The 230,686-nt window shown below is 55.0% G+C and carries 199 protein-coding genes, 8 tRNA genes, 1 pseudogene and 1 riboswitch (1 of these 209 cut by a window edge); of the genes and pseudogenes, 132 read left to right on the forward strand and 76 right to left on the reverse strand.

Features of this window, described 5'->3' with window-relative positions; genetic code table 11:
- A partial coding sequence (locus M2118_RS00005; RefSeq protein ID WP_280793926.1) for a helix-turn-helix domain-containing protein occupies window positions 1–539 on the reverse strand: 539 nt, incomplete at its 3' end.
- A gap of 416 nt (window positions 540–955) precedes the next feature.
- On the opposite strand from M2118_RS00005, the gene M2118_RS00010 reads away from it, so the two are divergent.
- From M2118_RS00010 to M2118_RS00030, 5 genes are all read left to right on the forward strand, one after another.
- Entirely contained in the window at window positions 956–2,428 is a 1,473-nt protein-coding gene (locus M2118_RS00010) for a hypothetical protein (protein WP_280793927.1), read from the forward strand.
- A 16-nt stretch (window positions 2,429–2,444) separates the two neighbouring features.
- Window positions 2,445–3,092: a response regulator transcription factor gene (locus tag M2118_RS00015; protein ID WP_280793928.1), complete on the forward strand. Its 648-nt coding sequence runs from the start codon at window positions 2,445–2,447 to the stop codon at window positions 3,090–3,092.
- A 236-nt stretch (window positions 3,093–3,328) separates the two neighbouring features.
- Window positions 3,329–4,798, forward strand: a complete 1,470-nt coding sequence (locus tag M2118_RS00020; RefSeq protein WP_280793929.1) for an ATP-binding protein — start codon at window positions 3,329–3,331, stop codon at window positions 4,796–4,798.
- A 133-nt stretch (window positions 4,799–4,931) separates the two neighbouring features.
- On the forward strand, window positions 4,932–7,151 hold the full coding sequence (locus M2118_RS00025) for an NADP-dependent isocitrate dehydrogenase (RefSeq protein ID WP_280793930.1): 2,220 nt from the start codon (window positions 4,932–4,934) through the stop codon (window positions 7,149–7,151).
- 85 nt (window positions 7,152–7,236) lie between these two features.
- Window positions 7,237–7,944 carry a B3/B4 domain-containing protein gene (locus M2118_RS00030; protein WP_280793931.1) on the forward strand — a complete coding sequence of 236 codons (708 nt, stop codon included), beginning with the start codon at window positions 7,237–7,239 and terminating at the stop codon, window positions 7,942–7,944.
- Between the two features lie 6 nt (window positions 7,945–7,950).
- Here the strand turns inward: M2118_RS00030 and M2118_RS00035 are convergent, their stop codons facing one another.
- The gene (locus M2118_RS00035; protein WP_280793932.1) at window positions 7,951–8,664 is read right to left on the reverse strand and encodes a DNA alkylation repair protein; all 714 of its coding nucleotides are present in this window, start codon (window positions 8,662–8,664) and stop codon (window positions 7,951–7,953) included.
- A gap of 55 nt (window positions 8,665–8,719) precedes the next feature.
- Here M2118_RS00035 and M2118_RS00040 point away from each other — a divergent pair, with 55 nt between their 5' ends.
- The 4 genes from M2118_RS00040 (at window position 8,720) to M2118_RS00055 (ending at window position 13,788) form a co-directional block, all read left to right on the forward strand.
- Window positions 8,720–9,700: an N-acetylglucosamine kinase gene (locus tag M2118_RS00040; RefSeq protein ID WP_280793933.1), complete on the forward strand. Its 981-nt coding sequence runs from the start codon at window positions 8,720–8,722 to the stop codon at window positions 9,698–9,700.
- Window positions 9,701–9,738: 38 nt separating this feature from the next.
- Window positions 9,739–11,505: an amidohydrolase gene (locus tag M2118_RS00045; protein ID WP_280793934.1), complete on the forward strand. Its 1,767-nt coding sequence runs from the start codon at window positions 9,739–9,741 to the stop codon at window positions 11,503–11,505.
- A 50-nt stretch (window positions 11,506–11,555) separates the two neighbouring features.
- On the forward strand, window positions 11,556–12,365 hold the full coding sequence (locus M2118_RS00050) for an inositol monophosphatase family protein (protein ID WP_280793935.1): 810 nt from the start codon (window positions 11,556–11,558) through the stop codon (window positions 12,363–12,365).
- Window positions 12,366–12,495: 130 nt separating this feature from the next.
- Window positions 12,496–13,788, forward strand: a complete 1,293-nt coding sequence (locus tag M2118_RS00055; protein WP_280793936.1) for a M23 family metallopeptidase — start codon at window positions 12,496–12,498, stop codon at window positions 13,786–13,788.
- On the opposite strand, the gene M2118_RS00060 is transcribed toward M2118_RS00055, so the two are convergent.
- Window positions 13,785–15,428, reverse strand: a complete 1,644-nt coding sequence (locus M2118_RS00060; protein WP_280793937.1) for a glycoside hydrolase family 13 protein — start codon at window positions 15,426–15,428, stop codon at window positions 13,785–13,787. The genes M2118_RS00055 and M2118_RS00060 overlap by 4 nt on opposite strands.
- Window positions 15,429–15,569: 141 nt before the next feature.
- Here M2118_RS00060 and M2118_RS00065 point away from each other — a divergent pair.
- Window positions 15,570–15,641: transfer RNA gene (locus M2118_RS00065), tRNA-Thr, on the forward strand.
- A 52-nt stretch (window positions 15,642–15,693) separates the two neighbouring features.
- Window positions 15,694–15,767, forward strand: a tRNA-Met gene (locus tag M2118_RS00070).
- 167 nt (window positions 15,768–15,934) lie between these two features.
- Here M2118_RS00070 and M2118_RS00075 read toward each other — a convergent pair.
- Together M2118_RS00075 and M2118_RS00080 are read right to left on the reverse strand one after the other, a co-directional pair.
- Window positions 15,935–16,816, reverse strand: coding sequence for an IS3 family transposase (locus M2118_RS00075; RefSeq protein ID WP_280793938.1), 882 nt, complete (start codon window positions 16,814–16,816; stop codon window positions 15,935–15,937).
- Window positions 16,786–17,286, reverse strand: a complete 501-nt coding sequence (locus M2118_RS00080) for a helix-turn-helix domain-containing protein (protein WP_280793939.1) — start codon at window positions 17,284–17,286, stop codon at window positions 16,786–16,788. The genes M2118_RS00075 and M2118_RS00080 overlap by 31 nt, the downstream gene beginning before the upstream one ends.
- A 268-nt stretch (window positions 17,287–17,554) precedes the next feature.
- Here M2118_RS00080 and M2118_RS00085 point away from each other — a divergent pair, with 268 nt between their 5' ends.
- On the forward strand, window positions 17,555–18,661 hold the full coding sequence (locus tag M2118_RS00085) for a YncE family protein (protein ID WP_280793940.1): 1,107 nt from the start codon (window positions 17,555–17,557) through the stop codon (window positions 18,659–18,661).
- 149 nt (window positions 18,662–18,810) lie between these two features.
- On the opposite strand, the gene heR is transcribed toward M2118_RS00085, so the two are convergent.
- Window positions 18,811–19,614 carry a heliorhodopsin HeR gene (heR, locus tag M2118_RS00090; protein ID WP_280793941.1) on the reverse strand — a complete coding sequence of 268 codons (804 nt, stop codon included), beginning with the start codon at window positions 19,612–19,614 and terminating at the stop codon, window positions 18,811–18,813.
- A gap of 167 nt (window positions 19,615–19,781) precedes the next feature.
- On the opposite strand from heR, the gene M2118_RS00095 reads away from it, so the two are divergent.
- From M2118_RS00095 to M2118_RS00110, 4 genes and pseudogenes are all read left to right on the forward strand, one after another.
- Complete coding sequence (locus tag M2118_RS00095; protein WP_280793942.1) at window positions 19,782–21,725, forward strand: CASTOR/POLLUX-related putative ion channel; 1,944 nt, start codon at window positions 19,782–19,784, stop codon at window positions 21,723–21,725.
- 13 nt (window positions 21,726–21,738) lie between these two features.
- Window positions 21,739–23,436: pseudogene (locus M2118_RS00100) on the forward strand (amidase); the annotation flags it as partial.
- A gap of 534 nt (window positions 23,437–23,970) precedes the next feature.
- Window positions 23,971–49,689 (forward strand): Ig-like domain-containing protein, encoded by a 25,719-nt coding sequence (locus M2118_RS00105; RefSeq protein ID WP_280793943.1) that lies wholly within the window; start codon window positions 23,971–23,973, stop codon window positions 49,687–49,689.
- 57 nt (window positions 49,690–49,746) lie between these two features.
- Window positions 49,747–50,487 (forward strand): hypothetical protein, encoded by a 741-nt coding sequence (locus tag M2118_RS00110; RefSeq protein WP_280793944.1) that lies wholly within the window; start codon window positions 49,747–49,749, stop codon window positions 50,485–50,487.
- On the opposite strand, the gene M2118_RS00115 is transcribed toward M2118_RS00110, so the two are convergent.
- Complete coding sequence (locus tag M2118_RS00115) at window positions 50,484–52,301, reverse strand: ABC transporter ATP-binding protein (protein ID WP_280793945.1); 1,818 nt, start codon at window positions 52,299–52,301, stop codon at window positions 50,484–50,486. The two genes, M2118_RS00110 and M2118_RS00115, sit on opposite strands and share 4 nt — an antisense overlap.
- The gene (locus M2118_RS00120; RefSeq protein WP_280793946.1) at window positions 52,298–54,106 is read right to left on the reverse strand and encodes an ABC transporter ATP-binding protein; all 1,809 of its coding nucleotides are present in this window, start codon (window positions 54,104–54,106) and stop codon (window positions 52,298–52,300) included. The genes M2118_RS00115 and M2118_RS00120 overlap by 4 nt, the downstream gene beginning before the upstream one ends.
- Before the next feature lie 144 nt (window positions 54,107–54,250).
- On the opposite strand from M2118_RS00120, the gene M2118_RS00125 reads away from it, so the two are divergent.
- From M2118_RS00125 to M2118_RS00135, 3 genes are read left to right on the forward strand one after another with little or no spacing between them, the layout of a single operon-like run.
- Entirely contained in the window at window positions 54,251–55,657 is a 1,407-nt protein-coding gene (locus tag M2118_RS00125; RefSeq protein ID WP_280793947.1) for a pyridoxal phosphate-dependent decarboxylase family protein, read from the forward strand.
- A gap of 39 nt (window positions 55,658–55,696) precedes the next feature.
- The gene (locus tag M2118_RS00130) at window positions 55,697–56,662 is read left to right on the forward strand and encodes a quinone oxidoreductase family protein (protein WP_280793948.1); all 966 of its coding nucleotides are present in this window, start codon (window positions 55,697–55,699) and stop codon (window positions 56,660–56,662) included.
- A gap of 15 nt (window positions 56,663–56,677) precedes the next feature.
- Window positions 56,678–58,330, forward strand: coding sequence for a FumA C-terminus/TtdB family hydratase beta subunit (locus M2118_RS00135; RefSeq protein WP_280793949.1), 1,653 nt, complete (start codon window positions 56,678–56,680; stop codon window positions 58,328–58,330).
- Between the two features lie 69 nt (window positions 58,331–58,399).
- Here M2118_RS00135 and M2118_RS00140 read toward each other — a convergent pair whose 3' ends face one another.
- On the reverse strand, window positions 58,400–59,908 hold the full coding sequence (locus tag M2118_RS00140) for an APC family permease (RefSeq protein WP_280793950.1): 1,509 nt from the start codon (window positions 59,906–59,908) through the stop codon (window positions 58,400–58,402).
- Between M2118_RS00140 and M2118_RS08855 the strand changes: the two genes are divergently transcribed.
- Both M2118_RS08855 and M2118_RS00145 read left to right on the forward strand, forming a co-directional pair.
- On the forward strand, window positions 59,880–60,017 hold the full coding sequence (locus tag M2118_RS08855) for a hypothetical protein (RefSeq protein WP_432418366.1): 138 nt from the start codon (window positions 59,880–59,882) through the stop codon (window positions 60,015–60,017). The two genes, M2118_RS00140 and M2118_RS08855, sit on opposite strands and share 29 nt — an antisense overlap.
- 57 nt (window positions 60,018–60,074) lie before the next feature.
- Window positions 60,075–60,890: an acetoacetate decarboxylase family protein gene (locus M2118_RS00145; RefSeq protein ID WP_280793951.1), complete on the forward strand. Its 816-nt coding sequence runs from the start codon at window positions 60,075–60,077 to the stop codon at window positions 60,888–60,890.
- Between the two features lie 80 nt (window positions 60,891–60,970).
- On the opposite strand, the gene M2118_RS00150 is transcribed toward M2118_RS00145, so the two are convergent.
- Window positions 60,971–62,323, reverse strand: coding sequence for a glutamine synthetase family protein (locus M2118_RS00150; protein WP_280793952.1), 1,353 nt, complete (start codon window positions 62,321–62,323; stop codon window positions 60,971–60,973).
- A gap of 138 nt (window positions 62,324–62,461) precedes the next feature.
- Here M2118_RS00150 and M2118_RS00155 point away from each other — a divergent pair, with 138 nt between their 5' ends.
- Entirely contained in the window at window positions 62,462–63,169 is a 708-nt protein-coding gene (locus M2118_RS00155; RefSeq protein ID WP_280793953.1) for a type 1 glutamine amidotransferase, read from the forward strand.
- On the opposite strand, the gene M2118_RS00160 is transcribed toward M2118_RS00155, so the two are convergent.
- Together M2118_RS00160 and M2118_RS00165 are read right to left on the reverse strand one after the other, a co-directional pair.
- The gene (locus M2118_RS00160) at window positions 63,162–63,890 is read right to left on the reverse strand and encodes a type 1 glutamine amidotransferase (protein ID WP_280793954.1); all 729 of its coding nucleotides are present in this window, start codon (window positions 63,888–63,890) and stop codon (window positions 63,162–63,164) included. The two genes, M2118_RS00155 and M2118_RS00160, sit on opposite strands and share 8 nt — an antisense overlap.
- Before the next feature lie 122 nt (window positions 63,891–64,012).
- Window positions 64,013–65,260 carry a cytochrome P450 gene (locus M2118_RS00165; RefSeq protein WP_280793955.1) on the reverse strand — a complete coding sequence of 416 codons (1,248 nt, stop codon included), beginning with the start codon at window positions 65,258–65,260 and terminating at the stop codon, window positions 64,013–64,015.
- Window positions 65,261–65,397: 137 nt separating this feature from the next.
- Here M2118_RS00165 and M2118_RS00170 point away from each other — a divergent pair, with 137 nt between their 5' ends.
- Window positions 65,398–65,901, forward strand: coding sequence for a MarR family winged helix-turn-helix transcriptional regulator (locus M2118_RS00170; RefSeq protein WP_280793956.1), 504 nt, complete (start codon window positions 65,398–65,400; stop codon window positions 65,899–65,901).
- Here M2118_RS00170 and M2118_RS00175 read toward each other — a convergent pair whose 3' ends face one another.
- Window positions 65,902–66,600, reverse strand: coding sequence for a gamma-glutamyl-gamma-aminobutyrate hydrolase family protein (locus M2118_RS00175; RefSeq protein WP_280793957.1), 699 nt, complete (start codon window positions 66,598–66,600; stop codon window positions 65,902–65,904).
- Between the two features lie 112 nt (window positions 66,601–66,712).
- Here M2118_RS00175 and M2118_RS00180 point away from each other — a divergent pair, with 112 nt between their 5' ends.
- From M2118_RS00180 to M2118_RS00215, 8 genes are all read left to right on the forward strand, one after another.
- Complete coding sequence (locus M2118_RS00180) at window positions 66,713–68,176, forward strand: aldehyde dehydrogenase (RefSeq protein ID WP_280793958.1); 1,464 nt, start codon at window positions 66,713–66,715, stop codon at window positions 68,174–68,176.
- A gap of 3 nt (window positions 68,177–68,179) precedes the next feature.
- Window positions 68,180–69,088 carry a catechol 1,2-dioxygenase gene (locus tag M2118_RS00185; RefSeq protein ID WP_280793959.1) on the forward strand — a complete coding sequence of 303 codons (909 nt, stop codon included), beginning with the start codon at window positions 68,180–68,182 and terminating at the stop codon, window positions 69,086–69,088.
- Complete coding sequence (locus M2118_RS00190; protein WP_280793960.1) at window positions 69,081–69,959, forward strand: fumarylacetoacetate hydrolase family protein; 879 nt, start codon at window positions 69,081–69,083, stop codon at window positions 69,957–69,959. Before M2118_RS00185 ends, M2118_RS00190 begins: the two co-directional genes overlap by 8 nt.
- The gene (locus M2118_RS00195) at window positions 69,959–70,150 is read left to right on the forward strand and encodes a ferredoxin (RefSeq protein WP_280793961.1); all 192 of its coding nucleotides are present in this window, start codon (window positions 69,959–69,961) and stop codon (window positions 70,148–70,150) included. The genes M2118_RS00190 and M2118_RS00195 overlap by 1 nt, the downstream gene beginning before the upstream one ends.
- A 9-nt stretch (window positions 70,151–70,159) precedes the next feature.
- On the forward strand, window positions 70,160–71,374 hold the full coding sequence (locus M2118_RS00200; protein WP_280793962.1) for an NAD(P)/FAD-dependent oxidoreductase: 1,215 nt from the start codon (window positions 70,160–70,162) through the stop codon (window positions 71,372–71,374).
- Window positions 71,375–71,412: 38 nt separating this feature from the next.
- A complete protein-coding gene (locus tag M2118_RS00205; RefSeq protein ID WP_280793963.1) occupies window positions 71,413–72,471 on the forward strand; it encodes an NAD(P)-dependent alcohol dehydrogenase in 1,059 nt (352 codons plus the stop codon).
- A gap of 5 nt (window positions 72,472–72,476) precedes the next feature.
- The gene (locus tag M2118_RS00210) at window positions 72,477–72,800 is read left to right on the forward strand and encodes a 2Fe-2S iron-sulfur cluster-binding protein (protein ID WP_280793964.1); all 324 of its coding nucleotides are present in this window, start codon (window positions 72,477–72,479) and stop codon (window positions 72,798–72,800) included.
- Window positions 72,801–72,862: 62 nt separating this feature from the next.
- Complete coding sequence (locus M2118_RS00215; RefSeq protein ID WP_280793965.1) at window positions 72,863–73,510, forward strand: DUF3800 domain-containing protein; 648 nt, start codon at window positions 72,863–72,865, stop codon at window positions 73,508–73,510.
- A gap of 229 nt (window positions 73,511–73,739) precedes the next feature.
- On the opposite strand, the gene M2118_RS00220 is transcribed toward M2118_RS00215, so the two are convergent.
- The 9 genes from M2118_RS00220 to M2118_RS00260 all read right to left on the reverse strand — a co-directional run bounded on the left by M2118_RS00220 (window position 73,740) and on the right by M2118_RS00260 (window position 81,441).
- A complete protein-coding gene (locus M2118_RS00220; RefSeq protein WP_162532704.1) occupies window positions 73,740–74,837 on the reverse strand; it encodes a hypothetical protein in 1,098 nt (365 codons plus the stop codon).
- Entirely contained in the window at window positions 74,834–75,466 is a 633-nt protein-coding gene (locus M2118_RS00225; protein WP_280793966.1) for an ATP-binding cassette domain-containing protein, read from the reverse strand. The genes M2118_RS00220 and M2118_RS00225 overlap by 4 nt, the downstream gene beginning before the upstream one ends.
- Entirely contained in the window at window positions 75,457–76,467 is a 1,011-nt protein-coding gene (locus M2118_RS00230) for a hypothetical protein (protein ID WP_280793967.1), read from the reverse strand. The genes M2118_RS00225 and M2118_RS00230 overlap by 10 nt, the downstream gene beginning before the upstream one ends.
- Before the next feature lie 31 nt (window positions 76,468–76,498).
- Window positions 76,499–77,149 carry a hypothetical protein gene (locus tag M2118_RS00235; RefSeq protein ID WP_280793968.1) on the reverse strand — a complete coding sequence of 217 codons (651 nt, stop codon included), beginning with the start codon at window positions 77,147–77,149 and terminating at the stop codon, window positions 76,499–76,501.
- A 36-nt stretch (window positions 77,150–77,185) separates the two neighbouring features.
- Window positions 77,186–77,503 (reverse strand): lactococcin 972 family bacteriocin, encoded by a 318-nt coding sequence (locus M2118_RS00240; RefSeq protein ID WP_110234511.1) that lies wholly within the window; start codon window positions 77,501–77,503, stop codon window positions 77,186–77,188.
- Window positions 77,504–77,764: 261 nt separating this feature from the next.
- Window positions 77,765–78,379, reverse strand: a complete 615-nt coding sequence (locus M2118_RS00245; RefSeq protein WP_110234509.1) for a TIR domain-containing protein — start codon at window positions 78,377–78,379, stop codon at window positions 77,765–77,767.
- Window positions 78,376–78,801, reverse strand: coding sequence for a hypothetical protein (locus M2118_RS00250; RefSeq protein ID WP_110234507.1), 426 nt, complete (start codon window positions 78,799–78,801; stop codon window positions 78,376–78,378). Before M2118_RS00250 ends, M2118_RS00245 begins: the two co-directional genes overlap by 4 nt.
- Window positions 78,802–79,009: 208 nt before the next feature.
- Entirely contained in the window at window positions 79,010–80,017 is a 1,008-nt protein-coding gene (locus M2118_RS00255) for an agmatine deiminase family protein (protein WP_280794375.1), read from the reverse strand.
- A gap of 41 nt (window positions 80,018–80,058) precedes the next feature.
- Complete coding sequence (locus M2118_RS00260) at window positions 80,059–81,441, reverse strand: pyridoxal phosphate-dependent decarboxylase family protein (RefSeq protein ID WP_280793969.1); 1,383 nt, start codon at window positions 81,439–81,441, stop codon at window positions 80,059–80,061.
- A 511-nt stretch (window positions 81,442–81,952) separates the two neighbouring features.
- On the opposite strand from M2118_RS00260, the gene M2118_RS00265 reads away from it, so the two are divergent.
- Genes M2118_RS00265 through M2118_RS00280 form a run of 4 tightly spaced genes read left to right on the forward strand, consistent with a single transcriptional unit; the run spans window position 81,953 to window position 84,296 of the window.
- Complete coding sequence (locus M2118_RS00265; RefSeq protein WP_280793970.1) at window positions 81,953–82,402, forward strand: FAS1-like dehydratase domain-containing protein; 450 nt, start codon at window positions 81,953–81,955, stop codon at window positions 82,400–82,402.
- A 2-nt stretch (window positions 82,403–82,404) separates the two neighbouring features.
- Window positions 82,405–82,824 carry a MaoC family dehydratase gene (locus M2118_RS00270; RefSeq protein ID WP_280793971.1) on the forward strand — a complete coding sequence of 140 codons (420 nt, stop codon included), beginning with the start codon at window positions 82,405–82,407 and terminating at the stop codon, window positions 82,822–82,824.
- Window positions 82,825–82,827: 3 nt separating this feature from the next.
- Window positions 82,828–83,940, forward strand: coding sequence for a UDP-N-acetylmuramate dehydrogenase (locus tag M2118_RS00275; protein ID WP_280793972.1), 1,113 nt, complete (start codon window positions 82,828–82,830; stop codon window positions 83,938–83,940).
- Window positions 83,941–83,942: 2 nt separating this feature from the next.
- Window positions 83,943–84,296: an iron chaperone gene (locus tag M2118_RS00280; protein ID WP_280793973.1), complete on the forward strand. Its 354-nt coding sequence runs from the start codon at window positions 83,943–83,945 to the stop codon at window positions 84,294–84,296.
- A gap of 3 nt (window positions 84,297–84,299) precedes the next feature.
- Here the strand turns inward: M2118_RS00280 and M2118_RS00285 are convergent, their stop codons facing one another.
- Window positions 84,300–85,505 carry a pyridoxal phosphate-dependent aminotransferase gene (locus M2118_RS00285; RefSeq protein WP_280793974.1) on the reverse strand — a complete coding sequence of 402 codons (1,206 nt, stop codon included), beginning with the start codon at window positions 85,503–85,505 and terminating at the stop codon, window positions 84,300–84,302.
- 151 nt (window positions 85,506–85,656) lie between these two features.
- Between M2118_RS00285 and M2118_RS00290 the strand changes: the two genes are divergently transcribed.
- The 5 genes from M2118_RS00290 (at window position 85,657) to rplA (ending at window position 88,132) form a co-directional block, all read left to right on the forward strand.
- Window positions 85,657–85,729 (forward strand) — tRNA-Trp (locus M2118_RS00290).
- 19 nt (window positions 85,730–85,748) lie between these two features.
- Entirely contained in the window at window positions 85,749–86,039 is a 291-nt protein-coding gene (gene secE, locus M2118_RS00295; protein ID WP_280793975.1) for a preprotein translocase subunit SecE, read from the forward strand.
- A 38-nt stretch (window positions 86,040–86,077) separates the two neighbouring features.
- A complete protein-coding gene (gene nusG, locus M2118_RS00300; protein ID WP_432418367.1) occupies window positions 86,078–86,884 on the forward strand; it encodes a transcription termination/antitermination protein NusG in 807 nt (268 codons plus the stop codon).
- A gap of 114 nt (window positions 86,885–86,998) precedes the next feature.
- Complete coding sequence (rplK, locus tag M2118_RS00305; RefSeq protein ID WP_280793976.1) at window positions 86,999–87,430, forward strand: 50S ribosomal protein L11; 432 nt, start codon at window positions 86,999–87,001, stop codon at window positions 87,428–87,430.
- A 12-nt stretch (window positions 87,431–87,442) separates the two neighbouring features.
- The gene (gene rplA, locus M2118_RS00310) at window positions 87,443–88,132 is read left to right on the forward strand and encodes a 50S ribosomal protein L1 (RefSeq protein ID WP_280793977.1); all 690 of its coding nucleotides are present in this window, start codon (window positions 87,443–87,445) and stop codon (window positions 88,130–88,132) included.
- A 61-nt stretch (window positions 88,133–88,193) separates the two neighbouring features.
- On the opposite strand, the gene M2118_RS00315 is transcribed toward rplA, so the two are convergent.
- The gene (locus tag M2118_RS00315; RefSeq protein WP_280793978.1) at window positions 88,194–88,646 is read right to left on the reverse strand and encodes a GNAT family N-acetyltransferase; all 453 of its coding nucleotides are present in this window, start codon (window positions 88,644–88,646) and stop codon (window positions 88,194–88,196) included.
- 386 nt (window positions 88,647–89,032) lie between these two features.
- Here M2118_RS00315 and M2118_RS00320 point away from each other — a divergent pair, with 386 nt between their 5' ends.
- Complete coding sequence (locus M2118_RS00320; RefSeq protein ID WP_280793979.1) at window positions 89,033–90,946, forward strand: heavy metal translocating P-type ATPase; 1,914 nt, start codon at window positions 89,033–89,035, stop codon at window positions 90,944–90,946.
- Here M2118_RS00320 and M2118_RS00325 read toward each other — a convergent pair.
- From M2118_RS00325 to purU, 5 genes are all read right to left on the reverse strand, one after another.
- Window positions 90,855–91,628: an FAD:protein FMN transferase gene (locus M2118_RS00325; protein ID WP_280793980.1), complete on the reverse strand. Its 774-nt coding sequence runs from the start codon at window positions 91,626–91,628 to the stop codon at window positions 90,855–90,857. The two genes, M2118_RS00320 and M2118_RS00325, sit on opposite strands and share 92 nt — an antisense overlap.
- A gap of 2 nt (window positions 91,629–91,630) precedes the next feature.
- On the reverse strand, window positions 91,631–92,128 hold the full coding sequence (locus M2118_RS00330; protein ID WP_280793981.1) for an FMN-binding protein: 498 nt from the start codon (window positions 92,126–92,128) through the stop codon (window positions 91,631–91,633).
- Window positions 92,128–93,555 carry a ferredoxin reductase family protein gene (locus tag M2118_RS00335; RefSeq protein ID WP_280794377.1) on the reverse strand — a complete coding sequence of 476 codons (1,428 nt, stop codon included), beginning with the start codon at window positions 93,553–93,555 and terminating at the stop codon, window positions 92,128–92,130. The genes M2118_RS00330 and M2118_RS00335 overlap by 1 nt, the downstream gene beginning before the upstream one ends.
- Window positions 93,556–93,650: 95 nt before the next feature.
- Complete coding sequence (locus tag M2118_RS00340) at window positions 93,651–94,430, reverse strand: dioxygenase family protein (protein WP_280793982.1); 780 nt, start codon at window positions 94,428–94,430, stop codon at window positions 93,651–93,653.
- Window positions 94,431–94,504: 74 nt separating this feature from the next.
- Window positions 94,505–95,359, reverse strand: a complete 855-nt coding sequence (gene purU, locus M2118_RS00345) for a formyltetrahydrofolate deformylase (protein WP_280793983.1) — start codon at window positions 95,357–95,359, stop codon at window positions 94,505–94,507.
- 33 nt (window positions 95,360–95,392) lie between these two features.
- A riboswitch (ZMP/ZTP riboswitch) is annotated at window positions 95,393–95,477 on the forward strand.
- 48 nt (window positions 95,478–95,525) lie between these two features.
- Here purU and glyA point away from each other — a divergent pair.
- Complete coding sequence (gene glyA / locus M2118_RS00350) at window positions 95,526–96,806, forward strand: serine hydroxymethyltransferase (RefSeq protein WP_280793984.1); 1,281 nt, start codon at window positions 95,526–95,528, stop codon at window positions 96,804–96,806.
- Window positions 96,800–97,681 (forward strand): bifunctional methylenetetrahydrofolate dehydrogenase/methenyltetrahydrofolate cyclohydrolase, encoded by an 882-nt coding sequence (locus M2118_RS00355; RefSeq protein ID WP_280793985.1) that lies wholly within the window; start codon window positions 96,800–96,802, stop codon window positions 97,679–97,681. The genes glyA and M2118_RS00355 overlap by 7 nt, the downstream gene beginning before the upstream one ends.
- On the opposite strand, the gene M2118_RS00360 is transcribed toward M2118_RS00355, so the two are convergent.
- Complete coding sequence (locus M2118_RS00360) at window positions 97,674–98,213, reverse strand: gamma carbonic anhydrase family protein (protein ID WP_280793986.1); 540 nt, start codon at window positions 98,211–98,213, stop codon at window positions 97,674–97,676. The genes M2118_RS00355 and M2118_RS00360 overlap by 8 nt on opposite strands.
- Window positions 98,214–98,230: 17 nt before the next feature.
- Window positions 98,231–99,775: a glycosyltransferase gene (locus M2118_RS00365; RefSeq protein WP_280793987.1), complete on the reverse strand. Its 1,545-nt coding sequence runs from the start codon at window positions 99,773–99,775 to the stop codon at window positions 98,231–98,233.
- Between the two features lie 146 nt (window positions 99,776–99,921).
- On the opposite strand from M2118_RS00365, the gene M2118_RS00370 reads away from it, so the two are divergent.
- Window positions 99,922–100,539 carry a hypothetical protein gene (locus M2118_RS00370; RefSeq protein ID WP_280793988.1) on the forward strand — a complete coding sequence of 206 codons (618 nt, stop codon included), beginning with the start codon at window positions 99,922–99,924 and terminating at the stop codon, window positions 100,537–100,539.
- A gap of 114 nt (window positions 100,540–100,653) precedes the next feature.
- The gene (locus M2118_RS00375; RefSeq protein ID WP_280793989.1) at window positions 100,654–101,637 is read left to right on the forward strand and encodes a pirin family protein; all 984 of its coding nucleotides are present in this window, start codon (window positions 100,654–100,656) and stop codon (window positions 101,635–101,637) included.
- A 12-nt stretch (window positions 101,638–101,649) separates the two neighbouring features.
- On the opposite strand, the gene M2118_RS00380 is transcribed toward M2118_RS00375, so the two are convergent.
- Together M2118_RS00380 and M2118_RS00385 are read right to left on the reverse strand one after the other, a co-directional pair.
- On the reverse strand, window positions 101,650–103,401 hold the full coding sequence (locus tag M2118_RS00380; RefSeq protein ID WP_280793990.1) for a hypothetical protein: 1,752 nt from the start codon (window positions 103,399–103,401) through the stop codon (window positions 101,650–101,652).
- Window positions 103,385–104,029 carry a response regulator transcription factor gene (locus M2118_RS00385; RefSeq protein ID WP_280793991.1) on the reverse strand — a complete coding sequence of 215 codons (645 nt, stop codon included), beginning with the start codon at window positions 104,027–104,029 and terminating at the stop codon, window positions 103,385–103,387. The genes M2118_RS00380 and M2118_RS00385 overlap by 17 nt, the downstream gene beginning before the upstream one ends.
- 204 nt (window positions 104,030–104,233) lie before the next feature.
- Between M2118_RS00385 and M2118_RS00390 the strand changes: the two genes are divergently transcribed.
- Both M2118_RS00390 and M2118_RS00400 read left to right on the forward strand, forming a co-directional pair.
- A complete protein-coding gene (locus M2118_RS00390) occupies window positions 104,234–107,962 on the forward strand; it encodes a fibronectin type III domain-containing protein (RefSeq protein ID WP_280793992.1) in 3,729 nt (1,242 codons plus the stop codon).
- Between the two features lie 270 nt (window positions 107,963–108,232).
- Entirely contained in the window at window positions 108,233–108,874 is a 642-nt protein-coding gene (locus M2118_RS00400) for a DUF998 domain-containing protein (RefSeq protein WP_280793994.1), read from the forward strand.
- Window positions 108,875–108,916: 42 nt separating this feature from the next.
- On the opposite strand, the gene M2118_RS00405 is transcribed toward M2118_RS00400, so the two are convergent.
- The 3 genes from M2118_RS00405 to M2118_RS00415 all read right to left on the reverse strand — a co-directional run bounded on the left by M2118_RS00405 (window position 108,917) and on the right by M2118_RS00415 (window position 109,895).
- Window positions 108,917–108,990, reverse strand: a tRNA-Lys gene (locus tag M2118_RS00405).
- A gap of 45 nt (window positions 108,991–109,035) precedes the next feature.
- Entirely contained in the window at window positions 109,036–109,737 is a 702-nt protein-coding gene (locus M2118_RS00410) for a disulfide bond formation protein B (RefSeq protein ID WP_280793995.1), read from the reverse strand.
- Window positions 109,737–109,895 carry a DUF5993 family protein gene (locus tag M2118_RS00415; RefSeq protein WP_280793996.1) on the reverse strand — a complete coding sequence of 53 codons (159 nt, stop codon included), beginning with the start codon at window positions 109,893–109,895 and terminating at the stop codon, window positions 109,737–109,739. The genes M2118_RS00410 and M2118_RS00415 overlap by 1 nt, the downstream gene beginning before the upstream one ends.
- 32 nt (window positions 109,896–109,927) lie before the next feature.
- On the opposite strand from M2118_RS00415, the gene M2118_RS00420 reads away from it, so the two are divergent.
- On the forward strand, window positions 109,928–110,557 hold the full coding sequence (locus M2118_RS00420) for a DNA-directed RNA polymerase subunit beta (protein ID WP_280793997.1): 630 nt from the start codon (window positions 109,928–109,930) through the stop codon (window positions 110,555–110,557).
- A gap of 110 nt (window positions 110,558–110,667) precedes the next feature.
- On the opposite strand, the gene M2118_RS00425 is transcribed toward M2118_RS00420, so the two are convergent.
- The 3 genes from M2118_RS00425 to M2118_RS00435 are packed head-to-tail and all read right to left on the reverse strand — an operon-like array spanning window position 110,668 to window position 114,510.
- Entirely contained in the window at window positions 110,668–111,618 is a 951-nt protein-coding gene (locus M2118_RS00425; RefSeq protein ID WP_280793998.1) for an NUDIX hydrolase, read from the reverse strand.
- Complete coding sequence (locus M2118_RS00430) at window positions 111,615–113,783, reverse strand: RNA degradosome polyphosphate kinase (protein ID WP_280793999.1); 2,169 nt, start codon at window positions 113,781–113,783, stop codon at window positions 111,615–111,617. The genes M2118_RS00425 and M2118_RS00430 overlap by 4 nt, the downstream gene beginning before the upstream one ends.
- 37 nt (window positions 113,784–113,820) lie before the next feature.
- The gene (locus tag M2118_RS00435; protein ID WP_277494730.1) at window positions 113,821–114,510 is read right to left on the reverse strand and encodes a winged helix-turn-helix transcriptional regulator; all 690 of its coding nucleotides are present in this window, start codon (window positions 114,508–114,510) and stop codon (window positions 113,821–113,823) included.
- A 244-nt stretch (window positions 114,511–114,754) separates the two neighbouring features.
- On the opposite strand from M2118_RS00435, the gene M2118_RS00440 reads away from it, so the two are divergent.
- Window positions 114,755–115,903, forward strand: coding sequence for a YgfZ/GcvT domain-containing protein (locus tag M2118_RS00440; protein WP_280794000.1), 1,149 nt, complete (start codon window positions 114,755–114,757; stop codon window positions 115,901–115,903).
- Window positions 115,904–115,913: 10 nt separating this feature from the next.
- On the opposite strand, the gene M2118_RS00445 is transcribed toward M2118_RS00440, so the two are convergent.
- Window positions 115,914–116,726 (reverse strand): class I SAM-dependent methyltransferase, encoded by an 813-nt coding sequence (locus M2118_RS00445; protein ID WP_280794378.1) that lies wholly within the window; start codon window positions 116,724–116,726, stop codon window positions 115,914–115,916.
- Window positions 116,727–116,759: 33 nt separating this feature from the next.
- On the opposite strand from M2118_RS00445, the gene M2118_RS00450 reads away from it, so the two are divergent.
- Window positions 116,760–117,509 (forward strand): phosphoglyceromutase, encoded by a 750-nt coding sequence (locus M2118_RS00450; RefSeq protein WP_280794001.1) that lies wholly within the window; start codon window positions 116,760–116,762, stop codon window positions 117,507–117,509.
- Window positions 117,510–117,589: 80 nt separating this feature from the next.
- Window positions 117,590–117,754: a hypothetical protein gene (locus M2118_RS00455; RefSeq protein WP_280794002.1), complete on the forward strand. Its 165-nt coding sequence runs from the start codon at window positions 117,590–117,592 to the stop codon at window positions 117,752–117,754.
- A gap of 52 nt (window positions 117,755–117,806) precedes the next feature.
- Here M2118_RS00455 and M2118_RS00460 read toward each other — a convergent pair whose 3' ends face one another.
- Window positions 117,807–118,301, reverse strand: a complete 495-nt coding sequence (locus M2118_RS00460; RefSeq protein ID WP_280794003.1) for a hypothetical protein — start codon at window positions 118,299–118,301, stop codon at window positions 117,807–117,809.
- A gap of 192 nt (window positions 118,302–118,493) precedes the next feature.
- On the opposite strand from M2118_RS00460, the gene M2118_RS00465 reads away from it, so the two are divergent.
- The 11 genes from M2118_RS00465 (at window position 118,494) to groL (ending at window position 127,766) form a co-directional block, all read left to right on the forward strand.
- On the forward strand, window positions 118,494–118,976 hold the full coding sequence (locus tag M2118_RS00465; RefSeq protein ID WP_280794004.1) for a CarD family transcriptional regulator: 483 nt from the start codon (window positions 118,494–118,496) through the stop codon (window positions 118,974–118,976).
- Between the two features lie 27 nt (window positions 118,977–119,003).
- Complete coding sequence (ispD, locus tag M2118_RS00470) at window positions 119,004–120,179, forward strand: 2-C-methyl-D-erythritol 4-phosphate cytidylyltransferase (RefSeq protein ID WP_280794005.1); 1,176 nt, start codon at window positions 119,004–119,006, stop codon at window positions 120,177–120,179.
- Window positions 120,180–120,204: 25 nt separating this feature from the next.
- A complete protein-coding gene (gene cysS, locus M2118_RS00475) occupies window positions 120,205–121,611 on the forward strand; it encodes a cysteine--tRNA ligase (protein WP_280794006.1) in 1,407 nt (468 codons plus the stop codon).
- A complete protein-coding gene (gene rlmB / locus M2118_RS00480) occupies window positions 121,601–122,596 on the forward strand; it encodes a 23S rRNA (guanosine(2251)-2'-O)-methyltransferase RlmB (protein ID WP_280794007.1) in 996 nt (331 codons plus the stop codon). The genes cysS and rlmB overlap by 11 nt, the downstream gene beginning before the upstream one ends.
- An 87-nt stretch (window positions 122,597–122,683) precedes the next feature.
- Window positions 122,684–123,595, forward strand: a complete 912-nt coding sequence (locus M2118_RS00485) for a DsbA family protein (RefSeq protein ID WP_280794008.1) — start codon at window positions 122,684–122,686, stop codon at window positions 123,593–123,595.
- Between the two features lie 38 nt (window positions 123,596–123,633).
- Window positions 123,634–123,706: transfer RNA gene (locus tag M2118_RS00490), tRNA-Thr, on the forward strand.
- A gap of 1 nt (window position 123,707) precedes the next feature.
- On the forward strand, window positions 123,708–123,965 hold the full coding sequence (locus M2118_RS00495; protein WP_280794009.1) for a DUF3263 domain-containing protein: 258 nt from the start codon (window positions 123,708–123,710) through the stop codon (window positions 123,963–123,965).
- 12 nt (window positions 123,966–123,977) lie between these two features.
- Window positions 123,978–124,526, forward strand: coding sequence for a LytR C-terminal domain-containing protein (locus tag M2118_RS00500; protein WP_280794010.1), 549 nt, complete (start codon window positions 123,978–123,980; stop codon window positions 124,524–124,526).
- A gap of 129 nt (window positions 124,527–124,655) precedes the next feature.
- Complete coding sequence (locus M2118_RS00505) at window positions 124,656–124,859, forward strand: cold-shock protein (RefSeq protein ID WP_110234406.1); 204 nt, start codon at window positions 124,656–124,658, stop codon at window positions 124,857–124,859.
- 69 nt (window positions 124,860–124,928) lie between these two features.
- Window positions 124,929–125,963 carry a DUF3048 domain-containing protein gene (locus M2118_RS00510; protein ID WP_280794011.1) on the forward strand — a complete coding sequence of 345 codons (1,035 nt, stop codon included), beginning with the start codon at window positions 124,929–124,931 and terminating at the stop codon, window positions 125,961–125,963.
- 183 nt (window positions 125,964–126,146) lie between these two features.
- Complete coding sequence (gene groL, locus M2118_RS00515; protein ID WP_280794012.1) at window positions 126,147–127,766, forward strand: chaperonin GroEL; 1,620 nt, start codon at window positions 126,147–126,149, stop codon at window positions 127,764–127,766.
- A gap of 67 nt (window positions 127,767–127,833) precedes the next feature.
- Here the strand turns inward: groL and M2118_RS00520 are convergent, their stop codons facing one another.
- From M2118_RS00520 to M2118_RS00545, 6 genes are all read right to left on the reverse strand, one after another.
- Window positions 127,834–128,124 (reverse strand): WXG100 family type VII secretion target, encoded by a 291-nt coding sequence (locus M2118_RS00520; RefSeq protein WP_280794013.1) that lies wholly within the window; start codon window positions 128,122–128,124, stop codon window positions 127,834–127,836.
- 137 nt (window positions 128,125–128,261) lie between these two features.
- A complete protein-coding gene (locus tag M2118_RS00525) occupies window positions 128,262–129,713 on the reverse strand; it encodes a sensor histidine kinase (protein ID WP_280794014.1) in 1,452 nt (483 codons plus the stop codon).
- 90 nt (window positions 129,714–129,803) lie between these two features.
- Window positions 129,804–130,496 (reverse strand): response regulator transcription factor, encoded by a 693-nt coding sequence (locus M2118_RS00530; RefSeq protein ID WP_280794015.1) that lies wholly within the window; start codon window positions 130,494–130,496, stop codon window positions 129,804–129,806.
- A 120-nt stretch (window positions 130,497–130,616) separates the two neighbouring features.
- The gene (locus M2118_RS00535) at window positions 130,617–132,251 is read right to left on the reverse strand and encodes a DNA repair helicase XPB (protein WP_280794016.1); all 1,635 of its coding nucleotides are present in this window, start codon (window positions 132,249–132,251) and stop codon (window positions 130,617–130,619) included.
- 41 nt (window positions 132,252–132,292) lie between these two features.
- Window positions 132,293–134,035, reverse strand: coding sequence for a helicase-associated domain-containing protein (locus tag M2118_RS00540; RefSeq protein WP_280794017.1), 1,743 nt, complete (start codon window positions 134,033–134,035; stop codon window positions 132,293–132,295).
- 25 nt (window positions 134,036–134,060) lie between these two features.
- Entirely contained in the window at window positions 134,061–134,324 is a 264-nt protein-coding gene (locus M2118_RS00545; RefSeq protein WP_280794018.1) for a hypothetical protein, read from the reverse strand.
- A 70-nt stretch (window positions 134,325–134,394) separates the two neighbouring features.
- Here M2118_RS00545 and M2118_RS00550 point away from each other — a divergent pair, with 70 nt between their 5' ends.
- Window positions 134,395–134,775 (forward strand): cold-shock protein, encoded by a 381-nt coding sequence (locus M2118_RS00550; RefSeq protein ID WP_110234385.1) that lies wholly within the window; start codon window positions 134,395–134,397, stop codon window positions 134,773–134,775.
- Entirely contained in the window at window positions 134,768–135,379 is a 612-nt protein-coding gene (locus tag M2118_RS00555) for a DUF3027 domain-containing protein (protein WP_280794019.1), read from the forward strand. The genes M2118_RS00550 and M2118_RS00555 overlap by 8 nt, the downstream gene beginning before the upstream one ends.
- Window positions 135,380–135,382: 3 nt before the next feature.
- Here M2118_RS00555 and serC read toward each other — a convergent pair whose 3' ends face one another.
- A complete protein-coding gene (gene serC / locus M2118_RS00560; protein WP_280794020.1) occupies window positions 135,383–136,495 on the reverse strand; it encodes a phosphoserine transaminase in 1,113 nt (370 codons plus the stop codon).
- Between the two features lie 66 nt (window positions 136,496–136,561).
- Here serC and M2118_RS00565 point away from each other — a divergent pair, with 66 nt between their 5' ends.
- The 5 genes from M2118_RS00565 to M2118_RS00585 all read left to right on the forward strand — a co-directional run bounded on the left by M2118_RS00565 (window position 136,562) and on the right by M2118_RS00585 (window position 139,619).
- Window positions 136,562–137,260 (forward strand): metal-dependent transcriptional regulator, encoded by a 699-nt coding sequence (locus M2118_RS00565; protein ID WP_280794021.1) that lies wholly within the window; start codon window positions 136,562–136,564, stop codon window positions 137,258–137,260.
- 216 nt (window positions 137,261–137,476) lie between these two features.
- Window positions 137,477–138,265 carry a hypothetical protein gene (locus tag M2118_RS00570; protein WP_280794022.1) on the forward strand — a complete coding sequence of 263 codons (789 nt, stop codon included), beginning with the start codon at window positions 137,477–137,479 and terminating at the stop codon, window positions 138,263–138,265.
- Window positions 138,266–138,534: 269 nt separating this feature from the next.
- On the forward strand, window positions 138,535–139,032 hold the full coding sequence (locus M2118_RS00575; RefSeq protein WP_280794023.1) for an HNH endonuclease: 498 nt from the start codon (window positions 138,535–138,537) through the stop codon (window positions 139,030–139,032).
- Window positions 139,033–139,060: 28 nt separating this feature from the next.
- A tRNA-Arg gene (locus M2118_RS00580) sits at window positions 139,061–139,135 on the forward strand.
- Window positions 139,136–139,358: 223 nt separating this feature from the next.
- Window positions 139,359–139,619 (forward strand): hypothetical protein, encoded by a 261-nt coding sequence (locus M2118_RS00585; protein ID WP_280794024.1) that lies wholly within the window; start codon window positions 139,359–139,361, stop codon window positions 139,617–139,619.
- A 453-nt stretch (window positions 139,620–140,072) separates the two neighbouring features.
- On the opposite strand, the gene M2118_RS00590 is transcribed toward M2118_RS00585, so the two are convergent.
- From M2118_RS00590 to M2118_RS00610, 5 genes are all read right to left on the reverse strand, one after another.
- Window positions 140,073–140,465: a recombinase family protein gene (locus tag M2118_RS00590; RefSeq protein WP_280794025.1), complete on the reverse strand. Its 393-nt coding sequence runs from the start codon at window positions 140,463–140,465 to the stop codon at window positions 140,073–140,075.
- A gap of 226 nt (window positions 140,466–140,691) precedes the next feature.
- A complete protein-coding gene (locus tag M2118_RS00595; protein WP_280794026.1) occupies window positions 140,692–141,333 on the reverse strand; it encodes a cation diffusion facilitator family transporter in 642 nt (213 codons plus the stop codon).
- On the reverse strand, window positions 141,327–142,244 hold the full coding sequence (locus M2118_RS00600) for a cation diffusion facilitator family transporter (RefSeq protein ID WP_280794027.1): 918 nt from the start codon (window positions 142,242–142,244) through the stop codon (window positions 141,327–141,329). Before M2118_RS00600 ends, M2118_RS00595 begins: the two co-directional genes overlap by 7 nt.
- Window positions 142,244–142,576 carry an ArsR/SmtB family transcription factor gene (locus tag M2118_RS00605; protein WP_280794379.1) on the reverse strand — a complete coding sequence of 111 codons (333 nt, stop codon included), beginning with the start codon at window positions 142,574–142,576 and terminating at the stop codon, window positions 142,244–142,246. Before M2118_RS00605 ends, M2118_RS00600 begins: the two co-directional genes overlap by 1 nt.
- Window positions 142,577–142,731: 155 nt before the next feature.
- Entirely contained in the window at window positions 142,732–143,115 is a 384-nt protein-coding gene (locus tag M2118_RS00610; protein ID WP_280794028.1) for a hypothetical protein, read from the reverse strand.
- Window positions 143,116–143,261: 146 nt separating this feature from the next.
- On the opposite strand from M2118_RS00610, the gene M2118_RS00615 reads away from it, so the two are divergent.
- Window positions 143,262–143,717: a prevent-host-death protein gene (locus M2118_RS00615; protein ID WP_280794029.1), complete on the forward strand. Its 456-nt coding sequence runs from the start codon at window positions 143,262–143,264 to the stop codon at window positions 143,715–143,717.
- A 2-nt stretch (window positions 143,718–143,719) separates the two neighbouring features.
- The gene (locus M2118_RS00620) at window positions 143,720–144,055 is read left to right on the forward strand and encodes a hypothetical protein (protein WP_280794030.1); all 336 of its coding nucleotides are present in this window, start codon (window positions 143,720–143,722) and stop codon (window positions 144,053–144,055) included.
- A gap of 3 nt (window positions 144,056–144,058) precedes the next feature.
- On the opposite strand, the gene M2118_RS00625 is transcribed toward M2118_RS00620, so the two are convergent.
- Window positions 144,059–144,220, reverse strand: coding sequence for a hypothetical protein (locus tag M2118_RS00625; RefSeq protein WP_110234363.1), 162 nt, complete (start codon window positions 144,218–144,220; stop codon window positions 144,059–144,061).
- Between the two features lie 64 nt (window positions 144,221–144,284).
- Between M2118_RS00625 and rlmN the strand changes: the two genes are divergently transcribed.
- The 3 genes from rlmN to M2118_RS00640 all read left to right on the forward strand — a co-directional run bounded on the left by rlmN (window position 144,285) and on the right by M2118_RS00640 (window position 149,834).
- Window positions 144,285–145,529 carry a 23S rRNA (adenine(2503)-C(2))-methyltransferase RlmN gene (gene rlmN / locus M2118_RS00630; RefSeq protein ID WP_280794031.1) on the forward strand — a complete coding sequence of 415 codons (1,245 nt, stop codon included), beginning with the start codon at window positions 144,285–144,287 and terminating at the stop codon, window positions 145,527–145,529.
- A gap of 70 nt (window positions 145,530–145,599) precedes the next feature.
- Window positions 145,600–149,640, forward strand: a complete 4,041-nt coding sequence (locus tag M2118_RS00635) for an AAA family ATPase (RefSeq protein WP_280794032.1) — start codon at window positions 145,600–145,602, stop codon at window positions 149,638–149,640.
- A complete protein-coding gene (locus M2118_RS00640) occupies window positions 149,640–149,834 on the forward strand; it encodes a hypothetical protein (RefSeq protein WP_280794033.1) in 195 nt (64 codons plus the stop codon). The genes M2118_RS00635 and M2118_RS00640 overlap by 1 nt, the downstream gene beginning before the upstream one ends.
- A gap of 7 nt (window positions 149,835–149,841) precedes the next feature.
- Here M2118_RS00640 and M2118_RS00645 read toward each other — a convergent pair whose 3' ends face one another.
- Both M2118_RS00645 and M2118_RS00650 read right to left on the reverse strand, forming a co-directional pair.
- A complete protein-coding gene (locus M2118_RS00645; RefSeq protein WP_280794034.1) occupies window positions 149,842–150,081 on the reverse strand; it encodes an FmdB family zinc ribbon protein in 240 nt (79 codons plus the stop codon).
- Window positions 150,082–150,112: 31 nt separating this feature from the next.
- On the reverse strand, window positions 150,113–150,694 hold the full coding sequence (locus tag M2118_RS00650; RefSeq protein ID WP_280794035.1) for a 5-formyltetrahydrofolate cyclo-ligase: 582 nt from the start codon (window positions 150,692–150,694) through the stop codon (window positions 150,113–150,115).
- Between the two features lie 56 nt (window positions 150,695–150,750).
- Between M2118_RS00650 and M2118_RS00655 the strand changes: the two genes are divergently transcribed.
- The 7 genes from M2118_RS00655 to M2118_RS00685 all read left to right on the forward strand — a co-directional run bounded on the left by M2118_RS00655 (window position 150,751) and on the right by M2118_RS00685 (window position 156,664).
- Window positions 150,751–151,389, forward strand: a complete 639-nt coding sequence (locus tag M2118_RS00655) for a GNAT family N-acetyltransferase (RefSeq protein WP_280794036.1) — start codon at window positions 150,751–150,753, stop codon at window positions 151,387–151,389.
- A 72-nt stretch (window positions 151,390–151,461) separates the two neighbouring features.
- Complete coding sequence (locus M2118_RS00660; RefSeq protein ID WP_280794037.1) at window positions 151,462–152,472, forward strand: NADP-dependent oxidoreductase; 1,011 nt, start codon at window positions 151,462–151,464, stop codon at window positions 152,470–152,472.
- Window positions 152,473–152,516: 44 nt separating this feature from the next.
- Complete coding sequence (locus M2118_RS00665; protein WP_280794380.1) at window positions 152,517–153,116, forward strand: TetR/AcrR family transcriptional regulator; 600 nt, start codon at window positions 152,517–152,519, stop codon at window positions 153,114–153,116.
- Window positions 153,117–153,175: 59 nt separating this feature from the next.
- Entirely contained in the window at window positions 153,176–154,063 is an 888-nt protein-coding gene (locus M2118_RS00670) for a hypothetical protein (protein ID WP_280794038.1), read from the forward strand.
- Between the two features lie 34 nt (window positions 154,064–154,097).
- On the forward strand, window positions 154,098–154,871 hold the full coding sequence (locus M2118_RS00675) for an SDR family oxidoreductase (protein ID WP_280794039.1): 774 nt from the start codon (window positions 154,098–154,100) through the stop codon (window positions 154,869–154,871).
- A gap of 2 nt (window positions 154,872–154,873) precedes the next feature.
- A complete protein-coding gene (pdxH, locus tag M2118_RS00680; protein WP_280794040.1) occupies window positions 154,874–155,512 on the forward strand; it encodes a pyridoxamine 5'-phosphate oxidase in 639 nt (212 codons plus the stop codon).
- A gap of 9 nt (window positions 155,513–155,521) precedes the next feature.
- Window positions 155,522–156,664 (forward strand): MalY/PatB family protein, encoded by a 1,143-nt coding sequence (locus tag M2118_RS00685; RefSeq protein WP_280794041.1) that lies wholly within the window; start codon window positions 155,522–155,524, stop codon window positions 156,662–156,664.
- A 9-nt stretch (window positions 156,665–156,673) separates the two neighbouring features.
- Here the strand turns inward: M2118_RS00685 and M2118_RS00690 are convergent, their stop codons facing one another.
- Window positions 156,674–157,879: an MFS transporter gene (locus tag M2118_RS00690; protein ID WP_280794042.1), complete on the reverse strand. Its 1,206-nt coding sequence runs from the start codon at window positions 157,877–157,879 to the stop codon at window positions 156,674–156,676.
- Window positions 157,880–158,115: 236 nt separating this feature from the next.
- On the opposite strand from M2118_RS00690, the gene M2118_RS00695 reads away from it, so the two are divergent.
- From M2118_RS00695 to M2118_RS00710, 4 genes are all read left to right on the forward strand, one after another.
- Complete coding sequence (locus M2118_RS00695; RefSeq protein ID WP_280794381.1) at window positions 158,116–160,617, forward strand: ribonucleoside-diphosphate reductase subunit alpha; 2,502 nt, start codon at window positions 158,116–158,118, stop codon at window positions 160,615–160,617.
- 237 nt (window positions 160,618–160,854) lie between these two features.
- Window positions 160,855–161,835 carry a ribonucleotide-diphosphate reductase subunit beta gene (locus M2118_RS00700; protein ID WP_280794043.1) on the forward strand — a complete coding sequence of 327 codons (981 nt, stop codon included), beginning with the start codon at window positions 160,855–160,857 and terminating at the stop codon, window positions 161,833–161,835.
- A 108-nt stretch (window positions 161,836–161,943) separates the two neighbouring features.
- Window positions 161,944–162,783, forward strand: a complete 840-nt coding sequence (locus M2118_RS00705) for an InlB B-repeat-containing protein (RefSeq protein ID WP_280794044.1) — start codon at window positions 161,944–161,946, stop codon at window positions 162,781–162,783.
- A 97-nt stretch (window positions 162,784–162,880) separates the two neighbouring features.
- Window positions 162,881–163,816: an InlB B-repeat-containing protein gene (locus M2118_RS00710; protein WP_280794045.1), complete on the forward strand. Its 936-nt coding sequence runs from the start codon at window positions 162,881–162,883 to the stop codon at window positions 163,814–163,816.
- A 48-nt stretch (window positions 163,817–163,864) separates the two neighbouring features.
- Here the strand turns inward: M2118_RS00710 and hrpA are convergent, their stop codons facing one another.
- Window positions 163,865–167,722: an ATP-dependent RNA helicase HrpA gene (gene hrpA, locus M2118_RS00715; RefSeq protein ID WP_280794046.1), complete on the reverse strand. Its 3,858-nt coding sequence runs from the start codon at window positions 167,720–167,722 to the stop codon at window positions 163,865–163,867.
- An 86-nt stretch (window positions 167,723–167,808) separates the two neighbouring features.
- Between hrpA and M2118_RS00720 the strand changes: the two genes are divergently transcribed.
- Both M2118_RS00720 and mmuM read left to right on the forward strand, forming a co-directional pair.
- Window positions 167,809–169,380, forward strand: a complete 1,572-nt coding sequence (locus tag M2118_RS00720) for an MFS transporter (protein ID WP_280794047.1) — start codon at window positions 167,809–167,811, stop codon at window positions 169,378–169,380.
- 47 nt (window positions 169,381–169,427) lie between these two features.
- Window positions 169,428–170,324 carry a homocysteine S-methyltransferase gene (gene mmuM / locus M2118_RS00725; protein ID WP_280794048.1) on the forward strand — a complete coding sequence of 299 codons (897 nt, stop codon included), beginning with the start codon at window positions 169,428–169,430 and terminating at the stop codon, window positions 170,322–170,324.
- On the opposite strand, the gene M2118_RS00730 is transcribed toward mmuM, so the two are convergent.
- Both M2118_RS00730 and M2118_RS00735 read right to left on the reverse strand, forming a co-directional pair.
- Window positions 170,325–171,689: an L-serine ammonia-lyase gene (locus tag M2118_RS00730; protein ID WP_280794049.1), complete on the reverse strand. Its 1,365-nt coding sequence runs from the start codon at window positions 171,687–171,689 to the stop codon at window positions 170,325–170,327.
- A gap of 73 nt (window positions 171,690–171,762) precedes the next feature.
- Window positions 171,763–173,268 carry a dolichyl-phosphate-mannose--protein mannosyltransferase gene (locus M2118_RS00735; RefSeq protein WP_280794050.1) on the reverse strand — a complete coding sequence of 502 codons (1,506 nt, stop codon included), beginning with the start codon at window positions 173,266–173,268 and terminating at the stop codon, window positions 171,763–171,765.
- A gap of 64 nt (window positions 173,269–173,332) precedes the next feature.
- Here M2118_RS00735 and rsmI point away from each other — a divergent pair, with 64 nt between their 5' ends.
- The 8 genes from rsmI to M2118_RS00770 are packed head-to-tail and all read left to right on the forward strand — an operon-like array spanning window position 173,333 to window position 180,888.
- Window positions 173,333–174,148 carry a 16S rRNA (cytidine(1402)-2'-O)-methyltransferase gene (gene rsmI / locus M2118_RS00740; protein ID WP_280794051.1) on the forward strand — a complete coding sequence of 272 codons (816 nt, stop codon included), beginning with the start codon at window positions 173,333–173,335 and terminating at the stop codon, window positions 174,146–174,148.
- A 10-nt stretch (window positions 174,149–174,158) separates the two neighbouring features.
- Window positions 174,159–175,739 carry a methionine--tRNA ligase gene (gene metG, locus M2118_RS00745; protein ID WP_280794052.1) on the forward strand — a complete coding sequence of 527 codons (1,581 nt, stop codon included), beginning with the start codon at window positions 174,159–174,161 and terminating at the stop codon, window positions 175,737–175,739.
- A 14-nt stretch (window positions 175,740–175,753) separates the two neighbouring features.
- Window positions 175,754–176,659: a TatD family hydrolase gene (locus M2118_RS00750; RefSeq protein ID WP_280794053.1), complete on the forward strand. Its 906-nt coding sequence runs from the start codon at window positions 175,754–175,756 to the stop codon at window positions 176,657–176,659.
- Window positions 176,656–177,492: a 16S rRNA (adenine(1518)-N(6)/adenine(1519)-N(6))-dimethyltransferase RsmA gene (gene rsmA / locus M2118_RS00755; RefSeq protein WP_280794054.1), complete on the forward strand. Its 837-nt coding sequence runs from the start codon at window positions 176,656–176,658 to the stop codon at window positions 177,490–177,492. The genes M2118_RS00750 and rsmA overlap by 4 nt, the downstream gene beginning before the upstream one ends.
- A 9-nt stretch (window positions 177,493–177,501) precedes the next feature.
- Complete coding sequence (locus M2118_RS00760; RefSeq protein WP_280794055.1) at window positions 177,502–178,440, forward strand: 4-(cytidine 5'-diphospho)-2-C-methyl-D-erythritol kinase; 939 nt, start codon at window positions 177,502–177,504, stop codon at window positions 178,438–178,440.
- Window positions 178,440–180,236: an ABC-F family ATP-binding cassette domain-containing protein gene (locus M2118_RS00765; protein WP_280794056.1), complete on the forward strand. Its 1,797-nt coding sequence runs from the start codon at window positions 178,440–178,442 to the stop codon at window positions 180,234–180,236. Before M2118_RS00760 ends, M2118_RS00765 begins: the two co-directional genes overlap by 1 nt.
- Before the next feature lie 50 nt (window positions 180,237–180,286).
- Complete coding sequence (locus M2118_RS08860; RefSeq protein ID WP_366099765.1) at window positions 180,287–180,496, forward strand: type II toxin-antitoxin system HicA family toxin; 210 nt, start codon at window positions 180,287–180,289, stop codon at window positions 180,494–180,496.
- Window positions 180,493–180,888, forward strand: coding sequence for a hypothetical protein (locus tag M2118_RS00770; protein ID WP_280794057.1), 396 nt, complete (start codon window positions 180,493–180,495; stop codon window positions 180,886–180,888). The genes M2118_RS08860 and M2118_RS00770 overlap by 4 nt, the downstream gene beginning before the upstream one ends.
- Here M2118_RS00770 and M2118_RS00775 read toward each other — a convergent pair.
- Both M2118_RS00775 and M2118_RS00780 read right to left on the reverse strand, forming a co-directional pair.
- Window positions 180,885–181,202, reverse strand: coding sequence for a hypothetical protein (locus M2118_RS00775; protein ID WP_280794058.1), 318 nt, complete (start codon window positions 181,200–181,202; stop codon window positions 180,885–180,887). The genes M2118_RS00770 and M2118_RS00775 overlap by 4 nt on opposite strands.
- Before the next feature lie 3 nt (window positions 181,203–181,205).
- Window positions 181,206–181,718 (reverse strand): MarR family winged helix-turn-helix transcriptional regulator, encoded by a 513-nt coding sequence (locus tag M2118_RS00780; RefSeq protein WP_280794059.1) that lies wholly within the window; start codon window positions 181,716–181,718, stop codon window positions 181,206–181,208.
- Between the two features lie 65 nt (window positions 181,719–181,783).
- Here M2118_RS00780 and M2118_RS00785 point away from each other — a divergent pair.
- The 3 genes from M2118_RS00785 (at window position 181,784) to M2118_RS00795 (ending at window position 184,321) form a co-directional block, all read left to right on the forward strand.
- Window positions 181,784–181,854 (forward strand) — tRNA-Gln (locus M2118_RS00785).
- Between the two features lie 26 nt (window positions 181,855–181,880).
- Window positions 181,881–183,302 carry a bifunctional UDP-N-acetylglucosamine diphosphorylase/glucosamine-1-phosphate N-acetyltransferase GlmU gene (gene glmU, locus M2118_RS00790; protein WP_280794060.1) on the forward strand — a complete coding sequence of 474 codons (1,422 nt, stop codon included), beginning with the start codon at window positions 181,881–181,883 and terminating at the stop codon, window positions 183,300–183,302.
- Window positions 183,303–183,352: 50 nt separating this feature from the next.
- Window positions 183,353–184,321 (forward strand): ribose-phosphate diphosphokinase, encoded by a 969-nt coding sequence (locus M2118_RS00795; protein ID WP_432418370.1) that lies wholly within the window; start codon window positions 183,353–183,355, stop codon window positions 184,319–184,321.
- A gap of 3 nt (window positions 184,322–184,324) precedes the next feature.
- On the opposite strand, the gene M2118_RS00800 is transcribed toward M2118_RS00795, so the two are convergent.
- Window positions 184,325–185,068: a TetR/AcrR family transcriptional regulator gene (locus M2118_RS00800; protein ID WP_280794062.1), complete on the reverse strand. Its 744-nt coding sequence runs from the start codon at window positions 185,066–185,068 to the stop codon at window positions 184,325–184,327.
- Window positions 185,069–185,832: 764 nt separating this feature from the next.
- Between M2118_RS00800 and M2118_RS00805 the strand changes: the two genes are divergently transcribed.
- From M2118_RS00805 to vapC, 3 genes are all read left to right on the forward strand, one after another.
- Window positions 185,833–187,167: an InlB B-repeat-containing protein gene (locus M2118_RS00805; RefSeq protein ID WP_432418371.1), complete on the forward strand. Its 1,335-nt coding sequence runs from the start codon at window positions 185,833–185,835 to the stop codon at window positions 187,165–187,167.
- A 181-nt stretch (window positions 187,168–187,348) separates the two neighbouring features.
- Window positions 187,349–187,645, forward strand: coding sequence for a type II toxin-antitoxin system VapB family antitoxin (vapB, locus tag M2118_RS00810; RefSeq protein ID WP_280794063.1), 297 nt, complete (start codon window positions 187,349–187,351; stop codon window positions 187,643–187,645).
- The gene (gene vapC, locus M2118_RS00815; RefSeq protein WP_280794064.1) at window positions 187,642–188,046 is read left to right on the forward strand and encodes a type II toxin-antitoxin system tRNA(fMet)-specific endonuclease VapC; all 405 of its coding nucleotides are present in this window, start codon (window positions 187,642–187,644) and stop codon (window positions 188,044–188,046) included. Before vapB ends, vapC begins: the two co-directional genes overlap by 4 nt.
- Here the strand turns inward: vapC and M2118_RS00820 are convergent.
- From M2118_RS00820 to gndA, 3 genes are read right to left on the reverse strand one after another with little or no spacing between them, the layout of a single operon-like run.
- The gene (locus M2118_RS00820; protein WP_280794065.1) at window positions 188,043–188,888 is read right to left on the reverse strand and encodes a hypothetical protein; all 846 of its coding nucleotides are present in this window, start codon (window positions 188,886–188,888) and stop codon (window positions 188,043–188,045) included. The genes vapC and M2118_RS00820 overlap by 4 nt on opposite strands.
- A 5-nt stretch (window positions 188,889–188,893) precedes the next feature.
- Complete coding sequence (locus M2118_RS00825) at window positions 188,894–189,838, reverse strand: carbohydrate kinase family protein (RefSeq protein WP_280794066.1); 945 nt, start codon at window positions 189,836–189,838, stop codon at window positions 188,894–188,896.
- A 42-nt stretch (window positions 189,839–189,880) separates the two neighbouring features.
- On the reverse strand, window positions 189,881–191,287 hold the full coding sequence (gene gndA, locus M2118_RS00830; RefSeq protein WP_432418372.1) for an NADP-dependent phosphogluconate dehydrogenase: 1,407 nt from the start codon (window positions 191,285–191,287) through the stop codon (window positions 189,881–189,883).
- 335 nt (window positions 191,288–191,622) lie between these two features.
- On the opposite strand from gndA, the gene M2118_RS00835 reads away from it, so the two are divergent.
- Genes M2118_RS00835 through mfd form a run of 4 tightly spaced genes read left to right on the forward strand, consistent with a single transcriptional unit; the run spans window position 191,623 to window position 197,710 of the window.
- Entirely contained in the window at window positions 191,623–192,336 is a 714-nt protein-coding gene (locus M2118_RS00835; protein WP_280794068.1) for a 50S ribosomal protein L25/general stress protein Ctc, read from the forward strand.
- Window positions 192,337–192,344: 8 nt separating this feature from the next.
- Window positions 192,345–192,926 carry an aminoacyl-tRNA hydrolase gene (gene pth, locus M2118_RS00840; protein ID WP_280794069.1) on the forward strand — a complete coding sequence of 194 codons (582 nt, stop codon included), beginning with the start codon at window positions 192,345–192,347 and terminating at the stop codon, window positions 192,924–192,926.
- 50 nt (window positions 192,927–192,976) lie between these two features.
- A complete protein-coding gene (locus M2118_RS00845; protein WP_280794070.1) occupies window positions 192,977–194,095 on the forward strand; it encodes a hypothetical protein in 1,119 nt (372 codons plus the stop codon).
- Window positions 194,096–194,113: 18 nt separating this feature from the next.
- Window positions 194,114–197,710, forward strand: a complete 3,597-nt coding sequence (gene mfd / locus M2118_RS00850; protein ID WP_280794071.1) for a transcription-repair coupling factor — start codon at window positions 194,114–194,116, stop codon at window positions 197,708–197,710.
- Here the strand turns inward: mfd and M2118_RS00855 are convergent.
- Together M2118_RS00855 and M2118_RS00860 are read right to left on the reverse strand one after the other, a co-directional pair.
- On the reverse strand, window positions 197,673–198,836 hold the full coding sequence (locus tag M2118_RS00855) for a Na+/H+ antiporter NhaA (RefSeq protein ID WP_280794072.1): 1,164 nt from the start codon (window positions 198,834–198,836) through the stop codon (window positions 197,673–197,675). The two genes, mfd and M2118_RS00855, sit on opposite strands and share 38 nt — an antisense overlap.
- A gap of 9 nt (window positions 198,837–198,845) precedes the next feature.
- Entirely contained in the window at window positions 198,846–200,279 is a 1,434-nt protein-coding gene (locus M2118_RS00860; protein ID WP_280794073.1) for an XRE family transcriptional regulator, read from the reverse strand.
- A gap of 133 nt (window positions 200,280–200,412) precedes the next feature.
- Between M2118_RS00860 and M2118_RS00865 the strand changes: the two genes are divergently transcribed.
- The 11 genes from M2118_RS00865 (at window position 200,413) to M2118_RS00915 (ending at window position 210,747) form a co-directional block, all read left to right on the forward strand.
- On the forward strand, window positions 200,413–202,287 hold the full coding sequence (locus tag M2118_RS00865) for a phosphoenolpyruvate carboxykinase (GTP) (RefSeq protein ID WP_280794074.1): 1,875 nt from the start codon (window positions 200,413–200,415) through the stop codon (window positions 202,285–202,287).
- 103 nt (window positions 202,288–202,390) lie between these two features.
- Window positions 202,391–203,068 (forward strand): MazG family protein, encoded by a 678-nt coding sequence (locus M2118_RS00870; protein ID WP_280794075.1) that lies wholly within the window; start codon window positions 202,391–202,393, stop codon window positions 203,066–203,068.
- A gap of 4 nt (window positions 203,069–203,072) precedes the next feature.
- Entirely contained in the window at window positions 203,073–204,380 is a 1,308-nt protein-coding gene (gene hisS / locus M2118_RS00875; protein WP_280794076.1) for a histidine--tRNA ligase, read from the forward strand.
- Between the two features lie 59 nt (window positions 204,381–204,439).
- On the forward strand, window positions 204,440–205,720 hold the full coding sequence (gene eno, locus M2118_RS00880; RefSeq protein ID WP_280794077.1) for a phosphopyruvate hydratase: 1,281 nt from the start codon (window positions 204,440–204,442) through the stop codon (window positions 205,718–205,720).
- Window positions 205,721–205,737: 17 nt separating this feature from the next.
- Window positions 205,738–206,229, forward strand: a complete 492-nt coding sequence (locus tag M2118_RS00885; RefSeq protein WP_280794078.1) for an FtsB family cell division protein — start codon at window positions 205,738–205,740, stop codon at window positions 206,227–206,229.
- 11 nt (window positions 206,230–206,240) lie between these two features.
- A complete protein-coding gene (locus M2118_RS00890) occupies window positions 206,241–206,753 on the forward strand; it encodes a DUF501 domain-containing protein (RefSeq protein ID WP_280794079.1) in 513 nt (170 codons plus the stop codon).
- Complete coding sequence (locus M2118_RS00895; RefSeq protein WP_280794080.1) at window positions 206,729–207,994, forward strand: S8 family serine peptidase; 1,266 nt, start codon at window positions 206,729–206,731, stop codon at window positions 207,992–207,994. Before M2118_RS00890 ends, M2118_RS00895 begins: the two co-directional genes overlap by 25 nt.
- 31 nt (window positions 207,995–208,025) lie before the next feature.
- On the forward strand, window positions 208,026–209,456 hold the full coding sequence (locus tag M2118_RS00900; RefSeq protein ID WP_280794081.1) for an NAD(P)/FAD-dependent oxidoreductase: 1,431 nt from the start codon (window positions 208,026–208,028) through the stop codon (window positions 209,454–209,456).
- A gap of 65 nt (window positions 209,457–209,521) precedes the next feature.
- A tRNA-Leu gene (locus M2118_RS00905) sits at window positions 209,522–209,598 on the forward strand.
- 82 nt (window positions 209,599–209,680) lie between these two features.
- Window positions 209,681–210,124, forward strand: coding sequence for a helix-turn-helix domain-containing protein (locus tag M2118_RS00910; RefSeq protein ID WP_277494813.1), 444 nt, complete (start codon window positions 209,681–209,683; stop codon window positions 210,122–210,124).
- 56 nt (window positions 210,125–210,180) lie between these two features.
- Window positions 210,181–210,747 (forward strand): PIN domain-containing protein, encoded by a 567-nt coding sequence (locus M2118_RS00915; protein WP_280794082.1) that lies wholly within the window; start codon window positions 210,181–210,183, stop codon window positions 210,745–210,747.
- A gap of 76 nt (window positions 210,748–210,823) precedes the next feature.
- On the opposite strand, the gene M2118_RS00920 is transcribed toward M2118_RS00915, so the two are convergent.
- Window positions 210,824–211,054, reverse strand: coding sequence for a helix-turn-helix domain-containing protein (locus M2118_RS00920; protein WP_280794083.1), 231 nt, complete (start codon window positions 211,052–211,054; stop codon window positions 210,824–210,826).
- Window positions 211,055–211,160: 106 nt separating this feature from the next.
- On the opposite strand from M2118_RS00920, the gene M2118_RS00925 reads away from it, so the two are divergent.
- The gene (locus M2118_RS00925; protein ID WP_280794084.1) at window positions 211,161–211,796 is read left to right on the forward strand and encodes an MmpS family transport accessory protein; all 636 of its coding nucleotides are present in this window, start codon (window positions 211,161–211,163) and stop codon (window positions 211,794–211,796) included.
- 72 nt (window positions 211,797–211,868) lie between these two features.
- On the opposite strand, the gene M2118_RS00930 is transcribed toward M2118_RS00925, so the two are convergent.
- The 4 genes from M2118_RS00930 to M2118_RS00945 all read right to left on the reverse strand — a co-directional run bounded on the left by M2118_RS00930 (window position 211,869) and on the right by M2118_RS00945 (window position 215,797).
- Entirely contained in the window at window positions 211,869–212,144 is a 276-nt protein-coding gene (locus M2118_RS00930; protein WP_280794085.1) for a type II toxin-antitoxin system RelE family toxin, read from the reverse strand.
- Entirely contained in the window at window positions 212,141–212,425 is a 285-nt protein-coding gene (locus M2118_RS00935) for a type II toxin-antitoxin system Phd/YefM family antitoxin (RefSeq protein WP_280794086.1), read from the reverse strand. Before M2118_RS00935 ends, M2118_RS00930 begins: the two co-directional genes overlap by 4 nt.
- A gap of 49 nt (window positions 212,426–212,474) precedes the next feature.
- Window positions 212,475–214,403 carry an alpha-amylase family protein gene (locus tag M2118_RS00940; protein ID WP_280794087.1) on the reverse strand — a complete coding sequence of 643 codons (1,929 nt, stop codon included), beginning with the start codon at window positions 214,401–214,403 and terminating at the stop codon, window positions 212,475–212,477.
- A 113-nt stretch (window positions 214,404–214,516) separates the two neighbouring features.
- Window positions 214,517–215,797 carry an MFS transporter gene (locus M2118_RS00945; RefSeq protein WP_280794088.1) on the reverse strand — a complete coding sequence of 427 codons (1,281 nt, stop codon included), beginning with the start codon at window positions 215,795–215,797 and terminating at the stop codon, window positions 214,517–214,519.
- A 96-nt stretch (window positions 215,798–215,893) separates the two neighbouring features.
- On the opposite strand from M2118_RS00945, the gene M2118_RS00950 reads away from it, so the two are divergent.
- The 3 genes from M2118_RS00950 to ilvA are packed head-to-tail and all read left to right on the forward strand — an operon-like array spanning window position 215,894 to window position 218,639.
- Window positions 215,894–216,463 (forward strand): LemA family protein, encoded by a 570-nt coding sequence (locus tag M2118_RS00950; RefSeq protein ID WP_280794089.1) that lies wholly within the window; start codon window positions 215,894–215,896, stop codon window positions 216,461–216,463.
- A 26-nt stretch (window positions 216,464–216,489) separates the two neighbouring features.
- Window positions 216,490–217,377: a M48 family metalloprotease gene (locus M2118_RS00955; protein ID WP_280794090.1), complete on the forward strand. Its 888-nt coding sequence runs from the start codon at window positions 216,490–216,492 to the stop codon at window positions 217,375–217,377.
- Between the two features lie 17 nt (window positions 217,378–217,394).
- Entirely contained in the window at window positions 217,395–218,639 is a 1,245-nt protein-coding gene (gene ilvA / locus M2118_RS00960; protein WP_280794091.1) for a threonine ammonia-lyase, read from the forward strand.
- A 52-nt stretch (window positions 218,640–218,691) separates the two neighbouring features.
- Here ilvA and greA read toward each other — a convergent pair whose 3' ends face one another.
- Both greA and M2118_RS00970 read right to left on the reverse strand, forming a co-directional pair.
- The gene (greA, locus tag M2118_RS00965; RefSeq protein ID WP_280794092.1) at window positions 218,692–219,183 is read right to left on the reverse strand and encodes a transcription elongation factor GreA; all 492 of its coding nucleotides are present in this window, start codon (window positions 219,181–219,183) and stop codon (window positions 218,692–218,694) included.
- A gap of 10 nt (window positions 219,184–219,193) precedes the next feature.
- Complete coding sequence (locus M2118_RS00970) at window positions 219,194–219,601, reverse strand: DUF4307 domain-containing protein (protein ID WP_280794093.1); 408 nt, start codon at window positions 219,599–219,601, stop codon at window positions 219,194–219,196.
- 86 nt (window positions 219,602–219,687) lie between these two features.
- Between M2118_RS00970 and M2118_RS00975 the strand changes: the two genes are divergently transcribed.
- Both M2118_RS00975 and M2118_RS00980 read left to right on the forward strand, forming a co-directional pair.
- On the forward strand, window positions 219,688–219,891 hold the full coding sequence (locus tag M2118_RS00975; RefSeq protein WP_280794094.1) for a hypothetical protein: 204 nt from the start codon (window positions 219,688–219,690) through the stop codon (window positions 219,889–219,891).
- A 4-nt stretch (window positions 219,892–219,895) separates the two neighbouring features.
- Window positions 219,896–220,234 carry a TipAS antibiotic-recognition domain-containing protein gene (locus M2118_RS00980; RefSeq protein ID WP_280794095.1) on the forward strand — a complete coding sequence of 113 codons (339 nt, stop codon included), beginning with the start codon at window positions 219,896–219,898 and terminating at the stop codon, window positions 220,232–220,234.
- On the opposite strand, the gene trhA is transcribed toward M2118_RS00980, so the two are convergent.
- Window positions 220,231–220,917: a PAQR family membrane homeostasis protein TrhA gene (gene trhA / locus M2118_RS00985; protein WP_432418368.1), complete on the reverse strand. Its 687-nt coding sequence runs from the start codon at window positions 220,915–220,917 to the stop codon at window positions 220,231–220,233. The two genes, M2118_RS00980 and trhA, sit on opposite strands and share 4 nt — an antisense overlap.
- 87 nt (window positions 220,918–221,004) lie before the next feature.
- Between trhA and M2118_RS00990 the strand changes: the two genes are divergently transcribed.
- The 10 genes from M2118_RS00990 to M2118_RS01035 form a co-directional block, all read left to right on the forward strand.
- Complete coding sequence (locus M2118_RS00990) at window positions 221,005–221,781, forward strand: isoprenyl transferase (protein ID WP_280794383.1); 777 nt, start codon at window positions 221,005–221,007, stop codon at window positions 221,779–221,781.
- 102 nt (window positions 221,782–221,883) lie between these two features.
- Window positions 221,884–223,245, forward strand: coding sequence for a PhoH family protein (locus tag M2118_RS00995; RefSeq protein WP_280794097.1), 1,362 nt, complete (start codon window positions 221,884–221,886; stop codon window positions 223,243–223,245).
- Between the two features lie 102 nt (window positions 223,246–223,347).
- Window positions 223,348–223,848 (forward strand): prepilin peptidase, encoded by a 501-nt coding sequence (locus M2118_RS01000; protein WP_280794098.1) that lies wholly within the window; start codon window positions 223,348–223,350, stop codon window positions 223,846–223,848.
- A gap of 54 nt (window positions 223,849–223,902) precedes the next feature.
- Entirely contained in the window at window positions 223,903–224,673 is a 771-nt protein-coding gene (locus M2118_RS01005; RefSeq protein WP_280794099.1) for an IclR family transcriptional regulator, read from the forward strand.
- Window positions 224,674–224,795: 122 nt separating this feature from the next.
- Window positions 224,796–226,043: a cytochrome P450 gene (locus M2118_RS01010; protein WP_280794100.1), complete on the forward strand. Its 1,248-nt coding sequence runs from the start codon at window positions 224,796–224,798 to the stop codon at window positions 226,041–226,043.
- Between the two features lie 28 nt (window positions 226,044–226,071).
- Window positions 226,072–227,145, forward strand: coding sequence for a PEP/pyruvate-binding domain-containing protein (locus M2118_RS01015; protein ID WP_280794101.1), 1,074 nt, complete (start codon window positions 226,072–226,074; stop codon window positions 227,143–227,145).
- 45 nt (window positions 227,146–227,190) lie between these two features.
- Window positions 227,191–229,014 (forward strand): PEP-utilizing enzyme, encoded by a 1,824-nt coding sequence (locus M2118_RS01020; protein ID WP_280794102.1) that lies wholly within the window; start codon window positions 227,191–227,193, stop codon window positions 229,012–229,014.
- 13 nt (window positions 229,015–229,027) lie between these two features.
- The gene (locus M2118_RS01025) at window positions 229,028–229,756 is read left to right on the forward strand and encodes an HD domain-containing protein (RefSeq protein WP_280794103.1); all 729 of its coding nucleotides are present in this window, start codon (window positions 229,028–229,030) and stop codon (window positions 229,754–229,756) included.
- Window positions 229,734–230,483, forward strand: a complete 750-nt coding sequence (locus M2118_RS01030; protein ID WP_280794104.1) for an SDR family NAD(P)-dependent oxidoreductase — start codon at window positions 229,734–229,736, stop codon at window positions 230,481–230,483. Before M2118_RS01025 ends, M2118_RS01030 begins: the two co-directional genes overlap by 23 nt.
- 28 nt (window positions 230,484–230,511) lie before the next feature.
- Window positions 230,512–230,686, forward strand: the 5' portion of a protein-coding gene (locus M2118_RS01035; RefSeq protein ID WP_280794105.1) for a 2Fe-2S iron-sulfur cluster-binding protein. Its footprint extends 149 nt past the window's final position; only the first 175 of its 324 coding nucleotides appear in the window; its start codon is at window positions 230,512–230,514; its stop codon lies beyond the right edge, outside the window.

Below are 230,686 nucleotides of genomic sequence, written 5' to 3' on the forward strand. Positions count from 1 at the left end.
ACTGTTTTCCCACTGATGCGTCTATGGGCGCTCAAATGCAGCAGGAATCTGGAGTGGTCATCTATCCAGCCAATGATTTCTGTGTCGGCTCCTGATGCCAGTCTCCAGTGGGTGAAATCTGACTGCCAGGTTTCATTGGGTTGATCTGCTTGGAAGCGCAGATAGGAAGAGCGGGGTCGTTTCTGAGGTTGGTCAGGGACAACATTGGCTTGTTTCAAGATGCGCCAAATGGTTGTTGTGCCGAGGCGGATGTGTTCCCGGGCTAAATGTTCTGCCAGGGTGTGGGGGCCGCAATCATGCCCTGCAGTGGCAAGTTCTTGACGTAGTTCAAGGACGCGTTTGCGAATGTCTTCTGGGGTTCGCCTCGGAGATGTGTGCGGTTTCCTGGACTGGGGCCGGTAAGCATCAGTGCCTTCGGCGAGGAAGCGTTTGTGAATTTTATGAACCCACGATTTAGAAACACCGTATTGTTTCGCTGCTTGCCGGTAGGAGAGTCCTTGTTCAGTGATCGCGAGGATGATGACGTGGTTTTTGCCCATCACCCATCATCATGAACAAAAGTGTCAACAAGGACGCGACTCATCACTATGAACGATGTCGCAAGACATCAGAAATGAACCCCCGAGAATGAACCCCCGAGAACGTGTCCACTATGTCGTGGAACATCAGGGCGGGTTGGTCGGGGGTGTCCACTATGTCTGGGGACAGGTGTCCACTATGTGTTGGAACCAGACACCTCACACGCCACCATGTGAAGTTATTCACACTTCAGACACCTGATTACTGGAAACAGTAATGGGGTGTTTTTTGGTTTTCGTCCTGAAATAGACACTTTTGCCCACTCAAACATTGGGTACTTGTCGACGTTGTCGCTGGAGCGAACATTGATCCCAGTGAGCTAAGTGGCCTGCCTTATTCTGAGAATGTTTTTGACATCCCTTGAGTTAGGTAATTTATGCGTTTGTCACGCCCACACATGGCGCGGGTTATTGCCCTACTGGCTCTCTGCGCCGGGATCGGCATAGGAAACAGCTTCGGAATTGTAGCTCCGGCTTCGGCAACGACGTGTGACAGTTCACCGTCGACCTTTGTTGACCTACAAAGTGCGTTTGCTGCCGCAACGAGTGCTGGAACAACCATCTGTTTGGGTGCGACCATCAGTGGTCCTACAAATGACGTAGTGACCGGAGGTAACCTCACCATCCCTGCTGCCGCAAATGTCACTCTGGATCTTTCAGGATTTGATCTGAGCGTCACCGCAATCAAAACACCCACAACACTCGGTAACTGGGCGTTAGCAGGAATTACTGTTCCCAGCGATTCGACATTTCAGATTGACGCAACAGGCGGAGGCTCACTCACTGTAACCGGAGCTACAAACGGAATAACCGGTGGTGCAGGTATTGGCGGGGATTCAAACTCTTATGCGCAAAGCAACCAGATCCCCACAACAGGAAACATCACAATTAATGGCGGAGTGATCAATGCGCAAGGGGGGAATTGGTCTGCTGCTATTGGTGGAGGTAGCCATCGAAAAGCCGGGAACATCACCATTAATGGGGGGACTGTCACTGCAACTGCTGGTTCTGGTGGGTCAGCTATCGGAGGTGGATGGTCTCGAAGTGGCGGGGTAGTCACGATAAACGGGGGCACGATTGTAGCGACTGCGGGCGGCAGTGGTACCGCAGCGATTGGTGGCGGTTGGTCTGGGCAGAAAGTAAAAAGCTTCATTATGACGGGAGGATCTCTGACAACTCTGCCTAGCCCGGGAAGCTACGGAATGATTGTCGGGGGAAGCGGCGAGGGGACATTTGATATGTCGGGAGGAACGCTCGATGTCGTGGGGTCACCAGCGATATATTTCATCGGCGCGACCAATACCCTTTCAGGTGGAACCGTTACTGCAACTGCAATCTTGAGTAATTCCAATGCTTTGTGGATTGGGTATCCAGTCGCTAGCACCCTGAACGTCACCGGCGGATCCTTAACGGCGACTTCCTTCGGTACTACCTCAGCAGCCATTCGAAGCTGGAATTCGAGTAGCTCTGTTCTGGTTCCCTCTTCTGGGGGCACCGTATTGAACGCAGGCTCTGGATTTGGGAGCGGAGCAGGCGCTGCCTATCCCATCGGGGCGAGCCTCGTCGGAAGCTACGGCTCGTTCTCCATGGCGGGAACTGTAGACGCCACTGCTACATCGCCTGCACAGGTGATTATCCAATTCGGAGTTTCCTCACCTTCTTCTGGTTCGAGCCTCAGTTTGGCTCCCAGTTCAAGTTTGGGTTCCACGGGAGGCACGACAGTTTCCGGGAGTACGCACGCATCCACCCCGGAAGTACTTGCTGCCACGGGGAATAACGTGCCATTTGGTGTGATTGGTCTGCTCTTTGGGCTCGGAACATTATGTATCTTCGTTGCACGGCGAAGCTGACACGTACACTGTGTCCATGGCCACTCCAGTTATAGAACGCCGGGGGGTGCTCATCGTCGATGACGATGCTTTACTTCGCGACATGATCGCGCAGGTTCTCGAAAAGGCAGGATTCAACACCGTCACAGCGGCCAACGCAATTGAAGCAATTGGCCTGACTCGAACGGCAAATCCTGATGCTGTGGTCATTGATATAGATCTGGGAATTGGTCCAGATGGACTGCAATTAGCGGAAGCCATTACTCGGGAATCCCCTGGCACAGCAATGGTGTTTCTAACCAATCTGCCGAGTGCACGGTTTAGCTCTCGACCATCTGCAACAGTGCTGGACAGTGTTGCCTATCTTCGGAAAAGTCGGCTAGCCACGAGTGATGAACTTGTTGTTGCCTTGAACGCGGTTTTGAGTGAGCGGGTCACCCCCGAACAACGTCACGATCAACACGCGGGTGACCCATTGGCGCACCTCACGACTGCTCAACTTGAAGTGCTGCGTCTGGTGAGTGAAGGTTTGAGTAATGACCAGATAGCCGAACTCCGTCACTCCAGCACGCGGTCTGTGGAGCGACTTTTTGCCAGGACACTCGAGGCACTTCATATTGACCCCCAACAAGGTGCCGCACGAGTGCACGCTGCCCGCACCTACATTTTGGCAACGCTACGGTGAATCGATTCCCTACGCTTCTTGTCATTGGGGGAAGGTATGCCGTTGCGTGGCCAACGCTACTTTTCTATGGAATTTCGCTCGGACTATTTAACATCAGCGTTGATATAAGCCGACTCGAAGGAAATATTGCCCCACTGCTGTGGCTCACAATGATTGGCACGCTCGCTGGTCTAACGCCACTTGTCCTTGCTCAGAAAACGTTTCTTCCGGTCACTTCCCGTCCGGAACGACCTGCGATGACGATTCTTATTTGGTTGCTCTCTGGATCGCTGCGTTCGCTTGCAGTTATTTGGGCAGGAGAGCCGTTTGAACTCGTACCGAACGGGAAGATTCTGGACCGCATGGGCGCCGCAATTTTGGTCACCGCACTGACATTGATCATTGGCGAAGCAATAATTTCTCGATTCTATTCAATTGCTGCACGTTCGCGGGAGCTGGGTAATCAGCTTGCGGTTCTTCGAACTCAACTTGAGCAGACATCGTATTTTGCCGAGCGTGATCGCGCAGAGCTCATCGCACGTACACAAGAAATATTTAGACTTGAGCTCAGAGATTTAGAAATACGACTTGCTGCACAAGATGCCGTTACAGTCACTGAGATACAACATTTCACCGACGACTTTGTCCGCCCATTGAGTCATGAAATTGCGTCTTTGACAATTCCGGTTGAATCCCCACTGCCCATCCAAGAGCCACCATCATGGAGTGAACAGTTTCAACAACGTATTTCTGCAAGTAGTTTGATTCAACCTTTGTGGACTGTCGTGATCGTGGCAATTTTTCGTGCAGCTGGATTGCTCGTTGCAGGGAGTTCATTCGTCTTGTTTCTGCCCACACTTGTGGTGACGGCCCTAATCCTCACACTTGTGAAAATGGCAGTTCGTAGAGTCCAAGTCACGATGTGGTTCGCCGTTATCTCCTCAATTGCAGCAGCAGCAATAGCCGGCCTTATTGCTGCGCTAACTGATGGATTTCTTTTGGGCTCACAGGCTCCTTCTCGCCCCTGGAGTTATTCGATTGGGGTGATGATTGCCGCAATGATGCTTACAGCACTTAGCGCGGCAGACCAGATTTTTCATGATTATGTTGCAGAGAGTGAGAAATTAAAAGGCACTTTAGAAATGCAGAGTCACCGCGCTCGTCAAGAAATGTGGCTTGCGCGCAAACACATCGCAGCCAAAATACATGGGCCAATTCAAGGAGCCCTCCAAGCGAGCACGATGAAGCTTATGCACTTGGCCACCGGCGAATATCGTGATGTGAGTCCGGTCTTGGATTACGTCCGACAGTCCCTCTCTGAGTTGCAAGCACCCATTAGCACGTCCATTGAGGAAGTCCGGGAATCGCTCCTTGGACTTCAAGTGCTGTGGTCTGCGCAATGCAGTATCCAGAACACGATCCAACCAGGGTCATTTGCCATTCTCAAGAATGACCCTGCAAGCTGCCAGGCGGTTATTGAGGTGGTAACGGAGGGTGTCCTCAATGCTGTGAAGCATGCAAACGCCACCACAATCTATATCGACATCCTTGAATCGAAAAGTGACATCGTAATTACTATCTGGAATGACGGTCGTTCCATTACAGAATCGGCGCAACCAGGTTACGGGAGCCGAAGCTTTGATGAGTTGTGTGCTTTTTGGAGCTTGGCAACTGTTGATGGAGGCACGTTGCTTAGTGCAACGATTGTAGGGAGTTCTCGCTCTTAGCCAACACCGGCAAGGAAGTTAAGTGATGTTTAGAATCCCTTTCGTGAAATAGAAGTAGCTTGATATCAAGATACTTTTGGTAGACTGAAATCTGAGTTTTTTTGAGTCCCAACCCAACGAAGAATGGCATGCCATGAACGAGTCGACCATTGTCTACACCCACACCGATGAGGCACCTGCGCTAGCAACCGCCTCGTTCCTGCCGATTGTTCAGGCATACGCGAAGGCTGCTGACGTTTCCATCGAAACTCGTGACATTTCGCTATCTGGTCGCATCCTCTCCGCATTCCCCGAGCGCCTCAAGGAAGACCAGAAGGTCTCCGACGCACTCAAGGAACTCGGCCAGCTGGCCACCAAACCCGAAGCCAACATCATCAAGCTTCCTAACATCTCGGCTTCGATCCCTCAGCTCAAGGCAGCAATCGCTGAACTTCAGGCAGCTGGCTACGACGTTCCTGACTACCCCGAAGATGCTTCCACTGACGAAGAGCGTGAAGCACGTGCTCGATACGACCGCATCAAGGGCTCGGCTGTAAACCCTGTTCTCCGCGAAGGAAACAGCGACCGCCGTGCACCACTCTCGGTGAAGGCCTACGCTCGCAAGCACCCACACGTCAACAAGCCTTTTGCTGCAGGTTCCAAGACCCGCGTCGCAACCATGGGCCACGATGACTTCTTCTCCAATGAGAAGTCAGTAGTCATCCCCGCTGCGGACACCCTCAGCATTCGTTTCACTGCTGCAGACGGCACCGAGACGGTTCTCAAGTCAGGTTTGAAGGTCCTCGAGGGTGAAATTGTTGACTCCACCTTCATGTCGGCATCTGCTCTCGATGCTTTCTTGGCAGATACCCTCAAGCAGGCAGCTGCTGATGATGTTCTCTACTCCGTCCACCTCAAGGCAACCATGATGAAGGTCAGCGACCCCATCATGTTCGGCCACGTGGTCAAGGCCTACTTTGCAGAGGTCTTTGCCAAGCACGGTGCTGCTCTTGAAGCAGCAGGCCTGACCCCCAACGACGGACTCGGTTCAATCCTTGCTGGCTTGTCAGAGGTTGCTGGAGGTGACCAGATTGCTGCTGACTTCACCGCAACAATCGCTGCAGGTCCTCGTCTGAGCTACACCAACAGCGACAAGGGCATCACGAACCTCCACGTTCCTTCCGACGTGATCGTCGACGCATCGATGCCCGCACTGGTTCGTAACGGTGGAAAGCTGTGGGGCGTTGACGGCGGCGAAGACGACACTCTCGCTGTCATCCCTGACTCTTCCTACGCCGGTGTCTACCAGGCAACCATCGAAGACGTCATTGCGAACGGTCCTCTTGATCCTGCAACCATTGGCACCGTTCCTAACGTGGGGCTCATGGCTCAGGCAGCTGAGGAATACGGCAGCCACGACAAGACCTTTGAGATCGCCGCCGACGGCCGCGTTGACATTGTCAACGCTGCAGGCGACGTCCTCATCACTCACAACGTTCACAAGGGTGACATCTGGCGTGCAACCCAGGCCAAGGACATTCCTATTCGTGACTGGGTCAAGCTTGCAGTGACCCGTGCTCGTGCCAGCAACACCCCTGCGATCTTCTGGCTGGACGAGAAGCGTGCTCACGACGCTCAGATCATTGCCAAGGTCAAGACCTACCTGGGGGACTACGACACCACTGGCTTGACCATTGAGATCATGGCTCCCGCTGAGGCAACTAAGTACTCCCTGGCACGCATCCGCAAGGGTGAGGACACCATCTCAGTGACCGGTAACGTGCTCCGCGACTACAACACTGACCTGTTCCCCATCCTTGAGGTGGGCACCAGCGCCAAGATGCTCTCGATCGTTCCCTTGCTTAACGGTGGCGGCTTGTTCGAAACCGGTGCCGGTGGTTCTGCTCCTAAGCATGTTCAGCAGTTAGTGGAAGAAAACTTCCTGCGCTGGGATTCACTCGGTGAATTCTTCGCACTCGCAGCATCGCTCGAGCACCTCTCCGACACCACCGGAAACAAGAAGGCCCTTGTGCTTTCCAGCACCCTGGACCGTGCAACCGGAACCTTCCTCGAAGAAGACCGCTCGCCCGGACGCAAGGTTGGCACCATCGACAACCGCGGCAGCCACTACTACCTCGCTCTCTACTGGGCACAGGAACTAGCAACGCAGACCGATGATGCAGAACTTGCAGCAATCTTTGCCCCTATTGCAGAAGCTCTCGCTTCTCAGGAAGAGACCATCATCGCCGAGCTCATCGCAGTTCAGGGCAAGCCTGCCGACATCGGTGGTTACTACAAGCCAGATGCCACCAAGATTGTGAAGGTCATGCGACCTTCTGCAACCTTGAACAAGGTCATCGACTCGATCAACTAAGGCTCAGCCCTGTAACGGTTAAGCCCCTGAATCTTCAGGGGCTTAACCGTTTCTTTCTTTCTACTGAGACAGGCAGAATGGGCATATGAATGCTGCACAGTTCTTAGAAAACTCCTCAGTCTCTGACGAGGTCTGGAAACTCCACCCTGATTATGTTGCGATGCTTCTTGTTGTTGAGGGAATTCAGGGAGGCGAGAGTGATGAGCGTAGTGAGGAACTCCTCCTCGAAGCGGAAACTTCAGCAGCAGAACTCTTAGCGGCAATGCCGATTGAAGAAGTCCCTGAGGTTCAGTTGTGGCGAGAGAAGTTTTTGAGTTTTGGCGTAAAGCCACGCGTAGCAAAGAGCAGCAGTGAAGCCCTCCTCAAGCGATGTGCCTCAGGGATGCCTCGAGTAAATCTGCTGACCGATCTCTATAACGCCGTCTCCGTGATAAACATGGTCCCTATTGGCGGCGAAGATTTTGATGCCTACGTTGGCCCTGCTCGACTCGTCATCGCAGATGGCTCGGAGAACTTTGATACGCGTGAAAACGGGGAAACAGTCAATGAATCTCCAGAGCCAGGAGAAGTCATCTGGCGTGATGACAGTGGCGTCACTTGCCGGCGATGGAATTGGCGCCAGTGTGTTCGCACGAGGTTGACCGAAGAAACAACGAATGCTTTCTTCATTTTCGATGGGGTTGGAGTTGATGCTCAAGCTCGCGTTGAATCAGCTGTCGCTCAGCTGACAGAGAAGCTCAGTGAATGGTGGCCAGGCGTCGTCATCACAAGCAAGGAACTCTCTAAGAGTTAACTGCTGCTATTTCTGCTTCAACCAGAACTGCCGCTCATCCTCAGCGAGCTTCTCTATGGCATAACGCAGTTCTGTGCGGGGCATCACGGCAGAATGCTTGGTGAGGAAAGCCCTCAAAACCTCAACGTCTCGCTTGCCTATCTCTCGGAGCATCCATCCGGAAGCTTTGTGGATGAGGTCATGGCTGTCACCTAAGTGGAACTCGGCCATCGCAAGGGCATCATCGAACTCAAGTGCGCGAATGAAAGCAAAGGTGAACATAATCGAAAGCCTGCGCTCCCAGAGGGAGTCGCTCTGAGCTAGCTCTAGCAATAGCTCTCGTCTGTTTTCATCTGGCAGCAAGAACTCACCGAAGGTGGGCGCACTGGTGTCTATGAGATCCCAGTTATTGACGAAGCCGGCCTGCACGCTGGAGAGATAGAGAGCGAAGAGTTCTGCTTTCTCAACCTCTGACTTAGAGCGCTTGTAACGGTTCACCAAGATGTGCAGAGCACACAGTCTCACCTCGTGGATGGGAGATTGCAGCAGCTCGAGAGCTTCTGCAGGTGGAAGGGACTTGTGCCGGACAGCTATTTCACGTCCTTGAGGAACGGTGAGACCAATAAAAATGTCGCCTTCGCCATATTCACCGGGACCAGTTTTGAAGTATCCAGCAGAGTGAGCCGCTCTTTCGGGGTCTGCTAATTCCTGCAGGTCCCTGATGGCTTCTTGTGCACTCACGTGTTAATTATGTGCCTAGAGGTATTGCTGTTCCTGCGCAGCCAGCAAGTAACCTGTGTGGAGGCTCGATGTTGAGTTCACTGTGCGCGTGGAAGGTAATGCCATGAATGCTCCGTTGGGAGAAAACCTCACCCTTGCGTTGGATGCAGGGCAGACCGGCGTTCGCACCTTGCTCATCCGTGGCGCTGAACGTGAATCCAAACAGTTCCCTGGTCTAAAGACCGATTCAGAACTCTTCCCTCAGCTTGCTCACATCATCACTTCCGCCCTGGAAGGTGTGACCGAAGCTGTTTCCCTCTCAATCGGCATGACAGGGCTGACTACTTCGCAGAGCAAGCCAGATGATCTTCTCGCTATGTTGCCCTCGAATGTCTTCAGGGTTTCTCTTGCCCATGACTCCATCACCGGCTTTCTTGGAAGCATGGGAGTGGAGAACGGCACGGTGACCGCTGTGGGAACTGGTGTGGTCACCCTTGCTGTGGGCGAAACCGAGATGGCCCGTATTGATGGCTGGGGGAACCTCATCGGGGACGCAGGGTCTGCTTATTGGATTGGGCGCGCTGGTTTGGATGCCGGGATGCGTGTTTATGACGGCCGCATCGTGGCCAGCACCCTGATTGAGTTATTGACCGAGAACTTCTCTCATCCCGAAGAGGCATACATAGATCTACAGACGAGCCATGATCGGGTGGCCCGCATTGCCTCCTTCGCTCAGCAGGTCATTGAGCATGCTCAAGAAGATGCCGTCGCTCGCGAGATCGTGGAGGAAGCAGGCAGAGAATTAGCGATTTCCGCAGTGACTGGAGCACGACGAGTGGGCTTGTTGGAAACGGAATCTCCACTCTTTAGCTGGGCTGGAAACATGATGAAGGCGCAGCAGCTCAAAGAATCTTTCCTGGCTCATATTGCCGAGGTCGTTCCCCATGCTGAGTTTGCTGAGCCACTCGCGGAACCAATCGACGGTGTTGCTGTCATGGATTTACTGCCACAAACCTCTCCACTGCGCAGTGTCATTCACACAGCAATAAGACCATGAGTTTTTCATAGACCAATCGTTCAGACTCTGCTGATAGCTTGAGTGACGAACAAACGAAGGAGTTCACCATGTCTGCAGGTTGCTGCTCAGCACACCCCGTTACCCAAGATCACCTCGGCGCAGCTCTCAGCTCCGCCGGAACAACCGTCACCGCTGCGAATCACGCTGCTGGAAAGACCGTCGGGGCTTCTGCTGAGATTCTGGTTGTCGGCACGATTGCCACAGGCAATCCTGCTGCCCCTCTGGCAGAAGCAATGGCTATCTCTGGTGGAGCCATCATCGGCATCGGTGCACTCAAGGATGTTGAAGGTCTTGTTGATTCCTCGACCAAGACGGTCAAGCCTGAGGGTGTTGTTGTTCCAGGCCTCATCGAGCCCCACATGCACATCTGGACTTCACTGCTCAACCTCACCTGGACCGATGTGTCCCACGAAGTGTGTGCGACATTCGACGATGTCGTTGCCGCGCTCAAGACCGCAGCAGCAGCTACACCTGCTGGACAGTATGTCTTGGGCAAGCTCTTTGACCCCAGCTTGTTCCCCGGTGAACCTGATCTGACCCTTGACATCCTCGACCAGATTTCCCCCAACAACCCAGTCATCGTAATGAACGCTTCGATGCACTACCTCTACGCAAACTCTGCCGCGTTTGCAGCCGCCGGCATTACCTACGACACCCCAGATCCAGTCGGTGGCAACTTCGGTCGTGCTGACGGCAAGCTCACAGGGGTTATCGGCGAGGCTCCAGCAATGATGATGGTGTTGGCCACGTTCCCCAAGCCCTCTGCTCAGGAGCTGGCAGCTGGCATCACTGAGATATTGAATGAGTGTGCCAAGCAAGGAGTCACCTCACTTCGTGAAGGTGCCACCGGCACCCTTGCCGGTGTGAGCGAATTGGCCATGTTGCACCAACTCAATGGTGCGAAGCGTCTGCCCGTTCGTGTTTCCACTGCACAGTTCGCGATTATGGCCGGCAAGACTCCAGAACAGGTTGCACAAACCTGGAAGGACGCTGGTGTCACCCCATTTAGTGGCGACGAAATGGTTCGTGCGGATGCCTGGAAGGTCGTCGCAGACGGATCCAACCAAGGTCGTTCGGGCTACTTCATGCAGCCATACCTCGGTGAAAACAACGGTGGTCACGGCAACTGGACGCCTGAGACATTGCGCGGTGCGATTCGCGCCGGCCTGAACGATGGCTGGCAGATCAACGTGCACACCAATGGTGATGCTGCAGTGGAAATGGCGCTCGAAGCTATGGAAGAAATCCTTCCCGGCAGCGCTAACGCTGATTTGCGCCACGCATTTGTGCATTACTCCGTCACAACGGATGACCAGCTCGCGCGCACAGCCAAGCTCGGCATCTCAGCAACTTTCTTGATGAACCACGTCCTCTACTGGGGCGCTGCCTTCCGTGACACCATTCTCGGCGCAGAGCGTGCAGACCGACTTGACCGCGTTGCCTCAGCAATCAAGGCAGGCATCAACGTCAGCTTGCACTCCGACTACAACGTGAGCAAGGTTCACCCCCTGTTGAGTGCTCAAACTGCAGTATTGCGTCGTTTGCAGGCAGATGGTTCTGTCCTCAACGCAGCTGAAAGCGCAACTCCCGCACAAGCACTAGCCGCAATCACCAGAGATGCAGCTTGGCAGATTCACGCAGATGACCGTGGCTCGCTCGAAGTGGGTAAGCGTGCTGACTATGCCGTTCTAGACAGCAACCCCTGGACTTCTGATCCAGAAAGCTGGGACAAGATCGTGGTCAACGAAACCTATATCGATGGGACTCTCGCCTTCCAGGCGTAGCCCTTCCTATCGGGATTCTCTCCATGCTCCAAGGCTTGTAGCCTTGGAGCATGGCTGTTTCCCCCACAGAACTTCTCGACATTGCTCGCACCATCGCTCTCGAAGCCGGTGAGCTCATTGCCCGTCGTCGAAGTGAGGGTGTTGTCGTTGCTGACACTAAGTCCAGCTCCATTGATGTGGTGACGTTCGCAGACCGCGAGTGCGAAGAGTTCGTCAAGGGTCGTCTCGCTGAGCTTCGTCCCGAGGACGGCTTCTATGGCGAAGAGGGCGGAGACTCCACTGGAACGTCAGGCCTGACCTGGATTGTTGACCCCATTGATGGCACGGTCAACTACCTCTACGGCATCCCACAGTTCGCGGTGAGCATTGCTGTGGTCGAAGGAACACCAGACCCAGGTTCTTGGAAGCAACTCGCTGGTGTTGTGTTCAATCCCATGAATGACGAGCTCTACTTCGCCTCCCTGGGAGGTGGTGCTTTCCTCACCAAAGCAGGAAATACCGTGAAGCTCTCGGTCAACCAAGAAACCCTGTTGGCCCACACCTTGTTAGCAACCGGCTTCGCGTACAGTTCAGAATTGCGCGCTGAACAAGCAATTGTCCTCAACCGGGTACTCCCTGCTGTGAGGGACATCCGCCGAGCTGGGGCAGCTTCGTTGGATCTGTGTGCCGTGGCATCTGGTCAGCTCGATGCTTACTACGAACGCGACACGAAGCCCTGGGACTATGCAGCGGGAAGCCTTGTGCTGCGTGAAGCTGGAGGAGTCGTCGGTGGTTTGAATGGTGCTCCAGAGGGCCGGGAGATGCTCTTGGCGTCGAATTCGCACCTCTTTTCTCAGATAGAAAAAGTCCTGTTGGGCTAGGGGATTTCACCCCTATTTCACCTTTTCTGGGTGGTCTTTCTCAGGCTTCATCTGTAGCGTTAACCATTCCGTTATATTTCATCCCGTTGGGCACGCGTCCCGGGTAATGAACACGTAAGGATTTGTTTCAGTGGCACAGGACCCCAATGAGCTTTCTGCTGGTCTCCAGCAGAGTGGTTCTGGGGACCCTGCACAGCCATTAACTCGCCGTGAACTGCGTGCGCGTGAAGCACGAATGGCTGACGAAAACCTGGCTTCGGAGCTCGAGCGTCAGATGCAAGGACTGCGTCCTGCATCACAGGAAATCACTGTTCCGGAGGCAGCTGTTGAAGCTCCTGTAGTTGAGATCGAAGCTCCTGTATTTGCCGTGGAAGCCGAAGCCCCTGTGCTGATGCGACGCGACCGCAGCAATCGACCACCTCTGGCGGAACAATCTTCAGCTCCTGTGGAAGCAGTAGTTCCAGCCCCTGTGGTTGCTGATCCTGTATCGGCCGAAGCGAATACCCCCATCACGGGTATGCAGTCCATTTCTCAGCCCGTCATCACTGAAGCACCGGAGAGCACGGCAACTCTCCCGGCTCCCATCTCGTTGATTGCTCAGATGTCTACTCCTGCCCCTCCCGCACCTTCGGTGAAGGTGCGACTCAAGCACAAACGTCGTTCAACACAGCCACAGATTGTGGCCCCCAAGTCTCGCAAGCGACGTGGGGCACAGATCTTCAGCATGGTGGCCATGGCTTTTGTCGCCGGCCTTGCCATTGCCACGAGTGTTCCAGCCAATGCGTTGCTCTCTCCAGAACAGGTTGCTCTGCAAGCCGAGCTTGCCCGCACAAGCACCCTGGCAATCGGTGACGGCCAAAGCGTGGAGGGCACGGGTGAGAACGTCAATGCTGGCCGCGACGGTGTGAGTGTTTCTGCTGCGCAGGCTGTCCCAACTGCAGGCGCTTACGCTCCCAAGAAGCTCAACGTCAACGTTCCCTTGTCGACAAACGGAATGCGCTGGCCAGTGGACGAGGTCAAGATTTCTTCCCCGTTCGGAGCACGAAGTCTGTGGGGAACCTATAACTTCCACACCGGCCTGGACATTGACCCTGCCTACGGAACTCCCATTTATTCAGTAGCCGACGGAATCGTGTCTTTGGTTGAGAACCCAGGTCCGACATGTGGCGTTGCGGTATTCATTGAGCACAACGTAGATGGCACCAAATTCACCAGCGTGTATTGCCACATGGAGTTGGGCTCACCCACGGTGACCGCAGGTCAAACCGTCAAGAAGGGCGACTTCGTCGGCAACATTGGTTCGACCGGTTTAACAACCGGCCCCCACGTTCACTTGGAAATCCGAGTCGCGGATTCACCCGTGGATCCCTATTCATTCCTGGTGCAGCACGCAGGTAAGGCTCCCAACGAGGTTTGGGACTAAACCATCCACACTGCAGAGGCAGGTGTGAGAACACCTGAGCTGCTGTCAGCACTGTCGAGGATGATCTCTCCAGCTGGCAACGTGAAGTCTTCTTCGCTGTAGTTGATAAACGCGGTCACGTCGCCATTGCGGAATCCCAGAACATTGTCTGGAGTTCCTTCAATCCACTCGAGGGTGCCATCACCCAGCGCCCGATCCTTTCGGATCGCCAGCGCTGAAGTGTAGAGCGCAAGAGTTGAAGCAGAGTTGGCTTCCTGGAGATCACGCGCATACTCGCGATAGACCGCAGGCTGAGGCAACCAAGGTTCACCGGCAGGGCCAAAGCCATAGTTTGTCGCTTCTGCTTCCCAGGGGAGAGGAACGCGACATCCGTCGCGGCCATAGGACTTCCCAGCAGTGCGGAAGAACGTGGGGTCTTGCCGTTTGTCATCGGGAATATCGATGGAATCGGGAAGACCCAGCTCTTCCCCCTGATACATATAGGTAACACCGGGAAGTGCCAGCATCATCGCTGATGCTGCGCGGCTTCGGGCTAAGCCAAGTAAGCGGTCCGGTTTGGGCTCAGTCAACGGTCCGATACCGGTAATGCGGTCAGCAGTCTTGGCGTTGGGATCGAGCACAAGACGCGTTGCGTGGCGGATCTGGTCGTGGTTAGAAAGCACCCAAGTACTCGGCGCACCCACAGCATGGAATGCCGAGATCGAGTCCTTGATCACCTGACGCATCTGCTCGCCATTCCAGCGTGTGACCAGGAACGGGAAGTTGAACGCCTGCTGCATCTCATCTGGACGCACCCACTTGGCCATCTTGGTCAGCGGCTCAACAAATGCTTCAGCACAGAGGATGCGCTCGCCGGGGTATTCCTCTAGTAGAGCGTGCCACTCACGGTAGATCTCGTGAACACCATCGTGACCAAAGTATGGGTTCTCTGGACGAATCTCTGCAGGGGTGTTCCAGTACTCCTCGTCGCGGCGGAAGTCTGGAAGGCCTGGTTCCTTGGAGAGACCGTGGGCCACGTCCACGCGGAAACCATCCACGCCACGGTCGAGCCAGAAGCGCAGAATCTCCAAGAAGCGGTCACGAACCCAACGGTTCGTCCAGTCGAAGTCGGGCTGGCTGGAGTCGAAGAGGTGGAGATACCACTGGCCAGGAGTGCCATCAGCATTTGTGGTGCGCGTCCAGGCAGGGCCGCCAAAGACGGACTCCCAGTTATTTGGTGGGAGTTCACCGTTCACGCCCGTGCCCTCTCGGAACATGAAGCGTGCACGCTCTTCGCTGCCTTCACCGGCAGCAAGAGCTTCCACAAACCAGGGGTGTTCAGACGAGCAGTGGTTAGGGACCAAGTCCACAATGACCTTGAGCCCCAGGCTGTGCGCTGTGGACTTCATTGCATCAAAGTCTGCGAGCGTGCCAAAGAGGGGATCCACGTCGCAGTAGTCAGCAACGTCGTAGCCAGCATCCTTCTGAGGACTGGTCATGAAAGGGGAGAGCCAGATGGCGTCGACGCCGAGTTCTTTAAGCTTGGGCAAACGCGAGGTGATGCCTGCCAGGTCCCCCATGCCGTCACCGTTTGCATCCGCGAAAGATCGAGGATAAATCTGGTAAATAACGGAGGAACGCCACCACTCTTTTGTCGTCATGGAGCAAGTTTAGGCAGTGCGGGATGGACGCAAAATAGGTGACCGGTATGTCTCCAGACGCCCTGTGTTTTTAGCATGCGCTCAGAGGTGATAATCTCTTACGGTGCCAATTTTCGAGGGAAACCTTGAAGGTCTGGATACGCCCCGATAGCTCAGTGGTAGAGCACTTCCATGGTAAGGAAGGGGTCGCGAGTTCAATCCTCGCTCGGGGCCCGATCATTCTTCGACTGCTGCAGGGTAACCTGCCTCACCGGCGGATGTTCGTGGCTGGGTAGCTCAGCTGGTTAGAGCGCACGACTCATAATCGTGAGGTCGGGGGATCGAGCCCCCCTCCAGCTACTAGAAAAACTCCTGTAAACACGGGGGTTTTTTTAGTTATACAAGGTCTTGATTAGCGCGGATGTGCCCTTATGTAGCCATCAGTAAAGCCATTTGGCTAACCCGGTATTCCGGATGCGAAAAATGAATACCCCTGCGAATTGCACTGAACCCCAAAAGTTGGAGTGCTAATAGGGAGTCGTTTCTAAGTCTGTAAGGGATTGAGTCCGGTAGTCAACCGGACTCAATCCCTTCAGCTTTTCTTGCGTGCGTTCATAGTTGAACCAGTAAATCCAGTGATCTAGTTTCATCGTGAACTCGGCCATGCTTGAAAACGTGTTCCGCCTTAAGAATTCTTCTTTGAAGTGACTGAAGAAGTTCTCTGCAACAGCATTGTCATGACAGTTGCCCTTGCGAGACATCGACTGAATAATTCCCCTCGAAGCCAGAGCGTGTTGATAGGAACGGTGGCGGTAATGCCATCCCTGATCCGAATGCATCACCAACCCGCTGCCCGGCTCAAGACGTGTGAAGGCCCTCTCCAGCATTGCCGTGACTAACCCCATCGTTGGCGTGGAGGCAAGGGCGTAAGAGATGACTTCACGGTTGAATAAATCAACCACGGGAGACAAATACTGCTTCTGCCCCAACACATAAAACTCTGTCACGTCCGTGACCCACTTGCGTTGAGGCAGAGAAGCTTCAAAGTTCCTCGCGACAACATTCTCTGCCGTGTGTCCCTGCTCGCCCCGGTGAGAAGAATACGGCTTCTTCTTCCGAATTAGACTCAGACGTCCCTCTTCATGCATCAACTTCAACACTGTCTTGTGACTAATACGTATGCCATATTTATTCACCAAATCATTACGAATACGGCGATAACCATAAACACGAAAGAAGCCGTCCGAATACTTCCCCGTAATCAGTGAACGTGCCTGACTGTAGTGATCAACCCGGCCAGGTTTGCTGCGGTGATAGTAGAAAGAAGACGCAGATAACCCCACTGCTTCTAGCAACAATATGCGCGGAAACTCATGCTCTAATGATTCGACGATGGCGGCTTTTCCCAAAACCGTGGATCGCCCTCGATCATTAGAGCCTCCTGTTTTTTTAGAACAGCAACCTCCAGACGCAGTCTAAGAACTTCTTCCTCCAGCGTCTCCGGGCCAATAGTAACGACCTTCGCTCGACGGCCCTTTGGCTTTGGTTGTAATCCGGCCGGGCCATCAACACGATAAATCGCCACCCATTTATTGAAAATACTTCGATTCGAAATATTGAAACGGGCAACAACTTCCGTCGTTGACAACCCAGCAAGAAACGCCTCAACCGCATCGACCTTCAACTCGACTGGATACGTGTTGTTTCCCATAACACCCAAGCCTAGGAGCGTTCCTGCGGCATGTTTATCTCGCCAAACCCGAGATGTTGTGACAGAAATACGAAGCTTAGAGGCAACAGATTTATAGCCAAAGCCAGAACTGAAAAGATCAGCAGCCTGACGTCGAATATCTGACGTATGTGGTGATTGTTGGCCCATATGACTGAACCCCTCCTGTTAAGGACTCTCTATTACGAGTCCAACATTTGGGGTTCAGTGCAAATGCTGGGGGTAATTTTCTTGAACTTAATTCGTCGTTTTTGAGTTATGAACGGTTACGTAAGTTAAAGGCGGCGTATAAAACTGTACTTTTGGCATAAAATTCTTGAAGTACCTATTTCCTGAAAGTGCTGTTCGCCAGCACTTCCTAGCAAACGAGTCTTCTTTGAAAAAGTTTTCTGCATCGTTACTTACTTTTATCGTGACAATGTTTTCGATTCTCATCCCCGGGGCAGCATTTGCTGTGGATCCCTCTGTTGAGCCTGGAACCATCGCTGTTGGGTCAGGGCCATTAGATGTCGCAATTACGGCTGATGGATCAACTGCCTATGTTGTTAACTACGACTCGGACAACATCTCTGTAGTTAACTTGGCCACAGGAACTGCTGGCACACCTATCTCGGTAGGAAACCAACCAACTGCGTTCACCATTGCACCAAATGGCACCTTTGCCTACGTCGCAAATTTCAATAACGATAGCCCTTCGGATCTCACAAGAATCGCTTTACCGTCTGGAACTCCAACCACCATTCTCAGTGGTGCAGGCTTGGACGGACCACGATCAATCGTGTTCTCTCCAGATGGAACTAAGGCTTACGTTTCCAACCAGGGAATGGCAGCTAACGCAAAAATCTTTGTAATTGATACTGCCACCAACACCAAACTTTCTGAGATTGCAGTTTCCCCGAGGCCTCAAAACATGGCGATTAACTCTGATGGGACCAAGCTTTTTGTTTCCCACTTTGATAACGGTGTCGTTAGCTTTATTGATCTCTCGACCAACGCAGTCACTACGCCGATTACTGGGCTCAGTGGACCTCAAGGACTTACTCTTGCTGGTACCAATTACGGCTTACTTTACGTGGCTAACCAAACTGGTAACTCAGTAAATGTTTACAATGCAGTTAACGGAACGCTTGTAACTTCGATTACCGGTTTTTCTTCCCCGGAGTCCGTCACCGTTAATCCTGGAAATACACAAATTTATGTCGCTAACCAGGGTGCTGATCAAATCAAAATAATTGACATTGCCACCAATGCGATCATTGCACCCACACTCACAGTTGGCGATCTCCCCTTTTACGTAGCTTTTGCCCCCAACGGCCTCAAGGCTTACGTGCCAAATTATGGAAGCAACACATTAAGTGTCATCAGTTTCCCCCAGCCACCAGCTCCGCCAGCTCCCCAGCCAGCAGGTGAAACACTGGCTAATACTGGACAAGATCTGACGCTTGGCATGATCTCGGCAACGTTATTGCTGGGTTTTGGAATTGTGAGCGTTCTGACAGGACGACGGATTCGCAGAATTCGTTAGGTCGGTGTTAGTAAGGGATCAGATTTATTGTTGATCACCGATACTTGGAAATCTCATCATCGTGATTTCAGGGGATCGAGCCCCCCTCCAGCTACGCCGTCAAAACCCCCTCTTATGGAGGGGGTTTTGTTTTACGTTGGCGTGGTGACTTAGCTCACAAACAGGGGCACAAGTGCACCTGAGAATACCTGCCATGCCAGGACGCTCTTCGCGACCAAGCTCAAGGTGATGTACGCACGCTCACCGCGCAGGTAGCTCTTCCAGCCGCCAATCTGGCGATACTGCAGTACCTGGTTGATGGCGAAGGTGTTGAAGAACACGAAGAGCGAAATCACAATGCCATAGACAAAGCCAGGAACCTCTGCAGCATTGGTCGAGCCAGGCTGCAGTGTGTAGATAGCAATGATGATCCAGGGAACGATTCCGGTCATGGAGCCAAAGATGAAGGGCAGGAACTTCTTGTTACCTGGCTTCTCATATTTCTCTTGCAAAGCACCGAACATAATCATCGACGCGTTCACCGCGAAGATGGCAAACAGAGCAGCGAAGTCAGTAGCTCCATTGAGCTGGGCAATCAGCCAGATCATGACCGAGGAGCTCAATGCATACTCAGTCCAACGGAAGTAGTTGTGGTTGAGCTTCAAGCCATTGGCATAGCGGGTGAAGACACCCGGCATGGAAATAAGGAAGTGGAAGAAGGCCGACATCAAGAGGAAAGCCACGACGCCAATGCCGAGGTTGATCTCGAAGAGGGTGACCTGCTCGGTGGGGAGGTCAACTCCGGGAGGACCCGTCATGTAGTCGACGGTGACGGGGAACATGACCTGTGAGCTCAACTTGGTCAAGATGAACAGGAATGCCAAGCCTTGAAGCAGGTGGATGGAACCCGCCACAATGTTGTAAACCCGGAGGCGTTTGATCTGTTCGTCTTCTGAGCGAATCTTGCGGGCCATGATGCACCAGTCCTTATGTGGCCCGCCACAGGCCAGCGTCTGGTTTCAGTCTGGCCTAATTAAGGCACTTTTCACACCAATGGCGCATAATTCTCAAACAGGGATAAACCCCTGCATCCCGCCTATTTGCTGATGTGTAGGGCTTCGAAGCCACCTAGGCTTTTTATGTGACTGATACAGAACGCGACTTTGGCCAGGGTTCCTTCGGCGGCGAAACTGCTGCAGCAAAGAAAAAGGTGTCCCTCGGCACACGCCTGAGTTCCACCTTCGACAATGCGCTCAGCAGCAAGAAGCGCTTTGTTGGACTCATCTTTATTGCGATGATCATCCTCGCGTTTGTCATGACGGGCATCCAGGCCCTCATTGCCGCTGCCACCTTCTTGAACGAAGCCCCCGGTGAGAACCTCACCTACTTCGATATCTTCTGGGCATCGTTTTCCAAGATTCTGAGCTTGGGTGGCGAAGCCACCTGGGGTCAGCGCATCATCGGCGTTCTCTACTGGGCAATCGCGATTGCCGTCACCGGTACTGTGATCGGTTTTATTACCAGCCTGATTCAGCAGACCATGGCTCGCTTGGGTAAGGGACTCAGCCCCGTCGTCGAATCTGGTCACACCCTCATCCTCGGTTGGTCTCCTCGCGTTTTCCCCATCCTCAAGGAACTCTCCATTGCCAAGAGCAGTGAAGCTAACCCCGTGGTTGTGGTTTTTGCCGACCAGGCACGCGACCTCATGGAAGAGCAGATTGCGAGCCGCGCGGGAGATCTCGGCAAGCTCAAGGTCATTACCCGCCGCGGCTCACTCTCCAACCCTGCCGATGTCGCACGCGCCAACGCAGGAGAGGCCAGCTCCATCATCGTCCTCGACTCTGATGACGCTGGTGATGCTGGCGTGGTCACGACCGTTCTCGCTATTCGCGCGAACGCCGGAGATAACCACCCACCGGTGATTGCTGAACTTGATGACGTTCACACTGCTGCAACCTTGAAATCCGCAACCGGCGGACGTGTCCGCTCGGTGCGTTCGCAAGATGTCATTGCACGCGTTACCGCACAAGCAGCACGCCAGCCCGGTCTTGCTTCTGTGATCCTCGACCTGCTCGACTTTGAAGGTAACGAGCTCTACTACGCAGCTGCTGGTGAACTCGAAGGCAAGACGTATGGCGATGCTCTGCTCGCCTTCGATGATTCGGCTGTGATTGGATTCCAAACCAAGACCGGTGAACTTTCACTCAACCCAGATGCCAAGACCAAGATTCCTGCCGGCGCCAAGATCATCGTCATCTCTGAGGATGACTCCACCATCCGCTTCACTGGTGTGAAGAAGCTGGACTGGAAGACCCGCGTGGGCAAGGCCAAGGCCGTTCCTGCACAGAACCTGCTTGTCGTGGGCTGGTCTGCCATGGGCCGTGCAGTTCTCGGCAACCTGGCGGAATACCTCCCCAAGGGCTCCAGCATCACCATCCTTGCTCGCAACCAGTTCGTTGCCGCAGAAGAGCTGAAAGACATCACCTTCGGTGATGTGAAGGTTTCCTACTCCAACATCTCTGGAGATGTTGCCGAAGTCATCGCTGTGGCAGAACGTCACCACTATGACGAGATCATTGTGCTGGGATATCGCAACGCGATGACCCGCGTTGAAGCAGACGCACAGACCTTGCTCACCATGATGCAGATGAATCAGTTGTTCGAAGACGACAGTAACAAGGTCAAGCCCACACGTATTGTGGCCGAAATCTTGGACAGCTCGCTTCTTCCGCTTGCACGTGTTGCCGCAGCAGACGACTTGGTCGTGAGCGATGTGCTCGCAGCACTTCTTATTTCCCAGCTGTCGCAGAATCCCACCATTGCACCTGTCTTCGAGGATCTCTTCGATGCAGACGGCGCAGCAATTCACCTTCGCCCTGTCGAGAACTATGTTCCCGTGGGCGAGAAGGTGAGCTTCGCTGAGTTCGTGGCAGCTGGTCGCGCAGCCGGGCAATCAGTGATTGGTTACCGCAGTGCATCGGCCGGTAAGGACGATTCATCTAAGGGTGTTTCCTTGAACCCCAGCAAGAACTCAGAGTTCACTGCCGCGGCCGGGGATAGCCTCATCGTTATTGCTTCGGAATAGGTAATCTGGAGGCATGACCTCCTACACTGTCGTTGAGAAGTCCATCGCTCAGCTGCGAGCAGATCTGGACGCGGGCGTTATTACAAGCGTTGAGCTTGTTGCTGCCTACCTAGATCGCATTGCCTTCTATGACCGCCATGGCATCACGCTGAACGCCGTCCCCATTTTGAACCCAGAACTCTTTGCTGACGCACGCGCATCAGATGAACGTCGCGCACAGGGAAAGAGCCTCGGCTACCTGGATGGAATTCCTTACACAGCTAAGAACAGCTACAAGGTCAAGGGAATGACTGTTGCTTCTGGCTCACCTGCTTTCGCAGACCTCATCGCAACCGATGACGCCTTCACCATTGCGCAACTGCGCAAGGGTGGCGCCGTGCTCGTTGGCTTGACCAACATGCCCCCGATGGCAAACGGCGGCATGCAACGCGGACTCTATGGCCGCGCTGAGAGTCCCTACAACGCAGACTTCCTCACGGCAGCTTTTGGTTCTGGATCTTCCAATGGTTCGGGCACGGCAACCGGAGCCAGCTTTGCTGCCTTCGGTTTAGGTGAAGAGACCTGGTCTTCTGGACGTGCACCAGCAAACAACAATGGCCTCTGCGCTTACACACCTTCCCGTGGTGTGATCTCTACTCGAGGCAACTGGCCACTAGTTCCCACCATGGACGTTGTCGTTCCCCACACTCGCACGATGGACGACATGCTGGCCGTGCTCGACCAGATTGTCGGCGACGACTGGGAAGTGCGCGGAGACTTCTGGCGCATGCAGCCCTGGGTCAAGACCCCCAAGAGCTCTGAGCTTCGCCCCGCTTCTTATCCCGCAATTGCCAACCCTCGAGCACTCGAAGGCAAGCGCATTGCGATTCCTCGGATGTATATCAACAAGACGCCGGTAGACGTTGTCCTCGATGACATTGATGTCATCGAGACCCGCGACTCTGTTGTGGAGCTTTGGCACCAAGCCAAGGCGGACCTCGAAGCACTAGGTGCTGAGGTTGTTGAGACAGACTTTCCCGTTGTCACCAACTATGAGAGCCGTGGACCAGGAGCAATGAATCTCAAGTCACGTGGACTCGTTCCTGAGCACTTCGCTGAGCACGAGCTCTGGGAGCTCTCCATGTTTGGCTGGCATGACTTCCTTGCCGCCAACAACGACCCCAAGCTCAATGCTCTAGACCAGGTGGACCCAGACAAGATCTTCCCCGTGCCAACCGGTTCGGTGCCAGGTCGCTATGACGATCATTTGCACCGCTTCGCTCCAGAAGATGTTCCGCTGGAAGAGTATGTTGCCCGGGCCAAGAGCGATGGTGTTCCGGCGCTCGTTGAGATCCCAGACATGGCTGAAGGCATTCCAGGACTCGAGAAGGCGCGCAAGCTTGACCTCGAAGACTGGATGGATGAACTCGGCCTAGACGCAGTTGTCTTCCCTGCATCTGCAGACGTGGGACCCGCAGATGCTGATGTGAATGACGCCTCCGCAGATCTTGCGTGGCGCAATGGAACGTGGGTTGCCAACGGCAACCTGGTTCCCCGTCACCTCGGCATCCCCAGTGTCACTGCCCCCATGGGAATCATGAGCGACATCGGGATGCCGACCGGCCTCACCTTTGCTGGTCGTGGTTATGACGACAGCAATTTATTGGCTTATGCGTGGGCATTCGATCACTATCGCAACCACCGCATCGCTGCGCCTCGCACACCAGAGCTCCCCGGAACTCAGTGGGTCTCTCGTAATGTCGAGGCAAGCAGTGGAGTTCCAACTCTAACCGTGAAGACATCAGCCGCAGCCGCAGCAAATGGAATGGTTCCTATTCGTGTTGATCTCATCACGGATGCAGCGGAGGTTTCTGTCACCGTGAACGGTGTTCAGATTATGGGCACCGTGACCGAGACTGGTTACGTCGTGGAGACAGAAGTTCCAGAGTCAGAGCACACTCGCCTTCACAGCGAATGGCGCGGAGGGTATGGCTCCGTGGTTGTTGCCCTTGCCAAGAATGACAGCGCAGTTGTGGGTTCCTTTGAGGGAGTTCTCGGGGTTCTCTAAGCTCCAGAAACTTTTTTCGAAAACAGGCAGGGGTAAACACCTGCACCCCTAGTGAGTGCTCCCTGTGACCCATTGAAAGTGTATTTCTAACCCTCAAGTGCCACTTTAGGGTGGCAATATGGCGCACTTTAAGTGTTGCAACGGGCCCGTTGCAAAGCCACCTTGTGGGGTGGAATTTTGACGCGCCATAAATCAGATATGCCCGCTTCAAAGCTCCGCGGAATTGATCCGTGGACGCGTTCAAAAGCATGGCTAGCGAAACGCAGGCGGCAGAAATTCACGCATGCTTTCACCGCATTTGTAATGCTTGCTGCGAGCTTGGTGGCGTTCACGCTTCCTAACAGTGCTTCTGCTGCGGCGCCTGTTTGGACTGCCGCTGCGCTCAACGCCACAGGTGAGACCCTCACCATAACAATGGGTACAACTCAGTTGGGTTCACCCGGCCCCCTACCAAGCAGTTTTTCTGTCCTCACGGCAGCTCCGGGAACGACTACCCCAGTGGGGCCATCGGTCGAGGTGACAAATGTTGCAATCAGCGGAGCCACGCTGATTTTGACTCTTGCGAAGCCGATCGAGGCAGGAAGCACGACAACTGTTTCTTACACCCCGCCTGCGGTGGACAACACCTTGGCAAACAACGCTATCCAAGACACAGCTGGTGTGGATGCTGCCCTCTTCACGGCAAAGGCAGTTACTAACAGTAGTTCGGTTCCACATTTGAATACTGCCGCGCTGACCGCTGCTGGAAATGTCATTGTTTTGACCTATGCAGAAAACATGAGTTCAACAGTTGCACCACCATCGGCTTTCACCGTTATGAACGGAACAACCCCGGTTACCGTTTCATCTGTTGCTAGGGATGCGACGACCCTCACAAAAATCAACCTCACTCTTGCAGAGGGTTTCCCCTCGACCACAACCCTCAAACTTTCCTACAATCCGCCGGCTTTTGAATTAGCGGCTACAAACTTTGCTCTGCAGGATGTGACTTCAGGAACCGTGGGCTATGACGCAGTCCCACTTGTCGAGTTCCCGGTATCCGGTGGTTTGTCTTCCTACATTAGGTATTCGTCTTCCACAGTGGATGCAACCGGAAAAATTCTTGCTCTGACGATGAGTGCGACGGTGACAGCAATCACCGCTCCACCTTCTGCCTTCACCGTCACGAGTAACGGTCAAAATATCCCGGTAAACACAGTGACATCTACAGGCGCGAACGCGGTGGCAACGCTTACGTTGGGCTTGCCCATCCTTGCCGGAGCATCCGTGGTGGTTACTTATACAGAACCGACCTATAACAAGGCGTTGGGCAATGCAGCGATTCAAGATACCAACGGTAATGACATACGGAGTTTCAGCTTCACAGGTGTGACGACAAATAGCTCCAGCTACATCAAGCAGTCGACATTAGCCGTAGATACAACAGGTAAAGTGCTGACCCTGACGTTGAGTAAAGCAGTGACTGTTACCACTGCAGATAAATCTGCTTTTGTTGTAAAAGTGGGCGGAACCACCTATCCAATTTCTGGCGTTGCAGCTACTGGATCGACCGTAGTTGTGACCTTGGCTCAGCCTGTACCCTCAACTGCGACCGCCGCCTCAGTAACCCTTGATTACACAGCTCCTACTTATGACACTGCATTGGGCAATGCTGCTATTCAAGATGCCTCTGGAAACGATGTACTGAGCTTTACCGGCTTAGCTCTCACAGCAAACAGTTCAGCAAACATCAAGTACGCATCTGCTGCAATTGATGCTTCAGGTAAGTTGCTGACACTGACAATGACAACAACTCCTAACGTGTCAGCAACCACTGCCCCAGCGTCTGCCTTCACGGTGATGGTCAATGGTGTTGAAAACGTCGTGGCTTCCGTGTCTTCCCCCGGAACGACCAAAACAGTAATTCTGACCTTGACCAATCCTGTACCCAAGGCGGTTCTACCCGCGAACATCACTGTGGCCTATAACGCACCTGTTTATGACGGGGCCACAACTAACGCCGCAGTCCAAGATGCAAACGGTACCGACCTATACAGCATCCCCACTTCAGCGATCACAAGCAATGGCTCTGCAATTCCAACCCTGACAAGTGGATCACTCGACGTCAAAGGAACTGTCCTCACCTTAACGATGAGCCAGGCAATGAGTTCAACAGTCTCATCGGGTTCTGCATTCACTGTGCTGAGTGCAGGTCGATTGATACCTGTAACGGCTGTAAGCGCGTCTGCATCAACCATCGTCCTTACGTTAGACAATGCCGCTGGCACGGGACAGGCTGTAACTGTTGCGTATAACCCACCAATGGCCTACGACTTTGGTAAAGCCAATGCCGCAATTCAAGATTCAAACGGGTATGACCTCTTGGCCGTTCCTGCCACTTCGGTGACGAACAACTCTTCGGCGCCCTACGTGGTTTCTGCTGCAGTAACTTCAACTGCGGGAACCTCAGTAGTTTTGACTTTCAATGAGACCCTGTGTAGCAGCGGAAACTGTACTCCAATTCCCACCTCTGCTTTCACGGTCACTAACAATGGTTCACCTGTAACAGTGAGTTCTGTTAATACTCCGTCTGGTGCGACAGTTACGTTGAACCTTTCCTCAGCAATCGGGGCGGGTATGACAGCAACAGTTTCCTATACTGCCCCAGCCAATAACTCTGCAGATACGAACAAGGCAATCCAGGATGCCGCAGGCACGTCTCTTGGTTATGATGCTGGTTCCTTTAGCAACCTTGTCGTTTCTTCTAATGCATCAACAGTTGACCAGACTGCTCCGACCTTGGTTTCAGCTGATGTCAATGCTGCAGGCACAGCTATTGTCTTTACTTTCAACGAAAACATTGCGACCAATGGTTGGAACCCAACTGCCGCGATGCTGAGCTTTTTGGTTAATGGAACGGCGGCGTCATTTAGCAACGCAACTGCTGCCGGTAAAACATATACCTACACAATGACCAACAAAATTGGCTCGGGGCAGACAGTAACCGCAACATATGTTGCACCCACGGCAAACAACTCGAGCACGGCAAACTATGCATTCCAAGACGCTGCCGGTAATGATGCTGCGAGCTTTGGTCCGGTCACGGCGACTAATAATTCATCTGCGGATGTCGTTCGACCAACCTTGGTCTCATCGGCGATTTCTGCAGATGGTAAAAATCTGGTCCTCACGTTCAATGAGACACTCAGCACAACAACTGCCCAGTATGTAGATGCTTTTATTTACATCAACGGCAGCACCACGGCGACGGCACTGACAAACCCTACTGCTAGTGGAAGTACAGTTACCTTCCCTATTACGTCAACTGTCACAGTTGGTTCTGGCCAGACAGTCAAATTCAAATACGTTGCGCCTGCAGATAGTTCAGCAACTAACAACTTTGCTATTCAAGACCCCTCGGGTAACGATGCACTTGCTATCCCGCTCACCGCAGTTACAAACAACTCAACACTCGACCGCACTGCGCCAATCCTTCAGTCCGTAGAGATCCCTGGTGCAGGATCTACCCTGGTTCTGCACTACAACGAAGCTTTGACAGCAACCGACCTCAACGGACGTAACCTTTTTGCGGTGAGCGTCGGCGGCTCAGTTCGCACGGTGTCCTCCATCGCAATCAGTGGATCAGACGTCATTTTGACACTGGCAGCCCCACTGGTTTCAATCGGTCAAGCTGTGACCCTGACGAGCTATGCCCCGTTCTCGCGAGATAGCAACGGTGTATTCACCAACAACATTGCGATTCAAGACACAGCTGGAAACGACTCTGCCAACTTGTCTAATGTCGTCGCGACCAACAACTCCACAGTGGATATTGTCGGCCCTGTTCTCTCATCAGCAGAAGTTGACGCGGCAGGTACAACTCTGACGCTGACCTACAACGAAGCGCTCAATCCATCTACCGCACTGGCAAGTGCCTTTAGCGTTCTCGCCGGCTCCACCTCTATCATTCCCAGCTCTGTCGTCGTGAGCGGTAGCACTGTGGTCTTGACCTTGCCCTCGCGCGTCGGCGTCAGCCAATCAGTCAAGGTGACGTATTCCGCACCTACTGCAAACACCGCAACGTCGAATGCGGCGATTCAAGATACCGCTGGAAATGACGCTGCAGGACTCAGTCTTGCGACAGTAACGAACAATTCAAACGCAGACATCACAGCACCAGTTTTGACCTCTGCTGAAGTGAACACAGCAGGAACTACGCTGACGGTCTTCTATGGCGAAGCACTCAACTCGACATCGGCAGACATCTCCGCATTCACCATCAAAGTGGGTGGTGTGACGGTTGTTCCCACGGCGTTGTCGATTAACGTCAGCCAGCTGATTTTCACTCTGCCTGAACTGGTTCAGCATGACATTCCTGTCACTGTGAGCTACCTGCCTCCCGCAGTAGACCTGTCGCCAACCAATGCTGCTGTCCAAGACGCCACTGGTAACGACTCAATTGCGTCAAACAACGTTGCCGTCACCAATAACTCAACTGTTGACACGTTGCCGCCCTCTCTCTTATCGAGTGCGGTCAGTTCCTCCGGGCTCAAGCTCACCTTGACCATGAGTGAAGCATTGGCCGCCACAACGGCCACGGCGGGAGCATTTACTGTCAATGTTGCCGGCGTGGACATCGCAGTGAGTTCTGTTCTCGTCGTGGGATCCACTGTTGAACTGACAATGGCAAGCCCCATCGAAAAGGCGACTGCGGTAACAGTTGCTTACACCGCACCTGCGGATGATTCAACGACGGCAAACTCAGCGTTACAGGATCTCTCTGGAAAAGACACGCTCTCCATCTCAGCTACTGCAGTGACCAACAACTCAACTGCTGACCTCACACCCCCACGACTGACTTCTGCCGTAGTGGGCGCCTCGGGGACCTCCCTGACCCTCACTTATGACGAAGCACTCCTGCTTACCGCCGGGGTCAAGCCAACAGCTGGAATGTTCACCGTGATGAGAGGCTCGACATCGGTCTCGGTTACTGGTGTTGCTGTTGCAGGTTCCGCAGTGACCTTGACCCTTGGCTCGACCATTCAATGGTCTGACCCTTCTGTCACTGTTGCCTACGCCGCACCAGCCGTAGACACCACGACGGCGAACGTCGCGATTCAAGATGTTTCCGGCCAGGACGCATTAAGTTTGCCTGCGAGAGAAATCACTAACAATTCAGCACAGGGCCCGCCCAAGGTTGTTGCGGCAGTGATTAACGCCGCAGGTACGTCAGCAACCTTGACCTTCAGCGAACAAATAAACAGTTACAGCACGGCAGGTTTGGTCTTTACTGTCGACGGTGTGGAAATCTCGCCCTCTGGCTACAACATGATGTCTGGTCTGACCTGGACTGTGAACTTCAGCTCCATCATCACTAGTAACCGAGTGGTGAAACTTGCGTTTACCCCCGGCACCTTGATGGACGCTACGAGCGTAAACATGCTCCCGTTTACCAACTTCCCCGTCACTAACAACTCGACGCAGATCCCCGATTCTCAAGCTCCAACTCTCTCTTCAGCAACGGTAGATGCCACAGGAAAAATCTTGACCCTTGCTTATGACGAGGCACTTCTCGCTAGTGCTACTGCGGGTGTAGGTGCCTTCACTGTCTCCGTCGGTGGGGTAAACAAGGTCATTTCATCCGCCGCTCTCAGTGGAACCAACATGGTTCTTACTCTGTCGGCACCTATTGGGGCCGGCGAAGTAGCCACCGTCAGCTACACGCCACCGTCGCTCTCCAATGGCTGGACCAACCCAGCCATTCAAGATGCTGCCGGTAATGATGCTCTTGCGCTGACCAATGTGGCTATTACAAATAACTCCACTGTCGTGCCTGACGTTACAGCCCCTTCTCTCTCAAGTGCTGTTCTTGACAGCACTGGAAAGATCCTGACACTGACTTATAGCGAGGCTCTCTCTGCAACCGCTGCTGGTGTGGGTTCTTTCATCGTGAAAGAAGATGGGACATCCCGTCTCATCGTCTCTTCCGTAGTGAGCGGAGACAAGGTCATTTTGACCCTTGCTGCTGCAATGGAAGCACTCAAGCCCATTACGGTCACCTACACCGCACCAACTGCTGATGCAGGGCAGACAAACGCAGCGATTCAAGACCCTACGGGTAATGATGCGGCAGCTCTTACCGATCAAGCAGTCACAAATAATTCCATCGTGGGGCCTGACGTTGTTCCCCCAGCAGCACAGTCCCTCACCGTCTCAGGCACGCAGGTCACCATTACTTACGGTGAGCAACTTTCGTCAACGACTGCTCCACTTTCTGCTTACACCGTTTTCGTTGGGGGAGATCAAGTGACCCCTACTGCTGTCAGTGTGAGCGGTACCCAGATTTTGTTGACGCTGCCAAATTCAGTTCTTTCAACTGACCGTGTGAGTGTTATCTATACAGCGCCACCGGCGACACGTGACACCACCAATCTTGCTGTGCAGGATATCGCCGGTAACGATGCTGTTTCCTACAACTTGGATAATCAAACAGGAACAAACACGTGGGGATTCACAACCCAAGGAAGTGCATGTTCTTTCCAAGGCGGTACCTACACAGACAGTGCTCGATCCAAACTTCTTCCTAACGGTATTACCTATACTGTTGCGGTCACAGGATCCATGCTCTGTATCGACTCCGTAGCTGAGTCCCTCAGTCAGCGTGGAGGACAGGCCAGTGACTTCACTTCTGTTGGTCTCGTCACCGAACCCGGTGTTCGACTCTGGACGTCAAACAATGGCTGTCTTGCGAACGTTCTTTGTGAGAACCGTGGAACTTTGACCATCAGCTTCAGCAAGCCCATGACCAACCCCATCATCTCTTTTGCAGGTTTGGGTGGTCGCGCCAACGGTATTTCGTGGTCTGAACTCCAGTTGCTGACTCCAGGAGTTACCATCACGGGTTTGAGCGGTACCAACTTGAACATCACTAACGGTGGAACTTACATTGGCCCATTCCCTGGTCAATCTCCTGATGTGAGCTGTCACGGAACGCCTTACCCTGCAGTTTGTGGATCTCTCCAAATCAACGGAACAGTTACTTCGGTTTCCTTCAAGGTCAACCAAGCTAACTCTGGTGCTGGCGGAGGTGATGCAGGTAACGAAGACGCATGGAACTTGACTGCCAGCGTGAGTGAAGACTTCGGTCTCGCTCCCAACGTTTACGAGCAGGGTTCAGTCGCATCCCACGCCATTAGTGCTCTGAAAATGGGTAGTGTCGTCACCGCTGACCAAACCGCGACTTTGTATGCGAACACCAATGCGGATGCTGTTGCTTTGGGAAGCGCCATTCCTGATGGAGCCGACGACGGTGTCACATCTTGGCCTTCCATTTCAACGGGGAATATCGGTCAAACGATTACTGTTCCCGTCTCACTTCAAGGAGTAGAGCAGGGCGCATACCTCTGTGGCTGGATCGACTTCAACCGCAATAACACCTTCAATGCAGGTGAACGTGCCTGTGCACCAAGTCCTCAGGCTGGAGCAACCACGGCAAATATCGTCTGGACTGTTCCCAACGATGTCGAACCAGGTCTTACTTATGCACGCTTGCGTTTGAGCTATGACCCCCTCATCTTCCCCACCAGCAAGGTGGGATCCGGTGAGGTTGAGGATTACTCATTGGTCATTGCGGCATCTGCCCAATCGCTACCTGTTCTGGTCAATGACACTTCGCTCAATGGTCAAGACATTAACCAAGTCATTTCGCCCCTCGAAAATGACCAGTTTGATCCTGCATACCCTGTGACCGTGGGCTCCCTTAAGCTGTGTGGCATCAGCCCCTTGCAGACAGCTCCAAACTGTAACCTCACCACCTTGACTGTTGCCGATCAGGGTACGTACACCGTCAATGCAGACGGAACTGTGACCTTTGATCCACTTCCTACTTTCACTGGTACTGCTGCTGCAGTGAAGTATCAGGTGACGGATACCAGCCCAACGCCGCAGACAAAGTCAGCAACAATCACCCCCACAGTTATTGCAGCTCCTGTTGCAGCTCCTGACACCATCACGGCTCCCCAAGATCGACTCCAGGCCTACACGCCCTTGGCAAATGACACAGATGCCACTGGCTATGACTTGATTAAGTCGACTCTCAAACTTTGTGATCTTTCCCCAGCGCAGTCTCCCCCAACCTGTTCTGCAACGTCGCTCACTGTTGCAGGTGAAGGCGCGTATACGGTCAACTCCGTCACAGGTGTTGTCGAGTTTGACCCTCTTCCCAACTTCACAGGCACAGCAACACCAATCACCTACCAGGCAAAAGATTCCCTGAACCAGGTCACCTCTTCGAACATCACACCGATTGTTATTCCTAAGCCCACAGCTGCACCGAATACTCAAATTGGCGCCCAAGGCCGCCAGCAGTCACTGAACGCGATCGCAGGCGACTCGGCTGCAAGCGGATACCAACTCGTTCCTGCAACTACTAAGTTGTGTGGCCCTAGTGAAACAGCTCCGAGCTGTACAGAAAGCATCATCACCATTGCGGGTGAAGGTAACTACGTAGCCAATGCTGATGGAACAGTTTCCTTCTTCCCGCTGTCGAACTTCACTGGCTACGCAACTCCCGTTCACTACATCGTGGAGGACAACCTCGGTCAGGCTGCCTCGTCGACCCTGACGCCGCGAGTTATCCCAGCACCTGTTGCGGAGCCCAACCGCAACATTGGCGCAAAGGGTGCGACTCAGACGATTACTCCACTGACCAATGACACTGTGGCATCGGGTTATGCGCTGACGACTTCTTCGATCAAACTTTGTGACACCGGCGAAACTGGGGCAGATTGTTCACTGACCACTTTGACCGTTGCAAACGAAGGTACCTACACCGTCAACAATGACGGAACGGTTTCCTTTGTCCCAACAGCGACTTTCACAGGTACGGCAACTCCGGTCACATACGCCGCAACAGACTCACTACTGCAGGTGGCCTCCTCAACAATCACTCCAGTTGTCGTCGCGGCAGTTGATGACACCTCTTCAGGTGCCTACGACACGAACCAGACCATCAGCCCTTTCGGAAACGACATCATCGAGACCGGTCACCCGCTTGGATCGCTGACTCTGTGTGGCAATAACCCTGTCCAAACTCCCAACAACTGCGACAAGACCTCGGTCACCACAGCAGACGGAACTTATACCGTCAACGTTGACGGCACTGTGACCTTCAACCCGCTTCCAGAATTCAGCGGTACGGTAACAGAGCCTGTCCGCTACCAAGCAGCAGACGACTTGGGAAACATTGTCAATGCACTGATTACCCCTACCGTTGCTGCACCCAACGCAACTGCTCCCCAGAACGACACCTCGTCTGGCGCATATGACACTAACCAGACAATTTCTCCGCTGGTTAATGACAACCCCACCGCTTCGTTTGTTCTGAACACTCTCAAGCTCTGCGGCCCAACTCAGACACCCAACACCTGCGACCAGACCAGCCTGACAGTTCCTAACGAGGGAACGTACACCGTCAACTCTGATGGCACTGTCACGTTCAACCCTCTGCCCACCTTCACCGGCACAGCGACACCAGTGACGTACCAGGTACGCGACGTCTTGCTCCGCACGGTGAGTGCAACAATCACACCCACAGTGGGAATGCCCCCTGTCCCAACGGCAGATCCTGACACTTCTTCGGATGACTATGACGTCAACCAAGTCATCCCGCCGATCCCTAACGACAACCCAGGCGCAGTCGCAGCTACGTTTGTTGATTCAACCCTGCGCCTGTGTGCGCTCGATGATCCTGCGACCCCCACCGTTGATGAGTCGCTGAACTGCACCTTGGGTGAGCTTGTCATCCCTGGGCAGGGAACTTACACCGTCAACCTCGATGGCAGTGGCAACGTAATTGGCACTGTAACCTTCAACCCTCTGCCAACTTTCAAGGGCACTGCGGATCCCGTCGAATACTCGATTCAGGACATCTTTGGCCGCGCAGCTGTCTCGACAATTACTCCTACGGTTGTCGCTCCACCGCTGCCCACAGCAACCAGTGAATCCATCACATCAAACTTCAACGTTGCTCAGACCTACACTCCTACCTCTAATGACACAGCAGGAACCCTCAACGGCAAAACAGCTGACATTGACCCACTCTCGATCAAGTTGTGTGGGCCTTCCGAAACTTCTCCAAACTGTAACCAGACCTCATTGACTGTTGCGAACCAGGGTGTTTACACCGTGAACGCTGACGGCAGTGTGACCTTCACTCCCGATAGCAACTTCTATGGAACTGCTACTCCGGTGAGCTACCAGGCTGTAGATATTCTCGGCCGGCCACTGACCTCGACCATCAATCCCATTGTCCGTAACCCACCGGCTCCCGAGGCCACCCCTGAGTCGCTTACTGTTCTCCCCGGAACAAGCGTGAGTTTCAACAACGTCATAGGCACTACGCCGCTTGCTACGGGTACAGGTCTTCAACTGGGTGCCACACAAGGCCCTTGCTTTGTGGACGGCTTGACCTGTGTCACGACCTTGACCATCGCCAGTGAAGGAACCTGGACGATGGATCAGGCAACCGGTATCGCAACGTTTGCAGCTGTGTCAGGTCTTCAGCCTGGAACAAAGACTGCTGTCACCTACCGCGTGACAGACCTTGCTGGCCAGAACGCAACCAGCACCCTGACTCCGGTTGTCCCGCCAGTACCTGAGGCAACTAACGATGCCCAGACCAGCGCATACGACACCAACCAGAGCTACACGCTCACCACAAATGACAGCCCTGGTAACTCTTCAGCACCTCTCGTTGCCAACTCAATCAAGCTGTGTGCGCTGACTGATGACGTTGCGACAGCGAACGTCAATGAGTCACAAATTTGTGCTCTTACTCAAGTCACCGTTCCCGGAGAAGGTGTCTACTCTGTCAACGCAACTACTGGCGACGTGACGTTCAACCCTGAGGCGACTTTCACAGGACAGGTCGCAACCCCTGTTCGCTACTCGGTTGCAGATTCGCTGGGTCAGTTGGCCTTCGCCACCATTACTCCTACCGTTTCTGATCCTGCAATAGCCGCTACCGCAGAACGTGTGAGCGTACTTCCAGGTGGAACTGCTTCCTTCACAACCATCACGGGGGCTAATGGTTTGGCCACCGGTGCAGATTTGCAAACAACAGGTGCAGACAAAACCTGTTTGTTCACCCCGAACACCACTACCTGTGATGCTGACGGCATCGTCACCATTGCGGGTGAGGGTACGTTCACTTTGAACGCTGCAACCGGTGTTGTGACATTCGTTGCTGTTCCTGGAATCACTGATGGCACAAAGACAGCAGTGACGTATCAGGTCACCGACATCACGGGCCAGTCCACGACCAGCACACTCACACCTGTTGTTCCTTTGCGCCCCAACTTCGCCAACGACACCAACACTGATGCGTACGACACCACTCAGGTTATTGACGTGTTTGCAAATGACCAGGTGGGTGACCCAAGTGCTCAGCTCGTTCACTCTTCCATCAAGCTTTGTGCTCTAGATGACCCTGCAACTGCTGGAGATCAGAGTCAAACACCACCGACGTGTACTGCGACCACAATTACAGTCCCTAATGAGGGAACCTACACAGTTGACCCCAACACAGGTGAAGTGAGCTTTGATCCACTCCCAACGTTCGTGGGAACTGTTCAAACAGCTATTACCTATGTCGCAGCTGACACAGTCGGACAGACTGACTTTGCAACGATCACCCCAACGGTTCAATATCCTGCTGCACCTACTGCGAACCTAGACACCACTTCAGGCTTCAAGGGTGTAGTTCAGAGCATTGACTTACTGGCAGATGACTCTGCTGCACCTAATGTGGATCTGCTTGCCACAAGTGTGAAGTTGTGTGCTGCAGGAACGAGCTCCACTGCGACACCTTCACCCAGTGCAACTGCTGTGGTACTGCAGGAGTGTTCTTCGACATCCCTCACCATTCCAAACGTGGGAACCTATTCAGTAACTAACGGGGTTATTACATTTACCCCAGAGGCTAACTATGTAGGCATTCCTCCTGCATTGACCTACACGGTCAAGGATGAGTTCGGTCAGGTTGCAACCTCTACCTACACTCCAACAGTTCTGGCCCCACCAACTGCAACAAATGACACACCTGCAGCAGGTGCGTATGGCGTGACTCAGGTCATCCCTGTTCTCAGTAACGACACTGTCTCGCCAGATACCAACGCTGCTTTTGACACCACAACGGTGCTGTTGTGCAACCCTGCCACGGCCCCACCTGAGACTGCACCGAACTGCACCCTCACGTCTCTCACCACAGCAGATGGCACCTATGCAGTGGACACCTCAAGGGGTGTCGTCGCGTTTACTCCTCGCCTTGACTTCACGGGTGTAGTGACAGTTCCTGTTCGCTACCAAGTAACTGATGTTGACGGCCAGGTTGCCAATGCCGTCCTTACCACCAGTGTTACTGCGCCTGCTCTCCCCACTGCTGAACCTGACACGTCAACAGGTCCTTTCAACGCAGCACAATCCATAAATGCTGTAATTAACGACATCTCCTACACCGGCACAGCAATCCAAGACACCACCATCAAGCTATGGGACCCCGCAGCTAACTCTGGAACGGGTGGATGGGTAACCACCCCGGTCACTCTTGCAGACGGTGTGTATTCCATTGTCAACGGCGAGATCCGCTTTATGCCCAACAATGACTTTGTGGGTACTGCTGCACCGGTGACCTACCAAATCACCGACTCTTTGGGTCGCACAGATGACACCACCTACACTCCAACCGTGCCAACACCTGCTGGTCCATCTGCTTCGCCTGATACCAGTAACGGATTCATCAACGTCGCTCAGACCAAGAATCTGCTAACTAACGATTCGACTTCCCGCGTCGATGTAGACCTCAACCCTGCAAGTGTGAAGCTCTGTGCTTCAGGTGAAACTGCTCCAGCTTGTACGGCAACCTCGGTGACCGTTACTGGTGTGGGTACATACAGTGTTGATAACACTGGAGTGATGACGTTCACCCCCGCGCTGAACTACACCGGAACTCCTGCTGCACTGCCCTACATCGTGAAGGACCAGTTCAACCAGGTTGCTTCCTCGACCTACACACCTACAGTTAAGTCGCCACCTGACGCAATCGATGACACTCCTGCCGTGGGTGCCAATGATGTGAACCAAGTCATTGATGTTCTGGCTAACGATGTGAAGTCGCCCTCTACGAATGCTGCCTTCGTTCCAGCCACCGTGAACTTCTGTGACCCCACGACAACCCCTGCACAGGTATCACCAAACTGTGCTGCAACCACACTGACGACTGCAGACGGTGTTTACACCGTGAACCCCACTACGGGTGTGGTGACGTTCAACCCTGATGCCGACTTCACCGGTGTTGCGACTGAGCCTGTGACCTATCAGGTCAAGGATGCTGACAACCAAGCTGTTACCGCCGTTATCACCCCATCTGTGCTGGCTTTGCCTGTTGCCGTGAATGACACCTCAACCGGTGCTTTCAACCAGCCACAGATCGAGAATGTCATGGCTGATGACAGCTCCAACACGGGTACTGCTCTCAACTCAAACACGTTGAAGCTCTGTGTCTCTGGCACGTGTTCCACCTCTAACGTGACTATTGCAGGTCAGGGAACATACTCAATTGAGAACGGCCAGATCAAGTTCACCCCAGTTCTGAACTACTCAGGAACTGCAGATCCTGTGACATACCAAGTCACAGACTCTGCAGGACAGTCGGTCACGGCGACCTACACTCCAACAGTTCAGCCACCCGCTGGCCCCACTGCGGTGGATGACACCTCAACTGGTGCATATAACACTCCTCAATACGCACTTGCCGTGGCTGATGACACGTCGCTAACCGGCACTGCTATTCAGTCATCAACCCTGAAGCTCTGTGTGAACTCGGTTTGTTCGACATCTGATGTTGTGATTCCAAACCAAGGTACCTACAGCATCGTGAACGGCGACATTAAGTTCACTCCAGTGCTCGGCTTCACTGGTGCAGCAACTCCAGTCACCTATGAGATTGCTGACTCTTTGGGTCGCACCGATACTGCGACCTATACGCCCACTGTGTCGATGCCAGCGGCTCCAACTGCTGTTGCAGACACCTCTTCTGACTGGGTGAACAAGACTCAGACCGAGAATGTCATCCCAGATGACATCTCTCTCACGGGTACTGCTATCCAGGCTTCAACGTTGAAGCTCTTCGATCCTGCAGCTAACTCTGGTGCTGGTGCGTATGTCACCACACCAGTGACCTTGGCGAACGGTACCTACAGCATCGTGGGCGGCCAGATTCAGTTCGTTCCCACCACCAACTTTGTAGGAACTGCTGCGCCAGTGACCTACCAGGTAGCTGACTCGCTTGGTCAGACGGCAACCACCACTTACACTCCCACGGTGATTGCTCCTCCGGTGGCAAACAATGACACCCCAGCAAAGGGTGCCAATGATGTGAACCAGATCATTGATGTCATTGCCAACGACACCAAGTCACCTGCAACCAATGCGGCATATGACCCCACCACGGTCAAGCTGTGTAACCCAGATCCAGACAACAACGTCGCCACCGCAGATGGACAGATTTCCCCGAACTGTAACGCCACAACAATCACAACTGTGGACGGTACGTACACAGTCAACCCCACCACCGGTGTGGTCACTTTCAACCCAGTTTCATCACTGGCCTCAACAGTTGCGGTTCCTGTGACCTACCAGGTTGCAGACGTTGACGGACAGATCGTCTCTGCCGTCATCACTCCATCCGTTGCGGGACTTCCTGTGGCTAACAACGACACTTCTACGGGTGCGTTCAACCAGCCACAGAGCCAGAGCATTCTCGGCAACGACAATTCCAACACGGGAACTTCACTCTCGGCCTCCACCATCAAGTTGCTGGATCCCGCAACGAGCCAGTACGGAACCACTGCAGTAACTATTGCTAACCAGGGAACCTACACAATTTCTGGTGCGTCAATTGTCTTCACCCCAGTCAACGGTTACGCAGGAACGCCAACTCCGGTTACCTATCAAGTAACTGACTCGCTCAACCAGTCCGTTACCGCAACCTACACACCCACCATTGCGCCACCGGCGCCACCGGTAGCAAACCCAGACACGTCAACTGGTGCGTTCAACCAGCCCCAGTCTAAGAACGTAGTTGCGAACGACACCTCCAACACGGGAACTCCTGTTGCAGCGTCGACAGTCAAGCTCTGTGTTTCTGGCACGTGCTCTAGCGCAGATGTGACCGTGCCTGGTGAAGGTACTTATTCGATCAAGCCTGATGGCTCGATCGAATTCACCCCAGTTGCTGGCTTCACTGGCCCCGCAACTGGTGTGACATACGAAATTACAGACTCTGTGGGTCAGACTGATACCTCGACCTACACGCCAACTGTTGCTCTTCCTGCGCCACCGACTGCTGTCAATGACACGTCTTCAGGCTTCATTAACGTTGCCCAGACCAAGAACCTGTTGACCAATGACAGTGCTGCTGGGGGAGACGCCCTCAACATTGCTTCTGTGAAGCTCTGTAACGTCTCGGCATCTACTCCTGAAGTTGCTCCGAACTGTACTGCGACATCCGTCACTGTTTCCGGTGTGGGAACCTACGCCGTCAACTCCTCTGGAGTGGTGACCTTTACCCCTGCTCTCAACTACGTGGGTACTCCAGCGGCTTTGCCTTACATCGTCAAGGACACCTACAACCAGGTTGCAACGGCCACCTACACACCAACTATCCAGGCACCACCGGTTGCAACGAACGATGTCCCTGCCCAGGGTGCTAATGATGTGAACCAGGTCATCAACCTGCTCACCAATGACACCAAGTCACCTTCAACGAACGCAGCTTTCGATCCCACCACGGTGAAGCTCTGTGCATCAAACGAGACAGCACCCAACTGTTCGCAGACAACACTTACCACCGCTGACGGTGTCTACACCGTCGATCCCACCACGGGTGTGGTCACCTTCAACCCTGACTCTGACCTGGTCGGAACAGTGACTGAGCCTGTTCGTTACCAGGTGGCAGATGTTCAAGGTCAAGTAGTTTCAGCTGTTGTCACGCCCTCGGTTGCCGGTCTTCCTGTTGCAGTGAATGACACCTCAACCGGTCCTTTCAACCAGCCACAAACTGAAAACGTCATGGCAGACGACAGCTCAAACACCGGCACGCCTCTGAGTTCCTCCACTTTGAAGCTGTGTGTTTCGGGAACCTGTGGAACTGCCGATGTCGTTGTGGCGAACCAGGGAACCTACAAGCTGGACAACGGCCAGATCACCTTTACTCCTGTGCTCAACTACTCGGGTACAGCGACTCCTGTGACCTACCAAGTCACAGACTCATTGGGCCAGTCGGTTACCGCGACCTACACCCCAACTGTGCAGCCACCCGCCGGCCCAACCGCTGTTGATGACACATCCACTGGTCCATACAACACTGCTCAGGTTGCGAATGCTGTCGCTGATGACACCTCGTTGACCGGGACCGCCATTCAGTCATCGACTTTGAAGCTCTGTGTGAACTCAGTGTGCTCGACCTCTGACGTTGTGATTCCTGGCGAGGGAACGTATTCCATCGTCAACGGTGACATTCAGTTCACTCCTGTGCTTGGCTTCACCGGCGCAGCAAACCCAGTGACCTATGAAATCGCTGACTCGCTCGGCCGCACGGACACTGCGATCTACACACCCACAGTTTCCATGCCTGCGGCACCAACTGCTGTTGCTGACACCTCTTCTGGCTGGATCAACCAGACCCAGACTGAGAACGTCATCCCCGATGACGTCTCTCGCACCGGCACTGCAATTCAGGCTTCGACCATCAAGCTGTTTGATCCCGCAACCAGCACGTATGTCACCACACCTGTAACTCTGGCAAACGGTACGTACAGCATCGTGGGTGGCCAGATTCAGTTCGTGCCCACCACCAACTTTGTCGGCACTGCAGCTCCTGTGACCTACCAAGTTGCTGACTCCTTGGGTCAGACCGCAACCACTACTTACACGCCCACCGTCATCTCACCACCAGACGCAATTGATGACACTCCAGCTGTTGGTCTGCACGATACCAACCAGAACATTGATGTTCTGGCTAATGATGTTGTGTCACCCTCGACCAGCGCAGCGTTTGATCCCACCACGGTCAAGCTCTGTAACCCAGCATCGAACCTTGTTCAGGTTGCACCGAACTGTACTTTGACGTCGTTGACCACAGCTGATGGCACTTACACAGTCAACCCAACTACTGGTGTGGTTACCTTTGATCCTCTTGCGTCACTCCAGGGCGTTGTCACTGTTCCTGTCAGCTACCAAGTAGCTGACGTGGATGGCCAGATTGTCTCGGCAGTCATCACTCCTTCTGTCGTTGGTCCACCCACCGCGGTCAACGACACCTCAACAGGTGCATTCAACCAGCCGCAGACAGAGAACGTCATGGCAGATGACAACTCCTTCACCGGCACCCCGCTGAGCTCCTCAACATTGAAGCTCTGTGTTTCCGGTACGTGTTCAACCGCAGATGTTGTTGTTGCCGGTCAAGGCACTTACTCAATCGTGAATGGCCAGATTAAGTTCACTCCTGAGCTGAACTACACCGGCACGGCAACCCCCGTGACCTATCAGGTAACGGATTCAATGGGCCAGTCCGTCACTGCTACTTACACACCAACGGTCAACCCACCAGCTGGTCCCAACGCTGACCCTGACACCTCAACGGGCGCCTTCAATGCAGCTCAGTCCTTCAATGTGGTTGCGAACGATGACTCGTTGACGGGCACTGCTATCCAGGCTTCGACCATCAAGCTCTATGACCCTGCCGCAAACTCTGGTGCGGGTGCTTACGTCACTACTCCCGTGACGGTTCCTCAGGGTGAGTACTCGATTGTTTCTGGTCAGATTCAGTTCACGCCCAACAACGACTATGTGGGCACGGCAGATCCAGTGACCTACCAAATCGCAGACTCATTGGGTCGCACGGACACCACCACCTACACCCCAACAGTCCCCACCCCTGCTGGTCCCAATGCTGACCCAGACACCACATCTGGATTCATTGGTGTTGCTCAGAGCATCAACTTGCTCACCAATGATGAGGCTTCTCGCGTTGATGTTGATTTGAACGTTGCTTCAGTCAAGCTCTGTAATGTTTCTGCTTCGACTCCTGAAGTGGCTCCGAACTGTACTGCAACAACAGTGACTGTTTCTGGTGTTGGTACTTACGCTGTCTCTAACACTGGTGTCATGACCTTCACTCCTGAAGCTAACTTCACCGGTACTCCTGCCGCACTTCCTTACACCGTTGAGGATCAGTTCGGCCAGGAAGCGGCTTCGACGTACACCCCGACTGTGAAGTCACCACCCGACGCTATTGATGACACTCCACCAGTTGGCCTCAACGACACTAACCAGAACATCAACGTTCTGACCAATGATGTGAAGTCTCCTTCCACGAACGCAGCTTTCGCACCGACCACGGTGAAGTTGTGTGACCCTTCAACTAACCCTGCTCAGGTTGCTCCGAACTGTGTTGAAACTTCCCTCACTACTGCGGATGGTGTTTACACTGTGAACCCCACTACGGGTGTGGTGACGTTCAACCCTGATTCCGACTTCACCGGTGTTGCGACCGAGCCTGTGACCTACCAGGTTGCAGATGTTGACGGCCAGGTTGTTGCCGCTGTGATTACTCCTTCGGTTCTTGCGCTCCCTGTTGCGGTGAATGACACTTCAACTGGCGCCTTCAACCAGCCTCAGACTGAGAACGTCATGGCTGATGACAGCTCCAACACGGGTACTGCTCTCAACTCAAACACGTTGAAGCTTTGTGTTTCTGGAACCTGTGGAACTGCAGATGTTGTTGTGGCTAACCAAGGTACCTACAAGCTCGACAACGGTCAGATCACCTTCACCCCTGTTCTGAACTACTCAGGAACTGCAGATCCTGTCACCTACCAGGTCACAGACTCTGCTGGGCAGTCGGTCACTGCGACCTACACGCCAACTGTTCAGCCTCCTGCAGGTCCTAACGCAGATCCTGATACCTCAACAGGTGCTTTCAATGCTGCGCAGTCCTTCAATGTGGTTGCGAACGATGACTCGTTGACTGGAACAGCAATTCAGGCTTCGACGATCAAGCTCTTTGACCCTGCCGCGAACTCTGGTGCTGGTGCGTATGTCACCTCTCCAGTTTCTGTCCCACAGGGCACCTACTCAATCGTTTCTGGTGAGATCCAATTCATGCCCAACAACGACTATGTCGGCACGGCAGATCCAGTGACCTACCAAATTGCTGACTCGCTTGGTCGCACGGACACCACTACTTACACCCCAACAGTTCCTACCCCTGCTGGTCCCACTGCACAGCCAGACACCACTTCTAACTTCATCAATGTTGTGCAGACGAAGGATCTGCTGGCGAATGACGCCGCTTCACGTGTTGATGTTGATTTGAATGTTGCTTCAGTCAAGCTCTGCGCAGCTGGTGAAACTGCTCCTGCATGTAGTGCGACAACAGTGACTGTTTCTGGTGTTGGAACTTACGCAGTTTCCAACACTGGCATCATGACCTTCACCCCTGCATTGAACTACACCGGCACTCCTGCTGCACTTCCATATACGGTTGAGGATCAGTTCGGTCAGGAAGCGTCTTCGACTTACACCCCGACTGTGAAGTCTCCGCCAGACGCTATCGATGACACTCCTGCCATTGGCTTGAATGACGTCAACCAGATCATCGATGTCTTAGCTAATGACATTAAGTCACCTTCCACCAACGCTGCGTTCGCTCCCACCACAGTGAAGTTGTGTGACCCTTCAACTAGCCCAGCTCAGGCTGCTCCGAGCTGTTCTGCAACTTCATTGACCACTGCTGATGGTGTTTACACCGTGAACCCCACCACCGGTGTTGTCACCTTCAACCCTGACTCTGACTTCACAGGTGTTGCTACAGAGCCTGTGACCTACCAGGTTGCGGACACTGATGGCCAGGTTGTTACCGCCGTCATCACACCTTCTGTTGTCGGCCTACCGGTTGCGGTGAACGACACCTCAACGGGTGCATTCAACCAGCCCCAGACTGAGAATGTCTTGGCTGATGACAGCTCCAACACGGGAACCCCGCTCAACTCAAACACCTTGAAGCTGCGCAACCCTTCAACCGGAACTTTCGGTACTGCTGATGTTGTAATTTCTGGTCAGGGTACATACAAGCTGGACAACGGCCAGATTAAGTTCACTCCTGAGCTGAACTACACCGGCACAGCTACTCCAGTTACCTACCAGGTCACTGACTCTATGGGACAGTCCGTTACTGCGACCTACACACCAACTGTTCAGCCCCCTGCTGGTCCAACTGCTGTGGATGACACCTCAACCGGTCCTTACAACACTGCTCAGGTTGCTAACGCTGTTGCCGATGACACTTCCCTCACGGGAACCGCCATCCAGGCCTCGACCCTCAAGCTCTGTGTGAACTCAGTGTGTTCCACCTCTGATGTTGTTGTTCCGAACCAGGGCACCTACTCGATCGTCAACGGCGACATTAGGTTTACCCCAGTACTTGGCTTCACCGGTACAGCTACTCCAGTGACCTACGAGATCGCTGATTCACTCGGCCGCACTGACACTGCAACTTACACACCAACCGTTGCCATGCCTGCCGGACCTACTGCTGTTCCTGACACAACCTCTGACTGGATTGATGTTCCTCAGTTCAAGACTGTGGTCACCAACGACACGTCAAACACTGGTACTGCAATCTCAGCTTCCACAGTGAAACTGTTTGATACAGCTACCAGCACGTATGTGACGACTCCTGTGACCTTGGCAGATGGCGTGTACAGCATCGTTTCTGGTCAGATTCGTTTCGTACCTGATGCTGGCTTCACCGGAACTGCAGCAGCGGTTACCTACCAAATCGCTGACTCTTTGGGTCAAACAGCAACGACGACCTACACACCAACTGTCATCTCCCCACCTGATGCCATCAATGACACCCCAGCAACAGGTGCTCAGGACGTGAACCAGGTCATCGACATTTTGGCGAATGATGTTGTGTCGCCAGATACACAGGCACCTTTCGCTCCTGCGACAGTCAAGCTCTGTAACCCAGCATCAAACCCTGTTCAGGTTGCACCTTTGTGCACCCTCACCACGCTGACTACCGCTGACGGTACTTACACCGTCAACCCGTCAACCGGTGTTGTCACCTTTGATCCTGTTTCCAGTCTCGCTGGCGTCGTTGCAGTACCTGTTTCCTACCAGGTGGCTGATACTGACGGTCAAGTTGTATCTGCCGTCATTACACCTTCCGTTGTTGGTATGCCTGTCGCGGTGAACGACACCTCTACCGGTGCGTTCAACCAACCACAGACTGAGAACGTCATGGCTGATGACAGCTCGAACACAGGTACCCCGCTCAACTCAAACACCTTGAAGCTGCGCAACCCTTCAACCGGAACTTTCAGTACTGCTGATGTCGTGATCGCAGGTGAAGGTACGTACTCAATTGTTTCAGGACAGATCAAGTTCACCCCTGAGTTGAACTACACCGGTACCGCGACCCCTGTGACCTACCAAGTCACTGACTCACTGAACCAGTCGGTCACAGCGACCTACACGCCCACTGTTCAGCCTCCTGCAGGTCCTAACGCAGATCCAGATACCTCAACAGGCGGTTTCAACGTTGCTCAGTCGTTCAACGTTGTTGCGAACGATGATTCGTTGACGGGTACTGCAATTCAGGCTTCGACGATCAAGCTCTTTGACCCTGCCGCAAACTCTGGTGCTGGTGCCTATGTCACCACTCCAGTGACGGTTCCACAGGGTACGTACTCGATTGTTTCTGGTCAGATTCAGTTCATGCCTAACAACGACTACGTCGGCACTGCGGATCCCATTACCTATCAGATTGCTGACTCGCTCGGTCGTACAGACACCACCACATACACACCTACTGTGCCAATGCCTGCTGGTCCAACTGCACAGCCAGATACCACTTCTAACTTCATCAACGTTGTTCAGACCACGAACTTGTTGACTAATGATTCGGCTTCACGTGTTGATGTTGATTTGAATGTTGCTTCGGTCAAGCTCTGTGCAGCTGGTGAAACAGCACCTGCGTGTACTGCGACAACAGTGACTGTTACGGGTGTTGGAACCTACGCCGTTTCAAACACTGGTGTCATGACCTTCACGCCGACACCTACCTACACCGGCACTCCAGCTGCACTTCCATATACGGTTGAGGATCAGTTCGGTCAGGAAGCAGCTTCGACTTACACGCCAACCGTGAAGTCGCCGCCAGATGCCATCGATGACACCCCTGCAACCGGTGCTCACGATGTGAACCAGGTCATTGCGGTACTTACCAATGACATTAAGTCGCCTTCAACTAATGCAGCTTTTGATGCCACTTCTGTCAAACTCTGTGATCCCACAACGAACCCTGCACAGGTTGCGCCGCTGTGTACTGCAACGACTCTGACCACCGTTGACGGCGTGTACAGCGTTGATCCTTCAACAGGTGTTGTGACGTTCGATCCCGCTGCATCCTTGAACACGGTCGTGACTGTCCCCGTGAGCTACCAAGTCTCAGATGTTGATGGCCAAGTAGTTTCTGCCGTCATTACTCCTTCGGTTGTGGGACTCCCCACCGTCACACCAGACACCACGACAGGTCCGTTCAACCAGGCACAGACCAAGGCGGTTCTCACCAACGACACCGCAGGTGCTGGCACAACATTTGTGACCGCAACTTTGAAGCTTCGTGATCCTGCAACCAATACCTTCGGAACTTCTCCTGTCACCATCAACAATGTTGGTACGTACTCCATCTCCGGATCCAACATTGTCTTCACGCCTGTGAACGGCTACGCGGGAACTCCTGCTCCCGTGACCTACCAAATCACGGATAACTTTGGCGCCTCAGCTTCAACGACCTACACTCCGACGATTACGCCACCGGCAGGTCCTGTTGCATCACCAGATACCTCTTCTGGTGCGCTCAACACTGCACAGCTCAAGACGGTTTTCACCAATGACACTTCCAGCACAGGAACTGCAATTGCTGCTTCTACTGTGAAGCTGTTTGATCCAGCTGCTAACTCTGGCGCTGGCGCATTTGTGACCACACCCGTCACTCTTGCTGATGGTGTCTACAGCATCGTTTCTGGCCAGGTGCAGTTCATGCCGAACACCGACTTTGTCGGAACTGCAGCACCAGTGACGTACCAGATTGCTGACTCACTTGGCCAGCTGGCAACCACTACCTATACCCCCAGTGTTGCGATGCCCGCAGGTCCCACAGCATCACCTGACACCACTTCTGGTTTCAAGGGTGCTCCGCAATCCATCAACCTCACCACTAACGACAGCGCTGCTGCTGGTGTGACCCTCAACGTTGCCAGCGTGAAGCTATGTACTGGATCAGAGACAGCACCGAACTGCTCGGCAACCACAGTGACTGTTGCCAACGTGGGAACTTATGTAGTTGCCGCAACCGGTGTCATCACCTTTACCCCAACAGCAAACTTCACCGGTACTCCTGCTGCACTTCCATACACAGTGGAAGACCAGTTCGGCCAAGAAGCGTCATCGACCTACACGCCAATTGTGAAGACGCCTCCAACGGCAGTCAATGACACTCCTGCTGTCGGACTCAATGACGTAAACCAGGTCATTGATGTGTTGGCTAATGATGTGAAGTCGACGTCGACCAACGCTGCTTTTGTTCCTGCAACGGTGAAACTCTGCTCAACGAACCAGGTTGCCCCGAACTGTAATGCAACCTCGTTGACAACAGCTGATGGCGTGTACACCGTGAACCCTTCAACTGGTGTTGTCACATTCAACCCCGACGCTGATTTCACAGGTGTTGCTACCGAGCCTGTGACCTACCAGGTCGCTGACGCGGATGGCCAGATTGTTTCTGCTGTGATTACCCCATCTGTAGTTGGGCTGCCCACTGCTTCGCCAGATACCTCAACTGGAGCATTCAACGAACCACAGTCACAGACTGTTTTGGCCAACGATCAGTCACTGACCGGCACCCCACTTTCTGCGAGCACGTTGAAGCTGCGCAACCCCTCTACTGGAACCTTCGGAACGTCCCCAGTGACGATTGCAAACGAAGGTACTTACTCAATCTCTGGTTCCAGCATCGTTTTCACACCTGTGACGAACTATTCAGGAACTGCCACTCCCGTGACCTACCAGGTCTCTGACTCGATGGGTCAGTCAGTTTCGACAACTTACACACCCACGGTGACAGCACCTGCAGGTCTCACCGCAGATCCTGAAACCTCGGTTGGAACTAAGAACAACCCTCAGACTGTGGACCTCCTAGAAGGAGACACAACGTCAAGCAATGCCATCACGTTCGTTCCTTCGTCGATTCTGCTTACCTGCACCGTTTCCACGAACTGCTCAGTGGCAAACAATGTGGTTACTGTGGCAAACGTGGGTAGCTACGCACTGGATCCGCAGCACCCAGGGTTCGTGATCTTTACCCCCGTGTTCAACTACGTAGGAGTGGCACCATCAGTGACCTACACCGTGACAGACACTCTGGGGCGTACCGTTTCTGAAACATACTCACCCACGGTCGTTGACGGACCTGTGGTCTCACCTGACACTTCGCGTGGTCCTGCAGATGCGCCACAGTCCAAGAATGTGCTGGAGAACGACAACGTCCAGGGTGCCAACTTGGTTCCATCAACCCTGCAGCTACGCCACCCCACTACGCAGCAGCTCTTGGCTGAACCCACTGTGACCTTGGCAGGTGAAGGTACCTTTACCTTCTCAGGTAACACGATCACCTTCACTCCAGCAGATGATTTTGTTGAGACCATCTTGGCTGACCGCACTCGACTCATTGAAATCTTCGACACTGACGGTGTTACTGTCATCGGTCTCGAGGCCACTGTTCCTCCCATCATGTATCAGCTCAGGGATGTCAACGGTCGTGTTGTGACTGCCTCGTACACTCCTCGTGTGTACTTCCCCAACCCAGTTGCTGCTCCTGATTACTCTCGTGGTCCTGCAGATGCACCTCAGCGTCAACAGGTCTTGGGCAATGATGCTGCTACTGGTACTCGATTGATTCCTTCAACCTTGAAGCTCATTGACCCTGCAACTAACCAGGCCGTCAACAGTCCATCTGTTCCTGTTGCGGGTGAAGGTACTTTCCGCTTCGAAGGTGACACCATTACATTCACTCCAGACTTGGATGCACTTGTTGAGACACTGCGTCTGGATCTTGTAGCGAATGGCAACACGTACCAAAACTCTCGTCTCCACGCTGTCTATGAGAACGGCGTTTACATGGGTCTTGAGGCTGACATCACCCCCATTAGTTACAAGCTGCAGGATGAGTTCGGTCGCTGGGTAACCACGACCTATTACCCAAAGGTGTTCTTCCCCAAGCCCGCCGCTTCGCCAGACGTCACTCGCGGTGCAATCAACCAGCCGCAGTCAAAGGCCATCATCATGAATGATGACCCTTCCACCGGCGTTGTCTTCGACAACACTTACCTCAAGATTTGGGACTATGAAACCCGAGGTTGGGTAACCTCTCCCGTTGTGACCCGTGATGGCACCTATACCGTTGAAGCTGCCGATGGCGTTGTGCTTGCAGCGGGACTGGGTGGAAACAAGCAGATCCTTGCGTCGACACTGACCGCATCAGGAGCATACAACCTGATTGTCTTCACTCCGGTCAACAACTTTGTTGGATCAGCAATTCCTATTCCTTATCAAATCCGTGACATCTTCGGACAATACGTCGAATCGACATACACACCAACGATCGAAACAGACGTCGTCGCTACAGTGGCGCGACTGGTGCGAACCGGTATGGGCGAATTTGGCGGTGTGCTGCAAATGATTGCTGCTCTGCTTCTGGTGGGAGCAGGAATGATGACCCTACGTAAGCGTCGTCGCGAGGACAGCCTCTAAAACTCTTGGGCAGGGACATCCTGTCTACATCGAAACAACATCAATTAAGGTTAAACAATGGCTAGTAAGAACAACGCAGTAGAGAACTTCGAAGAGTGGCGCAAGAACAAGCCCTCTGCTGATGCACCGGCAACTCAGGGTGCTGAAGAGGAAGTTACTCCTCCGGCAAAGCCATCTGCCCAGAATCGCGTTGAACCAGCGATTGCAGCACTTTCTGCCTTCTTCGCAAAAGCGGCAGCATCGCTTGCAACATTGAGAAAGTCCGGAGTTGCCCGCATCAAGCTGGCACTCGCTCCTCAGGAAAAGACTGTGATGGCTGTTTCTGAGCCAGCAGAGAAGAAATCAAACATCAAGACTTCTTCCTCTGAAAAGTCTTCTTTGATGTCCAAGCTAAAGACTCTTCCTGCAACAGCTCGTGCCAAATACGCAGAAGCTTCAGCGCGCACCAAGAGGATCACGCTAGCTTCTGTCATCGCAGCAGTTGTGATCGTGTTTGCCCTTATTTTGCTGGCCAAGTTCGAGTTCGTAACACCTAACGGTGGTATCAAGACTTCAGCTGGTTCCGCTCAGGGCACCACTGTTCTCATCGAGAAGGGTGCTGCTATTGCACCCAATGACCTCATCGTGGCTGTTCAGCCCGGTAGCCCAGAGGACGCTCCAGAACTCATCATCGGCACCGTGTTCTCTTCTAACGAAGAGACCTATGCCCTCTATGACGGTGAAGTGATCTGGCAGATTCCAGTTGGCGACCTCAAAGGCAAAGTTCTCTTTGCTGAGGCAACTCAAAAGCTTCCCTAAGCTAGCGAGTCTCTCCAGGCTGAATGCAGGCTGGCAAACTTGCCGGTGCCTGCAATGAGTTCTTCTGGTGTGCCATCTTCGATGATCTCGCCGTGTTCCATGACAAGCACGCGGTCTGCAATCGACACCGTCGAAAGACGGTGAGCAATGATGATTGCCGTGCGATCAGCAAGCAGGGTTTGCAGACCCTTTTGAACCAAACGCTCGCTGGGGATATCCAATGATGCCGTTGCTTCATCCAGGATGAGCACGGTGGGGTCTGCAATGAATGCACGTGCAAACGAGAGAAGCTGACGCTGTCCTGCGGACAAGCGACCACCACGCTTGTTCACATCTGTGTCGTAGCCTTCGGGCAAGCGCATGATGAAGTCGTGCGCGCCCACAGCTTTCGCTGAAGCTTCAATCTCCTCTTGGGTCGCCCCCGGTTTGCCCAGGCCAATGTTGTCAGAGACCGAACCGGAGAACAGATACGACTCTTGGGTCACCATGACGATCGCACGGCGCAGGTCAGTGTTCGCGAGGTTGTGGAGGTCTATGTCGTCGAGGCTGACGGTTCCCTGGGTGGGGTCATAGAAACGTGCCACCAGCTTGGCCAGGGTGGACTTCCCAGCGCCGGTGGTTCCCACCAGAGCGATGGTCTGTCCAGCAGGGATGTGGAGATCGAGATTGGGCAAGACGATTGTCTCGTCGTTATAGCCAAAGCGCACCTGGTTGAAGTCGAGCTTGCCGTGGGGGTGGACCAGAGGAGTCGGGTTGAGTGGCTCAACAACGGTGGCCTTCTCTTCGAGCATGCCCGAGACCTTCTCCAACGCAGAGGATGCGTTCTGGAAGGAGTTATAGAACATGGCTAGTTCTTCCATGGGTTCAAAGAACCTGCGGGTGTAGAGAACGGCGGCAAGGAGAACACCGACTTCCATGGCGCCGTTGGCCACGCGGAACGAACCCAAGATCAACACTGCTGCCAGTGTAAAGACGCCAATGACTTTGAGGCCTGGGTCATAGGTGCCGAAGAGGCGAATGACTTTACGGTTCGCTTCGCGGTAGTCGTCCACGGCGAGGGCGTAGCTCTTCTCGTTACGTTCTTCGCGACGGAATGCCTTCACGGCACGAATGCCGGTCATGGTTTCCACGAACTGCACGATCAAGCGGGCAGAAAAGGTTCGGGCTTCACGGAACTGCTTCTTAGAAGTGTTGGAGAACCATCGGGTGAGGAAGAAGGCAGGGATCAAGGCAATCACGAGTGGCAGTGCACTGGAGGGATCTAGCGCAATCAAGGCGCCAGCAGTAAACGTCATGAGCAAGATCCCTCGGAACAGGTTGCTGATGCCGCCATCGAGGAGCTCGCGCAGGGTTTCAATGTCGCTGGTCTGGCGCGCAATAACCCGGCCTGAGGTGTAGTTCTCGTGGAAACTCATGCTGAGGTTTTGCGTGTGCTGGAAGACACGTTCACGCAGGTCTATCAGAACCGTTTGGCTCAGCACTGCAGAGGAGCGCATGTACACAGCCATCATGGTCGAGCTAACTATGGCGGTGAGCACATACGCACTCACAATCAATTGAGCAGGCAGCCAGTTATGGTTCTGCACAACCTGGGACAGGCCTTGGTCAATGCCCAGTGCCAACAGTGTGGGACCGGCAACTTGGGCAGCAGTGCTCACCACAACTACCAAAAGTGTCCAATACAGGCGCACTCGAACAGGGTGCAGCAAGGATCTCAGCAAGGAAAGCGAGCGCTGGCGCAGACGCTTTCCTTCCTGCTTGGTGAAGTCGGAACGTTCTTCACCAGTAACTCCGCGAACTCCAGCTATCGTCATCGCTTTTCCTCCTCGAGGGAAGAAATCACGTTGCGGTATTCGGGGCAGCGCTTGAGAAGCTCTGAGTGTGTGCCCACATCCAAGATCTTGCCTTCGTGGAGGAGAGCCACGCGGTCTGCGAGCATCACGGTGGAGGGTCGGTGAGCCACGATCAACGCTGTGGTGGTGCCGAGTACTTCACGCAGTGCTTTCTCCACCGCTGCCTCGGTGGTGACATCCAGTGCTGAGAGTGGGTCATCCAGCACCAGGATGCTGGGCTGGACAGCGATGGCTCGAGCAAGAGCTAAGCGTTGACGCTGACCGCCAGAAAGACTCAGTCCCTCTTCACCAATCTTGCTTTCCACGCCCTTGGGCAGGCTGCGGGCAAAGTCTGCTTGGGCAATGTTGAGGGATTCCTGCAGAAGGGCCTCGCCTTCTGCGAGGAGCACAGGGTTTTCAGTGTCCGTCAGGTCTTCACGGCCGAGGAGGACGTTGTCTCGAACGGAGATCGAGAACAAGGTGGCATCTTCGAAGGCCATCGCAACGCGAGTGCGGAGGCTTTCAATGTTGACGTCTCTGATGTCCACGCCGTCAATCAAGATGCGACCGCCGGTGACATCAAACAATCTGGTGGTCAAAGCTGTGAGGCTGGTCTTGCCGCAACCTGTCAGACCCACCAGCGCCATGGTTTCACCTGGTTTGATGGTGAGGCTCACCCCATCAATGAGGTCAGGAACATGTGCGGGGGAGTCTTCGTAACGGAAGTGAACATCCTCGAAGACAAGTTCACCAGGACCCGCGGGGACATCTTTCGCATCCCGCACTTCCAAGATCTCGATGGGGGTGTCCATCACTTCGTGGAAACGGTTGAGTGAGCTCGCTGCCTCTATAGAAATGGAGAGCATGGGAGCAATGGATTGCATTGGTCCCTTGAGCAGTGCTGCCGTGGCAAAGAACGCAATGAGAGTTCCCACCGAAACAATGCCTTGCTCAGCTTCGATGATGCCGATCAGCAAGGTGATGGCGAATCCCACGTCGGGGATCAGGAGCATCCAGAACCACATCTGGCCATTGGCCTTGCCCTTGGCTAGTTCCGTGCCCCTCAGTATGTTGGCCTGCTCCAGGAATTCTTCGAGAGCTTCACCAGCGCGACCAAAAGACTTCAGCACACGGATACCGTGAACGGACTCTTCAATGGCAGTGGCCAGGTCACCCTGCTGGTCTTGAGAGTTTCTGGCCAGGGTGGTGAAGGTGCGCTGGAAGCGCAGGCTGATGATGATCAAAGGCAATGAGCAGATCAGGAAGATTGCCCCCAGCACTGCGTTGAATGCAAAGAGCAGGGTGAAGCCGGCCACAAGCATGATGGTGCTGGTGACGAGTTGAACCAGAGCGAAGGAAATCCATCTGCGCACGGTGCTGATGTCTCCCATGGCACGGGAGAGCAACTGGCCACTTTGCCACTTGTCATGGAAAGAGACGGGAAGCTTCTGAAGGTGGATATAGATGGCGTTGCGCATCTTGCCTTCGAGGTGAACACCGGGGGCCAACGTAATCCAGCGGCGCAGGTAGATGAAGATGACTTCGGCCATACCGAGCCCGAAGATAACGGCGACGCCAGGCACAATTTGTGCCACGTCGCCGGTGCTCAGTGGGTTGTCAACCAGCCAGCGCAGGGCGAAAGGAATCGTCAGTGCGGTAGCTACAGCAGCCAGAGAAACAAAGATTCCCACGAAGAGGAGAGGCAGTGCACCCTGCACGAATGGGTACACCCGACGCAGGCTGCTGAATGTGCTCAGCTGACCGCTCTGCTGCTGGGTAATTGTCACTGTGCTCCTGTGCCTTGACGTCTCAATGTATCAACTCAAAATGCACCACAGTTATTCCACATTGGCGTGAGGACGTCTAGCAGGCGGGACACACTCGCTCAGTCGTCGCTGGCTGAGCGTGGAGTCCATTTGTATCCTAAAGAGATGAACCAGAACCTGCGCTTAGGCGATGACCGTCGTGATGTCCTTCAGGCAACTTTCGACACCGTGACGCAGGTCTGGGAAGGTTTCGATAAAGCCCGTGAAACAGAGCCAGAACTCACTGCCACCACAGCGGCACTCTTGTCAGAGACCCTGCCAGAACAAGGCATGCAGCACACGGATGCATTGGGTCAGGCAGTAGATGTTCTCGATCAGTCACTGGCACAGTCACGACCACGCTTCTTGGCATACATCGGCTCGAGTGGCCTCGAAATCGGCGCCGTTGCAGACTTCCTCGCCGCGTCCTATGACATCAACTTGGCTGTAGATGCCCGGGCCGCGTCCACACTTGAGGTTCAGACCAGTAAGTGGCTGGGGGAGTTCATTGGCTTCCCCAACGCACGAGGTTTGTTTACCTCAGGCGGAACGGTCAGCAACATCACTGCGCTCGCCGCAGCTCGACACCGCGCTGTTCCTGAGTCCAGAGAGATGGGCAACACCGTGCCCATGGCGGTATATGTTTCCAGCGAAGCTCACTACTCAAATAAGCGTGCAGTGGAGCTTCTCGGCCTCGGCACCCGTGCCGTGCGCTCCATTCGTATCGATGATGAACACCGCATGGTTCCTGCTGCTCTCGAGGAGCAGATCAAGGCTGATATCGCAGCTGGTGTGAAACCGATGTGCATCATCGCCAGTGCGGGCACCACACTGACGGGTGCAATTGATCCCCTCCGTGAAATTGCGCGTATTGCGAAGACCTACGACATCTGGATGCACGTCGACGGAGCCTATGGGGCTCCTGCTGCTGGCACCGATACTGCTCGGGAACTCTTTGACGGCATTGAACTGGCTGACTCGGTCACCATCGATGCCCACAAGTGGCTCTTTGTTCCCAAGGCCTGCTCGATCGTGTTGGTCAAGGACTATGCGGCCTTGGCTGCAACCTTTGGTCACAACGAGGCCTATATGCCTCACGAAGGTGAAGAGCCCAACCCCGTTGATGTGACGCTCGAGTACTCACGACCACTACGTGCCCTCAAGCTGTGGCTGGGATTCAAAGCTCATGGTGCGTCAGAGTTCCGCTCTGCTATCACCAAGAACATTGAGCTTGCTCAAGCAACCTATTCACGCGCCAGCGTGAATGCGTCTTTCCGCGTTCTGCCCCACCGCCCGCAGCTCTCTATTGTTCCGTTGCAGCACATTCCACACGGCATGACCGACCCTCAGAAAATCAGTGAGCACAACGCAGCGTTGTGTTCTGTCATTGAGAAAGATGGCCGCGTCTTCCTTTCTCCAGCCGTAATCAATGGCGAAACCTGGTTGCGTCCCTGCTTCACCAACTTCCGCACCGAGCTCAGTGACGTGGATGTCTTGTTTGAGGTCATTGAAGACCTCGGGAACAAGCACTAGAGCACGCTCATTCTCCTCGGCAGTGCCAGACTTGAACCTATGAGCAAAGCCATTGTCGTTTCTGAGTTCGGGGACTCTTCCGTCCTGAACTTCACCGAAGTCGAGGCGCCTGTTGCCGGTCCTGGCCAGGTGTTGGTTCGTATGCGTGCAACCGGTGTGAACTTCATTGAGATCTACCAGCGCAAGGGCATCTACTCCATCCCACTTCCCCACATCTTGGGCAACGAGGGCATGGGTGTGATCGAAGCACTCGGCGAGGGCGTGACCAACCTGGAGGTTGGTCAGCGCATTGCATTCACAGATGGCATCTCGACCTATGCCGAGCTGGCACTTGTTCCTGCAGATATGGCACTGTTGATTCCTGAAGGAATGGACGACCTCACTGCTGCCTCACTTCCCCTGCAGGGAATGACGGCTCACTATCTCGCTACCTCAACCTTCTCGTTGGGCCCTGAGCACACCGCCTTGATTCACGCTGGTGCTGGTGGGGTTGGCCTGCTGTTGATTCAGTTGGCAAAAATGCGCGGTGCTCGGGTGTTCACGACTGTTTCTGACGAGCACAAGGCAGAACTAGCTCGAGCAGCTGGTGCTGATGAAGTTCTTTCGTATGACGGCTTTGATGTTCGCGTGCGCGAACTGACTAATGGCCGTGGTGTTGATGTGGTCTATGACGGCGTGGGTCAGGCCACCTTTGACCGCTCTTTGATGTCGCTTGGTATCCGCGGAACCATGGTTCTCTTTGGTGCTGCTTCTGGACCAGTTCCTGAGTTTGATCTGCAGCGCCTGAATTCAGGTGGTTCGCTGTTTATTACGCGACCCACACTGTGGAATTACTTATTAACTACCGAAGAGCGCAATTGGCGCTGGACTGAACTCACAGATGCCGTTATTGCAGGCAAACTCGACGTTCGCATCGGCGGGACATACCCTCTTGCAGAGGCTGCCCAGGCCCATGACGACTTGGCTGGGCGCAAAACCACGGGCAAACTTTTATTACTTCCCTAGAAAGAACAGGCAATTATGAACAAGGGCGAATACCAGATCCTGCACCGTCAGTCTTCTGACTACGACAGGACTCTGCTCAGCGACGAAGGTGTTGAATCGGTCACCCTCGGTGAGTACACCTTTACCTCTGTTTCTCCCGAAGCTCTTGAACTCCTTGCCTACACCGCTTATAAGGAAATCAACTACTTCCTGCGCCCAGCCCACCTTGCTCAGCTGCGCAAGATTCTTGATGACCCTGAGGCTTCTGGCAATGACAAGTACGTTGCTCTTGATCTGCTCAAGAACGCGAACGTTGCTTCCGGTGGAGTGCTGCCCATGTGTCAGGACACCGGTACTGCATTGGTCATGGCTAAGCGTGGTCACCGCATCTTGACCGATGGTCGCGATGCGGAATACATCACCAACGGTATTGCCAAGGCGTATCACGACCTCAACCTGCGTTACTCGCAGATGTCTCCCACCTCGATGTGGGAAGAGGTCAACACCGGAACCAACCTGCCTGCTGAAGTCGACATCTCGCTGACCAAGGGCGACGGCTATGAGTTCTTGTTCATGGCTAAGGGTGGCGGTAGCGCCAACAAGACCTTCCTCTACCAAGAGACCAAGGCTGTTCTGGAAGAACAGCGTCTGCTCGAGTTCCTGCGCGAGAAGATCGCAAGCCTGGGAACTGCAGCATGTCCTCCGTATCACTTGGCTATCACCATCGGTGGAACCTCGGCTGACTACGCGGTGAAGACCGCCAAGCTGGCTTCCACCCACTACCTCGACTCTCTGCCCACCGAAGGTGGCAAGGAAGGTCAGGGTTTCCGCGACCTTGAGTTTGAGAAGAAGGTCTTCGAACTGACCAAAACCATCGGTTTTGGTGCGCAGTTCGGCGGTAAGTACTTCTGCCACGATGTTCGTGTTGTTCGTCTGCCTCGCCACGGTGCTTCGTTGCCAATTGCGATTGCTGTCTCCTGCTCGGCAGACCGCCAGATCCTCGCCACCATCAACTCTGAGGGTGTCTTCATTGAAGAGCTCGAACACGACCCCGCTCGCTTCATTCCAGAAACTGGTCTTGAGCAGATCGAGGAAGCATCCCCTGGTGTTCCCATCAACTTGAACCAGCCCATGGAAGAGATCCTCAAGGAACTCTCTGCCTGCTCTATTGGTACTCGTGTGATGCTGACCGGAACCATGATTGTGGCTCGCGACATTGCGCACGCTCGTATGCGTGAACGTCTCGAGCGCGGTGAGGGTCTCCCTGATTACGCCAAGAACCACCCCATCTATTACGCAGGTCCCGCGAAGACTCCTGAGGGTCTTCCCACTGGTTCCTTCGGACCCACCACCGCTGGCCGCATGGACAGCTATGTGGACGAGTTCCAGAAGGCCGGTGGCTCGATGGTCATGCTGGCGAAGGGCAACCGCTCCTCTGTGGTGACCAAGGCCTGTGGCACCTACGGTGGCTTCTACCTCGGTTCTGTGGGCGGCCCTGCTGCTCGCTTGGCCCAGGACAGCATTCGCTCGATGGAGATCATTGACTACCCCGAGTTGGGTATGGAAGCGGTCTACAAGATTGAGGTGGAGAACTTCCCTGCCTTCGTCATCGTCGATGACAAGGGTCATGACTTCTTCACCATGGACACCAGTAAGCCTTTGCTCCTGGGTCCCACGCGAACCGCGTAACACTCTTCACAGCAACAAAAAAAGGGGCGCCCGTCTTATGCAGACGAGCGCCCCAGTTTTGTGTACTGATTAGGACAGAATGTCCTCGGTCAGTGCAGCCTTTTCCTTACCCTGGACTGCAGCGACAATGAAGCCGATGATTCCAGCGATGAAGGGGAGCAGGACGAGGAACCAGCCGAGGGGGCTGAGTGCCCATGCGCTTTCAGGAAGCGATGGGTCCACGCCGTCAGCTACAGTTCCAGCCAGCAGGTTGAAGCGGCTCATCAGCAGGTACTCACCGAGTATCAGGCCGATTGCTGCCAGAGCAGGAGCAATCTTGCCCTGCCAGACGTTAGCGCCACTGTTCTTTGCGAAGTACGCGATGACGGCAACGCTGACCAAGATCTCAACCAAGATGATCGAGATGGCGGTGATGGCCGACATCCAGAAGAACAGGTTGAGTACGGGGTCAAGCTGAGCCACGGCGAAGATCACAATGACAACCAGAGCAATGATCGAGGTGAGGATGACACCTGCACGAGGAGCACCTGCCTTGTTCACGTGCGCGAAGCGCTCGGACAAGATGCCACCGCGACCCATTGCGAAGAAGTAACGAGCGGTTGCGTTCTGGAATGCGAGCAGACCAGCGAAGAGGCTCGAAACAACGAGCCAGCTCATGATGGTAACCATCCAGCCACCGACGTACTGGTCTGTCAGTGAGAACAGAACAGCTGCGGGGTCAGCCAGTGGGACACCTTCGATAGAAGAACGCTCGATGACCTGGTCGAAGATTGCGTTTGCACCCATACCGGTAACCATGGCGAAAGACACAACTGCGAAGAGTGCAGTGATGATTCCGATAGCCCAGTAGGTAGCGCGACGAACGGTCTTCTTGGGGTCGATGGATTCTTCACCGTAGATAGCAGTTGCTTCGAAACCAATGAAGGAAGCGAACGCGAAGGCGATAGCAATACCAGCGCCGCCACCGAAACCACCAGCGAAGATCTGGTCAGGAGCGAAAGAAGCACCAATGTTCCAGCCCTCAGGGCCACCGTTTGCGAGGATCGCAACAGCAGTGATGATGAGGGAAAGAAGTTCCAGAATCATCAGGGTTCCGAGAACCTTGGCTCCGACATCAACACTGAGCAGTGACAATGCGGTGACAAGAGCCCAGGCAATGATGCTCCAGACATACCAAGGAAGTTCAAGTCCAAGGGCAGCCATCTGGCCGGAGAGGATCGCACCGAAGAAGCCATAGATGGCGAGCTGAATGGTGACGTATCCCACGATGGAGATGAATGCAGAAGCAACACCAGCCTTGATGCCCAAGCCACGTCCGACGTAAGCAAAGAACGCACCGGTGTTGGTGACCTTGTGAGCCATTGCGGTGTAGCCAACGCTGAACAAGAGCAGGACGAGGCCCACGGCAAGGTAGGCGCCAGGAGCGGCTGCGCCGTTACCGGCGAGCATGGCGACAGGAACAGCGCCTGTCATGCCCACGAGGGGCGCGGAAGCTGCGACGACGAAGAAGACGATTCCCAGGACGCCAAGACGTCCCTTCTTTAGGGAGGTGTCTTCAGCCGATTGCGCGGTTGACATCATGGATCTCCTCATTGAGTTCATAAATAATCGTTCGGATAGAAACGATTTTCCTAACTTTTGCAATAAATCAGGTCTACGTCAAGCCGAAAGCGCCATTTTGGCATAAACGTTATGTTTCAAAAATATGTTTGTTTGGATACGAATGACCGTATATTCTGTTCCTATGACTGAACTCAAAGGCTTTCTTGCGCCCAAGACCCCAACCGGTAAGAGCGCCATCATCCCGGAAATGCCCTGGCACTACTCCGGCACGCTACTCACCGTCGAGTACTTGACCGATCCTGCCAACGTCCGTGCAATTCTTCCTCCCGAGCTGGAGCTTGCTGACGAAGAGCCTGGAGCAGTTGCTCTGATCTGGGCTGATTGGCAGTCCTGCTCTGATGACTTCGAAGAGCTTCTGGATCCTGACCGCTCGCAGTACATGGAGACCTTTGTGGTTGTTCGCTGCAAGTACGAAGGCGTCACCTACAGCCGCTGCGTCGCGATCTGGGTAACCAAAGACTTCGCGATGGCTCGTGGCTGGTTCCAGGGCTACCCCAAGAAGCTGGGCTCGATGCACGCCACTCGCGTCTATAACCGCGGCAAGGCAACCCCGACGCTTGAAGCCGGTGCCAAGTTCGGTGCCAGCCTTGCTGCGTATGACCACCGTCTCGCTTCTGCAAAGGTGACCCTCACTGGTCCAGTCGAGAGCAACGGTTTCGTCAACGGCCACAAGATGCTGCACAACCGTTGGGTTCCCTCCATCACTCCAGGTAGTGGTAACTCCCTTGACCAGCTCATCACCATGGGTGGCGTTGACCTTGACCTCGGCCAGGCATGGGGTGGAACTGCAGAGCTCACCTTGAGTGACTCACAGTGGGACGAGCTTGGCTCGATCCTCCCCGTGGAGAAAATCCTCGGTGGTTACTTCCGCGAGGTCGGCACGACCTTCAATGGTGGAACCCTCGTAGCTGACTTGGGATCAAACCCCAGCATCTAAGTTCTGAAAAAAGAGAAGAGCCCCGGTGGATTCCACCGGGGCTCTTTCGTATCTTCACCTCTGCTGGGAGGTGGAGGTTCTTAGTAGGAGGCTGCGTACTCCGTGATTTCCCAGTCTGTCACGTCGCGCGTGCTGGGGTCCTCAACAGTTGCCTCGTAGCGAGCAATTTCGTCACGCTTGAGCACCATGAAGACGTTGACAAGCTCTTCTGACATCTGGTTACGCAGAGCATCGTCTTTCTCGAGAGCGTCGAGAGCGTCAGCGAAGGTCTCAGGAAGAATCTCCGCCCCCTCGTTGTCGTAGGCCATGCCCACAGCATCTGGTGGGCACTCGAGTTCATTCACGATGCCGTCAAGACCGGCAGCAAGGATTGCTGCGATCACGAGGTAGGGGTTGGCTGCGCCATCGCCCACGCGGATCTCGAGGCGAGTTCCCTGACCGCGCTCGGGTGGAACGCGGACCATGCAGGAACGGTTGTCGTAGCCCCAGTTGGAACGGTAAGGAGCAAGAGTGTCAGGACCCAGGCGCTTGAATGCGTTCACTGTGGGGTTGGTGAATGCGGTCAGTGCGTTGGCGTGCTTGGTGATTCCGGCAATCAACATCTTGGCTGCAGGGGAGAGGTTTCCGCGGCCGTCGTGCATCTTGTTGATGCCATCTGCGTCGGTGACCGAGAAGTGCAGGTGAAAACCGGATCCACCTTCGTCGCTCCAAGGCTTTCCCAAGAAGGATGCGTGCTTGCCGCGCTTGGCAATGATGTCCTTGACAGCGGTCTTGAAGAAGAAGGTGCGGTCTGCTGCATCCAGAGCTTCGCTGTGCCACAGGTTGACTTCATACTGGCTGGGGCTGAACTCGTGGTTTCCTGCGAAGGCTCCAATGTTCAGGTTGTCCAGCATGCGCATCAGGTGCAGGAAGTCGCCGTCTGGGTCGACCAGGGTTCCCGTCATGTAGACGCGACCAGTTTGGGAAAGAGAGCGAACGAAGCGGCCTTCCTCGTCCTGGTTGGCGATATAGAACTCAAGTTCGGGGCCAACGACAGGGTGAAGTCCGAGAGCGTGGTAACTCTCGATGACTTTCTGCAGCACAGAGCGCGGAGACATCATGTTGGGCTTGCCATCTGGGTTGAAGGCGTCGCCTATGACATACGCAACACCGGGCTCCCAGGCCAAAGGAGAAATGGTGCCGGGGACAATCTGTGTGATGAAGTCCTGGAGGCCGTCGCTGGCAATTCCATTGGCCTCGTGGAACTCGCCACCGGTGGTGGTTGTCCACACGCCCTGGCTGAAAGCGGGGCCGTTGTGGCATGCCTTATCGAGCTGACTAACCAAGATGTCCTTGGAACGAGGAATACCGAGAACGTCCGAGAACATGACGCGCAGAACGTCGATGCCGCGCTCTCCGAGGTCATCTCGAAGCTTGGTTAGATCGTTAACCATTGCAACTCCTTTGTGGCAAGTGTGGTGTCATAACGCTATCGTTAGGGTACTAACGAATAGTACCGATTTGCTAGTCAACTACAAAATATGAAGCACATATTCTTATGTGTATTCATTCTGTATCCAAGGAGCTCTTCCATGAAAGCCCTCGTTATTCAGCACGACCACGTCAGCCCCACTGGACCCGTCGGTCGCAGACTCGAACACCATGGCTTCGATATCACTGAGTTCCTTGTTGTTCCTGAAGACAAGTTCTCAACCCCCAACATCACGGTTGAGTTTCCCAACTTTGATGACTTCGATCTCATCGTTCCTCTCGGTGCTCCCTGGGGTGCCTGGGATAACGATTGCATTGGTAATTGGCTAGAGCCAGAACTCGAGCTTGTAAAGAGTGCTGTCTCAGCAGGCAAGCCCGTTTTGGGGATCTGTTTCGGCGGTCAGCTCATTGCCCGCGCCATGGGTGGAACCGTGGGCCGTGCTCCTCAGTTCGAAATTGGATGGACCACAATCTGGAGCGATCGACCAGAGTTGGTCCCCAACGGTCCTTGGTTCCAATTTCACTACGACCGGTTCACTGTCCCACCGGGAGCTGTTGAGATTGCGCGCAATCCAGCTGCTCCCCAAGCTTTCACCATCAACAAAACCTTGGGTGTCCAATTCCATCCCGAGTTAGAGGCACCAGGTCTCAAGGGCTGGCTGGACTGGGGCGGAGCTGGAAAAGTCCGAGAAGCCGGGCTAGATCCAGAGATCATGATGGCTCAAACCCGCGCGGAAGATCCGGCAGCAGAACAGCGCACCTATGCCCTCGTTGATGCCTATCTCAAAGGCATCGCCGGACTTATTTAGCCGCGAATGCTTTTACTTGCTCTGCAAACGCAGTAGCAGTGACATGTGCCTGTCGGCGATACTCCAGGAAGTTCTCGTGGCTAAGGCGCATCTGCTCCTCCACATCGATACCTTCCTTTTCAAAGTACTTGCGGTAGGTCGTGAGCCACGCGAGTTGCTGATTCAGTCCTACCTCGAGGTGGAACTGAGTAGCCCATGCTGCTGAGCCCACTCGATACGCCTCAATGATGCCGTTGGTCTCCCCGAGGAGAGTCGCTGACTCGGGCAGCTCATAGCTGTCGTAGTGGAAGTGGAAACCTTTGAGCCCGGAGCTGATCTGCGAGAAGACAGGATCTTCTTTGGCTTCGGGTTTCATCTCTACCTCTGTCCAGCCCAGTTCGGGAACAGGAGATGGTTTGAAATCTGCCCCAGCGACTGCAGCAAGAATCTGAGAGCCGAAGCAAAGCCCAAAGAACGGAGTCTCGGTCTCCAGTGCGTATTCGACAATCTTGCGCTCGTAAGGCATCCACTCAGTGGTGTCTTCGTCCAAAATTCCGTTGTGGGCTCCGAGAGAAATAATCCCAGAGTATTTGGACAGCTCATCAAGAGGTGGTCGTGAATCAAAGTCTTTGGCGGCATCCCACGTTTCGAGGTAAACGCCCGCTTCTGCCATGGGGACAGCAAATTCGTTGAGGTTGTCATCGACGTCGTGAACAATCACGAGAACGCGGGGAGCAGTCATAAGCACCAGCCTAAGTCAGTGTTCCAGTTTGTCTAGAGGAAATTAAGCTGTGCTCCCACGATGTGGGAGCACAGCTAGTGGAGGCCAGATGAGGGTGAGACGTCCCTCATGGCTTAAGTGATTTAGCGCGTGGTGACCTTGACGGGCATGCGCTTGATGCCGTGAACGAAGTTTGAACGCAGGAAGTCAACTTCTCCGGTGCGCTCAACCTTGTCCACGCGGTTGATGAGGTCTTCGAACATCACACGCAGCTCGATACGAGCCAGTGAGTTACCCAAGCACATGTGGGGACCACCGCGACCGAAGGTCACGTGTTCATTGGGGTTACGCGTGACATCCATCTTGTTGGGGTCCAAGAAGATGTTCTCGTCGCGGTTGCCAGAGGCAAACCAGGCGACCATCTTCTCGCCCTTCTTGATCATGGAACCGTTGAAGTCCACGTCCTTGGTCGCGGTGCGACGGAAGTGGTAAACGGGGCTTGCGTAACGCAGGAACTCTTCAACAGCCCAGGGGATGAGCTCAGGGTTCTCCTGAAGGAGAGCCAGCTGGTCAGGGTTGTTGATGAGGTTGTTCATGGTGTGAGTGATGGTGTGACGCGTGGTCTCGTTGCCAGCCACAACCAGGAGCAGGAAGTTGGTGTGGAAGTCACGGTCTGACAGCGGGATTCCATCCGATGGCGCAGTGTTGACTAGGACGGAAACCAAGTCTGTACCGTTCTTGCCCAGACGCTGGCGACGAAGTTCGTCACCGTATTCGAATACTTCAAGAGCCGCAGGGGAGCGGAAGGGAAGGTTCTTGTACTTCTCTGATTCTTCGGAGTTGATGAGGACGTCAGCGTGCTCGGGGTCTGAGAAGCCGACCATGCGGTTACCCCAGTCAATGAGCTGACCAGTGTCGGAGTCGGGCACATCCAGGATCTTGGCGAGCACGCGGATGGGGAAGTCAGCTGCGACGTCTTCAACAAAGTCGAACTCACCCTTGGCGAATGCGTTGTCGAGAGTGCTGGCGGTGAGGCCGCGGAGAAAGTTCTCATAGCGGGCGACGGCAGCAGGAGTGAATTCAAACTGGATCAGTCGACGCATGGCGCGGTGACGTGCACCATCGGTTTCGAGAAGTGAACGTCTGGCGTCCTCTTGTTCGGGCGTGACCTCTTCGAGGTTGGTGAAGCGTTCGCTGGTGAACGTCTCCGAGTCGCGAAGAACCTTCACAATGTCGTGGTACCGAGTCGCCGACCAGAAGCCACTGCCATCTGCGCCTTCGTCACTGAAGTGCGCGGGGGTGTTGGTGCGGATCTCTTCGAAAGCCGCCCATGGGGCACCATTCTGGAACAGGTCTAAATCGGCCAGGTTGTAGGGCGACGATGGCTTCATCGAAGTCTCCTCATCGAGATTGTTCGGATACGAATAATCTCAGGATAACCCCATTACCTAGAGGTAAGTCAAGTTCTTCCCTCAGAAGTCGCATGTGCTGGCATAAACTTGTGGAACGTTCGAAGAAAAGAGAAATCATGGCAGGCAGTCACACCCTGGCTGAGACTGAGTCTCAGATCACGAGTCGACTCAGCCACATGACGCTCGATTTCGAAGCAATGGCTGTGACCTCGAACCTCTTCCGAGCTGCCAGTGCCGTGCGTAACCACTTCGAGCGCAACGTGCTCGCTGAGAGCGGTTTGAGCTGGACTGCCTTTGTTGTGATGTGGGTCACCTGGATTTGGGAACCTGCTGAGACCCGTGACATTGCCGAAGAGAGTGGTATTTCCAAGGCCACGTTGACCGGTGTTCTCAAGACCCTCGAGAAAATGGGTCTTGCTGAGCGATCACGCAGTGATGCGGATGGTCGTCTGGTCTTGGTGAACCTCACCGAAAAGGGTCACAAACTTATGGAGACCCTGTTCCCAGCCTTCAACCGTCAGGAAATCGAAATCTCGTCACTCATCCCTGCGGCGGATCGTGCCAACTTCGCAGACATGCTGCGCTTGCTCACCAACTACACGCAGGATCAAGCCAAGTAGCTAGCGCTTCGCGCTGAATTTCGCTGCTTCGCTCACGAAGCCCTCAAAGAGCTCTGCCTGAGGCTTATTGGTGTCGTAATTGTCCTCTGGGTGCCACTGCACGCCAAAGGCCCAACCGGCAGCATCAATCTTGATGGCTTCCACATCGCCCTGAGCTGATCGAGCAATGACCTCAAGTCCCTCGCCCAGAGCGTCAATGACCTGGTGGTGATAGCAGGAAGCCTCAACAGTCGCTGAGCTCAGACCCATCTCGGAGTGATACTTCTCAATGGTGACGGGCGCCACATAGTGCTGGTGGGGTTCGTCCATGTGTTGAACGAGTGTTCCACCCCTGGCCACGTTGGTGATCTGTGTTCCTCGGCAGATGGTGAGCACAGGCATTCCCGTGCCGAGGGCATAGTTCACGAGGGAGATGTCGACCTCATCGGCGAGATCGTCCACGTCGTAGACGTGGTCGGATTCCACGTCCTGGCCATAGCTTTGGGGGTTAACGTCAGCACCGCCGGGCATCAGAACCCCGTCGATCCCTTCGAGTCGCTCAGCCCAATTGCTGCCTGCTACGGGCAGGAAGGTGAGAGGTTCGCCACCGGCTGCCCAGACGCCTTCAGCAAGGCGGCGAGCAGTGATAACTGCTGCATAGCGCGTGGCAGAAGTGTTCTCAGCGAATCGGGCCAGAATGGCGATGCGAGGGCGAGACATAAAGTGCCTTCCAAATAAATAGAGATATTTATCTTGTGTGACTTTTATATCCTAGTAATAATCGTTAGTATACGAATGATTACTTCTACACAAAGATGTGAGGACCTGCCCCATGAGCACAATTAGCGTCGCCGGTGCCGAGATTGACACCCGCCACTACATTGGCGGCACACGCGTCTCCTCTGCAGAGACATTCACCAACACCTCACCTATTGACGGCACCTTCCTCGGCGAGATTTCCCGCGGTGGACAGGCAGAAGCAGACGCAGCGGTAGCCGCTGCTCGCGCAGCTTTTCCTGCCTGGGCAGCGCTAGGACCCAAGGGCCGTGGTGTTCTGCTCCACAAGCTTGCAGACCTGATCGAAGAGAACAACGAAACCCTGTCTCAGCTCGAGACCATGGACAACGGTTCACTGCTGCGATCACACCGTCGCGGCGTGATGCCTCGCGTGGCGATGAACATCCGCTTCTTTGCAGACTGGGCCATCAACGAACTTCACCACGACGCGTTCGAAACTCGTGGCCACACCAACAACGTCAGCTGGGACCCCTCTGGTGTTGCTGTTCTGATCACCCCCTGGAACGCACCTCTCATGCTGGCCACGTGGAAGATTGGTCCCGCGCTCGCCGCTGGTGACACCGTCATTCTGAAGCCCGCTGAGTGGACTCCGCTCAGTGCCTCCTTCTTTGCAGACCTGACCAAGCAGGCGGGTATTCCTGACGGCGTCTTCAATGTGGTGCAGGGTTATGGCAAGGAAATCGGTTCTGCCCTTGTCGCTCACACCGACATCAACCGCATCTCCTTCACCGGTTCGGTGCCCACCGCCAAGGTGATTGCCCGCGCAGCGGCAGACAACCTCACCCCCTGCTCTTTCGAGCTCGGTGGCAAGAGCCCCATGATTGTGCTCGAGGATGCAGACCTCGATCTCGCTGCCGAAATTGCTGTGGAGCAATACGACAACGCCGGCCAGGTCTGCCTCTCCGGAACTCGTATCTTTGTGCACGAAAACATCGCAGATGCGTTTGCTGCCAAGTTCGCCGAGAAGGCTGCTGCTCTCAAGCAGGGTGACCCTCGCGATGAGACCACCGACATCGGTCCCCAGATTCACCAGGTGCACTTCGACCGCGTCAAGGGATTCGTGGACCGCGCCAAGGCTGAAGGTCAAGAGATTGTCTGGGGCGGTGAGCCCAACTCAGACTTAGGTGGCCTCTTTTTCCGTCCCACCCTGGTGAAGAACCCCACCGAAGGCTCCGAGATTGTCTCGAGTGAAATTTTCGGGCCCGTTCTGTGCATGATGACTTTCAAGTCGGACGAAGAAGTTGTCGAACGTGCCAACGGCACCGAGTTTGGTCTGGCGGCTGTGGTTGTCTCTGGCAACAAGGAACGTGCCAACAAGGTCACCTCGCAGCTGGTTGCTGGCACCATCTGGGTCAACTGCTTCTTTGTGCGTGACCTTCGCGCCCCCTTCGGAGGATCGAAGAAGTCAGGTATTGGCCGTGATGGCGGCACCTGGTCCTTCGACTTTTATGCAGATGTCAAGAACACCGTAGTTTCACCAAATGGATGGAAGGAATAAACCATGGGCGAAGTAGTAGGCGCAGCAATCCTTGCGCACGTACCCACGATCATGCTCCCCAAAGAGACTCGTTACGAGCTCAATGACGGTAAAGAAATCTCTCTCGTCCCCGGTTTGCAGAAGCTCCGTAAGGACGTCATGGAGACACTCGACTACGACACCGTTGTTGTGCTCGACTCCCACTGGGCTACCACCGTGGAGTTTGTTGTTTCTGCTCAGGACCACCGTGAAGGCAAGTACACCGCGGAAGAACTTCCTCGTGGCATGTCTCAGATTCCTTACTCATTCAAGGGTGACCCTGAGTTTGCAAACTCACTCGCGAACTATGACGAGAAGAACGGAACCTGGATCACACCTATTTCCGACCCCTACCTCCCCATCTTCTACGCAACAGTGAACCTGTGGGACTACTTGGGTAAGGGCTTGGACAAGCGCTGGGTATCCATGTCTGTGTGCCAGACCGCAACCACTGAAGACTTCCTGCGTGCAGGTCGTGCCCTCGGTGAAGCCATTCGTGACTCGGACCGCAAGGTTCTGCTGCTTGCTTCCGGTGCTCTTTCACACACCTTCTACAAGCTGCGCGACCTGCGTAAGCACGAGGCCAGCGACCCCAGCCACATCTTCTCTCCTGAAGCTCGTGCGGCTGATGAAGAGCGCATTGAATGGTTCAAGGCAGGCGACCACGCTCGCGTGCTCGACACCATGCCAGAGTTCATGAAGTTCAAGCCAGAGGCCAACTTCAGCCACTACCTCACCATGGCTGGCGCTCTCGGCGAGGAGGCCAACACCTCCAAGGGCGAGATGTACTCTGACTACGAGAACTCGGTCGGCACTGGCCAGGTTCACATTTACTTCCCGAAGCCAGAAGGCGGCTTCCCACTTCCAAAGGACATGGTTCTCTCTCGTGACTGAATATCGTCGAATCCTGCTTGATGGCGTTGCGGTGCAAACCGTGCGCGACGGAGAGTTCCTTGTTGCCGCTGACGGTCGTCGCGTGGCTATCGAAGATGCGCAGCACCTGCCCCCTTCGGAGCCCACCAAGATCATCGCTGTTCACCTGAACTACGACAGCCGCACCAAGGAGTTCATGACCAAGCTCCCTGACGCTCCCACCTACTTTCACAAGCCCATCACGGCGATCAACAGCCACAAGGGTGCTGTTGTGCGCCCCGAGGGTTGCAAGTGGTTGAACTATGAGGGTGAGATTGTCATCATCATTGGCAAGACCTGCCGCAACATTTCCCCCGAGGAAGCCGGCGACTACATCGCCGGTTACACCGTGGGTAATGACTATGGCCTGCACGACTTCCGCGACACTGACGCCGGCTCCATGCTCCGCGTGAAGGGTTCGGACACCTTGGCCCCCGTGGGTCCAGGAATGGTCACCGACTGGGACTTCCGCAACAAGATGATCCGCACCTATGTCAACGGTGAAGTCAAGCAAGAAGACAACACCGACAACATGGAATGGGACATGCACTATCTGGTTGCAGATATTGCCCGCACCATCACGTTGGTTCCTGGAGACATGTTGTTCTCTGGAACTCCTGCATTCTCTCGTCCCGTTCAGCCCGGCGACATCGTCGAGGTTGAGGTCGAGGGCCTTGGTCGTCTGACCAACCACATCGTTGTCGGACCAACCCCCATTCGCACCGACGTGGGCGCACAGCCCACCGAGAGTGAAGAGGTTGTCTCGACCGCCATGGGTGGTGACTGGGAATTCCGCGGAATTCGCACCCCATCCAAAGATCTATACCCATCCACTGTGGAGGAAAAAGAATAATGATCAAGATCAATGTTGACATGGAAAAGTGCCAGCACTATGGCCAGTGTGTCTTTGAGGCACCCAACGTTTTCAGACTCAATGACGATGACAAGCTGGAATATCACGCAACCGCTGAGGACAGCGAGCGCGACAACGTCCAGGCAGCAATCGATGTCTGCCCCATGCAAGCCATCTTTATTGTTGACTAAGGAAAACCTATGACGCGCCCAGTAGTAATTATTGGCGCTTCAATGGGCGGTCTTCGCACAGCAGAGTCGCTGCGACGAAGCGGTTATGCCGGGCCCATTGTGGCCATTGGTGAGGAGGAACACCCTCCCTATAACCGCCCACCGCTCTCCAAAGAAGTGCTCGCAGCCGACGTGAATCACGAAGCTGTTGCATTCCCCCTCGGTGACGCTGTTGCCGATGTGGAATGGATTCTGGGCCGTAAAGTAGACCGTGTTGATCTGGAGAACCAGATTGTCACTGATGATCTCGGTGTTGAACACCACTACGAAGCACTGATTATTGCAACGGGGCTTCGTCCTCGTCGCGTTGATCTTCCGGGAATGCCAAAGCAGGGGGCTCACGTCATTCGATCTCTCGATGACGCGATAGCTTTGCGCTCGGAGATTTCTGAAGGAACCCGCGTTGTCGTCTACGGCGCTGGTTTCATTGGTTGTGAAGTTGCGGCAACCGCCAAGAAACTGGGTGCGCATGTCACCGTCATTGGCAAGGGGCCAGTCCCCTTGCTCCGGCCACTGGGCCTGGAGCTTGCGCGTGACATCCAGGCACGACAAGAGGCTCAGGGTGTCAACTTCTTCATGGGTTCGACGATCACCAAGGTCACTGGTGGTGACCGAGTGGAGAGTGTTCTTCTTGACTCAGGCGTTGAGCTCTATACCCAGGTGCTGATTGAGGCTATTGGTTCTGAGCCGAATCTTGAACTGCTCCACGACAACGACGTCGATCTCGACGGCGGTGTGGGAGCAGATGCCAACCTGCGCGTTCTTAAGAAGGACGGGACTCCCTGGGAGAACGTCTATGTCGTTGGTGACGTGGCACGTTTCCCCATTCCTCAGTTCTGCGACTATTCGCGCCGCGTCGAGCACTGGAACATTCCTACCGAAATGGCCCGCAAGGTGGGTAAGGAAGTTGCACTCCAGCTTTCCGGCGATGCAGATGCATTCGCTGAAGAACTAGCCAAGCCTTTTGCGCCCATTCCTTCGTTCTGGAGTGACCAGTTCGATGTCAGCTTGTTGGCGTATGGCCTGATTGATCAGGCCGACGACATCCAGCTGCTGGAAGGTGAAGCAGGCGGAGATTGCGTCTATGGCTACTACAAGCGCGGCGAGCTCGTTGGTGTCTGCGGAGTTGGCATGAGATCGAAGGTTATGGGCTACCGTAGCCAAGTGGGCTTAACTCGCCCCTAGTTCTGCAGGACAATCTGCACACATCGAAAGGTTTGGCTATGACTACTACCGTTCGCGCAATTGGAGCTGTCGCTGAAGGCGCCAAGATGGCACCCATGGACATTATTCGTCGCACACCCGAGGACACCGACGTCCGTATTGCGATTACTCACTCCGGGATTTGCCACTCAGACATTCACACTGTTCGCGGTGAATGGGGCGACCGCCCCTACCCTCTCGTTCCTGGACATGAGATTGTGGGAACCGTTCTTGAGGTTGGCTCTGCCGTCACCAAATACAAGGTCGGCGACATCGTCGGCGTCGGCGTCATCGTGGACAGCTGTGGTGAATGCGACAACTGTGCCAACAATGACGAGAACTACTGCACCGGTCCCGTTGGTCCACGCCTGACCTATGGTGAAGCAGAACCACAGCTTCCTGGTCAAGTCACTCAGGGTGGATACGCCCAAGAAATCGTGACCACCGAGAACTTTGTCTATCGGATCCCCGAAGGCCTTGACCTTGCCGGTGTTGCTCCACTGTTGTGTGCTGGAATCACTGTGTATTCGCCCTTGAAGCACTGGGGTGCAGGCCCAGGCAAGACCGTCGGTGTTGTCGGTATCGGTGGTCTGGGACACATGGCGGTGAAGTTCTCTCACGCCCTCGGTGCACACACTGTTGCTCTGACCTCAAGTCCAGAGAAGGTAGCCCTTGGCACCTCACTCGGTGCGGATGAGGTACTTGTCACTTCAGACGCAGAAGCTATGAAGGGTGCTCGTCAGAAGTTCGACCTCATCATTTCGACACTTCCCGGCGACCACGACATGAACCCATATCTGGACCTGCTCACCCTGGATGGCACCTATGTCATCGTGGGTGCGGTCAACGACATGACCCAGCCCTTCTCACTTCCTAAGCTCATGATGCGTCGCCGCTCCATCGCTGGCTCGCAAATTGGTGGCACCGTGGAGACTCAGGAAATGCTGGACTTCTGTGGCAAGCACAACATCGTTGCTGACGTAGAAGTTATCAAGGCTGATTACATCAACGAGGCCTATGACCGAGTTGTTGCCGGTGATGTGCAGTTCCGTTTTGTGATTGACGCCACAACCATCTAGTCCTGATGCCTCAACTCAACTTCATTTCTCCCGACGGAGAAACTTACTCAGTTGAGGGCAAACTCGGTGATTCCGTCATGGACGCCGGCGTTCGCAACGTTGTGCCAGGAATGTTCGGGCTGTGTGGTGGGGCTATAGCGTGCGTGACGTGTCACGTGCTTGTCGACGACAGCACCGCTTCGCGGTGCACTCCCATGCAGGACTTCGAAGACGAGATGCTCGATGGCACTGTCACGCCCCGGCAAGCGAGCTCACGCTTGAGCTGTCAGATCGTCATCACAGAAGAACTGGAGGGTGGCACGTTTATCGTGCCCGAGAAGAACTACTAAGTGCTGGCTCATCTCTTTGGTTACCCTCTGGAAGCGTCAGTGGCTCTTCGTAGTATTCGTCTGTGTATGTGTTTATTGATGATTCAGGCGATGCCGGGTTTCGGCTTGGAGAAGGCTCTTCAGATTCATTAGTTATCGCTTGCTGTGTATTTCCAGACGCAGATTCTGCCGAGCTTGCGGCGGACAAAATTCGAAAAATTCGCAGTGAGTTGGGTTGGCATACCTCTCACGAGTTTAAATTTTCAAAGACTCGGGCAGACATAAGAATGCAATTTCTGGTTCGACTTGCGAAACAGAACTTCTTTATCAGGGCCATCGTGTTGCCAAAAAAAGATATATATCCTGACTTTTTGAAAACAGAACATAAATCCTTTTACAACTTTGCAATCCAGTCCGTGTTGAGTAACTCTGGCGGGACAATACAGAATGCATCAATCAGAATTGATGGCTCCGGTGGCAGGGAATACCGAAAGGCAGCAATTGCGTACTTCCGCAGAGAGTCACAAGCTAAGGATGCCGGGATAATTCGCAAGGTAAGTTTTGTCGACTCACATCGAGATCACTTAATCCAACTTGCTGACATGGTTGCTGGATCAATCCGATGTTCACACGATTCAAACCGGGTCGATTCGGGCCAATACCTGGGAGCCCTCAACGCACGAATACGAGACCCACGATCTGATATTCGGGTTTTTGGTGTTCCGCGTTAAAAGCGATTCGCCCCCTAGCCGATAACGGCACGCACACCATACGGAGGCAGTTCGGGGAGCGAATCTATGTATTTCAAGTATTACAGCCCCTACTGACACTTTCAAGCTGTGGGTCGAAAATGCGGAGTACTAAACCTTGGGCTGCTGCTGCGTAATGCAGTGAATGCCGCCGCCGCGGGCGAACATCTTTTATTAAGCAGAGCTCCCTTTTGCCGCTATGTGAGAAGTATCACTCTCGCTTCTTAAGGAAGTTAAGGAGATACCGTTCTTTCATATTCAGTGCGGTAATTATCACTCCGGAAAAGACGCCAATCAAAGCGAAAACAACAATTTGAGCTGTTACCAAATTAATTGTGTGTAGGTTATCGGAATATTTACCCGAAATGAGAAATCCTATGGAGACTGACACAATTGCTCCGGGAATTGCCCAAATAGATTGTTCCAGTATCTGCATCACTACTAATTGAGAGTTTCGCATTCCTGAATGCAACATGGAAGAAAACTCAAGTCGCCGGAGCCATATAGAACTGGCACCTAAAGCAAGTCCTGTTGTGAGTGCCAATAAGTAGTTGAATTTGCTCGTTCGGGAAGTGAATAATTTCTCCCCATCAAACGAGTTTCCTAATGTGGTGTTTAGTTGAGAAATTTGTGGAATGACATCTTCTGCCCCACTGTCTGGGATAACAACAGTATTGAGAAGTGAATTTGCCTCAATTGATTCTGGCCAAGAGATGAGCCAACATTCGTCGTAGGGCTTCGTGTCGACGAGTTCGGGCGAAATGATTGCATACCCGAATCCACCTCTTCTTCCATCATCTGGATATTCATACACGCCTGAAATATTAAGCTCACCCTGACTTGTCGAAAGCTTGTTGCCGTTACCTAAGAGATATTCGTATGCGGGCTTCCCCATCAATACACCAGCATTTGCTGTGTTTTGAGGTTTGAATTGGGCGGTATCGAGTATCGCCAAAATTCCCGTACTTGCGACATATTCTTCAATCGGAATTGAACTCATGACGGTAGGTCGAAGACCCGAATCAATTTTTCGTATTGCCGCGCTTGAGATACCGAGATTACGTGAAAGAGATTCACAGCCAGCTCCGTCTATTCTTCCTTCAGCAGAGACGTAGCGGATATTTGCGCCAGATTCTTGATAATTAACTGCTCCTACTTGAACGCTGTCGATTACTAGCACTTCGTGGACTACGAGGACGGATAATAAGCAGGTAAACAAGGAGAAGATTAAGCCGGTTTTGGAAGTTCCAGAGAGAAGATTTCTTTTAATTTCACGACTTATCCCGATAGAAAGCAGGGGTCTTTTCATTTTGGATGAGACCTTTTGCCCAAATCAAGAAACTGGTTACACGCCGCAATAGTTTCAGGATCATGTGAAGCAACAATGACGACTGTTCCGGTTTTACTGATTGCGGAAATTGCGCTGTTGACTGATCTGGCACTTGCGCGATCCAACTGAGCAGTGGGTTCGTCGACGAGCAACATTGCTGGATTTGTAGCTAACGCCCGAGCCAACATGAGTCTTTGAGCCTCACCCCCGGATAAAGCATGGAAAGGTCGACCATCACGTAGCTCGGATAATCCCACTAGCTCACAGAGCTCAATGGACACTAAATCAGCAGCTTCAGGGCTCTCGCCTCGTGCGATCAGGGGAAAGCCAACCTGATCGATCGCCGATCGCTTGGGGACCCCGAAGGGGTTTTGAAAAACCCATTGTGTGTTGCCACTAATACTTTTTTCGATATGGCCCTCGGTCGGAGTAACCCAGCCAGCAATCGTTGTCAGGAGTGTGCTTTTTCCACTACCGCTTGGACCTGTTATCGCACAGCTTTCTCCCGAAGCTATTGATAGATCAATGTTTCTATAGAGCCAATGTGACGTTGCAGTGAACCGGTGGCCCAATCCAGACAATTTGACCGCACCCTCAATTACTTGCATGATTCTTGTCCGGTGGGCACAGTGAGCACTCTAGGAATAGCTTCTTTGTCCGAAACTGGATTGATGAAAGTTTGCCCAAATTTCGATCCAACGATGGTGACCTTATAAATTGAGGCATTTGATTTCACGCACGCTGTTTTTTCCTCGATACCAAAAAGAGTGACCGGTGATACCGCAGTTAATTTCTGAGGAGTAATCAAGCGGATGATGCCAGGTCTGACAGCTTCAAATTTATCTGTCGCGCTGATGGCAGATTTGTATTCCGGTGAATTCCTGATTGCTTCAAGAGCGGCATCGTTAACAGAGGAACTGTTTTCATCTAATTCAACCTGCACGCCCATTACTTCAAGAAATCGAAGTCCCAAAAGTGGAGTGATCGGGTAATCCACTATGTGGACCGCCAAGAGTTGTCCTTGAATCGAAGCAAAATTTGATCCGGGCTCAATGATTTCTCCAACATGAAGCAAACATTTGTTCAACAAAACATTTTGTTCTGGAATCCATACAATTCGTTCAAAAGGAATTTCAGTCAAACGCGTTCGTGATGATTCAAATCCTGAGAGTAAAGCTGAAACCGATGCAATGAGCTTGGAATCGACTGAGCCTTCACTAGGAATCTCTATTCCTAAAGCGATAAGGCTCTGTCTTAGAGCAATGACATCTGGACCAGTGTCGCCGAATACAAGATTGCGCCACAGTGGCATAGAAGTATCGAGAGCAAGTAAGGCTTGTCCATCAATCGACAGGGGTGAACTTCCAGAGGAAATTGCTGCACCTTCTATGCAGTCACTTCGAGTGAGCCTCCCCCCGAGTAATGAACTCAATGGGACATCTGCCCCGATTTTCAGAGACACCTGGACAGTTTGTGGGTCATCAAAAGTTACTATTTCGGATGTGTAAGTTTGCTCAGGAGTAGGCGTTCGTAGTGACAGGGGCGCATTGACAGGAAACAGCAGAGCGCCAATAACGGCGCCAAGGATCGCAACTGTTATTCCGGCCATTGCGTAAATTGTGTAATTGACTTGCGGTTTCTTAGCCAACGAATGTTCCGCTCGGATCTGCTTCGCAAAATTGAACTGCGGTTACAGCAGTGGCTTCATCTACGAGTGCCAGCTCTGTAATGGGATACGTGCGGTAATCTTTCACACTGAAATTCGAAGGAACGATCCCTGCTCGAATAATGCAAGACACTATTTCTTCACTTCGATCTTTATTAGTTGGATTTGATCGCAACTGATAATAAAGATGAATTATGGCATTCACACCAGAAGTTGAAGAGCACCTATCAGCAATTTCGTTTGCTGTGCTTGCGCCCATAGTTTCTGGGAAACCGAAATCGAACCCTCCGCCAACATCAAAACTAGTGAATGTAAGTTGATTTCCTTGCATGCAATTTCTGAATTTTTCAGTAACCGCCTGCATTTCTATTTCACTAATTTGTTCGTCGGCTAGAAATGATTGAATCTCAGGTGTCGGCGCTAAAGAATATCGAGTACGGAATTCCTCCGCCCACGGACCAGAGAAACTAGGTATGCCAGATTCCAAGTTGGTTACAGACTGTCTAGAAACATCGACAGAACTCGAGCATGCCGTAAGGAATAGAAACAACGACATTGAGCCGAATAAGAAGAGATACTTAACCCCAATTTCGGTTAAGCCCGCCTTCGGCTTGGATTTAGGCATTTTTGTCGGACTCGTAAACGTCGCTTTTTACCCTATTTAATATTTGTAGTAGTAGGCGGTGTTGTTAGTGCCGAAGAAAGCGCCAGAAGCCACGATGCTTGCGTAGGACCAAATTCCAGCACCACGGTCAGCAGACCTTGAACACGAACTTATATTGCACGCGGTGGAGCGGTGAAGAGCAGAAGGGTGGTGGTAGTTTGAGTAAACGTAATAGGTACTTGATGGCTGGTTGATTCCGTATTGCCAGGTTCCACCGGCAGGGTAGGCAGTTATTGCCTGTGCAGCCTGCCCAGCTCCAAACGTGAGCCCCATCGAAAGTGCAATTGCCCCAGTTACTTTGATGAACTTGTTCATTATTTCCCCCGAAATGTTTTTTTATGCTGAAAGCATTTTTGAAATTTTTACACGAAGTGAACAGCGTGTCAACAGAACATGGAAAAAATGAGTTTTGTGATAACTCTTATCCTCTTGCAGAACGCAAGAGGAGTTTAAGAATCCTTATCGAAACTTTTCATGTACCCAGATGCTTTGCGTTTATAGGCGCTCCAAACCCTAATTGTCTTTCAGGAAGGAGATGGTTGCAGGAGGTCCAACTTCTCAAAAAATAGGACAGAATTATCCGTTGCAGGGCTTATTGAATTTCGGCAATGGCAAAGAGTTGTCGACTGGAACAGTGCCCGAATCCCGCTTATCATAGGCAGCTTCGACAGCATCAAAAAGAACTTTAACTGTCTTTGGGTAGTTGATTGCTACCATGTAAGACTTGCCTGGATCATTTTTTTCCCAGTTCGCGCGGGCACGATCTGGCAATTTCCATTTACCGTTCAGTTCTGGCAAGGCGATTCCGACTAAACCTGACCGTTTATTACTCGAGTCGTTACGCAAGGTTGCAGAGATTTCCCAGTCAACAAAGTGGCGACTCCATGTGCACTTTCCCACCATCAGGATTGTCACTGTTGAATCGCGAAGGTAATCCTCCCGGATGCGACGCTTAATGTATTCATCTGAGCTGCTGTCCACGAAGTCGTGTTTTTCAGTTACTCCAACGCAGCGAAAGTGAAAAAAATCCTTGTATTCCGAAACAAAGGTTCTGACTTGTTCTTCATCTGCCACATGATAGGAAATAAAGACCTTGCGGCGAACACGACCCGGGGAGTCTCGGCCTTCATCTGCAATCTGCTGAACGCTTTTTCGCATATTGATGAATTCGTTTCCTTGAATATTTGTCATTGGCAGTCCCGCGTAACGACGGTAACAAAAGAAAGAATGAAGATGGCAACATAGAAAACCCAAATCGAAGGCGAAAAAGCCGCTTTCACCAATTCGGCAGACTTCAAAGCTGGTTTTTCGACCGTAAACAAATCTTGGGCGAGGACTTTGTTTGACTGTAAGTCATTTACAAATCGGCTATACACCCGACGAAACCAGCGTTCTTTTGCTAAGTAATATCCGTCCAGTCCCCACAAAACCAACACGAAGCCACCAAGAGCAGAAGCGCTGCGCAAATCTCTGTCTCCGAGCACGGCAACTATACCCACAACAGTTGCCGCTAGCATTTTTATCCCGCCACCCAAAGTGGAGAGCCGCCCAATTATGCTCTGCAAAATTGTCAGATGTGTTTGCACCCCAAGGCCATCAATGTCTAATCGCATTTAGAACCTCACTTCCTCTTTGTTGGAAGTCTAGTTTTGACAAAGGACAAACGCCATTGGTGTTGATGTAGATTGACGTCCCGTCGCTTCATATTCACAAACGGGTCGGCCTGATTCCTCGTCCGAGGAATATCAGGCCATGGACAAGATGGCCAAGCTGCCCGAGCACCAGGTAGACGTGCTCAGAGGCCAGGCAGAAGAGAAGTAATTACGCCTTGGGCTGTTGCTGCGTAATGCAGTGAATACCGCCGCCACGGGCGAATAGAGGGCGTGCGTCCACCAGGACAATCTCTCGTCCTGGATATGCCTTTGCAAGAACCTTCTTAGCCTTCTCATCGTGGGCGTCATCAAAGGCACACAGAATCACAGCGCCGTTGCAGACGTAGTGGTTGATGTAGCTGTAGTCGACCCAACCTTCGTCGTCCTGCAGAGTTTCTGGAGCAGGGACTGAGATGACGTTGAGCTTGTTGCCGTCGGCATCGCGGGCGCCCTTGAGCACGCGGCGCACTTCTTGGCTGATCCAGTAGTCAGGGTGGTCCTGGTTCTTCTGATCGTGGAAAAGCACAGTGTCTTCATTGGCAAAGCAGGCCACGATGTCGATGTGGCCGCGGGTACCGAACTCGTCGTAGTCGCGGGTCAGGCCACGAGGCATCCAGATCACGTGATCAATGCCGAGGGTTCGCTGAAGCTCTGCTTCAACCTGTTCCTTGGTCCAGTCAGGGTTGCGGCCTGGATCCAGTTGCACGGTTTCCGTGATCATGACGGTGCGGGATCCATTCACATGGATGCCGCCACCCTCATTGGTCAAGGGGGAGTCCACGCGGGTTACTCCGATGGAGTCCAGAATCTTTGTTGCTGCTTGGGAGTCATTTTCCCAGCTGGCCCACTTCTGTCCACCCCAGCCGTTGAAGATCCAGTTCACGCCGGCAAGTGCGCCCTTGTCATGACGAACGAAGGTGGGACCAATGTCACGCATCCACGCATCATCGAGTTCGGCTTCCAGAATCTCAACTGCGGGGTCGAGCCACTTCTTGGCTTCGTCCACGGCACTGGGGTCAACCAGGATGGTGACCGGCTCAAAACGCACGATGGTGTTGGCCACTTCAGACCAACACTGACGTGCTTCATTGGCTAGTTCCTCGGTCTCGCCGAGGGTGTAACCGGAGGACGGCCACGCCATCCAGGTGCGCTCATGCTCAGCCCATTCGGCTGGCATGTGGAATGCAGAATTTGCCACGCTACTGACCGTATTCCTTGTTAGACCATCGTGTCGAGGATTTCGACCAAAGATTCGTAATTAGTTCTAGGGTTCACAATGGCAAAGCGCGTGTTGGGCTCACCCTTGTGAGAGCTGGGAACAACAAAACCGATGCCATCAGCCAGGAGCTTGTTGGACCACTTGGTGTAGTCCTCGAGCTTCCAGCCCTTCTTGATGAAGACCACAACAGAGAGTTGGGGGTCACGCACCAGTTCGAGATCCGGACGTCGACGAATCTCGTCAGCAATCTTGTAGGCAAGCTGGATGTTCTGCTCAATTGCTTCGCGGTAGGCAGCAACACCGTAGGTGGCGAGAGAGAACCAGAGTGGAAGACCACGTGGACGACGAGTCAGGTTGTAGGCGTAGTCGCTGGGGTTCCACTCTTCAGGGTTCTCCAGTGCATCCAGATACTCGGCGTGCTGAGTGTGAGTGACACGACCCAGTTCAGGGTCGCGATAGACCAGTGCACACGCATCGAAGGGAGCAAAGAGCCACTTGTGAGGATCCACAATGAACGAGTCAGCCAGTGCCACACCTGCAAAGAGGTGCTTAGTGGTCGGTGCCAGCATCGCGGCGATGCCGTAGGCACCGTCCACGTGGAACCAAACGTTGTGCGCCTTGGTGACCGTTCCCACTTCTTCGAGTTCATCCACGATGCCGAAGTTGGTGGTTCCACCGGTGGCAACGACGGCAAAGATGCCGTCCCAGTCGCCAGCAAGTGTCTCTTCGAGTGCGTCACCAGTCAAACGACCTTCTGCAGTGACGGGGACGGGGACGATGTCCACGTCCATCACCCTCGCAGCGGCCTTCAGTGACGAGTGGGCTTCAGAACTACAGGCGAAGCGCCAGCGAGCTGGCAAAGACTTCCCAGCGGCTAGGAGGGCTTCCTTTGCCGTGTGGCGTGCTGCAACCAAAGCAGAGAGGTTACCCAGGGTTCCACCCTGAACAAAGACGCCGCCGGCGCCTTCGGGCATGCCTGCTTCTTTCGCTAGCCATTCGAGGACCTGGTTCTCGGCATACACCGCACCGGCACCCTCCATCCACGATCCGCCATAGATGGTCGAGGCAGAGACGATGAGGTCAAATAGCGTTGCTGCCTCAGTCGGTGCACACGGAATGAAGGAGAGGTAATTGGGGTGGTCGTTCGAGATGGTGGCTTCAGCCAGCACGTTCTCGAACAGGCTCAGTGCTTCGATGCCACCCATGCCGTCTTCGGTCACGGTGGCAGGAACTTCTGCTCGAAGTTCGGAGATGGTCTTTGGACCATCCAGGGGTGGTGGGTCGTAGTTCATGCGGCGGCGAGCGTATTCAAATACTTGCTCACGAAGCTTCATGGTTTCGAGATCGACGGTGTGCATGTGATTGCCGTTGGGCGTTGTCATGTCGCTGACATCCACTCTGTGTTCATCCGCTGAATGCCCGCCACGACGACTGTCGTGCGACTGGGGCCCTTCAGCAGGCTCAGACCACACTATCGGTCTTGCTCGACACGCCGAAACCCCAGCGGATTAAAAGTTTTTTCCCGGCGGAAATGGCGGAAATATGCGGTTCTCTGGGCATACTCACAGCTGGTTACAAAAAAACTCACAAACACTACATGTAGTGGAATGACACAGGTGTCATTCGCGTTATATAGTGATAACTCACCGCAGGGGTGCGGCAGAATCTCGCAAGAGATTCGCAAGTTTTTTATGGAGGCAATAATGGAATTCGAATCAAACGACACCGTTGGTGGCTACGCAGTACCCGTAGATCCTATGGATCTGCTCCAGTGCGACAGCTGCCAGTAAAAAAGTAACTTCGCAGCTCTGCTGCAGAAGAACCCCAGGCCAAAGATGGTCTGGGGTTCTTTGTTTAAGCTCAACACCGTCAGGCCACGCCTAGAATTGTGCCGTGGCTGTAAATCCTGAACTGCAAGGTCGTGTCTTCCCTCCGACCGCCCCGTATCTTGTTGGGCGCGAGAAGATTCGCGAGTTCTCTCGCGCTGTGCTCTCCACCAACCCCATCAACCTGGATGTGGACGCAGCTCGCGCTGCTGGCCACGCAGACCTGGTTGCTCCGACCACATTCCCGGTGGTCGTGCAGGAGGCAACCCTGGCTCAGCTGCTGGCAGAGCCAGATGCAGGCATCGACTTCTCCCGTGTGGTCCACGGTGAACAGCGCTTCACCTACACCCGCGCCATTGTTGCCGGAGACGAACTGACTGCAACCCTCACTGTCTCCAGCGTGAAGAGCCTCGGCGGCCACAACATGGTCACTGCAGACTCCGACATCGTGGATGCCAACGGCAAGCATGTGGTCACCGCAATCTCCACACTGGTCGTTCGAGGAGATGAGGACTAATCATGGTTGATTACAGCTCCCTGACTAAGGGCGACGTTGTCGCCGAAGAGAACTTCCACCTCACCCGTGACAATCTGGTGCGTTATGCCGGGGCATCGGGTGACTTCAACCCCATTCACTACCGCGATGACGTTGCGGTCTACGTTGGCCTGCCCGGTGTTCTCGCTCACGGCATGCTCACCATGGGCTTGGCAGTGCAGCCCGTATCTAACTGGGTGGGCGACCCTGCCCGCATCGTGGACTACCAGGTGCGCTTCACCCGCCCTGTCCTCGTTGACGGTGCTACCGGCGCTGATGTCACCATCACGGCAACCGTGGGGGCCCTCGAAGACGAGACCAAGATTGCTCGTATTGATCTGACCGCCAAGTTCAATGATGAGACCGTGCTGGGCAAAGCCCAGGTCCGCGTCAACCTCGCCTAGAGCATGACTTCTGTTCCGCTGTCGACACTGACCACCATGCAGGTGGGCGGTCCAGCGCGCGAACTCATCACGGTTACCACACGAGAGCAACTCATCGAAGCTGCTGTCGACACTTGGGACTCGAATGAGCCCTGGTTGATCCTGGGTGGCGGCTCCAACACCATCGTCGCGGACGAAGGCTTTGATGGCACCGTCATTCACGTTGTTACGACAGGTATCGAGCGCCAGCAAGACATCTCCAAAGCTCCCAACCACAGCACGGTTCGTGTTGCCGCGGGGGAGAACTGGGATGCGCTTGTTCTCTGGAGTATCTCCGAAGGCCTCGCGGGTATCGAAGCACTCTCGGGTATCCCTGGATCAACTGGTGCAGCACCTATCCAGAACATCGGTGCCTACGGTCAAGAACTTTCTTCTGTTCTGACCGCTGTCGAATTCCTCGACCGCTACACCCAAGACATCTCCTGGATTCCTGCTTCTGAACTCAAGCTCGGTTACCGCGACTCGGTGTTCAAGCAAGGGAAGGAAGGCGTGGTGCTCACGGTTGAGCTCACACTCGCTTCCTATGGGGACAGTCTTTCTGCGCCTATTGCCTTCCCCCAGCTCGCAACTGCGCTCGGTGTTGAGGTGGGTGCTCAGGTCGCGCTCGCCAAGGTGCGTGAGACAGTTCTGAAACTGCGGGCCAGCAAAGGCATGGTGTTGGATCCTGCGGATCCTGACACCGCCAGTGCCGGGTCATTCTTTATGAACCCCATCGTCACCGAAAACTTTGCTCGCCACCTTCCGGCTGACGCTCCTCGCTTCCCCGTGCAGAAGACCGAACAAGACCGTGTGCTTCCGCTGGGTGCTGAAGTACCTCCATTAGCAAGCACCGCTGGCCCCAACTTGGTCAAGCTGTCAGCTGCCTGGCTGATTGAGAATGCAGGAGTCAAGAAGGGCTACAGCGTTCCTGGCTCCAAAGCAGGTATCTCGACCAAGCACACCCTTGCCATTACGAACCGTGGCGGTGCTACTGCCGCAGAAGTAGTCGGCCTAGCCACGTATGTTCAAGCGATGGTACAGTCGCACTTCGGCATCATTTTGTATCCCGAGCCCAACCTGATTGGAGTGGAGGTCTAGCCGTGGCCAAGTTCGAGAACCTCGACGAATACTTCGCCAGCCTGGATGACACCAAGGCGGCAACCCTGCAACGTGTGCTCGACGTGATCGCCACAAACTTTCCTGAGTCTTCGGTCAAGCTCGCCTGGAACACTCCCCAGATTCAGATCGCGGGTCAATATGTCTTTGGCATGTCGGCGGCCAAGAACCACCTGTCACTTGCTCCGTGGAGCGAAGCGGCAATGACGAACTTTGCAGAACGTCTCGCCCCCTACGAAACAACCAAGGGTCTCTTCAAAGTGCCCGTGGACTGGGACGTGGACGGCGCACTCATTACTGACCTGATCCAGGCCAGAATGGCCGAACTCGGCCTCTAAGTTCTACTTCGTGCCGAAGAGCTTCTGCAGGCGCTGAATACCCTCAAGCAGGGGACCATCGCCGAGTGCATAGCTAAAGCGCAAGTAACCGCTGGGGCCGAACGCCTCACCAGGAACAGCAGCAACTTCTGCCTTTTCAAGGATCAGGTCTGCCAGCTCAAGAGTGTTGGTGGGAGTGACGCCATCCCACTTCTTGTTTAGCAGTGCCGTCACGTCGCAGTAAGCGTAGAACGCACCTTCAGGCATAGGAACATCGAAGCCAGGAATCTTGCGCAGTTCAGAAACAATGAGCTTGCGACGACGGTCGAAGGCCAGACGCATTTCTTCAACGGGTTCCTGAGGACCAGTTAGTGCTGCCAGCGCAGCACGCTGAGAAATGTTGGAGACGTTCGACGTCAGGTGTGACTGCAGGTTGGCAGCGGCCTTGATGGCATCGGCAGGGCCGACCATCCAGCCCAGACGCCAACCGGTCATGGCATAGCTCTTGGCAACACCGTTGACCAAGATGGTGCGGTCCTGCAGAGCAGGAACAGCATCCACGATAGAGATGGCCTTCACTCCGTCATAGGTGAGGTTCTGATAAATCTCGTCTGCGATGATCCACAGACCGTGCTTCTCTGCCCATTCACCGATGGCCTTTGTTTCCTCAACGGAGTACACAGCACCGGTGGGGTTAGAAGGAGAAACGAACAGCAGGAGCTTGGTCTTGTCGGTGCGGGCAGCTTCCAGCTGCTCCACGGTGACCTTGTATTCCTGGTCTGCACCAGCAAAGACATCAACCTGCACGCCGCCAGCAAGCTTGATGGCTTCGGGGTAGGTGGTCCAGTAAGGGGTGGGAACGAGAACTTCGTCACCGAGATCAACCAGGGTTGCAAAGGCTTGGTACACAGCCTGCTTGCCACCGTTGGTGACGATGACCTGGCTGGGGTCTACTGCCCAGCCGCTGTCACGCTTGGTCTTATCTGCAATGGCCTGGCGCAGCTCGGGCAAACCAGCTGCCGGGGTGTAGCGGTGGTTCTTCGGATCCTTGACCGCAACCAACGCTGCCTCAACGATGTGAGCAGGGGTGGGGAAGTCAGGTTCACCGGCTGCATAGCTGATCACGGGGCGACCGGCAGCTTGCAGGGCTTTCGCCTTGGCATCAACCTTGAGGGTTGCTGACTCAGCAATGGCGGAAATACGAGAAGAAATTCGCTTCAATTCAGGCACGGTTACCACTATAGAGCGCTGAGCTCAGCTTTACAGAGAGGCACTTTCTCACCTAAGCTATTGCGAAGTGGTTGCAATATGCCATGCTTTCGCGCGCCTTCATGACGAAGACGAAATCGAGTCTGTGATTCGGTGACGTAGAGCGAAGCAAAGGGTGGTGGCTCAATTGGTAGAGCAGCGGTCTCCAAAACCGCAGGTTGCAGGTTCGAGTCCTGTCCGCCCTGCAAATCGAAAGGAAAAGAAATGGCGCAAGACGTAGCCGACGAACCCGGTGAGGACATCGTCGCTCGTGCAAAGAAGGAGAGTGCTGGAAAGCGCAATCCTTTCTCGCGCTTTGCCCTTTTCGTTCGACAGGTGATTGGCGAGCTGAAGAAGGTCGTCACACCTACCCGTAAGGAACTCATCAACTACGTGTTGGTTGTGCTGGTATTCGTGGTCATCATGATGGCTCTCGTATCTGGCATGGACTACATCTTCGGTTGGGGTGTTGTCACCGTATTCGGTGATCCCACCGTGGCCACCACTGCTGGCTAACCAGCGGTAAACGATTTTCTAGATAAGACAGGAACAACGTGACTGAATCGACGCGCGAAGACGAGCAGCTGCTCGAGGCCGCACTGGATGCACTCTCCGAGACTGACGCAGCTGTGGTTGTGGACGTAGAAGCTGACGCAGTAATTGAAGACGCTCTCGACGTAGACACCATTGAAGAAGCTGAGGCAGCGATCGTAGCTTCCGAGGACGAAGAAGAAGTTGCTGACGACCCCTACGCAGCGTTCGAAGCTGAGCTTCGCACCCTGCCAGGTAAGTGGTACGTCATTCACTCTTACGCAGGCTTTGAGCGCAAGGTCAAGCACAACATTGAGAACCGTCGTACGTCGATGCAGCTCAACGACTTCATCTTCCAGATCGAAGTTCCTATGGAAGACGTTGTTGAGATCAAGAACGGCCAGCGCAAGATGGTTACCCGCGTTCGTATCCCCGGATACGTTCTCGTGCGCATGGACCTCAACGAAGACAGCTGGTCGTGTGTTCGCCACACCCCCGGTGTTACTGGCTTCGTAGGTAACGCTCACAACCCCACCCCATTGCGCTTCCAGGAAGCATTCAACATGCTGAAGCCTTTGGTTGAGGTCAAGGATGTTCCCACCGCCAAGGCTGTTCAGGCCAAGGGTGGACAGGCTGTTGCTCGTACTCCTATCGCAGAGATCGACTTCGAAATCGGCGAGACCGTGGTTATCAAGGAAGGTTCGTTCGCTGGCCTCCCCGGAACCATCAACGAAATCAAGCCCGAGAGCGGCAAGCTCACCGTGCTGGTTTCGCTGTTCGAGCGTGAGACCCCCGTCGAGCTCAGCTTCGACCAGGTCACCAAGCAGTAATCACAAAGTTTCCCTGAGCTGGTCTCGGGGATTACCGCGAATCAGGTTCGCCTGATTTCACGGGAGAGTTCATCGGAACCCCGATGAGTTCGAATTCAACAAAAGGATAAAGAAATGGCACCGAAAAAGAAGGTCACAGGTCTGATTAAGCTTCAGATCCAGGCCGGCGCCGCGAATCCAGCTCCTCCTGTTGGTCCCGCTCTGGGTCAGCACGGTGTGAACATCATGGATTTCTGCAAGGCATACAACGCAGCAACCGAATCACAGCGCGGAAACATCATCCCCGTTGAGATCACCGTTTACGAAGACCGTTCATTCGACTTCGTTCTCAAGACTCCTCCTGCAGCTGAAATGATCAAGAAGGCTGCTGGCGTTGCTAAGGGTTCTGGTACTCCTCACACTGTGAAGGTTGCCAAGCTCACTCAGGCACAGGTCCAGACCATTGCGGAAGCAAAGATGGTTGACCTCAACGCAAATGACATTGAAGCTGCAAAGCTGATCATTGCCGGAACTGCACGTTCCATGGGCATCACGGTAGAGGGCTAAGGGGTATACATCATGGCTAAGAAGTCAAAGGCATACCTTGCTGCTGCCGCAAAGATCGAAGAAGGCAAGTTCTACACCGCTACCGAAGCAGTTGCTATTGCTAAGGAAACCGGTTCCGCAAAGTTCAACAGCACCGTTGAGGTAGCCCTCAAGCTCGGTGTTGACCCTCGTAAGGCAGACCAGATGGTTCGTGGAACCGTCATGCTGCCTCACGGTACCGGTAAGACTGCACGCGTTATCGTGTTCGCAACCGGTCCCGCTGCAGAAGCTGCTCTCGCAGCTGGCGCTGACGAGGTTGGTGGCGACGAGCTCATCGAGAAGGTAGCCGGCGGCTACGTTGCTTTCGATGCAGCTGTATCGACTCCTGAGCTCATGGGTAAGGTTGGTCGTCTCGGTAAGGTACTGGGTCCTCGTAACCTGATGCCAAACCCCAAGACCGGAACCGTTACTCCTGATGTTGCTAAGGCTGTTAACGACATCAAGGGCGGAAAGATCGAATTCAAGGTAGACAAGCACTCCAACGTTCACTTCATCGTTGGTAAGGCTTCGTTCACCGCTGAGCAGCTGTCGGAGAACATCACCGCAGCTCTCGACGAAGTTGTTCGCCTCAAGCCTTCATCGGCAAAGGGCCGCTACATCCAGAAGGGTGCTGTCTCGACCACGTTCGGTCCTGGCATCCCCCTCGATGTTGCAAGCATCTAAGTTCAACTGAACTAGAGAAGCCCCGGCGCAGTGCGCCGGGGCTTCTTCGTTAAGCCTGGGACTAGAGCTTGAGCTCTCCGATGATCTCACCGAAGCGTGAGGTTCCAATGTCCACGAAGCCGAGTTTGTGGAAGAAGTCACCTGGGCCCTTGGAGCCTGATTCCCAGAGCACTGTGAGGGTGGCGAAGCCACGAGACTTTGCTTCCCCAGCAAGAGCCTCAACAGCAAAGCGTCCCACACCCTTGCCTTGTGCATCAGCGGCAACAACGATGCGCCAGATGCAGGATTTGAATTCAGGTTGATCGCTTTCAGGATCAAAGTGTCCGCGAATGAAGCCCACGACTGTGTCGTTCTCGAGAACAACACGAGGCCATTCAGTACTGGGGTTGAAGTAAGACTCGGCCAGCGCATAAGACGTGGGAGCAACGAATTGCTCTTGGCCTGGCTTCAGCGTGAGGGAGTTGGCCGCGACAATGGTCTTGGCCGAGAGTTCTTCTAATATGTAGTTCCCCATAGCTCAAGAGTATTCCTCCGACCTGAGAATGGGCAGTATCTCTATGTAAAGCTCTGGTAAACATTTCCTGAGTGCAGGGCAAGGAAAATCCGGGGTATTCTCAGTTTCACAACTCGCAATAATCAGATTTGTGAGATACCCTAGGGGGTATACAGATTGACCATTTGGTCATCGCTAACACGGAGGTATCACATGTGTAGTCCAGCCAAGTGCGGTTCATGCGGCAAGACCACCTGGACCGGTTGCGGCGAGCACATCGAGCAGGCCCTTGAGGGTGTAGCTCAGGCTGACCGCTGTACCTGTAACTAGGTTTCACGCAATAACACAGAGAATGGGCCCTACTAGGGCCCATTCTTCGTTTAACCAAACTGTGACAGGCTGAAGATATGGAAACACCCCGCCCCTTCTTCCTTCGATATCCCGTGTTCGCGTCAACGATCGTGGTGGCTGTGCTTGGTGGAATCTTGGCTCTGTCGGGATTAGAAGATCCAGCCCGCTGGGTCATCAGTGTTTTTGCCCTGGCCGTAGCTGCCAAAGAATCGATAAGAATGGTTCGCTCCATTCTTAAGGGCAGCTGGGGAATAGATGTCCTTGCCGTGACCGCCATTATTGCCACAGTTTTGGTGGGGGAATACTGGGCGAGCATCATCATTGTCCTCATGTTTACCGGTGGTGAAGCACTGGAGGATTATGCCGAATCCCGAGCGAAGCGTGAGCTCACGGCATTGCTGGATAACACACCCCAGATAGCTCACCGAGAGGTGTATTCCAGCGCAGGTGCTGAGAAGGGGGCACTCTTCGCCACGGAGGATTGTCCCGTGGCCGAGCTCAAGATCGGTGATGTTGTTGTCGTGAAGCCGGGAGAACTCATTCCAGTTGATGGCACATTGCTTACTGGTGAGGCAACCCTCGACGAGTCCTCCCTCACAGGTGAAAGCATTCCTGTCGAACGGAACAAGGGCGACGCTGTGATTAGCGGCTCGATCAATGGATCGGCAGTGTTTCGCATGGAGGTCACGGCTATTGCGGCAGATAGCCAATATCAACGAATCGTGGAACTGGTCACAGAAGCCGCAGAAAGCAAAGCTCCTTTTGTACGCCTCGCAGATCGTTACGCGGTTCCCTTCACAATCATTGCCTATGTTCTTGCAATCACTGCGTGGGTTATCAGTGGTAATCCCACCCACTTTGCCGAGGTTTTGGTAGTGGCAACACCCTGCCCTCTCATCATTGCTGCTCCGGTGGCGTTCATCGCCGGCATGAGCCGCGCTGCACGCCACGGCATCATTGTGAAGAATGGTGGCACTCTCGAAAAGTTGGCCCGGATCAAAACCGTTGCCTTTGACAAGACCGGAACATTAACCCACGGTCAGCCTGTGTTGAGCAGTGTCATTACTGCCCCGGGCATCGACAAAGATGAGCTTGTCCGCCTAGCAGCTATTGCCGAGCAATACTCTGCTCACACCCTTGCCCACTCGATTGTTGTCGGTGCCCAGCAGCGCGGACTCACTGTGAACCCCTGCACCGATGTCTCAGAGACCACCGCTGCTGGTCTGACCGCCACCATCGAAGGAAAGAAAGTCGTGGTGGGCAAATATAGCTTCATCGCAGCTCAGGATTCCAGCACAGAACGTGTGGAGATTGCTGCTGGCGAGCTAGCTGTCTATGTCGCAGTCGACGGAAAATACGCTGGAGCTTTGCTACTGCGTGACGAACTACGCGACGATGCGCCAGATACGTTGAAGTGGCTAGCGGCCATGGGCATCCGTCACACCCTCATGCTCACTGGAGACGGAAAGGTCACCGCAGAGCATGTTGCTCAAGCCTTAGGGGTGACCAATGTGCAGGCCGAGTGTTTACCGTTAGACAAGGTTCGAGCTGTTGAGGCAGTAACCGACAGGCCAGTCATGATGGTCGGGGACGGCGTCAATGACGCCCCCGTCTTGGCGGCAGCCGATGTGGGTGTGGCCATGGGTGCTCGAGGTTCAACCGCAGCAAGCGAATCGGCAGATGTAGTCATCATGAAAGATGATCTCCATCGTGTAGCCCGTTCAATCGAGATAGGTCAGCAGACTATTCGTATTGCATTGCAAAGCATCTGGATCGGCATCTCGCTCAGCCTGATACTGATGGTCTTAGCCACGTTTGGCTTGATACCTGCAGTGGTGGGTGCTGGCTTCCAGGAGGTAATCGACGTGATTACGATCCTTAACGCGCTACGAGCTCTTGGAACCTCGCGTTGGCTTGTAAGGTTCCATCTGGCGCAACGGTCATTACAGCCACATCAAAGTTTTGTGTGATCTGATCTAGCGAGGTCTGTCCGCCCGAGATAATGGCCGTGGCCAAAACATCGGCAGTAATGATGTCCTGGGCAATCACCGTTGCCTGAATGAATTCCTTGGTGGTTTCAGGGCGCAGCCATATGTGTTCCCCGCGTTCGACAGAACCCGAGGTAGCCATGGCAGGAAACTCGGCATTCAAACGCACTGCGGCAATAACCGTGCCACGATCCTGGGGGTCCACAATTCCGGTAATCCAGCCGGATTCATCCGCTGCTTGATTGCCTGAAGTAGTGAGGTCACCACCCACGTTGACAGAGAAGTTCACAAAGCCGGCATCGGTCAGCTGCTTCGCAGCTGAGTCGATGGCCACAGCTTTGATTATTCCCGAGAGGTCAATGACTCCGTCGGGACGGTGGGGCGTGAAAGCTCCATCCGTCTTCTCCCGCCACTCCAGGGCGCGGGAGTATTCTTCCCGCAGCTCCTCGCTGGCATCTGCCAAGGAGAGATCTCCTCGGGCAACAGCAGAAATCTCTGAGTCGTCTCGATAGAGGCTGTATTTCTCATTCAAGCGGGCGAACTCATGCTCGATTTCGTTGAGCACAGCGATGGCATTGTCATCGGTGGTGTGCTCGCCGAGCTCAGCATCCGCGATGCGAATGCTGACCATGGTTCCCATGGTCTCGAACGAGTGAATGGCCATGGTTAGCCTGTGAAGCCGGCAGCGTCCAGAGCTGACTGGAGGGACTTGAGGTAACCCTGGGTTGTGTATGTCCCACCAGAGATATTGGCCACCTTGGCAGACTGGGCAGTCAGTACTTCAGATCGCAGCATGGGGGCAACCTGCTGGCTGATCTGGACCGACTTACGGTCAGCATCCGTGAGCTTGACCGCAATGACGTCGGTGATCTGGCCCCCAGAAATGACTGCCTGGACCTGCACAGTGCCAAAACGGGTGTTCACCACGGAGCCGTCGTAGGTACCATCTGCAGGACCGGAGGGTGCAGGTGCAGTGGTCGCCGTTTGACTAGATGCGTCAGCTGGGGTGGCCGCGTTCGAGGTGCCCGCACTGGAAGAAGTTCCTGATGCGGCTGCCTGACTTTGGGGGAGTGCAGAAACGAGAGTTCCCACACCTGCCTGCCAGCCAATGGCCACAATTGCTGCCGAACCTACTCCGGCGAGGAAAGCACTACCTGCGCGCATTAGAAATCAAACCTTTCAGCGTGGATCTGGTGATCCTTGAGGCCAAGACGCTTGGCGTCTCGAATGACGAGTTCGGTCCACGGGGTGGGACCACAAATATAGAGATCAGATTCTTTGATCTTGGGAGCTAAGGTGAGCAGTGATTCACCCTGACCATAGGCTTCGGCGGTGAGCCAGGTGTGGACACCGCGGGGGCGATGACCAACCAGCACGCGCAGCGACGCAGACTTTTCAACACAGAGGTCGTAGGTCTCTTGCCAGAGATACACATCAGTAGTGTCACTCCCGCGCAAAATCACCGTGGCTTCGTTGGGCGCCAAGTTTGAGGCTTCCAACAGGGCGCGAATGGGGGTGATACCAATACCAGCGCCCACAAAGACTGCCTTAGTGGTTGTGCGAGCTTCTTCCGTGAAGAGACCGTAGGGACCTTCGAAGCTGACCCGAGTGCCGGGCTTGAGGCTCAGCATCTTGGAACTTCCCTTACCCAAGTCGCGCACCGTGATGCGCAAAGAGCGACCATCGGGGTGAGCAGAGAGGGAGAAGGGGTGAGCTTCCCACCACATATTGGCTGACCAGAAGCGCCACTGGAAGAACTGTCCACCCTGTGCGCGCAACGCATCCAGGTCGCGCCCACTCATGGTGACCGACACAACACCAGGAGCTTCAACAACGACCTGGCTGATGCGCAGGTCGTGACGCAGAGAGCTGGCCACAGGGATGATGACGCGGAAGATGGTGATGGCAGTGAGCGAACCAACATAGAGCGCCATCCAATACCAGCGAGCCCACGTTCCATCAGCGAACATCATTCCCTGAGTGAACTGGTGGGGCAGCGCCAGCAGGATTGCTGCATAGGAGAGCAGGTGCACGATGTACCAGAACTCATAGGAAAGCTTCTTGCGCACAATCACTAGTGAGGTCACCACAACCAGGATGAGCAGACCCATCGCGATGAACGCAATGGACATATCTTGTTGGTTAAAGATCATGTCGAGAGCTTCAGCAATGGGGTTGATGCCCTGAGAAATGCCGTAGCCAATCATGAGCAACAGCATGTGAGCAAGGATCAAGTACAGAACAGGCTTGCCCAGCTTGCGGTGCAAAGCCAATGCCTTGTCGTGACCGAACGTACGGTCAATGGCGGGGATGCGTGCAGCGAGCACGAGCATCACCAAGAGCAGGTCAGAACCAATCAAACCTGTGACGATACCGAGACCGGTGGTCACGTCCTTGATGTTGACGAAGTAGGCAGCGCCACCGTCAGCGAGGAAGAGTGCTAGAACGATCGCAACTGAGAAATAGACGATGGTCTCGAGAAGATCACCGCGACGCAGTCGTGCTGTGTAGCCGCGCTTGATTATTTGTGCGCGCTCAGAAGTTGCACTGCCGCGGCGTACAGGCTGAGTGGTTCGAGAAGGGGCTGTCATGGTCACGTCATAAAGATGTCAGGTTTCTCTGGGGGAACCCTATGTGAAACCTATGAATTACTTATGAATGCAATTCTACGCTTTGTAGAAAGAATTTAGTCGAACTGCCAAGAACGTTTAGAGAGGCCATACCAAAAGCCTTCAACGGCAGTGGTGTTATCCAAACCCGTCTCCAGTGCAGCACCCAATGCCACATACAACGGAGCCCAGTGTTCAATCCGTGGGTGGGCTTCGTGAGCAGCAGGTGCCTCGTCCCAGAAGTTCAACAGTGCGTCAATGTCTTTGTTTTGCAAGGCTTCCGCAGCCCACTGATCAAACTCGGCAGAAGCCTGAGGTGGAGTTCCATCAGGTCCAGCACCGGGGTTGAACCAACGCAGGTTGTGGGTAGTGAAACCCGAGCCGACAATCAATGTTCCTGAGTCCCTTAGGGGAGCAAGCTTGCGACCCATCTCGAAAAGATCAACGGGGTTCAGGCTTGGCAGAGACAGTTGCAGAACGGGAACATCTGCATCTGGATACATCTGGGTCAACGGAACATAGGCGCCGTGGTCCAAACCACGGCCCTGATCTTGTTGGACATCGGGACCCAGCACGCCCATAACATCAGCCGCTAGCTCGGTTGCAACGGGGGTGTTGTAGGTCGTCTCGTAGTACTTGCTGGGGAAGCCATAGAAGTCATAGACCAGCCCGGTGTCTTCACGGGTGGAACTGATGGTGGCAGGGGCTTCTTCCCAGTGCGCTGAGACCATGAGGATTTGCTTGGGCTTCTCAAGTGCCTGACCCCAGCCAGCGAGTTCGCTGGACCAGCGAGCGTCATCGACCAACATGGGAGCACCGTGGCTCATAAACAGCACGGGCTGTGTGGTCTCACTCATTGCTCTCCCTTGATGAACCTATGAAGTTGGTTCTGTAGTGAGAATGCGCACGCGCACTGTTTTATTCCGCAGGATTACTTGAAAATAATCGTGCGCTGTCCATCGCGCAGGATGCGATCTTCAGCAAACCACTTGACGGCCTGGGTCAAGGTGCGGCTTTCCTCGTCCTGACCAATGGCAACCAGTTCTTCAGGAGAGCGAGAGTGGTCAACGCGCACCACGTTCTGCTCAATGATGGGACCTTCATCCAAGTCGCTAGTGACGAAGTGTGCGGTGGCACCAATCAGCTTCACGCCACGAGCATGGGCCTGCTTGTAGGGGTTAGCGCCCTTGAAGCCAGGCAAGAAACTGTGGTGAATGTTGATGATCTTGCCTTCGAGCTTCTGACACAGCTCGGGGGAGAGCACCTGCATGTAACGGGCAAGGACAACAAGTTCGATGTCGTTCTCTTCGACGACTTCGAGCAGGCGCTTCTCAAAAGCCGCCTTCTGCTCTGCGGTGGTCACCGCCATGGATTCAAACGGAATGCCATAGAAGCCAGCTAAAGAGCTGAGCTCATCGTGGTTGGAGAGCACCAGAGGAATCTCCACCGGCAGCTGACCTGCACGCTGACGGAACAAGATGTCATTGAGGCAGTGGGCTGCCTTGGTGGCAAGAACCAGGGTGCGCAGGGGTCGTCCGACAACGTCGAGACGCCACTGCATGTTGTAGTTCGAGGTAACGGGCTGCAGTGCCAGCTCGAATTCTTCACGGCTGGCTGTGGTCTCCACCTGCAGTCGCATGAAGAATGTGCCGGTGTCATCGCTGGAGAACTGCTGGCTCTCAGTGATGTTTCCGTTGGCTGCAACAATCGCACCAGAGACGGCGTGCACAATGCCGGGTTTATCGGCACAAACAAAGGTGAGTACCCAGTGGGTTGCTTCAGACATTCTTCAAGATTATTGCCTTCAGGCTTGGTAGACTGACACAGTCGCAACTGGCGTTGAGATGGGTATCCATCAGGGAGCGATTAATGAGCGGATCTAGCCGAACGCCTGGGCTATGAACGACAAAACCTGTTCCGGGTTTGTCCCGGTCTACCCCTAGGAGCCCACTGTGTCTTCAGATAACACCTTCAACGCCCCTCTCTCCGAGGTTGACCCCGAGATTGCTGCAGTACTGCAGAACGAACTCGGTCGCCAGCGCGACTTCCTCGAGATGATTGCGTCCGAGAACTTCGTTCCTCGTGCCGTGCTCGAATCTCAGGGTTCGGTTCTGACCAACAAGTACGCAGAGGGTTACCCCGGCAAGCGCTACTACGGTGGTTGCGAATTCGTTGACGTGGCTGAAAGCCTCGCCATCGAGCGTGCAAAGAAGCTCTTCGGTGCTGCTTATGCCAACGTTCAGCCTCACTCCGGTGCAACTGCGAACGCTGCTGTGCTGCACGCGATTGCTCAGCCTGGCGACACCATCCTCGGTCTTGAACTCGCACACGGTGGTCACCTCACTCACGGTATGAAGTTGAACTTCTCCGGCAAGGTTTACAACCCCGTGGCCTACGGTGTTGACCCTGAAACATTCCTCGTGGACATGGATGTTGTTCGTAAGCTTGCCCACGAGCACAAGCCTGCTGTCATCATCGCTGGTTGGTCGGCATACCCTCGTCAGCTCGACTTCGCTGCATTCCGCGAGATCGCAGACGAAGTTGGCGCCAAGCTCTGGGTCGACATGGCTCACTTCGCAGGTCTTGTTGCAGCTGGCCTGCACCCCAACCCCGTGCCTTTCGCTGACGTTGTATCCACCACCGTCCACAAGACCTTGGCAGGTCCCAGATCCGGTCTGATCCTCAGCCGTGATGAAGAACTGGCTAAGAAGCTCAACTCTGCAGTGTTCCCTGGACAGCAGGGTGGTCCCCTCATGCACGTCATCGCAGCCAAGGCAACTGCCTTCAAGCTCGCGATGGAGCCTGAATTCAAGGACCGTCAGCAGCGCACTCTTCGCGGTGCTCAAATCATTGCTGACCGCCTGACCCAGCCCGACATGAAGGCTGCTGGCGTGGACGTGCTCACCGGCGGAACTGAAGTTCACCTAGTTCTCGTTGACCTGCGCAACTCTCCTCTGGATGGTCAGCAGGCTGAAGACGTACTCCACGCTTCCGGCATCACCGTGAACCGTAACTCGGTACCCTTCGACCCACGTCCACCCATGGTCACCTCGGGTCTGCGTATTGGTACTCCAGCCCTCGCAACACGTGGCTTCGGCGATGCTGAGTTCACCGAGGTAGCAGATGTCATTGCTGAAGCCCTCAAGCCCGGTGCTGATGTTTCTTCTCTCAAGGCTCGTGTCAAGGTTCTCACCGAGAAGTTCCCCCTGTACCCAGGCCTCGAGCAGTGGTAGCAATCACTCTCGACGGCATCGCAACTGCGTCTGCCGTCAAGGGTGAACTCGCTGACAGTATTGCCGCTCTCAAAGCCAAGGGCATCACCCCTGGTCTGGGCACGCTGTTGGTGGGCGACGACCCTGGATCGCGTTCGTATGTCGCGGGCAAGCACCGCGACTGTGCAGAAGTAGGCATCAACTCGATCCGAGTTGATCTGCCTGCCACAGCAACTCAGGCAGATGTTGAAGAAGCGATAAAGAAGCTCAACTCTGACCCTGCTGTCACCGGTTACATCGTGCAGCTTCCTTTGCCAAAGGGCCTAGATGAGCATGCAGCACTGGAGCTCATTGATCCTGCCAAGGATGCTGATGGCCTACACCCCATGAACTTGGGTCGGCTAGTCATGGGCATTGAAGGAGAACTGGCTTCGCCACTTCCCTGCACTCCTGCTGGAATTGTGGAGCTTCTCCAGCGCTACGACGTTCCCCTGTCGGGCAAACACGTCACCGTGGTAGGCCGCGGTCTGACTGTGGGCCGCCCACTGGGGCTACTGCTTACCCGCAAGGGCATTGATGCAACGGTGACGCTCACCCACTCTCGCACCGTGAACATCGAAGACGAGATTCGTCGCGCTGATGTTGTCGTTGCTGCTGTGGGTGTTCCCCACTTCATCAAGCCTGAGTGGGTCAAGCCAGGTGCTGCTGTGTTGGACGTGGGAATTACCCGCGTGGAGAACACAGAGACCGGCAAGGCCAAGCTGACCGGTGACGTGGACCCCGCTGTTGCTGAGGTTGCAGGCTACTTTTCACCCAACCCGGGTGGAGTGGGTCCCATGACGCGCGCGATGCTCTTGGCCAACGTGGTCAAGGCTGCGGAGCTTGCTGCTAACTAGTTGCTTCTGCCTTGTAAATCTCAAGGCGCTTGCGGTAGTTCGCTGCGTTGTTGCGCACAGCTTCTTGCTCATCAGGGGTGAGTTCGCGGCGCACCTTCGCGGGAACACCGGCGACCAGTGAACCCGGAGGAACAATCATTCCTTCGAGCACCAAAGCGCCGGCAGCAACCAGAGAGCCCTTCCCGATTACGGCGCCGTTCATCACGGTGGCATGCATGCCAATAAGGCAGTCGTCTTCCACGGTGCAGCCGTGGATCACAGCGTTGTGTCCAACAGAGACGTTCTTACCCAAGATGAGGGGGTAGCCGGTGTCGACGTGGCCACTCACGTTGTCTTGGATGTTGGAGCCCTCACCGATCACGATCGGTTCGTAGTCTCCACGCAGGACCGCGTTGAACCAGATGCCCACGTTGGCGTGAAGAGTCACATCGCCGGCCAGGCGACCGCCTGGTGCGATGTAGCACGAGTCATCCACGCTGGGAGTGCCGTAGCTGGGAACAGAAATGATCTGGGCTGAGTCCTGAGAAGTCATGTTCTCAGCCTAGAACGCTAACGGCGGGGTGCGGGAGGGAGTTTGGCCCCAATTTCCGGTGCGCGGCGAGCAAATGATTTTTCTGCATGGGTGGCCTGCCACTTGCGCAGAGCACGCCACCAGCGTGCAGTCTTGTGCTTCCACGCCTTGCGGAGTTCTGTATTCCATAGCTCCAACACAGCAGCATCGTTGAAGGATTGCACCGCCTGGATGGCAGCAGCACGCATAGCGAGGACCTTGTCCTCGGGCAATGCCTGCAAGCGGACAATCGCAGCCGCCATGGCGTCGGTGTCGCCATCTGGAATAAGGAAGCCGTTCACACCATCCACAATGATGTCGCTGGGGCCATAAGGAATATCAAAAGAGATAGGGATACAGCCCGCTGCCATACCTTCCAGCAGCACCAGGGGAGTCCCCTCCGTCTCTGAGGTGATCAAGATGAAGCTAGCCGTCTTGGTTTCTCCCAGAGCGGTGGTGCTGTAGCCATGAAGGGTTGCGAACCGGGTGGCATTCGTCGATTCAACCATGGCATCGACTTCTGGCTTACTCTCGCCATCACCATAGACATCGAGGTGGATAGCGGAAGTTAAGTGTGCCTTGCTCGCCGCCTCGATAGCTAGGTGCACACGCTTGCGGGGAACAAATGCTGCCACCACAATGCCGCGATCACGTGGGCGCTCCAAGGTAATCGAGCTGGGTTCAGGAAGTGGCACTGAGTTAGGAATGACGACCAGGTTGGGGCTAGCCCCGACAATGTCGGTGACATCCTTACGCTGACGTTTGGTGAGTGTTGCGACGAGGTCAAAGGCAGGGAGATTCTGAATACTCTTGCTTCGAGCTTCGCTCAAGATGGGACGACCATCTGCGGTCACGCCTTCAATATGAGCGCCCTGAATCACGTGCACGGTGAGGGCATTGCGCCTGCGATATTCCACGAACATGTTCACAGCGGTCTTGCTGTCCACGATGTAGGTCGTGGGGGTCTTGCCATTCATGCGGTCCAACAGCCAGTGATAAAACTCGTTGGCCACCTTCCACATTTTGTATGGCTTACCCTGCAAGTCACAGAGAATGATGCGGCGACCGCCACGAACTCCGCGCTCGCGGAAGTCCCTACGGTCGCTGAGCATCAGAGTGCCGTCTTCGCGGAAGTGATCCACTTGCAAAACAGTCAGGTCATCTGCGGCATAACGTGTGCGGGAGAGTTCATGACCTCCGCGGGAGGTTGACTCATAGGAGTCAGAGTCTGCGATGGGTGTGAAAGCTTTTTCTATTGCCGTTGAGACGCCGGTGGCGCGAGCAGGTACCTGCTCGCTACGGAGCCAATCCCACACGTTGCGCAGGGAAACATCTCCGAAGAGGCGACCCATCTGGCGAAGTTCGATCTCGACCTGGTCATAGTCAGGGTAGTTGTCGAATGTCAGCACAGTAACGTGCCCAGCACCTGACAGGCTCATGATTCCTGCACGGTGAAGAAGAGTGACGGTGAGACCACCAGAGTCTGTGCGAATACCCCACGTCACACTCACGTAGTTGGAGGTAGGCAGGACGGTTGAACTCACCTGCTCATGTTACTTGTAGTGAGGAAACGTGGGATGTTGCATGTTACGGCTCGCGTCCAGCCTCAGGTCTCATAAGAAACACTCAGGTTACGCTTAAGCACGAACTTTGTTACACCCCCAATCAATGAAATGAGAGTGTTATCTCGATGGCTCAGTCATCTTTCCTTTCCTCCCTTAAGAAGGCATTCCGCTCAGGCGCTAAGCAGGCTGGTGCAACCGCTGCTGTTGTCGCTGACAAGGTAGAGGACGTCACCTCTGACGCAACTGTTGTTGCGAAGAAGGCAGCAACCACCACCAAGAAGGTGGCAACCACCGTTAAGAAGGATGCGTCTAAGACCGCAGCTTCTGTTGGCAAGGATCTTGCTCACGCAGCAGGTACCATCAAGAAGGATGCAGCGAAGACCACTGCAACCGTCAAGAAGACTGTTGCTGCTGCAAAGCCCGCGGTGAAGAAGCCAGCTGCGAAGAAGGCTCCAGTAAAGGCAGCAGCGAAGCCTGCTGCTAAGCCTGTTGCCAAGAAGGCACCAGCTAAGGCTGTTGCTCCCAAGGCTGCTGCTAAGCCCGCAGTAAAGAAGCCAGTCGCAAAGCCTGCAGCAACCAAGGCAGCTCCAAAGCCAGCAGCTAAGCCTGCAGTCAAGAAGGCACCAGCTAAGGCTGCTGCTCCCAAGGCTGCTGCTAAGCCCGCTGCAAAGAAGGCTCCTGCGAAGCCAGCAGCCAAGCCTGCTGCTAAGAAGCCAGCTGCAAAGCCCGCAGTAAAGAAGTAATTCGAGCTCAGCTCAACTAGATGGCATCCCTTCGGGGATGCCATCTTTGCTTGAGGGGAATACTTTTCTTGGCAGAAGACTTATCCTCAGAGATAGTCCAATAAGGAGCACAACATGCCCGCAGTAACCGCTGATACGTTCACCCTTCCCCACCTCGCGCCTGCCGTTGGCCGTGCCCGTGCAGTGAAGTCAGTGACGAAAGGGCCACAGGCATTCGAAGGTGATGGCTTCCCGGTGACACGTGCTTTCGCTGGCGTCTCGTACCAAGACATTGACCCGTTCATCCACATGGACCAGATGGGTGAGGTCGAATACGCACCCTATGAACCTCGTGGAACCTCATGGCACCCCCACCGTGGCTTTGAGACCTTCACCTACATGATCGATGGAACCTTCCAACACCAGGACAATCACGGTGGTGGCGGCATCATTGAGAATGGTGCCACCCAATACATGACCGCAGGCTCTGGTGTTCTCCACATCGAGACACCACCAGACGAGCTGGTGATGTCTGGTGGTTTCTTCCACGGCATTCAGTTGTGGATCAACCTTCCTGCTGCAAAGAAGATGACAGCTCCGAACTATCAGAACCTTGCTGGTGGTGATGTTGAGCTGCTCTCCAGCCAAGACGGTGGAGCACTCATCCGAGTCATTGCGGGTGAAATTGATGGCCACGTGGGTCCGGGTAAATCACAAACTCCGATGACCATCGCCCACGTGACCTTGGCTCCAGGAGCTTCTGTTTCGATCCCCTGGAACCCCGAATTCAACGCCCTTGCCTACACACTCGCAGGACAGGGAACTGTCGGCGAAGGTGAGTTGGGTGGAAGCGCAGCTCCCATCGCTGCAGGAACACTTGCGGTTCTTGTTGACGGTGACCGCCTCGTATTGACTGCAGACAAAGTTCAAGATGCACGTAACGGTGCTCTTGATGTTCTCCTCCTTGGTGGCCAGCCCATCAACGAAACTGTGGTGGCATATGGCCCCTTCGTGATGAACACCAAGGCAGAAGTTGTTCAGGCTCTCGAAGACTTCAACTACGGACGCTTTGGTCAGATTCCTGACGATGCACTCCAGCCCTTCCACCACAGGCACTAATTATTTGATTCGCTAACCTGTGTGGCTTTCTGTCCTGTTGAGGTTTCGTCGAAAAAACTTCACAGTCAAGACCGATCCGATTGATTCGGGGCCTGCTTCGAGTTTCCAGTTTGCGCCCGCGAGCGAGTCATAGAGTGCAGTTCCTAAACCCTGGGGACCACTTCGTGGTCCGAGGCCGTCATCAGTAAGCCTCACGGCGATGCTTTCGGGAGCAATATCTATAGAAATTTCTATGTCAGATGCCAGACCATGCCTTACTGAATTATTGATACCTTCATTGAGAACTCGATTCACAGCAGCACAGTCCTCGGCTGATAAAAGTAAGCGTGATGGAGTACACAGCAACTGCAGTTGAATTATTCCTCTCCATTTGGTCGATAGTTCGAGGGCAAGATCACTGATGTCTTGGGGAACACCTCGAGGAGCATCCTCTGGAACATGCAACAAAGACTCAATGTTTTCAAGTTCAGAGAGTACTGATTTCACAACGTCTGACGTAGGGGTCAATTCGAGACGGAGCGCCGCTGCGAGCATCTGGTTCTGCACATTACCATGCAGAAATTGGGCAAGTTCTCGATTGTGAAGTCGATTACGGTTCAGTACGTATTCGTTATTGAGCCCTTCTTCACCAATTTGTTCAACGAGTTTGGAACGTATGCTTTCGTGGCTCTCATAGGCAGAGCGAACTATCCCGATGAGTAAGGCATTGGTCGTGAGAGTGAGGGCGTTGACAACGTTGAGGGCAACAGCGTTGAACTGAATTAACGGACCAAATAGAGAAGTACAGACCAGTTCTGTTGCGACAACAGCGAGTCCGATGCTTCCAAAGAATACGAGGGATGAAGTGACTTGTGATTTCGTGGAGACTCGACGTGCAATTTCGAAAAATATCGCAGTGATCGAAACCTGAACTGCGAGACGACTGATTCCCTCTTGAACTCCGGCTGCAGAAATTTCAAGAGGCAGACAAGCGATGCTATAAACAAGAAGTATCCAGATTGAGGCAAAGTTGTGTTCACGGATAGTTATTCGCGCGAGGTCTTTCACCGAAAAATCTGTGTATTTGGATGCCTCAGCTTTCCAGATTTTATGGCTCAGGGGACGAAGCTCGGTCTGGATGATGTCATGGAGCAATACAGATGCTTGGGAGCCGTCTTTCATTTCGGCTTGAAGCCGAGTTCGTGTTTGTGTGATGAACTCGTGGATTTCCATCTCGGCTTCTGAAAGCGACTGCAGTGAGGTGGCCTCAGGTAACAGGTTCACCTCACGATTTGTCGCGCGCTGCACAGTTTCTGAGATCAGCACATCTCTCTCTATTTGGTAACGCTCTCTAACCGCAAGCAAGACTGCCCCAATAGGGAGAAGCCACATCCCACCGAACGCGGTAGGGATTGATCTTGACACGAGAGCTGCATTCAAATCGAAAGAAGGGTCGAATAACCACAGCAAGTAGGTGGTGAGTAAGGCTTTGAGTCCACCAAGCACAGCACCCGCGGCCATGACCACACCGAGGGGGATTGAGCGTGAATTTCTGCGCCTGAAGAGGGTTGCCCGAAAAATGAGGAGCAAAACAGTTGATGCTGCCAGTGCAACTACGTTGGCAAGTAAAAGCAGCATCAAGGTTTGTGGATTTGTGAAGCCTGGTGACACAAGTACTGAGATGCTCAGCCACAGCGGCAGAAAGGCGAAATAGGCGCGAAGATCACCGAGCCACCTGCCTCCAGCATCCTTTCGAAATCTCTCGAAATTACTGATGATCATCATTGTTCAAGCCCAGAGCGCGGAAGTAGACCTTGGCAATATGAACTCTTTGATTTTGAGAGGTGTCATGAGAAATTCCTAGGGCTTTGGCAACTCGCGCAATCGTGCGTTCGATTGATTTCTCTTTGACGAATCTTCGTTTCGCAATTTCCGCGTTGGAGTGTCCTTGAGCTACCAGCCTCAATGTTTCAACCTGAAGGTCTGTTAAGTGACCAAATGCAGGGAGTTGAATTCGGGCAGGGCTAACGCTTGATGCGACGAGGGAATTTTTCATTGCCGCAATGAGAACGTCGACACTCGTCACAGACTTCTTAGTGAGGTATTGAGTTCCGGCAGGCGGCGGTTGCAGATTCGCGTTCAGGAAACGTGGGTCATCGTAGGAAGTCAGAAAGACGATGCCAATCATGGGATTTTGGCGCCGGAGGCTTCTGGCAACATCTATTCCAGTCGGTCCCTCTCCCAAATGTAAATCGAGAACTGCGATGTGAGGTCTGAGCTCCTCGGCGGCCAACACAGCTGTGCTCGCCGAACCGCCCTCGTGGACTACGGAAAGGCCTTGAGATCTCAAAGTGGCGACCAAAGTCAGGCGAGTGAAAGCATCATCTTCTACGACGATTACCTTCTCTTCCATAAGAGAAGTATCTCGCTCTGAATGTATCGACGGGGTAAACACACTTTGAACGTATTCGCTCTTGCTTTACATTGCTTAATTTTTTGAGCCGCACCAAGGGATATGGGGGGCTACCCCCACTTCCCGCAGGGGGACATCCCCTCAAGATTGACCTGTTCAGATTTAGAGCGTTTCTGTCCTGACAACGGCTCATAAATTTCACATATGGGTGCAGGATTTTTCAACACAGTTAGCTCACGGTGGCGTCTGAGAACAGTCACTTTTGTGGCTGTTATTTTGTCGACTTTTTCCATGATTGCGTTGGGTAATCCAGCCAGTTCCTCCGCAACAACTCCGATTGAAACCGTCACGGTGGAATGCGGTCTCGTGGGTGGCGACCAGGTGCTGAATGTAATCCAGGGAAGCACAATTAAAGTTCACATTCTTGATTGCACGAGCATGACCAGTTGGCAGATACCAGACGGCCCTCCCACGTGGAGTCCGGATCCTCGTTTCGTTTCCCCGATACCTGCCGAGACGGAATACATACTCACTCTGTCTCCTTCAATTCATTACCTCAAATATGGTTTTGATGGGACTGCTGAAATTCCGGGGGTTTCGCTGGAAATCTTCGCACATCGGCTTGCCCCGGATCCTGCTGGTGAGTATTTGCAAACCTACGAATCCAACATCTCGACAGATCAGAGCGCACTCACTGTTACTCAAAGTAATGTTGCCTCTTTGTGTGGTGCAGAAATAGGCGAGCACATGTACCGAGCAGAACCATTTCGGGTGACCCTGGATGGGGCTTATACCTTCCGATATCTTGGTGCGTCAGATTTAGGAAGCCCCCTGGTTGATCCACTGCAAGTGATTTATAGCAATTTTGATCCCAGCTCGCCGGAATCGGGAATTGTGGGCTGCAACGATGACCGCGCGGGAGAGGGGTGGAGCCCAAGCATGGGTGAACTATATGGTCCTGCCGCATCTGAGCTTTCAGCTTCATTGGTAGCGGGAAATTCTTACACTCTGGTCACGATGACCCATGATGCTGTAACCCCAGAAGAATGGGATAACTTTCAATCGTTCAATTACAGCTGGAATACCAACCAGGTGGACTTTTCTACCGAAGTGTGGGGGCCCACGGATTCAAGGTTTCTTTACAGTGACGCATTTTTAGTGTCCACAGATTTCGTCACGATTGATTGCTTTGAATCGTCCTCGCCAGAACTTCATGCGCCAGTGGGAGCAATTGTCGAGGTGGAATTGCTGAACTGTGATGACATCTCGGCGGAACCTGACAATATAGGGATTAGGTGGCTCCAAGAACCAACTCACACATTGCTTTCTTCAGGCTTTACTCGATTTCGACTGCAGATTACCGAAATGATTCGGGGATTTCCGGAAGCATTGTTCACTTTCTATTCGGCAGATGGGTTAACCGAATCTTGGCTTGAAATCACTGGCCACCTCCCTGTTTCAGATCCACTCGGAAGACTTTTGTCCACGGAGAATTTTTCTTTTCCAGCACAAGACCCACTGATGGCACGTTGGAATTGTCAAGATGCAGGACCTTTCCCCGTCGCGACGAAGGTATTCACTACCAGCGTGGCGGGTGATTACACGTTCAGGGTTAGCGACGTCGTGACAGCGGGTTCGGCGCTCAACGATACCGTGATTGCCATTTATGAGGATTACAAGCCGGGGCAGGCTAATAGTCCTGATGTCCCTTGTAACGACGACATCGACGCCCCTGCCTACTCCGAGCAAAATGGCTCGATGTTTATGAGTCGATGGTCAGAGCTTACTGCCCAGCTCGAGGAGGGAGTCGAATACACAATAGTGGTGAGTTCATACGACAGCATAAATTTGGAATCCTGGAATGCTGAGTCTGAAGAAGCTCAAGTGGATGTCGAGATGTGGGGCCCTACCGCGGCGGCGCTTGTTCCCGGAGGTACTGGTGTTACTCGCGGATCTGAACAGACCATTGACTGTGAAGTTCCTGAAGATCAAAATATCTATGCAGCCACAAACACTCAATTTATTGTTCATGTGAGTAACTGTTCGGACCTGTTCATTTTGGTACCTTCAGAACCTGGTGATATCAATTTGGATCGAATCGCGACAGATACAGACAGGGTCAATGGCGACTACCTCGTGTGGGTCGACGATACTCTTTCTTCTTCTCCAGAATCCTCCCTCTATTTCCAAACGAGCTCTGGTGAAATTGAATTCCACATTGAGGGCATGGGAGCAGCGAGTGACCCACCTGGTGAATTGATCGGCACGACCGTTCAAAATTTTAGGAGATACGGTCCTCCTGTCATCCAAGGGAATTGCAACGATTCAGACCTGACATTTCCGTATGCAGCACGGCGTTTTAGCGTAGATGTTTCGGGCGACTACACCTTCAGAGTGAGCGGCGTTACCGGAACGCGAACCCCCTTGCGAGATACCGTCATTGGAATTTACGAAGAATTTGTACCAGGCGTTGGCGGTGATCTGATCGGGTGTAATGATGACCGAGATGAAACGGTACTAGACGCTTCTACTGGGACAATTTTTGACAATTTGTACTCTGAAGTCGCCGTAACTCTTGATGCTGGCAACACCTACGTTCTCCTTACGACTCCTTACGAAGATATGACCGCGCAAGAATGGGATTCATTCCAAGACTCAAACTTGATCTGGGACGTCAACGGGGTGAACGTCTCTACGCAGGTATGGGGCCCTGTCGGATCGACACTCGAGACCTACCGTGATTACGCGCTACCTCCAGCACCTACTGTTCCTGTGGCGCCGACGAATCTCACTGCCATTGTTGAAGACAGCGGTGACGTCACCATCTCGTGGGAAGAACCTGAAAACGGAGGTTCAGCGCTCACGGGATACGCCATCACTTTGGCAGAAGGAAATGAGCTGGTTGATGAATTCAATTTCCCCAATCCATCATTCTCATTGGGATATCTGGATGCAGGGGAGTACCGAATTACTGTTGCCGCCGCCAACGCGGTCGGGTTGAGTGAGGAGGTAGTCGTTGAATTCGTAATAGAAGCAGCCGTCGCTGATGTACCGGTGTGGATTGATTCACATATCAAGCAATTCCAGTCGGGTCGAAGTTTTCAGGACAGAGTGTGGGCAACAGCTTTGAGGACGGTCAGTTATGCCGTGACAGCTGGCTCTCTCCCCCCTGGTGTGTCTTTGAATCCCGTAACAGGGAACCTTTCAGGAACACCTTCTGGAACTGACTCTTATTCCTTCACTATTACAGCCTCAACTGATTCAAGCGATAGCAGGCGAACATTTTCTGGCAGGGTCCGGTCGTCAGGTCCTTATTTGTCTGGTGGAGTAGCACCCACCCTGGTTCCTGGGATGGTGAGCATTCTCCAGGACGGTCAAGCAGACACTGCCGTCGTCACGGTGAATCAACAGAACCAGGGCACAGTGTCAGAGTTGGTTATCAGCTCAGGTAACGGCTCTGAACTCATACTGGGCGGCACGTGTGTTACGGATAACGTTTGTGAGATTTCTCGGCTAAACGGCCGCGATTACTTATCTGCTGAAGCTGAAGGAACTATCGGGGTTTCAGGAACTGGACTGCAACCCGGAAGTGAAATCGCCGTGTACGCGTTTTCAACTCCACGATTGTTGAGCAGAATTCTTGTCGCAAGCGACGGAAGTTATTCAGCATCAGTACCCATCAGTGGGTTACCTGTTGGGCAGCACACTCTTCAAACCGTTGGTATCGGACAAACCGGATATGACGTGGTCAATAACGTGGGGTTCATGGTTACTTCTTCTGCAAGCGGGGGAGGAACACCAATTCCCTCTTCGTCAGAGTCCGCGGCCTTGGCGTGGACAGGTTCACAATCCTCCAGCACGTTAATGTGGGCAATGATTTTGTTAGCGTTAGGCGTTGGTATCTCCGCATCCCGGCGGAATAAACGGAATTAGTGCGACCCCAACATTTGAACTGCTCCCTAGAAATTGCCAACTGATTAATCGGTCCAACTTCTGGGGAGCAGTTCATAATGAGGAATTCCTCATTTGTAGAACCATGTGTGATGAACACCAAGGCAGAAGTTGTTCAGGCCCTCGAAGACTTTAACTACGGACGCTTCGGTCAGATTCCTGACGATGCACTCCAGCCTTTCCATCACAGGCACTAATTTTCCTTCTGCAGGTGCCTGGATAGCCCGTAAGCTCTCATGCGAAAGGGGCAACATGACTCACACTGATATTCACCCTCACCAGGTCAGTCGATTGTTGCTTTTCTTAGCTGTATTGGGGCCTGTCCAATCAGTATTGGGCTGGAGCTTGTCAGCTGCCCTCTGGCCTGGCTATGACCCCATAGTCCAAACCATCAGTGAATTAGCATCACCTGAATCCCCGGTGAGATATCTCCAATCAAGCTTCTTCATCTTGGGTGCACTCATCGACATCGTTGTTGCTCTGAAATTTACGGTGATTACCAAACCTGCTCGCGTGTTGTTTTTACTTGGCGGGTTAGCAACGATTGGTCTCACGATTTTCCCCACTCCGTTGGTGGGTGTCTCGGAGCCTCACAGAGTTTTTGCCACGATTTCCTTTGTCATCTTTTCGATCTGGCCAGTGTTTGGAATGCGGTTTGGTCGTGAATGGCCCACCATTGTTCGCCCGCTTGCTTCTATCATCGGGACGCTCTTTCTTGGAGCCATTGCATTCGGCTTCTTAGCTATCTGGACGAATCCCGACATCCACACAGCAGGATTCTGGGAACGAGCAGTGACAACAAGTCAGGCCCTCTACCCAGCTCTCGTGATATTCCTGTCCTGGCGATTTATGAAAAACCACAGCAGTAACTCAACTATGAGCAACAAGGCCTAACGCAAAGAATCCCTCACCACCAGGTGAGGGATTCTTTATCTGTAGGCCCCAAGGGGATCGAACCCTTGACCCTCGGATTAAAAGTCCGATGCTCTAACCAACTGAGCTAGAGGCCCGCCGCACATAAAGTGCTCTTCTAGTTTAGAACAGACCAGAAGTGGTTATTTGCTCCAACCGAGCTGGTTGAAGAGTTCATAGCTGGTGGGGTCATCTGGCAGGTACCAGGTGAAGCCTTCAAGAGCGAAGACAGCGACCAGGTTTGCCACCACGGTGAAGAGGAAGATCCCGATTACTACCCATGCCACGACGCGGCCGAAGGTGGAGCTGGGGCGGACAGGCAAGAACTCAGTGCCGAAGGTGAGCAAGACACCGGCAAAGACCATCACAACAACAAAGCTGACCAGAGCCCAGGTGTAAAGGTGGAGACCGAGAACTGCTCCGCCATAGCCGGGGTCACCGGGCATGATGTGCAGCAGGATCTGGCGGATAGACATCGCCGCACCCAGCAGTGCACCCAAGATGGCAAAACCGAGGCCGGTCATGAATCCTGACGGAGAGAGCCTGCCTCGTAGCGAGTTCACCACGACATAAAGTGCACCGAGTGAGGAGAGCATCATTCCCATGCGCTGAGTAATACACAGTGGGCAAGGGTATTCACCCAGGCCGAACTGGAAGTAGAACATGGCACCGGAGAGAACTCCGATGTAAGCGAGCATGAAGCCGATCTGTGCCCAGAAGCCCAGCTTGCCCAGCAAGATGTGGTGAGGCTTGGTGGGCGGGGGAACAACAATGCGGGTGTCACCAACGACAACAGTGGTGGTGGCATTTTCTGTCTGCAGTGCAGATACGTGAATCTCACTCATTAGAAGCTCAAATCAAGGGTGCTGGTGACGTGGTGGGCAAACAACGCTGCCGTGGCCACAAAAGCAATGGAGTAGCCGAGTACGACGACCCAACGCTTCTTGACGAAAATGATGAGCAAGGCTGAAATCAAGATCAGCGCGAAGACGATTGTGTCCATGTCTTCACCCTAACCCGGGGGAGAATGAATACATGAACGCGCCTTACCGAAAGCCCGCACTCTTTGCCGGCCATGAGTTCAGTGCGTTCCAAGGCGGGGACGACCCTGCAGAAGTTTCTGCCATTGCGCACGACACTGCCCGGGCTTTGCTCTCACGCGTTCGTGACGAAGCGCACCCAGACATCGTGGAGAAGGTTGTCTCTTTCGCCGACGACAACGGCATCGACACTTTGGCAGAGCTGTGGTCTCGCTCGAGTGCACACTCATTGCCTGGCGCATTGTGGCGGATGTATTTGATTCGTGATCTGATTCGCGCACAGGCAGCTCAGATGAGTGTGCTCTTTGGACAGGGTCTTTCTGTGCTCAGCACGGTGGATGTCGTGGTCGCCGGGGCACCCACACCTGCAGGCCCAGAAGAGATGGTCAGCTTGGCTGACACCATCTTGCACGGAGCCTTCACGGGAGATTTCAGTGGAGCCTTGGACCGTTCTGCAGCCTTCTGCCGGATCATTTCTGCCGGTTGCACGGCTGTGGCAAACGAGTCAGATGCAGCACATCCTGAGCGTGCCTCTACGCTCACGGTTCAGGCAGCTCGTCTAACCCAAACTGCACATGAGCTCTCTGTCTGTGCTCGTTTGTGGCGTGACGGGGCGCTCGACTAATCTGGTCAGTGCCGGACCGTAGTAACCCCGGGCTCCAATATTCGCCGCTGCGAGCGGCCTTCCGCCGAGAGGCGTTCACTGCGGTTCGGCATTTTCATGCCTGCAGCACTTTAGAGCTGAGAGTCGTGTGTCTCCACGGCAATGATGCCGGAGGAGGGGTGGGTTGAGCTCAAGTGAACAACGCTGAATGAAGCGGTGTTCAGCATGCCAGCTTCTTCGAGCGCTGAGGTCCAGGGAGTTCCAGTGGCCAGAGCAATCTCACGGATCACTGCAGGTGAGACGGGGCCGTGGGAGCACACCACGGTGCTCTTGCGCTTACGCACGATCTCGCCCACAACTGAGCGAACATCACTTTTGCCAGATTCAAACGCATCTTGACTAATTTTGTTTGTGATCTTTATGGTCTTTTTCAATGCAGTGGCAACAGGAGTAATGGTTTCGACACAGCGAACTGCCGTGCTCGAGATAAACCTCTTGGGCTTCCATGAAGCGATCGTGCGGACAATGCCGTGTGACTGTGTCAGACCGCGCTCGGTGAGGGGACGCGTTGCGTCCTCATCGCGCCAGTCTGAGGGCGGGGTTGCTTTGCCGTGACGAAGCACAACAACAGCGAAAGTCTTGGTGACGCCTTCTTTGACCAGTGCTGCGAAGTTATCCAGGATCTCTTTGTCTGGTTCATAGCTGAGCTCTCCGCGAGCAGAAGCCAGAGGCAACCATTCCAGGGCAGCAACTTCATCGTTGGGAACAAACTTGGACTTCTGAATGGCCTTAGTGGTTACTTCGGCTGCCCAGTATTGAACAAACTTGTTCTTACCGTTGGGCATGACATATTCGGTGGCGCCGACAGGGACACCGAGGGCGACTTTAATGCCGGTCTCTTCGCGGATCTCGCGCACCGCGGTCTGGGGGAGAGTTTCACCGGGGTCTACTTTGCCCTTGGGGAGTGAGACATCTTTGTGGCCGGTGCGGTGAATGACGAGCACGTGAATGTCGTTACCGATGGTGCGCCAGAGGACTGCCCCAGCTGCATACACAGTGGTTAAAGGGCGGGTGATACTCATCGATGTCCTCCAGGGCGACGACGCTTACTAATCTGCTTCATCAAGTGATCTTGCAGATCGATGAGAGCTCCCCCTGATGCGTCCGCAGTGTGACGCGACCAGGAACCATCTGACTCTAGCCACCATGACGCGGTTCCGTCATCCATAGCCAGATCAAAGAGGTCATTGAGTTCAGTGATGTGTTCCGAATTGGGCAAACGCACGAGCGCTTCCACACGACGATCCAGGTTGCGGTGCATCATGTCGGCGCTGCCGATATAGACCTGAGGGTCACCGTCGTTCTCAAACATGAAGAGGCGAGAGTGCTCCAGGTAGCGACCCAAGATGGAGCGCACGCGGATGTTTTCACTCAGGCCCGGAACACCGGCCTTGATCGAGCTAATGCCACGAACCCAGACATCTACCTTCACGCCGGCACGGCTAGCGAGGTAGAGAGCGTCAATGATTTTCTCGTCCACCATGGAGTTGATCTTGATGCGAATGCGGGCAGGCTTGCCTGCCTGGGCATTCGTGGTCTCCTGGTGGATCAGTTTGAGCAGGCCCTTGCGCAGGTGCAGGGGAGCAACCAGTAGACGCTTGAACTTCTTCTCGATGGCGTAGCCAGAGAGCTCATTGAACAAGCGCGTGAGGTCTTTACCCACCTGAGGATCTGCGGTGAGCAGACCGAAGTCTTCATAGAGTCGGCTGGTCTTGGGGTTGTAGTTTCCTGTGCCGATGTGGCTGTAGTGCTTGAGCTCGCCCTTTTCTTGGCGGATCACCAAGGCCAACTTGCAGTGGGTCTTCAGGCCCACCAAACCATAGACCACGTGAACGCCGGCCTTCTCGAGCTTGCGAGCCCAACTGATGTTGGCCTGCTCGTCAAAGCGGGCCTTAATCTCGACCAAAGCTAGGACTTGCTTGCCCGCTTCAGCCGCATTGATCAGTGCCTGAACAATCGGGCTGTCACCGCTGGTGCGATAGAGCGTCTGCTTGATAGCGAGCACGTTGGGGTCTGCAGCAGCCTGCTCCAAGAACGACTGCACGCTCGTGGAGAACGATTCGTAGGGGTGGTGCAGCAGCACATCACCACGGCGAATGGAGGCAAAGATGCTGCGGGGTTCGTTCGCCTCTGCTGTGGTGAGTGCCGCAGCAGTGGTGGGAACGTGGGGTGGGTAGTGCAGATCGGGACGCTTGATGCCCGCAATCTCAAAGAGGCCACCCAAGTTCAGTGGCTCTGGCAGGTGATAGACCTCCTGCTCGGTGATGTCGAGTTCACGGATGAGCAGATCCAGCGTGGTGGGATCCATCTCTTCGCCCACTTCGAGACGAATGGGTGGACCGAAGCGGCGCTTCAGCAGACCTTTTTCGAGGACCTGGATGAGGTCTTCTGTTTCGTCTTCATCGATCTGGACGTCTTCGTTGCGGGTCACACGGAAGGTGTGGTGCTCGAGAATCTCCATGCCAGGGAAGAGGTCTTGCAACTGGTTGGCAATGAGATCTTCGAGGGCGATGTAGCGCAGGCTGGCCACGCCTTCACGGCTGTCTACGCGCACAAAGCGAGGCAGCATCTGTGGAACCTTGAGGCGAGCAAACTCTTCCGTGCCGGTCTTCGCGTTGCGCACGCGAATAGCGAGGTTGAGGGACAGACCAGAGATGTAGGGGAAGGGGTGTGCAGGGTCCACAGCCAGTGGCATCAGCACAGGGAAAATCTGGTCGGTGAAGTAGCGGTGCAGAATCTCGTGGTCTGCTTCATCCAGTGAGCCCCAGGTGACTACCTGGATGCCTGCCTCAGAAAGAGCTGGCTTCACACTGTCGTGATACACCTTGGCGTGACGCAGCTGCAGTTCATGGGCACGTGCAGAAATATCTGCGAGCACATCACCGGGTGCTCGACCAATGTTGGTGGGCACCGCCAAACCGGTCATGATGCGGCGCTTGAGACCTGCGACCCGCACCATAAAGAACTCGTCCAGGTTGCTGGCGAAGATGGCCAAGAAGTTGGCTCGTTCGAGCAGCGGGAGCTTCTCATCTTCAGCTAACTCCAGCACGCGCTGGTTGAACGCGAGCCAGCTCAGCTCGCGGTCAAGGAAGCGGTCGGCAGGCAAATCCGCAGAAGGCTTGAGGATGACTTCATCAAAGTCATCGTCGACGTCAGGGGCGTCGATATCTGTTTCGTGCGGTGCCATACATTCATACTGGCACGGGCAGGTGACCGTAAAGAAACTAGGAGGTTACGGAAGCGTGCTCATGGCTTTCATCAGCCACGTTGAAGCGATAGCCCACGTTGCGCACGGTGCCAATAACCTGCTCCATATCGCCGAGTTTGGCGCGCAGACGACGGACGTGAACATCCACGGTTCGCGTACCACCGAAGTAGTCATAACCCCAGACTTCGCTGAGCAACTGCTCACGGGTGAAGACACGGGAAGGGTGGGTAGCTAGAAAGCGCAGGAGCTCAAACTCTTTATAAGTGAGGTCCAGTGGCTTGTCGTGAACTTTGACTGAGTAGGACGCTTCATCAATGACGATGCCGGAGGCAGAGATGCGAGCCTCAGAGGGAGCGTCCTGGTTGGCACGGCCCAGAGCGAGGCGAATACGAGCATCCACTTCGGCGGGGCCTGCTGAGTCCAGGATCACATCTGCCACACCCCAGTCTGGGCTGACAGCAGCAAGGCCGCCTTCAGTAATGACAAGAAGGAGGGGTGAACTCAGGCCGGTGGCCTGCAAGATCTTGCACAAGCTCTTGGCGCTGGCTAGGTCGGTGCGGGCATCGACCATGACGATGTCACTGTGAGGGGCGCTGACCAGTTGTGCAGGTTCTGCAGGGATGGTCTTGACCTGGTGTGAGAGCAATCCCAGCGCGGGAAGGACTTCCGCGTTGTGGCGCGCGGCGAGAATCAGGATACTGGCCATGCTGTCACCTCGTCTCACTTGGTGTTAATAGTCTAAATGTCTTGTGTTTCATCCAGATTTCGTATTCCTCAGTGTGGAATGCCGAGTTACCGGTTAACGACCACCCTCGGAATATGATGGACACATGCTTCTCGCACTCGAACTTTTTTTCATCGGCCTGCTGGGTGTTGCCGGTCTGGCCATCGCATGGATCTCCGGCATCGTTGTGTACAAGCTGTTCAAGGGACAGCGCTAAGCGCATCCCATGGCTGACGATGCCTCGTCGGCTCCCGGCGAAATGCCACTCTCCCCTTTAGCTGCGCTTCCTGGCGCCATTGTGGGGTCAACTGGTGTTGCCAGCGCCTATGGCAACAGCCTGACAGAGCAGCGCACTCTGCTTAGCGGCGGTGCCCTGGTTGATCTTTCTGATCGTGGTGTCATTGAGGTTTCTGGACCTGATCGCTTGAGTTGGCTGGATTCTTTGCTCAGCCAGCGCCTGGATAATCTCAAGCCTGGCCAGTGCGCAGAAACTCTTCTCCTCGACCCTCAAGGTCACGTTCAGCACGCCATGCGCGTTGTGGAAGATGGCCAAACCTGCTGGCTCTTGGTGGATGAGGGCCGTGCCTCAGCCTTGACCACCTGGTTGCTCAAAATGCGCTTCATGAAGCAGGTCGAGATCGTGGACCGCAGCTCTGAAATGCTCACACTGGGTTTCTTCGGCGAACTCCCTGATGTTCTTGCTCCACTTGTTCTTCAGCCTGCAGATGTTCCCGTCATCTGGGCAGACCCCTGGAAAGCCGTCACCGAAGGTGGCTGGCAGTATTCGGCACAGCAGCACCCAGGTCTCGACTGGAACTACTTCGAAGCACTTATTCCTCGCAGCACTGCAGACGAACTCGTTGACCTGGCACAGGCCCGCGTTATCTCTTTCGCTGGCACCGATGCCCTCGAGGCACTGCGCATTGCTGCGTGGCGTCCGCGCATCGCCACCGAAGGCGACGACAACGCATTGCCCCATGAATTCGACTGGCTGCGCACCGCAGTCCATCTCAACAAGGGTTGCTACCGAGGCCAAGAAACAGTTGCCAAGGTGCACAACCTCGGCCACCCTCCCCGCCGCTTGGCATTCCTGAGCTTGGATGGTGTGGATGTGGTGTTGCCTAAATCCGGTGCTCCCGTCATGGATGGTGAGACCGAGGTTGGTCACGTGACCAGTGCTGCTCGTCACTTTGAAGAAGGCGTCATCGCGCTGGCTATCTTGAAGCGCAATGCCAACCCCGATTCAGAGTTGGTTGTTGTCGCTGATGGCACACGCATTCCTGCAACACAGGTAGTCATCGTTCCACCGGATGCCGGTCGCACCGCGAATGTTCCCAGGCTCCCGCGCCTGGGTGCGGTGAAGCGCGAGCAGTAGTGAGCTCGGGTTAGTTCGCCTTCACTGCTTCAAAGGCAACGGTGATTTCACCAAGGCGCCAGCGGCTCTTATTGCCAATGATGGGCCAGCCTGCTTCTTTCATGCCCTGAGCAGTCGCTATCCAGCGCTGAGTTGCACCGAAGCTTCCTAGAGGAGCGTGGGTGAGCCATTGCCGATCCAGCGCAGTGAGGAAGTCATGAATGCGCTCGCCGGGGACATTGTGATGAATAAGTGCCTTAGGTAAACGCTCGGCCACAATCGAGGGAACCTCGAGAGTGTCTAGTTTGAGTGCAATGCTCAAGGTTTGTGGGCCGTCATGGGTGACGGCAATCCAGCTAGAAATCCGGCCAATCTCATCGCAGGTGCCCTCAACGAGGACACCGCCAGGTTGGAGCCTGGCAACCATCATGTCCCAGGCGCCTTGAACTTCTGGCTCGTCATATTGACGCAAGACATTGAAGGCGCGGATCACGACTGGTTGTCTGTTCTTGGCAACGGGAACTTCAAAGCCCCCGCGAGCAAAAGAAATGCCTTGTGCTTTTTCTGTGGTGATGAGCTGTTCTTTTTCCCAGCGGGAAAGTTCCTCTTTCGCGATGGTGACCCGTTCGGGGTCTATCTCAAGCCCGAGCAGTTCCACTTCGGGCCTGGTCTTGCGCAGCCTGGTGGCAAGCTCAACCGGGGTGGCAGCACTGGCGCCATAGCCGAGGTCGATGACCAGAGGGTCGCTCGTGGTGCGCAGGGCAGGCCAGGTTTGTATCCACCTGTCCACTCGGCGCAAGCGATTGGCGTTGGTTGTCCCACGCGTGATGTTTCCCACGGGCATGCTCACCAGTTAACCACCCAATAAACTGGAGTCATGACGACGCACACTTTGATTCTGCTTAGACACGGTAATAGCGACTGGAACCAGAAGAACCTGTTCACGGGTTGGGTTGATGTTCGCCTGAGCGATCAGGGCGTGGGCGAAGCCAAGCGTGCGGGTGAGCTTCTTGCAGAATCAGGAATTCTTCCTGACGTTCTCTACACCTCTGTTCTCAGCCGTGCGATTCAGACTGCCAACCTGGCTCTGGACACCGCTGATCGTCTCTGGATTCCCGTCAAGCGCAGCTGGCGCTTGAACGAACGTCACTACGGTGCTCTGCAGGGCAAGGACAAGGCTCAGACCTTGGCTGAATACGGTCCCGAACAGTTCCAGACCTGGCGTCGTTCCTTCGACGTTCCACCACCACCCATCGCAGACGACAACGAGTACTCACAGATCAATGACGTGCGTTACGCAGGCATTGATGGAGCTATCCCAGCTACAGAGTGCCTCAAGGACGTTATCGATCGCATGATTCCTTACTGGGAATCAGATATCACGAAGGATCTTGCCGCAGGCAAGACCGTTCTGGTCACCGCGCACGGTAATTCACTGCGTGCATTGGTCAAGCACCTCGATGGCATCTCGGATGACGAGATTGCTGAGCTCAACATTCCTACCGGTATTCCTCTGGTCTACAAGCTGGACGAAAACTTCCGTCCACTTGGACCTGCTGAATACCTTGACCCTGAAGCTGCTGCAGCTGGTGCTGCTGCTGTTGCTGCTCAGGGCAACAAGAAGTAGAACTTCACCGCCGAAGATTTCTTCAACACCAAGCGGCTTGATGCCGTGGAGTACGTTCATCACGATTAATGGAGAAACACATGAAGCTATTTGGTTGGTTCAGAAAATCTGAACCCGTTGTTGACATCACCTTGACTGAGTCAATCCTTGTTCAGAAGTCCAAGAAGAACCCGGACAAGTTGACCAAGAAGGAAATCGAAGCTCTCAAGAAGATTGTGGAGCGAGTCGAGAACAACAACGCGTAACGCTTAACGACAAAAGCGGCCAGGGATACTGGCCGCTTTTTTCGTTTAAGTTCTACTTAGAGATCTTGGTGACCTTCTTGGGCTCGAGGCCTTCGTATTCAGGCTGAGCTGAGGTGAGAACGGGAACCAGCACGGTCTTGCTCTCGCCGTAAGCTTCGAAAGCTACCTCAAGCAGACCACCAGGCATGGTGTTGATACCACCAAGGATGATGCGGTCTTCGCTCCCTGCACCCCAGGAGGTGGGGGTCTTGTCGTTGCTGGGGACCTCGAGGTGTCCGTCCACAACAGTGCCACCGGAGACGAAGCCGATGTGAAGTTCTTCGTCAACACCGGTTGCGTTGACTGCGTTGAGCAGCAGGTTGCCGGTTTCACCGTTGTCACTGATGATCATGAGGTTACGCAGGCTGAGGTCGCCCACGTTCACGCCTACTCCGTCGCTGGCGTCGTAGGGGTTGGTTGTGGCCTGTGGCTGGATCAATCCGCAACCAGCAGTGCCGAGGGCAACGCTGAGGGCAAGAGCAGCAGCAACAACAATACGAACCTTCACGACGAAAGCCTCCAGAGTGTGAGAGCGGTGCCCAGTTATGGGCAGAAATACCGCAAAATTCTTCTCTTTGACTCTATCGCATGGCTGCGAAATGGGCCGAAGGAGCGGCACCGCTCAGTGGGAAGTGGGCTCCGATGAGACTGTCAGATAGCCGTGGTAAACTGGGAACTGATTTTAGGGAGCTCCACACTTATGCAGTTCATTGTTGGCGAAACAGTTGTTTACCCTCACCACGGCGCAGCGAAGATTACCGAAGTACAAAAGCGCGTCGTCAAGGGTGTCGAAAAGGTTTACTTAACCCTCCACGTTGTGCAGGGTGACCTCACTGTGAAGGTTCCCGTTGAGAACGTTGACCTCGTGGGTGTTCGCGATGTCATCGGCAAGGAAGGCCTCGAGCAGGTCTTCGAAGTTCTGCGTGCTCCTTTCACTGAAGAGCCCACCAACTGGTCTCGCCGTTACAAGGCGAACCTGGAGAAGCTTGCTTCCGGTGACGTCATCAAGGTTTCTGAGGTTGTTCGCGACCTGTGGCGCCGTGACCAGGACCGCGGACTCTCCGCTGGTGAAAAGCGCATGCTTGCCAAGGCACGCCAGATCCTCATCTCTGAGCTCGCTCTGGCGAAGAAGACTGACGAAGCTAAGGCTTCTGACTTCCTCGACGAGGTTCTCGCGTCCTAACAACGCGAGTGGGCAGGCGAATACAGCATGTCTGGTGACCTGCACGTTTCTACGGCCGTCATCGTCGTTGCCGCAGGAAGTGGCACTCGGTTAGGGGCCGCACTTCCCAAGGCGTTTGTTGACCTTGCTGGTCAGACTCTCTTAGAGCGCTCCCTCCGTTCCATCATCTTGCTGCCCTATCCGGTGCAGGTTGTTGTGGTCGCCCCAGCTGACTTTCTTTCTGACGCGCAGGCCATTGCCCACAAGGTAGCCCCCGGCTTAGATGCTCTTGTTTCTGTGGTCACCGGTGGTGCAACTCGTCACGACTCTGTTGCTGCCGGTCTTGCTGCTCTACAGTCGTCGGTCCAGGTTGTCCTGGTCCACGATGCTGCTCGTGCACTTACTCCCACCACGTTGTTTGCAGACGTGGACATGGCGGTTCAGGCAACCGGTGCGGGCATTGTTCCCGCTCTACCTGTGGTTGATTCACTCAAGCAGGTTGACGTCACCGGTGGTGTGCTCGGGATTGCTGACCGTGAACAACTCCGTGCAGCGCAAACACCTCAAGGATTCCCCCGTGCCGAGCTCGATGCCGCTTATGCCGCAGCAGGTTCTTCTGACTACACCGATGATGCAGCGGTCTTCGCTGCGTATGGGGGAGCAGTGACCACCATTCCTGGCGACGAGGTTGCCTTCAAGATCACGACAGCATGGGATCTCAACCGTGCACATCAAGTCCTCGGCAGTGTTCCTGATGCTCACCGCGTGGGCACCGGTATTGATGTGCACGCCTTCGGAGAAGCCGAGAACCTCTGGCTCGCTGGGCTGCACTGGCCTGGCGAGAAAGAACTTTCTGGCCACAGCGACGGCGATGCTGTTGCACACGCCATCTGTGATGCGCTGCTTTCCGCAGCTGGCTTGGGAGACATCGGTTCTCGCTTTGGCACCTCAGACCCTGCCTATGCCAATGCATCGGGTGAAGTCTTTGTTCGCGGCACGATCGAACTTATCGCTTCTGCCGGTTTCGAACCCATCAATGTCTCCGTCCAGCTCATCGGCAACAAGCCACGCTTCAGTGCTCGCCGTGTAGAAGCCCAGGCAGTGCTCACCGAGTGGGTTGGCGCTCCTGTTTCTGTATCCGCAACAACCACCGACGGCCTCGGTTTCACCGGCCGCGGTGAGGGTGTTGCAGCCATCGCAACAGCTCTCGTTCGCCAGCGCTAAGCGCGCTCGCAGGTAGGCTAAACACGTGAGTATTCGTCTTTTCGACTCGAAGGAGCAAGCCCTTCGGGACTTTTCTCCGCTGACCCCCGGTCAGGTTGGAATGTACGTCTGTGGACCCACCGTGCAGTCGAGCCCCCACGTGGGACACCTGCGCAGCGCCCTGGTCTATGACCAGCTGCGCCGCTGGCTGACCCACGAGGGCTACCAGGTCACTCTGGTGCGTAACGTCACCGACATTGATGACAAGGTTTTGGACAATGCCCGAGCCGGCGGAGTCGAAGAATGGTGGGCTCTGGCCTATCGCATGGAGGCAGAGTTCACTGCTGCCTATGACTTGCTCGGTATCGGGCGCCCCACCTATGAGCCTCGTGCCACCGCGAGCATCCCTGAGATGATCGCCATAATTGAGCGCCTCATTGAACGTGGTCACGCTTACCCCGCCGCTGATAGTTCCGGCGATGTCTACTTCGACACTGCGTCTTGGTCTGCATATGGCGAGCTCACGAACCAAAAGCCTGCCGAGATGGAAGCTGCCGCTGATGCAGATCCTCGTGGCAAGAAGGCACCGCAAGACTTTGCCCTCTGGAAGGGTCACAAGGCAGGCGACCCCGAGTCTGCTTCCTGGAAGTCCCCGTGGGGAACTGGCCGTCCCGGATGGCACATCGAGTGCTCGGCCATGTCCACCAAATACCTCGGAACATCCTTCGATATTCACGGTGGTGGGCTTGACCTTCGCTTCCCGCACCACGAGAACGAACTGGCACAGTCCGCTGCAGCCGGTGATGGTTTCGCTCAGTATTGGCTTCACAACGGACTGGTTTCCGTCGGCGGTCAGAAGATGAGTAAATCGTTGGGCAACTCTGTTTTTGCTGCAGACCTTCTCGATAAGGCCAAGCCGGTCGTCCTGCGATACCTCCTCAGTTCTGCGCAATACCGCTCCACGTTGGAACTCCACGACGGTGCCATCGCTGAAGCGAAGGCATCCTTTGAGCGCATTGAAGGATTCCTTGATCGGGTCATCCGTGACGCGGGAGAACTGGTCTCTGCTGATGTTCCTGCCACGTTCCGTGCCGCGATGAACGATGACCTTAACATTCCTGCTGCGCTCGCCGTGGTCTTTGACTTGGTGCGCTCAGGCAACAGTGCGCTGGATTCTGGAGACAGCGCAACTGCTGCTTCTCAGGCTGCTGAAGTTGCGGCGATGCTGGATGTGCTGGGCGTGAACCCCCTCGATGCTGCATGGGCATCTGATTCTTCCCAGGGCGATGCCGCCTTGGATCTCTTGATGGCTGAACTCCTTGAGGCACGTGCGACTGCACGTGCGAACAAGGACTTCGCCACCGCAGACCTTCTCCGCGAGCGACTTGCCGCGGCTGGAATCACGATCGAAGACACCCCATCTGGGGCACATTGGAGTTTCAATGGCAGGTAAGCCTCGGGCTGGAGCAGTCCGCAAATCAGGTAAAGGTCCTGTCAAGGGAACAGGTGGCTTAGGTCGTCGCGCCCTCGAAGGTAAGGGACCCACCCCTAAGGCAGAAGACCGCGAGTGGCACCCCGCCGGCAAGGCGAAGATCCGTCGCGACAAGCTGGCCTCCATGGGCAAGCTCAACCGCAACACCGTTGACGGTCAGCGCAAGGCTGCGCCTAAGCGCAGCAAGGCTAACGATGACACTGAAGTAGTGACCGGTCGTAACTCGGTACTTGAGGCACTGCGTGCCAAGATTCCTGCGACTGCCCTCTATATCGCCACTCGTATTGAGATGGATGACCGCGTCAAGGAAATGTTGCAGATTGCCACCCAGCGTGGCATTCCCATCCTTGAAGTGATGAAGCCAGAGTTGGACCGCATGGGCGGATTCGACTCGGTTCACCAGGGTGTTGCAGTCAAGGTTCCACCCTACGAATATGCCCACCCCAACGACCTGTTGGAGAAGGCATTCGATTCCAAGAAGGCACCGCTGTTCGTGGCATTGGATGGAATTACCGATCCTCGTAACTTGGGTGCGATTATTCGTTCCACCGCTGCCTTTGGTGGCGACGGCATCATCTTGCCTCAGCGTCGCTCGGTCGGCGTGACTGCAGCTGCCTGGAAGACCTCTGCAGGTGCGGCAGCGCGCCTGCCGGTCTCCATGGCATCGAACCTCACCGCGACCATCAAGTCCTTCAAGGATCAGGGTGTCTTCGTGATTGGTCTCGACGGCGGCGGCGACACCATGCTTCCCGGTCTGGAGTTGGCCGATCGCCCACTCTTGATTGTGGTGGGTAACGAGGGCAAGGGCCTGTCCAAGTTGGTCACAGACAATTGCGATGCAATCGTCTCGATTCCCATCTCGGCCAGCACCGAGTCCCTCAATGCAGGTATTGCTGCCAGCGTTGCACTCTATGAAGTAGCCCGAATTCGTTCAGGCACCGTTTAGTAATTTCCCAGAGTTCACACGTACTCTAGTTTTCTACGTGTTGACTTACGTCTATTTACGTCCCCCACCTATTTGGAGAAAACGAGAATGAGCACCGGAGCCCACGGCAACCGACCTACTCGAAACCAGCAGCGTGAAGCTGCTCGTGCGAAGGCTAAAGAACTTCGCGAACAGCACAACAAGAACGAGAAGCGTCGCAGACTATACATCCAAGGTGGTGTTGCAGTTGCGGTGATTGCCATTGCAGCAATCTTTATCTCGACCATTGCGACCTCAGCACCTAAGGAAGGTCCACGCCCCGCCAACATGGCTAGCGACGGCATCGTCCTCAGTGGTGCTGGCATGGCCGGTGTCCTCAGCGAAGCAGGTTCTCCTGGCGCTGACCCTGTTGCCAACATTCCTATGCCGGGTTCATCCACCGTCTCCATTGAGGTGTACCAGGACTACATCTGTCCTGCTTGTAAGGCATTCGATGAAGCAAATGCTCAGCAGCTGCAGACATTGGTAGAAGCCGGTGCAGCAACTCTCGAGCTTCACCCGATCGGCATGCTGGCAAACCAGTCTGCTGGTACTAAGTACTCTCTCCGCTCGACTGCAGCTGCAGCGTGTGTAGCGAACTACTCACCTGACACCTTCTGGAAGGTCAACCTTGCACTCTTCGCAAACCAGCCTCAAGAAGGAACTCCAGGTCTCAATGATGACGAGCTCACTGCTCTGATTGATTCTCAGAAGCCGAAGAACCAGTCCAAGATTGCCAAGTGCATCAAAGACAAGACCTTCATGCCATGGGCATCTCAGGCAACTGACTACGCACTAGCTGGTCCCATGGCTCAGGCAGCCAAGGACTCCGGTGCAGCCGGTGTGGGAACACCCACCATCCTGGTCAATGGCAAGGTTTACACCGGTTCGATTGTTGATTCCAAGGAATTCTTGGCATTCATCACTCAGGTTGCTGGTGAGTCAGCTTCCACAACTCCCGCTACTCCTGCCGCAGGTTAGGATTAACGGGTCGTGAAGTAATTCGTTACTTCACACAAGCCGACTTGGCGCAATTGGTAGCGCACCGCTCTTGTAAAGCGGGGGTTGTGGGTTCGAGTCCCATAGTCGGCCCGTGTTTGACGAGCGTGATCGTGCCATTCTCGACTTTGAGCGTGAATGGTGGCAGCACCCCGGTGCGAAGGAAGATGCGATCCGACAAACTTTCGGTTTGTCTCCTGCTCGCTACTACCAGGTACTGGGCAAACTGATGGATTCAGAAGCCGCACTGGCCTATGACCCCATGTTGGTCAAAAGACTGCATCGAGTTCGAGAAGATCGCCAGAGTTCTCGCCAGAAACGGGTTAACCCCGATTCCCCAGAAAAGAACTGAAAGAATAGAGCCATGGCTGAGAAAACAGAGCGCGACCAGTTCGATGACCTAGCCCCTGGTCTGGATCGTCGTGGGGTTCACCGCGCTCCGAAGCGTCGCGGCGCTGGCTTTGTTCCTTTCGCCTGGGCTGCACTGGCAACCGGCGCACTTGTTGTGGGTGGCGTGGGCACACTGATTGTCACCAGCGACAGCATCAGCATGAAAGATTTCGAGGGCATTTTCGCTTTGCCCACCGCCGCAGCATCGGCCACGCCAAAGGCAACTGCCGTTCCGACTGTGGATCCTGCCTCTGTGGTTAACGTGCTCAACGCAACCGGTGAAACCGGTGTTGCTACCGCCGTGGGCGACCAGATTGCCACAGAAGGCTGGACCGTGGGCACAAAGTCCAATGCCAGCGAGACGGCTGAACAGACGTTCATCTACTACGGCAACCCTTCTCTCGAAGGTGCAGCTCGTGGCCTTGCCCAGTCTCTGGGTTACGGCGAAATCAAGCTCACCGATAAGTACATTGAGAGCTCAGCGCAGCTCACTTTGGTAGTGGGTCTGGACTACGCCGGCTAAATCGTTGTCATATTGCGACTATTAAAAGTTAGGCAAGGCTAACTGTTTTGTGCTATTCCCCAGTAGTGTGAAACTAACGGCACAAGCGATTTGTGTGTGTCGGTTGGGATACTGCAATTGGAGTTACACATGGCCACTGGAACCGTTAAGTGGTTCAACGCTGAAAAGGGCTACGGTTTTGTAACCGTAGACGGCGACGAGCAGGACGTATTCGTCCACTACTCCGCTATCGACATGAACGGCTACAAGGTCCTCGAAGAGGGTCAGAAGGTTGTTTTTGAAATCGGTACCGGAAACAAGGGTCCTCAGGCTGAGTCGGTTCGACTGGCTTAAAGCCTCGTAATATTCGGGCACGCCCGAGCTAACGCCGTCCACGATAGTGGGCGGCGTTAGTCTTTGCCCGTGACTACTTTTTCGCGAACTCTCTCCCGTGTTGTTGGTGTGGCAGCTATCAGTGCTGTGGCACTGGGCTTGGCGGCCTGTTCTGGCGGAGCCAGCGCGCCGGCAACTCCTGACTACAAGTCCACCTACAAGGCGCCTGCGGCCGTTGCCTACGCACCCCTGACGGGTGTGGCATTGGCAGAAGGCACCACTGTGGGTCCAGCACTCTCGGTGAAGATCTGTAACGTCTTCCACTGCGAGCCCCAGGATGGCCTCAACCAGTCAGACGTGGTCTTCGAGGAAATCGTCGAAGGTGGCATCACTCGCTACGTCGGCATCTGGAACTCTAACGTTCCGGTCAGCGTCGGCCCCGTGCGCTCCTTGCGCCCCATGGACGCAGATATTGCCGCTCCTTTCGGCGGCATCATTGCCTACTCCGGTTACGGTGCCCAGGAAACTCGTGACCTTGCTGTCGACACTGGCCTGGTCAACGTCACCGAGAACGATCCTGCGATGTACCGCAACGACTACAACGTTGCTCCCTACAACTTGATGCTGCACGCACAGGAAGTCATCGCCGCAAACGCTGGACTGGCTGCCCCTGCACAGCAGTGGGCCTACGCCGGTTCACTGGCAACCTCGACTGCAGTTCTGGATGGAACGCCTGCAACGTCAGTTCAGAGCATCTTCAGCAACTCCTCTGACAACACCTGGACCTATGACGGTGCTGGTCGTTACCTGCGTACCCAGTGGGAAGGTCCTGACCTTGACCTCACCGGTGCTCAGCTTTCGGCAGCAAACATTGTCATCATGCGTGTGAACGTGGATGAGTTCGTGGGTGTTCCCCGTACCCGCATGGTCGACTCCGGTGAGCTCTTCGTGCTCAGCGGCGGCAAGGTTGTTCACGGCACATGGAGCAAGGCCGCAACGGCTGCTCCCATCGTGTTCAAGGGCGACAACGGCGTGACCATTCGCCTGGCTCCCGGTAACACCTGGATCGAAATGGTTCCCCTGGAATCCTACGTATCTGGCGGTACAGTCAACATCGCAGGATAAGTTTCCTCACCTTCACAGAAGCCCACCCCTCACGGGGTGGGCTTCTTGCATGAGGTGGCTTTCGCTGACCGCGGACGTACTTGCACTCGGGGCATGAGAGTGCCAATATTGAGTTAGCACTCGATTGAATTGAGTGCTAATCCCTGCAGTATTTCTGACGTCCGGGAGGGACGAAAAACAACCATGGCAAAAATTATTGCTTTTGATGAAGAGGCACGTCGCGGTCTAGAGCGCGGTCTGAACATCCTTGCTGACACCGTCAAGGTCACCCTTGGCCCACGCGGACGCAACGTCGTCCTCGAAAAGAAGTGGGGTGCCCCCACGATTACTAACGATGGTGTGTCTATCGCGAAGGAAATCGAACTGGACGACCCCTTCGAAAAGATCGGCGCCGAGCTGGTTAAGGAAGTTGCCAAGAAGACTGATGACGTCGCTGGTGATGGAACAACCACCGCTACCGTTCTCGCTCAGGCACTCGTTCGCGAAGGTCTTCGCAACGTAGCTGCTGGTGCAGACCCCATCTCGCTCAAGCGCGGTATTGAGAAGGCTGTTGAAGCTGTTTCTGCAGAGCTCATCGCTAACGCGAAAGAGGTTGAGACCAAGGAAGAGATCGCAGCTACTGCATCTATCTCCGCAGCTGACCCCGAGATCGGCGCACTGATCGCTGAAGCTATCGACAAGGTCGGTAAGGAAGGTGTGGTCACCGTTGAGGAGTCCAACGCTTTCGGCACCGAGCTCGAGCTCACTGAAGGTATGCGTTTCGACAAGGGTTACCTCTCCGCTTACTTCGTTACTGACCCAGAGCGTCAGGAAGCAGTATTCGAGGACCCTTACATCCTCATCGTGAACAGCAAGGTTTCCAACATCAAGGACCTGCTGCCTATCGTTGACAAGGTCATCCAGACCGGCAAGCAGCTGCTCATCATCGCGGAAGACGTCGATGGCGAAGCACTTGCAACCCTCGTGGTCAACAAAATCCGTGGCATCTTCAAGTCAGTAGCCGTCAAGGCTCCTGGCTTCGGTGACCGCCGCAAGGCCATGCTTCAGGACATCGCCATCCTCACCGGTGGTCAGGTTATCGCTGAAGAGGTCGGCCTCAAGCTCGAGAACGTTGAACTCGACATGTTGGGTAAGGCTCGCAAGGTTGTTATCACCAAGGACGAGACCACCATCGTGGAGGGTGCTGGCGACGCTGAGCTCATTGCAGGTCGCGTTGCTCAGATTCGTGCTGAGATCGACAACACTGACTCTGACTACGACCGCGAGAAGCTCCAGGAGCGCCTGGCTAAGCTCGCTGGTGGTGTTGCAGTCATCAAGGCTGGTGCCGCTACTGAAGTTGAACTCAAGGAGCGCAAGCACCGTATTGAGGACGCTGTCCGTAACGCGAAGGCTGCTGTTGAAGAGGGCATCGTCCCCGGCGGTGGTGTTGCACTCATTCAGGCTGGCAAGATCGCTTTCGAGAAGCTTTCTCTCACTGGTGACGAAGCAACCGGTGCGAACATTGTTCGCGTCGCTATCGAAGCTCCTCTGCGTCAGATTGCACTCAACGCAGGTCACGAGCCCGGTGTTGTTGTTGACAAGGTTCGTTCACTGGCAATCGGTTGGGGCCTCAACGCTGCAACCGACGAGTACGTTGACCTGATGGCTGCGGGCATTATTGACCCAGCTAAGGTAACTCGCTCGGCTCTGCAGAACGCAGCATCGATTGCAGCCCTGTTCCTCACTACTGAGGCAGTTGTTGCAGAGAAGCCTGAGAAGGCAGCTCCTGCAATGGGTGACCCTTCGGGTGGCATGGACTTCTAAGTCCAAACAAACCAAGAAAGAACGCCTCCCCGCCGATTGGGGAGGCGTTCTTCGTTTCTTTCTGCGGTTACACGCGGAACATGCGTGCCGTGGCCTGCTCAATGTCCATGTATTGCTGAGCAGCCAATGAAAGTGCGTGGTTGATGGAGCTCAGGCTCTCATCAACGCGTTGAGCGGTCAGATGCCACTCTGAGACCACCGCCTGGAATGCGGTGGCTGCAGTGCCGCTCCAGGAGCCCTGCAGGTTACTCAGCTGGGAATGCAGAGCCAGCACCTCACTCTGAATGCGCGAGATGGACTGCTGCGCAGCTGAGCTGGCATGGAAGACAGCTTCGCTGTCGACGTGAAAGACGGACATGAGTTCTCCTTGAATGTCAGGAGAGCGCATCCGTCCCCTGAGCGGAGGGGGGAGTGCTGCGGGCCGGATGCGCTCTGAGACCCAAGATAAGCAAACAGACAGCGCCCAGGCGGCGCAGGAGTGAGGCTGTGGAGTGCTTAGGCTTCGAGAGGGGTGTGGACGACAGGGAGGGTCACGGAGAACGTGGCGCCGCCACCCTTGGTCGCAGTGACATCAATACGGCCTTGGTGAGCCTTCACGATCGAAGCCACGATGGCCAGACCTAATCCGCTTCCACCAGTTTCGCGGGCACGAGAGTTATCTGCGCGGTAGAAGCGCTCAAAGATTTTCTCGCGGATCTGCTTTGGAATGCCGGCACCGTGGTCCACGACAGCGATAGTGGCCTCGCCAGCGGCATCGTCGTGGCTCACGACGAGCTCGAGGGGAGTTCCGGTATTGGTGAAGCGCAGGGCATTCCCCATCAAGTTGGTGACCACCTGGCGGATCTTGTTCTCGGCAGCGAAGATCTCAACAGAGTCACCGTTAACCGTGATCGTGCGTTCAGGATCAAAAGCACGAGCGTCGAGGGCAGCGTCGTGGGCGATCGTGAGGAGGTCGAAGGTGCCAATCTCGAGAGGACGTGTTTCATCCATCCGGGCGAGTTCAAGAAGGTCCTCAACGAGGGCACCCATGCGAATGGCTTCCTTCTCGATGCGCTCCATGGCCTGACCAATTTCTTCAGGAGTCTGGAGTGCACCCATCCGGTAAAGCTCGGCATAGCCGCGAACAGAGACCAGGGGAGTGCGCAGCTCATGGCTGGCGTCACCGACGAATCGTTGCATCTGATCGATCGTGCGAGCACGGTCAGCAAAGGCGCGGTCGATCCGGCCCAACATGATGTTGAGCGAGCGGTTCAGGCGGCCCACCTCTGTGTTGGTGGGTGACGTGGAGGGAAGACGAAGGCTGAGGTTGCCATCAGCAATGGCAACGGCGGTGTCCTCCACCTCGCGCAGAGGCGCGAAGGTTGTGGTGACCAGGAATCGTGTGAGCAAAGCGCCCACAATCACAATCGCAATTCCGAGGCCTAAGAAAATGCTGAGGTAGGTGGTCATCAGCTTGTCCACACCCGCAGTGGAGAGTGCAACAACAACGGTGCCAAGAGTTCCGGTGGCGTCATCAAAGGTGACGGGAACGGCAATGGCATGGAACAGGGTTCGGCCATTGGTGGACTTCACGGGGAAGATCGCCCCGTCCAAGGTGGTGGCCTGTGCAACAGTGATGCCGTTTGCCAGCTGGGGGCGAATGGCCTCGGCCTTCTCCGTCCAGTTCTGTTCCAACAGAACACCGCTCGCGCTATACACCGCGTAGTAGTAATCCGTGGGAGCAGATTGGCTGGGTGTGCCCGTCTTGCTCAGGCTCAACACACTGGAGAGATCCTGCTGAACCGATTGCAGCTGGGTATCAAGCTGACCAATCAGAGCTGGCTTGAGCATGGCCATGGTTCCAATACCGGAAACCAGCAATCCAATCGTCAGCAACAACACTGTGACGCCCGTCACCTTGGTTCTCAAGGAGATGGCGTTCCATCGGTCATTGAAATTGAATCGCATCAGGAACAATCTAAGCAGGTTCTAGGTGGGGAAATGCTGAAAGGGCGAGACCTAGTGGTCCCGCCCTTTCGACACTGGAGGTGTGTGTGATTAGGAAGCCTTGGCAACCTTGAGCATGTATCCGAATCCACGCTTGGTGGTGATGAGCGGTTCGGTGGAGACGGCGTCCAGCTTGCGACGGAGGTAGGAGACATAAGACTCCACGATTCCAGCGTCACCGTTGAAGTCGTATTCCCAGACGTGGTCAAGAATTTGTGCCTTGCTCAACACGCGGTTGGGGTTGAGCATGAGGTAACGCAGCAGCTTGAACTCGGTGGGGCTGAGCTCAACCACGGCGTCGTTGACAACGACCTCGTGAGTGTCCTGGTCCATTGAGATCTCACCAGCACGAATAAGGGCTTCTTCATCTGCCTGCATGGTGCGGCGGAGAATGGCCTTGATGCGAGCCACGATTTCATCGAGGCTAAAGGGCTTGGTCACGTAGTCATCGCCACCGACGGTGAGACCCATGATCTTGTCCTGGGTGTCGTCCTTCGCGGTGAGGAAGAGAATGGGGGCGGTGTATCCGGCCGAGCGCAGACGCTTGGTCACGGAGAAGCCGTTCATGTCTGGAAGCATCACATCGAGCACGATCAGGTCGGGCTCTTCTGCAAGTACTGCCGAGATTGCGGCTGCGCCATTGCCAACAGCCTGAACGTTGAACCCGGAGAACCGAAGACTTGTGGTCAGGAGGTCTCTAATGTTGGGTTCGTCATCAACTATGAGGATTCGTGGGTTTTCCATGTCTCTAGTATCTGACTGTTTCCTGAATGTAACCTGAGAGTTTTTAGACAGCGGACTGTGCGCACGCTGAACACAGGCGTATTCCCAGTACTTAGGCGGGGAATTGGCAGAAAAGAAAAGTTAGACGGTGTGGCCGTCAACGATTTCGTAGGAGTATCCCTGCTCTGCAAGGAAGCGCTGACGGTTCAGGGCGAATTCCTGGTCCACAGTGTCGCGAGCCACAAGTGTGTAGAAGGTGGCCGTGAAACCGCTCTTCTTGGGACGCAACAGACGCCCTAGTCGCTGGGCTTCCTCTTGGCGTGAACCAAAAGCACCCGAGACCTGGATCGCCACACTGGCTTCAGGGAGGTCAACCGAGAAGTTTGCTACCTTGCTCACCACCAGCACAGGTTCGCTTCCGTCGCGGAACGCGTTAAACAAACGCTCACGCTCATCGACTGGAGTAGCTCCCGTGATCTCAGGAACACCGAGTGCTTCACCGAGTGCAGCCAGCTGATCTAGGTATTGCCCAATGACCAGCACGCGCTCACCGGGGTGGGCGGCAATGAGTTTCTTCGCAATGGCAATCTTCACTGGAGAGGTCGCAGCAAGGCGGTAACGCTCGGCGTCACTGGCTGCGGCATAGATCAGTCGCTCTTCAGGGTCGAGGTCAATACGAATCTCTTTGCACTCAGCAGGAGAGATAAAACCTTCTTGCTCGATTTCTTTCCAGGGCGCATCAAAGCGCTTAGGCCCAATCAGGCTGAACACGTCAGACTCTCGGCCATCCTCGCGCACGAGTGTGGCGGTCAAGCCCAGACGGCGACGAGCTTGCAGCTCGGCCGTCAGCTTGAACACAGGTGCAGGAAGCAGGTGGACTTCGTCATAAATGACCAGGCCCCAGTCCAGGGCATCCAAGAGGGCCAGGTGAGCGAACTCACCACCGCGCTTGGCGGTCAAGATTTGATAGGTCGCGATGGTGACCGGCTTGATCTCCTTGGTTGCGCCCGAGTACTCACCAATTTCATCAGCGGTGAGGGAGGTGCGCTTAAGAAGCTCATCTCGCCACTGGCGTGCGGAGACAGTGTTGGTGACCAAGATCAAGGTGTCTGTCTTGGTGGCTGCCATCGCTCCGGCACCGACCAACGTCTTTCCGGCACCACAGGGAAGAACCACGACTCCCGAGCCACCCTCCAGGAAGTTCGAGACGGCCTTCTCTTGGTAGTGACGCAAAGCCCAGCCGTCGGTTGCCAGATCAATGTCGTGGTGAGCGCCGGGCTTATATCCGGCATTGTCCTCGGCAGGCCAGCCGAGCTTGAGCAGTTCTTGCTTGAGCTGTCCACGTGCCCAGGCAGCTACCTCGTAGCTGCCGTCCTCACGCTTACCTTCAAGCAGTGTGGTGACCTTCTTAGAGCGAGAAACCTCTGAGAGAACAGCAGCATCAGTGCCCTTGAGAATGAGCGTGCCTTCGGCATCGCGTTCGATTGTCAGGCGCCCATAGCGGTTGACTGTCTCCGCGATGTCGATGGTCACACTCGCAGGAACCGCATACTTTGAATACTTCTCGAGTGTGCCCAGAATTTCTTCTGCGGTGTGGCCGGCAGCACGTGCGTTCCACAGACCCAAACGGGTAATCCGATAGGTGTGAATGTGCTCGGGAGCGCGTTCAAGTTCGGCAAAGACAGCGAGGTCGTGACGAGCATCCGCAGCGTCCGGGTGCGCCACCTCAAGCAGTACTGAGCGATCGCTTTGAACGATCAACGGTCCATCGGGCATCTCTCTACGTTACTCCGGTTGAGAGGGTGCCCAGGACAGTACTACCCAGCGCGAACAGCAGTGATGTGGGACGCAGGCAGAGTGCGCTCCACTTCAGTGGTGCGATCTAGGCAGCGCAGTCGACCGTTCGAGAAGCCCTTAGGTTCAATGGTGAACTCGCGCTCACCATCAGGCATTGACACGGTCACAATGAGAATGCTCTTCTCGCGCACGGCGACATCCAGCTGACGAGCAATCCAGGTGGCATCATCTGTCGTTGCCGCTTCACGACTGCCACGCAGTCGTTGAACCAGAGCAACGTGAGGACTGACCGGCTCTGGCTGCAACTCGATGCTGCGACGGTGAACAGGTGCCGCAATGATCTTGCCGCTGGCGTCTTCAAGCTGTGCAGGATACTTCGCATCCAACAGTGCATTGAGAACAATTCCAGCTGAGATAGCTGTCTGGAGTGAATCTTCCGAGACGGGACGCAGGCCAAGAGAGTGCAGGGAGTGGTCAGCGTTGATGGTGCGCAGCACCAACAGGTCGCTGGCCTTGACCACGGTGTGACCAGAAACTTCGCGCACACGAATGGTGCCAAAGCGCTCACCCAAGTCAGTGATGAAGTAACCCACGGCCTGAGGAATATCTGTGGCTGCCAGAGAGGTGAGGTGCTCCAAGATCTGAGCAGCTGTTGTGCCCTGCGCCAAGAGGTGGTTGGTGCCTTGCGCCGTGATGCGGAAGGTGGTGGCCAGTCCTCGGGACTCCACCACACAGAGTTGACGCATGAAGACATCATCTGCTGGGGTGAGTGGTCCTGGAGCCACAACAGTGAAGTCGTGCTGCACGAAAACATGCTCAGCAAAGGGAGGCACCACGGCAGCGATTGCTGCGTTCACAGCCTTCCAATCGCCGGCAAGAACAGCGCGGCCAACGCCGGTGACGCTGCCAGCGGTGGAGAGTCCTAAGAGTTCAGCGTCGCTCAGGCGCTCAGTTAGAGCGCCGTCAAGCCAATCGTGACCCAGAGGGTAGTGAACCTCGAGCCAGGCGCTCAGTTCGGGACCCCAGTTAGATTCGGTGCTGAGCACTGCGTGAAGGTCTGCGCCCAGGCTTGCCGACCACGCTGTGGTCACCGCAAGCCAACGCTCAGCTAGAGGCAGGTGCAGCCAATCATCAAGCTTCTCCGTCGCCATCCACCAGCCACTGTTCTTTGCCAGAATTCCGGAGAGCTTTCCCAAAGCAAGAAGTGCTGTTGGTGTGATCTCGGAACTCGGCATCAAGGGAGCCAGGCGCTGTGAATCCTGAGCGCTGAGACCACCACGAGCAAGTTCTTTCACATGGTGAGACTCAATCGAACGAGCCAACTCATCCAGCGAGGTAATGGCAGAAAGAGCCGTCTCGAGAGCTGCAGCATCGCGCAGCTCCGAGCCCTTCTCTGCCTTGCTGGGCTTGTCTGCCTTCGCAGGAGAAAGCTTGTCGGTTGCGCTGAGAATGACGGCGCTGACCTCGGGGTAGAGCTCAGGCTTTTTTCCCTCAGGGCCAAGAAGAGCGTGTTCGAGGGTCGCCGACAGCGAAGCTTCTGCGGACGCTGTGCCAGTGGCGGCTAGCTCACGCAGCTGGAGCAATTGCTCCAGAGGCAGGCGGCGCACAGCGCTGAGGATGGACTCCTCAGCCAGCAGTGCATCTGCTAAATCGAAGTAGTCCTTGATGGTGGTGCTGGTAGTGAGGCGGGTTGAGGCAAGCTCAGAGAGCTGCTCATCGGTCAGCGCGCGCAGGCGCTTAGAAAGTTCTAACGAGGAAGACACAGGCTCCTACTTGCCCGTAGGCGAGTTAACGAGAACCCGCAGATGCGTCGCGGCGGCGACGAACCATATTGATGATGAGCAAAGAGATCATCAGGATGAAGCCGATGGGCAGACCAACACCAGGCAGTACTAATACAAATTGTCCGAAGGCACTCGTGAGATCAAGACGCGTAATTCCCGCGGTGACAATGGCCAAAAACGCGAGAATCGAAACTCCCACAATGGCCACAACCATCGTTCCCAGGATGCGCTCGAGACGTGTTGCTTCGTATGTATCGTTTGTTGCCATACCTCTAAGGATAGGTGCCATCTGTTACCTCTGAGTAAACTGGGGGTTGCACCAACCGCAGGAGGAAAAAATGCCAACCGGCAAAGTGAAGTTTTACGACGAGGAAAAGGGCTTCGGCTTTATTTCTACCGACGACGGCCAGGAAGTATTCCTGCACGTCTCCGCCCTGCCCGAAGGTGCCAAGGTTCGCCCCGGCTCTCGCCTCGAGTTCGGTGTTGCCGAAGGTAAGCGTGGAGCACAGGCACTCTCTGTCCGCGTGCTCGAGACTCCTGCAGGTCGCGAGAAGCTTGACCGCAAGCCAGCTGACGACATGTCCATCATTGTGGAGGACCTCGTCAAGCTTCTTGACGGCATTGGCAACAACCTCAAGCGTGGTAACTACCCTGACAAGGCACACAGCAGCAAGATTGCAGCTTTGCTTCGTCGCGTAGCAGACGACTTTGATGTCTAGGCCATTCCCCGTTCTCACTGCTGCCCACCAGAGTCTTGCGCTCGCTGCGCTGCATGAAATCACCACTGCAGAAAGCATTGGTGAGCTGATCGAAGAAACCATCGATCACGATGGTGTTGCCACTTTGCACTACGAGTGCAAGCTCGATGGCTACCCCAACTGGGTGTGGAATGTGTCTCTTGCCACCCTCGAAGGCGAAGAGCCCACCGTGATGGAAGCAGAACTGCTTCCTGTTGAGGGTGCACTGGTTGCTCCTGAGTGGGTGCCCTGGTCTGTTCGTCTTGCTGAGTTCTTGGAAGCGCAGAAGCAGGCTGCTGCTGCGGGCATCGTTCTTGATGAAGAACTTCCCGAAGGACTCCTTGACCTCGCAGAGGGTGCACTTGATGGCACCATCCTCGATGACGAACTCGAAGACCTCGATGACTCAGATGCTGATGACAGCGACGAGGAAGATGAAGACGACCTCGACGATGACGAGGACGACGATGAAGAGGATGATGACGACGAGGAAGATCTCGTGTCAGCACCCACTCACAGCGGAGATATCGACGGAGTCGATATCGATGACCTCGACGACAGCGCTGACGCTGACGACGAGGACTAATCCTTAGAGGCGCTCGAGTACGTACTCGATTGAGGCAATCAGCGCTGCAACATCGCTGGGCTCAATCGCAGTGAACGTTGCTACGCGCAGCTGGTTACGACCGAGCTTGCGGTAAGGCTCGGTGTCCACGATGCCGTTGGCACGAAGCACTTTGGCAATCGCTGCAGCGTCGATGTCGTCATTGAAGTCAATAGTGACAACAACCTGCGAGCGGTGCTCTGGGTTAGTGACAAATGGGGTGGCGTAGTCGACGCGGTCTGCCCAGCTATAGAGCAGGTTGGACGATTCCTTGGTGCGCGCATCTGCCCAATCGAGACCACCAGAGGCATTCATCCAGTTGATCTGCTCTTCCAGCATGACCAGAGTTGCCACCGCAGGAGTGTTGAGGGTCTGCTCGAGACGAGAGTTATCGATGGCGTTCTTGAGGCTCAAGAACTCAGGGATATAACGGTCGGTGGCAGCAATGCGCTCCACGCGCTCAATTGCTGCAGGGGAGAACAGTGCGAACCAGAGACCACCATCGGAAGCAAAGTTCTTCTGTGGAGCGAAGTAGTAGACGTCCGTCTCAGCTGCATCGATCTTGATTCCGCCGGCAGCGCTGGTGGCATCCACCACAGTAAGTGCACCGGCGTCACCGTGAACGCGCTTCACGGGTGACATCACGCCAGTAGAAGTTTCGTTGTGTGCCCAGGCGTAGGTGTCGATGCCTGGCTTAGCTTCTGCATCTGCACGGGACCCGGCAGGGGCGTTGATCACGTCTGGAGCAGTGAGCCAAGGGGTCTTCGCCGCGGCAGCAAACTTGCCGCCGAATTCACCACAGACCATGTTCTGGCTCTGCTTCTCAATCAGAGAGAACGCAGCGGCATCCCAAAATGCAGTGGAGCCACCATTGCCGAGAAGAACTTCGTAGCCGTCAGGCAAGTTGAAGAGGTCACTCAATCCTGAGCGCACACGGCCGACCATGTTTTTGATGGGGGCCTGGCGGTGGCTGGTGCCCAGCAGCTGCGCTCCCACCCCAGCGAGTGCGGCAACTTGTTCGGGGCGAACCTTGGAAGGTCCGCAGCCGAAACGGCCGTCAACGGGAAGAAGTTCGCGGGGGATGGTGATGTCGGCCATAAGACAATTCTAGGGTTTGGGCCGAAGCCCAATTTTCCACCTCAGCCCGCGAGTAAAGTAGTGAACATGACAGATCTGATCGACACCACGGAGATGTATCTGCGCACCATCCTCGAGTTAGAGGAGGAGAACATTGTTCCCTTGCGTGCGCGAATCTCTGAACGTGTGGGCCACTCCGGACCCACCGTGTCTCAGACTGTTGCCCGCATGGAACGCGACGGACTTGTCTTGGTTTCGGATGACCGGCACTTAGAGCTCACCCCAGAGGGGCGCTCAAAGGCTGTTCACGTGATGCGTAAACACCGTTTGGCTGAACGACTACTCAGCGACATCATTGGCCTTGAATGGGAATACGTCCATGACGAAGCCTGCCGCTGGGAACACGTGATGAGTGATCGGGTTGAGCGCCGCATTATGGAGATGCTGGGTAACCCCACAGAGTCTCCTTACGGCAACCCCATTCCGGGTCTTGAAGAACTCGGCATGGAACCTGCAGAAGGTTTTATGGAAGGTGTTGCCAACCTGCTTGACCTGCTTCAGGCTTCTGGCGAAGAGAGCACAGGCGTTGTTCGCCGTTTGGGCGAACCTGCCCAAATCAACCCGGAAACCCTGCAAGAGTTCTCTTCAGTTGGGCTTAAACCCGGTGCCACAATTTCCTTCAAGCGAGATGGTGACCGAGTCCGTGTCTCTGCCACAGGATTCACAGCTTCACTCGATTTACCACTAGATGTTGCGGTCCACATCTTCGTTGAACACAGCTTGTAGTAAATCACCCGTTACCTTTTTGTGATTTTGTCGTGTCGCTGATGTGACTTTTGACACCTCTTCGCGTAGTCTGAAGAAGCTTTACAACCACCAAACGGTTGCAAAGCCACATAACGAGACGTCCCAACCCCCGTCTCTCGATATGTGAAACGAAGCGACTTTCGCATCGTGACGGGGTAAGCAACCTAGCTTGTTGGGGCGCCGGAGGTTATTCCCTTGGCCGAATTAGGTAACGACGAATTCTCGTCACGCCGTGAGCGCAAGCTCGCGGAAAAGAAAACAATTAAAAAGACTGCTCGCTCTTTCGCATCTTCTGCACGTGAGCGCGGTACCGCATTAGTTTCTGCTGCCCAGGAGGTACCAACAGTAAAGCCTGCACTACGTGCAGCACGCCCTGCACGCACCGAAAACAACGGTCGCAACTGGGCTCGTGCCGGTGTGATGGCTGTTGCACTGGGCCTGATGGCCACCTTCTCACTCCCCGCCTACGCTATTGACTCCAGCGATCACGTTGATGTTGAGGCATATAAGGCTCAGCTTGCTGCAGAAGCTCAGGCACTTGTTGTCTCTGGCGATGCTGCGGTTTCTGCAAGCCGCGATGGATACTCCACCGCTGCAGCTGTGACTGTTGCTACTGCAGCTCGCGCATCATCTTCCGCACGCATTTCTGTCGATGTTTCTGGAATCGCGTCAAACTCAGCACTTCTCAACACCGCATTGAACTTGATTGGTATGCCCGGCGACTGCACTGCATTCATTGAGCAGGCACTGCGTAACCTGGGTTACTCGGTTCCTGACCTGGGCCCCATGCAGTTCGGTGGCTATGGCACCGTCTTCAGCGACCCCAACCAGGTTCAGCCTGGTGACATCATGATGCGCGGCAACCACGTCGCAATTTATGCCGGTAACGGCCTGGCTGCTCAGGGTGGTATTGGTGGAACCTCAGTTCTCTCCTCTATCTCCGCTGACCCCTACAGCTACGCACTCTTCGTTCGCGTCGGCTAACACCTCAGTATCTGCCGGGTTAACACCCGATAACGATTCGGCGTGCCTGCTAGCGCTATTGAGCGTGCGCTGAATACTCTGAACTCAAGCATTAAGTGCGGAGGGTTCATGAAACTTCACGAACGAATAGGTGGGCGTCTACGCGCACGTCTTCGCTAGGGCATTGTCGGTCACGACGGTGCCCTTGTGTGTTTCTCTCCCTCCACTCAATGTGACCATTCGGCAAGCAGCCTGCACGCCATGCAGGCCCCAACTCGAAAGGACCCACCGTGCGCACCTTGGTACTCAACGCAGGATATGAACCACTGGCTATCGTCTCTTTTAGGCGAGCTCTGATGCTGGTGATGAGCCAGAAGGCCACGGTGCTCCGTGCAGATGCAGACCACCCGGTCGAAGCCATTACGGCACAGTTTGATCGCCCTTCGGTCATCGTGCTCTCACGCTATGTTCGCGTTCCCTATGCACGTCGAGTTCCCCTCACGCGACGAGGTGTGCTTCGCAGGGACAGCCATCACTGTGCGTATTGCGGCAAAAGTGCCAACACTATTGACCATGTCATCCCCAAGTCCCGCGGGGGAGCAGAGTCCTGGGAGAACCTCGTTGCCTGCTGCTTCAAGTGCAACAACATCAAGTCCGATCGCACGCCCCAAGAGATGGGCTGGCGCCTGAGGATTACTCCCCGCATGCCTGCTGGCCCCAGCTGGTTTGCCATGGGTCTGGACCACCGGGACACTGCCTGGGATGACTACCTGGCACCTGCTGCCTAGATAACTCCTGCGCTTAGACTGGAGTAACGCCTCTGTAGCTCAATGGAAGAGCACCTCCGTCCTAAGGAGTTGGTTGGGAGTTCGAGTCTCTTCAGGGGCACCATAGACGGCTTACTCGAACCATCACCCCCATCCATGGCGGTGAGCAGGTCGTCTACGGTTTGCCAGCTTGTCTGGTTGTTTCGCGCCGCTCGAGCGATCTTCGGGTCATGCTCGCGAATTGCTGCATGGGCTTGACGCAGCACCGCCTCGTGATCGAGACCGACTTGAGTCGCCTCGAATCCTGTCTGTGCTGCGAGTAGTTCGCCAAGGGGTGCAACCATCTCGTGGCCGACAACTTCGTCGTTCATGACGAAGATGCGTTTGAAGATTGCCTGATTGAGCTTGCGACGTGTCTCGTTACTCGCTTGCGCACACAGCTCTTCCGGTCGCGCGAGGAGCTTGAGGCACTCGTTGATGAAGTCTGCACCAGCGGAGAGGTCGTCGTTGACGTCGTCCAGCTGGGTTTGAAGGGTCAATCGCGCCCTCTCGATCTCGCGCAATTTGGCATGGATTTTGGCCTTGGCGATCTGGCCATCTGCCGCTAAGTCAATGAGATTCTCTTCTTTGACCCCAAGGGCTTTGATCTGCTGTTGGAGCTGACTCCGAAGCAGTCTTTGCGTGTCCGCCGCATCCTGGAGGGCTCCATCCATGCTCGCGCGAACGGCCTCGATGAACTCGGGCTTGAATCGAATAGTGCTGTAGTGCTCTAGGACTGCGTCCTCGACTTTTACCTGACTTGCGTATCGAGAGTCGCATGCACCTTCTTGTTTGCCTCGGCAGAAGAAGTAGAAGTATGCCTCCCCGTTGCGCCCGATTGACCGCTGCACGATCATGCGGCGATCTTCGATCTGGTGCTGGCGGTAGCACTGCCCGCACCAGAGGCTGCCCTTCAGGTAGTGGTCGTAGACACGTCGACGCTCACCGGCCACCCCTCTCGTTTCGAGCAGATCCTGCACCTTCTGGAAGAGCTCTTCCGACACAATCGCTGGATGCCGACCCTAGTAGATCTCGCTCTTGTAGGTGACGAGCCCGAGGTAGTACCGATCCTTCAGCAGTTGCGACATCTTCGAGATTGACACTGGTCCAGCGGGGTGAGGACCCGTTGGTCGGGTTGTCAGCCCTCGGTCTGTCAGCTCGTCCACGATGTCTTCTAGGGTGTGGTCGCCAGAGGCATAGAGCTCGAACGCGAGCTTGACGAAGGGTGCGCGTTCGGTGTCTATGCCGACGGCGCGAATCTCTCGCCCGTCGAATCGGTCGATTGTGTTGAGGTACCCGATGGGTGCCCGTCCGAGTGTGCCCCCGGTCTTCGCCTTCTGTCCCATTTTGTAGGAGATGTCCGCTCCGTCCTTGGCCGAGCGGTATTCGTTGAACGCTGCGAGAAGTCCCTGCATCAATTGCCCGACAGGAGACTCGTCGATGCTCTCGGTTGCGCGAGCAGATATGGCGAAACTTCAGGAGGCTCGTCGATCAGGTTGGGGTGCGCAATTCTCTCGGGAATGAGTGGAAGGCGACCCTCGACCATCTCGACTAGGGGCGCGGGAGAATGCTGAGTCGCATCCTTGGCGTGGGACATTCGAAAGCGACAACGATGGAAACTGCGGGAGGCAAAAGCGCGATCTATTCGTGCTCTTCCTCGACAAGTTCGCCCTCCCACGCTTCGCGGCCTTCGTGGACGGCGAATATCGCGATGACGAAGGCGGCGACGGGGTCGAGCCATGAGGCGCCGGTCAGCATGAACAGCCCAACCCCCAGGAGTGTAGAGACGCTGAGTAGGACGCAGATGCGGGTTTCTGCGGCGTCGGCCAGGATGAGCTTGTCTCCGAGCCGGTTGCCGACGCGACGTTTGGCTGCCGCGAGGATGGGCATCACGATGAGTGATGCAACCAAGAGCCCGATGCTGAGAGGCGACGCCTGGGGGACCTCGCCTGTCAGCAGGGCACGCGCTCCTTCGAAGACGACATAGCCCGCGAGCAGAAAGAACGTGATGGCGACGAATTTGAGGGTCGCCCGTTCCTTACGCTCGTCCGCCTCTCCATGTCGCAGGCGCGCGGCGAGCCGAAGCCCGACGAGCACCGCCGTGATGGACTCAATACCGGAATCGACTCCGAATCCAATCACTGAGACGAGTCCTGCCAAGATGCCGGCGGTTATTGCTACGACACCTTCGACCACGTTGTAAGCCACCGTGAACTGGGCCAGTCGAAGCCCGCGCCGGGTGAGGCGATCTACCTCAGCGGCCGTCAGTGCACTGCTCACCATTGCACTTCGTGGCACTGCTGCGTCGGTGCCGCTTCGATCTGGAGTGTTGCGTGTTCGATCTTGTGCTGGGTGCGAAGCATTTCTTGGGCGGCGGACAGCACACCCCGGGCCTGTTCAGGATCTGCGACCACGAGGTGGGCAGTGGCGACGTTCATGCCGGAGGTCAGTGTCCAGATGTGGAGGTCATGGATGCCGCCGACACCGGTGATGCCCTCCAGCTCGGTGACCACGGTGTCGAGGTCGACACCCTCCGGAACGTGCTGGCCTAGGACGGCGAGTACCTGGCGGCCAAGGATCACGGCGCGCACTGCAACGAATACACCGATGGCAACAGCGATGAGCGTGTCCCAGATGGGGCTGCCCGTGGCGACGACGAGGACTCCGGCGACGATAACGCCGACGCTCCCCGCGGCATCCGCCATAACCTCGAAGTAGGCGCCCTTGACGTTGAGAGACTCCTTCGATCCTCCCCGGAGCAGAAACAAGGAGACGATGTTGATGATGAGCCCGATTGCACCGACGATGAACATCGTGCTTGTTTGCACTTCAGGGTTTTGGCCAAAGCGCATGAACGCCTCGATGACGACATAGGCGGCCACGCCGAGCATGATGAGGACTGTGAGGCCGGAGGCAAAAACTTCGGCCCGGTAAGAGCCGTACGAGCGCCGACCGCTTTTGTCCGGTCTGGTGGCGATCTTTGTCGCGACAAGGGCCGCGCCGAGTGCGACGACGTCGGCTGCCATGTGGCCGGCGTCGGTGATGAGCGAGAGCGAGTTCGACAAGATGCCGGATAAAAGTTCAACCACGAAGAAGCTCGCGACGAGTCCGAACGTTAGGCCGAGACGCCAGCGGTAGCGACCTGTCGCGCTTCCCGTTGCAGGTTCTGGGCTGTGTGAATGACCGGATGCCATCAGCAGCACTCCCCTTGAGCGGCTTCTGCACATGCTTCGGGGTCGGTCACGAGTACCACGTCATGTAGATCGCTCAGCGCGTGAACGAGTCGCGGATCCGCCAGCTCATAGCGGGAGCGGCGACCTTCCGGAACTGCGACGACCAGTCCGCAGCCGCGAAGACACGCGAGATGATTCGACATCGACTGGCGAGTGACAGTCAGTTCGTCAGCGAGTTCGGCCGGAAATGAAGGAGCCTCCAGCAGGGACATAAGAATGCGCGCCCGCGTCGGATCAGAAAGCGCATGCCCGAATCGTGCAAGAGCGCTAAGGGAGACCGTCGTTGTGGGCATCATCCTTCTATAGTACACCGGACGATGTATTAAGCGAAGGCTGAACTTTGCTCCTTGAGCGGACTGCCTGCCGTTGAGGCACACCATCGCCCGCTGACACATCATGGCAAAGCTTGCCGACAGCCATGACGATAGGACTTGTCGGCCCACCTCACCTAGCCACGCCCCACCGGTGGCCGCATCTTCACGCCCGCTCGGTTGAGCGCCTTGACGACAGTGCTTGCAGTGAACCCAATCTTCGGCGCGATCTGTGCCGCGGTCAATCGTTCATCTATATATAGGTGAATCGCCAGCGTGAGCTCCTCGTCGCTTACCTGCCGGGGCTGCCCGATCTCGATGCCGCGGTCGATCAGATGCTTGCGCGCAGTGTGATGGTGGATACCGAGGTGTCGAGCAAGCCCTTTGACCGACTTCATTTCGCCGTAGAGCCGGACGATCTCATCGACCTGTTCAGGCCGCAATTGCGCAGCAGATGCCGGTACCCGTCGCCCCACCTCCGCTGCACGTTGCTCAGATTCCGCGCGAACCCGCAGATCCATAAGGGTTCTACTAGCTATGCAATGTTTGGAATAAGTTTGCAAGAGCCGCACCACTTACAAAAGCCCCGCGAGGGGCTTTTGTTGTTTCTTCAGTGCACATGCCGAAAAGATTGAATTCAGAATATATTCTGAAGTATCATGGATTCATGTCCATCATTCTTGACCGCAAGGTTTTCCAGTCTTCCGAGCTTTCGCGACAGCCCCTTCCCGTGTTTGCGGCAGCGACAGATGCGCCTGTTGAAATCACCCGTAGAGATGATGTTCCTTTGGTTCTCATGTCTTTGCGCGAGAGTGATGCACGTGATCGTCTCCTGGAACTGGCAGCGCACATCATTGCCATCACAGTTGATGAAGATTCTCGTCCGCTCGGAGAGAGATTCGCAGATGTCTTCAACTGGATGTGGGCACTCGATGCGGTAGATCGTGAGCAGTGTGCACTGGATCTCATTCGCGCCTCCCGTGCATCTTTCGCCACGAAGAAGGCCTATCTCGCTATGGCAGAACTTGCTTCGTGGCAAGCAACTGCTGCAGCTATGGCTGATGGTTTGAGGAATGACCCCGTCGATTGGCTGGGAGACTTCGCGCCCGTTCAGAAGCCATAGTTATGGCGAAGGGCGATTCGGTCGTCAGGCCGTTGAAGAAGTCGGAATTTAAGATTGTCTTTGGATCGGCTGACGCTCAGAAGGGTTGGCAAGATCTTCTCGCAACGCAGAGATCCCAACTCGTTGACGCATGGGATCAGCTCACATCAGAGCCAACAGCACACTCTCCACGCATCCACCCTCTCAAGGGTGTCCTCGGAACGGTCGCGAGAAATGGCGTTGAATATGTTCAGCGACAGTTAGAGCTATCTCAAGGAGCACGCATCTGGTTTTATGTGGATGACAAGACCGTGGTCATTGTCAAAGTGCACACCAGGCACCCGAACCAGACGAAGTAGTTACTACTTCTTGCCGCCAAAAAGCTTGGCGAAGAAACCGGGTTCTGCTTCGTGCCCCTGGCAGCGCTGGTTCTTCGGGATACCGCGCATGACCTGATCTACGTGCTGACCGCAGCCAGCCCAGGTGGCTTTGCCGCACTTACGGCAGGTGACTTCTCTACACATTGGTGACTCCTTACGTCTCCATTTACTATACCCCGGGGGGTATAGCTCATGCCACACTTGATACATGACCGAAAAGCGTGGCGCCAGAAACCTGACTGACCGCTCGCAGGAGCGACCCCAGGTTCGCCCCACCGCTGAAGGCTGGACGCAAAACGTCGATGCAGATGGTCGTCCCACGCTCCAGTTCGAACAGCCCAAGCGCGGAGCAAAGCCTCCTGTCCACTTGGCAGACCTCACTCCAGAGGAACGCAAGGCCAAGGTAACTGAACTTGGCCTACCTGCTTTCCGTGCAAAGCAAATCAGCACGCACTACTTCTCCCACTACACAAGTGACCCCGAGAAGATGACCGACCTGCCTGCGGCAGGTCGTGCTGAACTCGTTGAGTCTTTGTTGCCGCCGCTGATGACTGAGGTCAAGCGCCTGAGCACAGACAATGGCGACACCATCAAGTTCTTGTGGCGCTTGTTCGACGGTGCTCTAGTTGAGTCCGTCCTCATGCGTTACCCCGGTCGCATTACTCTCTGTGTTTCCTCCCAAGCTGGTTGTGGCATGAACTGTCCCTTCTGCGCAACAGGACAAGCAGGACTCACACGCAACATGTCTGCGGCAGAGATCGTGGACCAGGTTGTCCGCGCCAATGCCGTCATTGCTGCCGGTGAACTCGGTGGTAAGCGTCGCAATGCCGGCAATCAGGATGCTGAAGGCCAGCCCGAACGCGTGAACAACATTGTCTTTATGGGCATGGGTGAACCTCTGGCGAATTACAACCGTTTGATGACGGCAGTGCGCACCATGTTGGCTCCGCAGCCCGAAGGCTTGGGGATGTCTGCTCGCCACATCACGGTGTCTTCCGTGGGACTGGCTCCGGCTATTCACAAGTTGGCAGACGAAGGCCTCCAGCTCACCTTTGCGCTGTCGCTTCACGCCCCAGATGACGAACTCCGTGATGAGCTCATCCCCGTGAACTCGCGCTGGAAGGTCGATGAGGCTCTGGACGCAGCCTATAACTATTACGAAAAGACTGGTCGCCGCGTCTCGATCGAATATGCCCTGATCAAGAACATGAACGACCACGCTTGGCGTGCTGATCTGCTCGCAGACAAGCTCAATGACCGTGGTCGCGGCTGGGTTCACGTGAACCCGATCCCTTTGAATCCCACGCCTGGATCCATCTGGACCTCTTCTGAACCAGATGTCATGCGCGAATTCGTGCGCCGCTTGGAAGAGCGGGGTATTCCCACCACCTTGCGCGATACTCGCGGCAAGGAAATTGATGGTGCGTGCGGCCAGCTCGCAGCAGCTGACTAACAGCTACTAAACCCTTCAAAATAGGTGTCACTACGGGGTTTATCCCTGCCTGAGACATAGTGTTTTTGATGTGTGGCCCCGTAATCGAAAGTCTGACGACGACTCGTTAGAAAACGAAGAGACCCCGTCGAACATCGGCGAGCAGATCTCTCTCGACGACGACCCCTTCCCCGAGCTCTCGGCAGAATCTGAACCTGCTGTTGACCTGCTTGCTCCCACCGCAGGAAGCCTGAACTCCGCACTGTCTAACATCAACGTGGCAGAGCCGGTCTGGAACCAATGGCGCGAAGAACTTGCCGTTGTTGGTGGCACCTCGCCCCTGATCCAGTTCGTGGACACTCCTCGCACGCGGATTGAGCTCACCTCGATTCACCCCGGTGGCCTGCCCTCCTTTATTTCGGGCAAGCCCACCTTGCTTTCGAACCTCATCCGTGAAGAGTTCGCACTGCGCAACGCACGCCTGGCTGCCGCAGCTATTTCCGCCAAGAGCACCGAGATGCGTTCGATGCGCAGCATCGAATCTGTCTACCTCGCTCTCGGCATTGCCAAGTGGACCTTCCAAGACCTGGAATACTGCGGCCCTGTCTTGCTGCGCCCGATGTCTCTGCGTCGCTATGGCAAAGACTTTGAACTCAAGCTCAGTGGACAGCCTTTCCTGAATCCTCAGCTCGCTCGTGCTCTGGAGAGCCAGCTCGGCATTGCTCTAGATGCTGACTCTTTCGTTGCACTGGCCAACCTGGATGGCATGTTCAACCCCCTCCCGGTGATTGAACGACTGCGTGGCCTGACCCAGCACCTGAGCAACTTCGAGGTTGAACCTCGCCTGGTTGCATCGAGCTTCTCTGATCTTTCTGCCGCCATGGTTGCGGATGTGCGCGACTTGGCCCACCCCATCTTGGATGCACTGGCGGGGAACGTCACGGCTCGCACTCGTCTGACCAACGAACACAAAGATGCTGTTGTGGTCGGCCAGGACGAACGACCTCCCGCAACAGACACCCTGCTCTTGGATGCCGATGGCGAGCAAGAGAACATCGTGGCTGAGATTGCGGCCGGTAATTCACTGGTTGTGAAGACTCTGCCGGGCACTGGTGGAACTCAGACCATCGTGAACGCCATTGGTGTGCTCACCGGTGCTCACAAGCGAGTGCTGGTTGTGGGCGCTCGTCGCTCGAGCCTTGATTCTGTCGTGCACCGTCTGGGTCAAGTTGGTCTCGACGGCCTCACGGTTTCTCCTCGCACCCTGCGTCGTGATTTGATCAACGCCATCCTGCGCAATGAGAAGGCCACGCGCCCCAACGTCACGGACGTAGACGACGCCCTGCTGCGCTTGCGCAAGGTGCTCCTCGACTACCGCGGATCGCTCACCCGCAAGGATGAGGTTCTTGGCGTCTCCGTCTTGGATGCTTTGGAAGAACTCTCTCACCTCAGCTTGCTGGCCACCCCGCCTTCGACCACGGCTCGCTTGCCTCGCCGTGCCATCGAAGGCTTGGCGAACTCACGTCCCCAGGCTGCTGCCAGCCTGATCAAGGCTGCCGCCCTCGGAGAGTTCCGATACGGTCCCGATGACTCTCCTTGGTATGGGGCAAACTTCCCCACCCCAGAGGAAACTACTGCAGCTCATGAGCAGGCCAAGCGACTGCACACCACTGAGCTTCCTAAGCTGCTTGAGCGCGCTGAAGAAGTCTTTAGCCGCACCAAGATGCGTCCCTTCGAGAACCTCGAAGAGCTGGGCATCTATCTCCAGCTACTGGTCGACATCCGCGAGACCTTGGACAAGTTCCTTCCCTCGGTTTATGACCGTCCGCTCACCGAGCTGATCACCGCGACCTCTGGTCGCGGCAGCGGCATGAGCGGTGGCGACCGTCGTCGTTTGAAGAAGCTTGCTTTCGAATATGTTCGTCCCGGCGCCAACGTGGCAGACATGCACGAGGCGTTGACCGAGATTCAGCAGCAGCGTGTGCTGTGGCAGCGCTACGTCGTAGCTGGTGCAGTTCCTGAAGTTCCCATTGGTGTTGCTGATCTGCTGGCGAACTATGACAAGGTCACTGCAGAACTCGGCATCTTGGATGTGGCTCTGGGTCTGACCGGAACAGACAACTCCTTTGCCAAGCTTCCTATTGCAACGCTGACAAACAAGGTCTCTGGTCTTGCTGCAGAGTCTGAGGTTCTGCACAACCTGCAAGAGCGCACCTCGCTGCTGTCTCACCTACGTGAGATGGACCTCGATGTTCTCTTGGCTGATCTTTCTTCACGCCACGTGCCCGAAGAAGAAGTAGCTAACGAACTCGAGCTGGCCTGGTGGCAGTCAGTGCTGGAAGGCATGCTGACCAACGACAAGGCATTGCTCGCAGCAAACACTTCCATCTTGGATCGTCTGGAGTCGGACTTCCGTCTTGTTGACGACGCCCACGCCTCTGCCAATGGCGGACTGCTCGCAGCCCGTTTGGCAGAACTGTGGAAGATCGGACTTGTTGACCTTCCTGATGAGGCCGAGCGTCTGCGTCAGAGCTTGCGTGCTGATTCCCTCAGCCCTGATGAGTTCATCGCTCTTGCTCCACGCCTTGCCAAGTCGATTGCACCTGTGTGGCTGTGCTCGCCTTATGAAGCACACCTTATTCCAGACTCTGTCTCATTTGATGCTGTGTTCCTGGTCGATGCCGGTGCAACAACGGTTGCTGAAAATGCGGGTGCGATTCGCCGCGGAGCATCTGTGGTGGTCTTTGGTGACCCTGTCACCCAGACTCCTTCTCGCTTTGAAACCGGTATGGGTGAATTCGAAAACCCACTGCCTCCCGTCACGGATGCTGATGCCTGGCACAGCAAGTCCGCCTTGGCGCAGTTCAGCGGAATCCTCCCTGCACGCACTCTGACTCAGAGTTACCGCGCTGGTGGCGAAGACCTGGCTGATGTGGTCAACCGTCGCTTCTATGGCGGAAAGATTTCTTCTCTGCCCTGGGCAGGAACATTCCTGGGTCACTCGAGCCTGCGCCTGCACTACATCGCTGATGGCACGGGCATGCCCGACTCGTCAACCGGTGCTGTGGAGAGCGTGGACGCAGAAGTTTCCCGTGTCGTCGAGCTGGTACTCGAGCATGCAGCTGAGCGTCCCACCGAATCTCTGATGGTGATTACCGCGAGCCCCAAGCACGCTGTTCGCGTTGAGCAGTCTGTGCTGTCAGCTTTTGCTCGTCGTGCTGATCTAGCTGAGTTCATCCTCGAGGATCGTCCCGAGTCCTTCGCTGTGATGACCCTCGAACAGGCTGTGGCACAAAGTCGTGACCGTGTCATCTTCTCTATTGGCTATGGCCGCACACCACACGGTCGCCTGCTCTCTGACTTTGGTGCGCTGGCACTTCCTGGTGGTGAGCGTCTGCTTGCTGTGGGTATGACTCGTGCTCGTCGTTCGATGGAAATTGTGTCGTGCTTCCGCCCCGGAGATATTGACGAGAGTCGTCTCTCCGACGGCATGCGGGCTTTAGCTGAGGTTCTCTCAGAGACCGAAAAGCCTCACACCCGTCCAGAGAACACTGATGCTCCTGAACCCATGCTGGTTGACCTAGCAAAGCGCCTTGAGCGTCGTGGACTTCGAGTCTCACTCAACCACGCAGGTGAAATTGCACTGGCTGCGTCCTACCAAGGACGTGCTGTTGCTGTGGAGACAGACGCTGTTCTGGCTCGTGGCAGCCTGCGTGAATCACTGCGTTTGCGTCCCGAAATGCTGCGCCGACTCGGTTGGCACTACATCCGCATTCACGCCTTTGAACTCTTCGCAGACCCAGAAGCAGTGGCAACTCGTATTGCTGCGCTGATTGGCATCGAGCCCCAGGAAGATGACATCCAGACGGGCCCTATCGAGATCCCCATTGCAGCCGCTGCAGCAACAGTTGTTGTTGAGGAAGTAATCGAAGAGGTCATCGACAACGAGGTTGTTGAAGAGGTCGTCTCTATTGAGTTGACTGAAACTCTCGTCGTTGAAGAAGTAGACGGCAACATTATTGTTGAAGACCTGTTTGAAGAAACAGTGACAGTCACCGAAGTTGTTGCAGAAGCGCCCCGCTCCATCGAGCCTGACGCCGTTACTGAGCCGATTGATCTGCCTGAGCAGTAATGACTGACAAGTCTGACGCTTCGTCAACCCCCGCAGCACGGAAGAACCGTCGTGTTCAGTGGCAGCCAGAAGGCGTGAGTGTTGACCCCAGCTTTGTTGACGCTCCTGCCGAGGATTCAGGCGAAGACTGGGCAGAGCGCAGCTTGAGTAATGATGACCAGCTCAAGCGAGACAAGCCACCCCACTGGGGATAGTTCTTCTCTAGGAAGAGCTGGAAGAGCTGGAAGAGCTAGAGCTGGAGCTTTTAGATTCTCCACCTGAGCTCTTACGCGAATCGGTGCGGTAGAAACCAGATCCGTTGAAGGTCACACCCACGGTGTTGAACAACTTACGCAGCTTGCCCTTGCAGGAAGGGCATTCGGTCAGGGAGTCATCGCTCAACGCCTGCTGGATGTCGAAAGCGTTGTCGCATTCAGTGCAGCGGTAGGAATAGGTGGGCACATGATCTCCGTGTTGCGTTGGTGGTTCGAATTTAGAAAGTGATCAGGGCAGAAGGAGTGACCACGCCTGTGACGGGCTGGTCATGCACTTCGCGGGGGAGTGAGTCAACATACTCACCATCAAAGACGATGGCGTAGACAGGCGGACGTTTACCCATGGAGCCCAGGGTCTTGTCGAAGTAGCCACGACCCCAGCCCATGCGCACACCCTTCTTATCCACTGCCGAGGCAGGAACAATAATGAGATCCACGCCGTTGATCGCAATAGGTCCCAAGAGTTCACCAGTGGGCTCGGGTAAGCCGAACAGGCCGATGTTTTCATCGGGGGTGTCATTTGCAATAGCCCAGTCGAGCAAACCATCATCACGGGTGACGGGTAAGAGAACTTCAATGTTGTTCTCATATGCCCAGGTCAAGAAAGGTCGCGTTTCAGGCTCAGTGGTGGTGGCGAGATAGCAAGAGAGCTTCTTCACTCCACGAGCAGCAACAAGATGCTTCAAGTGCTCAGTAATCGCGTCAGTATCTGCAGCACGTTCGTGCTCGCTCATATTGCGGCGACGTTCACGAATCTCGGCGCGCAAAGCCTGCTTGGCGGCAACGAGATCTTCTGGCATGTCCCCAGTCTAATTGCCTGTCACAGCAGGTGACGGGCTTCGTTAGGCTGGTGGGCATGGCCGCCATCATTCCGACCCTGACTGAGGGTCGCGTGAGCATTCGAGCAATCAAACCTCGGGACGCAAAGAAGCTCGAAGAAGAGCTCATGCGCAATCGTTCCTGGTTGCGCCAGTGGGAAGCAACTGCACCCCAAACCTTCGTCAGCTTTGATACCAAAGCAGGAATCAGGAACCTCCTCGCTCACGCGAAGGTGGGCTCAGGACTGCCCTTCGCCATTGAATATGACGGCGAATTGGTTGGACAGCTCAACGTCTCCGGCATTGTGTATGGCTCCCTGTCTTCTGCCCAGCTGGGCTATTGGGTGGCCGAACGAGTGGCGGGCAAGGGCGTGACGCCCACTGCTGTGGCATTGGCCACCGACTATTGCCTCAAGAGCCTGGATCTGCACCGAATGGAGATCTGCATTCGTCCTGAGAACGCGGCGTCACTTCGCATCGTGGAGAAGCTGGGTTTCCGTTATGAAGGACTTCGTCGTCGCTATATCCATATCAATGGCGACTGGCGAGACCACTTAGCTTTTGCTCTCACTCAGGAAGAGATTCCTGCCGGAGTGCTCAACAGATGGCAGTCCGGACACGTCCCCGTTGAGGTCAGCTTGGTTCCCGCCGCTGACTATGACGCTCTCGGGAGATAAGTATTGTAAATCCCCAATAAATGAGTAGACTCATTTATGACTTAACTCATAAATAACTTCTTGGGGTTCACAATGAAAGCATTTCTCTTCCGCTCATACAAAGGTCCTGTCGAACTGGTAGAAGTTCCTCTTCCTACCGTGGGAACCCATGACGTGTTGATTATGGTTGCTGCTGCGGGTGTCAATCAGCTGGACGAGATGCTTCGACAGGGCACCTTCAAGGCAAACTTGCCCTACAAACTCCCCGTAATCCTCGGCGATGATGTTGTGGGAGAAGTTGTTGAAGTGGGAAGCTCCGTCACTCTGTTCCGAAAGGGTGATGTGGTCTTTGGTAAGCCAGATGTGAAGCGTCTCGGAACTTTCGCCGAATACGTTGCTGTGAATGAAAATGAGCTCGCTCACAAGCCTGCGGCACTGTCTCTGGCAGAAGCAGGTTCATTTCCATTGGTTGGGCTCACCGCTTGGCAAGCACTCGTTCTCAAGGGAGGTGTGACCTCAGGACAGAAAGTCTTGATTCACGGTGGTGCCGGTGGAGTGGGATCGATTGCGATCCAGCTGGCTAAACACCTAGGAGCAACCGTTGCGACGACTGCCAGCGCTGCGAATGCAGAATTCGTGACCAAACTTGGGGCTGATGTTGTCATTGACTACAAATCCCAAGACTTTGCGGAATTGATCAGTGGCTATGACCTCGTACTTGACACTCAAGGTGGCGAGACACTGATGAAGTCTCTCAAGGTACTTCGTCCTGGTGGCAAAGTGGTTGGTATCGCAGGCCCGCCAGATGAGGGCTTTGCCCGTGCGTCAAACCTCAACCCAATTCTGCGCACCATATTTAAGTTGCTGAGCTCAAAGGTCAACAAGAAAGCACGTGCTTTGGGTGTGAGTTACGAATTCCTCTTTGTCGAGGCCAGTGGTACCCAGTTGACAGAGCTTTCTTCACTCATTGCTGCGAAGATGATCCGTCCTATTGTCAGCCGTGAGTTCTCCTTTGCACAGACCTCGGATGCGTTGGCTGCTCTGGCAGCAGGAAAAATCAGCCGTGGCAAAGCAGTCATCTTGATGGACCACGCAGCAAACTAGTGCACATTTTTCAGTAGCCAAACCAATAGAGTTCTCAGGTGAACATGCAAACCGAAACAGCTGGCAGGCGAGAACGAAACAAGCTAGACAAGCTTGAACGCATTACGTCGGCTGCCCGCACTCTATTTGCGGAAAAGGGTGTGAGCGAGGTCACCACAGCTGAGGTCGCTACGCGTGCCGACGTTGCCACAGGGACACTCTTTCTCTACGCCAAAACCAAGGGGGAACTTCTCCTTCTTGCGCAGAATGCGAGCTATAGAGAGGCGCACAGCGAAGGAATCCAGGCAGCTGCGTCCAAGAAAGACTGCGTTGCTGCTCTCATCTCACTGCTCGCCCCCATTGTTCGCTGCAATAGGGAGCATGTGGAGAATGGTCGAACCTATCTCCAAGAAGTCGTGTTTGGCACGAGTATCGAGGGTTACCGCAGTGAAGCTATTGAACTCATGACAGGAACCGAAAGTTCCGTAGCTGAAATTGTCGCCAGTAGGACCGGTGCCGAGAGCACGCGGGCAGCAGAACTTGCTCATGTCGTCATGGCCATAATGTTCCTGTCCTTGAGCTCTCCCCAGAACGTTGATCTCACTTCCGATCAACTTCTCAGCGCGATGAAACTGCAGTTCACTACCGTTCTCACCGCTGACTGACAACACAACACACCCAGCCCTTAAAGCACAACAGGGAGTTTCACTCGTAACTTAGAAACATGAGTGGTGGAATGTTCGGTGGCGGCATAGTTTTCGCTATTGCTGCTGCTCTCTGGGTTGCGTATTTGATTCCGACCTACCTGCGCCGTCGCAACTTCGATGCGACCGAGCGCAACGCCGTGCGCATGCAGCAAACCATCCGTGCGCTCGCCGAAACTTCTGACGTTCCTGAGGAGATTCGCGTGGAAGCATCTGCTCGCGCCGTGATCGAACAAAAGCGTGTCCTGCGCCAGGCAGAAGCTGCCGCTCGTGCTCAGGTTCGCCAGGCAGCTGGTCGTGCGGTCGGCTATGACGACGCAGCAGTGACTGCCGCTCACCGTGCTCGCCGCAACCGCATGTCCAGCGCAATCTTCTTGCTGGCCACTATTGCTGGTGTTGTTGCCGGCATTCTCATTCTTGCTAACGGTGGCAGCTGGGAAACTCTAGCTATTTCCTGCATCTCTTTCGCTATCGCACTGGTGATTCAGGAAGTAGTCGTCTCCAGCAGTGCATCTGCTGAGGTCGCACCTGCAAATGCCAACCGCTTTGCTTCAGACATTTTTGACCAGAGTTACTACAAGGCAGCTCCTGCTGCCAGAACCTGGACCCCCACAGCTCTTCCTCGCCCACTGCACCTCTCAGAAGGAACACTGGCTCAGGCCGTTGTTCAGTCTCAGCTGGCTGCTGACCGTATGCGTCAGAACGCTCAGGAGTCGGCACTGGTTGAGCGCATGAGCATGGACCAGGCAGGTCTTGAGAACCTGCGCCGATCCGTCCCCGCAACTCCTGTTCAGGTTCCTGTTGCTGACAGTGTCACCGCACGTCTTGCTGGCATGGGTGTAGTTGCTGAGACCGAGTCCGCTTCCCTCGACCTCGACGCTGTGCTGCGTCGTCGTCGCGCAGGCTAAAGAAACTTCTTTACTCCCGCGATAGGTTTGCTCTATGAGCACTCGTCGCGTTGTTATCACTGGAGCAAGCTCCGGTATTGGTCAGGCCACTGCACGTCTTTTCGCCCAGCATGGCTGGAGCGTGGTGGGTGTTGCCCGCCGTGCTGATCGTCTTACTGCCTTGGCGGCAGAGACCGGCATCAGCACCTTCGTTGCGGATGTGACCAAGCAAGCTGACGTGGATGCACTGCGCGACTTCCTTGCAGAATCCGGTCCAGTGCATGCTCTCGTGAACAATGCTGGTGGTGCATTTGGTGCGTCTTCGGTTGAAGACAGCGACCCCGAAGACTGGAAGCGCATGTTTGACGTCAATGTTATTGGTGTTCAGCGCGTGACCAGTGCGCTGCTTCCCTTGCTGCGTAAGGCAGCAGCTGATGGCCATGCCGACATCATGACGGTGACCTCCACCGCAGGTTTCGTCCCCTATGAAGGCGGCGGCGGATATAACGCAGCCAAGTTTGCTGTTCACGGTGTTGTGGGCGTGCTGCGCTTAGAACTAGCTGGTGAACCCATCCGTGTTCTGGAGATTGCTCCCGGCATGGTGAAGACCGATGAATTCGCACTCAATCGATTGGGTGGTGACACAGCAAAGGTCGAGGCACTCTATGCAGATGTGAAGAACCCTCTGGTTGCAGAAGACATTGCTGAAGCCATCGTGCACGCCATTGAACTTCCCGGTCACGTGAACATGGACATGATCACGATTCGTCCGGTTGCTCAGGCAGCTCAGCACAAGCTGATCCGCGGCGAACTCAAGCCAAAGGCCTAAAGATGGAATCCCTCTCCCGTCACACCGACTACGGCAACGTTCCTTTCGATGAGTCCATTGCGTTGCCCAACCCTCTTGACCAATTCGCCCAGTGGCTGAAGCAAGCTGAAGACGACGAGGTATTCGAACCCAACGCGATGGTCACCAGCACCATCGATCCCGATGGCGCTGTGAGCTCGCGCACTGTTCTTCTTAAGGGCCTAGATGAGACCGGCTTTGAGTTTGTCACCAACTACACCTCCCGTAAGGGCAAGGCGCTACTGAAAAACCCCAGCATCTCGTTGCTCTTTCCTTGGTATGGACTTAAGCGCCAGGTCATTGTTTATGGTGAAGCTAAGCCCACAGTCAAAGAAGTCAGCGACCTCTATTGGAACCGTCGCCCCAAGGGTGCTCAGCTTGCTTCGGCAGCAAGTGACCAGTCCGCACCCATTGCTTCACGTGAGGATCTGGACAAGCAGCTTGCTGCGCTGGAAGCTGCGTTCCCCGACGACACTGTTGTTCCCCGTCCCGAGCACTGGGGTGGTTTCCGCGTGATTCCCCACGCCATCGAGTTTTGGCAGGGCCGCTCGATGCGTTTCCACGACCGGATTCGTTATGACCTTGTGGATGGTCACTGGCAGATTTCTCGCCTCCAGCCCTAGGCTGAAGGAATGAGTACTCCCTTCACCACCTTCTCTCTCGACCAGCTCAAAAGCCGCACCAGCGCCAAGTGGCAGCACTATGGTGCTGATGTCTTGCCGCTGTGGGTGGCTGAAATGGACGCGACTATTGCGCCCTCTGTCGTTGAAGCTGTCAACGCTGCGATGACCTCCGGTGACACCGGTTATGCCGTGGGAGATGTCTATGGTGAAGCATTCGTGGAGTATTCCAAGCGTCACTGGAACCTCGACCTTGACCCCGCTTACACAATCCCCGTCATTGACGTGATTCGTGGCCTGGGCTCTGTTATCTCCCACGCCACCGAACCAGGTGCTCCGATTGTGATTACACCTCCGGTTTACTACCCCTTCGCCATGATTGTGGCGGGCACCGGTCGCACCTTGGTCAATGCCCCGATGACTGCTGCGGGACGCTTTGACCCTGAAACACTGGAGAAGGGCTTCGCGGAAGCTGCCGCCATGGGCAAGGGCGGCATGGTCTTGATCAGCAACCCTCACAACCCCACTGGTGTTGTGCACACGCGTGAAGAACTCACCACCTTGGCCGTGCTTGCGAACAAGCACGGACTGCGTATTCTCTCGGATGAGATTCACGCACCTTTGATGATGCCCGGTTACGAGTTCATCTCAATCCTGGATATCCCTGAAGCAGCAGATGCCATTGTGGTGACCAGTGCGTCGAAGTCATATAACTTGGCAGGCCTCAAGGGTGCACTCATTGTGACGAACAAGGAGTCATCTGAATTCGTGCGCAGCATGAAGGCGGAATACCTGGAAGCCCCCAGCCACTTGGGAACGATTGCTCACGTTGCAGCGCTGCGCGGTGGAGATGAGTGGATTGCTGCCGTCAACAAGGACATTGACCGCAACCGTCACCTGGTGACCGAGCTGGTCAGCACGTTCTTACCCGGTGCGAAATACACCCCCGTCGAAGCGACTTATCTTGCCTGGGTGGACTGCCGCGCTCTGGGTCTGGGAGATGACCCAGGCCAGGTCTTCCTGGAGAAGGGCAAGGTTGCCTTCAGTAGTGGGCATGTATTCGGTGAGGGTGGCGAAGGCCACATTCGCGTGAACATGGGCACCAGCCCAGAAATCCTGACGGAAGCATTCCGCCGGGCAGCTCAAGCGCTCTAGAGCAGCTTTTTAGCTAATTGTTTCTACCGGGCCAGTATCTGGCAGCGGAGCACCGTGGCCTCCACGGAGGTCGGGGCTCCACTTATAGGTGACCAGCGCACCCAACGCAGTAATCAGCGAGAAGATTGCCGCAGCCACGATTGCGGTCAAAGCACCGAATTCATCAATACAGATACCGGCAACAGCGGAACCAATACCGGCACCGATCAACTGACCGCTGCCGATCCAGGCATAGGACTCTGCAGTTTCACTGAACTTCATGGTTGCGCTGACATTGGCAAAGAGAACAGTCAGTGCAGGGGCAACACCCAGTCCAGAGATGAACAGCATGATGGAAAGCCACCAGAAATCAGGGGAGAACATCGCTCCCACAAGTCCCACGGTGACCAGGGCTAGTCTTCTGGTCATTGACCAAGGAGCAATTTCTCGGTGACCCCATGCCAGGCCTCCCACAAGGGAACCCACCGCATAGATAGCCAAGATGATGCCGGCCTCGGGGCCGTCTTCTCCGAAGAGGCCGATGATGCCGGCCTCAACTGCCGAGAAGCAGGCAACCAGGGACAAGCCCAACAGGGTGGAGATGATGACGGGTGGGCGGGAGAGCACGCCACCTAAGCGACGCTTGCTGCGAGGAATGCGAACCTGGCCGACTGATGGCGAGGTAATAAACCAGATACCGCCACCGACGAGGAACGCCATCGCGGCCAGGACGGCTTCGACGCTGCCGATCTGCATGGCAATGAAGGTGGTGAGCACGGGGCCCACGATCCAAATGATTTCTTGTGCTGAGGCATCAAGGGAAAACAGGGGAGTGAGCAAGCGGTTAGGAACCAGCTTGGGGTAGATGGTGCGCACGGCGGGCTGAATGGGTGGGAATGCACAGCCGCCGATGAAGCCCAGCACAACTAGTACTGGAACAGAGAGCGGGAAGATCGCCATCGATGAGAGCGTGATCACAGAAACGAGACCCATGCCACCCAGTAGTGGGCGAATGCCCCAACGGGCCATCAGGCGCGAGCTGATGGGGCCAGCAATAGCTTCACCCAAGCTGATAGCTCCCACGACCAAACCGGCAGCGGCAAAAGAATGGTGAACCTGCTCAACGTGGATCAAAAAGGCGATGGACAGCATTCCGTGAGGGAATCTGGCCAAAAGTTGCGACACCAAAATACGGGTTACGCCTTTAACCCGGAGCAGTTCTAAGTAAGTTTTCACAACCTCTCCACTCTATCTGGGGCCTTTACGGCGGGAAGAGTGTCCGTGGGTGCCCAGAAGATGTAGTTCTACCTGTTTTTGAGGCGAAAAGGGCTGTTCATATGTGTACAACCGGGGAAAACTTATCCACAACTGGGGATGACACGCCCACAACATGTAGGGATAGAGAATCTGGAATAACCCCGTATATAGTGGTGAAGCACGAAGAGCAGAAAACAGCGAAGAAAGAGACAGACGTGGGAATCACCGTCGTTAAGCGCAACGGACAGCGCGAACAGTATGACGCCAACAAGATCAACATGGCGATCGAAGAGGCAACTCATGGCCTCCACGACAACATCGCGTGGGTGACCCAGATTGCGACTGAGCTCGAAATCACACTGTTTGACGGAATTACCACCCAGCAACTCGATGAAGCTGTCATCCAGGTTGCACTGCAGAACGTCAAGGATGACCCTGCATTCGACGTGGTAGCTGCTCGCCTTCTGCTCAAGACCATCTACAAGCGCGTACTGGGTGACTTCTCTACCCCTGAACAGCTCAAGATGCTCCACCGTGAGCACTTCGCAGAGAACATGAAGCGCGGTGTCGAAGAAGGTCTGCTCGACCCACGCCTGGCTGAACTCTTCGACCTCGACGCACTCGCTGCAGAGATTGACCCCGGCCACGATGACCTGCTCAAGTACATCGGTGTTGTCACCCTCAACAACCGTTACGCCATCAAGGGCCGTAACGGTGACCCACTTGAGGTTCCTCAGTACTTCTGGATGCGTATCTCCATGGGTCTGTCTCTGAACGAGAAGAACCCCACCGAGCACGCAATCAAGTTCTACAACAAGATGAGCCAGCTCGAGTACCTCGCTGCAGGTTCAACCCTGGTTAACGCCGGAACCATTTACCCACAGCTCGCTAACTGCTTTGTTCTCGAAATGCAGGACGACATGGAGCACATTGCGAAGACCACTCGCGACGTCATGTGGTTGACCAAGGGCACCGGTGGTATCGGTCTCTCGGTAACCAAGCTTCGTGCACAGGGTTCGCCCATCCGCTCGAACAACACCACCTCGACCGGTCCTATCCCCTTCATGCACACCCTGGACTCGATCCTTCGTGCAGTCAGCCGTGGTGGCAAGAAGTTCGGTGCAATGTGCTTCTACATGGAGAACTGGCACATGGACTTCCCCGAGTTCCTTGACCTCCGTCAGAACTCAGGTGACCCCTACCGTCGTACCCGTACCGCTAACACCGCTGTCTGGATCTCTGACGAGTTCATGAAGCGCGTGCAGAACGATGAAGACTGGTACCTCTTCGACCCACTCGAGGTCACTGACCTCAACGAGCTTTACGGCAAGGCATTCTCTGAGCGTTACAGCCACTACGTAGCTGAGGCAGAAGCTGGTCGCATCAACCTGTACAAGAAGATTGGTGCTCGCGAGCAGTTCAAGCAGATCCTGATCTCCCTCCAGTCCACCAGCCACCCCTGGTTGACCTGGAAGGACACCATCAACCTGCGTGCCCTCAACAACAACACCGGCACCATCCACTCCTCGAACCTCTGCACCGAAATCACGCTGCCTCAGGACGAGGACAACGTCTCGGTATGTAACCTGGCTTCGATCAACCTCTCTCGTCACCTCACTGACGACAACAAGGTTGACTACGCCAAGCTCGCAGAAAGCGCCAAGCTTGCTGTTCGCCAGCTTGACAACCTGATCGACATCACTCGCTCTTCGGTTCAAGAAGCTGACTTCTCCAACAAGGAGAACCGCGCAATCGGTCTGGGCCTCATGGGCTTCACCGACATCGTGGAGCGCCTGGGCTACTCCTACGAGTCCGAAGAGGCCTATGACCTCATCGACGTCATCACCGAGCACATCTCCTACGCAGCCATCGAGGCTTCGGCAGAGCTGGCTCAAGAGCGTGGTGCGTACTCCAACTTCGAAGGCAGCCGTTGGTCTCAGGGTCTCGTACCCTTCGACAGCATCGACCTGACCGAAGCTGACCGTGGTGTCCCCATCACCGTCAACCGCAACACCACCCTCGACTGGGATGCCCTGCGTGCCAAGGTCAAGAACGGTATCCGCAACGCAACCCTGATGGCCATCGCACCAACTGCGTCCATCGGTCTCGTTGCCGGAACCACTCCTGGTCTGGACCCACAGTTCTCACAGATCTTCAGCCGTGCAACCAGCTCGGGCAAGTTCCTTGAGGTCAACCGCAACCTTGTTGCTGACCTTCAGGAGCTCGGTCTCTGGGAGACCGTCCGTGAAGACCTGCTGCGTAGCCAGGGTGACGTTCAGTCTCTGCCTCAGATTCCTGACCACATCAAGGCTGTCTACAAGACCAGCTTCCAGCTCTCGCCCTTCTCCTTCATTGAAGTTGCTGCGCGTGCACAGAAGTGGATCGACCAGGCCATCAGCCGCAACATGTACCTGGAAACTCGCGACCTCGGCGAAATGATGGAGATCTACTCCGAAGCATGGAACCGTGGCGTGAAGACCACTTACTACCTACACATGAAGCCTCGCCACACCGCGGAGCAGTCCACTGTGAAGGTGAACAAGTCGGAAGACATCAACGCTGGTGGTTCGGGCGCACCCAAGAAGGGCTTCGGCTTCGGCAGTGGCTCGGGTTCCAACCCAGAACCTCACGCTGTTTCAGCAGTAGCTGAGGCAGAACCAGCAGTAGCAGCTCCAGCTCGTAAGGGCTTCGGATTCGGCTCGGGAGGTGGCAACTAATGAACTACACCACTTCTGTAGACGAGTACTTCGTTCCCGTCGACCCAATGGACGAACTTCAGTGTGACTCCTGCCAGTAGGCAAGAACACCCTGAACCACAGACACCCCTGCAACACCAGTAATCCCAACTGCACCATCTGTAACATCCCCGCCGCACCCCACTGATCCACCCGGATCAACCCCCGCGGGAAACAACAGATCACCACACATATTTAGACGACATAAGGAGAAACACCATGGGTATTCTCGGTACCGGAGTTCAAGAAGGACTCATGCTCAAGCCTGTCAAGTACAAGTGGGCAATGGACCTTTACGACCAGGCTGTAGCTAACACCTGGTTCCCCAACGAAATCCAGCTCGGCGAAGACATCGCTGACTTCAAGAAGATGAGTGACGAAGAACGTCACGCCATCACCTTCTTGATGAGCTACTTCAACCCCAACGAGCTTCTCGTGAACAAGGCACTCGCTTTCGGCGTGTACCCCTACGTGAACGCTCCAGAGGCTCACCTCTACCTCGCAAAGCAGATGTGGGAAGAAGCAAACCACTGCATGAGCTTCGAGTACGTCCTCGAAACCTTCCCCATTGACCGTGAGGTTGCATACAGCTCTCACGTCAAGGTGCCTTCCATGGCTCGCAAGGAAGAGTTCGAAGTCAACTTCATCAAGCGCATGACTGAGCAGACTCTCGACATCACCACCACCGAGGGCAAGAAAGACTTCGTTCGCAACCTCGTTGCCTACAACGTCATCCTTGAGGGCATCTGGTTCTACTCAGGCTTCATGGTTGCTCTCAGCTTCCGCCAGCGCAACCTGCTGCGTAACTTCGGTTCGCTGATGGACTGGGTTGTTCGCGACGAGTCCCTTCACCTCAAGTTCGGTATCAACTTGATCCTCACCGTTCTGGAAGAAAACCCAGACCTGCAGACCGAAGAGTTCGCAGCTGAGATCAAGCAGATGATCCTCGATGCAGTGGAGATGGAGTCGGAATACAACCGCGACCTCCTCCCCAACGGCATCCTGGGCCTGAACTCGAACTACATCAACCAGTACGTGAAGTACTTGGCTGACCGTCGTCTCGAGGAGCTCGGCTTCGAAGCAGAATACAAGGTCTCGAACCCAGCAAAGTGGATGGCTACCGCCAACGACACTCTGCAGTTGGTCAACTTCTTCGAGTCGACCAACACAAGCTACGAGTCGAACGGTGCGACTGCTTAGTCACACGTAACACTCGAACAGAGTTAAGGGCTCTCCTGATTACAGGAGGGCCCTTTTCTGTCCCCCGAATGGGTGCTAAAGACGAGAGGGCTTGTCTAGACTGTTGGTATGAAGAATTTCTCCCTCAAGGCGCTCGGCGCTTTTATTTTTGCCGCTGGGCTTGCCGTTGCTGGAGTTGCTGCACCTGCGTCTGCAATCGGTTCTTTGGCTGTAAACATCAATACATCTGGTCAGACGATCGGTTCATCAGGCTTGAACGCATCCTCTTTCAACGTGGGGTTCTCGACAGTAACCGCGGGTGCAACTGGATTTAGAGTTCAATCCCCAGATGGCTGGTCTGCAGCAAATATTGGAACTATTTGCAACAGCATCATCATTAACAGCCCAAACTCGGACGCTCGCACCTGCAGTGCATACGTTGGTGGTACCGCTCTGGTTATTGCTATCTCGAATACTTCAAGTAGTTGGGCTTCAGGTGTGCAGTTCTCTGTTTCATTCCCACAAAACTCTCTCAATACGGGTACCAATAGAACGTGGATCGTAACCACGACCACTAACAGCGGTAATACTATGCAGGACGTTGGGACTGCAGTTCTTCCAGGTGGGGTTTCTAACTCAACGGTCACGTTTGATGCAAACGGTGGGACTGGAACGACTGCAGCACAGACAGCAAGTACCGCTGCGTCGCTGACGGCCAATGGCTACAGCCGAACTGGCTATAACTTTGCAGGTTGGAACACAGCAGCCAATGGTTCCGGCACTGCTTATGCAGATGGAGCCAGCTATGCATTTAGCTCCAGCACCACTCTTTACGCTCAGTGGACGGCAACACTCGCAAACACAGGAATCAGCAGTTCTGCAGGCATTTCGTTACTTGCAGGAGGTCTCTCTCTAGCGCTCGTTGGTGTTGAGATGAACATGATTGCTCGTCGCAAGAGAAGCAATTAAATTTCGTAAAACGGTGGAGGGGCTTCGAGGAATCGGAGCCCCTTTCTTGTCCCCCGTATGGGTGCAGAAAAGTTAAAGTTTTATCTAAACTATTTGTATGAAAAAATTTTCCCTCAAGGCGCTAGGCGCCAGTGTTTTGGCCCTTGGGCTTGTAGTTGCAGGATTTGCTTTTCCTGCTTCCGCTGCAACTCTGGCGGCGACATTTGTAACTAATCCAGCGGGTGCCCCTCTGTCACCCTCTACTGCAACACCAGCATTTTCGGTAACTGTCCCCGGCGCTGCCATCAGTAGCAACCTTCAATATATTGACATTGGCGCTTCTCGTAATGGACAAAACTGGGTACCAAAGGCAACTTGCCCAAGCTACGCAAATGCTAACGCAGATGCTCAGAACCAGACTGACTGTGGTATTTCCAGCATCACAATTGGTGGCACAACTGTTACTGGATGGAAAATTTATACCGGCGGGCTTATGTACAACGGCATACGTCTTTACAAAACCGGTCTTTCGTCTGCGACAGCAGACATCGTAATTAACTTCACCGCTGCATCTTGGACAACTGGCTCTGCGAACGGCAACTACACCTTCACTGTGAAAACTCAACAAAACAGTGGAACAGAAATTGACATTGCCAATGCCACTGTTTTGGTAGGAACCGCTTCAGCAACCGTTACGTTTATGAGAAACGATGGTGTTGGTTCTATGCAGCAACAATCAGCTAGCACTGCAACCAACCTCACCCCAAACGCATTCACCCTTAGCGGATACACATTCGCAGGGTGGAACACTGCTGCTAACGGCTCCGGCACGGCTTATGCGAACAGCGCAAGTTATCCATTCGCAGCTGATGTAAATCTTTATGCTCAATGGACGGTAAACGGTGGTGGCGGGTCCTCATCATCGACTCCTGAAGCGCTTGCTAACACGGGTATTGACAGCTCAAGCGCTATCTTGCTTCTCGCAGGTGGCCTATCACTCGCGCTCGTTGGTGCAGAGATGTTCATAATTGCTCGCCGAAAGCGCAGCAACTAGAAACTCAAGTAACTAAAGAAATAGCCCCGAGCAATCGGGGCTATTTCTTTATGTAAGCGCTTTCTTGATTCGCTGAAGCGAGATCGGTTCTGCTGTGCCCAAACTCTGAGCAAACAAACTCACTCTGAACTCTTCGATCATCCAGTGCACCTTCACTAGGTGTGCAGGAGTATGCGGAGCAAGAGGAATCTTGCCCCCGGCTGCTTCGTAAAGAGCTAATGCCTGATCAAGCTCAACGGATGCAGTTCTATCCCTGCCTGCGTCCTCGAGCATGCGCTGAATGCGCATCGTGATGGCTCGGACATAAATCAAGATTCGGGGGAGCCTTGCTAGCCCTGCGTGGCTTATGAAGTTGGGTCGGAGGAGTTGCTCAAGGTGTGCCTTTTCTTGGGTGAGCACTGCCAGGTAGGTCATGGGGTTTGCTTCAGCCATGGCCTTGTGGGCATCTCTGACTGCGCTCAAGATTCTGGCTGTTTGTGACACCGCGTCGAAAATGTTGTCCATGATGGCGCCTTGTACGCGGTCTCTGAGTGTTTCGAACTCTGCCTTCTGGAAGATCATTCCGTCTTCTCGCATGGAGAACAGAACACTATCTACGCTGGCAGCAATGGCATCTGTGATCAATGCACTGAGGTTCGCATAGGGGCTCTGGGTAAGGATGAGCTTCTCTGCTGCTGTGAGGTGCTCCTGCACATACTTCGCAGGTGATGGAACGGCAGCTATCACCAGAGCTCTGGTACCCAAGGGGTGTTCACGCTTCTGGTCTGCCTCGGTGGCCATGAGCCTGATGTTGACCTCTTGGCGGGCTGTGCCTGGGCTAGTGACTACGAGGGCGGGGTATGCTCGCACGGTGTTGCCACCGTGCTTGGCATCCACGGTTCGTGGAAGCTCGGCAAAGTCCCAACTGGTCAGGCCATCGCGTTCCAGGGGAGAGGTTACGCGCTCTGCTACTTCTGCCACAGCATCTCTGGACTTGTCGGCCAGGCCTCGCTGGAGCTTCTCCAGGTTCTTGTCGGTGCCCATGTTCTTGCCCGTGCTGCCGAGGACTCGATAGGTCATGCGCAAGTGATCGGGAAGTCGAAGTGAATCAAAGTCATCTGCGGTGACAATGGCCCCGCTCAAGCTCTGAAGTGCTTTTGCCACTGATGCGAGCAAGTTGCCCTGTGGAGTCTCGGGCAGCGTGGCAGCAGCCTTGGCTGCCCAGTCAGCTGCCGGGACGACCTGGCGGCGAATGTTCTTCGGCAGCGTCTTGATGAGTCCAGTTATGAGCTCAAGCCTGAGCCCTGGCACTAGCCATTCGAAGGGTTCAGGGTCGAGACGTGCCAAGAGTGGCAGAGGAACTTCAACGGTGACACCGTCATCTTCACGCCCAGGTTCGAAGCGATACTTCAACTTGAGTCTCTGGTCGCCATAGACCCACTCAGAGGGGAAATCGTTCTCGTCGTGCTCTGCTTCTGTTTCTTCCAGCAGATCGGCTCGCTGCATGGTGAGGAAGTCGGGATTGGTGGTGCGTTCCTTCTTCCACCAGCCCTCAAAGCTTCTGGTGGAAAGAACATCAGCGGGGATGCGCTGGTCATAGAAGGCGAAGACGACTTCGTCGTCTGCCAATATGTCTCGTCTGCGTGAGCGCTCTTCGAGTTCTTCGAGTTGTCTGCGTAGTGCTCTGTTGCTGCGATCAAAAGCTTGCTTGGAATCCCATTCGCCATCCACCAGTGCATGGCGAATAAAAAGTTCACGGCAGAGCTCAGCATCCACTCTCGAGTACTGCATACGTCTGTGGGCCACGAGGGTGACACCAAAGAGCGTCACACGCTCATAGGCGACAACGGCACCTTGATTCTTCTCCCAGTGGGGTTCGCTATAGCTGCGTTTGCAGAGGTCTCCTGCAAGCTTCTCTGCCCAGCCTGGATCGATGGCAGCGTTTGTGCGGGCAAAGAGCCTGCTGGTTTCCACCAGCTCCGCACTCATCACAGCTGCAGGTGGCTTCTTGGCTAATGCAGAGCCCGGGAAGATAACAAACTTCTGGTTTCGGGCACCCATGAATTCATGCTGTTGTTTGCGGGGGCTGCTATTTGCTCCCCGCTTGTCACCAAGCTTGTTGTCACTGACTTGCTTGAGACCAATGTGGGAAAGCAGTCCTGAGAGCAAGGACTTGTGGATGCCGTCGGGGTCAATCTTGGGTTCACCCAAGGAGAGTCCCAATGGCTTCGTCAAGGTCTTGAGTTGGCGATAAACGTCATTCCACTCGCGGACTCGGAGGTAGTTCAAGAACTCTGCTTTGCACATCTTGCGGAAGGCACTCGAGGAGAGTTCTTTCTGCTTCTCTTCGAGGTAGTTCCAGAGGTTCAACAGAGAGAGGAAGTCGCTGGTGGGGTCCGTGAAGCGCGCATGTGAGAGATCTGCTTGTGGTCTCTTCTCTAGCGGGCGCTCCCTGGGGTCTTGAACTGTGAGCCCCGCCACAATGGCCATGACTTCACGAGTGACTCCGTGGTGTCTAGATTCCAACACCATGCGGGCAAAGCGGGGCTCAATAGGAATACGAGAGAGATCATGTCCAATCTTGGTGAGCTTGGTTGCTCCCGAGTTGTTCTGGATCGCTCCTAGTTCTTTGAGGAGATCTAAGCCGTCTTTCACGCCACGTGAATCGGGCGTTTGCAGGAAGGGAAAAGCAGCAATGTCGCCCAAGCCCAGTGACGCCGCTTGCAGAATCACCGACGCGAGGTTGGTGCGCAAGATTTCGGGGTCGGTGAATTCTGGGCGGCGCTCGAAGTCCTCTTCGGAATACAACCGAATGGCAATACCGTCACTCGTTCGACCACAACGGCCTGAGCGCTGGTTAGCACTGGCTTGTGAGATGGCCTCAATGGGCAGGCGCTGGACCTTTGCCCGCGGTGAATATCTGGATATGCGGGCTGTTCCGGCGTCCACGACGTATTTGATGCCGGGGACCGTGAGGCTTGTCTCGGCCACGTTGGTGGCCAGGATGATACGTCTTTTGAGGCCTGCGACCTTGCTGGGTTCAAAGACTTTGTGTTGGTCAGCTGCTGAGAGGCGACCATAGAGGGGGAGCACTTCGGTGCCGGCCTTCATGCGGCCGGCGGCAATGTTTCCTTCTAATGCTTCTTGGGCGTCCCGAATCTCTGTCTCACCAGAGAGGAAGACCAGCACGTCTCCGGGGGCTTCTTTATCTAGCTCGTTGAGCGCAGAGATGATGCCATCGAGATAGTCGCGAGCTGAGTGTTCTGGAGCTTTGGTTGCCTTGTTGGGTTCGTCCGCTAATTCGTCGTCGTCGACGTCATCGCTGGACATTTTGTCCTCGACGAGTGGGCGGTAACGAATCTCGATGGGGAAAGTTCTGCCAGAGACCTCAATCATTGGTGCGCCGCCAAAGTGCTTTGAGAAGCTCTCGGGGTCAATGGTGGCGGAGGTGATGATGAGCTTGAGGTCTGGTCGCTGGGGGAGAAGCTGTTTGAGATAGCCCAGAAGGAAGTCAATGTTGAGGCTGCGCTCATGGGCCTCGTCGATGATGATCGTGTCATAGGCACTCAGCAAGCGGTCACGCTGCAGGGCGTTGAGCAAGATGCCGTCAGTCATGACCTTGACTTCAGTCTCAGCACTAGCCTGGTCGGTGAAGCGGACTTGGTAGCCGACAAGGCCACCAAGTTCCACTTTGAGTTCTTCTGCGATGCGCTCAGCTACGGCCCGTGCTGCAATGCGTCGTGGTTGGGTGTGAGCAATGCTGGTGCGGCCCAGCTCGAGGCACATCTTGGGGATTTGTGTTGTTTTACCCGAGCCGGTGGCTCCGGCAATGATGACAACTTGGTTGTCCCTGATTGCCTCAAGAATCTCTTCACGACGCTCACTGACAGGTAGGTCAGGCGGATAAGTGATGAGTGCGGCGTCCATGGGCTTGTTCCAGCCTACGCGAGGGGTGTTTATACCTGCCGTCTAGTGTGCGAAACTATGCAAGTCCGTCATTTGAGGAGAAATAAGTGTCTACAACCGCTTCTGCAGGAACCGCACCTGAAACAGGCTTTCGCCGTTCTGCCGTCATTCTTCTGGGGCTCCTGGGAGCAATCCAGGTAGCAGACCCACTCATCTCTTCCCTTGCATTGGTGAAGGCCTCTGACGAGCTGAACTTTTCTGCGTCGACCCAGTCTCTTGCCGCTGGTATTTCCACTCTGGCGCTGGCTGCCACAGCCATCCCCGGTGGCATGCTGGCTGACCGTTATGGTCGCCGTCTTCTCTTGGCTCTTTCAGTTCTCGTGGCAGCGGGCGGACAGCTCATGACCGCGAGCGCAGGTTTAATTGACCCCAAGGCGGGAACAGCTGTTCTGTTCTACCTGCTTGGCCGCATCATTACTGGTGTCGCTCTCGGTGTGACCTTCGGTGCCTCCTACGGCATGCTGCGGAATGTCTCCAGCCAGAAGTCGCTGGGCCCCGCCATGGCGACATTCAACATTGTGAACGGAATCATCCCCGTCATCGCCATGGTTCTTGGTGGTGTCCTCATCGCCACCAGCTGGCGTTTGGCATACCTGATTCTTCCTGTGGTTGCTGTGATTGGTTTCTTCCTGGTCAAGCCCATCCTGCCCAAGATTGACAAGCTTCCAGCGTCCAAGGTTGACTACCTCGGCATGCTCTTTGTGGCGATTGGTATCGCTGGTTTGCTTTACGGCATCAGCGGCGCAACCAATGGTTTTGGTCACCCCTCGTTCTATGTTCCCGTCATCATTGCGCTGATCTCTTTGGCTGCGTTTGGTATTCGTGAGAACCGCACCACTTCCCCTGTCTTCCCCATCAAGTTGCTCACCCACCCCGCATTCTTGGGTGCTGTGGTGATGGGTATCTTCTGGAACATGGCATCTGCCTCGATGAGCCAGATGCTTCCTAACATGTGGCAGTACGTCACCCACATCCCTGCAGCTCTCTTGGGTGCTGCAAGCCTGCCCATGTCAGCTGCCGGAATCATTGGATCCGTTCTTGCCGGAATCTTCCTCGGCAAGGGCTCGAAGCCTCGCACCACCGCAACCGTAGGTTATGCACTCATGGTTGTTGGTTTCTTGACCTACCTCTTCCTGTCGCCCACCTCCGGCTACTTCATGTTCCTTCCAGGCATGATCATTGCTGCTGTGGGTTGGATGATGAACGCAACCAGCCAGGGCAACCTGTTCATTACCTTGGCTCCTGCCAAGTTCTATGGCCCTGTTACCTCCAGCAAGCTTGCTGTGGGCCAGTTCGGTTACGCACTGGGTCTCACTGGTAGCACCGTGATGGTTTATCTCTTCACCCTCGCTGGAGTGAAGAAGGCTACTAACGGCGCTGTTGAAGGTGACGCAAACTGGGATGCCATCACGTCCTACTTGTCCACCGGCTCGACCACTAACTCCGCACTCTCTGCTGTGAGCACCGCTGACCTGGCTGGCATCTACACCAGCGCATTCGTGACCACCATCACGATCGTGGCTGTGGTGACTGCTCTGGCTGGCGCACTGATGTATGTCTTGCTCAAGAACAAGAAAGCCAGCATCCCTGTTGATGAGTACCTGGGTTTGACGAACTAAGTCCTTCCGACTTTCTTCGTATCACCATTCTTTTCTAGGCTCTACATATGTTGACCCGTGAAGAGTTTCTAGCTCGTGTTCGAACTCCGCTCGCCATTGACGGCGGAATGAGCACCGAACTGGAGCAACAGGGTTGCCGTCTCGAGGGTTCCCTCTGGACTGCCCAGGCATTGCTCGACGACCCAGGTCTCATCGAGGCAGCCCACAAGGCCTATGTTGACGCGGGAGCTGGGGTGGTCATCACCGCCAGCTACCAAATCTCCCGTGCAGGCTTTGTCGAGAACAGTCACATTGCTGAGGATGCTGACCGCGCTCTGCGCGCCAGCATCGAGGTGGCGCGTAAGGCCGTTGTTGGAACCGACACTCTCGTGGCTGCCAGTGTCGGCCCCTACGGTGCGATTCTTCACGACGGCAGCGAATACAAGGGCAACTACGGCAAGACGCTAGAGGAGCTACGTGCATTCCACGCCGAGCGTCTTGCGGTTCTCCTTTCGGCTAACCCTGACCTCCTCGCTATCGAGACCATCCCAGATGCTCTCGAGGCTGAGGCTCTCGTCGCGGCCCTTGCAGAGTTCCCTGGCGCTATTGCGTGGATGAGCTTCTCTATTGGTCCAGATGGAAAGCTCTGGGCTGGTCAGAGTCTGGCGGAGGCAGCGCGCATTGCTGCATCATCTCCAGCCATTGCGGCCATCGGTGTCAACTGCGTTGACCCAGCTTTGGTTTCTGCAGCTATTGCCGAGATTCGCACTGTGACCGATTTGCCCGTGGTGATCTATGCCAATGGTGGTGGCACCTGGAATGCCGAGACAGGACTGTGGGAGAACGCAGCAGCGGATGCTCTCGTTGCGTATTCAGCTGAATGGGTGAAGCAAGGTGTGAGCCTTATTGGTGGCTGCTGTGGCACGCACGCAGGCGATATTCGCCAGCTTGCTGCTGCGCTTTAGCTAGCACTCAATAACGTTCACAGCGAGACCGCCTTCGCTGGTCTCTTTGTATTTGGTCGACATATCTAGACCGGTCTGACGCATGGTCTCAATCACGGTGTCAAGGGAAACCAAGTGGTTGCCATCTCCGTGGAGGGCAAGACGTGCTGCACTCACTGCAGTGGAGCTGGCAATAGCGTTGCGTTCGATGCAGGGGATCTGAACCAGTCCACCCACAGGATCACAGGTGAGACCGAGGTGGTGTTCCATCGCGATCTCTGCCGCGTTCTCGACCTGTCGTGGGGTACCACCGAGGACAGCACACAGACCACCTGCCGCCATGGCGCAGGCAGGGCCCACTTCACCCTGGCACCCAGCTTCAGCACCAGAGATGGAGGCATTGGACTTGAACAAAGAACCAATTGCGGTTGCCGTCAGGAGATAGCGGCGAATGCCTTCCTGATTCGCGCCAGGAACAAAGCGCAGGTAGTAGCTGGCCACGGCAGGAACAATGCCTGCAGCACCATTTGTGGGTGCGGTGACAACGCGGCCTCCGGCCGCATTCTCTTCATTTACAGCCAAAGCAAAGGCATGCAGCCATTCAATGGTGGTGTCGCGACTGTTGGCAGCGTCAGCGGTGACGAGGTGCTCGCGCAGCTCCGCTGCGCGGCGCTTCACGTTGAGACCACCTGGGAGAGTTCCTGCTGAGTTGAGCCCTGCATTCACGCAGTTGTGCATGGTGTCCCAGATGGCATCGAGGCGTTCGTTTACCTCAGCTTCGGTGTGCTGGGAAAGTTCGTTCTTCAGTGCAACCTGGTCAATGGTCATGTTCTGAACATCACACAGCGCAAGTAATGCAGTGGAAGTGCCATAGGGCATGGGCCACTCGGTGATGATGGAGCTGGCTTCTTCGCCGTCGCGGCGAATGAAGCCACCGCCTACTGAGTAGTAGGTCTGTTCATAAAGAGGCAGTGCGTCGTCTCCGAATGCCCGGATCGTCATGGCATTGGGGTGTCCGGGCAGACGGGTTCGTGGTTCGAAGGAAATGTCATTTGCTGTGAAAGCGATGGAGTGTGAGCCACCCAGGTTGAGCATGGGGTCAGTCTCGAGGTTGCTCCACGCACTGCGCACCTGTTCGGGCATGCAGGATTCTGGGGCAAGCCCTGTCAGGCCGGCAATCACGGCACCTGGGGTGCCGTGGCCAATGCCAGTGGAACCCAGTGAGCCATAGAGACTGCAGTTGACGGCGGAGACGCTGTCCAAGAGTTTCTGAGACTTCAGAGTGTTCACGAAATCAAGGGCTGCTCTCATGGGTCCCACGGTGTGGGAACTGGAGGGCCCAATACCTATAGAGAACAGGTCAAAGGCTGAGACGTACGCTGTCACAGTCTGAGCTTATGTCGATGAACTCAAATGGGCTAGAGAAATGCTCTCTGGAGTGTCCGGCCAGTGGGACGGTCTAGACCCAGCTTTGCATCCACATGTGCAGGTGCCAGTACCAATATGAAATCTGCATTCCACTCCAGAGTGGGTAGAAGAAGATACTCAGCAGCACAGTCAAGATGCCGAAGACGGTCAAGACGGCAATCCCTGTGCTGCGCTTATAGTCGTCCTTAATCGCCAAGATGAGTCCCACCACAAAGGTGATGGCGAGGATCATGTAGGGCTCGTAGACAATGCCGTAGAACTGGAACACGGTGCGGTTGAGGTACATCAGCCAGGGCACATACCCCGCGACGATGCCCATCAGGATGAAACCGACCTTCCATTCGCGGTAGCGAACGAGGCGATAGGCCAAATATCCCAACGCTGCTGTTCCACCCCACCAGATCAGGGGGTTTGCAATGGCGGTGATCGCAGAAGCACACGAGTCAAAGGTGCACCCAGCTTCGCCGTTGTTCACGCCTTCATAAAACATGCTTGTGGGGCGCCACATAATCAGCCAGGTCAGGGGATTGGCTTGATAGGAGTGCGGCGTGACCAAGCCAACATGGAATTGGTAGGCAGAGACGTGATACGCCCAGAGGCTCTGAGCCCAGTCAGGAACCCAGGAGAGTGGGCCACTCCAGCGCAGACCTGATTCTTCCGTGACCAAGTTTCGGTAGTACCCACCGCTGGTGAGAATCCATCCCGCCCAGCTCGAGATGTAGGTCACCACGGCAATAGGGACCATCAAGAGGAAGGTGGCGGGTGCTTGCTTGAGAAGCGCAGCAGAGATCCAGAACGGCAGTCCTACGCGACGACGATCCAGTGCATCCATGACGACGACATAGATCCCAAAGGCAGCGATGAAGTACAGGCCAGACCACTTCACGCTGCAAGCCAAGCCAAAGGCCAGCCCGGCGAGAATCAAATAGGGCCTGTTCCACAGGGTTGGACCCCACGTGGGACCTTCGTGGTCTTCGCCCAGTTGTGCTCGGCGCCTGCGCATCCAGGCCATCAACCTGGGTAGGTTCTGCCCCCGGTCAATCAGCACGAAGTAGACACCGGTCAGCGTGAAGAGTGTGACGAAGTTATCCAGCAGGCTCACACGCGAAAGAGTGATGGCGTGGCCATCAATGGCCATCAGTCCACCAGCAACAACTGTCAGCGTGGTGTTGTGGAACAGCTTCTGGGCGATGAGCATCACCAGCAAAACAATCAGAATGCCGGCAACGGCAACGCCAAAACGCCAGCCAAACGAGTTTCCTGAACCAAAGAGCGCCATTCCAGCACCAATGAGCCACTTACCCAACTGAGGGTGGACTACATACGACGGATCAGTGCCAAATTCGGAGGTGATGCCTTCTTTAAACTTGTCATCACTGCCCACAGGCCAGGTTGATTCGTAGCCGTTGTTCCAGAGCGTCCAGGCATCCTTGACATAGAACGTCTCATCGAAAACCAGTGAGTGGGGATTACCCAGGTTCCACAGGCGCAACACAGCAGCCAGCAGAAGCACTGCTGCTGGAGCTCCCCACTTCATGCTCGAAGCCAACGCCTGTTTCACCTGTTCAGCCTACAGACCAGAACCCTGCCAAACTGGAGGGGTGATCATCCTGGCAGCAACTCCCATCGGCAACCTGGGCGATGCATCCACCCGACTAGTGGAGGCATTGACTGAGGCAACCGTTATCGCCAGTGAAGACACTCGCACCACTTCCAAGCTCCTAAATGCATTGGGCATCGAGAACCGACCTCGACTCATTGCTTTGCACGACCACAACGAGTCGACCAAGAGCCCCGAAATTATCGAGCTGGCCAAAGAAGGCAATGTTCTGGTGCTCTCTGATGCAGGGATGCCCACCGTCAGTGACCCTGGCTTCCACCTCGTTGAAGCAGCTGCAGCAGCAGGTGTTCAGGTCACTGCTATTCCCGGACCCAGTGCGGTCATTACCGCGCTCGCCGTGGCTGGACTTCCCACCGACCGCTTTACTTTTGAAGGCTTCCTTCCTCGTAAACAGGGAGAACGTAAGGCCACGTTCCGTGCGTTGGCCCGTGAGTCTCGCACCATGGTGTTCTTTGAATCTCCCAACCGCATTGCTGAGTCTCTTTCGGATGCTCGCGATGAACTCGGCGCAGAGCGCTCTGCTGCTGTGTGTCGTGAGCTGACCAAGTTCTATGAAGAGGTCAAGCGTGGTTCTCTGTCAGATCTCGCCGACTGGGCCGCCGACGGCGTCCGCGGCGAGATCGTGCTGGTCATTGGCGGCGCTACCGCAGCAACCCTGACTCTCGAAGACGGTTTAGTGCAGGTTCAGCTTCTTGTTGCTGACGGTATGCGCCTCAAAGAGGCAAGTACGCAGGTAGCTGAAGAGACAGGCCTCTCCAAACGAGAGCTGTATCAGGCAGCTCTCGCAGCAAAATAGAATAGAAGCTATGTCTGCCGGCAAAAGCTTCTACGTCACCACGCCTATCTTCTACGTCAACGACGTACCCCACATTGGTCACGCGTACACGGAGGTAGCTGCGGACGTCCTCGCACGCTGGCACCGCCAGGCTGGAGACCGCACCTGGATGCTCACCGGTACCGATGAGCACGGTGAGAAGATCCTTCGCACCGCCACTGCGAACGGCGCCACTCCTCAGGAGTGGGTAGACCGTCTGGTTGAGTCCGCATGGAAGCCCCTGTTGGACACCATTGACATTTCTAACGATGACTTCATTCGCACCACGGATGCTCGTCACGAAGACAACGTAAAGAAGTTCTTGCAGCACCTCTATGACGCGGGGTTCATCTACACCGGCGAATACGAAGGTTCCTACTGCGTAGGCTGTGAGGAATACAAGCAGGACTCTGACCTGGTTGACGGCACCGGAGAGTTTGCTGGCGAAAGAGTATGCGCCATTCACTCCAAGCCCGTTGAGAACCTGCACGAGAAGAACTACTTCTTCCGCATGAGCGACTTCACTCAGCCTTTGCTGGACATGTATGAAGCAAACCCCAACTTTGTGCAGCCTGAGTCTGCGCGCAACGAGGTTGTGCAGTTTGTGAAGCAGGGCCTGAATGACCTCTCTATCTCCCGCTCAAGCTTCGACTGGGGTATCAAGCTTCCCTGGGATGACTCCCACGTTGTCTATGTGTGGTTCGACGCCTTGCTGAACTACATCACTGCTGCCGGGTATGGCTACGACGAAGAGAAGCTAGCTTCTCTGTGGCCTGCCACCCACATTGTGGGTAAAGACATCCTGCGTTTCCACGCCGTGATTTGGCCTGCCATGCTCATGGCTGCCGGAGTTGAGATTCCTCACCAGGTTTACGGCCACGGCTGGCTCCTCGTAGGTGGCGAGAAGATGTCCAAGTCCAAGCTCACCGGTATTGCGCCTAACGACATCACCGACACCTTCGGTTCGGATGCGTTCCGCTATTACTTCATGAGCGCCATCAGCTTCGGCCAGGACGGCTCCTTCAGCTGGGAAGACCTTTCCGCTCGTTACCAGGCAGAACTGGCGAATGGTTTCGGTAACCTCGCTTCCCGCACCTTGGCCATGGTCACTCGTTACTTTGACGGTGTTGTTCCTGCTGCTGGTGAACTCACTCCATCAGATAAGGCCATCGCAGATGTCGTGGCCGCTGCTGCTGTGGAAGCAGACGCTGCTATCGAGCGCCTCGCTATCCATGACGCCGTGACTTCGATCTGGACCATCGTGGATGCCCTCAACGGGTACATCACCGAGCAAGAGCCTTGGGCTCTGGCCAAGGACCCTGCCAACGCAGCACGCCTGGCAACCGTCTTGAACACAGCAACCGAAGGCCTGCGTGCTCTGGCAGTTCTGCTCTCTCCCTTCATGCCTCAGGCAACCCAGAAACTGTGGTCTGCATTGAACGTGGAAGGCGCCCTTGGCGCTCTCACTGCTCAGCCCATTCGTGAGGCTGGAAAGTGGAACCAGGTTCCTGCTGGCACCACCGTGGGCGCACTCGAAGCACTCTTCCCTCGTATTGAGTCCTCCGCCGAGTAGTCGGTTACATCAATATGACCGAATCGGCATATATTCGCCAGCGCGACACCACAGCCGAGCACGGCCAGAAGCGTGACTTGTCCTACCCGCCACTGCCAGAGCCCCTTCCGGTCGCGGTCTATGACAACCACACTCACCTCGAGATCTCCGATGGCGATCAGCCCATCGATTACCACGAACACCTCGAGCGTGCTGCAGAGGTGGGCATTGTTGGTGTGATTCAGGTCGGCGGCGACGTGGAGACCTCAAAGTGGTCGGCTGCTGTTGCTGCCGCAGAACCTCGAATGCTGGCAGCTGTGGCCATCCACCCCAATGAAGCTCCTCGCTATGAAGAAGCTGGCACCCTCGATGACGCACTCGCTGTGATTGATGAACTGGCTGCCTGGCCTCGCACCCGTGCGGTGGGGGAAACCGGCCTCGACTTCTTCCGCACCGGCCCTGAGGGCCTGGCTGCCCAGCGTCGTTCATTCGAAGCTCATATCGGCATTGCTAAGAAGCACTCCATTGCGATGCAGATCCACGACCGTGATGCTCATGATGATGTGATTGAAACTCTGCTGCGCGTGGGGGCTCCTGAGAAGACCGTGTTCCACTGCTTCTCCGGCGATGCCGCCATGGCCAAGATTGCTGCCGATAACGGTTGGTACCTTTCCTTCTCCGGCACCATCACGTTCAAGAAGAACGAAGAGCTACGTGAAGCGCTCCAGGTCATTCCTCGTGAACTGGTGCTTGTGGAAACCGATGCGCCTTTCCTGACCCCCACACCATTCCGTGGCCGTCCCAACGCTCCCTATCTGACCCCTCACACGGTTCGTGCGATGGCAGAGGTTCTTGGAGATGACTTGGGTGACCTCTGTGCCCAGATTGCCTTCAACACCGAGAAGGTTTATGGCTCCTGGGAAGACGGTCTCGTCGCATGAGTGTGAAACTGCTCGGTCCCGCCGAGATTCGTGACCTGGCAGAACTGCTGGATGTCACCCCAACCAAGAAGCTGGGGCAGAACTTTGTCATTGATGGCAACACCGTCCGCAAGATCGTCAAGGTTGCGCGCGTTGAAGCTGGCGACTCTGTCGTGGAGATTGGTCCTGGTCTAGGTTCACTCAGTCTCGGAATCGTGGAGGCAGGGGCTTCCCTTGTTGCCGTCGAGATTGATGGTCGCCTCGCAGCGCAGCTGCCGGTGACCTTTGCCCAGATGGCTCCAGAAGCCAAGCTCACCGTGATTCACGAAGACGCCATGAAGATCATGGAGCTCCCTGATGAGCCCACGCGTCTGGTGGCAAACCTTCCCTATAACGTTTCTGTTCCTGTGTTGCTGCACTTCATGGAGCACTTCCCCAGCATCCGCTCCGGCGTGGTCATGGTGCAGGCAGAAGTGGGACACCGCCTCGCTGCTGAGCCAGGGTCGAAGATTTATGGCGGGCCCAGTGCCAAGGCTGCCTGGTATGGCAAGTGGCGTATTGCTGGCACTGTAAGCCGCCAGGTGTTCTGGCCAGTGCCCAATGTCGATTCTGTCTTGGTTGGCTTTGAACTTGATGCCGAGCAGCCAGGAGATGAAGCCCTGCGTCGTCGCACCTTCGACATCATCGATGGTGCGTTTGGTCAGCGTCGCAAGATGCTGCGCCAGGCACTCTCTGATTTGTGTGGCTCGAGTGCTGCGGCAACAGAGCTTCTTGAGCGCGCAGGGATTGATCCCACGCTGCGCGGGGAGCAGTTGAACATTGCTCAATTCGTGTCTATCGCCAACGCCAGCTAGTTTGGAATTATGACCGAGACAGGTACACGCGAGGTGGCTCACGTTCGAGCCCCCGGCAAGATCAATGTCTCGCTTGCCGTTGGCGCTGTGATGGATGACGGTTACCACGATGTGGCAACCACCTATCAAGCAGTCGGTCTCTATGAAGACATTCGTGCGTATCACGCAGATGATTTTTCAGTCTCATTCACTGGTGACTTTGACCTCAGTGGCATCCCCCTGGATGCCTCCAACCTGGCCATCAAGGCAGCACAGCTTCTTGCTCGCAAAGCAAAGTATCGCGGCGGTGTTCGTCTCGAAATTGAAAAGAACGTTCCCATTGCCGGCGGCATGGGTGGCGGTTCAGCAGATGCTGCCGGTGCACTTGTTGCCTGTGACGCACTCTGGGGAACCAATATGGGCAAAGATGCACTGCTTGCACTCGCTGCTGAACTCGGCGCTGATGTTCCCTTTGCGCTCATGGGCGGCACTGCTATTGGTACCGGCCGCGGCGATCGCCTCAGCCCCGTGCTGACCAGCCACGAACACTTTGAGTGGGTCCTCGTTCCAGCTGACTTTGGCCTGAGCACCCCAGCTGTCTATGGCGAACTTGATGCCCACCGTGAACGCCACGTGGCCGACATCAAGCCAGCACCCCAGTCGCCCACCGTCGACACTGCTGTTCTCCAGGCACTGCGTGCGGGAGATCCCATCATGCTGGCCGATGCACTGAGCAATGACCTCCAAGCACCAGCACTTCACCTCAAGCCCTCACTTGTTGAGGTTCTAGAGCTGGGTGAGAAGAGCGGAGCCCTTGCTGGCATCGTCTCCGGTTCTGGCCCCACCCTTGCTTTCCTTGCCGAGGATGCAGAGTCAGCTATTGACCTGCAAGTCACTTTGAGTGCTGCCGGCCACAAGGTTTTGCGCGTATCGGGCCCCGTTCACGGCGCTCGTCTGGTCAACGACTAATGGCACACTTGCTCGGTGGAGAGAACCTCCACCTGGAATTTCCCACGCGCGTCATCTTTGACGGCATCACCATCGGTATCAATGATGGAGACCGGGTCGGTGTCGTAGGTCGCAATGGTGATGGCAAGTCCACACTGATGAAGATCCTTGCTGGACGTCTTGAGCCAGATTCTGGCCGTGTTACTCGTCGCGGCGGCATCACCCTCGGCATGCTCGACCAGTCAGATGAAGTCGATGGCAACCTCACCGTGGGCGAAGCAATTGTCGGCGGTATTGAAGAGCACGTGTGGGCAGGCGATCCTAAGGTCCGCGATGTTCTGACCGGTCTGGTGACGGATATTCCGTGGGATGCCAAGGTTGGTGACCTCTCGGGTGGTCAGCGTCGTCGCGTCGCTTTGGCAGCTTTGCTGACCGGCGACTGGGACGTCATCTTCCTCGATGAGCCCACTAACCACTTGGATGTGGAAGGTATTTCCTGGCTTGCGGGACACCTTAAGAAGCGTTGGCCTAACGGCCAAGGCGGACTACTTGTCGTTACACACGACCGGTGGTTCTTGGATGAAGTATCCAATGCAACTTGGGAAGTCCACGACCGCATCCTGGAGCCTTTTGAAGGCGGCTATGCCGCCTACATTCTTCAACGCGTGGAGCGTGACCGCTCTGCTGCAGTGAGCGAAGCGAAGCGTCAGAACCTCATGAAGAAGGAACTGGCCTGGTTGCGTCGCGGAGCTCCGGCGCGCACGGCCAAGCCCAAGTTCCGTATTGAAGCAGCGAACGCCCTCATCGCAGATGAGCCACCTGTTCGTGATGCCATCCAGCTTTCATCTATGGCGATGCAGCGTTTGGGTAAAGACGTAGTCGACCTTGAAGAGGTGTCGGTCAGATATGGCGACAAGCAGGTTCTCCGCGATGTCACCTGGCGTATTGCTCCTGGTGAGCGCACTGGAATTCTCGGCGTCAATGGTGCTGGAAAGTCGACCTTGCTAGGCCTCGTTTCTGACCACGTCCAGCCGACCTCGGGTCGCGTTAAGCGCGGTAAGACCGTCAAGATTGCCACGCTCACTCAGCAACTTGATGAGTTGACCGCTGTGCAAGACATGCGCGTGAGCGCTGTTGTTGCAGAGAAGCGCACCATATACTCTGTCGGCGGCAAAGAGATGACCCCTGGCCAGCTCCTTGAGCGTCTGGGCTTCACCTCAGCCCAGCTCTCCACTCCTGTCAAGGATCTCTCTGGCGGCCAGAAGCGTCGACTGCAGTTGCTCTTGATTCTTTTGGATGAGCCCAACGTGCTGATCTTGGATGAGCCCACCAACGACCTCGACACTGACATGTTGGTCGCCATGGAGGACCTCCTCGACACTTGGCCAGGAACCCTGCTCGTGATCTCTCACGACCGTTACTTGCTCGAGCGCATCACGGATAACCAATACGCCGTGCTCGAGGGCCACTTCACGCACCTGCCGAACGGTGTTGACCAGTACTTGGCACTGCGTGCCAAGCAGATGGCTGCACCGAGTATTTCTGTGACCGCTCAGGCCACAGCAACGATGAATAAGCCCGTGCCCAAGTTAGCTGGTGCTGAGCTGCGCAATGCCGAGAAGGAATTTGGTTCCATCGAGCGCAAGATTGCCAAGCAGCAAGCAGATGTTGCCGAGATTCACGTGAAGATGGCTGCCCATGATCAGAACGACTACGTGGGTTTGGGTGAATATTCAGATCAGATCAGTAAGTGCGAGGGCACTATTGCTGATCTCGAGATGCGCTGGTTAGAACTCAGCGATTTGCTCGGGCACTAACAACTGTTTAGCAACTAGACACTTGAGGTGTTTAGTCGCTAAACTGTAGTATGCGAGCACGAGAAGTTAACACCCGAATCGAAACCTTGGGTGGTCAATTTCTCAGGCAAAAGGGATCCCATCGTTTGTATCGGGTGACTAGAGAAGGTGTCAGTCAGATGGCAGTTGTTCCGCAACATGGTGGAGATATCCCCACGGGAACACTTCGTGCTATTGAGCGGAGCTTAGAAGAAGTTCTAGGGAAGGGGTGGCTTCGATGAAATTCGTTGTCAGAATTGCACGTGAAGGTCAGTCGTGGCTGGCAGAGGTTCCCACTGTTCCAGGTGCTGCAACATTTGCTGGAAATCTGATCGCACTTGAACTTGCTGTCCGTGAAGTGCTTTCGTTGCTCCTGGATATTGAAGATGAGTCAGTCTTCGAGTTTGAATTCGAATTCTCAAATGTCGGTGAGGAAATGCTTGCTGCTGTTGAGCTCGGTAAGCGACGTGAAGAACTTGAACGTGAGCAGAAAGAGATCATGACTGCCTCTGCCCGCTTTATCAAGGAGCTCTCCAAAGAAGGCTATTCAGTAAGAGACCTCAGCGGAATCCTGCATATGTCTCCAGGCAGGGTTTCACAGATTGCGAAAGAAACTGAGAAGCTTCGCGCTTAGTTCCCTGCTGCCTGCGAAATCCAGATGAAGAAGACGCAGTAGAAACCAAAGGTCGCTGTGATGGACAGCGAGATGAGGTTTGCAATCGAGCGTTGGCGCAAGAACATGTAGGCCACGAGGTTGATGAGTGCCGCCACGATTATTGCTGCGCAGCCAACCTGCGGCAGAACCCACGCTGCTTCCATGCCCCAGTTGGAGTGAACCCAGGGCGTCAGAGCCAAGAGTGCAATTGCCAGCAGAATAGAGACTGCCGTGCTGCGCAGGGCAGTCTTTCCTGAGGATTCGGTTGGCCAACCTTTTCGTGTTCGTGCCATGACTTATTCCGCGGCGTCTTGAGTGTCCACGTCGATGCTGAGCCGACGCAGAGATTCAGCAAGTCGAGTCTGCTCACTGCGTGAGAGAGATGCCAAAAGCAGAGCTTCTGCATCGACAAGGCGGGTAATGGCGGCATCCACGCGGGTCAACCCTGCAGCGGTCATTTCGACCAGGACGCCACGACCGTCATTGGGGTCCTCGCGACGAACCACCAAACCGCTGTCGACCAGGCGGTCGATGCGGTTTGTCATGGTTCCACTGGAAACCAGGGTTTGCTGCAGCAAAGCCTTGGGGCTGAGCTGATAGGGAGAGCCTTCACGACGCAGCGCAGCGAGAACGTCGAACTCCCACGATTCCAGCTTGGATTTGTGGAAAGCATCCTTGCGGGCACGGTCCAGCATCTTCGCTAAGCGGCCTACACGGGAGAGAACCTGCAGGGGAGAGAAGTCGAGATCCGGGCGCTCGCGCTTCCACGACTGCACAATGCGGTCGACTTCATCATTCTCTGGGGCCATGCATCCATTATCCCTGCTGGTATCTGGCAGACTGTACATGTGAGTTTTTCAAAGAGAACTCACATTCCGCCATAGTGTAAAGGCAGCACAACAGTCTTTGGATCTGTTGGTCTAGGTTCGAATCCTGGTGGCGGAGCTCCCGATCAAAAATTGGAGAAGTGAGTGACCGACGCACAACTTGCCATCGTGGTTCTTGCAGCCGGTCAAGGAACTCGCATGAAGAGCTCCACTCCCAAGCTTTTGCACAAGCTCGGCGGCGTCTCCGTTGTCTCTCACGTTCTCGCTACTGCTCGTGAATTGAACGCAGCTCACGTTGTCTCTGTGGTTCGTCACGAACGTGACCGCCTCGTTGAGGTCATTGAAGTAGACCTGCCAGAAAGCATCATCGTGGACCAGGACGACGTTCCTGGAACCGGCCGTGCTGTTGAGCTAGCTGTTGCAGCACTTCCTGCTGGTTTTACCGGTGACGTGCTTGTGGTCAACGGTGACGTTCCTCTGCTGGATGCAGAAACTCTTCAGGGTCTGATCAACCAGCACCGTGATGCCAAGGCTGCAGCCACCGTGTTGTCCACCCTCCTCGATGACGCCACTGGATACGGTCGCGTCATCCGCTCTGTTGATGGCAATCTCGAGAAGCTCGTTGAGCACAAGGATGCCAACCAAGATGAACTGGCCATCAAGGAAATCAATGCCGGTATCTATGTCTTCTCCGCTCCAGAACTTCGTGCACAGTTGAGCAACCTCACCCTGGATAACGCACAGGGCGAGAAATACATCACTGATGTGATTGGTCTGCTTCGCGAAGCAGGTGCAACTGTTGCTGCTGTGGAGATTCTGGATTCCTGGAAGGTCGAGGGCATCAACGACCGTGCGCAGCTCTCACGTGCTGCAGGACTTCTCAACGGTTTGATTGTGCGCGGCTGGCAACTTGCTGGTGTCACCATCACTGACCCAGCTTCCACCTGGATTGATATCCAGGTTCAGCTGGCTCCTGATGTGGAGATCAAGCCTGGTACTCAGCTCCTCGGTGCAACTGTCGTAGAGACCGGAGCAATTATTGGCCCCGACACCACCCTGCTCGACACCGAAGTTGGCGAAGGTGCTGTGATCAAGCGCACCGATGCGACCCTGTCCGTTATCGGCGCTGGCGCATCGGTCGGACCCTTCTCCTACCTACGTCCTGGAACATACCTTGAAGCCTCCGGCAAGATCGGCACTTTCGTTGAGACGAAAAATGCCCGCATTGGCAAGGGCAGCAAGGTTCCTCACCTTTCCTACGTGGGAGACGCCACCATCGGTGAAGGAAGCAACATTGGTGCGGGCACCATCTTTGCGAACTACGACGGCGTGACCAAGAGCCACACCACCGTGGGTTCCCACGTGAGAACTGGCTCTCACAACACGTTCGTTGCGCCAATTAGTATTGGCGATGGAGCTTATAGTGGCGCCGGTGCAGTCATCCGTAAGGATGTCCCAGCTGGGGCTCTCGCCATTAACGTAGCTCCACAGCGCAACATGGATGGCTGGGTTCAAGCCAACCGTCCTGGCACCGCAGCAGCCCAGGCTGCTGACGAGGCCAAGTAACACCAACCATTACGAGTCTCACCACCTTCGAAAGGCCGCAAGTGTCAGAAATCTCAGTGTCTACGAAGAAGAAGCTCGTGATCGTGAGTGGGCGTGCACACCCGCAGCTGGCAACCGATGTTGCCGCAGCGCTGAACACTCACGTATCAGGTACTGACCTGCGCACCTTTGCTAACGGTGAAATCTATGCCCGTTACGACGACAGCGTTCGTGGTGCTGATGTCTTCGTGGTTCAGTCCCACACTGCCCCCATCAACGAATGGGTAATGGAAACCTTGATCATGATTGATGCACTCAAGCGTGCATCTGCCAAGCGCATCACTGTTGTTGCCCCCTTTTACCCCTACGCCCGCCAGGACAAGAAGGGCCGTGGACGTGAGCCCATCTCTGCTCGTCTGGTAGCTGATCTGTTCAAGACTGCTGGTGCAGACCGCATCATGAGCGTTGACCTTCACGCAGCGCAGATCCAGGGCTTCTTTGATGGCCCCGTTGACCACCTCTTCGCTATGCCTGTTCTGCTTGAGCACTTCCGTGCACAGCTGGACCCCAGCACCTTGACTGTTGTTTCTCCTGACATGGGCCGCGTTCGCGTTGCAGACATCTGGAGCGAGAAACTCGGTGCACCCCTGGCCATCATTCACAAGCGTCGTGACCCCAAGGTTCACAACCAGGTCACTGTCCACGAGATCGTGGGCCAGGTCTCAGGCCGCGTCTGTCTCCTCGTTGACGACATGATCGACACTGGTCGCACCATCGTGAAGGCAGCTGAAGCACTCGTTGCTAACGGCGCTATTGGTGTTGTGGTTGCTGCCACCCACGCAGTTTTCTCTGACCCAGCATGCGAGATTCTGCAGTCTGAGTTCATCAGCGAAGTAGTTGTCACCGACACTCTTCCGGTTCCCGAAGACAAGCGCTTTGAGAAGCTCACCATTCTTCCCATCGCACCTCTACTGGCTAGCGCTATCCACGAGGTCTTCGAAGAAGGATCTGTCACCTCAATGTTTGATGGTGCTGCTTAGGGATTAGTTTCCCTTTGCGACCTTCACAATGAGGTCGATGTAAGTCTTCTTTGCAATCCCCACGCTGAGGTTCTTCACTGCACGGGCATCCATGCTCTTTGTGCTCACGTGGTGACCAGCAGACCAGGAAGCAAAACCGTGAGTCATCCAGGCAATATGGCCAGCAGTCAGCACAGCACCAGGGTTAGTCAGGCTTAAAGTGCGGGGCAAGTTGTCTTTATCGAACTCAACAGAACTGACTTTGCCACTGCGCAAATCTGCAACGCACACAGCAACAAGCGCCAGGTGATAGTCGAAGAGCTCTTCCATCTCTTTTTGGTAGCGCTCTTTAACAAGAATTTGTGAATCGAAGGAAGCAAGTGGGTGTTGTAGGAGGAGATACATTCCTTCAAACTTCGCGGCCCATTTAGCTTCTTCAACGACGAATGCTCTTAATCTTTTTTCAGGGTTTGACGGTGCTTTTTGAATTGAGTCGACGACATTCTTCGACCACAGTTGGTAGGCCCACCAGGTGGCTTCGGCAATGAGGCCATCCCGGTTACCAAAGTGGTAGTTCACAAGAGGATGCTTCAAGCCAAGGCGGTCGCAGACCCGCATGGGGCTGAAATCTGCCGGTCCAACGTCTCTGATGTCCTCAATGGCGAGCATGATCATCTTCTCGCGGGTGGAAGGGTCTGCCACTGGGCCAAGCTTTAACCAGTCAGCAGCAGCGTACACGCTCGCGTCTGAAAGGTTCCTTTTAGGCATGCCAACAGGATACCCCTGACGTGACGTAAATATTGAGCAATCGAGCGGTTGGACACCTTGAACAGGTGTCTATATCTTTAACTGACGTTAGTTAAAAATTTATACTTAAGGAATCATTAATGGGCAACCGCAACGAGCAGATTAGTGCAGGACGTTTCAGCAAAAAGTTTTTAACCACATTAATCTCGTCATTCGTTACTGCGGCAATTACTTTAGTTAGTGCTGTTGCTTTTGTTGTACCAGCGCATGCTGCGGCTGGAGACCCCATAATCTCAATCCCAGGGGGATACACCTGGGCTTCATCGGGGACGACCCTAAATCCGCAACCTATAACAATTTCATTCATCACCCCCATTGGAATTGTTCCTGATTCGAGTCCATCTGGCGCTTACTCGAATTCAAATTATTTAGCATTCCAATTCGGCTCTATGCCTGGCGGAACTTTGGGTAGCTCCGCTATGTCTACCTCTGGTTGTGCGTATGCACCAACTTGTACTGGTATTTCTGTTACCGCCGTTGACCCTTCTGGTAATCAGATTTCATTATCAGGGGCACAGTTGCGAACTCAGATGGATGGCTCCACTGTTAGTGGTGCAGTCACCGCATATACCAGAGGCACCACGGTTCCAAGTGGCTCGACAATCACTCTGGTTATTGATGCGGGTTACGTTGTGCTTGGAAACAACACAGCGGTTAGAGGCGAAGTGAAAAACATCACCACCTCGTCTTCGGCATCAACAACCGCTTATGTTAATTTCCACACCATGCGCTCAGTAGCGTTTAACGCTAATGGCGGCACAGGTTCAATGTCCGAACAGTGGTCAACTCCTAGAGGAAAGCTGTCCGCTTCAACACTGACACCACCTGCTGGGAAAACTTTTCTCGGTTGGAGTTCGACTCAAAGTGCAACTACAGCAACTTATCTTGATCAGGCATCGACTTTCCCATTCAATGCTTGGGCTCAAACTCTGTATGCCGTTTGGGGAGTGTCAACAAGAACAGTGACATTCCATGCGGACTTTAATGGTGCGTCTCCTGCCACAACAACACAGTCAGGTAACTCTGGTACCTCAGCTAATCTAAACGGCACGTTTACCCGTCCTGGTTACATGTTGAGTGGTTGGGCCACAAACTCAGGTGGCCCAACAACATATTCTCCGGTCCAAAACTTCACCTTTAACGCTGACACAGACCTCTATGCTTTGTGGACGGCAAACACAAACACAGTCACCTATCACAGTGACCATGGTGTTGTACCTGGTAACGGATCCTTTTCCACGGGGGGAAATCTCACCCTGCCTTCACCTTTGTCCGCAGCGGGATATCGGTTCGATGGCTGGTTCGAGGCTTCGTCTGGAGGTTTAGCCCTTTCAAGCGGATATAACCCTTCAGCAACAAACAACATTGATATTTACGCTCATTGGACATCACTTTTGCGGACCGTTAGTTTCAACGCAAATGGCGGTACTGGAATCATGCCAGATCAATCAGGCTTTGCAACCACAACCTTGAATACAAACACAATCGCTAGAACTGGTTATGGCTTCACTGGTTGGAACACCATTGCTAACGGTTCTGGTACTGCTTACGCAGTTGACGCAACCCACCCATTCACTTCAAGTGAAACCCTCTACGCACAGTGGCGGGCACTTCCAGCTACTCCAATTGCTGCAGTAGATATCCAAGTTCCAGTTGGATCGGCAATTGCTAACGCTCCTGTTGACCTCGATGTAGACGGCCTCAAGGACCAGACCGGCTACACCGTAACCGTGTTCTCCACCCCTCAGATCATTGACCAGGGAACAATCTGGTCAGGACGCTTAAACACGACGGTTCGTATTCCTTCGAACCTTGAAGCGGGTTGGCACCGATTGGTCATTGAGGGAACAGCAGCAGACGGAACTCCCTGGACTGAAGAGAACTTCTTCAAGGTTTCTCCAGGAGGCATCCTCCTGGCAACGAGTGAAGTTGTTCCTGCAGAACTCGCAATGACAGGTAGTCAGGCAGTTCCTGTGTTCTATAGCGCAGGCTTCCTAATTCTGCTGGGCTTCGGATTCCTTGCTGCGAATGTGACTCTTCGCCGTCGCAACAACAAGTAACAGCAGATCCGTCTGGGTCACACCGAGGACTTTCTCAACCTGACCTGCTTCGTGAGGCCCCGGCTATGCCGGGGCCTCACGAGGTTAACAACATGTACTCCACAATTACTGAGAAGTAGTACTTATCCGCGAATCCAGGGGATTGGAGAATGAACACCGCCAGGGTTTCTATATTCGTTCCATGACAACCACATATGCACTTGTATATACTTTGGATATATACAAGGAGCCACCGGTGATTACAAGCAAACTATTTCTGAACAACACCACCCAAGCGGTGAGGTTGCCCAAAGAAGTTGCATTTCCCCCACATGTTTCAGAGGTTGAAATTATTGTTCAGGGGAATAACAGACTTCTAGTACCCAAAAAAGACTTAATAAGTTGGATGCTTGAATCTCCTGGATTTACGGATGATTTCACTACTGACCCTCCTGAAAATGAACTTCCACCTAGAGAGTTCTCGTGGGACGAGGAATGAAATTTTTGGTAGATAGTGATGTTCTCATCGAACTCATCAGAATGAAAAAGATTGATGTAGTTGAGAAATTTGAGACTCATTATTCAGATTGCGTTCTTTCCAGCGTGACGGTTGCAGAACTGGATTATGGGGTTAGGAAATCTCAAAAACAAGAGCATAATCGTGAACAGCTTGACCGAGTGCTGCAGGTTTTCAGGGTTATTGACTTCACTTATCAGGATGCGTTACATGCAGGTGAAATTCGTGCAGAGCTTGAAAGCACCGGACGACGAATTGGTGAGCACGATACTTTAATCGCTGCACAGGCTCGATCGAGGGAACTAACTCTCGTAACGGGAAATGTTCGAGAATTCGAACGTGTACCAGGACTACGCGTGGAGAACTGGCTGGAAGCTCGTTAGTTCTTGACAGGAGGGGTGCACTCTGCCCACAGTGCACTGTGAGGGAATGACTCCTCTAATACCTGCAGTGTTTCTTGGATAGGTACTGGTTCAAGTGTGGGGGTTCCAAATACTGGAGCCAGTGGGGCATCCAGCACTGTGAGCGCAAAGAGGATGACGGCAAGCATGCCCCATGACATTCCTGCGGAGATGCGAGCCAGAAGTTTACGGTCAGCTAAGTGCATGGCCAAGAGCGCCGTCATGACAAAACTGGAGAAGTAGATCACCAGCCACACCACAAAAGGAATCAGCGCAGAGTTGCCCATGACGAGTTCTTCACGAGCACTGGTCAGTTCTGCAGCCCCAGAAGCCAAAATGGGGAAGTTCTGCTGCTGCTGAATGGTGGTGAGATCCACATGTGCAACATCCGTGTTGAGCTTGAGGAGCCAGTCCGTGGTGATGGGTGATCCACCTCGTTGACCGTTGCCGATTTCAACCCAGTCATCGGTGGCGCTGGAGCGAAGTGCACAAGCCACATCTCGGCGAATCTCGAGGCGCTGGTCTTCTGCCAATGATTCAGAGGCAGAGAAGATGGTGAGGCTGCTGCGCCCCATGCTTTGAATGCTGCCCTTGGTGTCGTCGAAATCTGCAACAGCAAAGCTGAGAAGGAGGCCCAGCAGAATTCCGACTGCACCTCCCACAAACGCCAGGGTGTCTGACAGGCGACCGAGTTCGTGACCCTTCAGGTCACCTTCTTTAAATCGCTTGTCAGCAAATTTGTGGATTAGTCCACCAGCGAACCATCCCAAGAGCACACATCCGAGCAGGATGCCCTGAGTAATGAGGACTTGGGTGGTGAGCATAAGAATTACAAGCCTAGTTCCGCGAGCGTGGGTGGATTACACCCAGCTCGTGAACACGTAATGGCGCCCACCTCAGCTGCGAGGGTGAGGAGGTCGATCCACTCGTCCAGGGTGACCTTGGCCAAGAGTTCCTCTGCGTTGCCGCCGAGGGCACCACGCTGCTGGAGGCCATAGAGGGTTGCACCCAGGAACGAGTCTCCTGCTCCGACGGTGTCGACGAGCTCAATCACGGGGGCCTTCACGCTCACGGTGTCACCGGTTGGAGTGAACAGAGTTGCGCCATCGGCACCACGGGTCATGATGACGTGGTGGCCAGCACCTGCCCACAGGCGGGCGGTGTCAACGGGGGAGCGGTCAGGGTAGAGCCAGGCAAGGTCATCATCGGATGCCTTGACGATGTGGGCCAGCTTGATTTGGCGCTCCACGCGCACCGTCTCGTTCTCGCGCTCAAAGCCGAGGCCGGGGCGGATGTTGAGGTCAATGACAACAGTGGAGTTCTCGGTGGAATGCAAGTGACCTGCGAGGTTCTCAATCACCGAAGCACCAGGCTCAATGGCGGTCGCTACAGAACCAATCACGAGAGCAGCAGGTGGTTCCACCTCGAGGTGAACGAAAGCTCCCAGGGTCCAACCCCAGTCAGCAGTTCCCTTGAGGTAAAAGCTGTAACTTGCCTTGCCCTGTTCATCTAGTGATGCCACGGCAAGCGAGGTGGGATCGCTGGTGCGCTCCACTAGGGAGAGGTCGATCTTCTCTGGCGAGAGCCAGTCGTGCAGCTTCTGGCCAAACTTGTCGTCACTCATGCGGCCAGCGAAGCTGACGTGTGCACCAAGACGAGCTAAAGCAATAGACACATTTGCGGGTGCTCCACCAGGCTTCGCCTGGTAGTTGCCATCTGGCTGCTGGATGAGGTCGATTAACGCCTCACCAATGACCACAATGCGATCACTCATGGATGTCTCCTTCGGGCGGGGGAGGGATTTCCCGCGAGTGAGTTAGTGGGTGCTGGGCTCAGCTTCGATCTCAGTGCGGTCACCAGACCACAGGGTGTGGAATGTGCCAGGCATGTCGATGCGCTTGTAGGTGTGTGCACCGAAGAAGTCGCGCTGTCCCTGAACAACAGAGGCAGGAAGACGCTCAGCACGCAGACCGTCGTAGTAGGACAGAGAGGATGCAAATGCGGGGATGGGGTAACCAGCCAGCGAAGCGCCAGCCACAATGCGACGCCATGCGCCCAGTGACTTAGCAACAGCGTCGGTGAAGTAGCCATCGAGCAGCAGGGACAGCAGGTTGGCGTCCTTGCCGTAGGCCTCAGCAATGCGGTTGAGGAACTGAGCTCGGATGATGCAACCACCACGCCAGATCTTGGACACAGCGCCCAAGTCGATGTTCCAGTTGTATTCCTTGGCGCCGGCGCGAATAGCGTCGAAGCCCTGTGCGTAGGCAACAATCTTGGATGCATAGAGTGCACGGCGCACGTCTTCAACAAAAGCAGCCTTGTCTTCAACGTTGTAAGCAACGGTGTCAGCAGGCAGGTTGTTGGCAGCATCTCGCTGTGCACGCTGTGAAGAAAGCGAACGAGCGAAGACAGCTTCAGCAATTCCGGAAACAGGAACGCCCAAGTTCAGTGAGGTCTGAACAGTCCAGACGCCGGTGCCCTTCGAGCCAGCCTCGTCGAGGATGACATCAACCAGTGGCTTACCGGTCTTGGCATCAACCTGCTTGAGAACCTCAGCTGTGATCTCGATCAGGTAGGACTCGAGCTCGCCCTTGTTCCATTCGGTGAAGATGTCTGCGATCTCGGCAGGAGCAAAGCCACCAATGTTGCGCAGCAGGTCGTATGCCTCAGCGATGAGCTGCATATCTGCATACTCAATACCGTTGTGAATCATCTTCACAAAGTGACCAGCACCGTCGGTGCCCACGTGAGTTACACAAGGCTCACCCTCAGCAACGGCAGCAATGGAAGAAAGGATGGGGCCGAGGGTCTTGTAGGACTCGGCTGAACCACCAGGCATGATGCTGGGGCCCTTGAGCGCACCCTCTTCACCACCGGAAATACCGGCACCAACAAAGTGAACGCCGGTGGGGGAGATAGCGGCCTCACGGCGCAAAGTGTCAGTGAAGAGTGCGTTTCCACCATCAACGATGATGTCGCCGGGCTCGAAACGCTCAGCCAGCTGGCTGATCACAGCGTCAGTTCCGGCACCGGCCTGAACCATGATGATCGCGGTGCGAGGCTGTGCCAGTGAGGCCACGAAATCATCGATGGTCTCGGACGCGATGAAACCTGCTTCTGGGTGCTCGGTGATGAGCTGCTCGGTGCGTGCATAGGAGCGGTTGTACACCGCAACGGTGTTGCCTTCGCGGCTGGCGAGGTTACGTGCCAAGTTCGAACCCATAACGGCGAGTCCAACGACTCCGATGTTTGCCTTCGCGCTCACGAATGCGTCTCCTAGCTCAAGAAAAGAAAAAGTGGGAAAAGTAGAGGTATTCAGTCGTCTCTTAAGGAATAAAGTCTCTGCCTCAATCGTACCTGACCGCAGATTGGCTTCTTTCCCCGATTTCGCGCTGTTACGCCTTTGCCGATACAGTAAAGACGTACTTCGGCGAGGGATATCTCTTGGATATCCGTTATCGACGCGGTGGAATGTGGCTCTCGCCGTTTCCTCACGCTGACATGCGTTCGAGTTGAAATAACGATTGAGGCCACGGCCTCACAGATTAGGAGGCCATCATGGCTGAAGTTGATAACAAGGTACCCGCAGAGGTACGTACCCAGTTCGGTAAGGGCTTTGCTCGCCGTCTGCGCGCTGCTGGTCAGATTCCTGCAGTTGTATACGGTCACGGTGCAGAGGTTCAGCACGTTGCTGTTCCAGCACACCAGGTTCGCCTTCTTCTTCGTAAGAAGAACGCAATCCTCGACCTTCAGATCGATGGCAAGAGCCAGCTGACTCTGGTGAAGGATGTCCAGAAGGACCCCGTACTCCAGATCATCGAGCACATCGACCTCGTTGTTGTGAACCAGGGTGAGAAGGTTCTCGTGAACGTTCCTCTCCACATCGTGGGAACCCAGCAGTCCGGTGCAGTTCTTGAGCTCGACGCTAAGACTGTTCCTCTTCTCGCTAACGCAACTCACATTCCTGAGTTCATCGAGATCAACATTGAGGGCAAGGCTCCTGGCTTCCGCGTAACCTTCGCTGAGCTTGAGCTTCCTTCGGACGCAATCATCGATGGCGACTCAACCCGCCTCGTTGTTCACGTTCACTCTCCTTCAGCTAAGGACCTCGCTGAGTCCGGCGACGAGCTCGCAGCAGAACTTGCTGACGACGCAGCACACGCTGAGCACAAGGCAGAAATCCACGCTGAGCAGCACGACGCAGAGAAGGCAGCAGCTGAAGCTGACGCTGAGCTCTCCGGTGCAGCTGCTGCAGCTGAGGCTGCTGAGTAATAACTCAATTGAGCACAACCTGGCTTGTAGTCGGGCTCGGTAACCCCGGGCCCGACTACGCCGGTCATCGCCACAATGTGGGACAGATGGCTGTGTCGCAGTTGGCCAGCGACATCGGTGCGACTTTCAAGTCGCACAAAGCAAATGCGCTTGTTGCAGAGGGTTGGGTGCGCCCCGGAGGCCCCAAACTCATCATTGCCAAGCCCAACACTTTTATGAACCTCTCAGGAGGGCCAGTGGCTAACCTGCTGAAGTTCTATGGCGTTGAGCCCGCCAACCTGATCGTTCTCCACGATGAGCTCGACATTGACTTTGACGTGATTCGTCTCAAGAGTAATGGCGGCCACGGCGGCCACAACGGCCTCCGCGACATCATCGCTGCCATTGGCACCAATGAGTTCAACCGCATTCGTATTGGTATTGGGCGCCCTCCTGGTCGTCAGGATGCCGCAGACTTCGTTCTCGCCAACTTCAACTCCTCTGAGCGCGAGATTCTGCCTCACGTTTTGGCGCATGCCACCGATGCAGTGGAGACCATCGCAGATGAGGGAATGCTTGCAGCGCAGCAGCGCTTCAATTCCCCTGCCTAGTCTCAACAAACACTCAGCTGGCATCAAGAAAAACTGATTACCCTTAAATTATGAAGTTCACCCCACGGGTTCAGATGATTGCCGCTCTGGCTGTCAGTACAGTGCTGGTTGCCAGCACTGCCGTGGTTGTGGGCACCAACTTCGTCTCCACCCAGCAGAGTGCACAGGCTCAAGTCATCGACACTATTGCCACCGGTAATGAGCGTGTGCAGGCACTGACCGAGCGTGCTGCTGATCTTGAATTAGCAATCAAAAATGCCCAGACGATTCTCACCGATTCCAGCGGCAAGGTTCTGGATGACGCATCTCGCCAAACCCTCGAGAAGTCCATCGTCCAGGCTCAAAAAACTCTGAAGATTCAAAAAGCCGAGCTGGTCAAACTCAAAGCCTCCGTCTCGAGTTTGAAAACTGCGGCTCCTTTGGATTTGTTGTGGCCTTATGGTCAGCAAGTTCGTGCAGAAGAAGTTCAGGCCAGCGACACCACCAGTGTTGAAGCACTGGTGAAAGCTGTGATGGCCTTGGGGACAGGCATTCAGAATGTCCAAACCGCTCAGTCTGCCTGGCAGGCAGAGCAAGACCGCATTGCTGCAGAACAAGCTGCTGCTGAAGCCGCCGCCGCAGCACAGGCTGCTGCTGCAGCCCGTCGTGCTGCGCAGGCCCAATCCCTGGAGCAAACCGGTGGTTCCACCACCCCCACAGCTCCTTCCCCGCCCGTCACTGCTGCGGCCGCAGCACCCGTGAGCCAAGGTTTCAGTGCCGAGGCATATGTCACCGCACTAGCTCCCAACTCCTATGTCGTTTGGGAAAACGGCATGTGTGCCAGGCAGTTTGGCGCCAACGTCTATCTCTGTGGTTATGCCACGGTGAATCTCAACGGCTCCAATACGGATCGTGTACCCATCACTCTGGATAGTTCGTTGACTGAGCGATACTCCAACAGCGTGGGAGTTTCCGTGCTAGTACACGAGGCCGCCCACGCCAGACAGTGGTGGAAATACGGTCCTTCCATCATGACCGCATACAACGCACTTGTTCCTGGTCAGACAGGATCGATGCCAGTGGAATGGATGGCGGATTGCGCCACCATCGTGAAGTTGGGTTACAGCACCGGCTCGTACACTCGCAACTGCACGGCAGAACAACTCGCTGAGGCTGCCACGCTCTGGTGAGCGCCATAGACTAACGTCATGGTATTTCAGGGGCTTTCGCGCGCCCTTTCGCGCACCCCAAATATCGCTGATGCACTCAGCTATGCCAACAAAGATGCTGATTTCTCAGTTGTTGAAGGCCTGAATGCCCCTCTTCTCTCGGCTCTGATTGAGGCCCGCATCTCTGCAGGATTACCTCCCGTTGTGTTGGCAGTGACGGCAACGAACCGAGAGGCAGAACGCCTTGCTGCCGCGCTGTCCTCATTGATGCCCCATGCGCAACTCTGTGACTTCCCGGCATGGGAAACCTTGCCTCATGAGCGCCTGTCGCCCAGTCCAGAAATTGTGGGGCGCCGATTTGAAGCCTTGCGCCAGGCTCGTGATTGGGATGGTTCACTTCCCCTGATCATGATTACGTCTGTTCGTGGCGCTCTGCAGCCCATCGCCGACAACCTCGGCGATGTGGAGCCTATTGCCTTGAGCGTGGGCAGTCGAGGCAATGACCTGATGGCCATTGCTGCGTTGTTAGTGGACTTGGCTTATGTACGGGTGGACATGGTCACCCGCCGTGGTGAGTTCGCAGTGCGCGGTGGCATCTTGGATGTGTTCCCGCCTGTGGCTGATCATCCCATTCGTGTGGACTTCTTCGGTGACGAAGTGGATTCCATTCGGGCCTTCTCTGTGGCAGACCAGCGTTCGCTGGACGGAGATATCCAGAACATTGCGCTGCCACCCAGCCGTGAGTTGCTGCTGACAGCTCCCGTGCGTCAGCGAGCACGCGAGATGGAACACGAGTTCCCTGGCATCAACCAGATGCTCTCCAAGATCGCGGAAGGCATTGCTGTGGAGGGCATGGAGTCGTTGACTCCAGCATTGGTGGATCGTCTTGTTCCCATCACCAGCTATTTGCCCGATGGCGCTGCAGTGGCTCTTCTCTCTCCTGAACGAATTGCTACTCGTGCCATCAATCTGACTGAGACCAACCGTGAATTCCTGCATGCTGCCTGGAATGCCGCGAGTGCTGGAGCACAGTCACCTATCGATCTTTCTGCCGGTGACTTCCTCACCATTACTGAACTTCGATCCGCTTATCAGGGAGGTGCGTGGTGGACATTCAGTGCATTCCAGCACGGCCCTGATGCCTCCGAACCACTGCCCGAAGAACTCGACCTCGACGAGATTCTGGCTATCCGCATCAATGCGAAGGCCGTGCCCACCTTTGCTGGCAACGTCGATGGTGCTGTGGACCACGTGGAGGCGCTGCTCAAGCAGGACTGGACCGTCATCGTTGCGGCGGAAGGCCATGGTTTAGTTGAGCGTGCTGGTCAAGTACTAGCAGAGCGTAACCTTGCTGCACGCATGGTTGCCGAGCTTCCTTCTGAGCTCGAACCTGGAGTCGCCTATCTGGTCCAAGCCTCCGTTGAGGCAGGTTTCGAGCTCGAGGAGGCCAAGCTTGCAGTTATCTCAGAAGCTGAGTTTTATGGCCGTGCTGCTGGCTATGACGCCCGTGCACCTCGAAAGCTGGCGAGCCGTCGCAAGAACGTGGTCGACCCGCTCAAGCTTGAGGCTGGCGACATCGTTGTTCACGAAACCCACGGAATTGGAAAGTTCCTTGAACTCGTTCAGCGTGAAGTGTCCTCCGGTGGTCGCAATGCGGTGAAGACCACGCGTGAATACCTCGTCATTGAATACGCGCCGAGTAAACGTGGCTATCCCGGCGACAAGCTCTATGTCCCCACCGACCAGCTCGACCAGCTCACGAGGTATGTGGGCGGGGAAGCTCCTGCTCTGTCCAAGATGGGTGGCAGTGACTGGGGTCAAGCCAAGTCCAAGGCCCGCAAGGCCGTTCGCGACATCGCTGTGGAACTGGTCAAGCTCTATAGCGCGCGCATGGCAAGCCGTGGATTCTCGTTCAGTCCAGACACCCCATGGCAGCGAGAGCTTGAAGAAGCTTTCCCTTATGTGGAGACGATGGATCAGCTCACCACCATCGATGAAGTCAAAGCCGATATGGAGCGGGCCATCCCGATGGATCGCCTCATCTCCGGTGACGTGGGCTTTGGTAAGACAGAGATCGCGGTTCGCGCCGCGTTCAAGGCTGTCCAAGATGGCAAGCAAGTTGCCATCTTGGTGCCCACCACGCTTCTGGTGAAGCAACACTTCGAGACCTTCCAGGAACGCTTCGCCGGTTTCCCTGTTCACCTGCGTGCACTGAGCCGCTTCCAAACTGACAAGGAAGCCAAGGAAACTTTGGCGGGCATGGCGGATGGAACCGTGGACGTGGTCATCGGAACACATCGCCTACTGGCGCAGGGCGTCTCTTTCAAGGACTTGGGACTGGTCATCATCGATGAAGAGCAGCGCTTTGGCGTGGAGCACAAGGATGCGCTCAAGAAGCTAAAAACCAACGTTGACATCCTGGCTATGAGTGCAACGCCCATTCCCCGTACGCTCGAGATGGCTGTGACCGGCATCCGCGAGATGTCGACCCTGGCCACCCCACCCGAGGACCGCCACCCCATCCTCACCTTCGTGGGCCCCTTCTCCGAGAAGCAGGCTGCTGCCGCAATTCGCCGCGAGATTCTGCGCGAAGGACAGGTCTTCTTCGTCCACAACCGCGTCTCCAGCATCAACCGCGTGGCAGCGCAGATTGCTGAGCTCGTTCCCGAAGCGCGCGTGGGTGTTGCCCACGGTCAGTTGACCGAGCACCAGCTCGAGCAAGTCATCATCGACTTCTGGGAACGCAAGTTCGATGTGTTGGTGTCCACCACCATCATTGAGACCGGCCTGGATATTGCCAACGCCAACACCTTGATCGTGGACCGAGCAGATAAGTATGGCCTGAGCCAGCTTCACCAGTTGCGTGGTCGTGTGGGCCGCGGACGTGAACGTGCCTATGCCTATCTCTTCTATGACGAGACCACTCCTTTGAGCGAAACAGCTCACGACCGCCTGAACGCACTCGCGATGAATAACGAGCTGGGCTCGGGTATTCAGATCGCGCTTAAGGACCTCGAAATTCGTGGAGCCGGAAATCTCCTCGGCGGTGAACAGTCTGGCCACATCGCAGGAGTCGGCTTCGACCTCTACCTGCGCATGATTGGCGAAGCCGTCTCTGCCTTCCGCGGCGACGTCGCTGAAGGCCAGACAGAGCTTCGTCTGGAGCTTCCCGTTGATGCTCGCATCCCTGACGACTACGTCGACAGCGAGCGTCTACGCCTGGAGGCATACCAAAAGCTTTCTGTTGCCAGCGGTCCGCTGTCGCGTGAAGAACAGATTGATCAGGTTCTGGAAGAACTGGCTGATCGCTATGGCGAACCCCCTGCTCAGGTTCACAACCTCATTGCTGTGTCACGCCTACGCAGGCGAGCACACAAGTCAGGTCTGAGCGAGGTTGTCGTGATGGGGTCCAACCTGCGTATTACTCCAGCAGATCTGCCTGATTCGATTCAGGTGAGATTAGCCAGGATGTATCCGGGAGCCAAGTACGTTCCGGCTGCCCGTGTGATCACGGTTCCTCTTCCCGAGGACACTGACCTCATTGCATGGACAGGAAGCCTGCTGGATGCAATTTTCCCGCTACCAAAGGCGGAAGAAGCTAGCGCTGCTTCCGGTAGTGGCGAGAGCGCCAGCTAACCAAGCTGCCACCAATCAGGATTGCAACCGCAGAGCCGACGAGTACGGCCAGCACTCCTTCGTCACGGATGGCATCGTCGCCAGCAAAGGCGAGCTCGTTCATGAGCAATGACACGGTGAACCCGATGCCTGCCACGGCCGCCACCGTGAGTAAATCCCAACCTCGAATAAGGGTCTCTGTTGCTTCACCGCGCTTGGCAATGAGCGCGACGATACTGCCGGCAATCATGATGCCGATGATCTTGCCCACGGGCAGGCCCACCGCAATACCCCAGAAAGCTGGGCTGAGCTCAGCGGGAGAGACCGCGGGGATCAACACCAGTGCAGAGGCGAACGCAAACAAAGGCAAGATCACCGCATTGGTCACGGGCTGCAGTGCGTGAGCTGCCTGGGCAGCAAGTCGTGGGTTCAGTACCAAGCCCAATGCAACACCGGCGATAGTGGCGTGAACGCCAGAAAGCACGGTGAAATACCAAGCAAACAAAGCAACGAAGATCAACAGGGTTGTTCGAATAGCAGGGTTCTTGATCCGGCCCTGGCAGCCCAAGAAGCGGAAGAAGTAAACAGCAGTTGCCGCCATTCCCAAAGCAAGAATGTTGAGACTTTGGCTAAAGAACACCGCGATGATCACAATCGCGATGAGGTCATCAAGAACGGCAAGGGCCAGCAAGAAGACTCGAATGCGTCCGGGCAGTCCGCGCCCCACAAGTGCAATCAGCCCGAGTGCGAAAGCAATGTCTGTGGCCGTGGGGATGGGCCAACCTTGGGCAAAGTCTGGACCTGCAATGGCTAGATACAGGGCGGCAGGAACAATGACACCACCGACGGCAGCTATACCGGGAGCCAGTGCATGTTTGACCGTGTTTAGTTCCCCCACGGTCAGCTCATGGCGCAATTCAACCGCCACGATGAAGAAGAAGATGACGAGCAGGCCGTCAGTGATCCAGTGACCAATGCTGAGGTCGAGCTCAAGAGCGGGCAGACCGATGTGGCTGGAGAAGAGTTCAATCAGCCCAGGACCTGCAACCGAATTTGCAAGAACTAAGCCCAGGATCGCGGCAGCAGCAAGAGAGATTGCTGCATAGCGTTCGGAACGAAAGATCGTTCTCATACTGACTCGGGCCATAGTTTCAGCCTATGCGCCAGCGTGACGTTCGAGGAATGTGAACAGCTCAGTGTCATCTACGCCAGGGAATGTTCCCGAGGGCAGCGGAGAGAGAACGTGTGCGTGCATTCGGGCACTCGGCCAGGCCTTGCCAGCCCAGCGGCTGGTGAGATCTTCAGCAGGAACCTTGCAGCAGTTTTCACTGGGGCAGGTTGATACTTCTCGGTTGTCGGTGTCGCGACCTCGGAACCATTTAGCGTCATCGAAGGGAACACCCACACTAATCGAGAAGACTTCCTTCTCGCCGGTTCCTGTTTGGGTCGAATCCCAGAAGGTTCCGCCGGGGGTGTCGGTGTATTGGTAGAACTCGTTGGTTCGGTTGGTGCGTTCGAATGCCACACGAGCTGGCCACTTGCGACACACAACCTGGCCTTCAATCGAACCGTTTGCGTCCGCGGGGATACGTAGGCCGTCATTGGCATAGCCACGGAAAATACCCTCACCTTGGTTCACTCGCAGGAAGTGAGTGCGCAGCCCTAAGTGCTCGGTGGCGAGGTTGGTAAAGCGCAGAGCGGCAGCTTCGTGGGTGACGCCAAAAGCATCACGGAAGTCCTCAATGGCAATGTTGCGTTCCTTCTTAGCGTTCTGCAAGAACGCGACCGAACGCGAGCGAGGCATGAGGCAGGCAGCAGCGAAGTAGTTGATCTCGAGGCGCTGCTTCAAAAACTCGGCATAGGTGTGGGGTTTTTCGTGGCCCAATACGCGGTGTGCCATTGCTTGGAGTGCCATGGCGCGCAGGCCATGACCGCCGGGGATAGAGGCAGGGGGTAAGTAGATACGACCGTTTGCCGTATCTGTGACGGAACGAGCCGAGCTGGGGAGGTCATCCACGAAGATGAGCTCGAAACCTAGGAGGTTGGCCATTTCTGCGACGGTGCGGTGCATGAGTGCACCAGATTCGTGCCCGGTGCGCTTAACCAGATCTTCCGCGAGCTCATCGAGTTCGGGGAGGTAGTTGTTCTTCTCCCGCATGATGGCTTGCAACTCAGTGTTGGCGCGACGCGCCTCTTCTGGGGTAGCAATGGATTGACGTGAACGACGTTCCATTTCTTTGTGCAGTCCCACGATGGCTTCGAGAGCATCATCGGTGAGACCCTTGGTGCTGCGCACCGCAGGCAAGTTGAGGGAGGTGTAGAGCTCAGTCTGTTGCAGGCGCTCAAGTTCAATTTCGAGCTCGGAACGTCGATCGGGGGCTTCGGTGCTGAGGAGTTCTGGAACGCTCACGCCCACAGAAGTGGCGATGGCGTTGAGCAGGGAGAGCTTGGGTTCGCGCTTACCGTTCTCAATCAGGGAAAGCTGGCTCGGCACAACGCCGACGGCGTCGCCGAGCTGCTCCAGGGTCATTCCGGCAGTAATGCGGAAATGTTTGATTCGTTTACCCAAAATCATCATGTCAGAGGCCATTTCTTTACAATACGAGAAAAACAGCAAATATTTCTAGTGAAAACGGGGAACTTTTCTGTATACAAGGGTCAATACTTGAAATATCACCAAGTTTTACTTCCCTCGAAGCTTGGTCGAGACAAAGGAGACTCAGATGTCGATCGCAGACCTCACTCACACCGAGCCCATTGCTCAGTCTGAGGTGCCCATCGCTACTGACCTCAACGCACCCCCCTTCGTCACTCAGCGTGCTCTGCTGCACTGGGTTGCCGACATTGCCAAGCTGACCAAGCCAGAGCGCATCGAATGGTGCGACGGTTCAGACGCTGAATGGCACCGACTCACTGCTCTTCTTGTTGATGCAGGATCGATGATTCCTCTCAACGCTGCGAAGCGCCCCAACTCTTTCCTGGTTCGCTCCGACCCCGATGACGTCGCTCGTGTGGAAGACCGCACCTTCATCTGCTCGGTCAACGAAGCAGATGCAGGCCCTACCAACAACTGGCGCGACCCCGACGAGATGAACGCTGAACTGCGTGGCCTCTTCGACGGTTCTATGCGTGGCCGCACGATGTACGTCGTTCCTTTCTCCATGGGTCCTTACGGTGGCCCCATCTCTCAGGTGGGTATCCAGCTCACTGACTCTCCCTACGCTGTACTCAACCTGCGCATCATGACCCGCATGGGCTTTGACGCACTCGCGCAGATCGACGAGAAAACCCCCTGGGTTCCAGCTGTTCACTCGGTTGGTATGCCTTTGGTTGATGCAACCGGTCGTCGTGTTGACGACATAGCCTGGCCTTCAAACTCCACCAAGTACATTTGCCACTTCCCCGAGACTCGCGAGATCTGGTCCTTTGGTTCTGGCTACGGCGGAAACGCACTGCTGTCCAAGAAGTGCTTCTCGCTCCGTATTGGTTCTTTCATGGGTCTGCAGGAAGGCTGGCTCGCTGAGCACATGCTGATCCTCAAGCTCACCTCACCCGAGGGCAAGGCGTACCACATGGCCGCTGCGTTCCCTTCGGCATGCGGCAAGACCAACCTCGCCATGCTTCGCCCCACCGTTCCCGGCTGGAAGGCCGAGACCATCGGTGACGACATTGCATGGCTTCGCCCAGGAGCTGACGGTCGCCTCTTCGCGATCAACCCTGAGGCTGGATTCTTCGGTGTTGCTCCTGGTACGGGAGAAAAGACCAACCCTGTCGCGATGGATACTGTGGCCTCCAACACCATCTTCACTAACGTGGCACTCACCGATGACGGCGACGTCTGGTGGGAGGGCATGACCGAAGCAACTCCTGATCACCTGATCGACTGGCGCGGTGAAGAGTGGACTCCAGATTCTGGCCGTCCCGCAGCTCACCCCAACTCGCGCTTCACGGTGCCCATCCAGCAGTGCCCCACCCTCTCTGAGGAATGGTACGAAAATGCAGGTGTTCCTCTCGACGCCATCATCTTCGGTGGTCGTCGCGCGACCAACATCCCACTCGTGGCTGAAGCATTCGACTGGCAGCACGGTGTCTTCATCGGTGCCACCATGTCGAGCGAGCAGACAGCAGCAGCAGAAGGAACCGTGGGCGATCTGCGTCGCGACCCCTTCGCCATGCTTCCCTTCTGTGGCTACAACATGGCTGACTACTGGGGTCACTGGCTCGAGATCGGTAAGACTCTCGGCGACAAGGCTCCCGCCATCTTCCAGGTCAACTGGTTCCGCAAGGATGCAGACGGATCTTTCCTGTGGCCTGGCTTCGGTGAGAACTCCCGTGTTCTCGAGTGGATTGCTCGTCGCGTAGACGGCGACGTTGCTACTGAGAACGCGCCCATGGGTCGCGTTCCTGCTGCTGGCACTTTCAACCTCGAAGGTCTCGACGTCACAGACGAGGCAATGGAGAAGCTTTTCCACGTAGACCGCAACATGTGGACTGCAGAGTGCGACCTCACTGAGGAGTACTTCGACAAGTTTGGTGACCGCGTTCCTGAGGCGCTCACTGATGAACTGGCTCAGCTACGAGGACGTCTCACCACGTAGAACTACTGAGCCATTACCGACAATTTATTGTCGGACGAGTGAACCGAGCCATTGTCTCTATGACTCGGTGAGAGGATGGGGCTGAACATCTGGAGGGAAACTGATGACCAGCCCCATCTTCTCCTCACTTCCTGAGGACCAACAACCTGCCACCAAGCTCGACGAGCTCGTCATGGTGATGGCAAAACTTCGTGCCCCCGGCGGATGTCCCTGGGATGCCGAGCAGACTCACGAGTCGCTGATCAAGTACTTGGTTGAAGAAACGTATGAGCTCATCGATGCCATTGAGTCAGGTGACCGTGACGAGATGATCGAAGAGCTCGGCGATGTGCTCTATCAAGTCATCTTCCACGCCGACCTTGCTTCGAACACCCCTGGTGAAGAATTCGACATCCAAGATGTCGCCGCTCACATGACCGCCAAGATGGTGGGCCGTCACCCCCACGTCTTTGGCGAGAACAAGCTCGAAACCGCCGATGACGTCATGGCTGTGTGGGATGACCTGAAGAAGCAAGAAAAGCCCGGCAGAACCTCCACCCTAGATGGTATTCCTCAGTCCATGCCTGCCCTCGCGCTCGCCGAGAAGCTTCTGGGCAAGGCAGAGAAGGTGGGCTTGGAGAAGCAACACCTCCCGGATCCACCCATCTGGGCTGACGAAGATGAGGTCGGCAGCATTCTGCTGAGCATCGTTTCTTCAGCACGTGAACAAGGCTTTGATGCTGAGAAAGCACTGCGTGTGCGGCTGCGTGAACTGCAGGAAGACATTCGAGAGGCAGAATAGATACATGGCTCGTGACGTATCTCCTCCCCGTGGCATGCGGGATTTCCTGCCTCTAGAGAAGGCAAAGCGCGAACGCGCTTTACGCGTTATCCGGGATGTGTACTCCAGCCATGGTTTTGAAGAGATCGAGACTCCTGTTGTTGAGGACTTTGAGCGCCTGCACTCTGGCCTCGGCGGCGACAACGAGAAGCTTGCTTTCAGCGTGCTCAAGCGTGGTCTCGACAAGGAAGCGCTTGAAGCAGCGGCGAACTCAGGCGATGCTCACGATTTAGCAGACCTTGGTCTGCGGTTTGATTTGACCGTGCCTCTGGCCCGTTTCTATGCCACGCACCGTGCGGAACTACCTTCGGTGTTCCGTGCGATTCAGATTGCCCCTGTCTGGCGCGCTGAGCGTCCGCAGAAGGGTCGCTACCGCCAGTTTGTGCAGTGCGACATCGACATCATTGGTGAAGCCGGTCAGCTCGCTGAGGTTGAGCTCATCACGGCCACCTCTGCTGTTCTCTCGATCCTGGGTCTTCAGGGTTGCACCATTCGCATCAATGACCGCCGCATCCTTGCGGGCATCCTGGATTACTGCGGATTCGCCGAAGAGCGTTTTGGTTCCGCCCTGATCTCGATTGACAAGCTCGACAAGATTGGCACCGAAGGCGTCGTCAAGGAGTTGTCGGAGACTGGCCCAGATGCGGCCGCTGTCCTGGGCGGACTGCTGAAGCGCATCGAACCACACCTGGCATCCGGTGGCGTTCCGATGACCACTGCAGACATACTTTCTGTCCTGCCCGACGGCATCGATTCTGATGCAGTGGCAGATCTGGAGACCTTGGCCAAGGCGCTGACGAACTTGCCTTCGGGCGTTGAAGTTCGCTTCGACCCCACTCTGGTGCGCGGCATGGGTTACTACACCGGCACCATCTTTGAGATTGCTCACCCCGAGTCAGGTTCTTCTGTCGGTGGCGGTGGTCGCTATGACGGCATGATTGGTCGTTTCCTCGGCCAAGACGTTCCTGCAGCAGGCTTCTCTATTGGTTTCGAGCGCATTGTTGACCTCATTGAGGTCGACGACGCTGCGGCGTCAGACAGCGTCGTGCTGGTGCACGATGCTGTGTTGGATAGTGCTGATCTGAGTGTGTCTGCACTGATGGGCTTCAAGAGCGAGCTCATTGCTGCCGGCAAGCGTGTGCGCTTGGAAAAGCGTGCCAAGAACCTCACTCCTGTGCTCGATCGAGCTCGCGAAGCCGGATTTGGCTCATTTGCCTTTGTTTCTGCGGAGACTGCGAGCGCCAAGGACTTGGTCTTCAAGGACCTCGCCTAGAATTACTAGTAATTCCCTCCCTTTTTCTTATCTAAATACACATCACACAAGGAGATACTGTGGCCCTCATTGACGCCATTGGCGCACGCGAAATTCTCGACTCTCGCGGTAACCCCACCGTTGAAGTAGAGGTTCTGCTCGAAGATGGCGTGCTTGCCCGCGCTGCAGTCCCATCCGGTGCCTCCACCGGTGCGTTCGAGGCCTACGAACTTCGCGACGAAGACAAGAACCGTTACCTCGGTAAGGGTGTCCAGAAGGCTGTTGACGCAGTCATCGACGAAATCGGCCCCGCACTCGAAGGCTTCGACGCTGCTGACCAGCGCCTCATTGACGGCGCCATGATTGAGCTCGACGGCACCGAAAACAAGAAGCGCCTCGGTGCTAACGCCATCTTGGGTGTTTCTCTTGCTGTTGCCAAGGCTGCTGCAGATTCTGCAGACCTTCCCCTGTTCCGTTACGTTGGCGGCCCGAACGCACACACTCTTCCTGTTCCTTTGATGAACATCATCAACGGTGGTGCACACGCTGACACCGGTGTGGACATCCAGGAGTTCATGGCTGTTCCTCACGGTGCAGAGAGCTTCTCGGAAGCTCTGCGCTGGGGTGTGGAGATCTACCACTCGCTCAAGTCACTTCTGAAGAAGAACGGTATGGCTACTGGTCTTGGTGACGAGGGTGGATTCGCTCCTGACCTCCCCAACAACCGTGCAGCTCTTGAATTCATCGTGGGCGCCATCGAGCAGGCTGGCTTCAAGCCAGGCAAGGAAATTGGTCTGGCACTTGACGTTGCCGCATCTGAATTCTTCAAGGATGGTTCGTACCACTTCGAGGGCAACAAGCGCACCTCTGAAGAGATGTCTTCCTACTACGCAGAGCTCGTTCGCGACTTCCCATTGGTTTCCATCGAAGACCCACTGGATGAAGACGACTGGTCCGGTTGGACTCACATCACTGCAGAGCTCGGCGACAAGCTCCAGCTCGTCGGTGACGACCTCTACGTGACCAACCCTGTTCGCCTGCAGAAGGGTATCGACCTCAAGGCCGGTAACTCCATCCTGGTCAAGGTGAACCAGATTGGTACCCTCACCGAGACTCTCGATGCAGTATCTCTTGCACAGCGTCACGGCATGAAGGCCATCCTCTCTCACCGTTCTGGTGAGACTGAGGACACCACCATTGCTGACCTCGCCGTTGCAACCGACTGCGGTCAGATCAAGACTGGTGCACCTGCACGTAGCGACCGCGTCGCGAAGTACAACCAGCTTCTGCGTATTGAAGAAGAACTGGGTGAAGCAGCTGTCTACGCAGGCAGCAGCGCATTCCCCCGCTTCTCCGCCTAAGGAACATTCGGCCCTTCATGGCTAACAAAAACGTTCGCGTTCGTAAGGTTCCGGTGGCTCTAGTCACCGGAACCACGAAAGCGGGCGTCTGGCTCGGCAGCATTCGCTTGTCGGGCTTTTCCATTTTGATTATGAGCCTGACATTGTTGGGCATGCTGGTACTTGCGCCCAATATCAAGATCTGGATTGAACAGCGTCAGGTTATTGCCGACTTGCAGGCAGAGGCTAATCTCAAAACCTCACAGATCAGTGATCTGGAAAAGCAGCGTGCTCGCTGGGATGACCCTGCCTATGTCCGTGCTCAAGCCCGTGACCGTCTCTACTACGTCATGCCTGGTGAGATCAGCTACCTCGTGATCAATGACGCCACGATCGATGATCTCAAGCGTGAGAAGGCCACTGCGTCACTCCAAGACACCAGCACAGACTGGGTCTCTGGCTTGCTCAAATCTTTCCTCATTGCCGGTTTGGGAACGCCCACACCTGAGCAAGTGCAGCCCACCCCCTAAGAAAGTTATCTATGCGCCCGCCATTTGACCCCGCTACCGACGACGACATTCGCATTGTGTCGGCGCAGCTTGGTCGACCCGCGCGCGACGTTATCGGTATTCCTGCCCGCTGTGTCTGTGGTGCTCCGACAGTGGTCGCGACTGCGCCCAGACTGTCAGATGGAACTCCGTTCCCCACCTTCTATTACTTGACTCACCCTGCCGCCACTATTGCCATGTCCGACTTGGAAGCAACCCAGGTGATGGCAGAGTTCACGGATATTTTGAACGCCGATGAAGACATGCAGAAGCAGTACCTTGTCGCTCATGAGCAGTTCATTGCCGACCGTGAATCCATTGCTGTCGTTCCTGAGCTTGATGGAATCTCCGCTGGCGGCATGCCGGTCCGCGTGAAGTGCCTTCACGCCCTCGCCGGTCATGCCTTGGCAGCCGGTCCTGGCGTGAACCCCATTGGTGACCTTGCCCTGGCACGTTCATCGTGGTCTCCTGAGGTGTGTCAGTGCATCGACTACGACGCGGTTTAGCCTCCATATCCGTTCTTGCCTTCACCTTGTTGGCGGTCTTCTCGGCAACCCCTGCACGTGCTGACTACATTCGAGATCTTGAATACTGGCTTGGAGATTACAACTTCTATCAAGCCTGGGATGTGACCCAGGGTGACGGTGTGCTGGTCTCTGTCATTGACTCCGGTATTGGTTATGCCCCTGATATCAACGCAGCTGTTGTTGGAGGGGCAGACTTCTCAGGCATTGGTTCGCCTGATGGCCGCACCCCGGTGGGGGAGTCACCCGATCACGGCACGCTCGTTGCTTCTGTGCTTGCTGGCCGCGGCACGGGTGGAAATAACGGCGTGATCGGTACTGCGCCACAAGCGCAGTTGCTGTCAGCTTCGGTGGCCTTCGGTGTTGAAACCGAGATCCCTTCAGATGAGCAGATTGCCAACGCCATTATCTGGTCTGTGGATCAGGGCGCGAAAGTGATCAATATGTCACTGACCCGCAACAGCCTGGAATGGCCCACCAGTTGGGATGACGCGTTTATGTATGCCTTTGACCACGATGTGGTCATTGTGGCGGCAGCCGGTAACCGTGGCACAGGAACTACTGAGGTCGGGGCTCCCGCAACCATTCCCGGTGTGCTGACAGTGGCTGGACTCGACGTCAACGGCGAAGCAAGCTACGACGCATCTAGCCAGGGCATCACCATTGGTGTCTCCGCGCCATCCGAAGCTCTTGTCGGTGTTGCTCCCGGTGGCGCTTATATGAAGTGGTCTGGCTCTAGTGGGGCAACGCCCATCGTCGCAGGTCTGGTTGCCCTTGTTCGTGCCTCGCACCCCGAACTCGATGCCAACAATGTGATCAACCGCATCATCTCCACGGCAACCCCGGTTGGTGACGTCCCCAGTCCCATTTATGGCTACGGCAAGATCAACGCGTATGCCGCTGTCACGGCGGAAGTTCCCCTCGTGAAGGTGAACCCATTGGGTTCTCTGGCCGAGTGGATCAAGCTGTACCGCCGTGGAAGTTCCACCAACACAGCAGAGCCCTGGGACACTTCGGCTCCCACCCCAGCGCCCCTACCTTTCGATAGCGGGAATATTCCGGGACTTCCAACCCTGTATCAGCTGACCACGGTGGGTGTTCCGTTACTGTTTTTCGCTGGATTCGGTACGATTGTAGTTATCGGGTACATCGTTGTTGCTCGAAGACTTCGTCCTGTTGTTCCGCGTGAAAGTTCCCTCCACGAAACAGACGAGACGCCCTAACCCCACTTTGTCTAGCTGGAGACGTATTACTGTGCCCAAGATTCTTATTGTCGGTGCTGGTTACGCAGGTTTTTATACCGCGTGGAAGCTCGAAAAACTGCTCCGTAACGGAGAAGCAGAGGTCACTATTGTTGACCCACTGCCCTACATGACCTACCAGCCATTCCTGCCCGAAATTGCAGCTGGCTCCATCGAGGCACGTCACGCTGTTGTCGGTCACCGCTCACACCTCAAGAAGACCCGCATCATCTCGGGCAAGGTAGTTGGCATTGACCACAAGAAGAAGACTGCAACCATCGTTCCCAACGCAGGCAAGGAATTTGCAGAGAAGTATGACCAGGTCATCTTCACCGCTGGTGCTGTTTCTCGCACCTTCCCCATCCCTGGCATTGCAGACAATGCAATCGGCCTGAAGACCATCGAAGAAGCAGTTGCGATCCGCGACCGCATCCTCTCCAACTTCGACAAGGCAGCTCAGCTTCCTGCAGGTCCTGAGCGTGACCGTCTACTCACCGTCACCGTCGTGGGTGGTGGCTTCGCAGGAATTGAAGTTTTCGCAGAGCTTCGCTCACTGGCCTCTGACCTGATCAAGGACTACCCAGAGCTCACCTTCGATGACACTCACTTCCACCTCATCGAGGCCATGGGTCGCATCATGCCTGAGGTTTCCCTCGAAACCAGCCACTGGGTTCTCAAGAACCTTGCTGAACGTGGTGCTCAGGTTCACCTCGACACCCAGCTTCAGTCGGCAGAAAACGGACTCATCCAGCTCTCCACCGGTGAGAAGTTCGAGTCGGACCTCATCATCTGGACCGCTGGTGTCATGGCTAACCCCATGCTCCGTGCAACCGACTTCCCCCTCGACGAGCGTGGCCGTCTGCGCGTTCGCGCTGACCTGCGCGTTGAGGGCGACAAGGGTGTTATCGAAGGCGCCTGGGGTGCTGGAGACGCAACCGCATGCCCCGACCTTTCTGGTGGCGGCGTTGGCGGTTACTGCGTTCCTAACGCTCAGCACGCTGTTCGTCAGGGCAAGCTCATGGCTCGCAACATCGTTGCAGTCTTGCGCGGCGAAGGCCCCACTGACTACTTCCACAAGAACCTCGGTGCAGTTGCAGGCCTCGGCCTCAACATCGGTGTGTTCCAGTCCGGCAAGATTGCCCTCAAGGGTTACATTGCCTGGCTTGCACACCGTGGTTACCACGGTCTGGCTATGCCTTCCTTCGAGCGCAAGTTCCGCGTCGTGGGTGGCTGGTGGAACAACTTCTGGTTGGGACGCGACATCGTTTCTTTGTCTGCACGTGAGACCCCTCGCGCAGCATTCGAAGAGTTCGCTTCACGCCCAGCACCAGCAGCAGCCAAGGTTGCCGCAAAGCCTGCAGCTAAGAAGCCCGTTGCCAAGCCTGCTGCAAAGAAGGCTGTCGCTAAGAAGGCTCCTGCAAAGAAGCCTGCGGCTAAGAAGTAATTACTTCCAAAGCACGAGGGAGGCTGTCATAGCCTCCCTTTTGCTTTGCTAGCCTGAGAAGGTACGCCCCCATAGCCCAATCGGCAGAGGCAATCGACTTAAAATCGATCCAGTGTGGGTTCGAGTCCCACTGGGGGTACCAAATTTCCACAAAATAACAAAATACTTTGTAGTTTGCACTTATAAGTGCAATACTTTCTGTTACCTACAGAATGGATTCCCACATGAAGTCTGCAGTACTTAGTGGAAATGACCTTGTTATAGATGAGGTCCAGAATGCACAAGCGCAAGATTTACTCGAAAAAACTAAAGATTGCCGCAAGCTTATTTTCTCCGTGTCGCTCGAGAACGGAGAAATTGTTGAACTGCCAACCCAGCTTTCTCGAGTTTTAGAAGCTGTGATTGAAACAGCGGCACAGGGTGGCAGAACTTCTTTTTCTTCTGTTCCTTCCGAACTTACCTCTGCGGCTGCTGCCAGGCTTTTGGGGCTGTCACGGCCCACTTTGATGAAACTAATCGCTGAGCGACAGATTCCATCTCACAAAGTGGGTACACACACGCGAATCAAAACCGATGATCTTCTTGCTTACAAAGCCAAGCGAGCTGATATGCAAGCTCGGGCAGTTGAAGAAATGCGAGAGCTGTCTGATCGCATCGGTGATCTTTAGGCACAAAATAGATGATGTTTACGGGAATGAGAATATTCGTTGACGCGAATGTTCTTATGTCGCGCACCATCAGAGATTGGCTTTGCTTACTCAGAGTCGAATCTAAAGGTGGAATGTTTACCCTCGTCACATCTGAAGATGTATTGGCCGAAGTTGAATACCATTTGCGTCGAAAAATTCCCGATGCCGATGGGGAAGTAATTGTTAGCCTCAGAGGAAAAATAGTTTCTAGTTTCGATGAAGTTCTTACTGGTTTTCCTGGAAATCTTCCTAACCCCACGAGTGACCCAAATGACCTGCACGTACATTGTGGAGCTATTTCATCTGGTGCAGAGATTTTATTGACTCTTGACTCCGGTTTTTTGGATTTAGAAGAGCAAGTACTTGACGTCTTGCCCTACGAAGTAATGACCCCAGATAGCTTGTTCCTGCTGATTGATGATTCTGCCTCACGAATAGTTCGACGAACTACTGTTAGACAACTCGCATATTGGCATGAAAAACGTCTGAGTAGCAGTCTGGCCAGCAAGCTTCGAAGCTCAAAGTGTGATCTTTTTGCCAATCGCGTCGAGGAGCACCTCAAAAATCTTTCTGGGGTTTCTGCGAACAGGAAATCTAATTAGCTTAAGAGTTGTTCCTTGCGGATGGGATTCAACTTTCAGCATGAGCAGATCGAGGCATCTCATGAAATTGTTCTATTTAGTTCGCAAATAATTCTGATGGACTTACGTCTAATGCAGATGCGATGCGATGAATGTTATCGAGGCTGACGTTTCTTTCCCCTCGCTCCACGCCGCCAATGTATGTGCGGTCAAGCCCTATCTCATGTGCAAATTCTTCCTGAGAGAGCCCCTGTTCGCTCCGCAAAGCACGGATCCGGTCGCCGAAGGCTTTCCTCTGCTGAATCTCACGGACACCTGCGCTTGCCATAATTCAAAGCTTTAGGAATACGCACTATAAGTCCACGGACTATGAGTATCATTAAGATTACTTGGGGGGTCAAGGGGGCCTCCCTCTCTATTTAGGGAGTAGTCAAATGACTGAATCAGTGACTAACAACAAAGGCTCGGGGTTAGCAATCACTGCTCTCATCCTTGGCATTGTTGCAATTCTTTCCAGTTTCATCCCACTCGCGGGAATCTTCCTCGTGTGGGCGCCAGCGATTGTGGGCCTTATTCTGGGCATTATCGGCTTGACCGGAGGGCGCCCTAGTCGTGTCATGGCTCTCATCGGCGTGATTCTTTCGGCACTTTCAATCGTTCTTGTGATTGCTTTTACCGCGGCTGCAGTTGGAGCTGTGAGTTCTGCAATAGATGAAACTGCTGCGGTTTCTGAATCTTCTGAAGTTTCAGAAGAAGCTGCCGGAGCAAGCGAATTCGTTTATGAAGTCACTGGCGATGGCGGTAGCGCAATGATTACTTACGCTTCTTACTCAGATGGAGAATATTCTTCACAGTCCGCTAATGGTGCACCATTGCCATTCAGCTACACGGGAACTCTCGCTGACGGTGGAATTCTTGACTTCTCAAGCCTCTCACTCGTTGCTATTGGAACAGACTCCACCACAACACTCAGCTGCAAAATTACTGTCGATGGTGAAGTTGTATCGGAAAACACATCAACTGGTGCTTACGCATCTGTTATGTGCAGTCAGTCTGACTCAGGTTTCTAAATAACCAATTAAAAGAATCCTCTTTTGCTGACTAGCAAAAGAGGATTCTTTGTTTTGTGGAACAAGTAGAAATTATCGTCGCCGATAGGTAGTTCTGCGATGTGAGACCAAGACAATCTCAATCATGATTTCATTCTCGAAGATTTCATAAATCACTCGGTATTCACCACGTCTGGCAACCATCATGCCTGCGAGATCCCCTCTGAGGAGTTTGCCTATCCGATGTGGGTTCTCAGCAAGCGGCCCGTAAATGAACTCAACGACTGCGGCAGCTACCTTCTGGGGGAGCTGGATTTCAATGGCAACTCGTGCAGCGGGAAGTATTTTGACGGAATAGGTCTGTTTCATTCGGGCATTCTGGCAGCGATGCTCGCAAGCAGTGTTTCTTTATCCACAGCCATACTCAGCCCTGCTTTTTGCTGGGCCAATGCCACGCGAAGTTGAACCATGGTTTCCTCGTCGCCAAGGATGTCGATGGTCTCAACCAGAGAGTCATACTCATCAGCACTCATGAGCACAGCATCTCTGGCCCCGTTGCGAGTGATTTCAAAGATTTCTTGAGTGGTGACAGCTGCCTCAACGAGTTTGGAGAGGTTAGCTCTGGCTTCAGCAAGGGGAAGAGTTGTCATGTACAGAATTCTAGCGTTAATGAACTATGCCCGACAGAGGTGTGAATAACTACCCTTGCGTGAACCAACGCATCTCGTAGGGTGCCAGGGGAACGCCCGCTCCGATACTGAAGCTGTGGCCGGTGAGATGATCGGTCACATTTCCGGTGAGGCTACCCAGTTCTGTTGCTGTGAGCCAGCGCGGGCTGTCGGAGAGGTTGTAGACCTGGACTATGTCGCCTGCGGGGTGAACTCGGTCAAAGATGACCACACCTTGTCCAGTGCCCTTGCGCACCTTCGTGGCAACGCTGGCATGGAGTGAAGGCAACGTCTTTCTCACCTCGATGACGTGCTTGAGGCGGTTATAAATCATGCCCGCTGCTGTGTCATCGAGCTCGCCAGCTGCTGCCGCGTCGGCAACTTTCCAGTTCATCTTGGGGCGATGTAACCAGCGGTTATCTTCGGCCTTTGTTTCGTCCTTGAGATAGCTGTGGTCATTGAGTAGACCAATCTCATCACCCATATAGAGCAGGGGGATTCCGCCGAAACCAAAGACCATTGTGTAGGCGCACAGGTAGCGCTCAATGGCAAGGGAGAGCTGTTTCTCGTCCTTGAGCTTGAGTGCCTTCTCAATACCCGCCAGGCTGGCTCCGGTGCCCGAGGTTCTCCGCTCACCGCTGACGGGGTCTGGCATAAATGCTTCACCTGTGGCGAGGGAGCCATAGAAACTGCCTTCAAAGTATTCGGCCAAGAACATGCGGTGGTCGTGACCGTTCAGGCCCACTTCGTGGGCATCGGTGTCATCGATGGCCCAGCCAATGTCATCGTGACAACGCAGATAGACGCCCCAGGCGGTGGTGCTAGGCAGACCTGCAAAGCGGGACATGGTGTGAACCATGAGGGTGGCATCCTTGGCCGCGATAGCCGACCAAATCTGCACCATCAAGCTGTTGTGATACGCCAGGTCAGACACCTTGCCGGCGTGCTTTCCTTCACCGAAGTAAGCACCGACCTGTGCGGGGCCCACGATTGCTTCTGCTTTGAAAATCATGGCAGGTGAGAAGATCTTGGTGAATGCACGCAGGGCCTGGGTAATGACGTGAACCTCGGGTTCACCCTGACAGATAGTCCCCATCCGCTTCCACATAAATGCAATGGCATCTAAGCGAATGCAATCAATGCCGTGATTTGCCAGGTTGGAAATGATGTCGGCGTATTCGCAGAACACGGCAGGGTTCGACCAGTTCACGTCCCATTGGTAAGAGTTGAATGTGGTCCAGACCCAGCCCTTGAGGTCGTCGTCCCAGGTGAAGTTTCCAGGAGCAAAGTCAGGGAAGACCTCGAGCAGGCTCTTCTCGAATTGATCTGGGATGGTTCGGTCCGGATAGACATAGAAATAGTCGCGATAGGTGGCATCGCCAGAGCGTGCTTTCTCTGCCCATTCGTGCTCGAGGGCCACATGGTTGAGCACCAGGTCCAGAGTTAAGGAAATGCCGGAGTCATGAAGTTTGTCTGCTGTGGTGCGCAGTTCCTTCATTGAGCCGAGATCGTCCCGAAGAGAGCGGTAATCCATGACGGCATAGCCGCCATCGTTGGCGCCTGGGCGGGGCTTCAAGATGGGAAGCAGGTGGAGGTAGGTCACACCCAGGTTCTCAAGATACGGAATTCGTTTGGTGATTCCCTTGAGATTCTTTGCAAAGAGATCTGCATAGGCGACATAGCCAATAGTTTCGGGGCTTTGGAACCAGTCTTGTTCCAGCACGCGCTCGCGGTCCCGCTGCTGCAAAGACTCATCTCGCTGCAGGTGGGCCGCAGCCATCACCTCGATGAGCTGGGGCAGTGCCGTCTCGATCGGATAAATCTCAGCTAGGGCATCAACGAGGTCCCCACCCCAACGATCGAAGCGGTCAAGCAGGTCTTGCGCGCCACGAGTACTGGTGCCTACTAATCCTTGGAGCTGCACGCGTGCAGCATCGACAAGGTCGGGGAAGTGTTGCATAGGGGTGGGACTCCATTGTCTCTAACCTGTCCGTCTCTTAACAGGTTGAGAAAAGTGTATTCCTGCGGATGCTCCAATAGGAACCGTTGGATTGAATCGTGACCGAACAGAAACTAGTTGGTTGGTGCGGGGACTTTGCGAATGCGGAAGCTGATCCACGCTGCCACTGCACACAGTGCAGCAGCTCCGAACCAGGCCAGGGTGTATTCACCGGTCTGGTCACGAATGATTCCCGCAGTCAAAGCGGCGATGGACGCACCCACCTGGTGTGAAGCAAAGACCCACCCAAAGACAATGGGCCCCTTCTTCCCGAAGACTTCATTACAAATAGCAATGGTCGGGGGAACAGTGGCAACCCAGTCCAAGCCATAGACCACGATGAAAATAATCAAACTGGGCTGGATGGTTGCCGAGAGTAAAACTGGCAGAAGAAGCAGAGAAATCCCGCGACCGAAGTAGTAAATACCTAACAGGATGCGTGGGTTGACGCGGTCGGTGAGCCAACCAGAAGCGATGGTTCCTACGATGTCGAAAATGCCCACTGCGGCTAAGAGCCCAGCGGCTGTCGTCTCGGGCATCCCATGATCATGCGCCGAAGGGATGAAGTGCACGCCAATGAGACCGTTGGTTGTTGCTCCGCAGATGGCAAAGCCTGCTGCCAACGCCCAAAAGGTGCGGGTCTTGGCTGCTTCGCGGAGGACGGTCAGGGCATATTTTGCAGGGTTGCCGGTGGGGGGAGCTTCGGCGGCTTCTGCAGCAACCTTGGCTGCTGCTGCTTCACTCTCGCCGTAGCGACGAACTCCTAGCTCCGCGGGGGAGTTGCGCATAAAGAGCAAGATCAGTGGCACAACTGCCAGAGATGCTCCAGCAATCACGAGTGACGCTGCACGCCAACCGGAGGTGGTGACCAGCCCCGCCATCACGGGCAAGAAGACAAGCTGTCCGGTTGCACTACCAGCGGAGAGAATTCCAGAAACAAGGCCTCGTCGGGCCACAAACCAGGTGTTGGTGATCGTTGCGGCGAAGACCAATGCCATCGAGCCTGAGCCCAAGCCGATCAGGATGCCCCACGTAAGAATGAGCACGAATGGGGTTGTTGCAAAAATGCTGAGGGCACTGCCGGCAGAAATCAGAAGAAGAGCACCAGTAGTTACTTTCCTAATTCCAAACCGGTTCATCAGTGCGGCAGCAAAAGGTGCGGTGAGGCCGAACAGCAAGATATTGATAGAAATGGCCAGTGAAATGGTGGCACTACCCCAGCCGAATTCTTCTTGGAGCGGCACCATCATCACGCCCGGAGCTGAGCGGAAACCAGCGGCACCCACCAGGGCGAGGAAGCCTACCGCGGCTACGATCCACGCGGGGTGAATCAGGCGCTTGCGCTGAGAAGACATTGCACAAGCCTACTGAGATTCCATCCCGTCATTGAGGGAAAAAGTATTCACGATTCTCTCGGCAGACATCCAGCTTTCTCGTCGTAACATGGAGGCATGGATGTACTGCTCCCCGTACTTGGTCTCATTGTCGTTATTGCCGCTGTCGTAGGTATTTACCTGTGGTCTACCTACAACGCACTGGTCACCCTCAACGTTCGGGTTGATGAAGCATGGAGCGACATTACTGTCCAGCTCAAGCGTCGAGCAGACCTCATTCCCAACCTGATTGAAACGGTGAAGGGATATGCCGCCCATGAGAAGGGCGTCTTTGAAGCTGTCACCAAAGCTCGTGCTGAGACCCTTTCCGCCAGCACTCCTGCTGCCGCAGCTGAGGCTGAAGGCCACATGCAGTCTGCACTCAAGAGCATCTTTGCTGTTGCTGAGGCCTACCCCCAGCTGCATGCGAGTGAAAACTTCCTCCAGCTCCAAGGTGAGCTCGTCGACACCGAGGACAAAATCCAGGCAGCTCGTCGTTTCTATAACGGAGGCGTGCGTGAGTTCAACACCAAGATCCTCACCTTCCCCAACAATATGTGGGCAAACAAGTTGAAGTTCGACAAGCGCGACTTCTTCGATGTTGCGGATGCTGCAGCAATCGCTGAGCCTCCCCGTATTCAGTTCTAATCAGAACCCTCGAGAGCTAGAGCTCTATGTATTCCGCTATTGCTGCGAATAAGCGCAACACCATCTTCATCATGTTGGTGTTCCTTGTGATTATTGGTGGCTTGGGCTGGTTCGCTGCCTATATGTATGGCGATATCAACATTGCCATCTTTACTGTGGTCATCGCTGCTGCCTACGCCTGGTTCCAGTACTACCTTGCTGGGTCGCAGGCGCTCTCTATGGCGGGTGCCATCGAGATTCAGAAAGCTGACAACCCCAGGTTGTTCCGCATTGTGGAGAACCTCTGCATTTCCACCGGCACTCCCATGCCCAAGGTGTACATCATCAATGATCAAGCCCCCAATGCTTTTGCCACGGGACGCGACCCACAGCATGCCTCAGTTGCTGCCACCTCTGGCCTTCTTGACCTCATGGATGACGCAGAGCTCGAAGGCATCATGGCTCACGAGCTCGGTCACGTGCGCAACTATGACATTCGCGTCTCCATGATTGTGTTTGGCTTAGTTGTCGCCGTCGGTTTTCTGGCAGACATGCTTGTACGGATGTCCTTCTTTGCCGGCAACCGCCGAGACGATAACGGCGGGGGCGGAAACCCCGTGGTGATGATTTTTGGCCTTGTGGCCATGATCATTGCCCCTTTGGTTGCCACCATGGTTCAGCTCGCGATTTCCCGCCAGCGTGAATACCTTGCAGATGCAACGGGAGCCCTCACCACCCGTCATCCCGAAGCACTTGCAAGCGCCCTGCAGAAGCTGGGCGCTTATGGCCGACCCATGCAAAAGCAGAGCTCGAGCATGGCTCATATGTGGATTGCAGACCCCGAGAAGCCAGGTCTAGCTGAGCGGATGCTCTCAACCCACCCACCCATCGCGGAACGCATTGAGCGTCTCCACGAAATGGGTGGAAAGTTCTAGTGCCCTAAGATTTGGTTATGACCTCGAAGCGCATCGCTGGCCCCACTCTGGAAGAGTTTGAGGCTGCCCGCGCCACCGTGGCCAAGGTGGCGCAGTCCACCCCGATGGAAACTTCTCGTTACCTCAGCAGCGTTCTGGGTTCAGAAGTCTTCCTCAAGTGCGAAAACCTGCAGCGCACCGGAAGCTACAAGCTCCGTGGTGCCTATAACCGTCTTTCCCAGCTCACCGCCGAAGAGCGAGCAAAGGGCGTCATTGCAGCTTCCGCAGGCAACCACGCTCAGGGTGTTGCTCTGGCTGCCCGTGAACTGGGTATCAAGGCCACCATTTTTATGCCGTTGGGCGTAGCTCTTCCCAAGCTCGAAGCAACTCGTGAATACGGTGCTGAGGTCGTTCTCACCGGCAACATCTTCAACGAGTCGCTCAAGGCTGCCAAAGAGTTCGCTGCAGAGTCTGGCGCCATCTTCATTGCTCCGTTTGATCACGAGCATGTGGTTGCTGGTCAAGGAACTCTCGGCCTTGAAATCCTGGACGAAGTTCCTGACGTGGACACCATCATTGTTCCTATCGGTGGCGGTGGCCTCATCTCTGGCGTTGCCTCTGCTGTCAAGCAGAAAGCTGCCAAGCTGGGCCGCACTGTGCGCATCATTGGTGTGCAGGCAGAAAATGCTTCGGCCTATCCCGCATCGCTTGCTGCTGGTGAACCCGTCACTGTGGATGTTCACCCCACGATCTGTGACGGTATTGCTGTTGCGCGCCCGGGAACATTGAACTTTGACATCATCAAGGACACCGTCGATGAAGTCGTCACCGTCTCCGACGATGACACCGCACGTGCATTAGTCATGCTGCTCGAGCGAGCAAAGCTCGTCGTCGAGCCAGCTGGTGCTGTGGGCGTTGCTGCCATCATGGCGAAGAAAATCAAGAAATCTGGAAAGACCGTAGCCATCCTTTCCGGTGGAAACATTGACCCTCTACTGCTTCAGCGCATCGTGGGACACGGTCTTGCAGCGTCTGAGCGTTACCTCAAGCTCCGCGTCATGCTTCCTGACCGCCCCGGTCAGCTTGCTCGCACAGCAGAGATCGTGTCTGAGCAGAACGCGAACGTTGTTGAGGTACTTCACACTCGTCACGGCCGTGGTTTGCAGATCAGTGAAGTCGAGCTCGAACTCCACATCGAAACCCGTGGCAAGGAACACCGCAAGCAGGTCGTCAAGGCACTGCGCGACGAGGGTTTCAAGGTTCGCATCAGCGACGACATCTAGACTTAACGAACAACGCCTCCCCATTGGGGAGGCGTTGTTGTTTAAAGCTCTGTTAGCCGGTGAACGTGGCCACGTTGATGACCTCAATAGCAATGTCCTTGCCGTTAGGGGCGGTGAAGACAGTCTTCTCGCCGACCTTGAGGCCCAGGATGGCAGCGCCCATGGGGCTGCTCTCGCTGTAGACGGTGTAGTCAGTGCCGGCAGCGATCTCACGGTTACCGAGGAGGAAGACAGATTCTTCGCCTGCGATGGTGGCGGTGATGACCGTCCCGGTTTCAACAATTCCGGAGCTCTCAGGGGCTTCGCCTACTTTGACGTCCTTGAGGAGTGCCGTCAGAGTGCGAATACGAGCTTCAATCTTTCCCTGCTCGTCCTTGGCGGCGTGGTAGCCACCGTTCTCCTTGAGGTCACCCTCTTCGCGGGCAGCTTCAATACGCTTGGCAATGTCTGCGCGACCATCAACGCTGAGGGAGTCGAGCTCTCCCTTAAGGCGGTCATACGCCTCTTGGGTGAGCCATATTTCTTTGGTTTCTTCGCTAGCCATAAGTTTCAGCCTAGGTGAGCCAACAACGGTAAACCAAACCCGTGGTGGCGGGTTGGCTGGTGATGATGGTCTCTGAAATATCGCGGATGCGCTGCTCGGATGGCGGGTAGACAAAAACCTTCCACCCCACAATGGCAAAGGCAGTGTTCTGCGCTTGAATAGCGCAGGCCACTTCGTGGCCTGGTGTTGCCGTCAGCTCGAATTCCACGGTCACGCTCGTGTCCGTCAGGCTGTTGTAGCCGAGGTCTCTAGCTTCTGCTTTGGGGCCAAAGCCCAGAGCGTCGGTGGTGATGCCCCAAACTATGACAGCGATGATGATGACCGCTGATGTGATGATCACACCGAGGTTACGGCGGATGGGTCCCCGAGGAGTCGCTGGACGACCGTAGCGGTCAGCGAGAGTGTTCTCGGTGCTCATGGGACTCCTTGTGCAAAGCGGGCTCACAGGTTTTCGGCGGTACGCTCTATATCAAGGCTATTGGCTAGAAACCCCTCGGAGGAACCGTGCTGTTTGCAGAAGAAACCATTGACCCACAGTTGGTCTCACCTGGTCCTGTAGGTTTCTTTGCCACCATCTTGGTCGCCGGCCTCACCCTGGTCCTGTTGTTGGACATGGTTCGTCGGATGCGCAAAGTAAACTTGCGTGCCGACATCAAAGCCAAGCTCGATGCTGAAGAAGCTGCAGAAGGCTCGGCTTCAGAGAAGTAGGCCTATGTCCAACCAGTTTGGAATGTATTCAGAGCAATACAACAACGACTACTCCCAAGAGCAGAACGAACAATTCACTGCCGCTTTTGACGCCATTACACAGCAGTTTGTGGCTGGCATGAACGAAGGACTGCCAGCGAGCGCTGAGGCACTCCAAGAAGCAGTGCGACAGCATTACGTGTTCACTTCCCAGTTCTGGAAGCCCACTCGCGAGGCCTACAAGAACTTGGCACTGAGTTACATCATGCCTTCGCCCTATCGGGACACCTATGAAGGTATTGCCGAAGGTTTAGGTAAGTATCACTACGACGCGATTGTCGTCTGGGCGGACAACAACCTCTAAGCGTTGTAAGCGGGGTGCAGAGCAATCAGCAAGATTGCCGTCCAGTGGCACATAAATGCCACCACCGTGAGGGTGTGGAAGATCTCGTGGAAGCCGAAAACTCCAGGAATGGGGTTGGGCTTCTTCATTCCATAGATCACAGCACCCGCTGTGTAGGCAAGACCACCCAGGATGACGAGCACCATCATGGCCACGTTGGCTTGGAAGAGGTCAACCACGTACATCATGGCTGCCCAGCCAAGCAGGATGTACAGCGCCACATAAAGCCAACGTGGAGCGTGCACCCAGAACACTCGGAACAAGATTCCTAGAGTCGCACCAATCCACACCAGCACCAGGAGTAAGACTCCCTTACTGGGGGGCAGTGCCAGCACGGCTAGAGGCGTGTAAGTACCAGCAATAAGAAGGAAGATGTTGGCGTGGTCAAAGCGCTTGAGCATGACCTTGGTCTTCGGGCTCCAGTTGAACCGGTGATAGAGCGCAGAGATACCAAACAGCAAGAGAGAGGTGGTCATGAAGACCGCCGAGCTCCACTTAGCGGCCGGGCCATCAGCCAACACGATCAAGACAACGCCGGCAGCAATCGCCAGGGGGAAGGTGCCGGTGTGAATCCAGCCACGCCACGTGGGCTTCACCTCAACATGAGGAAAGGATTCAGCATCTTCAATCAGCGGCAAGCTCATGATTTTTAGCATACGCCTCTTGTTTGTGACGTTGCTGGGCGTAGACCCTGATGTTTGGGCGTTTGATTCGGTAAAGTCGGGGACGTGATGTCGCGCGCCAATAAGACAGGTCTGCTCTATGGCCTGTACCAAAAGCGTCTGCGTCGGGGGCTCAACAAGGACAATCTTCCGCACCACATTGGAATGATTGTCGATGGCAACCGGCGGTGGGCCAGAGAGCGGTTTTTAGAGAACCCTTCCCACGGTCATCGTGCTGGTGCGCAGAAGGTTCCTGAGTTCCTGGTGTGGTGTGATGAAATCGGCATCGGAATGGTCACGCTCTACCTGCTCTCCACCGACAACCTCACCGGTCGTGACCAGGGAGAGCTCGGAGAGCTCTACGGCATCATTGGCGAACTGGCTGAGGGCCTGTCCCATTTCCGCAACTGGAAGATCAACCACGTGGGCAAAGATGACGTCCTGCCCCAGGATCTGCTTGCCACACTGCTTGCTGCTGAGGAGCGCACGAAGAACAACACTGGCCTGCACGTGAACCTCGCTATTGGTTACGGCGGGCGTGCAGAAATCGCTGACGCGGTGCGCAGCATCATCTCCGAACACCAAGGTCATGGCGGCAGTTTGGACCAGCTTGCAGACAAGCTCACACCTGAACTCATCAGCGATCACCTCTACACCGGCGGACTGCCAGACCCAGACCTCGTGATCCGCACCTCGGGCGAACAGCGCCTATCTGACTTCATGCTGTGGCAGAGTGCCCACTCTGAGTTCTACTTTGTGGAAGCCCTTTACCCCGACCTGCGCGAGGTGGATTTCCTTCGTGCGATGCGTGACTACTCGCGTCGCGAGCGCCGCTTCGGCGGATAGAAACTCCCTCTTAACCGACCGAACATTTCGCTCCGGTGACACTTAGATGAACACAGGGCGTGTCGTCACTGAAGTGTGTCTCCTCGGTCGTACTTTCATCACATGAGCCCACAAAGTAGTGGCGCAAAGACTGGTCAGTCCGGTCAGCGCCAGAAGTCCACTTCCTCATCCACAACCGAGCGTGTCTATGTCTTAGATACCTCGGTTTTGTTGTCTGACCCCCAGGCACTTTTCCGCTTTGCGGAGCATGCAGTGGTCATTCCCGTGGTGGTGATTAGTGAGCTCGAGAAGAAACGCCATGATCCCGAGATCGGTTACTTCGCTCGTCAGGCACTGCGCATCCTTGACGATCTGCGCGTCAAGCACGAACGTCTCGACTTCCCCATCCCCATCGGAGAGGGTGGTTCGCTTCGCGTTGAACTGAACCACTCCAATCAGGCCGTGCTTCCTTCGGGTCTGCAGCTCGGGGACAATGACAGCCGCATCTTGGCTGTCGCCATGAACCTCGCCAACGATGGCCTCAACGTCACCGTGGTGTCCAAAGACCTCCCCATGCGCGTCAAGGCATCCTCCATTGGTATGAGTGCCGAGGAATACCGAGCAGAGCTCGCTGTCGACAGTGGCTGGACCGGCATGGAAGAGATCACCCTCAGCGCAGATGAGATGGCAGTTCTCTATGAAGAAGAAGTCATTCGCACCAGTGTTGTGAAAGACACCCCCATTAATACAGGGCTCGTTATCCACTCCGACCGGGGCTCTGCACTGGGTCGTGTGACAGATCGCGGGGAGATCAACCTCATCCGTGCTGACCGCGACCTCTTTGGACTGCACGGCCGTTCGGCCGAGCAGCGCCTCGCTATCGACATGTTGCTAGACCCCAGCATGGGAATCATCTCCATGGGTGGTTCTGCAGGAACTGGTAAATCAGCACTGGCACTGTGTGCCGGGCTGGAAGCAGTCCTCGAGCGCCAACAGCACAAGAAGATCATTGTGTTCCGTCCTCTCTACGCAGTTGGCGGCCAAGAACTTGGTTACCTCCCCGGAGACAAGGACGAAAAGATGAATCCTTGGGGTCAAGCAATCTTTGACACCCTCGGTGCTCTCGTCTCAGACAACGTCATGAACGAAGTCGTGGACCGCGGCATCCTCGAGGTGCTTCCACTGACCCACATCCGTGGTCGCTCTCTCCACGATGCCTTCGTCATCGTGGATGAGGCACAATCACTTGAACGCAATGTTCTCCTGACAGTGCTCAGCCGTATTGGTCAGAACTCCCGCGTGATCTTGACCCACGATGTTGCCCAGCGAGACAACCTGCGGGTTGGTCGCCACGACGGTATCGCCAGCGTGATTGAAAGCCTCAAGGGTCAAACCCTCTTTGGTCACATCACCTTGACCCGCTCAGAGCGCTCCGCAATCGCCGCGCTCGTCACCGACCTCCTGGAGCGCCAGGAAGTCCTCTAAACGCCACGCGAACAGTCGGGGAGGAGAACACTCTTCGTCGGCTCACCCGCGGACTGTGGAAAGCCCTCGCCAAGCGGGGGCTTTCTGCATTAGTGTCTGGGCATGACGCTGTGGCAAATCATTCCCCTCGCTTACCTCGCGGTGGTGACGATTCCGTTGGTGCGGATCGACTGGAAGACCCACAAGCTGCCCAATGTGTGGGTGATGCCTGGTTATGTGGCACTGGTCATTGCGTGGATAGGCGTCTGGATGACCACGGGTGAATACCCGATGATTCCTGCCATTTCTGCCGCCGGCTACTTCACCTTCATGCTGCTGCTGAGTTTTGGCGGAGGAATGGGCATGGGAGACGTGAAGCTCGCTGGGTTACTGGGAGGAACAGCAGGTCTGATTAGCGTCCCTGCGGCCATTCTCTCGCCTGTTCTGGCCTTTGTTGCCGGGGGAGTGGCATCTGTGGTGGTACTTATTGTTACTTTCTCCAGACGCTCAGATTTGCCTCTGAAACAAGCGTGGGCAGTGACCAAGCAAACCCGCATTCCTTTTGGGCCTTTTATGTTGCTTGGGTTCTGGGTAGCGGCAGCCCTGATCTTTTTCGTTGAATGAAATGAGCACGTCTCATTACACTGAAGGTGCGGGTTACAAATAGGAGGTGACCGCATGGGTGACGCAGAGATTCGCGAGAGCGGGCAGTCAGTTACCTCGCGCGCGCTGAGTATTCTCGCTGCCTTTGAAAACACCACCGGTTCTCTCTCTGTCTCGCGTATTGCTCAGCGAGCTCATTTGCCTCTGTCGACTACTTACCGCCTGATTGCGGAGTTGGAAGAGTGGGGTGGGCTACGCCGCGGTTCTGATGGCAAGTATCAGATTGGCTTCCGCATTTGGGAGCTGGGACAGATGGCGGGACGTCGCTTGCGCGACCGTGCCCACCCTTTCTTGCAGGACTTGTTTGAACTTGCTCACGAGAACGTTCACATGGCTATTCGTGAGGGTGTTCAGTCTCTCTACGTCGACAAGATTTATGGCACCAAGCACATGCCGAAGATTTCTCGTCTCGGCGGCCGTTTACCTCTCCACGCCACTGCAGTGGGCAGGCTTTTGCTGGCTTCCCAGCCCGACTGGTTCGTTGATGCTTATCTCGAGCGTGAACTCGAAGCGCCTACGCCCAAGACGGTGACCGATCCAGTTGAACTGCGCGCCATCATCGAAGAAGTGCGTGCAACCAACTACTCCGTGACAAACGAACAGATGCGCCTGGATGCTATGTCCTTGGCGGTTCCTGTGGTCTTCAACGGGGGAGTTGTGGCGGCCGTGGGCCTTGTATTTGACTCACACCGCTCGCGAGAAGTGCCACGCCTACTTCCCATGCTGCGAGGCACGGTGGAGCGCATTGAAAACGTCATGCGCGGCGGCACTGCAGGCCTGCACTAACGCCCGTTTTTCCACTTCCACAAACAGACATTCCACTTTCTCATTCAATGAGAAGATTTTGTATACGCCACTTGATATTCGTTACAAGATGAATTCAAACGTATTCAAGGAGGAATGTGTTTATGTCGAACACAGTTGTAGATGAAGTCCAGATGGGTAAGAACTACCACGGATTTGTGCCATTCAAACTGACTGATCCCTTCCCTGCGTGTGAAGAACTCCGCGCTGAAGCCCCTGTCATGTGGGATGACCGCATCAACATGTTCGTTGTCTCGCGCTACGAAGACGTCAAGTACGTCTTTGACAACTGGGAGCTTTTCTCCTCCAAGGACGCACAGGCCCCCATTCGCCCTCTCGGCGCATCTGCCAAGAAGGTCATGGAAGAGGGTAAGTTCACCACTTACTCCGGCCTTTCTGCTCGCATTCCGCCAGAGCACACCCGCATTCGTGAGGTCGCCACCAAGGCATTCACCCCTCGTCGCTACAAGGTTCTGGAGCCCTTTATTCGTGAGAACGCTGTTCGTCTCATCGAAGGAATGAAGGCCAAGGGCACCAACTCTGGCGATATTCTTCCTGAACTCGCCTGGGACCTCCCTACTCTCACCATCTTTGCTCTGATTGGTGTCCCTATGGACATGATTGAGCAGGTCAAGGAATGGGCCAGTTCTCGCGCCACTTTGACGTGGGGTGACCTGAGCGATGAAGAACAGATTCCTCACGCCCACAACATGGTTGCCTATTGGAACTTCTGCCAGAAGCTCGTTGCTGAAGCCAAGATCACCCCGGGGGACAACCTGGTAACTGACTTGGTCAACCTGCAAGCAGCTGGCGATGACATCTCTGATCACGAGATTGCTTCTTTCCTCTACAGCCTGCTCTTCGCAGGTCACGAGACAACCACCACCTTGATCTCCAACTCAGTCGTTCAGCTGATGCAGAACCCCACCGCATGGGAAGCAATCAAGGCAGACCCTTCGAAGATCCCAGGTGCGGTGGAAGAAGTACTGCGCACCGCAGGCTCGATTTTCTCCTGGCGACGCACCGCCATGGTCGACACTGAAATCAACGGTGTGGCTATCCCCAAGGAAGGCCAGCTTTTGCTGCTGATGGGTTCTGCCAATCGCGACCCTGAGATGTTCGCCAACCCTGACGATTTCGACATCACTCGTCAGAATGCTCGTCAGCACCTGTCTTTCGGATTCGGTATTCATTACTGCATCGGAAACATGCTCGGAAAGCTTCAAACCAAGGTCGCTCTCGAAGAATTGGTCAACAATGTGCCAACTATGCAACTCGCGCCCGGAACTGACATTGAATTCGGAGACAACCTCTCCTTCCGCGTTCCCGCCTCAGTACCCGTCGTCTTCTAAACATCACAACTCTCTAAGGAATCAAGCAATGTCGCTTTACTCTTTCCCGTTTGACAGCACGGAAACCCCTGAACACGACCGCCTTGGCGGTAAGTGCACCTCGTTGGTCATCATGACTAATGCGGGTATGCCCGTTCCTCCCGGATTTGCCGTGACTACGGACGCTTTTGACGCCGTCATGAACGACACCAAGCTGCACGACCAAATCGCAGCTCACCTCAAGGGCCTGGACTACAACAGCCCAGCAGAGCTGGACCGTCAGGCAGCACTCATTCGTGAACTCATCCTGACCCAGGAAGTTCCTGAAGCAGTGCGCCTCGAAGTTGTTGCCGCTTACAACCGCCTGATGGAGATCTGCGGCGGAGAAGTACCTGTTGCCGTTCGTTCCTCCGCAACCGCGGAAGACCTCCCTGACGCGAGCTTTGCTGGCCAGCAGGACACTTACCTCTGGATCATTGGTGAGCACAATGTGATGCAGAAGGTCCGCGAATGCTGGGCTTCTCTCTACACCGCACGTGCCATCAGCTACCGCGAAGCAAACAACATCCCCAGCGAAGGCCTTTCTATCGCTGTGGCTGTGCAGAAGATGGTCAACTCACGTTCTTCAGGAGTTGCCATGACCATCGACCCCACCACCGGTGACCGCACCAAGATCGTGATCGACTCCAGCTGGGGCCTCGGCGAAATGGTTGTTTCTGGTGAAGTTACCCCCGACAACTACGTCGTGGACAAGGTCATGCTCTCTGTGGTTCGCCGCATTGTTTCTGACAAGCACGAAGAGCTCGTTCCCAACGGCCGTGGCGGCATCGTCCGCCGCGAGGTTGAAGAAGAGCGTCGTAACTCTCCCAGCTTGAGCGAAGAAGAGATCGTCTCTGTCGCCAAGCTCGCTAAGGCAGCCGACAAGCACTATGGCTGCGTTCAAGACGTCGAATGGGCGATCGATGCCGATCTGCCCGATGGCGCAAATGTTCTTCTTCTGCAAAGCCGCCCCGAAACGGTGTGGTCACAGAAGGAGACGCCGGTAGCAAATCTTTCTGGCGGAGCAGGAATCGAGGCCATCACGCGCTCGCTTCTGGCTTCGATAGAAAAAAACAAAAAGTAGTACTACTTCACCACCCACCTCGAGAAAAGAAGAAAGGTCGTCGCAATGTCGCCACGTGCCGCTAAGAGCTTCCCCTCGCCATACTCACTCAAGACCCCTAAGGGTGCTGAGGGATGGCAAGAGCTCTACCCCTATTACCTGGTATTCCAGGACAGCCAGCGCAAGGAAGAGGAAGCCAAGTTCTGGTTCTGCGATTCCCAGCACTGGCCCAACGTGTTCAAGCCTTTCGAGGTTATTGGTGTGGAGTTCGCTTCTCGCTGCCTCGGTACTTACAACACTCGCCACTACATTGTTCCCCCTGCAAACGGTATCGACTTCCGTATCCACATGGGTTACAACTACTTCAGCCCCGTCGGTGTAGCTCCTGAGCTCATCGGTGACCGCGTTCCTCACTTCATGGAGCGTGCTGGTCACTACTTCCAGAACTGGGACTCCCTGCTGGAGAACTGGAAGAAGAAGGTTCTCAAGAACATCGAAGAGATCGACTCGATCAACTTCGAAGCTCTTCCTGACATGGTTCCTCTTGAAGACATCAAGAGCGGTAAGGGTATGGACCCATCCGTTCAGCTCTTCGAGGACTATGACCGTCTGATCAACCTCGTGTACCGCAACTGGGAGCACCACTTCGAGTTCCTCAACCTCGGTTACGTTGCTTACCTTGACTTCTTCGGTTTCTGCAAGGAAGCATTCCCTGGAATCCCCGACCTCGCTATCGCCAAGATGGTTATGGGTGTGGACTCGGTACTCTTCCGTCCAGATGACGAGCTCAAGAACCTTGCTGACCTTGCTGTGAAGCTGGGCCTCACCGCACAGTTCGCAGGTCACATCAACGCTGAGAAGACTCTTGCAGCAATTGCAGCAGCCCCCAAGGGTGCTGAATGGCTCAAGGCATTCGAAGACGCTAAGGACCCTTGGTTCAACTACACCGTAGGTAACGGTTTCTATGGAACCGACGTTTACTGGCGTGACAACCTCGACTTGCCAGTGGGATACATCGCTGACTACGTTGAGCGCGCAGCAAAGGGCGAGCAGCTCCACCGCCCCAAGGATGCACTCATCATTGAGCGCGACCGTATCGCTGGCGAATATGCTGAGGCACTCTCGGGCGAAGCTATGGAGACCTTCCAGGGCAAGCTTGGTCTTGCACGCGCTGTCTACCCTTACGTAGAAGACCACAACTTCTACATCGAGCACTGGACCATGGGTGTCTTCTGGCGCAAGGTTCGTCAGCTCGGACAGCTCCTTGCTGATAACGGTTTCTGGGAGAACGCAGAAGACATTCTGTACATCGACCGCAACCGTGTTCGCGAAGTCCTCTTCGACTACGCAAACGCATGGGGTGTCGGCACAGAGCCAATTGGTCCTAAGTACTGGCCTGCAGAAATTGCTCGCCGTGCAAAGATCATCAACGCTCTGGCGCAGAACCGTCCCGCACCTGCGTTCAATGAGCCTCCAGCTGAGATCAGCGAGCCCTTCACCGTCATGCTGTGGGGTATCACTACTGATCAAGTTCAGCAGTGGCTTGGTTCCGACTCAGGAAACAAGAACGAACTCAAGGGTATGGCTGCATCTGGTGGTGTGGCAGAAGGTAAGGCTCGCGTTATCTTCAACCCAGACCAGCTCAGCGAACTACAGCAGGGTGAAATCTTGGTCGCACCCGTTACAGCTCCCTCATGGGGTCCTGTCTTCGGCAAGATCAGCGCCACCGTTACCGACATCGGCGGCATGATGTCTCACGCAGCTATTGTCTGCCGTGAGTACGGACTGCCTGCTGTGACCGGTACCGGTAACGCTTCGACCACCATCAAGACGGGAATGTTGCTCCGCGTTGACGGAACCAACGGAACTGTTGAGATCCTGAAGAAGTAAGACTCACCACACCATGAAGCGCGTATCCCGTTCCCCCGTCAACCACCTTGGTCGTGACGTCTCCCACAAGATTCCTGTGTGGCAGAACGTCCCCGGCCTGGTGGCCATGGGGGAGCGGGATGCTCGCATCTGGGAGCTCGCAACTCCCTACCTGCAAACCCGCGATAACGATGTGCACACCCTGTACTCGTTCGCTATTGCGAACCAGTTAGTTACCCGCATCCCTGAGGCTAACGAACACATCGTGCTTCCGGCGATCATTTTGCACGACACCGGTTGGTCCACCGTGGACGAGCAGATCGCCTTCCAGGCGATTGCTCCTGACCGCGATGGTACCTACACCTGGGCTGTGTACCAGCACGAAAAAGAGGGTGCTCGCATTGCCCGGGAAATTCTGAGTGAGGTCGGATATGCCCAAGCGGATATTGATGAAATCTGCGAGATCATTGACGGCCACGACACTCGTCTGACGTCTCTGAGCATCAATGACTCCTGCGTGAAAGACGCAGACAAGATTTGGCGAGTCTCACCCCACGGCATCGATGTTGCGATGCCACGGTTTGGACTCGACCGGGATGAATCCCTGCGGATCAATGCCTTCCGCGCCTATGACGACCTATTCACTGATGCGGGTAAAGCCATGTCCTTGGCAATTATTGCCCTGGAGTCCATGGACATCAGCATTCAGATGAAAGAGATGCAAGAAAGAGGACGTGCCAATGTCACAACAACTGACTGGTAAAACTGTCATCATCACCGGTGCCGCCGGTGGGCTAGGCCGTGCATTCGCACTCGGCTTTGCCCGCGAAGGTGCGAACCTAGTGATTGCAGACATGAACGCCGCCGGTGCTGCAGAGACAGTTGCTCTGGTTGAAGCAGAAGGCGTGAAGGCGATTGCGGTTTCGGTGAACGTCGCAGATAAGGCCAGCTGTGAAGCCATGGTGCAGTCCACACTGGACGCTTTTGGTTCAGTTGATGTACTCATCAACAACGCTGCAATTTATGCCACCCTCGAACGCAGTGACTTCTGGGACATTGACCCCGACGAATGGGACAAGGTCATGGCTGTCAACGTCAAGGGTCCCTGGCTTGCTTCCGCTGCCTGCTACAAGCACATGGATGGCGGAGCCATCATCAACATTGCGTCTGCTACCTTCTTCAGCGGTTCACCACTGTGGATGCACTACGTGACCTCTAAGGGTGCACTCGTAGGTATGACTCGAGTCATGGCCCGCGAAGCAGGGGCCAAGAACGTCACCGTGAATGCGATTGCTCCTGGCTTTACCCTCACCGAGGCAAGCCTGGCTCAAATCGATGACGCTGCCAACTACGGTGTGAGTAGCCGCTCTATCAAGCGCGCCAGCCAGCCTGAAGACATCGTGGGCACCGCCCTTTTCCTAGCCAGTAGCAATGCCGGCTACATCACAGGCCAGACCATCATCGTTGATGGTGGCAAGCAGTTCATCTAAACCCTCCAGAAAGACAAGAAGACACATCATGCCCTCAGTTACCTATATCTCCCCAGACGGAACCGAAACCACTCTCGAAGCACGCGTGGGCGACTCTGTCATGGACACTGCTGTGAAGAACGGCGTCAAGGGCATCGTTGCTGAGTGCGGTGGCGCATGTGCATGTGCAACCTGCCACGTTTACGTTGATGAAGCTTTCTTGG

Source organism: Aurantimicrobium minutum, from assembly GCF_029892845.1.
GTDB lineage: Bacteria > Actinomycetota > Actinomycetes > Actinomycetales > Microbacteriaceae > Aurantimicrobium > Aurantimicrobium minutum_B.

Bases quoted from the DNA above. Each gene is read 5' to 3' on its own strand.
- M2118_RS00420 (WP_280793997.1), top strand. From the start codon at position 109,928: ATGAACGCGCCTTACCGAAAGCCCGCACTCTTTGCCGGCCATGAGTTC.
- mmuM (WP_280794048.1), top strand. From the start codon at position 169,428: ATGTTGACCCGTGAAGAGTTTCTAGCTCGTGTTCGAACTCCGCTCGCC.
- M2118_RS00445 (WP_280794378.1), bottom strand. From the start codon at position 116,726: ATGCCCGTGGGAAACATCACGCGTGGGACAACCAACGCCAATCGCTTG.
- M2118_RS00550 (WP_110234385.1), top strand. From the start codon at position 134,395: ATGCCAACCGGCAAAGTGAAGTTTTACGACGAGGAAAAGGGCTTCGGC.
- M2118_RS00255 (WP_280794375.1), bottom strand. From the start codon at position 80,017: ATGCCAGCCGAATGGGCTGAGCATGAGCGCACCTGGATGGCGTGGCCG.
- M2118_RS00590 (WP_280794025.1), bottom strand. From the start codon at position 140,465: ATGCAGGGACTTCTCGCAGCGTTCAACGAATACCGCTCGGCCAAGGAC.
- M2118_RS00855 (WP_280794072.1), bottom strand. From the start codon at position 198,836: ATGGCCCGAGTCAGTATGAGAACGATCTTTCGTTCCGAACGCTATGCA.
- hisS (WP_280794076.1), top strand. From the start codon at position 203,073: ATGGCTCGTGACGTATCTCCTCCCCGTGGCATGCGGGATTTCCTGCCT.
- groL (WP_280794012.1), top strand. From the start codon at position 126,147: ATGGCAAAAATTATTGCTTTTGATGAAGAGGCACGTCGCGGTCTAGAG.
- M2118_RS00125 (WP_280793947.1), top strand. From the start codon at position 54,251: ATGAACCAGAACCTGCGCTTAGGCGATGACCGTCGTGATGTCCTTCAG.
- M2118_RS00555 (WP_280794019.1), top strand. From the start codon at position 134,768: ATGTCTAGGCCATTCCCCGTTCTCACTGCTGCCCACCAGAGTCTTGCG.
- M2118_RS00375 (WP_280793989.1), top strand. From the start codon at position 100,654: ATGCCCGCAGTAACCGCTGATACGTTCACCCTTCCCCACCTCGCGCCT.
- M2118_RS00455 (WP_280794002.1), top strand. From the start codon at position 117,590: ATGAAGCTATTTGGTTGGTTCAGAAAATCTGAACCCGTTGTTGACATC.
- M2118_RS00535 (WP_280794016.1), bottom strand. From the start codon at position 132,251: ATGCCCGATGGACCGTTGATCGTTCAAAGCGATCGCTCAGTACTGCTT.
- M2118_RS00595 (WP_280794026.1), bottom strand. From the start codon at position 141,333: ATGGTGAGCAGTGCACTGACGGCCGCTGAGGTAGATCGCCTCACCCGG.
- M2118_RS00640 (WP_280794033.1), top strand. From the start codon at position 149,640: ATGACTGACAAGTCTGACGCTTCGTCAACCCCCGCAGCACGGAAGAAC.
- M2118_RS00990 (WP_280794383.1), top strand. From the start codon at position 221,005: ATGTCGCGCGCCAATAAGACAGGTCTGCTCTATGGCCTGTACCAAAAG.
- M2118_RS00930 (WP_280794085.1), bottom strand. From the start codon at position 212,144: ATGAAACAGACCTATTCCGTCAAAATACTTCCCGCTGCACGAGTTGCC.
- M2118_RS00085 (WP_280793940.1), top strand. From the start codon at position 17,555: ATGTTTTCGATTCTCATCCCCGGGGCAGCATTTGCTGTGGATCCCTCT.
- M2118_RS00325 (WP_280793980.1), bottom strand. From the start codon at position 91,628: ATGGCCATTCACTCGTTCGAGACCATGGGAACCATGGTCAGCATTCGC.
- M2118_RS00165 (WP_280793955.1), bottom strand. From the start codon at position 65,260: ATGAAGCCATCGTCGCCCTACAACCTGGCCGATTTAGACCTGTTCCAG.
- M2118_RS00865 (WP_280794074.1), top strand. From the start codon at position 200,413: ATGTCGATCGCAGACCTCACTCACACCGAGCCCATTGCTCAGTCTGAG.
- M2118_RS00775 (WP_280794058.1), bottom strand. From the start codon at position 181,202: ATGGCACGAACACGAAAAGGTTGGCCAACCGAATCCTCAGGAAAGACT.
- M2118_RS00800 (WP_280794062.1), bottom strand. From the start codon at position 185,068: ATGCCTAAAAGGAACCTTTCAGACGCGAGCGTGTACGCTGCTGCTGAC.
- heR (WP_280793941.1), bottom strand. From the start codon at position 19,614: ATGGCCCGCAAGATTCGCTCAGAAGACGAACAGATCAAACGCCTCCGG.
- M2118_RS00320 (WP_280793979.1), top strand. From the start codon at position 89,033: ATGGAAACACCCCGCCCCTTCTTCCTTCGATATCCCGTGTTCGCGTCA.
- M2118_RS00210 (WP_280793964.1), top strand. From the start codon at position 72,477: ATGCCTCAACTCAACTTCATTTCTCCCGACGGAGAAACTTACTCAGTT.
- M2118_RS00135 (WP_280793949.1), top strand. From the start codon at position 56,678: ATGAACAAGGGCGAATACCAGATCCTGCACCGTCAGTCTTCTGACTAC.
- M2118_RS00240 (WP_110234511.1), bottom strand. From the start codon at position 77,503: ATGAACAAGTTCATCAAAGTAACTGGGGCAATTGCACTTTCGATGGGG.
- M2118_RS00860 (WP_280794073.1), bottom strand. From the start codon at position 200,279: ATGGCCTCTGACATGATGATTTTGGGTAAACGAATCAAACATTTCCGC.
- M2118_RS00780 (WP_280794059.1), bottom strand. From the start codon at position 181,718: ATGGCCCCAGAGAATGATGAAGTCGACCGCATTGTGCAGTCGTGGAAG.
- M2118_RS00435 (WP_277494730.1), bottom strand. From the start codon at position 114,510: ATGGCCAGTATCCTGATTCTCGCCGCGCGCCACAACGCGGAAGTCCTT.
- M2118_RS01010 (WP_280794100.1), top strand. From the start codon at position 224,796: ATGTCGAACACAGTTGTAGATGAAGTCCAGATGGGTAAGAACTACCAC.
- M2118_RS00980 (WP_280794095.1), top strand. From the start codon at position 219,896: ATGTCCAACCAGTTTGGAATGTATTCAGAGCAATACAACAACGACTAC.
- M2118_RS00235 (WP_280793968.1), bottom strand. From the start codon at position 77,149: ATGCCTAAATCCAAGCCGAAGGCGGGCTTAACCGAAATTGGGGTTAAG.
- M2118_RS00920 (WP_280794083.1), bottom strand. From the start codon at position 211,054: ATGGCAAGCGCAGGTGTCCGTGAGATTCAGCAGAGGAAAGCCTTCGGC.
- M2118_RS00545 (WP_280794018.1), bottom strand. From the start codon at position 134,324: ATGGCAACAAACGATACATACGAAGCAACACGTCTCGAGCGCATCCTG.
- M2118_RS01005 (WP_280794099.1), top strand. From the start codon at position 223,903: ATGGGTGACGCAGAGATTCGCGAGAGCGGGCAGTCAGTTACCTCGCGC.
- M2118_RS00145 (WP_280793951.1), top strand. From the start codon at position 60,075: ATGACTGAACTCAAAGGCTTTCTTGCGCCCAAGACCCCAACCGGTAAG.
- M2118_RS00465 (WP_280794004.1), top strand. From the start codon at position 118,494: ATGCAGTTCATTGTTGGCGAAACAGTTGTTTACCCTCACCACGGCGCA.
- M2118_RS00025 (WP_280793930.1), top strand. From the start codon at position 4,932: ATGAACGAGTCGACCATTGTCTACACCCACACCGATGAGGCACCTGCG.
- M2118_RS00820 (WP_280794065.1), bottom strand. From the start codon at position 188,888: ATGCTCACCACCCAAGTCCTCATTACTCAGGGCATCCTGCTCGGATGT.
- ispD (WP_280794005.1), top strand. From the start codon at position 119,004: ATGTCTGGTGACCTGCACGTTTCTACGGCCGTCATCGTCGTTGCCGCA.
- M2118_RS00655 (WP_280794036.1), top strand. From the start codon at position 150,751: ATGGCCGCCATCATTCCGACCCTGACTGAGGGTCGCGTGAGCATTCGA.
- M2118_RS00620 (WP_280794030.1), top strand. From the start codon at position 143,720: ATGGCGAAGGGCGATTCGGTCGTCAGGCCGTTGAAGAAGTCGGAATTT.
- M2118_RS00260 (WP_280793969.1), bottom strand. From the start codon at position 81,441: ATGACAACGCCCAACGGCAATCACATGCACACCGTCGATCTCGAAACC.
- M2118_RS00230 (WP_280793967.1), bottom strand. From the start codon at position 76,467: ATGGCCGGAATAACAGTTGCGATCCTTGGCGCCGTTATTGGCGCTCTG.
- vapB (WP_280794063.1), top strand. From the start codon at position 187,349: ATGACAACCACATATGCACTTGTATATACTTTGGATATATACAAGGAG.
- M2118_RS00080 (WP_280793939.1), bottom strand. From the start codon at position 17,286: ATGGGCCAACAATCACCACATACGTCAGATATTCGACGTCAGGCTGCT.
- M2118_RS00155 (WP_280793953.1), top strand. From the start codon at position 62,462: ATGAAAGCCCTCGTTATTCAGCACGACCACGTCAGCCCCACTGGACCC.
- vapC (WP_280794064.1), top strand. From the start codon at position 187,642: ATGAAATTTTTGGTAGATAGTGATGTTCTCATCGAACTCATCAGAATG.
- M2118_RS00485 (WP_280794008.1), top strand. From the start codon at position 122,684: ATGAGCACCGGAGCCCACGGCAACCGACCTACTCGAAACCAGCAGCGT.
- M2118_RS00610 (WP_280794028.1), bottom strand. From the start codon at position 143,115: ATGGATCTGCGGGTTCGCGCGGAATCTGAGCAACGTGCAGCGGAGGTG.
- M2118_RS01025 (WP_280794103.1), top strand. From the start codon at position 229,028: ATGAAGCGCGTATCCCGTTCCCCCGTCAACCACCTTGGTCGTGACGTC.
- M2118_RS00950 (WP_280794089.1), top strand. From the start codon at position 215,894: ATGGATGTACTGCTCCCCGTACTTGGTCTCATTGTCGTTATTGCCGCT.
- M2118_RS08860 (WP_366099765.1), top strand. From the start codon at position 180,287: ATGCGAGCACGAGAAGTTAACACCCGAATCGAAACCTTGGGTGGTCAA.
- M2118_RS00750 (WP_280794053.1), top strand. From the start codon at position 175,754: ATGACCGAATCGGCATATATTCGCCAGCGCGACACCACAGCCGAGCAC.
- M2118_RS00170 (WP_280793956.1), top strand. From the start codon at position 65,398: ATGGCAGGCAGTCACACCCTGGCTGAGACTGAGTCTCAGATCACGAGT.
- gndA (WP_432418372.1), bottom strand. From the start codon at position 191,287: ATGGGTTCGAACTTGGCACGTAACCTCGCCAGCCGCGAAGGCAACACC.
- purU (WP_280793983.1), bottom strand. From the start codon at position 95,359: ATGTCTGAAGCAACCCACTGGGTACTCACCTTTGTTTGTGCCGATAAA.
- M2118_RS00915 (WP_280794082.1), top strand. From the start codon at position 210,181: ATGTCGCGCACCATCAGAGATTGGCTTTGCTTACTCAGAGTCGAATCT.
- ilvA (WP_280794091.1), top strand. From the start codon at position 217,395: ATGACCTCGAAGCGCATCGCTGGCCCCACTCTGGAAGAGTTTGAGGCT.
- M2118_RS00410 (WP_280793995.1), bottom strand. From the start codon at position 109,737: ATGAGTGAGATTCACGTATCTGCACTGCAGACAGAAAATGCCACCACC.
- M2118_RS00425 (WP_280793998.1), bottom strand. From the start codon at position 111,618: ATGAGTATCACCCGCCCTTTAACCACTGTGTATGCAGCTGGGGCAGTC.
- M2118_RS00770 (WP_280794057.1), top strand. From the start codon at position 180,493: ATGAAATTCGTTGTCAGAATTGCACGTGAAGGTCAGTCGTGGCTGGCA.
- M2118_RS00115 (WP_280793945.1), bottom strand. From the start codon at position 52,301: ATGACGATAGCTGGAGTTCGCGGAGTTACTGGTGAAGAACGTTCCGAC.
- M2118_RS00275 (WP_280793972.1), top strand. From the start codon at position 82,828: ATGACTTCTGTTCCGCTGTCGACACTGACCACCATGCAGGTGGGCGGT.
- M2118_RS00270 (WP_280793971.1), top strand. From the start codon at position 82,405: ATGGTTGATTACAGCTCCCTGACTAAGGGCGACGTTGTCGCCGAAGAG.
- M2118_RS00020 (WP_280793929.1), top strand. From the start codon at position 3,329: ATGACGATTCTTATTTGGTTGCTCTCTGGATCGCTGCGTTCGCTTGCA.
- M2118_RS00565 (WP_280794021.1), top strand. From the start codon at position 136,562: ATGACAGATCTGATCGACACCACGGAGATGTATCTGCGCACCATCCTC.
- M2118_RS00030 (WP_280793931.1), top strand. From the start codon at position 7,237: ATGAATGCTGCACAGTTCTTAGAAAACTCCTCAGTCTCTGACGAGGTC.
- rplA (WP_280793977.1), top strand. From the start codon at position 87,443: ATGGCTAAGAAGTCAAAGGCATACCTTGCTGCTGCCGCAAAGATCGAA.
- M2118_RS00870 (WP_280794075.1), top strand. From the start codon at position 202,391: ATGACCAGCCCCATCTTCTCCTCACTTCCTGAGGACCAACAACCTGCC.
- pdxH (WP_280794040.1), top strand. From the start codon at position 154,874: ATGGAATCCCTCTCCCGTCACACCGACTACGGCAACGTTCCTTTCGAT.
- metG (WP_280794052.1), top strand. From the start codon at position 174,159: ATGTCTGCCGGCAAAAGCTTCTACGTCACCACGCCTATCTTCTACGTC.
- M2118_RS00995 (WP_280794097.1), top strand. From the start codon at position 221,884: ATGAGCCCACAAAGTAGTGGCGCAAAGACTGGTCAGTCCGGTCAGCGC.
- M2118_RS00890 (WP_280794079.1), top strand. From the start codon at position 206,241: ATGCGCCCGCCATTTGACCCCGCTACCGACGACGACATTCGCATTGTG.
- M2118_RS00105 (WP_280793943.1), top strand. From the start codon at position 23,971: ATGCCCGCTTCAAAGCTCCGCGGAATTGATCCGTGGACGCGTTCAAAA.
- M2118_RS00050 (WP_280793935.1), top strand. From the start codon at position 11,556: ATGGCTGTTTCCCCCACAGAACTTCTCGACATTGCTCGCACCATCGCT.
- M2118_RS00200 (WP_280793962.1), top strand. From the start codon at position 70,160: ATGACGCGCCCAGTAGTAATTATTGGCGCTTCAATGGGCGGTCTTCGC.
- M2118_RS00945 (WP_280794088.1), bottom strand. From the start codon at position 215,797: ATGTCTTCTCAGCGCAAGCGCCTGATTCACCCCGCGTGGATCGTAGCC.
- trhA (WP_432418368.1), bottom strand. From the start codon at position 220,917: ATGAGCTTGCCGCTGATTGAAGATGCTGAATCCTTTCCTCATGTTGAG.
- greA (WP_280794092.1), bottom strand. From the start codon at position 219,183: ATGGCTAGCGAAGAAACCAAAGAAATATGGCTCACCCAAGAGGCGTAT.
- M2118_RS00885 (WP_280794078.1), top strand. From the start codon at position 205,738: ATGGCTAACAAAAACGTTCGCGTTCGTAAGGTTCCGGTGGCTCTAGTC.
- M2118_RS00760 (WP_280794055.1), top strand. From the start codon at position 177,502: ATGACCGAGACAGGTACACGCGAGGTGGCTCACGTTCGAGCCCCCGGC.
- M2118_RS00500 (WP_280794010.1), top strand. From the start codon at position 123,978: ATGGCTGAGAAAACAGAGCGCGACCAGTTCGATGACCTAGCCCCTGGT.
- rlmN (WP_280794031.1), top strand. From the start codon at position 144,285: ATGACCGAAAAGCGTGGCGCCAGAAACCTGACTGACCGCTCGCAGGAG.
- M2118_RS00625 (WP_110234363.1), bottom strand. From the start codon at position 144,220: ATGTGTAGAGAAGTCACCTGCCGTAAGTGCGGCAAAGCCACCTGGGCT.
- serC (WP_280794020.1), bottom strand. From the start codon at position 136,495: ATGGCCGACATCACCATCCCCCGCGAACTTCTTCCCGTTGACGGCCGT.
- M2118_RS01030 (WP_280794104.1), top strand. From the start codon at position 229,734: ATGTCACAACAACTGACTGGTAAAACTGTCATCATCACCGGTGCCGCC.
- M2118_RS00360 (WP_280793986.1), bottom strand. From the start codon at position 98,213: ATGACTTCTCAGGACTCAGCCCAGATCATTTCTGTTCCCAGCTACGGC.
- M2118_RS00380 (WP_280793990.1), bottom strand. From the start codon at position 103,401: ATGATGATCATCAGTAATTTCGAGAGATTTCGAAAGGATGCTGGAGGC.
- M2118_RS00675 (WP_280794039.1), top strand. From the start codon at position 154,098: ATGAGCACTCGTCGCGTTGTTATCACTGGAGCAAGCTCCGGTATTGGT.
- M2118_RS00605 (WP_280794379.1), bottom strand. From the start codon at position 142,576: ATGCCCACAACGACGGTCTCCCTTAGCGCTCTTGCACGATTCGGGCAT.
- M2118_RS00910 (WP_277494813.1), top strand. From the start codon at position 209,681: ATGAAGTCTGCAGTACTTAGTGGAAATGACCTTGTTATAGATGAGGTC.
- M2118_RS00140 (WP_280793950.1), bottom strand. From the start codon at position 59,908: ATGTCAACCGCGCAATCGGCTGAAGACACCTCCCTAAAGAAGGGACGT.
- M2118_RS00400 (WP_280793994.1), top strand. From the start codon at position 108,233: ATGACTCACACTGATATTCACCCTCACCAGGTCAGTCGATTGTTGCTT.
- M2118_RS01020 (WP_280794102.1), top strand. From the start codon at position 227,191: ATGTCGCCACGTGCCGCTAAGAGCTTCCCCTCGCCATACTCACTCAAG.
- M2118_RS00130 (WP_280793948.1), top strand. From the start codon at position 55,697: ATGAGCAAAGCCATTGTCGTTTCTGAGTTCGGGGACTCTTCCGTCCTG.
- M2118_RS00385 (WP_280793991.1), bottom strand. From the start codon at position 104,029: ATGGAAGAGAAGGTAATCGTCGTAGAAGATGATGCTTTCACTCGCCTG.
- M2118_RS00195 (WP_280793961.1), top strand. From the start codon at position 69,959: ATGATCAAGATCAATGTTGACATGGAAAAGTGCCAGCACTATGGCCAG.
- M2118_RS00340 (WP_280793982.1), bottom strand. From the start codon at position 94,430: ATGAGTGAGACCACACAGCCCGTGCTGTTTATGAGCCACGGTGCTCCC.
- M2118_RS00670 (WP_280794038.1), top strand. From the start codon at position 153,176: ATGAGTGGTGGAATGTTCGGTGGCGGCATAGTTTTCGCTATTGCTGCT.
- secE (WP_280793975.1), top strand. From the start codon at position 85,749: ATGGCGCAAGACGTAGCCGACGAACCCGGTGAGGACATCGTCGCTCGT.
- M2118_RS00925 (WP_280794084.1), top strand. From the start codon at position 211,161: ATGACTGAATCAGTGACTAACAACAAAGGCTCGGGGTTAGCAATCACT.
- M2118_RS00735 (WP_280794050.1), bottom strand. From the start codon at position 173,268: ATGAAGTGGGGAGCTCCAGCAGCAGTGCTTCTGCTGGCTGCTGTGTTG.
- M2118_RS00160 (WP_280793954.1), bottom strand. From the start codon at position 63,890: ATGACTGCTCCCCGCGTTCTCGTGATTGTTCACGACGTCGATGACAAC.
- M2118_RS00335 (WP_280794377.1), bottom strand. From the start codon at position 93,555: ATGACAGCCCCTTCTCGAACCACTCAGCCTGTACGCCGCGGCAGTGCA.
- M2118_RS00520 (WP_280794013.1), bottom strand. From the start codon at position 128,124: ATGTCCGTCTTTCACGTCGACAGCGAAGCTGTCTTCCATGCCAGCTCA.
- M2118_RS00705 (WP_280794044.1), top strand. From the start codon at position 161,944: ATGAAGAATTTCTCCCTCAAGGCGCTCGGCGCTTTTATTTTTGCCGCT.
- M2118_RS00180 (WP_280793958.1), top strand. From the start codon at position 66,713: ATGAGCACAATTAGCGTCGCCGGTGCCGAGATTGACACCCGCCACTAC.
- M2118_RS00700 (WP_280794043.1), top strand. From the start codon at position 160,855: ATGGGTATTCTCGGTACCGGAGTTCAAGAAGGACTCATGCTCAAGCCT.
- M2118_RS00615 (WP_280794029.1), top strand. From the start codon at position 143,262: ATGTCCATCATTCTTGACCGCAAGGTTTTCCAGTCTTCCGAGCTTTCG.
- M2118_RS00835 (WP_280794068.1), top strand. From the start codon at position 191,623: ATGGCTGAAGTTGATAACAAGGTACCCGCAGAGGTACGTACCCAGTTC.
- M2118_RS00935 (WP_280794086.1), bottom strand. From the start codon at position 212,425: ATGACAACTCTTCCCCTTGCTGAAGCCAGAGCTAACCTCTCCAAACTC.
- M2118_RS00175 (WP_280793957.1), bottom strand. From the start codon at position 66,600: ATGTCTCGCCCTCGCATCGCCATTCTGGCCCGATTCGCTGAGAACACT.
- rlmB (WP_280794007.1), top strand. From the start codon at position 121,601: ATGGCAGGTAAGCCTCGGGCTGGAGCAGTCCGCAAATCAGGTAAAGGT.
- M2118_RS00205 (WP_280793963.1), top strand. From the start codon at position 71,413: ATGACTACTACCGTTCGCGCAATTGGAGCTGTCGCTGAAGGCGCCAAG.
- M2118_RS00015 (WP_280793928.1), top strand. From the start codon at position 2,445: ATGGCCACTCCAGTTATAGAACGCCGGGGGGTGCTCATCGTCGATGAC.
- M2118_RS01015 (WP_280794101.1), top strand. From the start codon at position 226,072: ATGTCGCTTTACTCTTTCCCGTTTGACAGCACGGAAACCCCTGAACAC.
- M2118_RS00940 (WP_280794087.1), bottom strand. From the start codon at position 214,403: ATGCAACACTTCCCCGACCTTGTCGATGCTGCACGCGTGCAGCTCCAA.
- M2118_RS00110 (WP_280793944.1), top strand. From the start codon at position 49,747: ATGGCTAGTAAGAACAACGCAGTAGAGAACTTCGAAGAGTGGCGCAAG.
- M2118_RS00805 (WP_432418371.1), top strand. From the start codon at position 185,833: ATGCGCTCAGTAGCGTTTAACGCTAATGGCGGCACAGGTTCAATGTCC.
- M2118_RS00530 (WP_280794015.1), bottom strand. From the start codon at position 130,496: ATGGAAAACCCACGAATCCTCATAGTTGATGACGAACCCAACATTAGA.
- M2118_RS00505 (WP_110234406.1), top strand. From the start codon at position 124,656: ATGGCCACTGGAACCGTTAAGTGGTTCAACGCTGAAAAGGGCTACGGT.
- M2118_RS00765 (WP_280794056.1), top strand. From the start codon at position 178,440: ATGGCACACTTGCTCGGTGGAGAGAACCTCCACCTGGAATTTCCCACG.
- M2118_RS00450 (WP_280794001.1), top strand. From the start codon at position 116,760: ATGACGACGCACACTTTGATTCTGCTTAGACACGGTAATAGCGACTGG.
- rplK (WP_280793976.1), top strand. From the start codon at position 86,999: ATGGCACCGAAAAAGAAGGTCACAGGTCTGATTAAGCTTCAGATCCAG.
- M2118_RS00525 (WP_280794014.1), bottom strand. From the start codon at position 129,713: ATGCGATTCAATTTCAATGACCGATGGAACGCCATCTCCTTGAGAACC.
- M2118_RS00245 (WP_110234509.1), bottom strand. From the start codon at position 78,379: ATGACAAATATTCAAGGAAACGAATTCATCAATATGCGAAAAAGCGTT.
- M2118_RS00390 (WP_280793992.1), top strand. From the start codon at position 104,234: ATGGGTGCAGGATTTTTCAACACAGTTAGCTCACGGTGGCGTCTGAGA.
- M2118_RS00825 (WP_280794066.1), bottom strand. From the start codon at position 189,838: ATGAGTGATCGCATTGTGGTCATTGGTGAGGCGTTAATCGACCTCATC.
- M2118_RS00330 (WP_280793981.1), bottom strand. From the start codon at position 92,128: ATGCGCGCAGGTAGTGCTTTCCTCGCCGGAGTAGGTTCGGCAGCAATT.
- M2118_RS01000 (WP_280794098.1), top strand. From the start codon at position 223,348: ATGACGCTGTGGCAAATCATTCCCCTCGCTTACCTCGCGGTGGTGACG.
- hrpA (WP_280794046.1), bottom strand. From the start codon at position 167,722: ATGGACGCCGCACTCATCACTTATCCGCCTGACCTACCTGTCAGTGAG.
- M2118_RS00650 (WP_280794035.1), bottom strand. From the start codon at position 150,694: ATGCCAGAAGATCTCGTTGCCGCCAAGCAGGCTTTGCGCGCCGAGATT.
- M2118_RS00665 (WP_280794380.1), top strand. From the start codon at position 152,517: ATGCAAACCGAAACAGCTGGCAGGCGAGAACGAAACAAGCTAGACAAG.
- M2118_RS00315 (WP_280793978.1), bottom strand. From the start codon at position 88,646: ATGGGGAACTACATATTAGAAGAACTCTCGGCCAAGACCATTGTCGCG.
- M2118_RS00185 (WP_280793959.1), top strand. From the start codon at position 68,180: ATGGGCGAAGTAGTAGGCGCAGCAATCCTTGCGCACGTACCCACGATC.
- M2118_RS00660 (WP_280794037.1), top strand. From the start codon at position 151,462: ATGAAAGCATTTCTCTTCCGCTCATACAAAGGTCCTGTCGAACTGGTA.
- M2118_RS00225 (WP_280793966.1), bottom strand. From the start codon at position 75,466: ATGCAAGTAATTGAGGGTGCGGTCAAATTGTCTGGATTGGGCCACCGG.
- M2118_RS00845 (WP_280794070.1), top strand. From the start codon at position 192,977: ATGAAGTTCACCCCACGGGTTCAGATGATTGCCGCTCTGGCTGTCAGT.
- M2118_RS00250 (WP_110234507.1), bottom strand. From the start codon at position 78,801: ATGCGATTAGACATTGATGGCCTTGGGGTGCAAACACATCTGACAATT.
- M2118_RS00220 (WP_162532704.1), bottom strand. From the start codon at position 74,837: ATGAAAAGACCCCTGCTTTCTATCGGGATAAGTCGTGAAATTAAAAGA.
- mfd (WP_280794071.1), top strand. From the start codon at position 194,114: ATGGTATTTCAGGGGCTTTCGCGCGCCCTTTCGCGCACCCCAAATATC.
- M2118_RS00685 (WP_280794041.1), top strand. From the start codon at position 155,522: ATGAGTACTCCCTTCACCACCTTCTCTCTCGACCAGCTCAAAAGCCGC.
- M2118_RS00710 (WP_280794045.1), top strand. From the start codon at position 162,881: ATGAAAAAATTTTCCCTCAAGGCGCTAGGCGCCAGTGTTTTGGCCCTT.
- M2118_RS00600 (WP_280794027.1), bottom strand. From the start codon at position 142,244: ATGGCATCCGGTCATTCACACAGCCCAGAACCTGCAACGGGAAGCGCG.
- M2118_RS00370 (WP_280793988.1), top strand. From the start codon at position 99,922: ATGGCTCAGTCATCTTTCCTTTCCTCCCTTAAGAAGGCATTCCGCTCA.
- rsmA (WP_280794054.1), top strand. From the start codon at position 176,656: ATGAGTGTGAAACTGCTCGGTCCCGCCGAGATTCGTGACCTGGCAGAA.
- M2118_RS00955 (WP_280794090.1), top strand. From the start codon at position 216,490: ATGTATTCCGCTATTGCTGCGAATAAGCGCAACACCATCTTCATCATG.
- M2118_RS00440 (WP_280794000.1), top strand. From the start codon at position 114,755: ATGGCTGACGATGCCTCGTCGGCTCCCGGCGAAATGCCACTCTCCCCT.
- M2118_RS00415 (WP_280793996.1), bottom strand. From the start codon at position 109,895: ATGGACACAATCGTCTTCGCGCTGATCTTGATTTCAGCCTTGCTCATC.
- M2118_RS00150 (WP_280793952.1), bottom strand. From the start codon at position 62,323: ATGGTTAACGATCTAACCAAGCTTCGAGATGACCTCGGAGAGCGCGGC.
- M2118_RS00430 (WP_280793999.1), bottom strand. From the start codon at position 113,783: ATGGCACCGCACGAAACAGATATCGACGCCCCTGACGTCGACGATGAC.
- M2118_RS00060 (WP_280793937.1), bottom strand. From the start codon at position 15,428: ATGACGACAAAAGAGTGGTGGCGTTCCTCCGTTATTTACCAGATTTAT.
- M2118_RS00970 (WP_280794093.1), bottom strand. From the start codon at position 219,601: ATGAGCACCGAGAACACTCTCGCTGACCGCTACGGTCGTCCAGCGACT.
- M2118_RS00010 (WP_280793927.1), top strand. From the start codon at position 956: ATGCGTTTGTCACGCCCACACATGGCGCGGGTTATTGCCCTACTGGCT.